The following is a 230,686-nucleotide window of genomic DNA, read 5'->3' on the forward strand; positions in this document are numbered from 1 at the left end:
ATTTGGCATTTTATGAAAGCTACTGGCAGAGAATATGGTTTGGAAATAAATAAAAATGTAGATGAAAGATATAATATTGAAAAATCTACAAAAGTAGCAGCAGAATATCTAAAAAATGCAAAAGATCGATTTGGATCTTGGACGCTTGCAGCGGCTGCATATAATGCTGGTAAATATGGAATTGCTAGAAGATTAGAAACACAAAAAGTTTCTACATATTATGATGCTAAATTAGCGAATGAAACTGAACGCTATGTATTCAGAATTTTGGCTTTAAAAGAAATTATTAAAAATCCAGAAAAATATGGTTTTGTTTTTGAAAAGGAAGACTTATATACAATTAAAAAAACCTACACTATAAAAGTAGATACTGCTATTAATAATATAGCTAGTTTTGCAAAAGGGTTTAATATTAATTACAAAGAATTAAAAATTCATAATCCTTGGTTAAGAGAAAATAAATTGAATAACAAAAGTAGAAAGGCATATAAAATTAAGATTCCAATAAAATAAGTTACTCAATTACATTTTTCACCCTTCCAACAAAACCTGATGCTAACAATACTTTAATTCCATGAGGATGATGAATGGACTTTGTTAAAAGTTTTGCAACTATACCTTTTGTTAATTCACCCGTTCTTTGATGTGATTTTTGAACAATTTCTACAAAGGAATCAATCTGTATATTCTTTCTTTGTCTACCATCAATCATAAATATATTTTTTTTATAAAATGAAAATAAAAAAGCCTATCAAATTTGATAGGCTTTTAGATAAAAAATTAACTAGTAATAGATATATATTATAATACTCTTACGTTTACTGCGTTTAATCCTTTTTTTCCATCTTGTAAGTCAAATTCAACTTCATCGTTTTCACGAATCTCGTCAACTAATCCTGACACATGCACAAAATGTTCTTTGTTTGATCCTTCTTCAGTGATAAATCCAAATCCTTTAGATTCATTGAAAAATTTTACGGTACCTTTATTCATTATAAAAAATTATTGTGTTGTTAATTTAGTTACTAACAACTTCTAGTGAGGTGCAAATATAATGCCAATAATCGAAAGATAAAATGAAATGTTTATTTTACTTTATCTTTTATCAATAATAAACAATATTTTTTAAAAATTAAAATAAAAAAAGCCTATCAAATATGATAGGCTTTTAGATAAAAAATTAACTAGTAATAGATATATATTATAATACTCTTACATTTACTGCGTTTAATCCTTTTCTTCCATCTTGTAAGTCAAATTCAACTTTATCGTTTTCACGAACTTCGTCAATTAAACCTGAAACATGTACAAAATGTTCTGTGTTTGTTCCTTCTTCAGTAATAAATCCAAATCCTTTAGACTCATTGAAAAATTTTACGGTACCTTCTTTCATTATAAAAAATTATTGTGCTGCTAAATTAATTAATAACAGCGTTTTATTAAAGTGCAAATATACACTATTACCTATAAAAAAACATAAATAATTTATTTATTTTAAAAAATCATAAATCACTATAAACCAATTCTTTAGATAAATTATACTCTTCAATAATTTCTTCTAAAACTATTTTTGCTGGTTTTATATTATGAATTAACCCCGCAATTTGACCAATTTCTAACTCTCCATCCTCTAAATCACCTTCAAACATTCCCTTTTTTGCTCTTGCTCTACCCAACAATTCCTTTAACTGATCTTTTGATGGATTTTGTTGATATAATTCTTGTACTTCTTGATAAAATTTATTTTTCAATAAACGAACAGGAGCTAGTTCTTTTAAAGTTAAATGTGTGTCTCCATCCTTTGCATCAATTATCATGTTTTTAAAATTTTGATGAGCAGAGGATTCTTCTGTGGCAACAAATCTACTTCCTATTTGAACTCCATCCGCACCTAAAACCATGGCAGCAAGCATTCCTTTACCAGAAGCAATTCCGCCTGCTGCTAATACAGGAATACCTACTTGCTCTTTTACCATAGGAATTAGCGTAAAAGTTGTAGTTTCTTCACGCCCATTATGTCCTCCAGCCTCAAAACCTTCGCAAACAACAGCATCGACTCCCGCTGCTTCTGCCTTTAAAGCAAACTTCACTGAACTTACGACATGAACAACAATAATGCCTTTTTCCTTTAAAAATGAAGTCCAAATTTTCGGGTTTCCAGCAGAAGTAAAAACTATCTTCACTCCTTCTTCAATAATGATATCCATAATTTTTTCAATATCAGGGTATAACATAGGTACATTTACGCCAAAAGATTTATTTGTTGCTTTTTTACATTTCTGAATATGTTCTCTTAATACCTCTGGATACATTGAACCTGCGCCTATTAAACCTAAACCACCCGCATTAGAAACAGCAGAGGCTAATTTCCATCCAGAAACCCAAATCATGCCTCCTTGCACGACTGGATACTTAATTTTAAAAAGAGCTGTAATTTTATTTATCATTATTCCTTTATCAACTTTATTATTTTATGTTGCTTTTCTTTTTGGATTTTAAGTAGATAAATCCCTTTTTCTAGACAAGAAATATCTATTCTATCTGAAGTAAATTTTGATTCTTCTAAAACCTTTTGACCAAGTATATTAAATATTTGAAAGGAATATTCATCCAATGAAATATTGTTTTTTGTGATTGCAAAGATTTTTTTTATCGGATTTGGAAAAATTTTAATATCAGAAAAAACATCCAAATCATTAATAGATAGCACCGTATTATATGCAGCTTCAAAGTCGGGAATTCCATACCCGTATTGATCTGTAGGATTATTAAATTTATCTGAAGAACTCCGAATTAAATTCATAATTTCAATATTTGTTTTGTTTGGAAAAGCCTGCCAAAAACAAGCTATAACTCCCGCCATGACTGGTGATGAAAAAGAAGTTCCGTTTGAAGATGATACGTTTCCTGATAAAAAATTAATGATACTAGTATTTTGACCTTGCGCTAAAACATCTGGTTTTATTCTATTATCTGCAGTTGGTCCAAAAGAACTAAAACTTGCAATATTTTCCTCAGCATTGACGGCTCCAATACTAAATACTGAGGCTACATCTGCTGGCGCTCCAATATATTTCCAAGAATCAGTACCACTATTTCCTGCTGCATTTACTAAAATCATTCCTCTAGAAGCTCCTATTTCCGCTCCTCTTGAAATAAAGGTAGTTTTCCCATCCATATCTGTATAGGAATGACTGTGATTAGGATTATCATAAGTGGTATATCCTAAAGAGGTATTAATAACATCAACACCTAAACTATCTGCTCTTTCCGCTGCTTCTACCCAAAGTGTTTCTTCTAACACTGTTTCCGATTCCGCAATTTCAGAAATAAATAAATAAAATTTTGCGTCTGGCGCTGTGCCTACGAATTCATTTTCTAAATAACCCGCAATTGTTGATAAAACATGTGTACCATGACTGTTTCTTGTATAATAATTTGTATTTCTATCAGCAAAATTATAGCCTCCTAAAATTTGATTATTATCTCTTAATCTTTGAAAAGCTGAGAGTGTATTTACATTTGGAAAACCGGCATCAATAACTGCTATTACTTGATCTTGTCCTGTAAATCCTTGTTGATGTAGATAATCACCTTTTAACATTTTAATTTGGTTATCGGCAGCTCCATAATCAAAATCAGTTAGCACTTGATTAAATTTATTGTAGTGGTCAGGAATTATTTTCTTTCCTTTTGTTTTTGCGCCAGTATTCAGCGATTTGTTAGCATATTCTATAGATTCTATAAAAGAAAATTTAGACAATAAAGCGTTAATTTGATTAACTGTACCCTGAACATGAATTGCATTCAACCATTTCGATTTTCCTAAAACAGCAATTGTAGCCTCATTTTTTAATTCACTATAATAAACGTTATGAATAGGAACATCTTTTTCATCTATCGGAAGATTAGTTTTCTCTCTTCTTTCTATAGAACGTTGCGATAACATTTGTAATGGATTTGCTAGAAAACTAGCAGCATTAGGTTTGTCTTTTATAAATACCCAAGCATCTTCTGTTTGAGAGAAAACGTGAACAGAAATAGTTGTAAATAAAAAAAAAAGTAAATTTTTCATCCAACTAAATTACTACTTTTTAATTTTATTTTTTAGATGAATTAAAAAATTACTCCAGAGCCCAAAAGTTCTTCATCTTTATACCAAGCCACAAATTGCCCCTCCTGAATTGAAGATTGCTTATTTTCAAATTCTACATACAAACCGGTTTCTACTTTGTACAAAGTAACATTTTCTAAAGGCTGTCTGTATCTAATTCTTGCTGATAACTCAATTTTTTCACCAACTTTTAGAATTAAATCTTTACGAATCCAATGCACTTCTTCATTCGAAACAAATAATACATTCCTGTAAATACCCGGATGATTTTTTCCTTCTCCTGTATAAATTATGTTTTCTGCAACATCAGTTTCTATAACATACAATGCTTCTTTTGTACCTCCAACATTTAGTCCTTTGCGTTGACCTTTTGTAAAATAGTGCGCCCCTTGATGCTTACCTACTAATTGTCCGTCTTCTTTTTTGTAAGAAAACTTTGTTGAAAAAAAGGCTAACTCCGCTTCTTTGTTTTCAAAAATTGGCGTTGACTTTGTGTATTGAGAAAAATCTACTGGAATAGTTACAATAGCACCTTCCCTTGGTTGTAATTTTTGTTGTAAAAACTCAGGCAATCTTACTTTACCAATAAAACACAAACCTTGAGAATCTTTCTTTTCAGCAGTAATTAAACCTGCTTCTTTAGCAATTACTCTTACTTCTGGCTTTGTTAATTCGCCAATTGGAAATAATGCTTTAGTTAATTGTTCTTGAGATAATTGACATAAAAAATACGATTGATCTTTATTCGTGTCTTTTCCTGCTAATAATTTATAAACAGGTTTTCCATGGATAATTTCTTCTCCTTTTCTACAATAATGACCAGTAGCCACATAATCTGCACCTAGATTTAAAGCAATATCCATAAAAACATCAAACTTTATCTCTCTGTTACACAGGACATCTGGATTTGGAGTTCTTCCTTTTGAATACTCGTCAAACATATAATCTACAATACGTTCTTTGTATTGCTCGCTTAAATCTACAACTTGAAAAGGAATCCCTAGTTTTTCTGCAACAATCATTGCATCATTACTATCTTCTAACCAAGGACATTCGTTAGAAATGGTTACAGCATCATCGTGCCAATTTTTCATAAAAAGCCCAATAACATCAAAACCTTGTTCTTTTAATAAATGTGCTGTAACACTAGAGTCAACACCACCAGAAAGACCAACAACTACTCTTTTCATTTTTTAATTTTGAGATCGCAAAGTTACAAATTTGATTAGGATTTATTGATTGAAAGAATTGATGTTATAATTGGTTTACATTATATTAAAACTATTGTCGTCTTTTTTTAATTATAATCAAATAGAAAAAGATAAAACGTCATTTTGAAACTTTTGAAACTTAGCAATCAATTCTCTTTTTGCTTCAAAAAATTAGATTTTTTTTTCTTTAAATCTTCATCCGAAGCAACTTCGCCATCTAAATAATACTCCCACTTTCCAATTCTTTTTCCTGCTAAGTATGAACCAGTCTCTTTTAAATTTCCGTTCAATTCAAAATATTTAGCAATACCATTTAGTTTTCCATTTTTATAATTAACACTTTCAATTAAAATTCCCTTGCTTGAAAATTTTTCAGAAGTTCCATTTTTAAAACCTTTTTTATAAAATGAAATTTCTGTCTCTTTTCCATTCGGATAATAGTTTATTAACTTTCCTTCTAACCTTCCCTCTTTATAAAATTCTTCAGACATTTTTTTACCGTCTTGAAAATAATATATCCAACGACCCACTCTATTTTTATGTAAAAAAGAACCTTTACTCTGTAATTTGCCATTTAGTGAATAAAACTTGACTACAACAACATCACTTTTTTTAGAATAGGATTTAATAATTACTGGAAATTGAGAGTTTGAATTGTCATAAAATTTAAAAACTCCAATTTCTTTTCCTTTTTCAAAAGCACCAGAATAACGTATTTTATTGTTGGGATAATATTTTCTCCAAACTCCTGTCCTTTGCTTACTTTTATCAAACTGATTAATTGCTTGAGCAATAGTATTCATACTTATAAAAAAACAAGTAAAAAAAGTAAATATAAAATTGAGTCTTTTTATCTTTATCATTGATATAACCTTTTTAGAGTAAATATACACTAATCGTATTAAAATGAGTGTGCTTTTTTTAACTGAACAATTTAATTCGATGGGACCTCCTAAAATATAAAACCGTCAAAAAGTTGCTAATATTATATTAGAAAATCAAAATTTGTTTAAAGATTTAGTCTCTCTAACTTTTGATATGGAAAATAAAGTTTCTATAAGAATAACCTGGATTTTAGAACGGATATGTACACATCATGATTTAGATGAGATGGTTCCTTATTTCAATGAATTCTCTGCACATATATCCACTTTAAAATTTGATAATGCAATTAGACCTTTTGCAAAAATTTGCGAACATTTAGCAACAGCTTTTTATTCATGTAAAGAAAATGAATTTAAAAAAGCATTAAAAGATTCTCAGATAGATGCCATTGTGACATGTGCATTTGATTGGTTCATTACTCCTCAAAAAATAGCTACTTGAGTTTATACAATTTATACTTTATATCTATTTGGATTGCAGAAAGATTGAATTCATCCTGAATTAAAACTGCTCATTGAAACTAAAATTATCCACGAGAGCGAAGGCACAAACGCGAGAGGAAAACAAGTACTGATTTTGATAGAAAAACATAAGGAATCTACTTTGTAAATCTGTTGAAATGCTTATTTTTGCATTTAACAACAGAACTGAACAATGAACTTAACTCAACTAAATGCTATTTCTCCAATTGATGGGCGTTACAGAAATAAAATATCAAAATTAGCCAACTATTTTTCTGAAGAAGCTTTAATAAAATACAGAGTTAGGGTAGAAATAGAATATTTTATAGCACTATGTGAAATTCCTTTGCCTCAATTAGCTGACTTTAATATTAATTTATTTGAAGATTTGCGTAAAATTTATACCGATTTCACAGCAGAAGATGCTCAAAAAATAAAAGATATTGAAAAAGTTACAAACCATGATGTAAAAGCGGTTGAATACTTTATAAAAGAAAAATTTGACATTTTAGGTTTACAAAAACATAAGGAATTTATTCATTTCGGATTAACTTCTCAAGATATAAATAATACTGCAATTCCGCTTTCTATAAAAGAAGTAATGAACGAAGTTTATGTGCCACAATATAATGAACTTCAAGAGCGATTACAAGAGTTAGTTATTGAATGGAAAGATATTTCTATGTTGGCAAGAACTCACGGTCAACCAGCATCTCCTACAAGATTAGGAAAAGAAATTGAAGTTTTTGTGGTTCGTTTAAAAGAGCAATTTAATTTATTAAACGACATCCCTAGTGCAGCTAAGTTTGGTGGCGCTACAGGAAATTTTAACGCACACAAGGTAGCTTACCCATCTATTGATTGGAAAGAATTTGGAGGTAAATTTGTACAAGAAAAACTAGGATTACATCATTCTTTTCCTACAACACAAATAGAACACTACGATCATTTAGCAGCTTTGTTTGATACTTTAAAACGTATTAATACAATTGTTTTAGATTTAGACAGAGATTTCTGGACGTATGTTTCTACAGATTATTTTAAACAAAAAATTAAGGCTGGTGAAGTAGGTTCTTCTGCAATGCCACATAAAGTAAACCCTATTGACTTTGAAAATTCTGAAGGTAATTTAGGTTTAGCAAATGCAATATTCGAGCATCTTTCTGCTAAATTACCAGTTTCTCGTTTACAACGTGATTTAACCGATAGTACTGTTTTAAGAAATGTTGGTGTCCCTTTTGGACATACAATTATTGCTTTTACATCAACATTAAAAGGTTTAAATAAATTGTTATTAAACAAACAGAAGTTTGAAGATGATTTAGAAAACAATTGGGCTGTTGTAGCAGAAGCTATTCAAACAATTTTAAGACGAGAATCCTACCCTAATCCTTATGAAGCACTAAAAGGGTTGACAAGAACAAATGAAAAAATAAATCAAAGTTCAATTGCAGATTTTATTGATACTTTAGAAGTTTCAACAGAAATAAAGTTAGAGTTAAAAGCAATTACCCCATCCAATTATACAGGAGTTTAATGAAAAAAGCAATCTATATCATCTTAGGCATTTTAACATTAGCATCATGTAAATCTGAATTTGAAGACAATTCAGATCGATTTAAAGTAGGTGTTTTTGAAATTCCTGCTGGTAAAGGTTTTGTAAAAGAAACTATTATCAGAAAAGATAGTATTCAAATTAGTAAACATGGAAATCATATAGATACTTTGTCAATAAAATGGAAAAATAATTTCTTTTACACCTTAAAATATATTAATCCAAAAACCACATTACAGAAAGATCCAATGTTTGTACAGATTAATAAAATTCATAAAGAATCTTATGATTTTACTGTTAAAATTGGCTTTTCAAAATTTAAAAAAAAAGCAACAATATATAAAGTAAAATAATATGGAAATATTTTTACATATAGATACTTGGGTTGCTCTGCTAACGCTTACTTTTCTAGAAATTATTCTGGGAATAGATAATATTATTTTTATTTCTATTTCAGCCAATAAATTACCTGAAAATCAGGTGAAAAAAGCGACATTATTAGGCTTAGGTTTGGCCATGGTTACAAGAATATTGCTTCTATTTAGTGTTTCTTATTTAATAGCCATGAAAAATCCATTTTTAACGCTGGATATTGGTTGGTTTAAAACTGGTTTAACAGGACAGAGTATTATTTTATTTTTAGGAGGTATTTTCTTATTATTCAAAAGCACCAAAGAAATAAGACAAAAAGTTGAAAACATAAATGAAGAACATGTTTTAAAATCACCTAAAATCATATCTTTTAAGAGTGTTATTGTACAAATAATTTTAATAGATATTGTTTTTTCTTTTGATAGTATTTTAACGGCTGTTGGTATGACAAATGGAATTGATGGTGCTTTAATTATTATGATAATAGCTGTAATTATCTCTATAATTATTATGATGATTTTCTCTAAGCCAATCAATAAATTCGTCAATAGAAATCCAACAATTCAAATGTTGGCATTGTCTTTTTTAATATTAATTGGGTTTATGTTAATTACAGAAGCCGCTCATTTATCTCATACAGCCTTTTTTAACAAAACTGTTGGTGCTATTCCAAAAGGATATTTGTATTTTGCGATCTCATTTTCTTTAGGTGTTGAAATGTTAAATTTAAGAATTAGAAAAAAAGAAAAATAAGATTAAAACGTTCAAAAAACATATAGGTATTTTTCTAATGGTAATATTTTTATTACCATTAACTATAAATTCTATTCACGATTTTTTAAATCATGAACACGCTGTTTGTAGTTCTAAAACAAATCAGCATATTCATAAAAAAGATATTGATTGTAGCTTACATCTTATAAAACAAAGTGTTTCTTTTTTAGCCTCAAATCATTATAAAATTCTTACCAAAACTGTCATTTCTAATGATGATAGTATACAATATAGTTTCTTAAAAAATCATTATCGATTATCGTTTTATTTAAGGGGACCTCCTCTTTATGTTCAAGCTTAAACTTTTTTTGAACATAAAAGACTAAAATGCAAAAACTATTTTTTTTGTGCGCACTTTTGTATTGCATAAGTGCAACTGCACAAGATTGTAACATCACTTTTAAAGGTAAAATTATCGATTTCCACGACAAAACACCAATATTTGGTGCATCAATTGTTGTACTTAATTTAAATAAGTATTCAACATCAAATATTGATGGTGAATACGAAATTAATAATTTATGTAAAGGAAAAATAATTCTAGAAATTAAACATATTTCCTGCGAAACAAAGCAAATTTCAATCGATATAGATAAAAGTATTGAAAGGGACATCTTTTTAGAACATCATTTAGAAGAATTAAATGAAGTTGTTGTAAAAACAAATATAAAAACGGAACAATCTAGTGTAGAACAATCTATCAAAAAGGCAGTAATAGAAGAATTTACTGATAAATCTTTAGGAGATGCGTTAAATAACATTAGTGGTGTTTCCTCACTAAATACTGGGAATTCTATTGTAAAACCAATGATTCATGGCTTACATAGTAGCAGGCTTTTAATTATTAACAACAATGTAAGGATGTATGACCAAGAATGGGGAGATGAACACGCACCAAATATAGATATTAACGCCAGTGATAGAATTGATGTTATAAAAGGGGCAAATACATTAAAATATGGCAGTGATGCTATAGGTGGATTAATCCTTCTAAGACCAAAAAGATACTCAGTTAAAGATAGTTTATTTGGTAGCACTTTAACATCATTTAATTCAAATGGTTTGGGTGGTAGTTTAAATTCTGAAATTATTAAAACCTACAAATCAGGGCTTTATACAAAATTTCAAATGAATTACAAACAATTTGGAGATTTTGAAGCAGCCAATTATAACCTAACCAATAGTGGCATAAAAAGCTTAAATGGTTCTGTTCAGTTTGGCTATAATAGTTTTGAAAAAGGTTTTGATGTCTATTATAGTTATGTAGATAACGAATTTGGTATATTAAAAGCGTCTCATATTGGTAACGTAAATGATTTAAAAAATGCTATAGATAGTCCACTACCAAGGGTTATTGAAGATTTTTCATATACTATAGATTTTCCAAAACAGTCTATAGCTCATCATTTAGCAAAAATTGAAGCTTACAAACGTTACAAGGGTTTTGGAAAATTAACTGTTCAGTACGATTTTCAAATCAACAGACGTAAAGAATTTGATTTACGAAGAGGTGATTTAAAAAATACACCTGTTATAGACTTGAGATTGTTTACCACAAGTCTTCAGCCTAATTTACAGATAGATTATTTCGATAACTTAAAAATAAATACAGGTTTGTTATTTCGTTATCAACAAAACGTAGCTTTTAGTACTGGTGTTAGAGCTTTAATCCCAGACTTTGATAAATATGAAGCTGGAATGTATGCTATTGCAAATTATAATTTGAATGAAGTTAGTAAATTAAGTGCAGGAATTCGTTATGACTTTTCAGCAATCAATGTAAGTAAAATATATAATCTTACAGATTGGAATGAAACTTATAATTATGATGAATTGTTTCCTGAGTTCGAAGTATCAATTGACAATACACGAATTCTAACAAATCCTGAATTTACATTCCACAATATTTCTGCAATTCTAGGGTATAGCAAACAGTTTGAAAAAAATATATCATTATTTACAAATTATGGTTTGGTTTCAAGAATGCCTAATCCATCAGAATTATTCAGTGATGGTTTGCATCATAGTGCTGCAAGGTTAGAATATGGCTTTTTAACGATGAAGAAAGAAGTTGCAAACAAATTTGTAATTTCTCTTGAAAAAAATAGCGATGATTTTGGGTTTACTATTAGTCCATATTATAAATATATTGATGATTTTATTCAACTAATTCCTTTTGGCATAGATAGAAATATCAGAGGTGCTTTTCCTGAATGGAAATACATTCAAGTTAATGCGCAAATTTTTGGCGTTGATATTGATGTAAATAAGAAAATTAGTAAAAACTTCAATTATCTAGGTAGTTTAAGTCTATTACAAGGAGATAATTTAACAGATGATATTCCTTTAATTCATATGCCTGCCGCTAATTTTAGTAATCGTTTGTCTTACGTAAATGATCATTTAAATCAATTAACAATTAGTTTAAGTAACAAAACTATTTTACAGCAAAATAGATTTCCAGATTACAATTTTTATACATACAATGCTACACTGCAAGAAGATGTTTTTATAGATATAAGTTCAACACCTCCTGCCTATTCGCTATTTAGTTTACACACATCAGCAGCGTTTAAGATTTTTAATGAAGGGAGTTTAAAATTAGAATTCAATATAGATAATGTGTTCAATGTATCTTACAGAGAACATTTAAATAGATTACGATATTTTACCGATGATTTAGGAAGAAACTATAACCTAAAACTTAAAATAAATTATTAAACAAACAATTATGAAAATTACAAATACATTAAAAATAACTCGATTACTAGCTATATTATTAATCTCTTTCTTAACATTTACAGCTTGTTCTGATGATGATGATCACGACCATGATGAAGGTACTGAAGAAGAACTAATTACTACAGTTAGATACACCTTAACCAATGGTAATAATATAGTTACGTTAACTTTTAGTGACCCTGATGGTGAAGGTGGAAATGATGGAACATATTCTATTTCTGGCGATTTAGATGAGAATCTAACGTATACAGGTCTGATTGAATTATTAAATGAAACAGAATCTCCGGCAGAGGATATTACTGAAGAAGTGAAAGATGAAGCAGATGAACATGAGTTTTTCTATACTTCTGATGTGTCTGGATTATCAATTACTAAAACTGATACAGATGGTAATGGTAACCCTTTAGGTGTTGAAACTTCTTTAACAACTGGTAGTGCAGGTTCAGGAACATTAACTGTTATCTTGAAGCATGAACCTACAAAGCCGAATAGTGGAAGCTCTGCAAGCGCTGGAGGAAGTACCGATGTAGAAGTAAGTTTTAATATTACAGTTCAGTAAAACTGAACTATTTTAAATGAAAAAGCAGCTATTTATTAGCTGCTTTTTCATTTAAATCAATTTAATTATTATAAATACTTTATATTAAATTCGTACTTTAAAAATTAACACTTAAAAAAGACACACATATATGTCTAAAAAGATAATTTTAAATGAAATTATTTTAGCTTACAGAAATGTAATTGAAGAACGATATCAATATGAAGTTTTAAAGAAAAAACATGATTTTCCTAAAACGATAAATGAGGAAATTGTAGGTGAAATAAAAGACTATTTCTTAATCTATGTATATCCTAATTTAGAAAAGAGAAAAGAATTAAACGAAGCGTTTGGCGCTTTAGATGATTTCATAAAACACCCAGAAAAGTTGTTAAATTTAGTTTTGGATTCTTTTCAATTGGTATTGAGGCAAGGAAGATATTTACCTAAAGTATTTAACGCAGGCTTAAAAGCAATGAAATCTTATCGGGGTGCAACCACATTTGAAAATGCCTTGGTTGTTATAGCTATCAATAAAAATATTGACCCTCCTTATACTACATCCAAAATAAATACTTTAATTAAACTTTTACCTTATAAAGAAATCGAAGGTTTCATGAATAATACAGAAACTTTCTTCAATATTATCCATGATAAAGAATTGGTTGCAAAAATTAAAGAAATCATTGCTTATTTAATTTCTAAAATGAAAATGAAACCTAAAATTTTTTCCAAAAAAGAAACTTTAGGTTTAGAATTAGCTCTAGAAACCATTACTAAAGGAGAACAAATGCTAAACAAACTCACCAAAAAAGATCAAGAAATTTTGATTGAATTCGTCTTGAAAATAGAAAAAGATAATTTGATAGAAATATTTTTAAAATAGATTACTGTACATATTTTGTCTTTTTCAGAGTATTTAAAACTAAAAAAGAAGCTAAAAAGAAAATAGCCAAACACAATACACTCCATTGCATAGAATCCGTAATTGCGTACAATAAACCATATACGAACGTTCCAAGAACAATTGCTACTTTTTCTGTCACGTCATAAAAGCTAAAGTATGTTGCATGATCCTCTGTCTCTGGAAGTAGTTTAGAATAAGTAGACCTAGTTAAAGATTGAATTGCTCCTTGTACAAAACCTAATAAAACTCCTAAACCGTAGAAATAATACTCTACATTTTCTTGATTTTCATCTAAAAGAAAAGCAGTAAAGCAAACCAACATCCAAGTACAAATAGTAACTTTTAAAGCTTTAATATTTCCCCATTTTTCTGATAATCTAGAAAACACAAAAGCACCTGCAATTGCAACAACTTGCACTAATAAAATGGTTATAATTAAATTCATTGCTGGCAAGCCTAATTCGCTAGAACCAAAAATTGCTGCCATTAAAATAATGGTTTGTACACCAATACTTAATAAGAAAAAAGAAATTAAAAACCTTTTTAAGGTTGGATAATTCATCACTTCTTTTGCGACTACTTTAAGCTCTCTAAAACCTTTCCAGATATAATCTCTCTTTGGTTTTTTGTTATAAATATCATCGGGCAACCTTCTAAATGTTATTTGTGCAAAACCTATCCACCAAAGACCGACTAAAACAAAAGAAATACGTGAAGCCATTGAAGCAGTTATTCCAAACCATTCTGGTTTTTGAATCATTAATAAATTAATAATTAACAAAAAAACAGAACCGGTATAACCATAAATAAATCCTTTTGCACTTGCTCTATCTTGTTGCTCTGGATTTGCAACTTCTGGTAAGTATGCATTGTAAAAAACTAAACTTGCCCAAAAACCAATACTTGCTAAAATTGTGAAGAGAATACCAATCCAAACAGTATCTATCCCGTCAAAAAAATATAAACCTGATACAGACAAGCCTCCCATCCAACAAAAGAATTTCATGAATTTTTTCTTACTTCCTGTATAATCTGCAATTCCTGATAAAATAGGTGAAATAAATGCCACTACTAAAAAGGAAAATGACAAAGCGTAACTATATAAACTATCAGGATGATCCCATTCTATTCCTAGAAAAAAAACAGTTTCGCCCTCAGTGACTGCACTATAATATAAAGGAAAAACTGCCGTACTTATTACTAATGAATATACAGAGTTTGCCCAATCATAAAAAGCCCAAGCATTTATTAATTTTTTATCTCCAATTTTTAACATAAAATATATTTTATAAAAAACCGCTCAATTTCTTGAACGGTGTACAATATAGTAAAACTATTTATTTAATTTAATTTTTGATTTGAGATAGTGGTTGATTATACTTTTTAGCATACATTTTTGCCGTAGGTAAATAACTTTTTAAATCTTGTATTCTTGCTGCATTTGATGGATGTGTGCTTAAAATTTGTGGTGTACTACTTCCTCCGGAATTTTTACTCATTCTTACCCAAACTTCTGCAGCTTCTTTACCATCATAACCTGCCATTAACATAAAAACCAAACCTAGCCTGTCTGCCTCCTGCTCATGAGTTCTACTAAATTTCAACATTGTTAAACCAGAACCAACACCAAAAGCCGTATTCCAAATTTGTTGTGTCTCAGGATCCTTTTTTGATGTTCCTAAAGTCACCAATAAACCCCCAATTTGTTGACCATAAGATGAAGTCATACGTTCTTGACCATGTTTGGCAAATGCATGTGCAACTTCATGCCCCATAACTGCCGCAACACCATTTATGTTATCACAAATTGGCATAATACCAGTATAAAAGACAACTTTACCTCCTGGCATACACCAAGCATTTATCGTTTTATCTTCTACTAAATTAAATTCCCATCGATAAGAATCTGCTTCTGTAACCATATTGTTGGCTCTCATAAAGCGATCTACAGCTTGAGAAATATTTTTACCAACTTCTTTTATTTGGTTTGTCATTTCTCTATTAGTAGATAATTTATTTTCCGCTAAAAAACCTTTATATTGGGCAAAGCTTGTTGGTAAAACTTGCGAATCACTTACTAAATTCACTCTTTTTCTTCCTGTAATTGGCACAGTACTGCATGCTTCAAAAAGAACCATGATTATAACTAAAATAAGTACTTTTTTCATTTTTTTATATGTTTAGTCTATAACTAGTAAGACACTTTCTTATACAATAGGTCACAAATTTATTACTTTTTAAATTATAGATTCTATCTTTATTTAAAAATGTTTTTTTGTTGATATTTTAATAATTTATAATATTGTAAGTTATTTAATAAATATACGTCAAACCTATAAAATCAATTCTTTTATTACCAATGGATATAATAATATTCAATTAAAAAAAGATAATATTACACTTTTAGATATATGAAAAAATTAATTAGTACTCTTGTTTTATTAATGATGTTTAGCTGTGTAGGAAATTCACAAAATTCATCAAAAGAAAAGAAATCTTATAAAGTAGAAAAAACAGATATTGAATGGAAAAAATTACTTTCTCCAATGCAATATTATGTATTACGTGAAGCTGGCACAGAAAGGGCATTTACAAGTGAATTTAATGAAAATCACAAAAAAGGTATTTATGTTTGTGCGGCTTGCAAAACAGCTTTGTACAAATCTGAAAATAAATTTGATTCAGGCTCTGGCTGGCCTTCTTTTGATCGCGCTATAAACGGCAATATTGAGTTAGATGTAGATTATAAAATTGGGTATCGCAGAACTGAGCTCAAATGCAATACTTGTGGTGGTCATTTGGGGCATTCTTTTGATGATGGACCAAAAGAAACCACAGGAAAACGCCATTGCATTAATGGAGCTGCTTTAGAATTTGTTGTTGAAAAATAAAATTTCTAATTACTCAAATCATTACTCATAATTACTTTTTTTGTTACACTTTTGAGTTGATGTCTTCTTACTTTTCGAAACAATGGATTACATTTATAATAAATTTAATAGTTATGTTTTAAAAACATAGAGAGAGCATTGAAAAAGCTTAACAAAATATTAAATTATGAACACTTTAAAATTTTGTTAAAAAATTTCACTTCAAGTGCAATTCATAAATACATAAGTATTATTGGAACTTCTCAAAAACTAGCAATAAGCGTAATAAATTAATAGAAATTTATTTTCACTAACTGAAAAAAAGAATACCAATTTCTAAATTTATTCTTTGACTATTTTTATTAAAGGTTTAAGCACTTTTATAAATTGCATTTGTATTTTTAATCTAATAAATAGAGAACTTTTTGGTTAATTAAAGAGTAAATAACATAGCCACGGTTATGATAAATTATTTAATCACTTTTTTAGAATATATTATAGTTTTGCTAAAAAAACGATTCCTTTCTGCCCTATTTATATTGCTACCAAATGCTACGACTGGAATTAAAATACTTTTGATGTATGCAATCATCTTATTTTAAATCTTATCAATTATGCTTAAGGATTAAAAAAGAATGGCAAAGTTTAATTCAGCTCTAACTATATAGTCTAAATGCTAACATCCACACTAAATCACCATCAACATATCGAGTATAAAATCTACCCTATTTTACTACTATATCTTATAAATTTATTACATTTAACGCCGCAAATTATGGATGGATGGATAAGGATGAGATTTTAGATATATTAGAAACTAAACACCAAGAATTATTTACTTGGTTAGAAAATCAGCCTCAAGAAAATTGGATATTAGGTCCCGAAAAAAAATGGTCTACAAGTCAGCACATACAGCATTTAGCAGATAGCTTACAACTATTAAATAAGGCTTTAAGTTACCCAAGATTTTTTCTGAAATATAAATTTGGCATTTGTAATAGAGAATCTAGAGATTATAATACTATTGTAAAAAAATACCAGCAAAAACTTTCAGAAAATAGAGAAGGAATAAGAAATTTTAATAAAAAATTGAATAAACCAACTTTAAAAGAAAAAAAGCGTTTAATAACAAAACTTCAAATTCAACAAAAAAAATTGCAATACAAAACTAAAAAAATTAGCGAAAAAAACTTAGATAGCTTGGTTATTCCGCATCCTTTAATGGGAAAAATGACCATAAGAGAAATTATTATGTGGACAGTATATCACACAGAACATCATACAAAAACTTTACAAAAATTCTATTAAGTGAAAACTATTATTAAAAAACCTCATATTTTATTTTTTAGCTTAATCCCTCTTTTTATTTTTACAGGCTTAATAAGGGAAGATAACGTAATAGATGTAACAATATATAATACTTTTTTTGCCGTTAAAATTCATTATTGGTCTTACTTTTCAGCTCTTTTTGTTGCTTTAATTGGTTTAAATTATTACATGCTTTATTGGGCTAAAAAAGCAACAATACCTATATTATCTCTTTTTCACATTATATTTCAATTAGCTGCATTCATTCCTTTTATTTTTTGCCTCTTGTTTATAAATACAAAAACTGTTTTAGTACCTAACTTTCTGTCTGATTATATTAATATGTACGCAATACTTTCAACTTCATATATTCTTTTTGTAATATCCACATGTATATGTCTACTTAACTTCATTTTAGCTTTATTAAAAAAAAGAGATAGTTAATTTCAATAATATTTATGACCTACTTTTAACAAAAACTGATTTTTCTTTATTGGCTTTCTTTCATTATTTAATGAACTTTTTTACAAGCTCATTTCTAAATAAAAGATGATTAAAAAACTTTTTTAATCCCTAAACAAATCATCACTAATTCTTATATTTGTGCTTCCTAAAAAAGAACACAAGTTATGTTTAACAGTTTAAGCGATAAATTAGATAAAGCCTTACATACCCTAAAAGGACATGGTAAAATTACTGAAGTAAATGTTGCTGAAACCCTTAAAGAAGTTAGAAGGGCATTGTTAGATGCAGATGTTAACTTTAAAGTTGCCAAAAATTTTACAAAGAAAGTTCAAACTAAAGCATTAGGCCAAGATGTATTAACGACATTAAATCCTGGACAATTAATGGTAAAGTTAGTAAAAGATGAACTGACTGAACTAATGGGCGGAGAAACTGTTGGTATAAACCTTGGTGGTTCTCCGACAGTAATTTTAATGTCTGGTTTGCAAGGTTCTGGTAAAACTACTTTTTCAGGAAAATTAGCAAATTTTTTAAAAACAAAAAAGGCGAAGCAAGTTCTTTTAGTTGGTTGTGATGTATACAGGCCTGCTGCCATCAATCAATTACAAGTTGTAGGAGAGCAAATTGGAGTTGAAGTATATGCCGAAGTTGATAATAACAATCCTGTTGAAATTTCTAAAAATGCAATTGCTCACGCGAAAGCAAATAGTAAGAATGTTGTGATTATTGATACTGCTGGACGCTTGGCGGTAGATGAAGAAATGATGACAGAGATTTCTAACATTCATAAAGCTGTAAATCCACAAGAAACATTATTTGTGGTAGATTCTATGACTGGACAAGATGCTGTAAATACTGCAAAAGCTTTTAATGATATCTTAAATTTTGATGGAGTTATTCTTACAAAATTAGATGGTGATACAAGAGGTGGAGCAGCTTTAACCATAAAAACTGTTGTAGATAAACCGATTAAATTTATTGGTACTGGAGAGAAAATGGATGCTATTGATGTTTTCCATCCAGATAGAATGGCCGATCGAATTTTAGGTATGGGAGATGTTATTTCTCTTGTAGAGCGTGCTCAAGATCAATATGATGAGGAAGAAGCAAGAAAATTACAAAAGAAGATTGCTAAAAATCAATTTGGTTTTGATGATTTTTTAAGTCAGATTCAACAAATAAAAAAGATGGGAAGCATGAAAGATTTGGTTGGTATGATTCCTGGAGCTGGAAAAGCAATGAAAGATGTAGATATAGATGATGATGCATTTAAAGGAATTGAAGCAATTATTCATTCGATGACACCAGGTGAAAGAAGTACACCAAATTCAATAAATGCTAGCAGAAAAAAGAGAATTGCAAAAGGATCTGGAACTACAATACAAGAAGTAAATCAATTGATGAAGCAATTTAATCAAATGAGCAAAATGATGAAAATGATGCAAGGCGGTGGTGGTAAAAAAATGATGCAAATGATGAAAGGAATGCAATAAATTACACTTAGCAGTTAGTAAAAACAAACCTCTTTCAAATTGCGAATTTGGAATATAAAGTAACACAATAAACACTGAACCTGAAAAAACAAATGATTTTATTAGACGGAAAAAAAACTTCTGCAGATATTAAAGAAGAAATTGCTTTAGAAGTTCGAGAATTAAAAAATAGGGGAAACAAAACCCCACATTTAGCTGCAGTTATAGTTGGTAATGATGGTGCTAGTATTACGTATGTAAATGCCAAAGTAAAAGCTTGTGAAAGAGTTGGTTTTGAATCTACTTTAATCAGATTACCAAAGGAAACTTCAGAAGAAGATTTGTTAAATGAAATTGCTATATTAAATATCGACAATGATATTGATGGTTTTATAGTTCAATTGCCTTTACCTAAACATATTAATGAACAAAAGGTGATCATGGCTATTGATCCTAATAAAGATGTAGATGGTTTTCACCCAACAAATGTGGGAAAAATGGCGCTGAATTTACCCACTTTTATTTCTGCAACTCCTTTTGGAATTTTAGAATTATTAGATAGGTATAATGTTGAAACTTCTGGGAAACATGTTGTTGTTTTAGGAAGAAGTCATATTGTTGGTAGCCCAATGAGTATTTTGTTATCACAAAAAAGAAAAGTAGGAAATGCTACTGTAACCATGTGTCATAGCAGAACTAAAAACCTCAAAGAAATTACTTTACAAGCTGATATTATTGTTGCAGCAATCGGAATCCCTGAATTTGTTAAAGCAGAAATGGTTAAAGATAATGTTACTATAATTGATGTAGGAATTACTCGTCTAGCAGATTCCTCTAGAAAAAATGGATTTAGATTAGTTGGAGATGTTGCTTTTGATGAAGTCTCTAAAAAAGCAGCTTTTATTACTCCTGTTCCTGGTGGTGTTGGGCCAATGACCATTGCAATGTTATTAAAAAACACTTTATTAGCTTGCCAAAGAAAAAACTAAATAATTACTTTTTCTTTTGAATACCGCAGCATGTTTATTGAAAATACTCAAAACCCTTCTTTCAAAAAGAGCATTTTAGATGATACTTAAATAGCGATTAAAGTTCTACTGCTATTTATTAAATGGTTAAAACTAAAGTTACTAATAGCAATTTTAAAGTTGTTAATCATTATTGTAATTACTTTTTAATTTTATGGAAACTGATTTCTCAAAAGGATTAAAAGAAAGTCTTTAATATCTATTTTTGGGTTTAGCTTTATTCCTTTTGAGAAATTTATAACCATCAAAATAAATTTATAATTCCTGTTTTATTCTCTATGTACTAAATCTATGGAAAAAGCAGGCAGACAAACAGCAATATACTCGCAATCAGTATCAAAAGGATTAGAATATTGAACTCGTGTGTTTTTCTCTATTTTGATGGATTGCCCAGCTTTTAAAACAATCGTTTCGCCCTCGATAATAAACTGCTTTTTTCCCTTAATAATATAGGTGTACTCATCAAATTCTGGAGTTTGAAAAGGCTCACTCCATTTTGGAGGTGCAATCATGTGTGCAATACTTATTTGCGAATTTTGATCAGTAGCATTTCCAAAATGTTCTTCAATAATTTTACCATCTGTTGTTGGCACAACAAACGGTGTACTTTGAATTTGATATTTTTTTTTCATTGTAGAATTTAATTAAACCAAACTATAAAAGATTTAATTTTTGCTAAATCAGGAATTTGCTCTAAAGATATTTTTTGAGTAATAATGTCTTTAATACCTAACTCCTCTTTATCAATTGTGATGGTTGCATTTAATTCATCTAAAAAAAGGGTCACAGATTGAAGGGTAGATTCCGGCCTTATGCTATTATTGGCATTGATTTCAGAAAAATTAGAACTTAAACTTAAGCCAACTTCCGTTTTAAAACGATTATCATGAATTTCAATACTTCTTATAGTAGATGTAGAATCCAACTGATCTTTTGGTATAATTGTTAACAAATGTTTTCCTCCTTTTTCAAAAACTAAAATTTCATCATCATCTTGAAAATAATTATTTCCAAGAGCTCCTTCACTTAAATTCTTAACAAGAGAATCGTTATTGAAAATAGTTTCTAAATCTTTTATAGTGGTTACAGTAGAAATTAAACCTACTTTACCTTTTTCAATTTTAAATTTATCATTTTTATTACAACTGATAATTAATAATGAAAACACAATTAAAATTACCGATAAGGACTTCTTTTTGATCATTCTTTTTGTTTTATATTTTCTTTAAACGTTTAATTTTTAATTTTGTTATTTAATCATCTTTTTTAAAATTCCAAAAAAGGCTCTAATAAAAGTGGCACTTGTTAATACTTTCACAATTGGGTTTTGTCTTGTACTTCTTCTTGAATAAGATTTCGTCGCTCTTTTTTCTTTTATTTCTCTTTCTTTTTGTTCTGCTAAATTAATCTTTTCAATTTTATTATTTAACAATTCGTAGGCACTTTCTCTATCTAATTCTTGATTATATTTGTGCATTAACCTTGAGTTATCTATTACATTGCCTAATTCTTTGTCTGTTAATACATCCATTCTACTCATTGGCGCACGCAACATTGTTCTGGCTAGTGGAGTAGGAATTCCTTTTTCATTTAAAACAGATACAAATGCTTCTCCAATTCCTAATTGAGTTAAAACTTCTTTCGTATCATAATAATCAGAACTTGGATAATTTTCTGCAGCCAACTTAATTGCTTTTCTGTCTTTTGCAGTAAATGCTCTTAATGCATGTTGTATTTTTAAACCTAATTGTGCTAAAATATCTTCAGGTACATCTTTAGGGTTTTGAGTAACAAAATACAAACCAATTCCTTTAGAACGTATTAATTTTACAATACTTTCTATTTGGTTTAATAATGCTTTTGAAGCTTCTTCAAAAACTAAATGTGCTTCATCAATAAATATAATAAGTTCTGGTCTGCCACTATCTCCTTGTTCTGGAAAGGTTTCATAAACCTCTGCTAACAATTGTAGCATAAATGTTGAAAATAACTTAGGCTTGTCTTGAATATCGGTTAAACGTAAAACTGAAATAATTCCTCTTCCGTTTTCATCAATTCTACTTAAATCTTCAACATCAAAAGATTTTTCACCAAAGAATAAATCCCCTCCTTGTTGTTCTATTTGTATAATTTTACGTAAAATAGCTCCAGTACTGGCCGTAGAGATTCTACCATATTCAGCTTGAATTTCTTCTTTGCCTTCTTGCGTTACAAATTGTAAAACTTTTTTAAAGTCTTTTAAGTCTAGTAAAGGCAACTTGTGGTCATCACAATACTTAAAAATAATTGCTAAAATACCTGATTGTGTCTCTGTTAAATCTAAAATTTTTGATAATAAAACAGGACCAAATTCGGATATAGTTGCACGCATTCTTGTACCATCCTGTTCTGAAATTGTTAGAACTTCTATTGGAAACTTTTTTGCTTCAAAAGGAAAACCAATTTTTGCATGACGTTCATCAATCTTTGGATGACCCGGGCTTGGTTGCGCCAAACCAGATAAATCTCCTTTAATATCCATTAATAAAACAGGAATTCCTTTTTCCGATAGATTTTCAGCTAAAACTTGTAGCGTTTTTGTTTTTCCTGTACCAGTAGCGCCAGCAATTAAACCATGTCTATTCAGCGTTTTTAAAGGGACCTTAACAATGGCATTTGTAACCGTTTCTTCCCCTAACATAGCTGCTCCAAGTGCTATAAACTCTCCTTTAGTTTTATTACCATTGTTTATATACTCAAAGAATTCCTCTTGCTCACTCATCTTCTTAAATTTTTATAAAAATAATCAAAGTTTCATTGTTAAATAATAAAAAGTGGATTTAGTTTAATTCATTACCTAATTCAATAATTTCATATTTAATAGAAATCTGTTAAATTATTTGTGGAATCTTAATTGAGCTTTTCTATTTTGTATCTTGTAGCCCGTTATAAAAAACCAAACTCAATGAAAAAATTATTTACAATCCTTTTTTTAAGCGCTAGTTCTCTACTCTTTTCTCAAGAGTTTTCCATGGATATTCTAAAAAATATGACACCAAGAAATATTGGCCCCGGAGGAATGTCTGGGCGCGTAACTTCTATTGATGTTGTGGAATCTAATCCTGAAATTATATATGCTGGTACCGCTTCTGGTGGAATTTGGAAATCAACTTCTGGTGGAATTAAATGGAAACCTATTTTCGAAAAAGAATTAACGGCTTCCATAGGAGCAATTGCCATCCAGCAATCAAATCCCAGTGTTATTTGGGCAGGAACAGGTGAAGGAAATCCAAGAAATAGTTTAAATGGTGGATTTGGAATTTATAAATCTTTAGATGCGGGAAAAACATGGAAATCCATGGGTTTAGAAAAAACGAGACACATTCATAGAGTAATTATCAATCCTACAAATTCAGATGTAGTTTATGTTGGCGCCATTGGCTCTCCTTGGGGAGAACACAAAGAACGTGGTGTTTATAAGACCATGGATGGTGGTAAAACTTGGAAACAAATATTGTTTACAAACATAAAATCTGGAACTGCAGATTTAATTATGGATCCTACAAATCCAAACAAATTAATTGCTTCGATGTGGGAACACAAACGTGATCCTTGGTTTTTTAAATCTGGAGGAACAGGAAGTGGGGTATACATTACGCATGATGGGGGAGAAAACTGGAAACAAATTACAGAAAAAGATGGTTTCCCTAAAGGTGATTTAGGAAGAATAGGCGTTGCCATAGCTCCTAGCAACCCCGATGTAATTTATGCTCTGGTTGAAGCGAAAAAAAATGCGTTGTATAAAAGTGAAGATGGTGGTTCTAAATGGAAGAAAATAAATGACAAACCTGGTATTGGAAATCGTCCTTTTTATTATTCAGAAATTTATGTAGACCCTCAAAATGAAAATAGATTATACACAGTGTTCACGTATATTAATGTTTCACAAGACGGTGGCAAATCTTTCGAACAATTAATGCCTGCTTACGGCGTAGATAACGGCGTTCATCCAGATCATCATGCTTGGTGGATTCATCCAAAAAATGGAAAATTCATGATTGATGGGAATGATGGTGGATTAAACATTACGAAAGATGGAGGTAAATCATGGCGTTTTATTGGTAACATACCAGTGGCTCAATTTTATCATATAAATGTGGATAATGAATTTCCATATAACATTTATGGTGGCATGCAAGATAATGGCTCTTGGAGAGGTCCAAGCTATGTGTGGAAAGCACAAGGAATTAGAAATTCTTATTGGCAAGAAATTAGTTTTGGAGATGGTTTTGATGTTGTACCCGATAAAGACGATTCAAGATATGGTTGGTCCATGAGCCAGCAAGGTTCTGTAGTAAGATATGATTATAAAACAGGAAATAATTATTCGGTAAAACCAACACATTTCGATGCTAGTATAAAATTACGTTTCAATTGGAATGCAGCTATTAATATGGATCCATTTGATAATTCTACCTTATATTTTGGAAGTCAGTTTGTACATAAATCAACAGATAAAGGTTTAACCTGGAGTGTTATTTCTCCGGATTTATCAACAAATAATCCTGAAAAATTAAAACAAGCAGAAAGTGGTGGTTTAACTATGGATGCAACTGGTGCAGAAAATCATTGTACCGTTTTAGTAATTGAGCCTGCTGTTTTAGAAAAAGATGTTTTGTGGGCAGCTACTGATGATGGTCAAGTACATATCACCAAAAATGGGGGTAAAAACTGGGTGAATGTAGCAAAAAACATAAAAGGTTTACCCAAAAATAGTTGGATTACACAAATAAAAGCATCCAATAAAAATAAAGGAGAAGCATTACTAATAGCAAATGATTACAGACGTTTTAACTATACTCCTTATGCCTATAGAACTAAAAATTATGGATTAACTTGGGAACGTATTGTTGACGAAAATGATGTACAAAGTTATACGCTCTGTATTATAGAAGATCCTAAAAACGAGAATCTACTTTTCTTAGGTACTGATGATGGTTTGTATATTTCTATAAATGCAGGAGAAAAATGGACAAAATGGACGGAAGGTTTTCCAACCGTTCCTGTAAAAGATTTGGTAATTCATCCAAGAGAAAATGATTTAATTATTGGAACTTTTGGAAGAGCTGCATGGGTTTTAGATGATATTAGACCATTAAGAGCAATTGCAAATGGAAATATTACTACTAAAAAGTTAGCATTATTCTCAGCTCCTACTGCATATCAAGCAGCAAGACAACAACCAACAGGAAGTAGATTTGGTGCAGATGCTTTGTATCAAGGAGAAAACAGAAAAAGTGGTGCTTTAATTTCTTATTATATAAATAGACCTGCGAAAAAGAAAGAAGAAATTAAGTCTACAAAGAAGAAAACAAATGAGGACAAAATTAAATCTGAAGGCAAAAAAACAGTAAAATATGACTCTATTAAATTAGAAGTTTTTGATGGTAATAGACAAATAAGAACTTTAAAATTTAAAGCACCTAAAGAAAATGGAATTCATAAAACTAGATGGTTTTTAAGAGAAAAAGGTGTTGCTAGAGCTTCCAGAAAAATTTCTAAATCTAAAAGAGAACCAAGTGGCGTTTCTGTAAAACCAGGAACTTATAAATTAAAAATGACTTTTGGCGATGTTATTTCTGAACAAAATATAAAAGTAGAATTTGATCCTAGATTAGCAATTTCTGATGAAGCAATTAATCAAAAATACAATGCTAGTAAAGAACTGGAAAGATATCAAGAAAAAATTACTTCTATTGTAAACCAATTGGTAGAAAGTAAAAATACAGCAACTTCCATAAAATCTCAATTAACAAAAGAGAATAAAACGAAATATAAAAGTGAGATAAAATCATCCTCAAAAATTATAAAAGAAATTGACACTTTAATAGCTATATATCTAGGGAAAGTTGACAAAAGGCAAGGGATTACTAGAAACAAAGAAGTTACGGTAAATCAGCGTTTTGGAACTGCTAATTATTATGTTCGTTCACGATTCGGTAAACAGACTGCCACAGAAATTCAATTGATAAATCAGTTTAAAGAAGAATTCAATAAAGCGCTTTCTAAAACAAATTCTTTTTTCAATAAAGAATGGATAAGCTATAAATCATCAACAGAAAAGATATATATTTCCCCTTTTAAAGAAACTAAAATTTATTCAATTAAATAAAGATGAAGAAAACAAGTGTCATTTTGTGCCTGAGTTTTTTATGCTTTCAGCTACAAGCACAAAAGACTGCTGAAAACAGCCTAGGAACATGGTATATGTATAATGGTTCCCATCGACTATCAGATAAGATTGCGCTAAAAACGATGGCTCATTTAAGATATTTTGAGGTTGCTAGCGAATTTCAACAAGAGGTTTACAGATTAGGTCTTAACTATACTTTTAACCCAAAAACTAATCTTACAGTAGGTTTAAGCTATGCTACTGCTGATGTTGCTTATGATACTCCTTCAAATAATTTATACGAATGGAGATTGTATGAAGACTTAAATTTAAAATCTAAATGGGGAAAATTTATAGCAAAACATCGTATTCGTTTTGAGCATCGTTTTATTCATAAAAATATTACTCAGGATGCCACACAAAGTTGGATTCGGTATAACTTAAATGTAGGCACTCCAATTTCTAAAAAATGGAGTGTTTACGCTTTTAATGAACTATTTTTAAACCTAGATCGAGGTAAAAGATTTTCTCAAAATTGGACTGGAGCTGGTTTTTTACACAAACTGAACAATAATTTAAAAATAAAATTAGGCTATATCCAAATAAAATTACCAGCTAACACTTTAAAAAGATTACAATTAGGTGTAATTCTAAATACAAATCATAAAAAAAAATAAACAGATAATGACTGAACCAATTTTTACAAATGATGCCATTGTTTTTGGTATTTTAATGATTTCTTTAGGATTTGTTTTTTACACAGAAAACATAAAAGCTGGTTTTTGGCAAAAATTTTATAAAATTGTACCAGGGTTATTTATGGCTTATTTTATCCCTGCTTTGTTTACAACTTTTGGTGTTATATCTCCAGAATGGGAAACCACAAATACTATGGGAGAAACCGTTGGTGCCAGCTCACAATTGTATTACGTATCGAGTCGTTTTCTGCTACCTGCAGCTTTGGTTTTAATGACGTTGAGTATCGATTTAAAAGCTATTTTCAACCTAGGTTCTAAAGCATTAATTATGTTTTTTACCGGGACTGTTGGTATTATCATTGGTGGGCCTTTAGCTATATTATTAATTTCAATTTTCTCGCCAGAAACTGTTGGAGGGGCCGATTTCGATGCAGTTTGGAGAGGACTCTCTACACTTGCAGGAAGTTGGATTGGTGGTGGAGCAAACCAAACAGCAATGCTCGAAATTTATCAATACAACCCTGCAAAATATGGTGGAATGGTAATTGTGGATATTGTTGTTGCAAATGTTTGGATGGCCATTTTATTAATAGGAATTGGTAAAAAAGATAAAATAAATAAATGGTTAAAAGCAGATACAACCGCTATTGAAGAATTGAAAGAAAAAGTAATCAGTTTTACGCAAAAAGTAAAAAGAAATCCTACCCTTTCAGATTTAATGATCATGTTAGCCATTGCATTTGGAACCGTTGGTTTTGGACATTTTGCCTCTAAATATTTAAGTATCTTTTTCTCTGATTTTGTAGCTTCCATCGAATCCCAAACTTGGCGTAATATTTTCTCTTTCTTAGGATCCGGTTTTTTCTGGTTAATTAGTGTTTCTACCATTGTTGCAATTATTTTATCTTTTACCAAAGCAAAAAATTATGAAGGTGCTGGTGCAAGTAAAATAGGTAGTGTTTTTATTTACGTTTTGGTAGCCACTATTGGTATGAAAATGGATTTAAATCAAGCTTTTGAAAACCCTGGCTTAATGGTTATTGGATTGGTTTGGATGATAATTCATGCGGGCTTATTGATCTTAGTTGCTAAAATCATCAAAGCTCCTTACTTCCTTTTGGCTGTTGGAAGTCAAGCAAATGTTGGTGGTGCAGCTTCTGCTCCCATTGTTGCACAAGCATTTCATCCATCGTTAGCAACTGTAGGTGTTTTGTTAGCCGTTTTTGGCTATGCAATTGGAACTATTGGTGCAATCGCCTGTACTATTTTAATGGAATTAGCTTCAACTTTATAAAAAAAAACAGCATATTTGCACTCCAAAGTCATAATCAAAATGAAAAAAATTACCACTCTTCTAGTATTATCAATTGTGCTTTTTGCATGTTCTTCTAAAAAGGAAGGAAATATGATTGTACAAGGACAAATTAAAGGCCTTAAAAAAGGAACTTTATATCTTCAGAAAATGAAAGATACGTTATTAGTTTCTGTAGACTCTGTTGCCTTATTAGGAAAAGATACTTTTACATTAACAGACAACGTAGATTCTCCTGTTTTATATTATTTAACATTTGATGGAAATACAACAGACAAAAGAATTTTATTTTTTGGTGAAAAGGGTGTTATTACCATAAATGATCAAGTTAAAGGTTTTGGTTATGCTCCAAAAATTACTGGTTCTAAAAATCAAGCAATATTAGATAAATACAATACTGTAAGTAAACGATTTCAAAATCAACGTTTAGAATTTATCAAGAAAGATTTTGACGCAAAAAAAGCAAATGATTTAGATTTGTTAAAAAAGTTAGAAGTTGATTACAAAAGACTCACCAGAAGAAGAGTTTTATACACAACAAACTTTGCACTTACGAATGCTGATTATGAAGCTGCACCATATATTGCTTTAACAGAAATGTATGATGCTAGTCTAAAAATGTTAGATACTGTTAATTACTCTTTATCTCCTAAAGTGAAAAAATCAACATACGGAAAACGTTTTCAAGAGTATTTAGATAATATTAAAGAAGCTGAAAGAAAAGAATAGTTTACTTATCAATGCTTTTTATTGCTTTTTTAAGATCCTTTTGAGGTAATTTACAGGTACCATTTACGCATACATAAATAAAGGTTTCATCTTCATTGAATTTATACGATAACAATGGTAATGTGGTGTTCTCTTTCGTGGTTCCAGCGATTAAAATATTTGGATTATAATTATTAATTAAACTAGTATTTACTTCCATTGCATTATCACCGGCAACAACCACTTCATAAAAAGGATTCGTGAAATTGGTCATTAAATTTAACCAGTTACTATAATTAGCAGGATTCAATTTAACATTATCCTTTAAATTATTTAACATTTGTTCTGACGTTTTTAAATATTTGGAATTTGAAAAATAATGCCCTAATTTAAAAAGACTGTTTGCTATCATTGAGTTTGACGATGGAATTACACCATCGATGATTTCGTATTTTCTAGCAATTAAATTTTCATCTTCTTTAGACGTGAAATAAAACATTTTAATGTTTTCATCAAAAAAATTAACAAACAGAATATCTATTAAATTTTTGGAAATTGTTAACCATTTTTCATCTAACGTAACTTCATATAACGAAATAAACGACTTCATCACTGTTGCATAATCTTCGGAATATGCATTTATAGTGCTTTTACCATTTTTAAAATTTCTATATAAACCTTGATCTTTTCTTAATTGATTCTCTGCTAAGAAGTTTGCATTTTTAAGCGCACTCTCTAAATATTCTTTATTTCCAAAAGCTCTATACGCATCCACATATCCTTGAATCATTAAAGCATTCCAAGAGGTCAGCACTTTATCATCTAAATTAGGTTTGCTTCTTTTATTTCTTGCTTTATGTAAAACCTTTTTCCACTTAGAAACTTTTTCATTTAGAACTACTATTGTAATATTTTGTTCTTTTGCAAACTCAACTTTTGATTTATTTCTTATCAAAACATACTTGCTATTTTCCCAAAGTCCAAAGTCATTTATGTTATAAAATTCTTTAAAAAGAGTAAAATCATCTTGAAGCAATTCTATTAGTTCCTCTTCCGTCCATTCATAAAACGCTCCTTCTTCTTTTTCTCCTGAGCTATTTTTACTGTCTGCATCTAAAGAGGAATAAAAGGCTCCATTATTGCTTGTTAATTCGTTTTCAATGAAATGTAAGGTTTCTTGTACAACATCTTTATAAAGTTTGTTTTTATCCTTTAAATAGGCTTTAGAGTATAAACTCACTAATTGTGCATTGTCATAAAGCATTTTCTCAAAATGAGGAATATGCCATTTTTCGTCAATAGCATATCTTGAGAAACCACCACCAATATGATCATAAATACCGCCAAAAGCAATTTTTGCTAATGCATTTTCTAGGTAATTATCGATTGAAGTATCCTTAAATTGATAACTATACCTTGCTAAAAATTCTAATGAATTTGGCATTGGGAATTTTGGTACACCTTTAAATCCACCATAAATAGTGTCCATTTGATTTCTCCATAAGGCCACAGAAGATGTAATCTCTTTTTTAGTAAAACTAGGCGTTTCTTTGTTTAAGGTAATGAGCTGAGATTCTTGAATACCCTTTGTTAAATTCTCTGCAAACTCAATAGCTTTTTGAGGTTCTTCTTTATATAATTTAGAAATACTCTTTAATACTTTAGACCATTGTTCTTTTGTAAAATAGGTTCCTCCATAAATAGGTCTTCCATCTGGAAGTGCAATGCAATTTAGAGGCCAACCACCGCCGCCTGTCATTAATTGTACCGCATTCATATAAACTTTATCTACATCTGGCCGCTCTTCTCTATCTACTTTTATATTGATAAAATTAGCATTCATAATTTTAGCAATAGAATCATTTTCAAAACTTTCTTCTTCCATTACATGACACCAATGACACGCAGAGTATCCTACAGAAATTACAATTAGCTTATTTTCTTTTTTTGCTAATGCCAATGTCTTTGGATTCCAGGCTTTCCAGTTTACAGGATTATAGGCATGTTGTAATAAGTATGGACTTGTCTCATGTATTAAATCGTTACTTTTTTTAGACTCTTTTAACGCTTCCTTTGAACAATTTAAGAAAATGAATAAAACAAATAGTAAGGCTGTATATTTATTGAAGAAAATCAATTTGTATTTTTTTTTATAAAATTAAAGATACTAAATTACGCATTAGCTTAAAAACTACAAACAAAAAAAACGCTCAAAAGTAAATTTTGAGCGTTTTAAAAAATTTTAAAATTTAGTTGTTATTGCTTCACAAATTTAGCAGTACCAACTTTATTGTTTACGTTATACTTAATTAAGTATATTCCAGAAGCTAAGTTAGAAATATCAATAGACTCACTTGATTTATTGATTTCTAAACTCATTACTTTTTTACCTAATACATTGTATACAGCTGCATTTTGAATTACTTCTTTTGCAGAAATATTTAATCTGTTAGATGCTGGGTTTGGATACATAGAAAAACCTAATAATGCATTGTTGTCTACACTAGCAGTTGGAGCTCTGTATGCATATAAATTATCATACCAAAGTTTATTATTAAGATTACTCGTAATTCCAAATTCTTTAAAACCGTCAAAACCAGTTAAATCTACTGCAATATCTAAAGATAACCAAGAACCAGCAGTTAAAGCAGGTGTTGAAGCAATGTTTAAATTAGTTTCGTTCGCAGCACCTCCTGGTTGTTGTACAAATTTTAAATTAAGAACAGCAGAAGTTAAATCAGTACCAGCTTGAATATAAACATCTACATGAAGATTCGTATAATCACTTACATCAACACCAGCATCTAAAACAATACCTTGACAATTATTACCTTTCCAAGCCATAGTTGCATTTCCATCAACCATAACTTCTTCTATTGAACCATTACCACACCAACCTGCATCAAAATTACTTGCAACATCCGTATAAGAACCACTGTATAAAGATACTATATCCCAACCATTTCTATTCGGCGGAGTTGGAGCTGCTGTTGTAGGAGGTTCAGGACATGCATCACAATTAGGTCCTCCACAATCTATCGCAGTTTCACCATTGTTCATTATACCATCATTACATGTTTCTGACGCAACTCCTGCAGTCACTAAAGAAATATTGTCATAATAAATTGCATCTGTAAAACCAGCACCCGCCATTAAGAAACCAATCTGAACGTTCGAAAAAGAAGAAGAAGCATTAAAGGTTGCAGTATACATAGTCATTGTTGTTGTAAGATCATAGTCCGCTCTAAATTGGTCAGACCAAACACCAACATTTTGAATTGCTACTGTAATTTTTCTATCTGCTGCTGCACGAGCATAAAAGGTAAAAACATACTCTTTATTTTCTTCAAATTCCAAATTAGCATGAACCAATTGCGTATCCCAAGGATTACCTCCTGCATTAGTTTCACTAACAAAAGCTTCACCAGCTACAACACTTAAGTTATTTCCTACCCAAGGCTCTGTACCATTCTCGAAATCACCATTAGTTAGTAGATCATAAGTTTGCGAAAACCCAAGTGATGTAATCAAAAAGGCACATAATAATGTAATTTTTTTCATAATTTTAAATTTGTTTTAAATTAAATAATATTAATTGTTAATATCGTACACAATATAGGTAATATTAATGTTGTTTTTAGTAAAATATTATCACAAAAACTATACAAAATAAAAAGCTACACACAATCAACGATAATATTCTGCTGTTCTTTGGGTTTTTGAAACGCTCATAGTTATTTAAAATTTGAGGGTATTCCTTACAAAAGAAATAAAGTATAGGTATTGTTGTGGTTAAATTAGAATTTTTAACCGAAGATTATGATTAATTGATAGAAAAAATAGAACAAAATTTGGATTATTAAAATTAAAAAGTTTTGAATCGTAAAAAAAAGAAAAAACAACGTGTTATATAAATCAACAATTTCTTTGAAGAAACTTTAAATAATTATTAACTCTTAATATTGCTTCTTTATTTTAAATGATTTGATTGAACGACCTGTAATAGAATATAAACTCCGCTTTATGAAGATTTAGTCGATTTAAAATTATTATTACCAATAGCTAATACAAGAAGACCATTCTCTGAATTATAGCATTATATCTTATAGTTTCTGCACTATGATGAATATTATAATTAATATTTCTATAAATCCGTCATTATTAAAATCATTTTTATTCTACTTCCTAAGTTTATATAAGCAGCTACTGAAGGATTACTTCACCATCTTCATGGATTAAAATAATATTTTAATAATTAGTAATTACATATAATACAGCAGCATTAACTTTATATTATGGAAGAATATCTAGAAATATCTTCAAACTTAAAATTTCCTTTATTCTGATATATTCTTTCACCAACTTAATTACCTCCAAAGAAAATATTTAGTAAACCATCGTTATCTAAAATCACCTATAGCTGGACCAGAGCCCACATATATTTGACCAAAAAGATAATGATTAAAGTACTTAGATTCTTTTATCATATTATTAAAATCAATTCCTGTTTGTTCTAGGGCCAATAATTCAAATCCCCCTACTAAAGTTTTTGGATATATGTCGCGATTTGATTTTTCAAGTGAGAGAATTAAAAAGCAATACAAATAAATGCTTCAAATAAATGAGTTTGAATTTCATAATCAACCGTATTTAATAATACATATATCTAATTCATGAATATATTGTAAATATTAAACCTTTGTATTTCTAACACTTTATAAAGTAAACAAAAAAAGAGTTTCTAAATAAATAGAAACCCTTTGTAGTTTATTAAAAAATTAATTAACCCTTAATACTTTAATTTTTCATGCTTATCCCATAGTCCCCAATACGCTCCAACAACACCTTCTGCTCCTACTTTCCATGATTCATCAAAAGAAGAGAAATAAAACATATCTATATCGTCCTTTGAAGACCAGGCTTGAGCATTAATAAAATACTTCATGGCATTTTCTTCAGATGAATGTGCGCCTCTTAAACTTTCTCCTTTACTTGGCCAACCAGATTCTGTAATAATTACTTTTTTACCATTTGCCGCATGTGCTGCTTGTCCATACATTTGCTGCATGTGGTTTAGAGAATGCTCTATACTACAGCCTTCCCAATATGGGTAGCAATTTGCTAAAATAACATCAGAAACTTCTACTAACTCTGGATGCTTTGAAAATTCATAATACGCATCCACATACCCAACTGGCATACCCGGTAATGCTTCTTTTACTCTTTTTATGTAGCCTAATAATTGCTCTAATGATAAATCATTTCTGTATAAAACTTCGTTACCAACTGCCGCTATATCTACACATCCTTCTTTTGCAAGTTGAATAAGTCCTTCTATTTCCGACTCATTCATTTCTAAATCGTCACTTAACCATGCACCAACCATGTTTTTCAAACCGTGCTTATGCGCCATTCTAGGTATATGCTCATTACCTTCTATACAAGAAAAAGAACGAACCCATTTTGTATAAGGTTTTATAATTTTAATTCTTCGTTCTACTTGCTCGATCGTAATAACATCTCCAGGTTTCTGTTGATCTTCATACATGCTAAAACAAAGACCGTGCATACCATTTTCTAAGGTATCGTGCCAAAGTTTTTTCAAATCCTCTTCTGAAGAATATTCATTAAAATCTACTCCTTCATGAGATTTAAAATCCTTTTCTAATTTTATAAAACTTTCTTTACTACTTGCGTAATACTGCTCTTCTCTAAATGACATTTTAATTTATTTTTTTTTATTTATTTACAACTCTCCTCTTCGTTCTACTAACAAATCTTTAATTTCTTTAGCTCTAGCCTCGTTTAAACTATATTTCCACATAATCCATATTGCCAAACCTGCAGTTGATGCCGGAATTACAACATCAGCAATACGCAAACTAGTCATTGTCTCTGCAGTTTGTTGTGCTGCAGCACCATCAAAACCAACCATTTTTAAAACGAGTCCTCCTAAAACTAACGCTAATGCTTGTCCTAATTTTACCATCCACCAGTAAATTGCTCCAAAAGTTCCTTCTTTACGTGGCATACCATTTTCTAATTCATCTAAATCACAAACATCCGCTGTCATAGACATCATTAAAGTAAATAATCCTCCTAAACCAAAAGCCATAAATGGAATTGGCATAAATAGTAAGTAAATATTTTCTGGGTCAAATGCCCACCATTTTAAAACATAACCAACAATAGAAATCGCTGTAGAGTAAATAAAAGCTCTACGTTTGCCCCATTTACCGGCCATCCAAGAAACTACTGGTATAACTCCAAACGCTGTAATAACTGCAGTTACTGTAGAAAACCAAGCTGGTAAAGTACCAGCGTCCTCATAACTACCATTATACATATAAAATACGATGATATAAACACTGAAAGCTGCTACCATTTGAAAACCATTAAAGACTAAAAAAGTAGCACCACAAAGCTTTGTAAAAGGTTTATTTTTTGCAACTTGCGCTATACCTCTAAAAAGATCCATTAAATTAGAACCAAGAGATTTAAATGAAATTTCTTTTCTGTTCTCCATGTTTGCAGAATCAATTCCTTTACAGAAAAAAGCAGGTATTATCCCTAAAACGATACATGCTGCACCAACTATTACAGAAAGCTTACGAACACCATTTGCTTGAACCGCTTCTAATGTAGTTTTTGCTGCATCTGCATCACTTAACCCTAAAGAAGCTATTCTACTTATTTCTTCAGCAGATATAGGCAACATATCTGGGTCACTAATTATAACCCAAAACCAAGGAACAATCATCCATGCAATTTGACCTACCGTTTGTGAAAATGCCATTAAATTTGTTCGCTCATTATAGTCAGAAGTCATTTCATACCCTAAACCTACTAATGGAGTTGCAAACATGGTATTACCAATTAAAAACACCATGGACATAATTAAGAAATACCAAAAATTATAATTCTGCGTGTTCTCTGGATCTAATTGCCATAAGAGCGCAAATAAAACACCACTTAAAATAGCACCCACAAAAATATACGGTCTTCTTCTTCCCCATTTAGATTTTGTATTATCTGTAATAAAACCCATAATTGGGTCCGTAATAGCATCAAATATTCTTGGCAAACCTCCGAGTAATCCTGCTAAAAAAGGATCCATTCCAAAAGCGGTTAATAAGAAGAACATAAAAACTCCCAGTGAACCAGGTAATAGATTAAGTACTAAGTGACCTGAGCCAAAGGCAGCTTTCTGTCCGAATGGAACTTTACCTCTTACTGGTGTTGTAGATTTATTTGACATATTTTTACTGATTTTAAGTTAGTTTTATTTTTAATTTGGAATCACAATGGTCTGAATTGCTTGTCCTTTTATGTTAATCTCGATACTCTTATCTTTTAGAGTTAAGTTTATTTTTTTATTTATTTTGCCTTCATTAAAAACAACGACTGCGATAGTTCCGTCAAGGTTTTCTGCTGCAGTTACCATTAATTCTTTATCGGAGTTTTCAAGTCCAATTACCTTTGCCTCTGGTCTTATAAATTTGCTGAAATGTGACAGTGTATAATAAATTGGCGTGAAATATATTTCATCTTTTTCTGGATCGACAATCACGGGCGCAACGCACCAATTCTTAAACCAGTTTGGCCCTCCTTGCGTATCTAAAACCATATTCCAATCTATCCAACCATCAACATAATTATTTAAACAACCAATAATATCTCTAGCATATCTGTTTACCGGAGCATACTTAGGATGTAAATATTTATCTTTTTCTGGAGCCCAATCCCAACCCCAATCTGTAGCCTCTTTTCTCCAATACCACGCATCATCTTGCCATTGTGGAATTTCTGAATCTACACAAGCTTCTGACTGAATGATATATTTATTCGGTGCTTTATTGTGAGCATATTTTAATTCTTCTGGAAAATAATCATATGTACTTGCATACCAATGAATTGCTGTTCCATCAAAATATTTAGATGTTTCCTCATTTTTATACATGGAATCTACCCATTCATTTAAATGTTCTCTATTTTGATCGTAGCCTAAAATTTTTGCTTTATGGCCATCGGCTTCTAATTTTGGACCTAAATGATTTTGAACAAAATTGGTCATTTCATCAGGTGAAAAATGCATGCTCTCCCAGTTATTTCCATTTCCTAAAGGCTCGTTTTCCACTGTAAAGCCCCAAATATCAATTCCTTCTGCTTTATATGCACTTATATATTTAGAGAAAAACAACGCCCAAGTATCATAATATTCTGGTAATAACTTACCTCCTACCCATTCCTTATTATCTTTCATCCAAGGTGATGCCGTCCAGGGTGATGACAGAATTTTAAAGCCATCTTTCGATACTTTCATAGCATCTTTAATCATCGGAATTATATCGTCTATATCATCTTGTATTGTAAAATGCTTTAATTCTTTGTCATCTGCAACAGGTGCATAAGAATATTGGCTAATAGAAAAATCACAAGAATTCATATGTGTTCTTGTCAATGAATATTTTGCCCCACTTTCACCAAAATAAGCTTCAATAATAATCTCTCTATTTTCTTTACTTAACTTATTTAATAAGTAAGCAGATGATTCTGTAAATGATCCACCGAAACCTGTGATTGTTTGACGTTTTTGTGCTGGTAGTAATTTTATTTGAATTGCATTTTCTTGAGTCTCGTTAGTAGAAAAATCATCCAATTTGGTTAAATTATTTCCGCTTGCCGAGGTTTCGTATACTTCTACTTCCAATTTGTCTTCTTTACTATTGCAGCTTAAAATCATACATGTCAGAAATAAATAAAAAATATATTTTATAGTTCGCATAAGTAGTTAATTATCTGTGGTATTCTGTATTAGGTACTAAAACGTCTTTCATCAAAGCCTCCTTATCTCCTTTAAATGTTTTAATAATTGAATTACCATTTCTTTTTAAATCTTTAAAAATTCCTTTATCTACTAAATCCCAAATTGGATATTTAGCTTCTCCTTTCAAAGTAAATAAACCAAAGTGATTTTCTGAACCTTTTGCATTATGTGCATCTTTCCACTGTTCATCAAAAGCTTCAAAATAGAAACAAGAAATACCTTCTTTATTTGTCCAATCACGCAGATGTTTGTAATATAATCCTTGCTTGTATTCATCTGTTGCTCTCGATCCATTAGCCCCATAATGCCCGCTAGAGACAGTTGCCCATCCCGTTTCGCCAATATGAATTGCCTTTGTAGAATCTATACTTTTCACATAATCCGAAACATCTTTATATTGCGTTTTTGCAAAATTTAATGCACGTAACATAGCCTGGTCTATTTTTTCTTTATCCGATAAACCTTTTTCATGATTTGGAACTTTCCAAAATTCTGGGTTATAATGAGAGTTATGATAAGCGTAGGTATGCATTGAAACATAATCTACTGCCCTAATTATATCTTCTAATTCTTTAACTTTATAGCTTGGATCTCCACCACCCCAGGAAGCAAAATCATCTGAACAAGTAATCCACAGATCTTTAGAAAGTTTTCCTTCTTTCTTTAAACCTTGTAAATGGTTTACCCATTTTAAAATAACATTAGGTCTTACAAAATAACTCGTAGCCCATTTAATCATGGCTTCGTTACCAACAGCAATCACTTTAACAATATCTGGATATTTGTTAGCTAGAGCAACAGCTCTTGCAATTTCTCCTTCATTCTGATCGCTTTCAATTTCGTGATTAGGCACTTTACCTGTCCAAGCATTTAAACAATCTATCCAAGCACCTAACATCACATACATTTCGAAATTTTCATCTTCTTTTTTAAGTTGACTAATTGCTTCTAAAATATTTGATGCGTGTGGTAGTTTTGGTTGCACATTATAAGTTCTAATAATCCGAATACCCATTGCGTGCATTAACTTTAAATCTTCTTTTAACTCAGAGATTGTTGGCTGTACTTCTCTAGATTTTGCTCTATATCCTCCATAAGAAATTGCTAAATATTCTGGATTTCCTAAAATTTTGGCTGCTGTCATTTCTTTAATTGGTTGCTTTACTTCTTTTGTATTCTCTTTTTTAGAACTACATCCAAATACAATCTGTAATATTAAAAACGTTACTAAAATTTTTAAACTTGATTTCATATTCTTCTGCACTTTTTAAATGATTGTTCTTACTTCTTTTCCTTATTTAATATTTTAAACCATACCCCAAAGGATATAATGGTTGTATAGTTTTATCCCAAAAATTGGGTCCGTACTTTCCTTTGTAATCTTCTTCTGATTTTGGCCAAGAATGCGGTAATTTTCCAGAAAAATTAAAATCTCCAAAAATAATTTCGGCAACTCCATCTCCTTCTGAACCTAATAACCAAGTTGCCATAAATGCGTCAGACGTTTCTATTTGGTCTGTTACAACCAAAGGTCTTCCCGAAACTAACACCACAATTGTTTTTATTCCTTTTTCTGAATATGTTTTTATGTAGTTTTGATGTTCTTCTGTTAAAGTTAATTTTCTTGTATTTGATTCATGCCCAATATCTCCGAAAAATTCTGCGTACGGAGTTTCTCCAACAACGATAATAGCAATATCGGCATCAAAATGATTTTGAGTTGGTTCTTTATCATACACAACATTTCCTTTTGCATGTTTTTTAATTCCTTCTAAAATGGTTGTTGCTCCTTTATAATTTTCTTTGGTTCCTTGCCAGTTAACAGTCCATCCTCCAGATTGCAAACCACTGCTATTTGCATGCTCTCCAACAACTACAATTTTCTTAGTTTCTTTATCTAAAGGCAAGACTTTATTCTTGTTTTTTAAAAGTACTATAGATTCTCTGACTGCCTGTCGTGCAACATTTCTATGTTTTTTAATTCCTATTTTAGAAACTAACGTTGAATCTGGAAATGGGTTTTCAAATAAACCTAATCTAAATTTTTGACGTAAAATTCTTTTCACTGCGTCATCAATTCTAGACATCGCAATTGTATCTGTTTCTACACCTCTTTTTACTCCTTTTTGAAAATCTTCTAAATCACCATCAACAGCCATAATCATGTCTATTCCAGCATTTATGATATCATTTTTACCAAAACGGGAATACCCTTTCCAATCAGAAACTACAATGCCGTCAAAATTCATATCAGCTTTTAAAACATCAGTTATTAAAGACTTATGCGCATGCATAGAAATACCAGAAACTGTATTAAATGATGCCATAACTGCACCAACATTTTCCTTAACGGCCATTCTGTAAGGCGCCAATAAACGTTCTTTAATTCCAGCTCGAGATAAAGAAGTATTACCACCTTCTACACCAAAATCCGTTGCACCATCGCCTACGAAATGTTTGGCGGTTGCCATTACCGTTTTTGGGTCTGCTAAATTTCCCTGATGACCTTTAACAGAGGCTCTTGTTAGTTTTTCTGTTAGTTCTGTACTTTCTGAGAATGCTTCGTATACTCTTCCCCACTTTTCATTAAAAGGAATTGCAACGCAAGGTGAAAACACCCAATTAAAACCCGTTGCCTGACTTTCTAAAGCGGTAATTTCCGCAATTTCTTGAACTAAGTTTTCATTTCCTGTTGCTCCTAAACCTACGTTGTGTGGAAAAATAGTTGCTCCTTCAAAAGTATTTTGACCATGAACAGCATCTACAGCAAATAATAAAGGAATACCCAATCTTGTAGAAAGCGCCTTCTTTTGAAGTTTTATAAACCTCTTTTGCCACCCTAAAGCGGTTTTTCCCGGATTTGGGCCTTGCGTATGAATGATTGACCCTATAAATTTTTCAGTAACATGCTTATCAGCAGACTCTTCAAAATGTCTTATTTGTGACATTTGTCCGATTTTCTCTTCTAAAGTCATTAACTCTAAAAGAGCCTCCACTTTTTGTTCTATTTGAGCTTTACTACTTACTTTCATTTCATTATTGCAACCAATACCTATCAACAAAAAACAACAAATTAGGTATATTATATTACGGTTTTTCATCAACTTTACTTAATAATTGATACTTTTATGTGGTTAATTTTATTTGATCTATCAAACATTTCCGAGCTTGTGCTTCCATCTAAACTTAAACTATCAAAAACTGTATTTGATTCATCGTTAAAAATAACTTCAACGCTGTTATCGTTAGATAAACTATAAATGATTGGAACTTGACAATACGTAAAACACAGCTGATTTTTATCAATATTTAATTGCTGTTTTTCGCCGTTAATATTTATATACTCAAATACTTTTGGTTCATTTAAAAACTCAGAAGTTTTTAATAACCTTGGTTTAAAAATAATTTTTCCTTTTTCAACAAAAACACCTAACTCGCCAAATCTACTTAGTAAATCTTCTTTTACTTGGCCAGTCATCCCTGGCTGTTGAGCACCTTTTGTTGCTGGAGTATGTGAATAGGCATCTGTTGGAAAAGCACCATATAATTCTGGTGATTTATGAACTCCAACCCCCGCATTTATTTCATAATAATGGTCAAATAATTTACCAATAACAACTTCACTTTCACCGGAGTTTACTGCTAATAAACAGTTTTCTTGGACTGCTAATAATAGCTTAGAAACCATGTGCCAATAAATAGAACCCAAACCTTCATAACCAAAGAAAGTTCCTGAACGTCCTGTAAAAGATTTATGATCAAAAATTTCCTCGAAAATATCTAAAACAGCATCCGATTCCTTTATTACTAATTCTTTATAGTCTTCTGGCAAACTTGCTAAAGCTTCTTTTACACTATTTGCATTGTTAAAATTTCCGTTAAAATGATAGTTCCCTAAAACGTCTTTTTCTATTAATTGTTTGTTTTCTGCAGCTACTAACTCTTTTAATAATTTAGAAGTTTCAACTTTTTCTGATGGAATATTATTTTTCTTGGTAAATCTTGGTAAGTTTTTATTTGGATATAAAATATAACTGTATTGGTCCGGTCTAAACAATGCCGAGGCTTTTAATCCATCTAACAAATCTAAAGCTTGCGTTGGAGTTAAGTATCCAGAACTTAAAGCTGCTACTTGACCTTCTAACATTTCCGATAGGTATGAAATGGAAACTTCATCCGTATTTTCTATCGTCATTAAATTATATGCATGATACATATTATCCGAACGTTTGTTTGCTCTAATACTATGCTCTAAATAGTCTTTTGTGATTGTAAAAAAATGTAATAAAGATGCTTTAGTTAGTGCTGATTTTTTAGCCGAAAATCCGTTTTTATAGATAAACTCTCTATATTTACTTGCAGGATTCCCTAATCCATCTAAAACTGTTTTTCTATCTTTATCTGATACTTTACTCTCTAAAATGGTAGTATTTCCGTCTAAGGTTTTTAAAATATCATTAAATAAAACTGATACCTCATCAGAAATTTGAATATTATTTACATCAGAATTTTCTAAAATACCCTCAAAGAAATTAATAAATCTTCTTAAGTAATTTAACGTTACCATAGAAACCCCATTACCAACTAACGCGTTGTTTGCATCATTCCATTCTGGTCTTTGTGTATTTAACCAAATTCCACCTTCAGGAATAAAGTTTGAAACTTTTGCCAAAACCGTAACTAATAACTTTTCAATAAGGTTTACTTTATAAACATTTTTATTTTTATCAGTTAGTAAAGATCCATCAGCACCCATTATCGCTCTTCTCTCATCAATTTCAGCATTTAATTGGTGATCGAAATCAATCGTATCTTTTGGATTCTTTAAAATATCTGAATACGGTTTTATTTTATATGGCACATTAGCATATACAAAAATATCATCATTGAATAATTCTGCAAGTTTAGATGGATAATGTTTCTCTATAAACTCTAAAAATTTAAGTAAATAAATTATTTGGTGATCTCCCCAATAACCTATATAAGACCAAGGATCATTCTCTTCTATCACTTCCCAATCAAAACCACCTTTTGTAACTCTGTAAGGATTGTAACCCTCAAATGTAGTTGCATTCAAAAATTTATGAATCATACTCTCTATAAATTGAGGATATGAATAGGCAAGAACCTCCCAATTTTGAAAAATATCTCTCCAGTTTCCTTCGTAATCTAGAATTTTAGAGCCATCAATTTCACTTTTTGTATTGATAGAAAATTTGTTCCAAGGTCTACTTGGATCTCCATGCCTTCTACTAAATTTTAATGGTAAATATTCTAAGCACAATCTTTTAAAATCTTTGTCTGCATCATTTTCTGCTAAATTTTTAATGAAATTCAATGTGAATTTCTCTGGTAAGCTAGCTAAAAATTCTTTTTTTGCAACAAATAATTGTTTGTTTGCTTTTGATAAATAGGTAATAAAATCTTGTTTTTCAATTGAGTAATTATCATCAAAAATACCACCTCTCATAATATTGAAAAGCGTATTTGAAAAATGTCTTGTATTAATTAATGGATCATTAGAAAGTTGCAAACCATCTGAAGCTGCAGCCAATTTTACTAATTTTTTTGTTCCTTCCTCTATGCTAACTTGTAAAAGTTCGTCTAAGCTAGCATTATTTTTAATCATTTCTGAAATATAAGTAACATCAGAAACTGTTTGATTTACATTCACAACTTGCAACCATCTTTTTTCTTGATTGGCAGGTAAGTTGATATTAGCATTTAAGAAGTAAGCACCTTTTTCTGCTTTCATATCCACTTCTTGCTCCAGCTTCATGCCTCTTCTAAAATTGTTTAATTGTAAAGAAGATAATAAGTATTTAGGGTTTTCTAATCCACGAGACCAAACAACATTTGCTTTTAAAGCTTCACTCGGTTCTGCTTTATCCACGATAATAGCACTTAATGCATAAATACCCAAACCTGAGTCTACTTCAAGTTCACATTTTTTATAGGCATCTACCAAGTTACTTCTAATCCCTTGCAAATCTGAACTTACACCAAAAGGTAAAATATCCTGAAATCCGTCTAGAATAGAAATATCTAAATCTAAATCAGAATTATTTATCAGTGTCGCTTTTCTAACAAAACCAAATTCATCACTAGAATTCCATTGATATTTGAATGTAAGTCCTAAATCTTGATTGATTTCTTCAAAAATTACTTTATTTCCAAATTCATTTTTGTAAAGATTTCTAACTATTGAGTAAATACCTGCTTGTCTTTCCGAAAATGGCTCCCATATAAGTGTTTTGCCATTTTTTTGTATTCTAAAAATCGATTTACAACCAGTAGTTTCTGCTAATTCAGTTATTTTATCATCTGTATAATAAGGAAAAATAGCGGATTCAGCATTTTTTCTACCTGCTGTTAAACCTCCATTACTTGAGATAAACATCCAATGATTTGAGTCTGAAATAATACTCATAAAAAAAGGACGCATTTTATGACTATTAGAAATCTTATAATAAGATTCATTTTCATAATTAACTAACTCTCCAGTAATTTCCTTATCACTTTTAGAGGTTAAATTGTCTTCGTAAGAAACAGTTTTACTCATTTATTTTGTCTTGATTATATTTATATTTTATCTTATCTATAGTTTTACTATACTTTATTTAGACTTTAGTTGATTTTTTATTGCGCATAAAAAACTTCCAAATAATGTCATTTCATAAAATTCTGTTAAACTATCTTTTATTGAAGAATTCAGTTAGATATATTGAAGTGAGTCTTAAATAAAAATTTAAAGCGAAAATATTTTTAAAAAATAGAATGATGGTATAATTAATTACCATCATTCTATTCTAAATTGATTTTTTACTGATATACTTTGACGTAATCTACTACCATTTTTTGTGGAAACTCAGTTTCAGCATTTGGTGAACCTACAAAAGATCCCCCGACAGCCATGTTTAGAATAAGATAAAACTGGTTATCATTAAAAACCCATTTAGTTCCTTCTGGTAAATCCTTTGGTGTTATTTGGTTATATAAAACGTCATCAATATAATAATTAATGTAGTTTGGGCCCCATTCAATTCCAAAAACATGAAAGTCTGTATCAAATCGGCTGTTTTCTAAAGTATAACTTTTTGTGACTGCTTCGCCGGCTGAATAACCGGGACCATGAATGCTACCATGCGCAATTGTTGGTTCTTGACCAACATACTCCATAATATCAATTTCACCTATTTTCGGCCAAATAACAGTGCCCTCAGCATCATCGCCAAGTAGCCAAAAAGCGGGCCACAAGCCTTGGCCCCAAGGCAACTTTATTCTAGCTTCAAAGCGACCATATTTGGTTTCAAATAAACCTCTTGTTAATACTTTTCCTGAAGTATAACCAGAACCCATATAAGATTCTTGCAATGCAGTAATATGTAACATCCCATCTTTCACCTCAACATTTTCTAATCGGTCAGAATAATATTGTAATTCATTATTACCCCAGCCATTATCTCCTGTACCAGTATCATAAGCCCATTTTGCAGAATCTAGAGCCCCATCTACTTCAAAGTTATCTACAAAGACTAATTTCTTCAATGTGGTTACAGTTTGAGTTTCGTTATCTGAACAGCTATAAACCACAAATAATATTGCTGTTATAAAATACTTGCCAAATGACATAATTTTATTTTTATTAATAAAATTCATATTTGTATCTTTTTTATTTCTTATTATTTATTAAAATATATATTATCAACATACATATCAGTTACAGTTGCGTCTGAAACAAAAACAACTTGTGCTAAATTAGATGTACCTGTTAAACTAGAGAGACTAGAAAGAGGTATATCTATACCTACCCATTCTCCTGCTACTAAATCTGATGAAGAGTATTTAATTTCTGCAGCAGAATCGTCTCCAGTGCCAAAAGTATTATCCGGTCCAATATCTTGTAATTTTACTGTAACAAAATCCCCAGAATCTAATTCATTTATAACTTGTATGTCTACATGAAAATTAGTCATTTGAGAAACGTCTATTGTAGGCTTTGTAAATTGAATACCAACAAAATTCAGTTCAGAATATTTTATAATATTATCTCCATTTATTGTAATGTCATTCTGTCCTAAGGTTGTTTGATAAGGTGCCCAATAACCATTATAATATTCTACTGGTTGATTTGTATAAGCATCGCTAAAGATTGAAATTACATTACTTGCATTTACTGTTGGTGTTGCAGCTACCACAAATTGACCTAGAGAGGTAATGGATAGAGAACCTGAAACTTCAACTCCATTAAGAGTTGCTGTAATTTCTGCTGTTCCCTCGCCTACGATAGACACTAAACCTGATCTAGTTACTGTGGCAACAGAAACATCTGTTGTAGAGAACTTAAAATAATGCCCGCCAGCAGTAACCGTTTGATTAACTCCTGTTGCTAAATTATATGTTTGTGTAAGACCTGTTATTTGAATACGTCCTCCAATAAAAGAAGTTTCAATTTTATCTTCACCATTAAACATTTTTGGTTTTGCCTGTGCAATAGTACCTAACTTTTCATACTTTAATTCGTCTACCCAAAAAGTATAACCTACTTCGTTACCTGCAGGTCCTTCTGGTCCTTCTGCATACCAGAACATTCCTTGTTCTTGGGTTAATTTTGATGCGTCAGGAATTGGAATAATATATTTAACCCAATTCGTTGATAATTGAAGACCTTGATTACTAACCTGAAATTTGTTTCCAAAGAAATCTTGTCCAAAGCCTATGTCATTAATTACAGCTGATTTTGATGACTTTGCATAAAAGGTTAAAGCATCGTACCCAGATAAATCTCTTCCTCCATTATCATCCCGAAATATTGCACCAGCATATGCACCTCGAAGATCTCCAACATTTGGAACGTCAAACCTCATAGATGATGAACCTGAATATTTAACTTCTGTATCCACAGAAAAAGCTTCTTGCTGAGAATCTGCATAGGGATAATATTCTAATCCACCACTAAAGCCGTCTATATAAACTTCTGCACTATCCGAAAATGTAGCTAAAACTACATCGTCCGAAAGTTCTCTTTCACAACTTATGACTGTTACGAATAATAGCCCTAAAAGGAAAAAAGTTTTTGTATAATTATATTTTATATTTTTCATAAGTTATTTATTTTCCAATGTTGATATGAATGTATGTTCTAATCTCCCATTCCGAACCATTATCAAATCCTACAGGACTGATTGTTGGTGCAGTTGCAAAAGCTGAAGATGTTTGATTTGGTGAGTATCTAGGAGAGTATTGATCTAATGATCTCCAAGTTCCTCTTAAACCAACTTTGGTGCCCGGTAAAAGCAACCAATTTGGTTTCCCTACAGATGTAGATAAATCTAACATGAATTGTGCTGGGTATGTTAAATTAAAATCTCTGTGATAATCAAAAGGCCCCCAATCGTTAAATTTAGCCATTGCAATAACTTTCAATTTATTATAAATCATTCTAACATCACCTCCTGCTCTTGTAATTAATCTTTCATCACTACCATTAGATTGTCCGTTACCGTAATATAAGTTTGCTATAAAACCAAATTCTGGATTTATTTTAGATACAATTCTAGAATTCACTTCCCATAAATCTTCAGCTGGTGCTGAATTTGGAAATGCAAATGAACTACGATTTGCTAAAAAACCAATTGCTGCATCTTGCGTTGTTGGTAAATGACGATATACAAAACCAAGGTTCATTGCAAATTTTGCATCTTCTGCTCTATCATTATTAAACTCATACATCCAAGTTCCTGGTGTTGGATCAAATGTTAACAAAAGTTCTCCGGCAGTGGTTTCTCTATTTCCTCTAACAGCAAATGGATCCAATACAACATTTCTTAATCTTCCCGGAGCATTTACATCATTTGGCATTGCAGCAACTAATGGTTTTTGCCATAAGAAGTTTGGTGCTATTTCGAATTTACCGAAATTATACGCAAAACCAGTTAAAAAGTTAGATTGATTTCCGCTTCCATTATCTTTTAATTTCCATCCTGTAAACGTTTGTGTTTGATCAAAACCACCATTAGCAACTAAGCCCATAACGGCACCTTGTGCATACCAATTAAAAGTTCCTTTTTGAAAAGTTATTTTCGCTTTACCTCCCCAATTATCTGAAGACTTAATTTTATCAACAACAACATTTGAAAATCCATTTTGGTATCTAATATCTTGATACTCTCTACCATTTAAAGGCTGTCCTCCCCAGATTGCACCTAATTGCATTCCAAAATTTGCTCCTTTTCTTTCCATAGCCAAAGTGACTCTCTTTGTTTTCGGTAACGGGATAAATCCTGATGTTTGAGCTTCAGTATTACTAGCTATATCCTCATGATAGATACCTGTAAAATTATAGTGACCTAATTGTTTACTATATTTTAATAAAACGGCTGGGTTTGCTCCCCACCATAACTGCGGTCCAAATGCTGCTTTTAAACCCTCTAAAGCACCTTTACCATCAACTTCAATTCCTAAAATCTCCCCATTATATATGTCTAAATTTGGACCATAATATGATTCCCGGTATAAGCCAAAAAAATCGCCTTCATATCCCCAATGATAATGACCAGTCCTATAAAAACCTCTCATCTCAAAATCTTCAGCATTCCACTCAAATGAGGCGTTATAGACACGCAATCTATTATTATCATTAACAGGCATAGCCTCATAACCACCATTACTATTTACACTTGCAAATGAAACAGTTCTTCCTACATTTTCATAAAAAATATCATCTATTGGATTTCCAGCAATATTTCCTAATATATTAAAGTTTACTTCTGCCCTCATGTTTGCAGAAGGTTGCCCTTGAACTCCCACATAATAAGATTGCATGTGATCAAAACCTGTTTTGTCTGGATATTCACCAGATGTACCATCTAAACCATCAGTTGTTAGTAACGATCCTCCTGTATTAAAAGTGGTGAATTCTGCCCTTAAATTACTTAATTTAATTTTTTCATTACCTCCTAAAGCAGCTTTATCTCCTCTCGCTCTTAAAACAGCATCCATTAATTGGATATTATTAAAATGATTTGTTACCGAGGTAGCAGAGACTCCAAGTCCATAAGGATTTATACTATGAGCTTGTTTTAAGGCATAATATGCTGCCCTTGGGTATAATGTATATAATCCTGCAGAATTTGTTGGTCCTTTTGCACAGATACCAAACCATTCTTCATTCATATTATTACTCCCATTTTTAGTATCTAAATAATAACCTCCATTAGACCAAGATGCTCCATTATCATGAACATCCAAATTTTCAGTTTGACCTAATTTCCACCAGCCATCACTAAATTGAAATGTAAATCCTCCAATAGAATTATTCGCTTTCCCTAAACCTGCGGCATTTTGATAAATCTCCTTCCAATTTTCTAGCATAAAAAATGCCTGCATTTTTTGGTCTTCTTGATTCGTTAAAGCATTAAAAGCATCCGCCCCAAATTCTGTAAACATTATCGGTTTATTCAACTCCTTACTAGCTCTTTCAAAAGCATCTCCAAAAGATTTACCTCGATACATATTTGTGCCGTAAATATCTACATCTGGACATTCCTCTGCAACAATATCTGAAAACAAAAAATCACCATTACAAATAGCAACCGGATGAGAACCATCTAAGTTTTTCATTAAGACGGCAGCCTCATTCATCAATTTATACATTGGTCTACCTCTTTTTTCACCAACAGCCTTCTTTTGCTCCTCTCCCTCAGGAAAATCTTCAGTTTCTGCCCCAGACCAAAAAAGACCATAATTATTTTCATTCCCTAATAAGAATAAAAGTAATCCTGGAGTTCCTTTGTAAGTATTGGCCATCTCCTTTGCATCCGATAATAATTGGCTTTTAGTTTCTGCCTCCCTGTAATCCGTGACAGGTGTCCAAACACCATTAATCGTTAACCCATAGCGCCCAAAAGAGTGATTTAACATTGTATAAATGCCAAAATTTTCATGGATATAAGAAATCCACTTTGGCTGAATACCAGTATAAACCCGAATCGTGTTTACACCCATATTTTTTAGCAATCCCATTTCCGCATCCAGAGCACTTTTGATAACGTCCTCAGGTTGCTTCCATAAACTGTATGCATAATTTGTACCAATTGGAACATAATCCCAATTCATACCATTAATCATAAAATCTTCTCCATTAACCACTAACTTCATTCCTTGTTCATTACTAACAACAGAAACTTTATCTGTTTTTTGAGCAAAGACATTCATTGCGAAAAAGAAAAGTAACAATCTTAAAAAAATGTTCTTCATAATTTCTTTTTTTTTTAGAGATAATGCTTTTTAGAATCGTTGATTACTTAAAAAGCAACATCCATTAAATAATTTAACTTATTAAACTTCTATAAATGTAATATTCTTTTAGTACTATATCAAGTCTAGATACCGCAACAAAAAACATACATGACAAATAAATTACAAAACAATCAGCAATACCTTTAATATACTTCATCCTTAAGAATTCATAAAATTTGAAATCTTTATTAATGTTGTGGTATTGTATTGATTCTTTTAAAATCATTACTACATCAATTAAAAGAAAATCGTTTCGTTGATTACTTATTTGAATAAAAATAAAAAGCCGGTATTAAATAAACTTAATACCGGCTTTTAATTCAATTAATTCAAAATTCTATACTAATTATTATTGTCTTACTAATTTGTATTTCCAATAACCACCGCCTGCAACTTCAATATCTATTTCTAAAGTATCACCATCCAAATCAGCCATATATGTTATTGAATCTGGCGCTTCTGCTGGAGATGCCAACTCAGCCAAATTAATAACTTTTGCCAAACCTAAATAAGCTCCTCTACCATCTAGTGTTATTGAACCAGCAGTTGCATCATACGTGTATGTTGCTGCTCCGCTGCCGTCATGAGGAAATACTGGAACACCACAATCATCAGGGTCCGCACCTTGCCAAGCTTCTAACCAAGTGTCTGCTCCTAAAACATTATTAAAAGTTCCGTCTGCATTGAACACATATTCATCGTCAAATAAACATGCTCTTGTTGTTACATCATCCGAAGAACTAGAAAACCAAGATACATCATCTAATGCCGGTCCAACTCCGAATGCTCCAGATTCTGGCGCTAATTTCCATGTACCTTCTAAAGAAGGTGCTGCATCTCTAACTAATTTATAAGACCAGTAACCACCGCCTGCAACTTCAATATCTATTTCTAAAGTATCACCATCTAAAGCAGCGATATACGTTATTGAATCTGGAGCACCAGCTGGAGACTCCAACTCAGCCAAATTAATAACTTTTGCTAAACCTAAATAAGCTCCTCTACCATCTAGTGTTATCGAACCTGAAGTAGCATCATACGTGTATGTTGCTGCTCCGCTTCCGTCATGCGGAAATACTGGTGCACCACAATCATCAGGATCAGCACCTTGCCAAGCTTCTAACCAAGTGTCAGCTCCTAAAACATTCTGAAAAGTTCCATCCGCATTAAATACATATTCATCATCAAACAAACATGCTCTTGTTGTTACATCATCCGCAGAACTAGAAAACCAAGATACATCATTCAATGCTGGACCAACTCCGAAAGCTCCAGACTCCGGCGCTAATCTCCAAGTACCGGCTACAGCACTGGTATCACCTCCACCGCCTCCGCCTGAAGGAGGAGCTACTACGAAAGTAACTGTATGTTCTTTAGTAATTGAAACATCCTGTGCTCCTTCTAAAGAAGCTGTTACTGTAATTGTATATGTTACTGTTTCTTCTGGATAATCATAAGTAACCATTGGGGCACTTGTTTGAAATACATCTGTATCTGAATCAGCTGTAGCGCCAAAGTCAACAGTATATAAAATGTTTCCGTTTCCAAAAGCGGTAGTTGGCACAACTCCTGCTTTTGTTCCTTCTGCATTTAATGTTGCTACTACGAAATCTAAACCAGTGATTTCAGCTATGTCATCATCATTATTTTCACAAGATACGGTGACACCTAATAATAATAGTAGTACTAAATAAGATCCTCTTTTTAATAAATTCATTTTGTTTTGTTTTTTATTCAACTTTTATATTTTTTAATAATTTGGGTTCTGACCCCATTTTTCTACCGCATTTGCTAATTGTAATTCCACTAAAGGTATCGGAAAAATTCCGTGTTTATTTTCTATGTAATTTACCGTATTAAATTCTGCTGGTTTGCTTGCATTAAATGCATCAAATGCACTTTTAGCTTTACCTGTTCTAACCAAATCGAAAAAACGATGACCTTCACCGGCTAACTCTTTACGTCTTTCTGTATAAATTGCTTCTAGCAAAGAACCTTCAGCAGCAGTATAATCTTGACTATTATTACCATATGCTCTTTCTCTAACTTGGTTTAAATAAGATTCCCCGTTTGAACCACCACTCTGAACTTCTGCCTCTGCAGCCATTAATAATACATCTGCTAAACGAATAGCTCTATAATTATTAGGATGATTTAATGGATCTGACCCCACTCTATCATCAGCTTTGCGCGGTAAATATTTTTTATTAAAAAACCCAGTATCATCTCTACCTTGAGAATAGATATCCTGTTGATCTCTTAAATCAAGAAAGGTAACATCTCTTCTTAAATCGTTCGCGTCAAACAAATCGTACAACTGTTGTGTTGGTAAATTAAATCCCCAACCTGATCTATATTCTGTGCCATCATATGGTGATCTTGGTCCATTGTATTGAACGAAGTACGAACCTTCAGAACAAATAATACACCCCCATCCAGCAGCTTCAACTCCTGTATATTGGATTTCAAAAACAGCTTCAGAGCCATTCTCTCCCGTACTTTCGAATAAGTTTAAATAATTATCTCCTTGAACTAAACTATAATTTGCGTTGTTCGCTACTAATCCAAGTTGATTAGCAGCTTCTGCAAATTTGGAGTTATCAAATGTACCATGATATAAATATACTTTACCCAATAATGCTTGAGCAGCACCTTTTGTGATTTTATATGCCTCCGTTTGAGATGAAGCAGGTAATTTCGTAATGGCTTCCTTTAAATCCTCTTCTATTAAACTATAGACATCTGCGATACTACCAACTCTATTAACGTCAAACTCTTGTCCAAATAAAATTCTTTTGTCGACCATTCTATTTACACCATTTCTTTCTTCAAAACTCAATGGAACATCCCCAAAAAACTTTGTCAATTCAAATGTAAAATAAGCTCTTAAAAAATATGCTTGTGCTATAATTGCATCTCTACCTGCAAATTCTGTTTTTTCTTTAAACTCTAAAACATAATTAGCTCTATTAATTCCAGCATACATTAACTGCCATACTTCTCTTAACTGATTATTATCGGCAGGAGTATGAATCATTGAATTGATATTCTGCAGTGTTGGTTGATCATAATTAAATGCATCTCCACCAGCAATAATATCATCCGAAGCAACTACACTTATTAAAACATTCTGAAATGTAGCCTGCAATAAATCATAAGCTCCTAAAAGAGCACTTTCGTATTCTTCCTCAGAATTAAAGTAATCTTCTGCTTCAACCCCTATAGGATCTACATCCACAAAATCATCACATGCTGAAAAAGTTATTAGTATTACTAAAAAATACTGTATTATTTTTATATTCTTCATCTTTTATTAAAAATTTAAGTTAACACCTAACAAATAAGAACTAGCAACTGGATAAAATCCTTTATCTACACCTGCTCCAATAGGAGAGCCAGAACTTGCTGAAGGATCATATCCTTTATAATCTGTAATTGTAAATAAATTATTTCCTGTAAGATATACTCTTATTTTGTTGATTCCTGAACCTTTTAAACTGTCTTCTTGAATCGTATACCCTACTTGTATATTTTGTAAACGAACGAAAGAAGCGTCTTCTACAAAGAAGTCAGAAAAATTATCTGTATTTATAGATGCTCCAGAAAGCGCTCTTGGAACGGTATTACTAGTACCAGTACCTTGCCATCTATCTAACATATAATCACCTCTATTTGCAAATAAATCTTTACGCTCATAGTCCCTAACCATATCATTCCCTATAGAGGCAAATGCATTTGCACTAAAGTCTAAGTTTTTGTATGAAAAGCCTACATTGAAACCCATTGTTATATCCGCAATTGGATCTCCTATATACGTTTTGTCATCATCGCTTATCATCCCATCTCCATTCGTGTCTACGAATTTTAAATCTCCAGGACCTGCTCCTAAATGATATGTACCTTCCGATGCATTTGCATCTAAAGCATCAATTTCTGCTTGTGTTTGATACAAACCGTCTGTTTGAAAACCATGAAAATAACCCATCGGGAAACCTGCTTCCATTCTAGATGTATTAATACCTAAACCAACTCCAAAATCTCCACCAACTTCAAAACCATTATCACTTGAAACAAAAAGTACTTCGTTATCTATAGTGGTAAAATTGAAACTCATATTAAATTTAAAATCTTCAGAAAAACTGTCATTATAGTCAATTTTAAATTCTATTCCTTTATTCTCTACTGTTCCTGCATTTTTAACAGGAGTAGAAGCACCGGGTGCATAAGGACCAATTAAACCTGAAACCTGCGGAGCAAGCAATAAATCTTCAGTTCTTTTCGAAAAAGCATCTACAGAAAGTTTGATTTTTCTATCTAAAAAACTAGCATCGAAACCAATATTAGCAGATTTTTGTTTTTCCCATCTAATATCTGGATTTCCAATTTTACCGATTGCTACTCCGTAAAGTAAATCATCTTGAGTTACTTCATTATTTGATGAATAAACTCCTTCTCCATTTAGTAATGAAACAAATGCTCCACCTGGAATCTTATCATTACCAATAACACCATAACTTGCTCTAAGCTTTAATGTATTAATAATTTTACTATCTTGTAAAAATGGTTCATCCGAAACATTCCAACCAACAGAGGCTGATGGGAAATAACCAAATTTATTATTTGGACCAAAACTAGTTGAGCCATCTCTACGCAATACTGCGGATAGTAAGTATTTACCTTTATAGCTATATTGTAATCTCGTAAAAATTGAAGATAAACGACTATCGAAAAAGCCTGCACCCTTGTCAATTTCACCTTGAATAACTCTAGGTGCTAACAAAGTACCATCTAAACTAAACCCATAAAATTGTTCTCCCGTAGTTTTAAATATAGAAGTACCTAATAAAACGGTTAAATCATGAACTTCGTTAAATGTATTTGTGTAGTTAATATAGTTGTCCCAAGTATAATCATCATAAATATCAGAAAAATCTGTAGTAAATTCTTGAGTTCTATTTGCAGATTTCCCTGGACCATAATCAGCAATAGGACTAAATGAATCATAAAGCACAGTTGCATGGTTTATTTGAAACTTAGAGCTTGCCGTAAAATTTTTCCAGAACGAATAATCTAATCCTATAGTTGCACTATATTTATCAATTCTAGTGGTATTACTATTATTTGCAATTTGAGCCAATGGATTTATAATTTCAATTTGTGAAATATCATCAACAGTTGTAAAATCACCATTCTCATCTCTGATCGCTAAATCTGGATTCACGTTTACTGCACTATATAAAACCGAACCAATACCTCCTTCTGGTAAATTATTTTTTTCTGAATTTGTAAATAATCCAGTTGTGGATAATTTTAAATTATCTAAAATATCATAATTAAAACCTATTCTTGCGGTAGACCTTGTAAAATTAGACTTCCCTAAACCAACGATACCATCTTGATCCAAGTGGGATACCCCAAAAGTATAAGCTGCTTTTTTAGTTCCACCACTCGCACTAAAGTTAACACTTGAAATAATCGCGTCACTAAAAACTTCATCTTGCCAATCAGTACCTTTATTAGGATATACAAAAAACCTTGTTTGATCTCCTGCATCATTCACATAAAGTGCAAAATCTTTTGGATTTAATAAATCGATTTTTTTACTTGTAGATTGTATACCTGTATATGCATCTAACTGGAATTTTAACTCAGATTCTTTTCTACCAGTTTTAGTTGTAATTAAAACTACTCCATTTGCTGCACGAACACCATAAATACCCGCTGTAGCATCTTTTAAAACATTGATACTTTTAATATCGTTAGGATTTAAAACTGACAAATCTGAAATAACATTACCATCCACTAAAATAAGTGGACTACTATCTCCATTTGTTGAAACCCCTCTAATTCTAATATTAGATCCACTACCTGGAGAACCAGAGGCAGATGTAATATTAACCCCAGCAATTTGACCTTGTAAAGCTTGCTCAACTCTAGTTGGGTTAAGCTTCTCAATTGCTTTAGAATCTAATACAGATACTGCACCAGTAACTTCCTTCTTCTTTTGAGTTCCATAACCAACAACTACAATCTCATCAAGAGATTCTGCTGACTCTTCCAGAAAAACATTAATTTCAGTAGAATTAACAACTACTTCTTTAGGTTTCATACCTAAATAATTAAATACTAAGATTGATCCTACCTTTACATCTGAAAGTTTAAAGACACCATCAAAATCAGTTTCGGCACCAACAAAAGTACCTTTAATAACAACACTAACTCCTGGCAAAGTCTCTCCAGAGTTTGCGTCTTTTACAACACCTTTTACGTTTAATGTTTGGGCCGAAAGACCAAAACTGCAAAACATAAAAAGTAGTAATGTAATCATTTTTCTCATAAACTATGTTTTAATTAATAATGCCGTAAATTTATACATCCTTTCTTATTAAATCACTAAAAACAACCTAAACAAAAAACATACAGGGCCTAATCCACACTGAATACCTTTACAGCACTAATGTTATAGAAACGTTAAATTACAGTCAAATTAAAAAAAACAAGTAAATGTTGTGTTATTGTATAGGTGACTTTAATCTTTGTTGTGTCTTTTTAAACTTCTAAAATATAATTCGTTAAATTTGCATCATGCGGTAAACTCATTTTTTTACGAAGCCTGTAACGTTTTACTTCTACACTCCTCGGAGAGATATTTAACAATGGTGCTATTTCTTTTGAAGTTAAATTTAATCTTAGGTAAGCGCACAATCTTAAATCATTTGGAGTTAACTCAGGATGTTTCGTTTTTATTTTCTTTAAGAATTTTTCGTCTGCATTATTAAAAGCTTCTTGAAACATTTTCCAATCATCTGTATTATTTAAGTTTTTATCAATAATCTTGACCACCTTTGTTAAACTTTTGACTCCTCCGTCAATTAATTCAGTTTTTATCGAACTCAAGAACTCATTCTTCTTAATAATACTCATTGTAGATGTTGCCAACTCTCTATTTTTACTAGCTATATCACTTCTTAACTTTTCATTATTCAACTTAATAATTTCTTGAGAGCTTTCTAATTCTTTTAATTCAGAATCCCTTCTCGCTTTTTCTAATAAATCTTCTCTTTGTTTTCTATAATATCTCTTAGAAGCTATGTGCAACAAATAGAATACTAGTAAAAACAACAATATGTAAAATGCTATTAATGTGTTTGATATATACCAAGGTCTGTTTATTTTAAATTGATAAACTGCTACATTACTGCTTAATTTATCTCCTACAATAGCTCTTACTTTAAAGGTATAACTACCATAAGGTATATTCTCATACAAAACTGATTTAGAACTAGAAGGAACACTCCAATGCGCACTTTGCCCTAGTAATTGATATTGATATTTTGTACTTGTAATTTTATTATAATCAGGTACACTGTAAAAAAATTCAAAATTATTTTCTTCCTGTGAAAAGGTTTTACTTACAGCTAATTTTTTACTGACTTTAGGCTGATCTAAAATAAAATTATTAACTTTATTAAGGAATATATTAAAGTCTTTGGGTGTTTTTAATTTATCTAAATTTACTGCAACATACCCACTATAAGTACCTACTAAATGTTTTTCGTTTTTTAAATGAATAATGTTCTCATAACCATACGTTGCTTTTGGCATTGATGCAGAAATTGGTATGCTCTTAATTATTGGCTTATCACTTAGTTTTCCAGGTGCTAAATAACTAATATTTTCTTCAGAAAAAGACCATAGTTTATTACTTGATTTATCATATGCCAATTCTCCAGAAACAAAATTATCTTCCGAAATTAACTGACTATAAATACTATCTCTTTTAAAAAGCTCTAATTTTTTATCATATAAATAAACCCCTGTTTTGCTTGAATACAATATTTCATCCTGATATTCAATTAAGGATGAATGTAATCCTTTTGAAACGGAGTTGTCTTTTTTAACATTAATTACCTTAGTAAATTCTTTATCCAATGTTAACTTAAAAACGCCTTTATATTCATGATTCACTAAAAGTTTGTACGTATCATATCTCGCAAAATATTTACTAGAATTACTAAAGCCTTCAATTTTATTTCTTTCTACCCAAATATCATTCTTCTTTTCTAAAACATATAATCCATCATAGCAGCCTTGTATTAAGATATTATCCTTTACTTTTTTGATAATCCAAGTACCTTGCTTATTAAAAATTAACTTAGACTTATTTTTATTTACTAAAAAAGTACCAGAAGTATGACCACAAAATAATGTATCATCAATAATTGTTAAACTCCAGGTCTGTCCTTGCGTGTTATCTACCAACTTAAAACCTTCATCTGAATTAATCTTTCGGTAAAACAATCCTTGATTCGTTCCTAAATATAAATAATCCTTGTGAACGATAGATGCATAAACAGAGCCAATAAAATCATTCTTATTAGTATAAAATTTAAAAGGTGAATCATTATTTATGCAGTTAATTCCATTATCAAGCCCTAACCAGATGTTATTTTCAACATCTTCAAAAACCGAAAGTATTGTATTATTGCTTAATCCCAGACTTTGAGTTATTTGATAATTAACTTCACCATTACTATACAAATAGATATAACCATCTGAAATTGTACCTAAAGCGAAATCATTATTTTTTAACAGCTTAGCATTATAAACAGTTACATTTTTAAGAACATTATCTGTAGGAGCTTTCCAACTTACAAGTGAATCTCCTTCTAAAAAGAAAAATCCTAGCTTCTGAGTTAAAATCAATAATTTGCCGTTTTTTTTAAAAAATTCTACGACAATATTCTCTTTTAAAATTTTGTGATTTGAAATTAACTTCGGAACACCATTTTCTATCCTATAAATACCCTTATTATTTTCTTGAAAATAGATAACATTATCTACTTTCGATAATTTATGAATCCGAAAGTCTGAATTTATAATTTTTATTTTTTTTGTCTCTACATTGTATAAATAAATTCTCTCTAAGGACTTAAAAATCATCCAGCCATCAAGCTCAAAGATTTCCCAAATTTGTTCATCTTCTATCATTTGAACATTTCCCTCGCTTACTATAGAAGTGTATTTTAAAGAACCAAATTCATTTTTTTCCCAATAACCAAAATCCATGTAAAAGCCCGTATAAACTCTATCTTCAAAGCATTTAACTGACCGCATGATGGTTTCGTTAGGTGTAGGAAATAATCGCCAAATTGCTCCATTAAACTCCAATAAACCTTTATTATTCGCTACATAAATAAATTTATTCTCAGATTGAGAAATTGCCCAATTTTGATTTTCGGCTTTATAATCTTTAGCCGTATAGGTGCTAATTGGTGGTAACTCTTGTGCTGTAATTGTAATAGAAATTAAAAGAAAGAGTAAGGTGAAAATAAATTTATGCATCTTTAAGAAAGTAATGTTTGGTTACTAATTTACGCTAAATATAATAAAACAGAATTAAAGAAGACTAATTAAAGCACTTTTGTATAGGCAAAAAATAAAGAACAAAACATCACAACATTAATAATTTAAAAAAATATAGTTTTAAAACTCTTAAATTTAGTAACTTTATTGAAATTTAAATTGATTTATGAATTTTTTAAAAAAAATGGGAATTGCTAACTTTTTAATGCTAGCCTTGTGTGTTCTTATTATCCTTGTGGCAGAATATCTTTTTTTATCTGGCGATAAGTTACATGGAATTTTTATTGGCCTTTGGGCTCCTACGTTATTAGGAGTGATGATTTACTTAAAACTAATAAGCAATGAGCACAGATAACATTATTTTCTACTTTTCAATTTTTGTTTCAGTATGTGTAGTTATTTGGGCCTTCATTATGATTAATGAATTTAATAAAGTAAGTAAAAATTAAATAATTAAACTACTTTGAAAGCAGCTCTTTAATTTGCGCAAGCGTTATATCTATCTCTTCTTTAGTTGTAAACTTAGAAAAAGAAAAACGAACAGAAGTTTTGCTCAATTCATCGGCTTTTAATATTTCTGATAACACATGAGAACCTTTAAGACTCCCACTTTGGCAAGCAGAACCGCCAGAAACTGCAATACCTGCCATATCTAAGCTAAATAAAAACATATCATTACTCAAAGGGAAACATACACTTAAAATAGTATAGCTACTAGTATTTAAATTGGAGGAAAGGCCATTAAAACTTATGTGCTTTGACAGGGTTTGAAACTCAGAAATAAAGTATTGCTTAATTTTTTCTATATGCTCTTTATCACTATCTAAATTTGCAACTGCAATCTCTAAAGCCTTTTCCATTCCTAAAATAGCATGAACATTTTCTGTACTAGACCTTGCGCCTTTTTCTTGATCTCCTCCATAAAACATTGGTAGCACTCCAAAACCTTTTTTAAAATAAGCAAAGCCCACTCCTTTTGGTCCATGAAATTTATGGGCACTTGCAGCAATAAAGTCAATAGGTGTATTCTGTAAATCTAAATTATAATGGCCAATTGCTTGGACAGTGTCAGAATGAAAAAGAGCATTATAGTTTTTGCACAAAACCGAAACCTCATCAGCAGGCAGTATATTACCTATTTCGTTATTGATGTACATTAAACTAACCAAGGTTTTGTCATTTGAATTTGACAATAAATCTTTCAAATGGCATAAATCTATATTTCCAAATTTATCAACATTAACAAAATCTAATTTTATATTATGAATCCTTTCAAGAAACTCACACGTATGCAGAACAGCATGATGTTCTATTCTTGATGTAATGATTCTCTGAACGCCTAAATTTAAAACTGCATTATGCAAGATTAAATTATCTGCTTCTGTTCCACCAGAAGTAAAAATAATTTCACTTGCAGAAACATTAAAATGTTGAGCAATATTTTTTCTAGCAGTTTCAAGAGCAGACTTTGCTTTCCTTCCAAACTGATGAGTAGATGATGGATTTCCGAAATTTTCTTGCATCGAAATATGCATCAATTCTAGAACATCAGAATCAATTTTTGTTGTTGCAGCATTGTCTAAATAAATAGCTTTCATAAGTTAAAAATATAATTAATTAGGGTTCTGAAAAACATATACTTCAGTAGCTCCTAATCCATATTTTTTAAAGGAGGCATCATAATGTTTTACAGGATATTTATTCAGTAATCTTTGAAGTTCAGATTTTAAAACCCCTTCTCCTACTCCATGAATAAATACAATTTTAGAAATTCTTTTATTTAATGCAAATTCAATTTTTCTTTTAGCAGTTTCTAATTGTAGGTTTAACATATCATAATTATCCAAACCTTTTTTCGACTTTATTAATTGATTAATATGCAAATCAACCTCAAAAACAACTTCACTTTTTTCTTTTTTAAACAAACTTTTTTTAGGTATGTTTGAATCAATTTTTTCCTTTAAAAGTTCATTATTTATATCTGAAAATTTAGACAATTCATACTGTTCTGTATCAATTCTAACCAACTCAGCTTCTGAGAAATTAAAAATCATTCCATCAGATGTTTCAACAGAAATTGAATTACCAATAATATTGATAATTTTTCCTTTTAAAACATCATCTAAAATGGCCACTTTATTTCCAATTTCTAAACCCATTCTTAACCTTATTTTAATTTACAAAAATACTTTATTTACCTAACTTTGCGCTAAAAATAACAAGATGCTTAAAACTTCAACCATTTCTTTAGAAAATTTCTTTGAAAATGCTTTCAAAAAAACTAAACTGACCAAAGATAGACAAATACTTTTATCAAAAATTGCTGAAGCAATTGCAAAAGAATATTCTGTGAATGAAGTTGTTAACCTCAATTTTATTTGTACTCACAATTCTAGAAGAAGTCAATTAGGACAAGTTTGGAGTTACTTTGCTGCAAATTATTTTAACCTCAACATAAATGCTTTTTCAGGCGGAACAGAAGTAACTGCATTTTACAGAAACACGGTAAAAACGCTCCAAAAAGTTGGTTTCGAATTTAATTTAACAGACTTCTCTCATCAAAACCCTACCTATGAAATTTCTTTTCATAAAAGAAAAAAATCTATTTTAGGTTTTTCTAAATTGTATAGCAACCCCATAAATATAGAACCCTTTATGGCAATTACAACCTGCAATAACGCTGATAAAAACTGTCCATTTATACCCACTGCAAGTCACAGGTTTCATTTACCTTTTGTAGATCCAAAACATTCTGATGGAACTAAAAAACAAGAAGAAACATATTTGGAAACCAGCGAACAAATTGCCGGAGAAGTTTACTTTATTTTTGCTACTGTAAAAAAACTTCTTTCTTAAATTTGCTCATAAAAATGTTTTTTTTGTTAGAAATACCTTTACATAAAATTACATTAACCTCTATTTTAAGTAATTGAATAGGAGTGTAAATAAAAGAAAGGATTTCACTCAATTTAGAATTTTACTTGATCCCTAAAAAAATTAGAAATAACATTTATTATGGCGCAACCATCTAGTATTTCTTTTAAAATCTAAATTTAAATGTAATATTATTTCGTGAGAGCTTAAATTACTACCCAAATTCATTGTTTTATAATCATATGCATATCCCACTCTAAATTTTTTATTTAGAATTACTGAAAATAAAGCACTTACTGAATTTTGGTAACGATAAGACAAACCAGCTTCAATAAATTCTTTATATAACAAATTTGAATTAATATCTATTGAAATTGGCAGATTAGCCGTATATCTGACCATTGTTGATGGTTTAAACATCAAATTATCTGAAAGTTTAAATAAAACCCCAGCAGAGAAAAAATAGTTTAGATTTGTAGCAAGAGCACCTTTTCTATAATTTTCTTCAATATAAAATTGTGGGGTTTCTAATAAATATGGTATTGAGAAACCTACAAAGAATTTTCTATTGTAAAAGAAAGTACCAAAACCAACATTTGGAAATCTACCCGAAATAGAATTATATATATCATTATCGGGGGTAATTCCATTGAATAAATTATTGTTAAAAAACGTTACCCCTGCTTTTAGCCCAAAAGACAGCCTACTATATCGAGAGGTGATAATTGTATATGATCCATCTAAATTTAAATTAGTCGTTTCTGATAAGCCAATTCTATCATGCACAATTGTTGTGCCGATGCCTAACCCCCTGCTTGTTCTTCCATTTATAGAAAATGTGCTAGTACTCGGCGCTCCCTCTACACCTACCCATTGTTGTCTAGATAATAAAGAAATGCTTAAATCTGACTTAACACCTACATATGCGGGATTTATTATCTGCATATTATATAAATATTGGGTGTAGTTTGGTAATTGCTGGGAATACGCTTTTAAACTAGTCAAAAGAGTGGTCATTATTAACATCCAAAACCACATGTTCTTTCTAATCTTAAAGACGATTATCAGTTTGTTTATCATCATCTTATTAATTGTATAAAACTTGTTCTCGGTTTAGTAACCCCATCATTAAAATCTAAAGTGTAAAAATAAACCCCAACAGGAACGGGTTTTCCTTTATGATTACCATTCCACCACAAAGGATTTATTCTCGCATTATTGCTATAATTAAACACTTCATTTCCTAAACGATTAAATATCGTCAATTTAAAATTCGGATAATCTTCAATTCCAGATATTTTAAACAAATCACTTTTACCATCAAAATTTGGAGAAAACAAATTTGGATAATCATTGTCTGTTATTAATCCTTCTCCTCTTGGTGAAAAAGTATTTGAAGTATTATTAGTAGTTATATTGACTTCCAAAAAAAAGGCTTCCGTATCTTCATTTAAGCGATCATCTATCGTTTGGATAGATTGATTTATAGAAGATGTGTAGGCAGGAATATTTGTAAAATTAATGATCGATTCATAATCTTCGTCGGCAATGGCCGTATTGCCGAAGGTCTCTAAACTAAATTTTATTGGTAAATAATTCTGCATAAGCTCAAAATTTGCATTTAAGAGACTAATTGTAAACTCTAAAGAATTACCTTCTTCAGCTTTTACATCATCTATATGCACTAAAGGATATGGGTCAATATCTATAATTGTGCCTGTTTTCATTAAATCTTGAAACCCCACATTATTTGTTGACACGGCACCTGTTACATTTAAAGTTTCTTCATCTAACTCATTTAAATTATCCATTATTGTAACAATGTTAAACGAGACTTCCATGTTTGCATTATTTTGGTCTATGGTGCCATCTATGGTTAAAGTTTCTAAAACTTCTAAATAATCATCTGGACTTACCGCAAGATTGTCTTCTGTTTTTATATCTATTAATATAGGTGTTGAGCAAGGATGAGCTATCGTTATTGTATGCACTAAATCTACACCTTCATTCTCTCTAGAGTTATTCATAGTTATGGCAGGAGCTAAATCATCATCCAAAATAGTTCCTACTCCTTTTACTTCAGTATTTAAAGTATTGTTTGATATAATAACGCCCGTTAATGTAAAAAATTCGTCTAATTCAAAAATAGCATCATCCAAAGAAGTCACTGTAAAAGTTGATGTATTGTTTAGAGCAGGAATTGTGAGAATTGTATTTGTAATACTATTATAATCATATGGTGAAGTGGCTACATCATAAATATCCGTGGCATCTGTTCCGTTTGATGTAGAAAAATTAATATCAATATCAGAAGCACTTTCAATTAAAATGGAATTATCATTTTTTGTAACGAAAGTTAATTCAAATATAAAATCTCTTCCTTCTATTTCAGAGACATTAGTGATAATAACCTCTATTGCTATTATTTCTCGCCAATCTCTCTCTGGATTATCTATATTATCAGCATTTGGAAAACTTGTTGGAACCTGTCCATTTGTGGGATTTACTAAATTGTCATTAGTATCAAAAGCATCATCAAGTCCATCATTATCTTGGTCTATATTTGACGGAAGTATTTCTGCAGTACCATCACTATCTATATCCCATCCCTCAATGATATCATCTCGAATATCATTATCTGAATTCGTGTCGATATAGTCATAAATACCATCATTTTCTGAATCAATAGGCGAAATTCCATTAGGATATGCGGTATCAATTCCTGCCTCAGAAAAAATATTACTAATTGTAATATAATTATCTGTTGATTGTCCTTCAATATTATCTACAATACCATCTCCATCGGCATCAATATCTAAATAATTTGCATTCCCATTGGAATCTGTATTTGGAACGGTATATGTAAGAAGTGCATTGCTAGTATCATTAGTTTCTATAGTATTATCAAGTCCGTTTAACCCAACAGCATTATTAGTTCTTCCGTTATTATTGGCATCTAATGCAGCGTTTCCTGCTTCAACAATATCTAGAATTCCATCATTATCACTATCTAAATCAAAATGATTAGGAACACCATCACTATCAAAATCAAAAAGATCTACAATGCCATCTCCATTCGCATCTGGTCCAAAATTTAAATCTCTATAATTTGGTATAAGGTCTGCATCATGGTCATCTAAGGGATTTAAACCGTTATATTCTAATACATCTAAAATTGTATCGTTATCATCATCTAAATCTTTATCATTAAAAATACCATCATTATCTGTATCCGAAAACGCATTTACCTCTACAAAAGACGAAGAAGAAAGCAAAACATTAAAAGGATCATTTGAAGTAAAAACAGCAACATTATTACGAATACATGTTTCATTAAATACAACCGAAAATTGCACAGTAATTGTTTCATTAGCTCCTAAAATTCCTGATGAGCCATCAAATAAATTTATTTCTGAAATTCCATCATAATTTGCATTTAATAGAGGGTTTGTATTTGCTGTAGAATTTTGAATAATAGGCGTTGTTACAGAAACAATTTCTCCGGGACAGATATTATTTAAATTATCCTGTATTTGTAAATTTTTTAATTCTACCGATTCACTTGTATTTTCAATCGTAATTTGGAAAGTAATTTCTTCATGCTCTAAAATACCATTTGGAACTTTATTAACATTAGAGATTACTTTATTCATATTAGATGAAGATTCGTAAAAAAATGACATAGACGCTGTGCTACAAACACACTGCAAGCTAGAAGACACACTATTTGTTGGATTTGTTGTTTTATAATACCTATCTAAATGATCTCCTAAATTATCTGACCAGGTAACAAAAGAGTGTCTTCTTTTTATAGCATCTAAAGATTCATCAAATCCATCAAGAACTCCTTGCGTTTGAGAAAAGGGATTCTGATTGAAAACACTAGACAGGCTTGATCTAATGGGTTGTGTTAAGTAAAATATTTCTAAAACTAGTTTTTCACCTGATTGAAGTGAATTGTTTGGAGAAAGTAAACTAGTTTCTGTATTTCCATTATAAGCTTGATTAATAGCTACATCAGGGCCTGAAACCTTTACAATATTTAATTGATCAAAGACAACTCCTTGGTCTATAAAATTACCTAAACCCATATTAAAATTAACATTATTAGCAGTAGCAGTGCCTTCATTTGTAATGATTACAGTATTTGTATAATCAAAAGTTCCATCTGGATTTATTACTCCTGGAGGATCTAATGAATCATTAAATTCTGGCACATATAAACCTGCCGTTACAACTGCTTCTGTTGTATGAAAATCTGTAAGTAAGAGTTCTTTTGATGCATTTCCTTTATTTGAGGTAACATTTATTATGTTGTTAAAATCAATGCCAGAACCTGATGGCGTTGGATTAGGTCTGCCATTACAAAATGGGTCTACCGTAACACAGAAAATTACAGTAAAGTCTTGCCTTGGATATAATATTAAATTATTTATTGCACTATCATTAAAAACTGAGGTTGATGTTACAGTAGCAAAATTAGGATTTATTGCATCTCCATCAAATTCTACTGGATAACTGATTTCAGTATTAAAATCTATTCTATCAGGACCATTATAAACATTAATTCCATCTACAAGAGTTACACAATCATTTCCAAAAGTTGTCTGTAAATTATTCCTTATATCTATATTACGTATGAAACTTGGGTCATGAAAATCTTTCGCTTTGCTTCTATTACGAAAAACAGCTGAATATCTGACTTTGTACTCACCATTTGCAGTATAACCCTGATTACAACTGCTAAAACTGATAATTTCTAATAAATCTTCTGTAGGCTCAACGGTTAAAAATAACCACGCAGAACTTGTAAAAACACCGTCCGTTATAGTATATAAAATATTAGGAACAGTACCTATATAATTTGGAGTTGGAATAAATATATAACTACCGTCTGAGGCAATTGTTATACTCCCTTCAGATAAAACAGCAGTTTGACCAGGTGCATAAGTTACCCCATTTATTACAAATTCTGTAACAAATAGTTCGTCTCCATTTTCATCCGTATCATTTACAAATACCCCTGGTGATGAGATATTTAATGTAGTATTTACATCTACAGTATCATAAAAATCATTTGCATTTGGAGGCACCGGAATTGATAAAATAGAAATTATTAAATTTGCAGAACTTATCAAAGATCCATCTGTTATTGTATAGTTAATTATAGAAACTTCCCCAATATAATTTCCAGCGGGGGTAAAAGTATAGCTACCATCTTCAAAAATTGTAATATCTCCTTCAGCAAAATTAGCAGTTTGTCCGGCAACATAAGTTGTTCCATTTATTAAAAATTCTGTAATTATAATTACATCTCCAGCTCCGTGAGTATCATTTTCTAAGAGCCCAGGAGCCGAAGAATTTAAAGGAGTGTTTTGTATTGTTGAAGCTATGTCATCATTTGCAATTGGTGGCACCTGCCCAACAATAAGATTTGTGGCAAATAATAAAAATAAGAAGCTTAAAGGCATATTTTTTATCAAAGACGAAAAATATGTAATTCTCAAAAAAAATAGTTTCATAAATGGGGGAGATTGGGTATACTTAAATTTCTAAATTCTTATCATAAGGAATACTTTTTAAAATGTGATTTATTACATTCACCCGTGCTTCCGTTTTTCTGTTTGCACGTATAATTTTCCAAGGAGAAATTTTAGTATGAGTTTTTTCAAACATTGCTTTTTTATAATCTGTGTATTGATCCCATAAAGCTTGCGCTTTCTCATCTAACTTGGTCATTTTCCATTGTTTTAGAGGATCACTTTTTATATCTGCAAAACGTTTTGCTTGTTCTTTTTTAGAAATAGACATGTAAATTTTAACCAAATGAATTCCAGATTCTAAAATCATTCTTTCAAAATCATTTACCTGATTCATGAAAATTTCATATTCTTTTGGTGTACAAAACCCGTTAACAGGCTCTACAACTGCTCTATTATACCAACTTCTATCAAAAAACACCATTTCTCCTGCTTTTGGAAATTGCTCAACATAGCGTTGAAAATACCATTGAGATTGCTCGTCTTTAGATGGTTTTGGTAATGCAACAATACGCATATGCCTAGGATTAATGCGTTCTGTAACCCTTCTTATGGCGCCACCTTTTCCTGCTGCATCCCTGCCTTGAAAAACAACAATTATACGTTCATCATTATTAATTGCCCAAGTTTGCATTCTAATTAATTCGGTTTGCAATTTCTCGAGTTTTTTCTGATAGTCAATATACCTAAGAGCTCTTTCTATGTTTAAAGGTTCTTTAGACAACAAAGCAATTAGTCCTTTTTTAGAATTTAAACTCCTTACTTCTGATTCTGATAATTCTTTATTCATAAAAACTTAATCTAATTCATTATTATTTGAACGATAATAGCGCATCACAACATTTGGGTCTGGATTTACAACCGTGCCAGCTTCTGATTTTCCATCATAATCGAACTGTGATAAAACATGCCTCATGGCCTCTAATCTTGCTACTTTTTTATCATTGGTTTTAATAATCATCCAAGGACTATATGTGGTATGTGTTTTTGAGAACATTTCAGATTTATAATGGGTGTATTTATCCCACAATATTTGACCTTGCTTATCAACAGGACTAAATTTCCATCTTTTTAAAGGATTTTCTTTTCTGCCTTCAAAACGTTTTTGTTGTTCCTCTTTAGTAATTGATAACCAAAACTTTATTATTACCACGCCATCTTCATACATCATGTGCTCAAATTCTGGAACTTGAACTAAAAATTCTTTGTACTGGTTATCTGAGCAAAAACCCATAACTGGCTCTACAACCGCTCTATTGTACCAACTTCTATCAAAAAAAACTATTTCACCAGGATTTGGTAATTCTTTAATATATCTTTGAAAATACCATTGCCCCTTTTCTATATCCGTAGGCTTATTTAATACCACCAGCCTACTTGACCGTGGATTTAAGTGCTCCATAAATCTACGAATATTACCGCCTTTTCCTGCCGCATCTCTTCCTTCAAAAATAATAGCAACTCTTTTATTATTTGCGGAAATATAGCGCTGTAATTTAACCAATTCTATTTGTAATAGACGTAATTCATTATTATAAGAAAGAGTCTTTTCTACCTTCGAATATGAAATGTTTTTTTGTTTTAAAAGCCTTATAAGATCCTGGTTGCTTTCTAAATTTCCTAAATCTTCTGCCGTTAGGATTTCCTTTTTATTCATACATAATTTTTACTACATCGAAAATAAGCTTTTTTTTGAAAAATCTATTATAATTTTATCATTTTAAATTAGTTCTGCTATATTTGTTTAGTATGAAATCCCTAATATTTTTCTGTTTATTTTTTTTATCTTTTTTTATTTTTTCTCAAGAAAAATTTTCTAGAGAAGTTAGTTTTATAACTGATAATGATTTGTATGTTTCTACTGCTAAAGATCGATATTATACAAGTGGTTTTTTTTTAAGTTATAGATATCTCTCTAAAACAAAAAAAGAAAACCAAGAAAAAAAGATTTTTGAATGGCTAATTGGTCATGAAATGTATACTCCATATAAATCTATTGTAAAAAGTATTAATGCACATGATAGACCTTTTGCAAGTTATTTATATGGCAGTTTTGGAATCAATAGAATTTATAAAAAGAATACAACTTTAAATACAACTTTACAAATTGGCATAGTGGGACCTAATGCCTTTGGCGAAGAACTACAAAATTTTATTCATAATATTTATGGTTTTAAAGAAGCTATTGGTTGGAAGTTTCAAATCAAAAATGCTTTTGGATTCAATTTCAACACGAATTACAATCAATTTTTAGTTAAAGACCCTTCTAACCATTATGATCTTTCATGGATAAATTCTGTAAAACTAGGTACTGTTTACACAAATATTTCTTCTGGATTTTATGCAAGATTAGGCTTTAAACCACTCGCAAAAATAATTAATTCTATTGCTTTTAAAACAAACTTAAATGATAAAAATACTAATTTTGAGAGAGCAATAGAATCTTTCTTATACATTAAGCCTTTGGTTAGATATGCGCTCTATGACACAACAATACAAGGTAGTTTTTTAAAGACTACTAGTGAAGTTACAAAAGAACTAGTCCCTTTAGTTTTTCATTTAGAAGTAGGGTTAAAATTTACAGCTAACAGGTTTCATTTTGGGTATATTTTTCATTATAATAGCAATAAATCTAAAAATTTAAGAAGAGATAATGGAAATAAATATGGTACAATTTCTGTTAATTATTTACTTGATTAATCTAGAAAGAAATCATCTTTAAAACTAATTAAATACAGTTTCTCTTGTGCCCTTGTCATGGCTGTATATAACCACCTAAAATATTCTTTAGAGACGCCATCTGGCAAATATGGTTGCTCTATAAAAACCGTTTTCCATTGCCCTCCTTGAGATTTGTGGCAAGTCATTGAATAAGAGAATTTAACTTGCAAAGCATTGAAATACTTGTTGTTTTTTATAGCTAAAAATTGTTTAAATTTCGATTTTTCATGCGCATAATCTTCTTTTATTGTTTGATACAGATTATTAGATTCTTCATACGTTAAAGAAGGACTTTCACTGGTTAAGGTATCTAATAACAAAACAGTTTCAAAAGGTTGCATATCTGGATAATCAATCATTCGTAGCTCTACCTCAGCAAATTTAAAGCCATATAATTCTTTAATTGAAAAAATTTTTAAAACCTCACAAATATCTCCATTAGCTATAAAACCTGCTGCAGATGATTCTTTAAGCCAGTAATAATTATTTTTTACAATCATTACAAAATCACCTGCAGAGATTTCATTTTCTTGTCCACGGATTTTCATTCGTATCTGCTGGTTGTATTGATTTGCTCTTTTATTGGATCGGACTATAAATGCAGTATCTTCTACTCCATCTCTATCATATGCCATGACTAAGGCATCTTCAATGTCATAACCATCAATCAATCTTGTAATATCAGGGAAATCAATATCAAACTGAAATTTATTTCCTTCATTTTGCAATTGCAATCTTAATTGGGTTGCATTTGCCAGAATTCCAGAATTCTCATGTTGACGCATCACTTCATCTAACTCGATCTCTGTAACAATTTTATCATAATCATAAGTTAATATATCTGCCTCTAAAGCTGGACTAACATTTAATTTTACAGGCGGAAGTTGCGCTGTATCTCCAATAAAAATTAATTTACATTGATGTCCAGAATATACATAAGAAATTAAATCATCTAACAACGAGCTAGATTCAAACATTTTTTGATTTTGTCTACCATCAGGAATCATAGAAGCCTCATCAACAATAAAAATTGTATTTCTGTGTTTATTAGGCTGCAAAACAAAATCTACAGATCCGTTGGTTTGCTTTTTAGGAAAATATATTTTTTTATGAATTGTAAATGCTGGTCTCTTTGAATATACTGCAATTACTTTAGCAGCTCTTCCTGTAGGTGCTAATAAAACTGCTTTTTTTCCAGCACTACTAAGTGTATTTACAAATGTACTTATTGTTGTCGTTTTACCTGTACCTGCATATCCTTTTAGTAAAAACAAAGATTCTTTTTCCTCATTAAAGATAAAAATACTAAGTAAATTTAAAAGTTCCCTTTGTTTTTGGGTAGGTGTAAAAGGAAATTTCTTTAATAGTATTTTATAAAAGTCCGCAGTTATTTTTATCATAAAAAATTTTAATTATCAAAGATACATTTCTTTATAAAGAAAAATTTTTATCATTAAAAAAAAATTGTAAGTTTGCTTTATACTATTAAAAAAATAACAAAAATGGATTTATTACTAATGATTTTAGGAGCTGTGTTAGCTTCTGTGCTTGTAGCCTATATTATAGTTAAATTTTTGCCTTTAAAATTGAGGTGGATTCCATCTATTTTATTGCTAGTTTTAGCAATATTTTTAGGTTTTAAAATTTATAATGGGATTATGGAGCCTATTCAATTTAATAAAGAAAAAGTGGTGAAATATGCCGAAGTTGTAGCAAGCTTAAAAATTATTAGAGATGCCGAAGTAACTTTTTATGAAGTTAATGGAAAATATACCATACAGAAAGACAGCTTAATTAAATTTATAGATTCTGACTCGATTGCATTAACCGAAACGAAAACTATTGTAGAAAAAGTTAATAAAGGTGGTGGTGTTATCATAGATGTAGAAAAAAGGGTTACGGATACTATTGGTTTTGAGCCGGTTTTAAAGTATTTTAAAGATAGAAACTATAAAACTATGTTTAAAGTTCCTGGAGTTGAAAATACTGAATTCGAATTAGAAGTTGGTGAAGTTGAAAAAGTACAAGGCTTAATTGTACCTACTTTTAGAGCTAGAACTCCAAAGAAAAACATTTTAAAAGGCATGAATGAATCTTTGGTAAAACAGGAGTTAGAAGTTATAGAATCAGATCAAATTAAAGGAGAATATGTTTCTGTAGGTTCTTTAGATGAAGTTACTACGGGTGGAAACTGGCCTCCTTCTTATGATAAAAGAGACGGTGCAAAAGAAGAATAAAATAATTTCTTTAAAGAAAGCAAAAGATATAGAATTATCCATCCAATTTAGTTTGGATGGATTTTCTTTTTGTGTTATAAACTCTAAGACTAAAGAAGCTCTTTATTTTAAAAAATATCAATTTGAAGGAACCTTAAATTCTCCTGAGGATTTATTGAAAAAAATTGAAGCTATCTTCAAGAAAGATAACAACTTACAACTCACCTACTCTAAAGTTACTGTTATACATCAAAATAATTTATCGACATTTGTACCATCGAAATATTTTGATGAAAATTCTTTGGCAACCTATCTTAATTTAAATATTAAGGTTTTAAAAACTGACTTCATTACTTTTGATGATATCCATTCTATTGATGCCAAAAATGTATATGTTCCATATGTAAACATTAATAATTATTTATTTCAAAATTTTGGTGAATTTGAATACCAACATCACAGTTCTATTTTAGTAGAAAAACTTTTAAAATTAGAGAACTCTCATCAAAAAAAAATGTACATAAATGTATCTAAGAGCTCTTTTGATTTGATGATATTAGAAAACAAAAAACTCATTTTTTCAAATTCATTTTCATACACAACTAAGGAAGATTTTATCTATTACATTTTATTTACAGCAGAACAGCTTCTATTAAATACAGAAGAGTTTGAACTTTATTTTATGGGAGAAATTAAAGCTGAATCAGAAATATATACAATAGCATACACCTATATTAAAAATATCTTTTTTTTAGAAAGTAAAAATTCTATTTTCAAGGATTTAGAAATCGATAATCACTCTAATTACATACTATTAGGCTAATGAGAATTATATCAGGAAAACTAAAAGGAAGACGTCTCAGAGCTCCTAAGAACCTGCCTGTTCGACCTACGACAGATATGGCTAAAGAAGCCTTGTTTAACATCATTAACAACCTCTATTATTTTGACAGCATTACTGTAATAGATTTGTTTTCTGGGACAGGAAATATTAGTTATGAATTTGCCTCTAGAGGCACTAAAAATATATACGCAATTGATGCCAATTACAATTGTATCAAATACATTTCTAATACAGCAAAAGAATTAAATTTAGAGATAAACACTTTTAAAAGTGATGTTTATAAATTTATTGATAAAACTTCTATGCAGGCTGATATCATTTTTGCCGACCCACCGTATGACTTTGAAATTGAAAAATTTTTAGAAATTGTTGATACTGTTTTTACAAAAAATATTTTAAAACCAGAAGGTGTTTTGATTATAGAACACTCTAAACAAACAGACTTATCAACACATAAAAATCACTCCTATGATAAACGTTACGGAGGAAATGTATTTAGCTTTTTCGAAAATTCTACTGAAGAAGATAATTAAAGTAAAGAGTTGATAATATCAGAAATTGAGATTCCTTCTGCTTCAGCTTTGTAATTTTTCACAATTCTATGAGATAATATAGGAATTGCAACAGCACGAACATCTTCTATGTCTGGTGAATATTTACCACGAACAGCTGCGTGTGCTTTTGCTCCTAATATTAAGCTCTGAGATGCCCTAGGACCTGCGCCCCAATCTAAATAGCTTTTCACCATGTCTGTTGCTTCCTTAGACTTTGGCCTTGTTTTACCAACCAAGGTAACAGCATATTCAATTACATTATCTGTAACGGGTATTTTTCTAATTAGCTTTTGAATAGCGATGATGTCATCACTAGAAAAAATAGCATTTACTTTTTGTTGAATATCACTCGTAGTACTTTTTACAACTTCAACTTCTTCTGCAAATGTTGGGTATTCTAAATTTATAGAAAACATAAATCTGTCTAATTGTGCTTCTGGCAAAGGATAGGTTCCTTCTTGCTCAATAGGATTTTGAGTTGCCAAAACAAAAAACGGTAACTCTAATTTATAATGATTTCCAGAAACTGTTACCGAACGTTCTTGCATCGCTTCTAATAAAGCTGCCTGTGTTTTTGGCGGAGTTCTGTTGATTTCATCGGCCAAAATAATATTTGAGAAAATCGGACCTTTAATAAATTTAAACTGTCTGTTTTGATCTAAAACCTCGCTACCTAAAATATCTGAAGGCATTAAATCTGGAGTAAACTGAATTCTCTTAAAATTCAATCCTAACGCATTAGAAACAGTATTTACCAATAAAGTTTTTGCTAAACCTGGAACACCTATCAAAAGTGAATGACCCCCACAAAAAATTGATAAAAGCGTAAATTCTACCGCGTCTTTTTGACCAATAATTACTTTACCTATCTCTGTTTTTAATAAATTGAATTGACTTACCAATTCATTTACAGCTTTCACATCAGACATTATTTACTTATTTCTTTTTTCCAATTTTTTTCAAAAGAACATTTACTATGGACTTCAGACATTTTAATATAAGTATCTTTTATCTTTCCTTTAGCCCATTTAGTAATAGTTTCTTCCCTCTTCTTTCTTAAAGCTAAATCTTGTACTTTCACATAATCCTCCACCAAGTCGGCTATATGAGTATCTGTTCTATCTTTCATAACAATGAACTTAAACATTTTCTCTCCATTCCTATTTTGATCAAAAAAGACATCAGAAAGCTCTCCTTTTTTTAATTCTGCAACCCTCGCATATAAAGCAGGATCCATCCTAGTTAAATCAAATTTTGTTTCTCCTGAATAAGGGTTTACAATAACGCCTCCATTGTTTTTAGTTTCTTTATCTTCCGAATATTTTTTTACTGCTTCTGAAAACGTAATTGAACCTTCTTTAATATCTTTTGCTATTTGCTCTGCTCTTTGTTGCGTATCTTTTAATCTAGTATCTGGGATATCTGGTTGCATTAATATGTGTGATGCAACTCTCATGTTTCCTTTTACTTCGTGTAATTGCATTAAGTGATAACCAAAATCTGATTTAAAAGGTTTAGAAACTTGACCAATATCTAAACTAAAAGCCATTTCTTTAAATTCTTTTATAAATGGTGAATCTTTTGTTACTTCGTATCTTCCTCCGTTTTGAGTAACACCCGGATCATCAGAATTGATGATTGCTTTCATTTTAAAACTTGCGCCTTCTTCAATCTGTTTTTTTATCTCCGTTAGCTTCGTTACAATTCTATCATTTTCTTCCTTTGTAGGTGCAGCGTTTAAAACAATTTGTGCCAATTCAATTTCTGCTGGAAACTCTGGTAACTCTTCATTCTTTTTTAAACCGTTAAAATATAAACGAACTTCTTCAGGAGTTACATCAATTTTCTCTGTGATATTTTGCTGTTCTTTTTCTATTAATACATTCTCTTTTTGAACCGTATATAATTCTTTTTTCAAATCATCTAAATCGTTAAAACCATAGGCTTTAATCACCTTATCTAAACTGCCATATTGTTGCGTAAAATATTCAACACTTCGATCTACCCTGCCAGAAATTTCGGCTTCAGAAACAGTAACACTATCAACAATCGCATGATGTGCCAATAATTTTTGTTGCATTAATTTTTCTAACATTTCACAATCTGAGATTGTAATTTTCCCCTCTGATCTAGCATCTACTTCTTGTTTAAATTTCTCAATATCTGAATCTAAAACAATATTTTTACCAATGACCACTGCAACACCATCTATTTTTATTTTTTGTGCAAAAGTTGAAATACTCATCAACCCAAAAAAAACTGTTAAGACAGTTAATTTAGTATACTTTAAAATTGTTATTTTTTGTTGCATCTTTTACTATTATTTTTTCTATTTCTCTTATTAATTCAATTTTGCGCTTATGCAAAATCATTTGTTTTATCGTAGGTCTTATATAGCTTAAAGGAGCTATATCATTTCTAACTAATACGTCTTTTATTGTGGTCAAATATAAACCTATTGAATCTTGTTTTTGAAGTAATTTTGTTTTTTTTAACAGATTTTCTTTAGAAAACGGAAGTTTTAACAAAACCTTATCTAATTGTGTCCAAATTGAATCATTAAACTGAAAATATTTAAAACTTAATTGTTGTTTTTCTAATGCTTCTAGGTCTTCAATTTCCTCTGATTTAAAGAGTTTTAAAAATTCTTTTTTACTGACAACTTTATTGTCAAAATGAAGATATTTTATTTTAACTAACTCTTCATTTAGTCTAAAATTATCTTTACTTTTTAAGTAAAAATCTTCTATTTCCACATCACTAATAACGGTATCTAATTGCTGTTTTATCAACATTTCTTTATAATTATTAATGAACAAACTTTCTCTGTAATCATTTACAAGATGGTTAATTTCATTAATAACTTCTAGAGAGTTATTGTTTTCTGCCTTATGCAGCAATAATTGTTTTATCGCCCAATCGTTGATAAAGCTTTTCACTAATACAATACTATCGTCTTTACTTATATTTTGAGGAATAACATTTTTTAAATCTTCTTTAAACAATTTCTCTGTATTTACAATTGCAATTATTTCAGATGATTTATCTTCTTTTTCTTGCACTATAAAATAATTGCAAGAGTTAAATAAATAAATTATTAAAAATGCATTTAAAATACGTTTCATCTATTTGCTACTATATGCTTTAATTATTTTCTTTAGTTGCCTTTTTTCCACTTGAATGACGCTTTTTCTTCTTAAATCTGCAATCCAATTTTTTTCTAAAAAATTTTGATAATCATTAATTACCTCCCCTTTTATTTTTTTTAATTCTTTTGGTTGATACTTGCTTAAATTAGCGTCAAAAAAGCTTTTTAAACCTAACGTATCTTTGGATGATTTCTCCCAAATTTTTTGTTGCATTAACTCAAATAATAACAAACCATCTCTATACTCTTGCAAGACTTCTGCAAATTCAGGCTCTGTTTTTTCTAAGTTTTCTTTGTAATATGCTAAAATTTCCCTGTTTTTAAATTCGTTAAAAATTTCAAAAACAGGTTTATTTCTTTTACTCTTTAAAAAACCAAAAAATTCTTCTTGTGTAATTTTCTTATCGTTTATTGATAATATTATGGCTTGCATTGAGTCTTTAGTCATTGTTTTAATATCTTTTCTATCAAAGATTTTCTTAGCTTCTTCATTCTCAGAAATCGAATATTTATTCTTTAATTTATGGATAACAGCGTCTTTGGATAATTGAGCTCTATCGCCAGATCTGACTTTATTTTTCAATTCTTTTTCCAATTCTTTAAAAGATAATACAGGATGCTTTTTCGTTAATTGTAAAATATGCCATCCAAAACGAGTTTTAAAAGGTTTCGAGTATTCACCTTCTTTTTGTAAACTAAAGGCAACTTCTTCAAAAGGTTTCACCATGACTCCTGTGCCAAATTTTCTTAGCTTACCTCCTTTAGTTTTTGTACCAGTATCATCAGAATATTTTCTTGCTAAAGCTTTAAATTGCTCATCTGCTTGCAGCTTTTTATAAATATCATTAATTAATTCTTCTCCTTTAGCGCCTTTATCATTTAACAAAATATGTGCTACTTCAACTTCTCCTTTCGATGTTCTAAAAGCGTCAACTTTTAAAATATGATATCCATAACGTGTTCTAAAAGGTTTAGAAACTTCACCTACCTTCGTATTGTAAGCTGCCGTCTCAAAGGAATACAACATTCTAAAAGCAGAGAAATACCCTAAATTACCGTTATTCCCTTTTCTTCCTGATTTGGCGTCATCTCTTGCTGAGGGATCTTCTGAAGTCTCTCTTGCTACTATTTCGAAATCTTCTCCATTTAAAACTCTATTTCTTATTTCTGTAATTTTTTGATATGCCAATAAGGTATCTTTTGGAGTAAGTGATTTTGGAGTTTTAATTAAAATATGTTTAGCTTTTACTTCGTTTTTTGTTCTAAAATAAGCATCTCTTACTAACTTATTTATAAATACAGTGTCTTGCATATAAGGCGCAGAAAGTTGATTTTTATAGGTTTCAATCTCTTTTCTATAAGATGGCAAAGTATCTAATTTTATGTGGTAAGCTTCCTTCACTTTTAACTTATAATTTATATATAAGTCTAAGTTTTTCTCTACATCTTTGGCGTCTTCATTATCTATAGCGTCTAAGTTTTTCTCATACACTCTCTTAAAGTCTGAAACTGTTATTTTTTCACCATCTATGGTTAATAAAACTTTGCTTTTCTTTTGTGAAAATAAAACACTCGAAAAACATAAGACCACTAATAATATTAACTTTTTCATAAATTTACAATGATATAATTCCTTTAATTTTTTCTACTTTTTTGTAATATTCAATTACTTTATTAGCACTTTCTATTTTTAATACGATAGAAACACTAATATATTTTCCTGTTTTCGATTTTTTTGTTTTTATCACTGCTCCTTGGTTATTAAACAAGCTATGCACTTCTTCTGCTTGATTTTCATCAGTAGGAACAATAAATTTATACATATAATCAGCTGGAAAATTAGTCGTATCGTCTAACTGCGCTTTTAATTTAGTATAAAAAATATTTTTTTTATCGCTCATAATTGAACTTCTTTTCTATTCATTTAAAAATAACCACTCACAAAATTACATTAAAAATTAGTTTTATGAAGCGAATGATTTATTTTTGTAAAACTTTTATTTGAAGTAAAAATCAAAAATAATAATTCTAAGATAAATAGCTTGCAAAAAAATCAGCAAAAAATTGTTTTAATAGGAGGACCAGGAACTGGGAAATCTACTGTTTTAAATAAACTGAGAGAAAAAGATTTTTTCTGTTTTGATGAAGTTTCAAGAGAAGTAATTTTAAAAGCGCAAAAAAAAGGAATAGAACAACTCTTTTTAACTGAACCTCTGTTATTTAGTGAAATGTTGCTTGAAGGAAGGGAAGAACAATATTTACTAGCTGAAAATAGAAAAGAAAATATTATTTTCTTGGATAGAGGAATTCCAGACATACATGCGTATCTAAATTATTTTAAAACAACCTATCCTGCTTTATTTTTAGAAAAAAGCAAACAATACAAATATGATTTAATTTTTCATTTTTCTCCCTGGGAAGAAATACATACCAAGGATAATGAACGTTATGAAACTTTTGAAGAATCTAAAAAAATTGATAAATTTCTTACCAAAGCCTACGCTGACTTAGATTACAAAATTATAAACGTTCCATTTGGCACTGTTAGCGAAAGAACAAATTTCATCCTTCATTCGCTTTCTTGCGATTTATGATTTCTGCCAAAGAAATATTAAAAAAACACTGGAATTTCTCCTCTTTTAGAGGACCTCAAGAAGACATCATAAAAGCTGTTTTACAGCAAAAAGATGTGATTACTTTATTGCCAACCGGTGGAGGGAAATCTATTTGTTTTCAAGTTCCTGGTATCGTTAAAGAAGGTGTTTGTTTGGTTATTTCTCCATTAATTGCTTTAATGCAAGATCAGGTAGAAAACTTAAAAAAGCGCAATATAAAAGCCACAACGATAAAATCTGGTTCTTCTCAAGATGAAATTATAACACTTTTTGATAATATTAAATTTGGCAACATTAAGTTTCTTTATATCTCTCCAGAAAGGTTGCAGTCAATCTTTATGCAACAAAAAATTAAAGAATTAAATATTTCTTTTGTTGCCATTGATGAAGCTCATTGTATTTCTGAATGGGGACATGATTTTAGACCTTCTTATAGAAACATAAAGATTTTAAAACAAATTATACCCGATGTAAATTTTATTGCACTTACGGCTACAGCAAATAAAAAAGTTCTAGAAGATATTTCTTCAAATTTAGAATTAAAAAATCCAGTAATTTTTAGAAATTCGTTTGCAAGAGAAAATTTAGCCTACCAAGTTTTTAATGTTGAAGATAAATTATTGAGGTTAACGCAGATATTTACAAAAACAAAATCGCCAGCCATTGTTTATGTTAACTCCAGGAAAAAAACCGAAGATCTTACAAAATTTTTAAATGCAAGGAATTTTAAAAGTAGTTTTTATCATGGAGGATTATCAGTGAAAGAAAAACAACTTTCTTTTGATAATTGGATGACAGAAAGAACACCAATTATGATTTCAACAAATGCATTCGGGATGGGAATTGACAAATCTAATGTGGGAATTGTGGTTCATTTTGACGTGCCTTTTAGTATCGAAAATTATATTCAAGAATCGGGAAGAGCGGGCAGAAATGAAAAAAAATCTTTTGCTGTTTTGTTAAAAAACGAAAATGATATTGCCATTCATAGAGAGCACATAAAAAAAGGCTTGCCAAGTATTTTAGAAATCAAAGAAGTGCACAAAAAACTGTATCAATATTTTCGAATTTCAAATGGAGAAATTACTGAAAATTCTTATAGTTTTAATCTTTTAGAATTCTCTGAAATCTATAAATTCACATCTAAAAAAGTAGATGCTGTTTTAAAAATATTATCCAATAATGGCGTCTTAGAGCTAACAAATACTTACAATCAAAAATCTACTGTAATTTTCACTTCAAGTAGTAAAAACATCATTTCACATACTATAAACAATATCTATACTAAAAACCTTATAGACACATTACTAAGAACTTACACTGCATTATTTAAACAAGAAGTTAAAATAGATGAATTCTTGCTAGCAAAGAAAAGCAATACTACTTCTAAACAGGTAATTGCTAATTTAGAACGTTTAGAGCAAGAAGAAATACTCACGTATAATAGCGTGAAAACAGACTCAGAAATCCGCTTCTTACTTCCGAGAGAAGATGATAAAACAATTAATAAATTTTCAAAAGAAATCAGTCGTTTTATAAAACAAAAAGAAAAAAAATCAGAAGATTTTTTAGCTTATATTTTAAATAATAAAGTATGCAGAAGTATTCAAATTTTAGACTATTTCGATGAGATATCCAATAAAAAATGTGGTATTTGCGATGTCTGTTTATCAAAAAAAAGAATTAAAAAAAAGGATATCTCTTCTGAAATTTTATCCATTTTAGAACAAAAAAATGAGTTAACTTCACAAGAAATAAATCAATATTTAAAAGCAACCGAAAAAGACATTTTAATACATTTGCGACAACTTTTATCAGACAATAAAGTACGAATTAATCATCAAAATAAATACCACCTAAAATAAAAATTATGAAAGATTTACGCATCGTTTTTATGGGAACTCCAGATTTTGCCGTTACCATTTTAAAACATTTAGTAGAAAACCATTATAATATTGTAGGTGTAATAACTGCCGCAGACAAACCTGCTGGAAGAGGTAGAAAACTAAATGAATCTGTTGTAAAAAAATATGCTTTATCTAAAGAAATAACAATTCTGCAACCAACAAACTTAAAAAACCAAGGATTTCAACAAGAATTAGAAAACTTAAAAGCAGATTTGCAAATTGTTGTAGCTTTTAGAATGTTACCAAAAGCCGTTTGGAAAATGCCCAAACTTGGTACCTTTAACCTTCATGCCTCCCTACTGCCATCTTACAGAGGTGCTGCTCCTATTCATTGGGCAATTATAAATGGAGAAACAAAAACGGGTGTGACTACATTTTTTATTGATGATAAAATTGATACGGGAGAAATTATCCTACAAAAAGAAATTTCGATTGATAATGATGAAACTGTTGGTTCCTTGCATGATAAATTAATGTTCTTAGGAGCCGATTTAGTGACAAAAACTGTTGATTTAATTTCTGAAGGAAATGTTACCACCAAGAAACAGCCAGATCTTGAAGAAAAATCAGCTCCAAAGCTAAATCCTGAAAACACAAAAATTAATTGGACACATTCTTTAGATACAATCTATAATCAGATACGCGGATTAAACCCTTTTCCTGCCGCTTGGACAAGCATTAAAAATAATGATGAAGAAATAACTGCTAAAATTTATGCTGTTCGTAAAGAAATACAAAAACATAAATTTAATACAGGAAAAATAATTGCTTCTAAAAAAGAGCTAAAAGTGGCTATTAAAGACGGCTTCCTAATTATTGATGAAATTAAGATTTCAGGAAAGAAAAAAATGGATGCAAAAAGCTTGTTAAATGGATACACTTTTTCTGAAGATGCAGAAATGCTATAAACCCTTTATTTATAAGGTTTTTAGAGTTTTTTGATTTTACATGCTACCTTTATTAACAATTTACACCTATTTATCAACAAAATCCTACTTTTTTTAAGGGCAAATTTGCGTAAACCCTTAATCCGTCTATATTTGTTAAGCTATTATTAGCAAAATAAAATAATATTCAATTAATTTAAAATCTATTTATTATGAACAAGTCAGATTTAATCGACGCAATGGCTGCAGACGCAGGAATCTCTAAAGTAGCAGCTAAAGCAGCTTTAGAGTCTTTTACAGGTAACGTAACTTCTGCTTTAAAAGGTGGAGACAAAGTTGCTTTAGTTGGTTTTGGAACTTTTTCAATATCTAACAGAGCTGCCAGAACAGGAAGAAATCCTCAAACAGGAAAGACAATCCAAATTGCTGCTAAAAATGTAGCAAAATTTAAAGCAGGAGCTGGGTTAAGCGAAGCTGTAAACTAAGATATTGTTTTCGAAGTGATAAAGAAACTCTCTTTTTAAGAGGGTTTTTTTTATTTCCATATTTTTTTTTATATTTACCTATGACCCATTTAAAACCTCTTAAAGGTAGATTGTTAATTGCTGAACCCGCTATTTTAAATGACAGCTCTTTTAATAGAGCAATTATTTTAATTACAGAACACACAGACAATAATTCTGTAGGTTTTATTTTAAACAGGCCTTTAGACTATACACTCCAAGATTTATTACCAGAAATTGAAAGTGATTTTGTTATTTATCAAGGAGGTCCTGTAGAACAGGATAATTTATATTTTGTGCACCAAGTGCCTGAATTAATACCAGAAAGCATTAAAGTAGATAATGGTATATTTTGGGGCGGTAATTTTGAATCCTTAAAAAAATTACTTAGCGATGGATCTTTAAATAAAAATGATATTCGTTTTTTTCTTGGTTATTCTGGCTGGGGAAAAAATCAACTTGAAGATGAACTAAATTCAAACTCTTGGTTTATTTCAGAAAATGATATCAAAAACATCTTTTCTAAAAACGAGGAATCTCTTTGGAAAAATAAAATATTACAACAAGGAGGTGACTATAAACTTTGGGCGAATGCGCCAAGTGATATCAATCTTAACTAAGAAGCAGTTATTTCTAAAACTTTTAAACTTTTACTTATTTTATTCGCAAAATCAATTGTGAAATTTTTCTTTTTATAATTCGTTACTGCCTGGACACCTATAATCGCATTTGTAATGAATACTTCATCTGCCTTTTGAATTTCGAATGGCGAAATAGTTGTTTCTTCTAAAGTATATTCTTTGTTTTTAAGAATAATTTCAATCACTTTATTTCGTACAATACCTTTTATACAACCCTCAGTTAATGCTGGCGTTTTCACGATATTTCCTTTTAAAACAAAAATATTAGCATTGGTAACTTCAACAACTCCTTTTTTCTCATTGATTAATACACAATTATCTAAGTCATTTTCTTGAGCATAAATACTTGCGAGGGTGTTTACCATTCTATTATTAGTCTTTATCGTTGACAATAGCCCTGAATAGTTATAAAAATCTTTAAAAACATCAACCGTATACGTGTTTTTTGTTTGATACGTATTTACCTTAACATCAATCAAATAATCTATTTCATTCGTTTTTGGTGTATACAAACCTCCATCTTTTCTGTACACATTTAATCGAACTCTAAAAGATGAAGCTTCTTCCTGCACAGCAACAGCTTTTAAAATTTCTTTCTCTAAAAACTCTAAAGTAAATTGCATCGGAATTTTCATACGCAACATTCTCATAGAAGCCATTAATCTAAAATAATGATCTTCCCAAAAAATCACTCTTTTATGACTAACTTTTATGGTTTCAAAAACTACATCTCCATATTTAAATCCTCTATTCTCTGAAGATAATTTTACATTTTCTTCAAACAATAATTCACCATTAAAATTAATCATCTATCTATTTTTAGATTTACAAAATTAATACATTTTAATAAAAAGAATGCAAAAAAAAACTCAGCAATTTGCTGAGTTTTAAATTTCTATGATACTTTATTTTTTAAGCACCAATTGTATGTCTTAATTCTTCTATTTGATTTTCCCAAAGTTGTTTTGACTCTTCAACTTCATCTTCATCATCTGCAAAATCGGTGACAATTAATGAAACATCTTTAGTAAGGGCATCTACTTGAATTTTAATTTCAAAAAAACTATTATCTCCTTCGCTTTCTAACCATTTCCAACGAACTCTTTCTCCGGCTTTTTTTGTAATTAACTCTGCTAATTCTTCGGTACCTTCCCAAACAAAACTATACACTTTACCCCTAGAATTTACTTTGTCTGCAAACCATTCTTGTAAATTAGATGGTGAAGAAATATATTGATACAACATGTTTGGAGATGCATGAATAGGGATTTCTAATTCAAATTGTACTTTTTCCATTATTTGTTTTGTTAGTCGGGCAATATAGGTATTAATTCTATGTAAAAAAAATTAAAAACACATGTTGCCAATCTATAAAAAGTAATTATATTTGCACTCGCAAAAACAATGGCGAGGTAGCTCAGTTGGTTAGAGCGCAGGATTCATAACCCTGAGGTCACGGGTTCAAATCCCGTTCTCGCTACAAAACCTTTAAAAAAACCAAGAACGTAAGTTCTTGGTTTTTTTTTGTTTTTAACAATGAAAGAAATCAGGTTTCTTTTTCCATTATGATAAGAGTTTATCAAAAAGATTATATTTAATAAAAGAAAAAAAAGGAAAAAAAATTAAACTTTCTTATCAACTTAGATGTAATAATTAAACAACTAATTTTAATAGGTGGAAACCTATAAAATAAACTTTAATGTTTAACTATCTGTTTCAAAAAGAGTATATTGAAAAGAAACATCTATCTGTTTAGTAAAAATAAATTCTCAGAAAAAGGTTTTTGAAAAAGTACTATTTAAATTTTATAAACTACAATTAAATAGCATTTTCTTATTGTAAAAAAGAGCGTTTAAAAAAAATAATAGAAAAAAATTTATTCAAATTTTATTTTTTACAACATCGCTTTCTTTTAACGTTATAACGGAGTTATTAATCGAAACTTTACATAAATTTTAACGAATATATTCCAAACAACATTGATTTCGCAGCATTTTTGTTTTTCATGATGCACTCTTAAAATTATTTTCTAGAGAAATACAGCAGGATAAACATGTCTTACTACTCTTTTTGTATACAAAAAAAAATAAAGTAGATATGAATTGTAACTAAGAAAAAATCAAAAAAAAAAAATTACTATGACTAAAAAATTAAAACAATTTAAAAGCGTAAAAAGCCTTTTAATTATATGTTGCTTTTTTCTGTTCACGAGTTCTGCTTTGGCCTCTCATTTTAGATACGGAGATATTAGTTATCGAGTAGACACAAATGACCCAACAGGAAGAACGGTAATATTTAAAGTAAATAGTGGATGGCGAAGTACATGGACCAGATCTTTAAATATTGAACTTCGTTTTCAGCCAACAGGTGGAGGTAAAGCTGAACTTATTGGTAAAATTCCAGAAAACTTAACTGGGAGTTCTAACGGTGTAAACTATTACACAGGTGAAATTTCTTATACTTTTAAAACGAATGGAGAATATAAAGTTTATTACGGTAGCTGCTGTAAAATAAGTACACTTGAGAATAACAAAGATAAGCCATGGTATGTGTATACAAAGGTGAATGTTGGTTCAGGAAATAGTTCTCCTGTAACTTCGCTACCCGCAGTGCAATATGTGCAACAAAATACAATAGCTAAATTTAATATCCCAGCGGTAGATCCAGATGGTAATGCTTTAACGTATAGGCTCGCAACAAATGCAGATGGTTTTGAAGGAAATCAACCTTTGAATTTTTTAGTCTCTTCAAATGGAGAAGCTACATTTAATACTACTGGAAAAACAATTGGTAAATTATATAATGCCGCAGTTGTAATAACCGATTCTGATGGAGCAGAAATTCTTGTAGATTTTATTCTAGAAATTACAAAGCAGTCTACTCCTCCTCAATGGGATTATAGCGCGGGAAAAACACCTGCTAATGACACTGCATATCAAATCTCTCCTGGACAAACCATTACATTTCCTGTTGAAGCATTTGATACAGATTCAGGAAGTTCTGTAAGCATTTCAGCTTCAGGCATGCCGTCTAACTCAACAGTTTCTCCAGCATTTGGTACTACTTCGAATCCAATAAATCATCAATTTAGTTGGACACCAAATGCCAATCAGTATGGACAATTCTTAATTAATTTTACAGCAAAAGACAATAATAATGTTACAGTTTCTTCAAGTGTTTCAATAAACATTTCTTTAAAACCTGTTTTCGACGTACCACCTACGCCAGTTTCTGGCGTACATAATACGATTGTTAGCCCTGGCGAATTAATTCAGTACACCGTGCAGGCTTCAGATCCAGATCCAACAGATTTAGTGCGTATTATTGCTATGCAAGGTAAAGACATGAGCGGAAATCTTGTTTCAGTTTATACAGGCGCCTCTTTAAATCCTATACCTACTGCTTCCAATAACCCTACATCAGGTACTTTCAGCTGGACACCAACACAAGATCAATGGGGTCATAGGCATGTTATATTTACAGCAGAAGACAGTTATGGTGATCAAGCAACCCACGAAGTGAGTCAATTAGTAAATACACCTCCCGTTTTTGCCTCTACACCAGTACTAACAGCAGATGTAGGCGTACCTTATTCTTACACTATTAAAGTAACCGATCCAGATTTACCTTATGGAGATTCTTTAATGATCTTCGGAACTAATTTACCTTCTTGGTTAAGTGTAACCGATAATGCCGATGGAACTGCAACACTATCAGGTACTCCAACGCCATCAGATGTAGGTATTAACGCTGTAAAAATTGTATCAGAAGACTTACATCATCACATGGATGCTAGAGGGGTAATTAATCAATTATTCAATATCACAGTTAATAACTGCAGCGTTAATGCAATAGCAATGGATGCTGTTATAGAATTAGATGTAAATGGTCAAGCTTCAATAACGATAAATACTATTAATAATGGATCCACTGCCTCTTGTGGCATTGATACAATTGTTCTAGATAAAACAGATTTTGACTGTAATAATTTAGGAAATACAAATACAGTAACACTAACAGTTACCGACTCTAACGGAAATATCGGAACAGCAGCAGCAAATATTACTGTGCTTGATATAATTGCACCTGTAATTTCACCTCCAGCCGACATTAGTGTAATTGCTACAAGTACAGCAGGTGCATTAGTAAATTATACAACACCTGTTGCAACGGACAATTGTACAGTAACAACTGCATTAACTGCAGGTTTTGCAGATGGTGCTACTTTCCCAATAGGAACAACGGTTGTAACACATACTGCAACAGACGGCGCAGGACTTTTAGCTTCGGCTTCCTTTAACGTTATTGTATCTGGTCTTGCTCCCAACATAACAGTTCCTGCCAATATAACAGTAAACAATGATTTAGGAGTATGTGGTGCGATTGTAAATTATGCCGCTACAGAAACTACCGCTATTCCAGCTTCAGTAATTACATATGACATCCAACCTGGTACTACTTTTGGAGTTGGAACTACTACCGTAACAGCGACAGCAACCAATACACTTGGAACTTCTTCAAGTACATTTGATGTTATTGTAGAAGATTCTGAACTGCCAACTGCAATTACAAAAAATATTACTGTACAATTAGATGCATCTGGTAATGCCTCTATTACCCCAAATATGATTGACAACGGGTCATCTGATAATTGTAACGTGAACACAATGACATTAGATAATACTGATTTTGATTGTGAAAATATTGCTGGTTCTAGTTCAAATAATTTTGCTTTAAACTATAATGGAAATGATAATGTAGTCATTCAAGACAATCAAGACCTAAGAATCACAGGAGATATGAGTCTTGAAGCTTGGTTTAAAATGGATACCAACCCCGGAGATTGGGTTAGAGTTGTAGGAAAAGGAGCTTCAGGACCAAGAAACTATGGATTATGGTATCATCCAAATGGTGAGTTCTTATTTCAGCAATATGGAAGCGGTGTTTCCGTCAGATTAAATCAGACAGTTAATCAAGGACAATGGTATCATTTTGCGGCCACTAAAGAGGGAGCTTTAACTAAATTATTTATTGATGGTGTTTTAGTTGCAACAACTAATGGAGGTATAAATCCAGCAACAAGTGCTGATCCTTTAACAATCGGTTATGCAGGATACCACGCATATCATCGAGGTCAAATTGATGAAGTAAGGCTTTGGAATGTGGCTAGAACAGATCAAGAAATTTTTAATAATTACAATATTGGATTAAGTGGCACTGAAAATGGTTTAGTTGCTTATTACAATATGGAAGAAGGTCAAGGAACTTATCTTACAGATGTTTCGGGGAATGATCATGTGGGTGCTATTCAAGGATCAACTTGGACTAGCTCATCTGTTGATTTGGCAGGTGGAATTTCTGGAGGTTCAGGAAACAAAGTTACTTTAACAATTACTGACACTGCAGGTAATTCATCTTCAGCAACAGCTTTTGTAACCGTTGAAGACAATATTGCTCCAAGCATTACTTTAAATGGTACAGATAATGTAAACCATGCTGCCTTCACAGCATATACAGATTTGGGTGCGACTACTGCAGACAATTGTTCAGCTACCTTAGTTACCACAGATAACCTGAATGTAAATATTCCTGGAGACTACACAGTAACTTATACGGCAACAGATAGCAGTAATAACGTAACAATTAAAAGTAGAACTGTATATATTGTGGATACAAATAATTTTCCAACAGCTCAAAATGATACAGGCATAGTGATGAAAAATAGTGAAGATAATCTTTTTACGGTTGTCACTAATGATAGTTATGGAACAGACGGACCTAACGCAACTCATCCAATATCACTTACAGGATTTTATACCGATTTAGGAGGAAAATTAGAATTAGTTGGAGATGTAGTAAAATATACACCAAAAAAGGGTTACGTAGGAATAGATAGTTTTAAATATATCATTACAGATTTAAATGGTGATGCAGCAAATGCAGAGGTAATAATAACAGTAGAAGAAATTTCAACACCCACAGCGCTAGCAGACACAGTAGATGTAATACAAGATAGTGCATCAAACCCTATTGACGTATTATTCAATGATAGTTTTGGTTCAAATGGACCAGCAGGATCAAATTCAATTACTGTTCCAGGAATAACTGCTGAATCAGGAGTGCTGGTTGTTAATGATAATAAAGTTGATTATACCCCAGCTTCTGGTTTTAGCGGAACAGATACCTTTAGCTACACAATTACAGATGGCAGTGGTGATACAGCAAGCGCAACTGTAACGATAATCGTAGCTCCAACAGTTCTAATAGATGGTTTGTTAATGGCTAAAAGTGATGCAGTAACGGTAGCACAAAATAGTACCGCTAACTATATTGATATTCTGGCAGACAACGGATCTGGAGCTGATGACTTTGGAATAGATGGCGCAATAGATAATGGATTAACCATGACAGATGGAACGCTAACCGGCCTAAGTGAACAAGGAATAATAATTGTAGACACTAATTCAACAGATAGTCCATTAGATGATGTAATTGTTTACACACCAAATACAGGTTTTGTAGGAGTCGATCATTTTTATTATATGATTACCGATGCAAATGGTGCTACTTCGATTGCACAAGTAACAATTACCGTAACCGAAATAGATACACCAACGGCACAAAACGATACTGTAGGTGTAACACAAGACAGTACTGCAACAACTATCGACGTGCTAGCAAATGATAGTTTTGGTTCAGATGGCCAAGCAACGATAAATGCGTTAACCATTAATAATGCTACCAATACAAATGGAGCAACCATCGCTGTAAATGATGCAAAGGTAAATTACACTCCGGCAACTGGTTTTAGTGGAACAGACATATTTACGTATTCAATTACAGACGGAAATGGCGATGCATCTACGGCTAACGTAACGGTAACGGTTGGCTCATATAGTTTACCAACAGCAAAAGACGATTCAGTAACCTTTATACAAGATAGTGTAGACAATGTGATCTTTATATTAGACGATAATGGATCGGGAGCAGATAGTTACGGATCAGACGGTGCTAATGCTAGTCATCCCATATCACTTGTAGCATTTTATACAGATAAAGGAGCAGCATTAGAATTAGACGGAACAACTGTAAAGTATACACCAATGGCTGGTTATGTTGGTATAGATACGTTTAGTTATTTAATTACAGACTTAAACGGAGATGCAGACAAGGCTACTGTTACGGTAACGGTAATAGAAATAGATACACCAACAGCAAATGATGATACTGCAACCGTAGCACAAGACAGTGGTATAACTAGTATCGATGTGCTAGCTAATGATAGTTTTGGATTCGATGGAGCAGCGAACGCAAATGCTCTAACTATTAATACCAACACTAATGGAGCAACTATAAATGTTAATGCAGCAAAGGTAGATTACACTCCAGCAAGTGGCTATAGTGGAACAGATAGCTTTACGTATACAATTACAGATGGAAATGGTGATACAGCGACAGCTACTGTAACGGTAATAGTAAGTTCAGATAACACAAATGGTTTACCAATAGCGCAAGATGACATCGTTTCGGTTATCCTAAATAGCTCAGACAATGTGATCTATATATTAGATGATAATGGATCTGGTGTAGATAGTTACGGAACAGATGGTCCTAATGCAACCCACCCAATATCACTTTCTGGAACTTATACAGATTTAGGAGGTAAATTAGAATTAGATGGAAACACTGTACTCTATACTCCTGCAGATGGTTTTTCAGGAGTAGATAAATTTAATTATATACTTACTGATGCAACCGGAGATGCGTCAACGGCACAAGTAACTATTAATGTTACTTCTTCAAAGTCTTCAGGGATTGTAACTACTGACGCAGTAATCAAAGACCTTCAAGTATATCCTAATCCGTCAAAAGGTGCTTTTAAAGTATTAGTTTATAGTGAAAAGGCAGAACAAGCTTCTGTACTACTATTTGATGTTACTGGTAAAGTGGTGTATAACAAGAAACAATTACTTTCTACAGGGAACAATACAATGAACTTACATGTAAATGTGCAAACAGGTATTTTGTTTCTAAAGGTGTATACAGATAACACCAACTTTGGAACTAAAAAGATTTTATTCAAATAGGTAAATAATAGCTGTAAATAAAAAAAGAGGAACTGAAAAGTTCCTCTTTTTTTTTGTGATGTTATTTTAAAAGAAATAAGTGCTCCTAATTATATTTAGAACCAGATAAAAAAAACTTAAAACATGAGTAATTGAAATATTATTTATAAATAATATATTCACTGAATCTTCGGCTCACAATCCTCGCCATTAAAAAAAACACAACGTTTTCAAGTTAAAAAAGAAACTTATTTGCAAAAAAATATTTGAGCATCTAGCCATTTTTAAGGATAACTTGTTAAGATTTTTTATGTTAAAGTCAATTCTCAAAAAAAACTAGGCTATAAAATATTTCAGAATTTAAATTAATGATTTTTTTAAAGCTGCCAACTCTACTCCTAACCCATTAAACATATTTATAATACTGCTTAATTTTAATTCGTGTTCTTCATATTCTTGTGTGTTGATACTGCACGTAAACTTCCATAATTCTAAGACTTCAGAAACAGGAACATTATAAGATTGATACCCTGAATTGTCTGGCTTTAATAAAAAAGATTGCTTCTCTTCTATTTGATTATAAATTCTTTTATAGGTCATTCCATCATCTTTTGTGACCACAATATAAGAACATCCGCTTTTTGCTTCTTTTATATCTTCAACAAATTCTGCGACTACATACGAACCATCTTTCATTGGCAACATAGAATCTCCTTTTATTGGAAAAGCTCTGTGTTTACCTGTAGGTAAAAAAGGCAACTTTATTTTTTCTAATTGCTCTATATATTCCGGATCATCATATCCTAATAGATATCCTGCAGATGCTTTTGCTGAAACAACTTCAATTAAATTCTCATTATCAGCATCAACTGTTATTGGAAACAAAACTCTTTTATTACCAACTTCAATAAAAGAAACGTCTTTTGCTTTTGTTAAATCGTTTTTTATAATGACGTCTATAGGAATTCTAAAGTAAGCAGAAAAGTCTATTAAAAAGTCTATTGTAGGTGAAGATCTATTCTCTTCATAAGAACTTATTCTTGATCTTGTAACCAACAATTCTTCTGCCAAAGACTCTTGTGTTAACTTTTTAAGAGTTCTTAAATGTTTAATGTTTTTTGATAAATTATTCATAATGCTACAATATTGAGCAACAAATGTATGAATTTGTAGCTAATTTTACGGTGTGAAAAAAAATATTTTACATCTTGATTTAGATACTTTTTTTGTTTCCTGTGAACGTTTGATTGACAGCCGATTACAAAAAAAACCTTTGTTAGTTGGCGGAACTGGAGACCGAGGTGTTGTTGCGGCTTGCAGTTATGAAACTAGAAGATTTGGTGTGCATTCTGGTATGTCTATGAAAATAGCGAAGAAACTCTGCCCCGAAGCAATAACTATTAGAGGAAATACAGGTACTTATTCTAAATATTCAAATTTAGTAACAGAAATTATCAAAGAAAAAGTACCACTTTTTGAAAAAGCAAGTATTGATGAGTTCTATGCAGATCTTACCGGTATGGATGCTTTTTTTGGAAGCTATAAATACGCGTCAGAATTGCGTTGTAAAATTATCAAAGAAACAGGATTGCCTATTTCTTTTGGAATGTCGCAAAATAAAATTGTGTCTAAAGTTGCTACTGGAGAAGCAAAACCCAACAATCAATTATTGATTGACAAAGGTTTTGAAAAATCATTCTTAGCACCTTTATCAATCCGAAAAATTCCATCTGTGGGTACTAAAACATATCAAACGTTAAGAAACCTTGGTATCGATAAAGTAAAAGTGATTCAAGAAATGCCTTTAGAAATGATGATAAGCGTTTTGGGGGCTAATGGAAAAACAATTTGGAAGCGTGCAAACGGTATTGACAATTCGCCAATTATTGCGTTTCACGAACGTAAATCTTTATCTACAGAAAGAACCTATCATAAAGACACGATTGATATGATAAAATTAAAAGAAACCCTATTTGCAATGGCAGAAAACTTAGCATATCAATTAAGAAAAGGGGATAAATTAACGGGGACTTTAAGCGTGAAAATTCGGTATTCAGATTTTAATACGTACAGCAAACAAATAAAAATACCATATACAAGTGCAGATCATATTATAATTCCTAAAGTTTTAGAATTGTTTAAAAAATTATACCAACGAAGATTGTTAATTCGATTGGTTGGTGTAAAAGTATCTGATATTGTAAGTGGTAATTATCAAATTAATCTTTTTGATGACACCGAACAAATGTTAGATCTATACAACGCTATGGATAACGTTCGTAATAAATATGGTGAATTAAGTATTATGAGAGCGTCTGCTATGGGGGCAAAATCTATTGGAAGGTTTAGCAATCCGTTTAACGGTGAACCGCCTTTAGTTTTAGCACATAGAAAACAATAGTACTATGTATATAAATTGTCACTCCTACTATTCGCTACGTTATGGCACATTTTCTGAAATTGAGCTATTGCAACTTGCCGTAGCAAACAATATTAAGACGATTGCGCTAACAGATATCAACAATACCTCTGCATGCTTAAACTTTATTCAACAAGCCAAAAAACACGCAATTAAACCTGTTGTTGGTGTTGATTTTAGAAATGGCAATACCCAACAGTTTGTTGCAATCGCAAAAAATAATACCGGCTTTAAAAATATTAATAGTTACTTGTCTTCTTTTTTAGAGACAAAAACTATTATTCCGGATATACCGACCTATTTAGACGAAGTATTTATCATCTATCCTTTTGAAAAAGCTTTAGAATTAAATCTTACTTCTTTTGCTGAAAATGAATTTATAGGAGTATCGATTGCAGAGATTAATAAACTTCGGTTTTCATATTTAAAAAAATACGAAGATAAAATTGTGATACAGCAACAAGTTACCATTCGTAATAAAAGAGATTTTAATGCGCATAGACTATTGCGTGCAATAGCTAACAACACTTTGCTAAGCAAACTGCCAACAACAGAAGAATGTTTGGTAACAGACACCATGCATACGGCAACAAGCCTGCAAGAATACTTTAAAGAATTTACTTTTATTATTGCAAATACCAAAGCACTATTACAAAGTTGTAGTATAAATTTTGGGTATGATATTGACCGTAAAAATCAGAATTTACAATTGTATTGTAATAGTTTTAAAGAAGATTATGAATCGCTCGTACGCTTGTGCAATAACAATATTTATAAACGGTATCCAAATCCAACACAAAAAGTACATGCCCGACTTCAAAAAGAATTAAAAGTAATTGTCAAATTAAAATTTGTTTCCTTTTTTTTAATCAATTACGACATTATCCATTATGCTAAAAAAAACAACTTTTTTCATGTAGGTAGAGGAAGTGGTGCTAATAGTATTGTGGCGTATATTATTGGTATTACAGATGTAGATCCTGTTGAGTTGGATTTATATTTTGAGCGATTTATAAATCCGTTTAGAGCTTCGCCACCAGATTTTGATATTGATTTTTCTTGGAAAGATAGAAATACGGTTACACAATATATTTTTGATCGTTTTGATAATGTTGCCTTATTAGCAACTTATAATACGTTTAAATACCGAGCTGTTGTTAGAGAATTAGGGAAGGTTTTTGGCTTACCGAAAGAAGAAATAGATAAATTAAGTAAAGGAGGCGCTCAAAATAAGTTAGATGAGATTTCTAAATTGGTCTTAAAATACGGAAAACTCATTGAAGGTTTCCCTAATTATGTGAGTGTTCATTCTGCTGGAATTTTAATTTTAGACAAACCCATTCATTATTATTCTGCAACCAGTTTGCCTCCAAAAGGATTTGCTACCGTTCAGTTTGACATGAATATTGCCGATGATGTTGGTGTTTTTAAGTTCGATATTTTAGGGCAACGTGGGTTGGCAAAAATTAAAGATGCTTTACAAATTATCAAAGAAAACAACCCAGATGCTCCTGAAATTGATATTACAGATGTTGAAAGTTTTAAAAAAGACAAAAACATTAATAACCTTTTAAAAACGGGCGGTGCAATTGGCGCCTATTATGTAGAATCCCCAGCCATGAGAGGGTTAATGCAAAAATTACAAACACAAGATTATTTAGGTCTGGTTGCTGCAAGTTCTATTATTAGACCAGGCGTTTCTGGCTCTGGAATGAAAGAAGAGTTTATAAAACGACATCGTTTTCCAGAAAAAAGAAAAGAAGCACATCCTATTTTACTAGAAATTATGCCTGAAACATATGGCATAATGGTGTATCAAGAAGATGTAATGAAAGTTGCTAATAAATTTGCAGATTTAACCTTGGGTGAGGCAGATGTTTTACGAAGAGGTATGAGTGGCAAATACAGATCTGTAAAAGAATTTAAAGCTGTTGAAGATAAATTTATTTCTAATTGCAGAAAAAAAGGACACGAAGATAAATTGATTTTTGAAGTTTGGAATCAGATTAAAAGTTTTGCAGGATATGCTTTTGCCAAAGGACATTCTGCTTCTTATGCAGTAGAAAGCTACCAAAGTCTCTTTTTAAAGTGCTACTACCCTATCGAATTTATGACGGCAGTATTAAATAATGGTGGTGGTTTTTATTCGACAGAACATTATATACATGAAGCTAAAATGTGTGGAGCAACTATAGCGTTACCTTGTATTAACAATAGCGATCATGCAAATCGTATAAAAGAAAAAACAATTTATTTAGGATTTGGATATCTTAAAAATTTAGAGCATTTATTGGTGCAAAGATTTTTAACAGAACGCCAATTATATGGCCCGTTTCTTTCTTTGGATAATTTTATAGACCGTATTGCAATATCTATAGAACAACTAAGCGTTTTAATTCGTATTGATGCTTTTCGATTTACAAAAAAACCGAAAACCAAACTACTTTGGGAAGCTACTTTTAAACTACATAAAACAAAAACGCAAAAAGTTGAACAACAGGTAAAGTTGTTTCGATTACAACATCAAAATTTTGAGATTCCGAAACTAAATTCTCATTGGTTAGAAAATGTGTACGATGAAATAGCTTTATTAGGGTTTACCATTCACAACTATTTTTCATTAGTTACAGAAGCATTTCTACCCCATATAAAAGCCAAAGAAATGGCGCTGTTTACAAACCAAAATGTACTCTTATACGGCCAATTGGTAGCAACGCGCTTTAATAAAACTTCACAAGGAAAACTAATGCGGTTAAGTACGTTTATTGATGCAGATGGCAACTATTTTGATGCTGTTCATTTTACAGATGTTGTGCAGCTGTATCCAATAAACGGTATGGGCATTTATGGATGCTATGGAAAAATTACCAACAGATTTGGGTTTTGTAGTATGAATGTTCTTACATCTAAAAAAATGAGTATTGCCAGTGACCCCAGGTGTTAAAGCGTTTTTTTACTATCTATTAAATAGATACTTTCTAAAATAGCTCTTTATTTATTTTATTTTCATTAGATTTAGGTGCTATATTAAAAGAATGAAAAAAATCCCTACTATCTTTTTAGAATACAAGGATTACAAAAAGACTCCTCAACTACTCGTTAAATTTAAATATAACGACTACTTACTTAATTTGCTAAGAAAAATACCTGCTGCTACTTGGAGTACTTCGTTAAAAACATGGTATTTAAAAGACACCAAAGAAAATTTAAACTTAATTATAAGCACTTTTAAGGGTATTACAACCATTGATTCTAGTAAGCTTACTAAAAAAAATATTTTTAAACGAAATTTAACTGACAGTGAAAAAACACTTCTAAATAATTTCTACTTGTACTTAAAAGGCAAGAGATATAGTAAAAGTACGATACAAACTTATACTTTATTTATTGCTGATTTTATAAACTTTCATACAAAAACACCCTTAGCTGAACTTACAAACAGAGATGTAGAACTTTTTATTGAGACCGTATTTATAGAGCGGAAATATTCTATTAGCTCTCAAAGACAATTTATAAGTGCCTTAAAGATTTTTATTGTTTTTTATCCGCAAACAAAAATCAATGATTTGTCTTTAGAGCGGCCCAAAAAATCTAGAACACTTCCCAATGTATTGTCTCAAGAAGAGGTATTACGTATTATTCAATTAACTAAAAACTTAAAGCATAGAGCCATTATTGTATTACTTTATTCTTCTGGACTGCGTATTGGAGAGGTTACGGGTTTATTGTTAAAAAATATTGATATCTTAAGAAAGCAGATTAAAGTTGAAGGAGGAAAAGGCAGAAAAGACAGATTTGTTGTTTTAGCAACTAGTTATTTACCTCTTTTACAAAATTACTTAACCACTTTTAAACCAGTATTTTATTTTATAGAGGGCCCAACAGGTAAAAAGTACTCTGAGAGTAGTATTAGAAAGTTTCTATTTAAGAGTGTACAAAAAGCTGGTATTTCAAAAAAAGTAACCCCACATACTTTACGACATAGCTATGCTACACATTTATTAGAAAATGGTGTTGGTTTAAGGCATATACAAGAGTTATTAGGACACGCTAAACCAGAAACTACCATGATTTATACACATGTTGCAAAGAAAGATTTACTAGATATTCAGAGCCCGTTAGACACTATTTTATTAAATTTGGATAAAAACGATAAACGAGAACAAAAGTTCCTGTTATCCGGAAATAGAAACCTATAAACAGGAGGTTTATTCTCCATATAACGAGTTGTAAGTAATGCAGAAAATCGAGCAAAACACCAAAATTTCGTTCTGAAAAGCCAACCGCACAGTCAAGCACATTTCATTTTTTTCGTGCCTCAAAAAATAAAAAGAGCTTGCCTTTCCCCATCTCTCACTCATACGAAATGATAATTTTAATACTCATTTAGTGAGTATGTGAAAAATCTTATTTACATTAGTGAGCGGAATTAAAAAAATTCGAAATGAACCGAATAAAAGAGGTTTTAGAACAAAAAGGAATAAAACAAATCTGGTTGGCTGAACAATTGGAAAAGAGCTACAATATGGTACACTCTTACGCCCAAAACAAAAGACAACCGAGTTTAGATGTTTTGTATAAAATTGCGGAAATTCTGAATGTTGACATTAAAGAATTGTTAGTTTCTAATAAACCTGAATAGAAAAAGTAAATGAAATCAACCGAAATAAAAACTAACGTTCAAAACTTAATAGATAACTTCTCAAAAGAGGAATTTATCTATAATTTGTTAATTGCATACGGAATTTCAAAAACTTCTGTAACTCGACTAAAAAAAGGCGATTACAATTTTGCCAAAGCAGATGGAGAAATTTTATACAAAAAGAAAATATTCTTTAAAGTAGAAGCATCTGACAAATTGTTGAGTAGCATTGAGGAAATTGCAAAAGAAGAACAAATTGCAAAGCACAAACCAAGGTTTGCAATTGTTACAGATTACAAACAAATAGTTGCAAAAGACCTTAAACTCGGTAATAATTTAGATATTGAATTAAAAGATTTACCGAATTATTTCGATTTCTTTTTACCATTAGCAGGTAGCGAAGTTTATAACGCTACAAACGATAATGAAGCAGATAGAAATGCTTCATACAAAATGGCTTCGTTATACGATTTGCTGATTGAGGAAAATCCACAGATTTACAACTCAAAAGCAAGTATTCACAATCTTAATATTTTCTTATCTCGTTTATTGTTTTGCTTCTTTGCAGAAGACACAGAAATATTTAAAGAAGATAGTATTTTCACAAATACTTTAGCACAACATACTGACGAAAACGGAAAAGACACACATTCGTTTTTAGATGAATTATTTGAGCGCTTAAATACAGAAAACGCAGAAAAATTTCCTGAATATTTAAGAAAATTTGAATATGTAAACGGAGGTTTATTCAAAGACCCAATAAAATCCCCAACATTTACAGCAAAGGCAAGAAAAACATTAATTGACCTTGGCGAATTACAATGGAAAGACATTAATCCAGATATTTTTGGCTCAATGATTCAAGCTGTGGTAATTCCTGATTATCGTAGTGATTTAGGAATGCATTATACGTCAGTAGAAAACATTCTAAAACTAATAAAACCTTTGTTTTTAGATGAACTTTACGAAGAATTTGAAAAAGCTAAAACAGTAAACCAATTACGAACGCTAATAAAAAGACTATCTAAAATTAAGTTTTTTGACCCAGCTTGTGGAAGCGGAAATTTTTTGATTATTACGTACAAAGAAATTCGTTTGTTGGAAATTAGAATTTTAGAAAAAATTATTGATTTAAGTCCAAATCCAACATTAGAATTTACACAAATACAACTCTCACAATTTTACGGAATTGAAATAGATGATTTTGCTCACGAAATGGCAATTCTCTCACTTTGGTTGGCAGAACACCAAATGAACCGAGTATTTGAAGATACTTTGTTTGACTTTGGTAGGTCTAACCCTATTCTACCATTAAAAGAAGCAGGACAAATAACACACGGAAATGCAACAAGAGAAGATTGGAAAAAGGCCTGCCCAATTTCTAAATCAGATGAAGTTTATATTATTGGAAATCCACCTTATTTAGGATTTAAAGGTTGGGATTCACAACAGAAAAAAGATATGGCTCTCGTGTTTAGTGAGTTCACAACTGTTAATAGATTAGACTTTATTAGTTGTTGGTTTAAAAAAGGTACGGATTACATAAAAGATAATAATGCCAAATTAGCTTTTGTAAGCACAAACTCGATATGTCAGGGAGAACAAGTGAGCTTAATATGGCCTTATATTCTCAATAATGTTGAAATAAATTTTGCTTATACTTCTTTCAGTTGGTCTAATAGTGCTAAAGGAAATGCAGGTGTTTCTGTAATTATCATTTCCTTGGCTAATAAAAATAAACAAGAGAAAATTATTTTTTCTGATAATAGAAAAATAAGCGTTAAAAATATCAATCCTTATTTAACAGGAGGCGATACTATTTATATTAAAAAGAGAAATGAAGCTATTTCGATTTTACCAAAAATGGTTCTTGGAAGTAGTGGTATTGATGGAGGTAATTTGATTTTATCTAAAGAAGAAAAAGACTCATTTATAAGTCAAAATCCTAATTCAAAAGAATTTATAAAAAAATTCTTGGGTGGTAATGATTTTTTAAATGGAGTTGAAAGGTATTGTATATGGATAGATGACGATAAAATAGAGAAAGCATTAAAAAATAACCTCATTAAAGATAGAGTTGATAAGTGCGAAATTTATAGATTGAATGGAGGACGTGATGCACGTAAAGCATCAGATGTTCCACATAGATTTTTTTACAGGAAATACGAGGAAAAAGAATCATTGATACTGCCATTTACAAGTTCTGAAAGAAGAATTTATCTACCAGTAGATTTAGGTAAAAAAGAAACTGTGTTTAGCAATGGTATGCTTGTGATTTATAATTTTCAGCCATATTATTTTGCCATATTGGTTTCAAAAATGCATATGATTTGGGCAAAAGCTGTTGGTGGTAAATTGGAAACAAGATTAAGATATTCAGTAAGTATGGTTTACAATACTTTTCCATTTCCAAACATTTCAGACAAACAAAAAGAAAACTTAAACTTATATGTATTTGCCATTTTAGATGAAAGAGCAAAACACCCAAGTAAAACAATGGCACAATTATACAATCCAGATACTATGCCAAAAGGTTTACTAAAAGCACATCAAGAATTAGATACTGCAATAGAACAATGTTATCGTTTACAGCCTTTTAAAAACGATACAGAGCGTTTAGAATATTTGTTTAAGCAGTATGAAGAAATGTCAAAGAAAGACACGCTTTTTGCAAAGCAAAAGAAAACTAGAAAAAAGAAAGCCAAAAAATAAAATATGCCAAATTTAGTACACGTAAATTACGACCAAACAGGAAACAGCAAAAGTACCAATGCTTTAGGAATGCGAGAAATGCAAGAAAAAGCGTATGCAGGAAGAACTGCACAATATTTATTACTAAAAGCACCACCAGCATCAGGTAAATCAAGAGCATTAATGTTTATAGCTTTAGACAAATTAAAAAACCAAGGTTTAAAAAAAGTAATAGTTGCTGTTCCTGAAAAATCAATTGGTGCATCATTTGGTTCAACAGAATTAAAAAAATATGGCTTTTTTGCAGATTGGAAACCAAATCCAAAATATAACCTTTGTACACCAGGAAAAGAAAAAAGTAAAGTAACGGCATTCTTAAACTTTTTAGATTCTGACGAACAAATTTTGGTTTGTACTCACGCAACTTTGCGTTTTGCTTTTGATGGTTTAGATGTTAAAAAACTAGATAATACTTTAGTTGCTATTGATGAATTTCATCACGTTTCAGCAGAAGGTGATAATATTTTAGGTCAAGTTCTAAAAAGCATAATGGCAAATTCAGATGCTCACATAGTAGCAATGACAGGTTCGTATTTTAGAGGAGATAGTGTTCCTGTTTTAATGCCAGAAGATGAAGCAAAATTCACGAAAGTAACATACACCTATTATCAACAATTAAATGGCTACGAGTTTTTAAAATCTTTAGGCATTGGATATCATTTTTATACAGGTAAATATTTTAAAAAGCATCCTGACAAAGAACAGTCAGCATTGGCGGAAATTTTAGATGAAAACAAAAAAACCATTATTCATATACCAAGTGTAAATTCGGCAGAATCTTCCAAAGAGAAATACGAAGAAGTAAATCATATTATTGATGTTTTAGGAAATTTGGAATTTCAAGATGAAGAAACAGGAGTTTTACACATAAAAAGCAATAAAACAGGTAAAATTTTAAAAGTTGCTGATTTAGTAAATGACAATCCAAAATCGAGAGATAAAATTAGTGCATATTTAAGAGAAATAAAATCGGCAGATGATATTGATATCATTATAGCTTTAGGAATGGCAAAAGAAGGTTTTGATTGGCCTTATTGTCAACACGCTTTAACCATAGGTTACAGAGGTTCGCTAACCGAAATTATTCAAATTATTGGTAGAGCTACAAGAGATAGTAATAATAAAACACACGCTCAATTTACAAACCTAATTGCACAACCAGATGCACAAGATGAAGAAGTAAAATTATCTGTAAATAATATGTTGAAAGCGATTACAGCATCATTATTAATGGAACAAGTTTTAGCACCAAACTTTAAATTCAAACTCAAAAAAGATGAAGATGATGAAGAAGAAGATGATGACAAAACCATTAAAATAAGAGGTTTTAAACTACCAACTTCTAAAAGAGCTGAAGACATTATTGAAACGGATTTAAATGATTTAAAGGCAAAAATATTACAAGACCCACAAATGCTAAAAGCAATACCAGGGAATATTGAGCCAGAGACTATAAACACCGTTTTAATTCCTAAAATAATTAGAGAAGTTTATCCCGATTTAAATGACGAAGATGTAGAAGCTGTTAGGCAACACGTAGTTGTAGATTCTGTAATTAAAAACAGTACAATTGAGGAGCAAGGAGATAAAAAATTTATTAGAATGGCAGGAAGTTTTGTGAATATAGATGATATTCATATTGACTTAATTGATAAAGTAAATCCGTTTCAGAAAGCATTTGAAATCTTATCAAAATCTGTAACAACTCAAGTTTTAAAATTAATTGACGAGCATATTCAGTCTACTAAGTTTGAAATGACAGAAGAAGAAGCCATTTTGTTATGGCCTAAAATAAAAGAATGGGTAAAAAACAATAAAGGAGAACAACCCAATATTCAAGCATTTGACCATAAAGAAAAAAGAATGGCAGAGGCTTTAGTGTTTTTAAGAGAACTGAAACGTAAAAAAGCACTTGAAAATGGCTAAAAAGAAACTAACAATAGACGACATTTTTAATGATGATGATTTTGGTTTGTTAGAATCAAAAGTTAAAACTTCAACTGTAAAAACAGATGAAGATAGACTTATTGATTCCTTTGAAGAAATAAATGCATTTTACGACAAGAATAACAGAGAGCCAAATACGAGCAGTATGTCTGAATATGGACTTTTAGCAAAACTGAAAAACTTTAGACAAAACGAAGCACAGAAGAAAACTTTAAAACCTTTTGATAGACATAATTTGTTAGGTTTTGTAGAAATGGAAAAACAAAGTATTGATGATATTTTAAATGATGATGATGATTTTGGCTTATTAGATTCTGATAAAGATTTAGATATTTTTAAATTCAAGCACACACCAAAACCAGAAGACCGAGCAGAAACTGATTTTGTAGCAAGAAGAAAAGCGATTAAGGAAAAAGAATTCGAGAAATACGAACAAATGTTTCTTCAAGTTCACAAAGAAATTAAAGAAGGAAAAAGGAAAATAAAACCTTTTAAAGATGTGGATAAACATTTAAAGGAAGGTCAATTTTATATTGCTGATGGGATAATGCTTTTTTTAGAAAGAGCTAATTTAAAACGAACACAAGAAAACCTAAAAGACTCAACTTTAAACAGAAAAGATGGTCGTACAAGAATCATTTTTGAAAACGGAACATTGAGCAATATGCTTTATCGTTCATTAAGTAAAACATTGTATAATGGCAATGGAAAAATGATTACTAATACAATTGAAAAAACAGAGCAAGATTTGTTTGTGAATACTGGTCTTGTAAAAGAAGAAGATTTACAAACAGGTTGGATTTACATTTTAAAATCTGAATCTACAAACAAAGAAATCGCAGGAATTAAAGATTTATATAAAATAGGCTTTGCGAGTAATTCTGTAGATGACAGAATAAAAAATGCGAAAAACGAAGCGACCTATTTATTTGCAGATGTAAAGAAAGTTGCGACTTACAAAGTTTATAATCGAAATGCGGACAAATTGGAAAGTCTTTTACATAGATTTTTTGCAAGTGCTTGTTTGGATATTGATTTATTTAACGAGAAAGGACAAAGACTAAATCCGAGAGAATGGTTTGTAGTTCCTTTTGAGGTAATTGAGGAATCAATCGAATTGATTTTGAACGAAAATATTGTGAATTATGAATATGACACGGAATTGAAAAGAATTAAACTGAAAGAATAAGCCAACGCTCAAAGCCATACACATTGCCAAGTCGCTCAAAAGCCAACCGCTCAAAGCCAAAACTTGGCAAAGAGTATGTCTTCTGCCAACGCTAGCAAGTTTGCGGAAAGAAAAAAAGCACTACTTACAACAACGTGTATAAAACATAGCTATTATAGGCTTTCTGAGAGGTTTTTGTATATTTACAAAGTACGCCAAATTTTTTATTTGGTTATATTTATAAAAGAAAATTAAACATAAAAATAAAAAATTCGGCTCGTGCTAAATCCGAAAAGTTAGTGTTTATTTATACGCTACGTTTCATACACAAGACCGTTGGTAGCCATTTGAGCAGCGAACAGAGCAATTTAAAGACCATCCGACTTACGGAAAATTGAAAGAAAAATATGAATTGACTCTCTGATGTGAAGAATGAAAACTAACAGGTCTAAAGTGGATAGTCCACAACCTAAACTATAATGACCATAAACTTATAGAGTTTAGATTTTAACAATTAAATATTAAAAAAATGAAAAAATTATTTTTTGCTTTAGCTTTTATGCTAATTGGAACATTTACTTTTGCAAACAACACAAAGGTGAAAAATGAAGTCCAAAATTCATCTATTATCAATATTAATGGGATTACATTTTCTAAATCATCTAATAAAGATAATGTAGAATTGTTAACCAATGATAATACAAAATCACCATTATGTAGTGTTTCATGTTCTGTAAATGTAGGAGGTGTTGTATTTAGTGCTAGTGCGGGGAACTTTCTAAGCTCATGTGAAAGAGCAGGTAGAAGATGTGCCGAAAAACTTGCGGGAGCAGTAAACCAATTTTTGCAATCAGCCCCCTCTGGAGGTAATAGTATGCCACAGTATACCTAATAATTTTGATTTTTATGACGGAACAATTGGTTTGGAAATTTCTAAGCCAATTGCTCTGTTTTTTAACTTAACATAAACCTTATATCACATGAAAATATATATATCCTTAATTCTTCTATTTACAAACTTTTTTTGTTACTCTCAAACACTAAAAGTTAAATATGAAAAGAAAATTAAAACTAAAGAAACATTATTGTCAAAAACAGAGACTTTTAGAATGATTTACAGTAAAAATAAATCTATTTTTTATGGAATTTCAAATGATTCTACCAAATATGAATATAAGAAATTCATCGAAAATGTAAAAAAAATAGGAGTTGTTAGACTTGTTAAGATGGATGATAACACTTATGATTATTCATATAACGAAATGTTATACAAGGATTATTCTAAAGATACACTTTTTCTTAATGATTTGATTATGAACAAAATGATATGTATAGGTGAAAAAATAAATAAAATAGATTGGACAATAGATAGTGATATAAAAAAAGTGATTTTAGGAAAAAATTGTATTTCTGCTAAAACTAACTTTCGTGGTAGAACATATACTGCTTTTTTTACAACAGAGATCGAAGGCATTAATGCTGGTCCATGGAAATTTGATGGTTTACCCGGTGTTATATTATCAGTTAAAAGCGATGATGGATATGTATCATTTGAAGCACTAAAATTATCTATACAAAATAAGGATTTAAAAATTAGTAATCCGTTTGTAAAAACAAAAAATATAAGTTGGGATAAATATAAAGATCAATACAAGAATACCTTGTTAAATGCATTAAAAAGAATGAAATCGCTTTCAGGTGATGGCGAATCTGGTAGTATAGAAATTACTGACAAGATAGAAGATTTAGGAATTAAAAAACTAAAATTTTAAAGTGAGAACAATCTTATTTCTTCTTTTTATTTTTTTTACAGCTATATCTAAAAGTCAAATAATTAAGGGCACAATACTAGATAATTCTGGGAATAAAATATCTCAAGCTAATGTGTTTTTTAAAAAAGAAAAACAAGCGAAAAATTTTCAAGAATTTACCATTGCTAAAAATGGTTACTTTGAGCATGTTTTAAAGAGAGAATATGATAGTCTTTATATCACTATTCAAACTTTAGGTTATGAGGAAAAAACTCTTTTTCTAAAAAGTTTAAAATCGAAAACTATCAATTTAAAATTTGAATTATTAAAAAGAACGACCCTTTTAGACGAAGTTGTTGTTATATCTAAAAAAAGACCTTTTACAATAAAAAAGGACACTATAAGATATAATGTAAAAGGTTATATGGATGGTAGTGAACGAAAAATAGAAGAAGTTATTAAAAAATTACCAGGTATTCAAGTTAACGAACAAACAGGAGAAATAAAATATAAAGGAAAATCTGTTGAAACAGTCACTTTAGATGGAGATAATCTTTTTGGTTTTAATTATACATTAGGCACAAAAAATATCAATGTAGATATTGTCGAACAAATAGAAGCAATAGATAATTATTCAGAAAACCATCTTTTGAAGGGCATAGAACAAGGCGGTAAGGTTTCTTTAAATCTAAAGTTGAAAAAAGGAAAAACAGATTTGTCAGGTAATTTTGACGTTGGTTTAGGTATACAAAGTGAAAATAAAGGCGTATTAAACATAAATTCTAACATTTTGTTAATAAATAGAATAATAAAATCATTTTCAACTATATCAAGAAATAATATTGGGATTAATCATTCACCATTTGATTACTTCAGTTTTAACTTAAATACTGAACAACTTTTAGAATCAAATTATACTGCAAAAAAAATAATTCCTGAAACACAATTCTCTAATTTGTTAGATGATAAAAGAGTGAATATTAACAATCAGTTCTTTGGAAACTACAATGCTATTTTTAAACTTAAATCAAAATTGAGTATCAAAACTAATCTTTACTATTTAAAAGATAGAATCAGCACTAATCAATTGTTTGAAAATCAATTTGAAATAAATAATCAAAATTTTATAACATCAGACAACACTTCCATAATCAAAAGACCACAACAATATCGTGGTGATGTCGAAGTAAAATACAATACATCTAAAACCTCTCTTTTAGAATACAAATTAAGATTAAGACAAGAAAATATTGAAACACCAACAACGGTTATTCAAAATAGAACAGATACGTTTTCAACATTTCTAAACACAGAAGATTTTTATCTAAAGCAAGATTTACTTTGGACAAAAAAGCTATCTGATAAAAAAGCTTTACAAGTTTCTTTGTTTCATTCATTTAATGATTTACCACAGACTTTTAGCATCACACCGTCGCTATTTGGCAGCAATGCTTTAAATGACACCCAAGAAAGCAATTTTCGGAGAACATTCCTTGAAGGTAAAGCAATTTATCTCGGTTCAGGTAAAAGAGATAGATATATTTTTTCTGTAGGTGCGAATTTAAATTCCTCACCTTTTACTTCAAGATTGTTTAATTCAATGCAAACAATTTCTGAAAACAATTTTTCTTATACTAAAACTAATATTTTTAATAGAGGTATGTATAATTTTAATAGAGGAAATTGGCAAATTTCACCATCATATTCTATTCGTGTTTTAAGTCAAAAATTGAAACAAAATATAGAAAACTTGGAAGAAGCTACAAGCGATTTTATTTTTGAACCTACTTTAAACTTAAAGTATAAATTGAATTCAATTTCCTTTTTATCTTTTAATTTAGGCTATAATCAAAATACCAGCTCAGAACAATATTTTTTCTCAAATAAAGTCTTAATTAATAACAGAACTACTATAAATAATTTACCAAGTTTAGAATTACAAAGCAGTCAAAGATATAGTTTGTTATATTTTAATAATGATTTATATAATCAGTTTCAATTTAATGCAAACGTAAGTTACCTAAAGTCAACAGGAAACATATTCACCAATCAAAACATAACAGAAGATACCACGCAAATAGAATACTTCTTTCTACCACAAGACAATAGCAATTGGAATATGAATATACAAATATCAAAATATATTCCTTTTATTGAATCGACCTTAAAATTAACAAGCAATTATTCAAATTCAAACTTTAGAAATGTGGTAAATAATTCTGATTTAAGACAAAATCAAAATCAATTTTTAAGCAATTCATTTTTTTGGAAAACAGCGTTTGATATTTTTATCAATTTTAAAAATACATTTACTTATCAATATTCCAATTCAAAAAGTGAAAATCAAGCATCATTTACAAATAAATCTTGGCAAAATACTTTTAAAGCTATTTTAAAAACTAATGAAAGATGGTCTTTTATAGTTTCATCTGACTACTACATTCCTAATACTAAACAATCTGAAGAACAGTTTTTCTTTTTGGATGCAACGTTAAGACATAAACCAAAAAGCAAAAAATGGGAAATAAGTTTTATTACTAGAAACCTAACTAATGAAAAGAACTTTGAACAATTTCAAACTTCCGACATATCTACTACAATATTTAGAAGTAATCTATTGCCAATGTATTTTTTAGTAAATTTAACTTGGAACTTTTAATAGAAATAAGAAATCGATTGAATTAAAACGGCTACCAACAATGTATAAAAATAATAGCGGTTTAATTGCTAAGACATAAAAGTAAATGAAATAAATTAAGGTCTGTGTTCAGCAGAAAAGTAAGTACCTAAAAATCCGCTACTATTCTTATACTAGACCGTTGTGCATAATGCGAAAATCGTGCTAAACATTAACATCTGAACTAAAAAGCCAGCCGCACAAACAGCACATTTGGTTTTTTGCCAACACATAAGCCAACGCTGAAAAAACCAAAAGAGCTGTTTTTCGCCAACGCTCAAAAACGTAGTTAAGAAAAAACTTTGCAACACCATTGCATTGATATTTATTTATATTTGTGCCAATGAAATTTGTTACTATCATATTAGCATTAATAATCCTTGTTTTGTCAATCAAACCTTGTTCTGACGGAAATAATGCCGAAGACCAACATCAAGACGAAATAACTGCTGAACACAATCATCAAAATGATAGTGATGATAGTTGTCCAATAACTTGTATTTGTAATTGTTGCGGAATCGCAATTACATATCAACCAATTCTAACTTTTGAATTAGGTATTAACAACCAAATTTCTACAGAAATACAATCTGTTTATCAATCAATCTACAGGTTTAATTATCATTCCAATATCTGGCAACCGCCTCAATTGATTAGCTAATTTATCGACCAAAAGTCAAGAATTTTTAGTTAATTAATTTTTACATTTTCAATGAATAAATACATATTGAGCGCAATGCTCACAATTATAATATGCTTTTCAGTAAAAGCACAAACCTCTGATATCTTAATAAAAGTCCTTTCAGAATCCGAAAACGAACCGTTATTTGGAGCAACAGTATATTTTGAGGAATTAGAAAAAGGAGCAGTAACGGATTTTGACGGAATCGCAACATTTACAGAAGTTCCAAACGGAGAACATAGTATCATAATTTCATATTTGGGTTATGAAACCTTAAAAACTACTATTCAAATTCCAAATAGTTCCGATTTAGTTTTCAAATTAAAAAGTGGTGGAAATGAATTGGACGAAGTTGTATTACAATCTTCAAGAAGCACGAGAACCGTTAAAAAAATTCCAACAAGAATAGAATTTATTGGAGCAGAAGAATTGGGCGAAAAAGCAATTATGAACCCTACCAATATTTCAATGGTACTTCGTGAAAGTACAGGAATACAGATGCAACAAACCTCTTTAAGTAGCGGAAGTACAAATATTAGGATTCAAGGACTCGATGGACGTTACACGCAACTTTTGAGAGATGGATTTCCTCTTTACGGAGGTTTTTCAAGTGGTTTGAGCATATTACAAATTCCACCTTTGGACTTGCAACAATTTGAAATCATTAAAGGAAGTTCTTCAACACTTTATGGTGGTGGAGCAATTGCAGGTTTAATAAATATGGTTTCAAAAACACCTGACGAAGAACCAGCTTTAGATATTATGTTAACGCAAACCCAAGCATTAGGAAGTACAGCAAATGTATTTTACAGCAAGCGAAATGAGAAATTTGGTGTTTCGCTTTATGGTTCTGGTCATTCTCAAAAAGTATACGACCCAGAAAATGATGGTTTTAGTAATTTACCAAAAACAACTTCTATTTCATTCAACCCAAAATTCTTTTATTATCCATCAGAAAAAACAACGTTTTGGATTGGTTTAAATGGAACTTACGATGACAGAATTGGTGGAGATGTAACAAAAATTGAAAGTGGAGAAAATGGAATTCATCAATATACAGAAGAAAATATCTCAAAAAGGCTGAGCAGTCAAGCAGTTTATAAAACGCAAATAGATTCAATAAGTTCTTTGAACATAAAAAATAGTATTTCGTTTTTCGATAGAAACCTTACTATTCCAGATTTTAATTTTGACGGTAAACAAATCAATACGTTTACAGAAGTTACTTATCAAAAAGCAACTTCAAAAGCTGATTGGATTTTTGGAACAAACTTATATACTTCAAAGTTTGATGAGAATGATAGTGCAACTTTACAACGTGACCAAACAGATATAACGTATGGAATGTTTGCAAACAACATTTATGACCTTTCAGATAATTGGATTTTAGAAACTGGATTGAGAGCAGATTACAACACAGACTTTGGATTTTTTCCACTTCCAAGAGTTTCATTATTGTATAAAAATGACAATGGATTTTCAAGCAGAATTGGTGGTGGTTTAGGCTACAAAATACCTGATATTTTCACAGAAGAAGCAGAATTTATAAATTTCGAAAATGTACTTGGTATAGATAAATCAAACTTAAAAGCAGAACGTTCTTATGGTTTAAATCTTGATTTTAATTACCAAACACGCTTGTTTGAAACTATTGGGTTTTCAATCAATCAACTTTTTTACGTTTCAGCAATAAACAACGGTTTGTTATTAAATAGTACAGATAACGGCTTGTTTGCATTTGAAAACGCAACAGACGAAATATTGAGCAAAGGAGCTGAAACAAATATTAAGTTTACATACAAAGACTTTCGATGGTTTTTAAATTATGCGCTAATAGATACTAAATTGAACTATTTAGAAGGTAATCCACAAAAACCACTAACTGCAAAACATAACGCAGGTAGTGTATTGATGTACGAATCTGAAAAATGGCGAATAGGATATGAAACATTTTATACTGGAAAGCAGTTTTTATCAAACGGAACTGAAACAACGGACTTTGTTACAATGGGTTTACTATTAATGCGTAATTTTAAATTTGGTAGTGCATTTGTGAACTTTGAAAATTTCACAGATAGAAGACAAAGTAGGTTCTCACCATTAGTTTTACCACCACACGAAAATCCTATATTTCCAGAAATATATGCACCAACAGATGGATTTATATTTAGTGTAGGTATAATAATTAAACCATTTGGAAACGAAAACCACGATTAATTATGCAAACAATAGAAGAATTATTAGAATCTAAAAATATTCGTGTAACAGCAATGCGTTTGTTAATCTACAAGTTCCTTGCAGAAAAGCAAATTGCTGTTACATTAAGTGATATAGAAAATGCTTTTGAGAAAGCAGATAGAACAACGTTGTACAGAACCGTCAAAACATTTGAAGAAAAAGATATTGTACATCAAATAGACGATGGTACAGGAATTACAAAATATGCATTATGTGAAAAGGGTTGTAATTGCGAAATTGAAACCGATTTGCATTTACATTTTCATTGTAACAACTGTAACGAAACTGTTTGTTTAACAGAACATAAAATTCCTCAAATTAAAGTGCCTGATGGTTTTGTTTCAGAAAATATAAACTTGGTAGTAAAAGGAATTTGTGATAAATGTAGTGGTCAGTAATTGCACTTCCATTGCATTGATATTTAGAGCACTTTTGTATCAAATTAGAAACTATGTTATTATTTACTTATCTGATATTATATTTTTTATTGGTATTTGTATTAAGGTCTATTTTGCTTTGGAGAAAAACAGGTATAAATCCGCTAACGTTTAAAAAGACAGATAATGCTCACGATTATAATGGTAAGGTTTTTACATTTATCACAATCTTTGAGCTTATTGTTGTTGGAACCTATGCTTTTAAAAATGAGTGGTACGAATATTTACTTCCTTTTTGGTATTTAGAAAATCCTATTTTACAAAAAATTGGTTGGGCACTTTTGCTTATATCATTAATTGTAGTTTGGATTTCTCAAAGCCAAATGGCAAATTCTTGGAGAATTGGTATTGATGAAAACAACAAAACCAAATTAGTAACTAATGGAATGTTTTCAATTTCAAGAAACCCGATATTTCTTGGAATTATGATTGCGAATATTGGATTATTTCTTGTAATTCCCAATGCATTTACTTTACTCATAATCTCATTATCTACTTTAAGTGTAAATACACAAATAAGATTAGAGGAAGAGTTTTTAAAACGTGAATTTGGAAATGAATATATACAATATGTGGAAAAAGTGAGAAGATGGATTTAAACTAATAACACAGAATTGCCAACGCTCAAAGCCATACACATTTCCAGTCGCATCAACCACGCTTCACCCAAACTGTAAAAGAGTATGTCTTACCAACGCTCACTTTTGAACAAAATAACAAACATCGGAAAACCAAGCTGAACGTGAAAAGCACTATGCACAACAATGTATATAAAACATAGCTATTACAGGCTTTCCGAGAGGTTTTCGCTTATTTATTGAGTCCGCCAATTTTTTATTTTTGTATATTTAAAAAATTAAAAATAAATAGAAAAAATAAATAATCGGCTCGTGTATAATCCGAAAAGTTAGCGTCTTTTTACACGCTACGTTTCATATACTAGACCGTTGTGCATAATGCCGGAAATCGCGCAAATCATTAAACTTTCATAAGGAAAAGCTAATCGTACAGTAAAATTCAAGAAAAATAAGATTGATTCAATTTAACATAGTACAAATTTAAATAGACTGCATTTCTATGAATCTAGCCAACAAATTTTCAAATGGTGATATACATAGATTTATATCTAATGGAATATGAGTAATAGTAATTTCATAAGTCATATATAAATAAATGAGAATTTGAGACTCAAATCAGAAGTGACATTTTAAAAAAATATTAGGTAATATTTAGGGTATTTCAAATCTCAGTTGTTATATTTACAAGCAGGGGAAAAATTATAAAAAACTCTTTATTTATAATTTAAAGCTAATCTTAATCAATCTAAAAACAATTATTATGAATTATAAAAATCACACTAGTTTATTTAAAAATCCTATTCGTAATAATTTTATTGGAGACTTCTTTTTAGGTCTACCGTTACGTGTCAGAGCGTTTACTATAGTTTTTGCAACCTTATTTTATATGGCAGAAGCACAGACCGTGGAAGCAAGACGAACAGGCTTTGCATGGATAAATACAGAGAACGTCACAGACACGAGTTTTGGATCAGGTTTTACAATGTACAGTGCAGCTTGGCCAATATTTAAAAACTATCCAGGTGCATTTAATTTTCAAACAGGGCTTGGAAGTTCTTGGCTAACGACGCAACGAACAGGTACCGAACCAGTAGATTTCTATACTACAATAGAAGGTGGATTAGGTTGGTGGGGCGATACTAGATTTGCTACAGAAACGCCAAAATTTATAATGGGTGGTGTCTCTCATAATTTCTTTGCTTGGGCAAACGGAACAGGAGCAGGGCAAAGTGACATGTTACCCAACGGACAACGCGATTGGAGCACACCAGGCGGAAAATATGGTGTTGCGCAATTATCAAACCGATTATTGTGGGCTCCAGATGGTTTAAATATGGCGCAAGGATTAAGCGGTGAATTATTAGGTTACGGTTACACTCCTTTACCAATTACCGATCCGATGACTGAAACCGCTGGAGTAAATATAGTAACAGGCAATCAATGTTGGACCTTATTTATGAATGCTACTAATTTTAAAGGGCCAATAAGTTTTTTCTTACCGACATTCTGGACAAAACCCGTATTAGAAAATCCATCTTTAGAAGGCTTGTATTTTGATACCAGACCTTCAGATCCAAACGTTGGTTTGGGTGTTGAGCAAGCCGATTTTCCTGCAATAATTTCTACAGATGCTAGTGGTAATCATTTCGCTAAAATTGAAAGAATACAGTTTCCTGAAAGCGGAAGTAATAATTCTTTTGTTATTAATCAAGTAACGGCATATTCTCAAAATGCTTTATGGAATGATATGAATGCTTGGTTTAGTGGTGGTGCAGCCGTGCAACCAGGAATTAATTCAACAGGTATCTTAAATCTCGATTTTGTTGATAATGGTGGTGCAATGATTGGTGAAATTTCGCAAGTTGCACCAGATGATTTAAATCATGAAATTGATTTAACTTATATAGAAAACGTACAACAGTCTAATGATGTCATGGGCTTTGAGTTTGATCTCAATATCGTTGAAAAAAGTAATGGCATTTTTACGTTACCAGAATATTTTAGGTTAGATACAGACAACAAATGGCGTCCAATTGATGAAGCAGCAGTGCCAACTTCAACCAGTCTATTGACCACCAATGTACCAACCACACCAAGAAGTGAAATTCCCTACCTCACACCAATGGAACCAGATTGTCTATTTCAAGACCCAAGTGGTCCGTGGCAAAGTCCTGGTCCGACGGCAGGTCCTTTTACAGCAGATTTAGGCGATGGCACCACAGTAACCTATTATTGGTATCGGTTTATAGATCAGCCTGCTGTTATTCATGCCAATCTTCCTGAACCTATGCGTGCGGCTATGCAAGCTAGAGTAGAGTTAATTCATTCTAATTGGAGCCATACAGACGACTATTTGGCGCCACCAACTGTCGGAAACTTAGCAACTCTAGACCCTAAAATCATTATTGATACACCTGCTGGTTTAGAGATTGGGTATGTGCCAATTGTAACGCGACAGCAACAAACACCATCTAAAGTGAGGGTTTTTATTTTAGCTGGACAGTCAAATATGCAAGGACAAGGAGCGGTTGTTGATCCAGAAAATGACCCAGGAGATTTAATCGATGTCATCCAAAATGACGTAAATGGTGATTGGTCTGATGTTGGATTAGCTGATAATTGGAATACCTTAAACAATGTCTATTTATATTATGAAGGAGATGAAGGCATCATTAAAGAAAACGTTACGGTTGGTCAAGGCGCAAATTCTAATGCTTTTGGGCCCGAATTAATGTTTGCACACCAACTCGACAAATTTTATGATGATCCTATTGTAATTATTAAAACAGCTTGGGGAGGCACGACTTTGGCAGAAGATTTTCGTCCGCCTTCTGCTGGTGGAACAACAGGAGCATTCTACAATCAAATGATTCAAATTGTGCAAGATGTGACTCAAAATTTAAGTACAGAGTTTCCAGCTATTGGCATAACAGATTTCGAATTATCTGGTTTTGCATGGTTTCAAGGTTGGAATGATGGTGATAACACAGGATTTTTAAATGAATATGAAAGTAATTTAAATCACTTAGTCAATGATGTAAGAAATGATCTTGGAGTTGCTGAACTTCCATTTGTTATTGCAAGTTCTGGGCATGGAGGTTATACGCTTAGTAATGATCCTTGGGTGCAAGGTATTCAAAATGTAATTTCTGTAGCCCAAGAAACCGTTGGCTGTGATGATGACACCTATGGTGGTCATGTTGGTTTTGTAGATACTAAAACATTTTATCGCGATACTTCAGTGTCTCCGTACGATGGTATATTTCATTTTAATAATAATGCGCTCACCTTCTTAAATATTGGAAAATCAATGGGAGATGAGATGGTTAAATCTATTAATGAAATGGCTTTTTGTTATCAAGACTGTGGAGAAAATTTAGTTATTCCAGGAGTGGTGTCTATTGGAAACCGTGTTTGGAATGATCTCAATAGAGATGGCATTAACGATCCTGACGAACCTGGTATTGCAGGTGTGTCGGTTGTACTATGGAGTGATCCTGATGGTGATGGTAATCCGGATGTCTTTAGTGGAGTTGAAGTTACAGATAGCGACGGTTATTATCAGTTTTCAGGTTTAACACCTGGTAATTATCTACTTTTTGTTTGGAGTGTCGATAATTGGGAACTTGGCGAACCTTTGCATGGTTTTGTATCAACAAATGGTTTTGTTGCAAACGCTAATAACGATGTTGATGGTGATAATAATGGTTTTGGAGAGCCCTTTACAGATATTATGTCTGGCATTCTAACGTTAACTACAGATGGTGAACCTTTAAACGACGGAGACCCTTTTGATTGTAATTTTAATTATGATCCTGCTGGTAACAACTCTGTCGATTTCGGTTTCTTTGATCCTGATGTAATATTGGGTATTAATGATGTTAGTAAAACCGAAATTCAAATTTTTCCAAATCCAGTTATAAATCAATTAACTATTAAAGGCAATTTAAATCTATCCCAGATTAAAATATTTGATGTGATAGGAAGAATTCATCGAACAATAAACCCAATCAATGAGACAGAAACGATAAACATTTCGACATTGTCAAAAGGCATATATTTTATAAGTTTAATTGATGAAACGAACAATGCGTTGAAGGTTTATAAAATAATAAAGCAATAGTAAAGTTCATAATAGCTAATTCAGTTTTATTGTTAAATAAATAAACTAATACATTATATTAGAGATATTAAAACTAAGGTTTAATCCGAACTAAATAATAAACATCTGAACACTAAATTCAATGTAAAAAGCACTATGCACAACAACGTGTATAGCCAATTGCTCGGTTCTCGCCTACTTGGAAATTCCTTCGGAATTTCCTCTGGTTCGTTTTCTTTTGCTACCTTAGTTGCTAGCCAACGCAACTGAACCATACACGAACACGTTGGCAATAATTAAAAATGACAAAATCCTTATCAACATTTGAACCTAAAAAAGGTTTTTTCATTTCAACTGAAAGTGTTATTCTAATCTTTTTAACTGGAATACTTTTTCTATTTGGATATTTACAAGAAACTCCAAATTTTGAATTTGGAAACTTAGTAACTTACCTTTCTATTATTTGGGTTTTATACTTAACTGGATTTATGATCAGTACTTTTTTTCTACATGAACATGAAAACGGGAAATTTATTGGTAAAATAAAATTAGATAATAACTCAATTATCATAAATGAAACAAGTTATCTAACTGAAGAAATAAGTAAAATATCAATTCACTCTTTTGACGTAGAAGGCCAGTTTGTAGGGTATGCATTTGAATTTTCTCGAAAATTATCAAATGGTCTTAATAATGAAATAACTTTAAAATTAAGAAACGGAGAAGAAATTAAATGTCATTTTCTTCAAACTAAAAGAGAGCGAATGAAATACTTTAAAGATTGTTTAATCAATTATCATTTAAAAGGAAAAATGAGCTGGTTACACTTATTAAGCATTTTGGAATTGGAAGATTATGATGAAATTCAAAAATTAAAAAAAGAAATAAATTAAAATAACTATAGCCAACACCGTGTATAATTAATTGCTTGGTTCTCGCCTACTTACGAAAATCCTCGCGGATTTTCTATTCGGTTTTTATTTACTAAATTCCGTGCTTAATCACGCAACTAATCATACACAAACACGTTGGCATTCATTAAAACCAAACCCTGAAACCTATGAAAAACATTTTAATTTTAGTATTACTAATAATATTTTCGTCTTGTAAAAATGGAGAAAAAAAAGAAGAAAATATAGTAGAAAAAGTACCTACTTCAGAGGAAAGAGCAAAATATGCTGAACTGAAAACCGAAGCTTGGAATCTTTATGAAAACCAAGAGTATTTAGGATCTGCAAAGAAATATTCGGAAGCATTTACTGCTCTTGGAAATAAAGGAAATACAAACGACAGATATAACGCTGCTTGTTCTTGGGCGTTAGCCAATCAAATTGATTCGTCATTCGTACAATTATTCAGAATAGCGGAAAAAGGTAATTATAGTAACTATGGACATATTACAACAGATGGAGATTTGAATGCTCTACATTCTGATAAAAGATGGAATGAGGTTTTGAATTTAGTTAAAGGCAATAAAGAAAAAGCGGAAGAAAATTTGGACAAACCTTTAGTTGCTATCCTTGATACAATATATCAAGAAGACCAAGGTTTAAGAAGACAAATTAGCGAAGTTGAGGAAAAATATGGTAGAGATTCAGACGAAATGAAAGCTCATTGGGAAACCATAAACGAAAAAGACTCTATCAATCTTATAAAAATACAGAAGATACTTGACGAGAAAGGTTGGCTTGGTCAAGACATAATTGGAGGACAAGGAAATACAACACTATTTTTAGTCATTCAACATTCGCCAATTGAAATACAGCAAAAGTATTTACCAATGATGAGAGAAGCTGTTAAGAAAAATAATGCGCGACCTAGTAGTTTAGCGTTATTAGAGGACAGAGTAGCTTTAAGAACTGGTAAAAGACAAATTTACGGCAGTCAAATTGGTAGAAACCAAGAAACAGGAGAATTTTATGTTTCACCAATAGAAAACCCCGAAAAAGTAGATGAAAGAAGGGCCGAAGTTGGACTTGGTACTTTACAAGAATATATATCTAATTGGAATATAACTTGGGATGTTGAAAAACATAAAGAAATGACAGCGAAATTAGAGGCTGAAAAAGAATAACGAAATGCCAACAACGTATAAAAACAATAGGACAATTGGTGCTTAGCCCAATGTTTCAGGCACTTTTGAAAGGTAGCCAAATTTTTAAATTTGGCTATTTGAAGAAAGAAAGATAAATAGAAAAATTTAAAAATTCGGCTTGTGTTCAACCGAATGGTTTGTGCGTTTTTTCCGCCCTACTGTTCTTATACAAATCCGTTGTAAGTAATTAAAAACGAGGAGTTACTATTCGAAATTAAACTTCATTAAAAAAATGAAAAATGGGAAAAATTAGCACAAAACTTGAAATTAACATAGAAATTGACGTTGTTTATAACAATCTAAAAAACAGATACAATTCTGAAAGGTTTAAAAAAGCTTCAATTGATACAAAAGGATATGTTCCGCCAATTGAATTAATAAAAAATGAAGTAAATTCAAAATTGGTATTTAAAGCCAAAGGAACTGACTCTTTAACAAAAATGAAAATCGGTGAATGGAAATGGTCTTACGACTTTAGAGATTTAGGAGAAAAACGATCTGAAATAATAATCTCTTACGAATGGAGTTCTTTAATGGAATTTTTATCATTCTTTACAATTAAGCACCAAGCAGCAAATGAATTGACCGAAACAGTACTTTCATTAGATTCTTTAGAATACCTAAATGTTTAAAACTAGACTAATGATAGTTAACGAATAAAATCATAAAGGAAATTAAGTGAAATGAGAGTATGATATTGGAATTTTCTTGTGTATTCTAATAATAAAAGTATTTAAAAAACTGAATCTGAAATGAAAATTAAATAAAAACTACTTACAACACCGTATATAATTTATTGCTAGTTCTAGCTTACTTACGAAAGACCTTGCGGACTTTCTTGGTCGGTAATTATTTACTAAATTAGTTGATTGAAACACGCAACAAACCATATACAAACACGTTGCCTGTAATTTGCGAAACCAATCAGAATGAAAGAATTAATTATCCCTTTTGCAACTACAGTTGGTTATATGCTGAAAGTCTTAAAATCTAATGTAAAAATTGACAAATTCAACCCTGAATTTAAAATGATTAGACACGGAAATTATTTTGAGTTTATTAATTCTGTAAAAGGAGAAGTACCTCATACAGTTGTTTATAGTAAAGGCAAAATTACATCCGATAACATCGCAAGAAAAGATGACTTTGACTTTTTGGGATTATTTAACGCAAATCCATCACTCCAAAAATTTTATATCGATTGCCACAAGGAGTACAGAAAAATAACTGACACTGATATTCCGGATTCGATATACGGAATTGCCGCATTATTTGAAATAAGCATCAGAATGCACGCTAACAATAACAATTTGATTGAATCGAGAGAAAATTTAGTTGAAGTGATTAATAAATTATCCAAATTCAAAAACCTAACTGAAAACGAAACAAATAAATTACATCAAGGAAGAAGGTTTATTAATATGATAAAACATTTTAAAAATCAGTACTCAAGTTGGAATGAAGGAATAGATGCTATGACAATCGCATACGAATTAATAAAAGAAAAAAAATTGACTATAATATAAAAACTACAGGCAACACCGTGTATAATTCATTGCTAGTACTCGCCTACTTACGAAAATCCTCGCGGATTTTCTATTCGGTTTGTATTTGCTAATTTAGTTGCTGAAACACGCAACGTAATCATACACAAACACGTTGGCACAAATTCCTGATAGTAAAATATGATTTTATAATAAACTTTATACTGCAAGGAAATTGCAGTGAATGAATTTATATTTGTGTTATTCAAAATGAAAAATAGGTCGACATATTATAAAGTTTTGATTGGGATTGTGGAAATTATCTTTATTTAATAATTTAATTTTCATAACCAAAAACAAGTATTAATTTAAAATTATGAATCAAAAATTATGAAAAATTTACAGAATTTTGGTGTTAAAGAATTAAAAAAAGAAGAAATCAAAAGAATAAGTGGTGGTTGGGCTTGGCCAGCTTTTGTAGCTGGTGCTCTTTTGGGTGGTGTAATATACGACGCTGCCAAATGGCTTATTTGTGAAAACAATGAAGCTTATGGTGCAAATATGATGGCAAGCGGAAGCCCTGGAGGTCATAAATAAAAAAACAACCACAATTTATGCATCTTTAAATTGTGGTTATTTATTTTTAGTAAGTATGACAAAAAGAAAAATTTACCTAAGAATAAGTATTGCCGTAATTGCAATTGGAATTATATTATCTTCATTTTATCGTCCATATATATACAGAAATAATATATCTGATTTTGGTTTTGCGGATACAATTGGGAGTTTAGTGTCTGTAATTGGTTTTTGTACTTTCGTTTGGTCTCGAAAAGAATATTCAAATAGAATTAGAAATATTCATATAACTTTAGCTACGATTATTTACGGAATTCTTTGGGAGTTTTTAGGTTACATTAATTTATATGGAACTTTTGATAAGAAAGATATAGTTGCCGCTGCAATTAGCGGAATATTTACCTACTTTATAAAAACATATATTGAATACAGATATCAAAAGAAAGAATTGAAATAACTTGTGCCAACACCGTGTAAAAAAAATTGCTAATTATTGCTTTCATTTTGTTTATTGCATCCTTATTTACTATATTTCTAAACGGAAATTATAAGTGTTTTTAAACGCAACTTTCCTTACACAACAACGTTACCTGCAAGCTGAAAAGAAGCCCACCGCACAGTCAAGCACATTTCACTTTGTTCGTGCCTCTCAAAATAAAAAGAGCTTGCCTTTTCTCACCATCGCCCTTAACGTGAAATAATTACGAAAAACAAAAGAATTAACCTATTAAGTTAATATATTTGCGTATTACACAAATTAATTGGCAAAAGTGGAAATAAATAGAATCAAAATAGTTCTTGCGGAAACCAGAAGAAAAAACAAATGGTTAGCCGAACAATTAGACAAAGATGAATCTACAATATCTCAATGGTGCACAAATGCTAGACAACCATCATTAGATACATTATTAAACATTGCAAATGTCCTTAATGTGGATATTAGAATATTGTTACACTCTACAAAAAGTAATTTATAAATATGGAGAGTCAAAAGACATATATTGATTTGTTCTCTGGTTGCGGAGGGCTTTCACTTGGACTGCATAACGCAGGTTGGAAAGGAGCTTTTGCAATTGAAAAAAGCGAAGACGCTTTTAACACTCTAGAACATAATTTAATCAAAAAGAAAAAGCATTTTGATTGGCCAAATTGGTTAGAACAAAAACACCACGACATCAATCAAGTTTTAGAAGACCATTCTGAAAATCTAATAGCCCTAAGAGGTAAGATTGATTTAGTCGCAGGAGGTCCACCTTGTCAAGGTTTTTCAATGGCTGGAAGAAGAATTGAAAATGATTCTAGAAACGATTTAATTAATTCTTACATTAAATTCATTGATTTAGTAAAACCAAAGTTAATATTTTTTGAAAATGTTAAAGGGTTTACACAAGGTTTTAAAAAGAATGATAAAAAAGGGAGTGCATATTCTTTATATGTAATTGATGAACTGAAAAAGAAAGGATATACAGTCCAAGGACATTTAATAAACTTTGCTGACTATGGAGTTCCTCAAAAAAGAACACGATTTATTTTAGTAGGAATTCAAAATGAATTTGTAGAAAATAATTCAGACATCAATAAAGAAACTTTTTTTGAAGAAATTAAAAACAATAAAAAAAACTTCTTAATCAATAAAAACCTTACTGTAAATCCATCTTTAGAAAATGCAATTTCTGATTTACTCCAATCTAATGGACAAGTTGAATCGGAAACGCCTAATTTTAAAGCTGGTGTTTATGGAGAAATTGAATCGAAATATCAAAAGCACCTACGAAAATACAAAAGACAAGAAAGTAAAGTCGACAGTCATCGATTTGCAAAACATACAGACGTAGTTAAGAATAGATTTCAAATTGCTTTGAATGAAAAACTAACTAGCTCAACATATAGAGAACGTTTCAAATTAAAAAAGAGTAGCACAAAAATATTAGAGGCAAATAAGCCTACACCTACTATTACAACATTACCAGATGATTATATCCATTATTGTGAACCAAGAATAATGACAGTTCGTGAATATGCACGTATCCAATCATTTCCTGACACTTATCAGTTTAAAGGAAAATATACAACTGGCGGAAAAAGAAGAACACAAGAAGTACCAAGATATTCACAAATTGGAAATGCTATTCCTCCTTTATTTGGAGAACAAGCAGGTTTAATTTTAAAATCAATGATATAATGGCAAAAGTAAGTTTTAGAACTAATGTTTTGCTTAAAAGTATCATTGGTAAAGACCTCATTACGGATGATAACATTGCCGTTTTAGAACTAGTTAAAAATTCCTTTGATGCAGGTTCAAAAGAATCAAATATTATATTTAGGAACCTCCTTCATAACCAAGAAATTAAAGAGTATAAAAAACTAAATTCCTCAGAAATCATTATTTCGGATAGAGGTTCAGGAATGTCTGAATATGATTTGATTAATAAATGGTTAAATATTGCATACTCAGAAAAAAAAGCAAAAAAAGAAGAGCATAACAGAACCTTAGCAGGTAATAAAGGTGTTGGTAGATTTTCTTGTGACAGATTAGGTAAATTTCTAACAATCTACACAAAAAAGAGTGATTCAAACTTAATTAAACTGTCAATAGATTGGAGAGAATTTGAACAAATTGATGATATTGAAATTAACATTCAAGATATAGGTTTTGAACTTGAAGAAATATCAATGAATCAATATCAGGATGAAACTAATTTAAACTCTTTTAAATCTGGAACTACCTTATCAATAAAGTCTCTTAGAGAAGAGTGGAATCACAAAAAAATTCTTTCACTTAAAAGACAACTTGAAAAATTTATCAACCCTAATCAAAGTTTTGAATCTGAAAAATTTGATGTTAACATATTAGCAGAAGAGTTTTTAAAGTTTGAAAAAGAATTTCAATCTTTTCAAAAAATAAATGGCACTGTTGAAAATAAAATTTTTGACAAGCTTAATTTTAAAGTAACATATATTCATTCTGAAATTTCTGAAGATGGAAAAAAAATAACCACAACCCTAAAAGATAGAGGTAACGAAATTTTCACTCTTACAGAGCATAACCCTTTTGATTTACTCAAAAACATAAAAATTCACATTTACTATTTAAATCCATATTCCAAAGCTTACTTTATGAAGCAGACTGGAATTCGCTCTAACGAATTTGGTTCTATATCCTTTTTTATTGATGGATTCAGGGTTCCTCCTTACGGAGACTCTGGGAATGATTGGTTAGGTATGGAAAATAGAAAAAACCAAGGTAGAGCAAGACATCTGGGAACTCGTGAAGTAATTGGTAGAATAGAAGTTTTTGATAACGTAGAAACTGATGATGATGAAAAATACTTTAAAATTATTTCTAGTAGGTCAGGAGTATTAAACAATGATATTTTCAACCAATTAACTAAATTCTCAAGTCCTTTTGGTTATTATTTAAAAACGTTACGAAGACTTGAAAGGTTTGTTGTTGAAGGTATTAATTGGGATAGTATTGTAGAAAAAAATTACAGTAAACTAGAGGATGAAATAATAAATGACCCTAATTGGAATGAATCAAAAGAACTTTTCAATGAAGATTCACTAACAAGAAACAAAAGAATTCTATCTGTCATAGAGAAAATAATAAACGCTAAAAAAGATGAAGTCATTGATTTATCAATTAATAGTGATTTTGTTTCTGATTTAGCCGATGAACAAAAGGAGAAATCAGAAGCTGAATTAAATTCTATAGCAAATGAACTATCTAAAAAAGAACTATCATCTATTGAACTAAACCAACTTTTGAGTAAAATATCAACTACAAAAGTTGAACTTGACAATTTTCCAATATCTCAAACTGAAATAAATAAATTAAAATCAGAACAAAAAAGTTTAGAAACTCAAATCCAACAACAGTTTAAAGATGTAAAAGCTCTTGAGGAAGAAAAGCAAAAAGCTACGGAAAATGCTGAAAGATTAGAAAAAGAACTTGAATTAGAAAAAGAAAAAAACACTTATTTAAGAACATCTTCAAGAAACTTAACAGAGGATGCAAAAGGGCTGGTTCATAATATAAAAATTACTTCGAAAAAAATAAGTGATAGTGTAGATAATGTATACCATAAAGTTTTAGACGAAAAGTACACTAAAACATATCTTTTAAAGTCGCTAGGAGCAATTAAATTTCAAGCAGAAAAAGCAAATAAGATTAGTAAAATAATCACTCGCTCAAATTTTAAAGCAGATGCAAATACACAAATTGCTGATGTAGTTAAATACATAAATCAATATGTGAATATCTACTCTGATATCTACCCAAAAACAGAACTTAATTTTGAGGTAATATCGAATAAATCAGAACTTATTAAAAAATTCAGTCTATTAGATATTTCAGTTGTTTTAGATGATTTGATTTCTAATTCAGTTAAAGCATCTGCTAAAAATATTAAAATTGAAATGTCCAATCCAACAAAGGAAATTTTGAAAATATATTTCTCAGATGATGGAAGCGGTGTTCCTGAAAAATTTATTGAAAATAAAGAAACTATTTTTGATTTAGGTATAACAACGACTATTGGTGGTTCTGGTATAGGATTAAACTCTGTTAGAACTGGTTTAAAGTCAATGAAAGGTAAGATTAATTTTATAGGAAACAATGTCCAGTTAAAAGGAGCTTGTTTTGAAATCACAATACAATAATGGTTAGAAAGTGCTTAATAATCGATAACGAAGACCAAACTGAAGAGATAGAAAAACTAATCAGAGATGCTAAAAATGATGGTATCGAATTAATTTGCGAACAATTTAGTGTTGGAGACCCTGAATATATTGAAGTTCTTACCAAAGGAGCTATAGATATTGAAAAAGTTATTTCAGAATACAGAAGAAGGTTTAGTGGAGTTGTATTTCATCTTGTAGCTTTCGATTATGATTTTGAAGATGTTAAAATAAACGGAGTTGAATTAATAAGACAATTAAAAGCAAATAGAATCTTTAGGAATACACCTAAAATTGTCTATTCAGGTTTAATGGATGATATTCTTAAAACGATTATTCGTGATGAATCAAGAGATAATGCTGTTACTAGAATAAAAGCTTTAGTAAAGAATGGTGTAATAGATTATTTAGAACGAGACAATAGAGACATTGAAATAAGGAACTTTTTTAAAACCAATATTGAATCTACTGATTTAATTATTGAAGAGGAATTGAAGAAATTTCCTGATTTAATATTTGAACAAAATTTTATCAACAAAAATTTAGTAGGTAAAACATTTCTTGAGATAGCCAAGCATATTGAGGCTAATGACCAAATTAGGAATGAATTCAAAAAAGAAATAATTCAACAGACTATTGCTTATCTAACTACCAAAATCTAATATGCAAAAGTCTTTACTTATTATCCATCCGGAAGATTCAACTACAGGTTTTTTAGATAAAATAAAAAATCATTTAAATGGTGAGTTGACAGATTTAACACATCATTATAATGTTAAACCTAATGAAGAATCTCACCAAAATTGTCTTCAAAGTATTTCTGAACATCCTGAAAATGGTTTAATACTATTTATGGGACATGGAAGAAGTAATTACTTGTATGGAGCAAAAGGAAAGTCATTTGACAATGCTTTTGTAAGTGAAGATGCAAAAAAGGAACACTCAGAAGATTATTTTCACAAAGAAGAATTTATAACATTTGATAACATTGATAAATTTAAAAAGAAAAAAGTCTTTTGTTTAACTTGTAATTCAAATGGAAAAATAGGAAAAGAATCTATAAAAAAAGGAGCTAAAGTATTTTTAGGATTTGGAGATTTACCTACTTCAATTGAAGAACTAAAAGAACAAGGAGAGGAAAACAAACCAGGGACTTCTCTAGCTTCAATCGAAAGAGTTCTGAAAACAGAAATAAATTATATAATAAAGAAAAGCATTACTATTGGAATTAAGAAAAACCAAACTTTTGAACAGTTATTTGAACTTATAAGGTTTATGACAAATCAAAGAATATCTTATTACTTAGTAGACCAAAAAAAAGTCAGCGAAAGGAAACTTATAGCAAATTATCTTTATGATTTTAAAAAAGGAATTGTTGTCTATGGAAATGGAAAAGAAAAACTAATTGGATAAGCCAACGCAAGTTCTAGCACATTTAAAGTTTGTTCGTGCCTCACAAATTTAAAAGAGCTTTCACGCCAACGCTAGCAAGTTTACGGAAAGAAAAGCCAGCCAGGTAACAAGGTATAAAAAACATAGGGCATTTGTGCCAAACCGAAAAGTCTGTGAATATTAACAAAGTCCGCTAAGTAATAAACCGAAACGATAGTGCTTATCACCTTCCCTACGTTTCTTATACTAAACGTTACCCACAAACTAACACGAGAATAAAATGAATAGAAAAGTTAAATTAGGAATTACTCTATTTCTCATTGGATTTATTGGAATTTTATCGACTTTAACTATGGATTTAGTCTTTCCAGAAAAAATCCAAATAGTTATTGATAAAATGTTTACACCTTGGGAATTTAAATTAATCTCATTAATAAACCCAACAATTTTATTATTAATATTTGTAATAATTGGAACTACAATCTACGATAAAGTAAATTTTAAATTACCAATAATAGAAAGTATCATATCTAAAGAAAAAGTGCCCGATAAAAATGAAATTCTAAAATATGGAATCATTGGAGGAGTAATAAGTGGAATTTTAATGACATTAATTTCTGTAATTTTTATTCCATTTTTACCAATTGAATTTATTGAAATCGGAGAGAAATTTAAGCCTGGAATAATCACGAAATTTCTTTATGGTGGTTTGACAGAAGAAATTCTAATCAGGTTTGGATTAATGTCATTAATTACGTGGATTGTTTTTAAAATTACAAGAAAACTAAACCCAATTATTTATTGGGCTGGAATTATTATTTCTGCAATTGCTTTTGGTTTTGGACATTTACCTATTGTGTATACATTAATTGGAACACCAACAACCGAATTATTACTATATATAATTTTAGGAAATTCAGTTGGAGGAATTATTTTTGGTTGGATTTATTGGAAAAAAGGTCTTGAATCAGCAATGATTGCACATATTTTTGCTCATATATTAATGATATTAGGAGAAAGTATATTTTGAGAATTGAAAAGAAAAGTCAGTGGGTAACACCGTGTATAATTTATTGCTGGTTTTAGCCAATTTACGAAAGCCCTCGCGGACTTTCTATTTGTGATTTATTTGCTAACTTTAGTGTTTAAAACACGCAACAAACCATACACAACAACGTTAGGTGCAAGCTGAAAAAAAAGCCAGCCGCACAAATTGCACATTTGGTTTTTGCCAACGCTCAAAGCCAAAAAACAAAAAACCAAAAGAGCAATTTCTTGCCAACGCTCTACATTCCGTTAGCCGAAAAATATGTACTTTGTGGACTTAAAAAAATAGAACAAAATAAATGAGTGACGACCAAAAAAAACAACTCGAACAACAACTGTGGAATATAGCGAATACGCTAAGAGGAAAAATGAATGCGGACGAGTTTCGAGATTATATTTTGGGATTCATTTTCTACAAATATCTATCTGAAAAAATGAATATTTATGCCAATAATATTCTAAAACCAGACGGAATAGTATTTACAAGCATAAAAGAAAACACCGAAAACGGACAAGAATACATAGAAGCTATAAAAGAAGAAGCGGTTGTAAAATTAGGCTACTTCTTAAAACCTAATGAACTGTTTAGCCAAATCGCCAAAAGAGGAAATAGTGACGTAGAAGGCGTTTCTAATTTCATATTAGAAGATTTACAAAAAATTCTAACAAATATCCAACTCAGCACAATGGGAACGGAAAGTGAAGAAGATTTTGACAATCTGTTTGAGGATATGGATTTGAACTCTACCAAACTAGGAAAATCGCCAGAAGCAAGAAATGAAATTATTGCAAAAGTGCTGTTGCACTTAGACAAAATAGATTTCAAATTAGAGAATACAGAAATTGACGTTTTAGGAGATGCTTACGAATACTTAATTGGACAATTTGCAAGTGGAGCAGGAAAAAAAGCAGGTGAATTTTACACACCACAAGAAGTAAGCAAAGTTTTAGCAAAATTAGTAACCACAGGAAAAACGAAATTAAAATCAGTTTATGACCCAACTTGTGGTTCGGGTTCACTTTTATTGCGTGTAGCTAAAGAAGTAGAAAGTGTAGCCAACTTTTACGGGCAAGAACTAAACCGTACTACATACAACTTGGCGAGAATGAATATGATATTACACGATATTCATTACCGAAAATTTGATATAAAGCAAGAGGACACTTTAGAACACCCACAACATATTGACGAGCGTTTTGAAGCCATAGTAGCCAATCCTCCATTTTCAGCAGATTGGACAGCTAATCCACTTTTTACAAGTGATGATAGGTTTAGCCAATATGGGAGATTAGCACCAAAATCTAAAGCTGACTATGCTTTTGTGCAACATATGATTCACCATTTAGCAGAAAATGGAACTATGGCGATAGTTTTACCTCACGGAGTTCTTTATAGAGGTAATGCCGAACTTTCAATAAGGCAATACCTAATTGAAGATAGAAATTACTTAGATGCAGTAATAAGTTTACCAGCAAACTTATTTTACGGTACAGCAATACCAACTTGTATTCTAATTTTTAAAAAATGTAGAGAAAACCCAGACTCAATTTTATTTATAGATGCAAGTGATGATTACGATAAAGCAGTAAAACAAAATATCTTACGAGATAAGGACATTGAGAAAATTATTTCAACTTTTCAAAATAGAACTGAAATAAAAAAATATAGTAGAAATATATCTCTGAAAGAAATTAGTGAAAATCAATTCAACTTGAATTTCCCACGTTACATTGATAAGTTCAAAAGAAATGCAAATATTGACTTGAGTTACATTTCTGACTTTTTAAGTCAAATAAACAATCAGTCGATAGAAATCGAAAAACAAATTGATGTTTTTTGTAATGAATTAAATATTCCTACTCCTATAGGAAACAATATGGAATTACTCTCTCTTTTTAGAGAAGGTGTGATGCAAAAAATATTCAATAAATCAATTTGTTTCAAAAAACAAAATGGAGATAAATTTCAAAATTGGAAAAAAACTTATCTAGGAGATATTTTTAGTTATCATTCAACTAATTCCTTTTCAAGAGAGAAACTTAATTATGAAAATGGTAATGTAAAGAATATACATTATGGAGATATTCATACAAAATTTCATTCTCATTTTAATATCGAAAAAGAAAATGTGCCTTTTGTAAATCCCATTATAAATTTAGACAAAATTTCAGAAGAAAAATATTGTAAAGTAGGAGATATTATTATAGCTGATGCTTCTGAAGATTATGCAGATATTGGTAAATGTATCGAGATAATTAATATTGATAACCAAAAAGTAATTGCGGGATTACATACAATTCTTGCAAGACCTGATAAAACCCAAGTAGAACTTGGTTTTTTGGGGTTTTTAATGAAGTCTGATACAGTAAAGTATCAAATTATGAGGTTTGCACAAGGAACTAAAGTCTTGGGTATCTCGTCTAAAAGAATTTCTGAAATTGAAGTTGAATTACCATCAAATGAAGAACAAAAAAAGATTGTTTCTTTTTTAACCGCAATTGACAATAAAATAAATTTCAACAATTCTCATATTGAAGCAATAGAAGAATATAGAAAAAGCTTGATAATATGAGTACACAACCAGAACAAGTATTAGAAAATCAATTAGTTGCGCAACTGCAAAAGTTGAAATACGAAAAAGTAGTCATTAAGGATGAAAGTGCCTTAACTACCAACCTAAAAACACAGTTAGAAAAGCACAACAATATTACGTTTTCAGCCAGTGAGTTTGAGCGTGTTTTAAACATACTTAGTAAAGGTTCAGTTTTTGAAAAAGCAAAAACACTACGTGCTAAACAACACATAGAACGTGATAATGGCGACAACCTTTATTTTGAGTTTTTAAACACAGACTTTTGGTGTCAAAATCAATTTCAAGTAACGCACCAAGTTACTATGGAAGGTAGTTACAAAAACCGCTATGATGTTACTTTGCTTATTAATGGTTTGCCATTGGTGCAAATAGAACTAAAGCGTAGAGGCTTAGAAATGAAAGAAGCCTTTAACCAAATAAACCGTTATCAAAGGCATTCGTTTGGAGCAAAATCGGCTTTGTTTCAATATGTTCAAATATTCATTATTAGTAATGGTGTAAACACAAAGTATTATGCCAATAACAGACACCAATCTTTCAAACAAACTTTTTATTGGACAGACAAAGAAAACAAACGTCAAACCAATATTTTAAACGGTTTTACGAGCGATTTTTTAGAGCCTTGTCATATTTCAAAAATGATAAGCAAGTACATTGTACTTAACGAAACGCATAAAATTTTAATGGTGCTTAGACCGTATCAATTTTATGCAGTAGAAACATTAGTAAATCAAGTAGAAAACTCAAACAACAACGCATATATTTGGCACACCACAGGTTCGGGTAAAACCTTAACTTCTTTTAAAGCAAGTCAGATAATAATGAATATGCCACAGGTTAAAAAAGTGGTATTTGTGGTAGATAGAAAAGATTTAGATTATCAAACCACCAAAGAGTTTAACAGTTTTAGCAAAGGTTGTATAGATGGTACAGACAATACAAAATCCTTAGTCAAGCAATTTGGAGACGATACAAAACTAATTGTAACTACCATTCAAAAACTAAATACGGCAATAAGCAAAACCAAGTATTTATCTAAAATGGAGGCTTTACAAGATGAGCGAATTGTATTCATTTTTGATGAGTGTCACCGTTCACAATTTGGCGAAACACACAATAGAATAAAAGCCTTTTTTCATAACAACCAAATGTTTGGTTTTACAGGAACACCGATTTTTAAAGATAATGCGGTAAAAAACGAATTAGGAAAAAGAACCACAAAAGAACTTTTTGGCGAGTGTTTGCATAAATATGTAATTACAGATGCTATAAAAGATGAAAACGTACTCAAATTCTCAGTAGAATATGTTGGGAAATACAAGCGTAAAGAATCGGCAACAGAAATAGATATTGAAGTAGAATCTATTGACACGAGAGAGTTAATGGATAGTGAAGCTCGTTTAGAAAAAATTACCGATTACATTATTGCCAATCATAACCGTAAAACACATCAAAAAGAATTTACAGGAATGTTTGCTGTAAGTGGTGTGAAAAATTTGATAAAGTATTACGATTTATTTCAGAAGAAGAAACTAGAAGGTAAACACAATTTAAAAATTGCCACCATTTTTAGTTATGTAGCAAACGAAGAAGATGCAGATGCCAATGGTTTTATTCCAGAAGAAGTTTCGGTAGTAGAAGAAGCACCTGCTTTGTATGGAATGAATGTACACAGTAGAGAAAAATTAGACGAATATATTGTAGACTACAACACAATGTATGGTACTAAGTTTTCTACCAAAGACAGTCAGTCGTTTTACAATTATTATAATGATATATCCAAGAAAGTAAAAGAACGAAAAGTTGATATTTTATTGGTAGTCAATATGTTTTTAACAGGTTTTGACAGTCCACCATTAAATACTTTATATGTAGATAAAAACTTAAAATATCACGGTTTAATTCAAGCATATTCAAGAACCAACAGAATACTAAACGAACAAAAATCGCAAGGAAATATTGTTGTTTTTAGAAATCTAAAAAAGGCAACAGATGAAGCCATAACCTTGTTTAGTAATAAAGAAGCGATTGAAGTAATCATTATGAAACCTTATGATGATTATGTTCAAAAATTCAATGATTCCTATGACGAATTAATTAAGATTACACCAGATGTAGATAGTGTAAATGATTTAGTTTCGGAAGATGATGAATTGGCGTTTATTAAGGCTTTTCGACAATTAATGCGTGTTCGGAATATTCTAAATGCTTTTTCAGATTTTGAATGGGAAGATTTAGCAATGGACGAGCAACTTTTTGAAGATTACAAAAGCAAGTATTTGGATTTGTGGCAAAAAGTAAAAAGCGATACCGAAAAAGAAAAAGTTTCCATATTAGAAGATGTAGATTTTGAATTAGAGTTAATCCACAGAGACGAAATCAATGTAAACTACATTATTCAATTATTGATTAAATTAAAATCGGAAACTCAAAAAGACGCAACAAAAACGGAACAGGAAATTTCTAACTTACTGAATACAGAAGTTAACCTGAGAAGTAAGCGAGAATTAATACAGCGTTTTATAGAAGAAAGTTTACCGACTATTGAAGATACAGATGACATTCCAGAAGCATTTGAGGTTTATTGGAATGAGGAGCAAAAGAAAGCGTTTAAGAAACTAACGACAGAAGAAAACCTATCGGAAGAGAAAACGCAAAAACTGATAGAAAACTATCTGTATGCAGAACGTGAACCATTACGTGATGAAGTGTTGGATTTAATAGAAGGCGAAAAACCGTCTGTGCTAAAACGAAAGAAATTAGGAGATAAAATATTAAAACAGATTGTTGAGTTTGTGGACACATTTATAAACGGAATAACAGGAAACTAAGTGAATGAATAGCCAACGCACAAAGCCATACACATTGCCAAGTCGCTCAAAAGCCAACCGCTAAAGCCAAAACTTGTCAAAGAGTATGTCTTCTGCCAACGCTAGCAAGTTTGCGGAAAGAAAAGCCAGACACCTAACAATGTATATAAAAAATAGGGCGATTAGTGATAAATCAAAGGTTTGTGCTTGTTTACAAAGTCCGCCATATTTTTAATTTGTATTTTAGAAAAAAGATAAAAATAAAATGAAAAATATGGCTAAGTGTAAATCCGAAAGTAAGTGCTTATCAACTGCCCTACATTTCATATACTAACCGTTGTAAACAATTATGGAGAACCCTCAAGATTTTAGTAAACTACCAACAGTTGACGAATTAAATTCGATAATTTCGACTATAGAATCTACCGATTTTTCTCAAGTTTCATACAATAAATTAGTTACAGCTTTGACAAGTTTACAATTCGTTCCATTTGTAACTGCAAAATTGAAAAAAGGACATACTATCGAAAGAGCTCGGATAAATAGACCTGATGAAATTTTCACTACCGAAAGTCAAATCTCATACCGAACAGATTATCCAAACATTAAAACTTATGGAAGAGCAAATGTTCCTCATTTTTCATTATTCTATGGTGCTTTTGAATCTGACGTAATTAAACATCCGAGATTTGTGAACCTTCTTGAAACAAGTGAGATATTTAGAAATCTTGAAAAGAATGAAGTGGAAAATGCCGATTTTGTAATGACAGTTGGTAAGTGGAGAATAAAAGAAGATATAGAAGTTGTTGAAATGGTCTTTGATGAAAAAACAATCAAAAATTCAGCAGATATTAAACGGTCTTACGAATTTCACTTGAATAAACTAACACAAGAATTGCCAGAACATAAAGAGCAATTTGAAATAATTCTTCGATTTTTCTCGAAACATTTTGCCAAGAAAGAAATAAATAGCCATTTTGATTATATGATTTCTGCTGGTTATACCGATATGGCAATTAATTGGAGAAATCATAAAGGACTAACTTATCCAAGTGTTAAAACTGACTATCAAGGTCATAATGTTGTATTAACGCCTTTTGTAGTCGATAAATTTTTAGAATTAGAAATCGTAGCAATGTATAGAGTTCAAAAAAATGGTAAAAAGTCATTTATTTCACCACTTAAACACTCGACCGATTTCGGACCATTAAACACAAAATTCGTTTGGACTGACTATGAACCTGAAAAAATAGAAATAGTGGAATAAATAACTGTTTACAACACCGTATATAATTTATTGCTAGTTCTAGCCTATTTACGAAAATCCTCGCGGATTTTCTATTCGGTTTGTATTTGCTAAATTAGGTGCTTAAAACACGCAACAAACCATATACAAACACGTTGTAAAACATACGAATGAACAAGCTGCTAACATTAAAAATTCTGATTTTATTATTTGTTTCTTGCGTTAATAAAGAAAAAAGTGAATCGGAATTTTATGCAGAAAATAAAACTTCATTTTTCGATTTAAGGAATTCTGATTGGACAAAAAACACGTGGATTAGAAAACCCGAAAATTTAAGAACAATTCACGAATCATTTAAAAAATTAGGTTACGAAAAACTCGAAAATCTGATTTTTAAAAGCGAAAATAGTTTTCTAATCGAAGACATTTACATAAAACGGAATTTTGAAAATTTAATGGACAGTTTGCAACTGACTTACAACAAACCTAAAATACAAACCAAATATTACGCTGAATTTTGGAATCGCAGAAAAGCGGAGAAAAATGACTCAATCGTTTATGAAATTCTTAAAGAATTAAACTCTGTGAAATTGGACAAAAAACGCCTGAATTATGAAAAGCAGTTTGTAAATGACACTTTAGTTGACCTTTTAAAAATTGAATTTGACAACAACAATCTGAATACCGAAAAAGCAAACTCGGATTTTGATATATTAAAAAAATACGGATTTCATCAATCAGCTTATAACCTACTTTTTGAAAGAGCAGAATATTCTGAATTGGATTTAGAACGAGAAAAATTAAAAAAGGAATTGACCAAAACAAAGGAGTTTAAGCAACCTTGGTTAATTGATAATGAAAAATAAGTACGTTTTACAACACCGTGTATAATTAATTGCTAGTTCTTCTCTACTTACGAAAATCCTCGCGGATTTTCTATTCAGTTTGTATTTACTAAATTAGTCGCTTAATCAACGCAACAACTCATACACAAACACGTTGGCAATAATTAAAGAGTACGTTAAAAAATTACTAATTAACAGTTCATAAATATTGCAACCTTTTCATATTTATATTTTTGATTTAAATTTAAAATCTTATAATGAAAAAAGCATCAATCATATTATTTCTTTTTATTTCCAACTTTATTTTTTCTCAAGGAGAATTCAATAATGAAAAAGAAATTAAGAACATTCAAAACTATAACATTGAAGAAATAAGTAAAAAAGTAAATGAAACAATTACAATTTTCGGAACATTATTAACACCAAAATCTGACTATAATAAAATACTTATAATCATATCTGGAACTGGAAAAATATCTCAAAAAGCTCATAATTACTTAACCGAGTATTTACTTGAAAATAATATTGGAGTTTTCAAATTTGACAAAAGAGGAGTTGGAAAATCTACAGGAGAATATAATGACCTACCAAAAATTTACACGAGTGATTTCATTGAAATTTACAGAGAGTTTGAAAAATCAAAATTTACAAAAAACAAAAAAATAGGCTTTTTAGGTCACAGTTTGGGTGGAATAGTTACAACTTTATCAATTAAACAGAATATAAAACCTGATTTTCTAATTCAATGGTCAGCACCAATTGGAAAACCAAGAGAATTATTAAAATATCAAATTGAGAATGGAATTAAAAATTATGACAAGTTAATAATTGGAAAAAACACTGAAGAGCGAATAAATGCTTTAAATTATGTTTATGCATTGATAGATAAGAATCCAAATAAAACTGCTTGGGAATTATGGAAAATCGGAAAGAAAGAATCTAAAAAAATAAACGTAAACAAAAAATCTTTTTCTAATTACCTAATGCCTCATAATGTTGAATTTGCTCGAATTGATAATACAAAAACATATCAGAATATTGATTTTCCAACTTTGATAATTATCGGGAAAGAAGATATTTTAGTTGACCCAAAACAAAGCAAAACCGAATTAAATAGAATTGAAAACTCAAATATTGAATTTAAAGAGATTGAAAAGTTAGACCACTTTATGACCAAAAAAGGAACTAACCAACTAACAAATGAAATTTATGATATTGATTCTTCATTTAAAGAATATTTAGTGAATTGGATAATAGAACTGAAAAAATAACTATTGCCAACACCGTGTATAATTCATTGCTAGTTAGTGTTTTCTTGCGAAAGTCCTAGCGGACTTTCTATCTGTGATTTATTTGCTAACTTTAGTGCTTAAACATGCAACGAGATCATACACAAGACCGTTGGCAACAAGTAAAACTGAAAACAAAATGAAAAAGAAAATTAAGTTTTTTATTAGAAGTTACATTATAATTTTATTTTTGGGAATAATTTCCTGTGAAGATGATTGTGGACCTTTTCCGAATAAATTTAAAATATCTTCTCTGAATTCAGAAATATTACAAATTGAAGTTTTAAATGAAAAACATCAAATAAAATTATCAGAAATAGAAAATAATTCTGTTTCTTATGAAAAATATTCAATAAGAATAACCGCTGAAATTGAAACATATTTTGCTTACGAAAAAAGTAAAATGAAAAATATTTTTATTGAAAATTCTTATGCCTGTAGTCCTGCTCCACCAAAGACTGACGAAAAAATAACAAATATTGAAATATATACTAACAATGATTATAATTCAATGAATCAGTCAGGTCAAAATATAAATCAACTTTTTGATGTTTTAGTCTTGAACCACTTTAGCAGTTTTCCATATTATGAAAAGTTTGACTTAATAGAATATATAAACACGAATCCAAACATTGCTAATGAACTTATTTTTGTTTTAAAAGAAGCTCCTGAAAATAATGACAATTTTATATTTGAAATCAAATACTATCAAAATGGAATTGACTTAAATGAATATAGCTTTGTTACAAATGAAATAGAAATAAGGAAAGAATAAAAAACCAGTTGCCAACACCGTGTAAAAAAAATTGCTGGTAAAAGCCTACTTACGAAAATCCTCGTGGATTTTCTTGGTTCGTGTTTTATTTACTAACTTCATTGCTTAAACCACGCAACTTTCCTTACACAAACACGTTGCCATTCATTGAGAAATGACACTCAAGAAAATGATAAAACAGACATAAACTCTCTTTACTATCATTGCCATTTTAGGTATTATTTAGGGTATCGGCTCCACTTTTACGTAATCTACATGAAACTTTAATTCGTTCTTCATTATTTAAAATATTCTTTTAATCTTTTTAATAGATTCGCCTTACTAAAAACTATCTAATTCTATTCAAATTATCATTAACATCCTTGTTCTTATAGGATGATTTTATAGCTCCAAAACTATATTTTAACGAAATAGCAAATTCATGAGAGCGACTAAAAAAGATACTTTTTGCTTTGATGTTTTGTAGCTGGTAATTTTCCTTAAAAGTCATCGTATTAAAAATATCATTGAGACTTAAAGTTAAATCTAATTTATTAAAAAAGGTTTTACTGAAAGTAGCATTAATGGCATAGACCAATTTTCTATCAAAAACACCTTCTTGTCGGTTAGTTAACGCCCATCCATTAAGATTAAAAGAAGATGTATTATTTATTTTAAATTGGTGATTTGTGTATAAATAAAAATAAGGGGAGGACTTTAACGAAACCATTCTTACATCATTAATAGTATTATAATTTAAACTGATGATATTACTCGAACTCCAAAATTTATATTTAAACGGAACATTAAGAGTAAGCGAAAAACCATATTCTTCTTTAAAATTACTCGGAAACATAACGCTTATTTCATCCGATTTATCATAAATTAGACTGTAATGTACAGGGTTTTTCATGTAAGAATATTGAGCTGTTAAGGATTTATCTTTGTATTGAAAAGTCGTCGAAATTTCATCTATTAAAGTTGGTTTTAACGATGTATTTCCTCTGAATTCTAATACAGGATTTATAAATGCTGCCGTAGAAGCAGCCGACGAATAATTAGGTCTTAAAATAGTTTTTGCATAATTAAAACTTAAGGTTTTTGTACTATCAATAGCAAAATTAATATCCCCTTTTGGGAAGAAATATGTATTATTTCTATCAATTTCTAAATTGCTATTTTCTTTGTAACTAGCTTCAACTTTTGTGTTTTCTACTCTTAAACCAAATGAGAAATTTACTTTTTTGATTGTACCCGAAAATTGCGAATAAAAAGCTGTATTATTTTCGGTGTATTTATACTTTGTAGTGTTGTTTTCAATTTCATTTAACGCACTTGAACTTGTATTAGTATAGTTTATGCCTAATTCTAATTTTTTATCCTTTTTAAAGGAAATATCATAATCTGCTCTAGCTGAAAAATCATCAACTTCAAAATCTTGAAATCTATCTAAAAATGTTTCTTTAAAAGGATTATCATAGGTGTTTTTTATAGCGTTTTCAATGCTGTTTTTGTAGTTCGTATATTGAAATCCTGTAAAGAGATTACTCTTTTTATTAATTGATTTTGAAAAGTTGATGTTTGAACTTGAAAAACGTCTAACATTTTCGTTATCACTATATGAATAAATATTATTTTCAGTGCCATTTTCATTTAAAAAGGTGTTTGTTTCTATATAAAAAGGGTCGTTTTGTGTTCTGTAGCGTGTACTTATCGAAATATAATCATTCGTGTTTAATTGATAGTATAGCCCACCACCAAAAATAAACTGCGGTCTAGTGGTAACAGCTTTTACCAAATAATCTGAACTTGTATTTTGGTCTGTTAATTCATAATCTAAACTATTACTCTCCCATACTTTTAGTTGATTGTAACTAGCATCAAGTTTTAGTTCTATATTGTTTTTTTTTGTGGTAAGATTTGTGCTTAAATAATTATTAAAGTAATTTTTAAAAGAAGCTGTTTCTGTTAACGAAACTTTTGTTCCTTTTCCTGCATTTTTCTTTCTAGTAATTAAAATAACACTTCTGCTGTTGGCCTCATATTTAGCAGATGGATTGTTAATTATTTCAATAGTTTTAATATCATCAACTTGTAAACTGCTAAATTCTTCAATAGAAATTCGTTGACCAGCCATGTAAATTAGCGGATTACCTTTACCAATTACTGAAATAGTTTCCCTATTTGGCCCTACTTGTATACTTGGTAATTTTGATATCAAATCAATAGTATTAGATTCTTTGGATAGTAGGGTCTTATCAACATTAGCTATCAAATTTCCATTTTTATTTTCAATCAGTTTTTTTCTAGCTGTAATTAGAACTTCATCTAGCTTTGTTGTTGATCCTTTTAACTTAATTATAAGTTTTAAGTCTTTATCTAAATTCAATTTTTGTAAGTAGGTTTCATATCCTAAACTATAAATTTTTAAGGTGTAATTTCCTTGGGGAATAGCTTCCAATAAAAACATACCATTATTTATAGATGTATATTTCACAATGTTATTGTTTTGTAAAATTAATACATCTCCAACTATAATTTGATTGTTTTTTTCGTCAGTTACTTTTCCACTAAAGTTGTGTAAGCTTTGAGAGAACGAATAATTGAAACTTGCTATTAAAGTTAAAATTAGAATAAATGGTTTCATAAATATTAAATTATGAAACAAATAACTATAACAGGAAAAGAAACACCTAAAAAACGAAGTCTGATTTAGGTACTAGTATGGGGTCTATTTTTAAATTTACAAATCAAATCACCTCTATTAGAGAGGTTTAACTTTTTATAAATATTAGTAATATGAGTCTTTACAGTACTTAAACTAATAAACAGTTCTTTAGCTATTTCTTTATTAGATTTACCTTCTATAATCATTTTTTTAACTATAGTTTCTTGTTTACTCAATAATAAAACTGGTGTTTCTTTACGTTTAGATTTTACTAAAAAGATAAATAAACCTATTAATGAAATGCCTAGTATAATATTAAGCCACTTACTGTAAGTATATTTGGTTTCAACTTCGTTAATTAAAAATTTTGAGAGTTTATTTTCTAAAAATAAATATTCTTTGGGTTCAATATCGCTTTCTTTTAAGTCTTGTAATAATTTGATATAAAAAAATTTGTTTTTAACAATATCTTTGTCTAACAATTTTTTAGCATTCAGCTCATAGATACTAATAAGTTTGACAGCTAAAATCTGTAAAGAATCTTTAGTAAATGTATGAATCTTATTTAAATATTTCTTTTCATCTTTAATATAGGTAGTTTCTAAGAAATATGCCTTTAACTTTTGAATTTCAAAATACGTTAAGTTATTTTCAAAATCTTGTTTTTTTATTGAAATAGAATCAATCTGATTTAAAAACACTAACTTCTCATTGTGAGCATACGTGTTTGTTAAAAAGCATAAAAACAAGATAACAAAGAAGCTCTTAATTTTATTAATACACGGACTATTTTTTCTGATTTCAAAATGAAATTTCCATTTATAAGGGCTTACTAAAAATGCAGTAAGTTTAATTTTTCCATTGTCAACATTAACAACTATTGCATCTTGCATCTGTTTTTTATTTATTTTCTGAGGATAAATTTAGCTAAATTTTTTATATCGAACACGCATTTATATTTGACAACCCTTAGATGCCTGAAAAACAGGCACAAACATAAATTTAGAATTCAAACAACGAAATGGCAACACCGTATATAATTTATTGCTGGCTTATTGCCTACTTACGAAAGTCCTTGCGGACTTTCTTGGTCGGTAATTATTTACTAAATTAGTTACTTGAAACACGCAACAAACCATATACAAACACGTTGTACATAATGCAAAAAAAATCGATATGCTTAAGAAAATTTTGATAATTGTTGGAATAATAATAGCGATAATTATTATAATCGGTGCCATTGGGATAAACTACTTTAAGCCAGATGCAAATTTAGTTTTAAACTTCATAAAGGAAAATCCAAACAAGACAGCTATTAAATTAGTAAGAAATGATTCTTTAATTGCTGAGAGAAACCCGAATAAATTAATGCCTTTGGCAAGCACAGTAAAAATTATTTTGGCAATTGAATACGCATTGCAATCATCACAAGGAAAAATTAATCCGCAAGAAGAAGTTTCGATTGATGAACTCGCTAAATTTTATATCCCTAATACTGATGGTGGAGCGCATCCAAGTTGGCTGAAATCTGTGAAAAATAAAATCAATGATAACCAAATCACTATCAATGAAATTGCAAAAGGAATGATTCGTTATAGTTCAAATGCAAATACTGAGTGGTTAGGAAATACATTAGGCTTAAAAAATATAAACAATCGAATTGATAGCTTAGGAATTGAAAATCACACAGAGTTTTATAATATCGTTTCTGCATTATTTGTCGGAAAAGAAAAATTCCCAAAATCAAAAGGAAAAGAATTGCAGAGCAAATTAAAGAATTTGAGTATAGAAGATTATATAGAAACTACGAATCAAATTCATAAAAAACTTTTAACTGATTCTATATACAAAAAAACCATTGGAGATTTGGGAATGAATATACAACGAATTTGGTCTGACAATTTACCAAGCTCTACCGTCAAAGACTACTTTGGAATTATGAAAAAAATTAATTCTAAAACATATTTTGATACCGATGCTCAAAAATATTTAGACGAAGTTATGGAAGGACTTATGGAAAACCCTGCCAATAGAAAATGGCTTAAACACGCAGGAAAAAAAGGTGGTTCAACCGCTTTTGTCTTAACAGAAGCATTTTACGCAACAGACAAAAAAGGAAACACAACAGAGTTAGCTTACTTTTTCAATGATTTAGGCACTATAGAAAACACAAGATTACAAGGAAGTATGAATGATTTTGAACTAAAAATTTTAACTGATAAAAAGTTCAGAGATAAAATTAAAACGGAACTTAAAAATTAAAAAGCACTATGTACAACATCGTATAAAATTTATTGCTAGTTCTAGCTTTCTTACGAAAGACCTTGCGGACTTTCTACCTTGCCAGCGGCAGGCAGGTCTGTGATTTATTTGCTAAATTAGGTGCTTAAACCACGCAACAAATCATATACAAACACGTTGGCGTGCATAAATCCTTCCAATGAAAATTTAGTGTTTATCTAAAGTATTTATAGTTTCAATTCAATATTTGTGATCAAGTTTGCGGATTGAATTATGAAATCTGTCTCTTAAGATTTTGATTACCATTTGTACATTTTTGTCCCAAATCTTTTTAGTTCTATTCAAACTTTTTGAGCAAGTTTGCGGATTGAATTATGAAATCTGTCTCTTAATGCTTTGATTACCATTTGTACATTTTTGTCCCAAATCTTTTTAGTTCTATTCAAACTTTTTGAGCAAGTTTGCGGATTGAATTATGAAATCTATCTCTTAATGCTTTGATTACCATTTGTACATTTTTGTCCCAAATCTTTTTAGTTCTAATCAAACTTTTTAAGCAAGTTTGCGGATTGATGAAAATAAAAAATTACGACACGCCAACAGCGTGTAAAAAAAATTACTACTTTAGTGAAAAAAAAAGGCTATTGCTTTTTTGCTAGATTGTTTAAATATTCGAAAATTATCGCAGTCAAAACCGCAACTTTCCTTACACAATCACGTTACCACACATTTGGAACAACTTTTGTACATTATTTAAAGTTAAATCATTATATTTGAATTGTTATGTCAACAGATAGAAGAAAAATATTAAGCGCTAGATTTAGAACAGCTGGAGCATCTGGAAGAAAACTTCACGTTATGTCAAGAAAAGGACATTGGGTTGTTTTTAGAGAAGGCTCGGAAAAAATAATTTCTGAATTTAATACAAAGAGAAATGCCATACTGAATGGTAAAAAAATCCTTAGTTCAGAGCAAGCTAATGTTTTAGTAGTTCATAAAACTGACGGAACTGTTGAGAAACTTCAAACAGCCGAATAATATACATGGCATTTGAAGATAATATTTTCATAAATTGTCCATTTGACAAAGAATACAAACCTATCCTAAAAATTCTAGTATTTAGCTCTATTTACCTAGGCTATAAACCTTTATTATCAGAAACAATAAATTCTGCAGACTCTAGAGTCGAAGGTATTCAAGATTTAATTTCTCAAGCAAAATACAGCATTCACGATTTATCAAGAATGGAATCTACAAAAAAAAACGAGTTAGCTCGTTTCAATATGCCTTTCGAACTAGGTATTGATATCGGTTGTAAAAGATTCGGCAATACTGATATGAATGAAAAATGCTTACTTATTTTAGATAAAATAAAATATCGTTATCAAAAATCAATTTCAGATTTATCAGGTAATGATATTGAAATTCATAATGACGACCCTGAGACAGCTTTAAGGAAATTAAGAAATTGGATTTTTAAGATTAAAGGAACTAAAATTGATAGTGCAAACAAAATATGGAGGCTATACAATGAGTTTAATGGAGATTTCTTTGAGATAGCTAAATCTGATGAATTGAGTGAGGCAGATATAGCAGATATGCCTTGGGACGAACTTTGCCTCTACATTTCAGAATGGAAAGATGGAAGAGACAACTTCGAATAAAAACGTGTGGTAACACCGTGTATAAAAAATTGCTACATTTAGCTTAATCAAAGGTTGTTGCATTTTTGCCAACTTCTGAATTTCCTACGGAAATTCCTCGTTCACAAAATCGCAACTTTCCATACACAACCACGTTGTAGAGCATTAGAGAAAACATATGAAATACATATTTTTAGACACCAACATATTCTTACATTTTCAAGATTTTGAAAAAATTGACTGGCTATATGAATCATCTTCTAAAGCCTGCAAATTGGTTATTCCACCTGTCGTAATTGATGAATTAGACGAGAAAAAAATTGGCACCAACAAAATTGGAAATCGTGCGAGAAATATACTAAATCGATTTGAGCAACTTGCAGAGATGGAAGATTCTAAAATCAAAGAAAATATTGATTTTGAAATTCTTTTATTAAAACCAAGTCGAGAAATTTATGAAACAAATGATTTAAACTTTGACGAGAAAGACCATAGACTTATAGCGAGTATGATTCAATTCAGCGAAGTCTGTGATTTAGATAAAATACTATTATGTTCAAATGACATTGGCCCTAGATTAAGAGCTAAAATGTATGGTATTAAATCGTTAAAACTAGATTCTAAATACTTAATACCAAATCAAGTATCTGAAGAAGAAAAAAGAATTAAGAAACTCGAAAGAGAAAATCAAATATTAAAAACAAGAATTCCCAAATTAGATGTATTGTTTTTGGATGAAAATAAATTTCTAAAAATTAAAATTCCTCAAAAAGATTATTCAAACTTTGAAGACTTTAAATCTCAAAGATTAAAACAAATTAAGGTAGAAAACCCCTACATAGAATCTACCAGTCCTCAAGGTAATCTATTAGCTCAACTTAGTGCTTTAACTTCTTCTAGAATTGATGAATATAACAGTCAACTAGATCAATTCTATTCTGAATACGAAAATGCATTGGACAAAATTTTTGAATATGAAAAGAAAGAGTTGCTTTCATTCAATATTCAATTTATAATTAAAAATTCGGGAAATAGTCCTGCAGAAGATATTGATTTACATCTTCATTTTCCTGACGGCTTTGAATTAATTGAAAGTTCAGAAAAAGAAAAATACCCTTCATTACCAAAACCACCCTACAAACCAAAGAGTGCTTTTGATTTTGGACATTCAGCATTTCCAATGGCATCACCTTTTTACAATCAGATGACACCAAACACATCTTTGAATTTTAATTCACCAAGTATAAAAAAAACGAATAGTTATGACGTAGATTTTAGCAGAAAAAGATTAAAACATGGATATTCAGAACAGATGGAAGAATTAACAATCATCTTTGATTCTAATTCTAGCATTAATAATTTTCAAATAGACTTTGAATTGAGTTCGGGGAATGTACCTGATAAATTAGTAGGAAAATTAAATGTGCAGTTTGAAGAATAACGCTCTACAACACCGTATAAAATTAATTGCTGGTTTTAGCCAATTTACGAAAGTCCTCGCGGACTTTCTATCTGTGATTTATTTGCTAACTTTAGTGCTTAAAACACGCAACTAATCTTATACAAACACGTTGTGCCACATTAACCAAAAAACATGAAAAGATACTTAACATTTTTATTTTCAATTATTTCAATATTTATTTATTCTCAAAATAAACCAGATTTAGCTGACATAGTTGAAACAGGAAAGAATATTTCTAAAAATTCAAATCAAAATCAAATAACAAAAGAATGGTTCTCAAACATTGAAGTTGAATTCGGCATTAATAATGAAGTAAGGTATGATTATGCTTTATACGATAATAATGATAAGTTAATTTCAGGAAAAACAGCTGAATTGGACAATAAAACATCTTTTGGAATTTTATACAATATCAATTATCCTATTTTTAATAAACTAACGTTAGGAGCAGTAAGCGGATTTCAATATCAGTCACAATTAAAAATATCGACATTAAAAATAGGCGGAATTTTAAGATATCACTTTATAAATTATGAAAGTGTAAATATAAATTTAATGACTGCTTACAATATAGGAATTAGTGATAATATAGAAAGTGAAATGGGAAATGTGAGACTTGGTTTGCAATTTCCAATAAAAACAACTGATGATTTTATTCTAAATCTGAATATTTTTAGTGATTATAATTTTTATGGATATAATGAAAAAGTTTTTAATGAAATGAACGAAAGACCAAGCAATATAATATTTAGATCCTTCGGTTTCAGTTTAGGAATACAATTTTAATAATTAAAACGTGGCACAACACCGTATAAACTTTATTGCTGGCTTCTTGCCTACTTACGAAAGTCCTCGCGGACTTTCTTGGTCAGTAATTATTTAGTAACTTTACTACTAAACCAACGCAACAAAGCTTATACAACACGTTGTACCACATTAAAAAAAAAATGACTAAAAAAATTACAACATCAATCTTACTACTAACTTGTTTTACTTTATTTTCTCAAAAACCAAGGGCAAGAGATTTGGGAATACAATTTGATGGAATTACTGGGAAATATAATGCTATAACTGATGTCCAAGGAGTTGCTGTTGGACACTCTACAATAATTTCTGGAGAAGGAGAAAACAAATTAGGTAAAGGTCCCGTAAGAACTGGGGTGACGGCAGTATTTCCGAGCGGAAAGAAAAAAAGACCTTTATATGCAAATTGGTACAGTCTCAATGGAAACGGTGAGATGACAGGAACAACTTGGATAACCGAATCTGGTTTTCTTGAAACCCCGATAATGCTTACGAATTCATTCAGTGTTGGAACCGTAAGCGAAGCTACATTAAAATGGATGGTAAACAACTCATGGAGTGAAGATGATTGGTGGTGGACTTTTCCCGTAGTCGCGGAAACTTATGATGGATTTCTAAATGATATTTATGGATTTAAAGTGAAAGAAGAGCATGTTTTGGCGGCTATTAATAATACATCTCAAGGTTTTGTTGAAGAGGGTAATGTTGGAGGCGGAACAGGTATGATTTCATTTGGATTCAAAGCAGGTATTGGAACTTCTTCTAGAATTTTAAAATTCCCAAATAAAGATTACACAGTAGGAGTTCTTGTTCAATCAAATTTTGGAGACAAAAGTAGGTTTAGAATAGACGGTGTTCCAATAGGAAAAGAATTAAAAGACACTTTAGATTTAAAATTCAATGCACCTCCCAAATCAAGACGAAAAAATGGTGACGGCTCTATAATAGTAATTGTTGCTACAGATGCTCCATTACTACCATATCAACTTAAGAGAATAGTTCATCGAGTTCCAATTGGCATTGGTAAACTTGGAGGAATTGGCTCTAACGGTTCAGGTGATATTTTTATAGCTTTTTCTACTGCAAATAAAAACGCATACATTAGAAAAGGGAAAGCATCCGTGGAAACCTTATCAAACGATTGGATGAACGACATATTTGAAGCGACTATTCAAGCAGTTGAAGAAGCCGTAATAAACGCTATGGTCTCGGCTGAAACAATGGAGGGTATTAATGGAAATAAGGCATATGCATTACCTAAAAAGAAGTTAATCGAAATAATGAAAAAATATAATAGAATAAAGTAACGTGGTACAACACCGTATATAATTTATCGCTGGCTTTTTGCTCACTTACGAAAGTCCTCGCGGACTTTCTTGGTCGGTAATTATTTATTAAATTAGTTGCTTAAAACACGCAACAAATCATATACAACAACGTTCTCTGCCATTTCACGAACTACTCAAGTCTTCTAAATAAGTTAATGAATCCTCTAGTGGCTTTATAACCTTTCCATTCCCTAGATTTGAAAACAGTATCTAATTCAGTATGAAAAATATGATTTGTATAATTACTTATGGTTTTTATAGAAATTGCCAAAATTATACTTAACACGTGACTTTCAGTATAACCTGCATTTAAAAATACGTTTACATCTTCTTCTGTAGGTAAACCTCTTTTATTTACCATTATACTTGTAAACTCTGAGAGCTTGCTAAATTTTTCGTGTGGTATTTTCTGATTATTTCTTATCGCTTCAGTAACTTTAACGGGCACATTCGAGGCTGTATCAGCTAACAAGCTATGAGCACCCATACAATAAACACAATGATTTTCAGCACTAATTGTAAGAAAAACGACTTCTGCTTCTGCGGCTGTAAAGCCACTTTCTTGACGGAATAATTTGTAACCGTACATATACGAATCTAAAAGCGCTGGACTGTTCGCCATTGCCTTATACATATTTGGAATCATTCTGTTTTCCTTTTTAGTCTTTTGAAGTAATTCAAGTTGACGTGCATTACCGTCTTTCAATTCAATTAATGACAATTTTGTTTTAAACGTTTTCATAAGATTATGTTTTATTTATTCATAGTTTATTTTGTAAAGCTACTAACTTTTAGTTACTTTTACAATAGGTTTAATTAATGAAACCTTATTACCGTATGGAAACTGTTACTGAAAATCAAATAGTTGAAAGAATAAAAAAATTAAAAAATAAATTTCCTGACTTTACTATTGGAGCACCAACAAGTATTTGTCCTATTCGCGATGTATTATCAACAGCATCTGATAAATGGAGTATCTTAATCATTCTATTTTTAGGCTATTCTAAAGTTTTACGTTTTGGTGAACTTAAAAAATATGTATCGCAAATCTCATCTAAGGTATTGTCTGAAAGATTGAAGAAACTTGAGCGAGATGGTTATATTACTAAAAAGATATTTGCAGAAGTACCTATCAGGGTTGAATACCAACTTACATCATTGGGATATAGGTATTTAGAAAAGCTAATAGTACTTTCAGAATGGGTAACTGAAGAAATGGACACAATTGTAGAAAACAGAAAAAAATACGATAAGAAATAAAAACGGCAGAGAACACCGTATATAATTTATTGCTAGTTCTAGCCTACTTACGAAAGTCCTCGCGGACTTTATTGGTCGGTAATTATTTACTAAATTAGTTGCTTGAAACACCCAACAAACCATATACAACAACGTTAGGCAACATTTAAACCACCACGTAATCTGATGACTAAATCACTAATAATCCTTCTTCTTTTTAACTTTTTTATTTTTAAGTTGTCAGCTCAAATAAACTTAGAAGGGAAAATTTATTTTGAAAATGAACCAAAGAGCAATGTTGCTGTATATCTTAATAATACCACTACAGGAACAATTACAAATAAAAATGGAGAATTCAATTTAGAGGTATATAATGGAATTTATGAATTAATAATTTCACATATAGGATTTCAGACTATAAAATATAATTTTGATACTTCAACTTATACAAAACCACTCGAATTCTCATTATTAGAAGAAGAATCTCTATTAGATGAAGTTGTTATAAATGGTAAAGAAAATAATGAAGAATGGGAATATAATTTTTCCGTTTTCATTCGAGAATTTATTGGTACTAGTGAGTTTTCAAAATCTTGCACTATACAAAATCCAAAGGTTTTGTTTTTTGAATTTGATTCGCAAAATAATATTTTGACAGCGGAAGCGATTGAACCATTGCATATAAAAAATAAAGCTCTAGGTTATGATATTTTCTACGATTTGAAACACTTTTCAATAGAAAAAAAAATCACTAAATATTTAGGATATTCCTATTTTAAAGAATCAAAAGGCAGTAAAAATAAGCAGAATAAGTGGCGAAAAAACAGGTTAAAGGCTTATAATGGTTCACAAGTACACTTTTTCAAAAGTGTTTTAAAAAATTCATCAAAAGAAGAAGGTTTTGTAATAAATCAGTTTGTAAGAAAGAAAAATAAAGATAGACCTAGTCAAGAGGAATTATTAAAAGCTAGAAAGACATTATCTAAATCCAATGTCGCACTTAATTTTTCAAGAAAAATTGACATACCTAAAAATTCGATAGATTCAGCACTAGTTGTTTTAAAAAAAGCAAAACTTCCAAAATATATTGACTATTTATACAAGTCCGAAATAGCTTCTACAGAAATCATTCACGAAAAGAATAATGAAACTTATCTTCAATTTGATAATAATTTAAGAATTACATATCTAAGAGAAAAGGAAGAAAAGGGTTATATTTTAAGAAACTCATTAAGTAAACCTCGTAAAGCGTTTCCACAAGCATCGAATATAATTCCATTAGCAGAAAAATTTATAATTTACCCAAGTGGTATTTTGGCTAATCCATTAGATGTTTTGTATGAAGAATATTGGTCTTATGAAAAATTTGCACATTCTTTGCCTCTTGATTATGAACCGAATAATGAAAATTAAAAAAAACGTTGCCTAACACCGTGTAAAAAAAATTGCTGGTAAAAGCCTACTTACGAAAATCCTTGCAGATTTTCTTGGTTTGTGTTTTATTTACTAAATTCATTGCTTAAACCACGCAACTTTCCTTACACAAACACGTTGTACACAAGCAGATAAATGAAATACTCACTAGAAGGAAAAGAAACTGAGAGATTGAAATTCAGACTATTAAAATTGGAGGATTTTGATGATTGGATAAATTTATTCAAAGGAAAAAATGTAGCAAAATTCTTAGGAATGGACCCAAATCTTTCTGAAAAAGAAATGTGTGAAATATGGTTCGAGAAAACTTTTAACAGATACGAAAATAATTTAGGTGTAATGAATGTGTTAATAGATAAAAAGACAAATCTATTAATAGGTCAATGTGGTTTACTTATCCAATCTATTCAAAATGTTGAAAGATTGGAAATCGGATATTCTATTCTTCCTAAATATTGGTTCAAAGGGTATGCATCTGAATCTGCTATTAAATGTAAAAATTATGCATTTGAAAATAATCTATCTGACTCTTTAATCTCAATGATTCACGTTGAAAATATTGGTTCTGAAAAAGTTGCTTTAAAAAATGGAATGATTTTGGAGCAGAGAATAGACTCTTATGAAGGATCTCCTATGAACATATTTCGAATTGACAAGAAAAATTGGAAATAAAAAGCCAGTGTACAACACCGTGCATAATTTATTGCTGGTGGATTTTCCTTGCGGAAAATCCTCGGACGCTTCCAATGTTGGTTGTTTTTTTAGTATTTTAGTCTAGTAACATCGCAACAAAATCATGCACAAACACGTTGTGTGTAATTTAAGAAACGAAAGAACATAAATTAAAATTATAGATATGAAAACAAAATTGAATTTTAGAAAACTGATAACGAATACATTAATGGCGGCATTTGTTTTGACAGCAAGTTCTGAATTAATTGCTCAAGAAAAAAAAGCGGATGATTTAAAGAGCTTTAAAGTTGTCGTAGAAAAAACAGAAAACGGAATTAAAATGCAAAGTATTGAAGGAAGTGCTTGGGTTGATTTATCATTTAGTATTAATAATGACAAACCACAAGCAATTGACGAATATGGAATGACAGAATTGAACAAAATCTCTTCTGACAAAGATTCAAATCTTACGAATTTTTTATTTACAATAACTAAAACTGAAAACGGAATTGTTCTGAAAGGAATTGAAGGAACTGCTTGGACTGATTTAAGCTTTTCTCTTTTAGAAAACAGAAAACAAGCGATTGACCAATTTGGTATGACAAAACTGAACTAAAAAACTTCACACAACACCGTATAAAAATAATTGCGGTTTAGTACTTAACCAAAGGTAGTTGCATGTTTGTAACGCCTGAATTTCCTTCGGAAAATCCTCGCATACAAAACCGCAACTATCCTTATACAAGACCGTTGTACACAATTACTCTGAAAAAAAATGAAGACATGTCTTTGGTGCTTAAATACTGAAAATAAAGTTACTTTTTTAAAAAAAGCACACACAATTCCCAAATCTTTGGGTGGGCAAAATTTCAATAAAAATGTATGTGATGAATGCAATGAGTATTTTGGAAATAAACAAGATAAAAATTACTCAATAGAAGAAGCTTTGAAAGAAGCTTTTAATATTACTCGAAAACGAATGTTATTATCTTCTAAACCAAAAAAACAAGTTGGAAAATTTAAATCAAGATTTTTTGATATAACAGAAAAAAAAGGAAAATACAAGTTTGAATTTAAAACTTCCTTTAGGTTTAATAGTGAATTTCAAAAATCTTTATGCCGTTCTTTTAAAAGAGGTTTGTATAAACTATATTTTGAGGAATTAAACAGACAAAAAGGTATCGGATTTGAAACTGAATTTGATTTGATAAGAAAATTCGCGAGATATGATGAAAACGATTTACCTATATTTTACTTCCAAAGAAGTGTTGGAATTATTATGATATTAGACAAAGAAGCAGAAACTCCTACTCTTTTCTTCGAACGAATGAAATATTTATATTCAGATGAATATTTTGAAGAAATTGAATTTTTAGGACACGTTTTTGGCTTTCCAAAAAAGGAATTCAACCTTGAAAATTTTGAAAATTATCATACAAAATCAACAGAAATAAAGAAAGGTTTTTTTGTTGGAATTACAAAAATTGAAAAATTTACAAATATTGATATTACATTTAATATTATGAATAAATAAAAAACTGTGTACAACACCGTATATAATTTATTGCTAGTTCTAGCCTACTTACGAAAATCCTCGCGGATTTTCTATTCGGTTTTTATTTGCTAAATTATGTGCTTAAACACGCAACAAACCATATACAACAACGTTGTGCAACATTTACCAAAAAACCGAAAACAAATGAAAAAAAGCCTTATTATTCTTTTAACAATCGTAATTTTTTGCAGTTGCGAAAAAGAAACAAAAATCGACACAAATTACGTCATTGCCAAATTTCAAGAGAATGCAGAGAATATAAATTCATTGGAATATCGAATGCAGAGAATTGACACTTTTGCTCAAGATGGAACTGTATGGAATAATACTGGAATTGCTTTAATAGAAAAAGATAAAAACGATAAAGTTTTTGGTTTTTCTTTTTATGGCAAAAGAGACGATATTGACAAAGAATATATTTATGACGCTGGAAAAAGGTTTGAAATCTCGAAAACTAGTAAAACTTATGAGGTAGAACCTGGGAACTTTGGATTTATTGGAAGTCCTGGTGGACAAATGGTTCATCAAAATATTTTCAAACTTGACTCAATCTATAAAAATATAACTCTTTCAGAGACTCAAAATTCCTATTTACTTTCTTACGAATTTGAAAACGATACGGTTTACGATGTATCTAATAGATTAAAAGTTTATGAACTCAACAAAACAGACTTTTTCCCAATTCAAATTAAGCAAACATCAGAACGTCTCGGAAATAAATCAATTTCAATTGCAAAATTTAGCGATATAAAAATTAACGAAAACGTCACACTTACAATAAAGGAATCAAAACAGGAATTACAGAATTATACAATAATACAGCCAGAAAAAAGAAAGCCAAATAAATTACTTTCCAAAAAACTACCCTTAATGGAATTATCTGATTTGTTTGACAAGAATACAATTATAAAAGTTAATAACAATAAATTGACTTTGATTGACTTTTGGGAAGTTTGGTGTTCACCTTGTATTGCATCATTCCCGAAAGTAGAAAGTCTAAAAAACAAGTTTGAATCTGAATTAAATGTTTTCGGAATAGTTTCTGAAGACTACGAAAACGCAATCAAAATGGTCGAAAAGAAAGGTACAACTTTTCAAAATTTGATTGGAAATAATGAATTGGAAAAAGAATTTGGTGTCAATAGTTGGCCAAGATACTTTTTAGTAGATAAAAACGGAATTGTACAAAAAGAATATTTTGGATTTTCGGAACAAATCGAAAAGGATATTAAAGAATTTATAACCAAATAAAAACGTTGCACAACACCGTATATAATTTATTGCTGCCTTATTCCCTACTTGCGAAAGTCCTCGCGGACTTTCTTGGTCGGTAATTATTTACTAAATTAGTTGTTTAAAACACGCAACAAACCATACACAAACACGTTGGCAACAATTTGAACAACTCATCGCTAAAAAACAACAATTCGGAATTTTAAACTTTCTAAACCAAAACTATAATCTGAATTTTGAATCGCTAAACTCAATTAAAAACAAATGGAAGAAACGATAAAAACTTTGATTTATATCCACGCATTTTTTGGTGGACTTGGATTAGTGACAGGAATTGGAAGTATAATTGTGAAAAAAGGAAGTAAACCTCATAAAAAAATGGGAAAATTATTTTCAATCGGAATGATAATAAGTTCTCTAATCTCAATGCCAATTTCTTGGCTACCTAATCACGAAAATATATTTCTTTTTCTAATTGGATTATTCACTATTTATTTAGTTATTTCTGGAAATCAAATTTTGACTTTTAAATCAAAAAGCAAGAAACTTGCAAAACCGATTGATAAAATCATATCTGGAAGTATGTTAACGCTATCAATACTTATGATTTTATTTGGCACTTATGTTATGATTAAAGGAAATTCGACATATCTATTATTTGTTTTCTTTGGTGGCTTTGGACTTTCATTGACAATTAGAGATTTTATTTTTTATAAAAATGTTGAGAAAACAAAAAACGGATGGCTGTCTAATCATATCGGAAAAATGATTGGAGCATTTATTGCCTCAATTACCGCATTTATAGTTGCTGGATTAGGAATTGGAAATCTGATTGCTTGGACTTTACCATCAATTTTAGGAACAATTTATATTGTATATTGGAGAAGGAAATTAAAAACAAAAACTGTTGCCAACACCGTATAAAATTAATTGCTGGTTTTAGCCAATTTACGAAAGTCCTCGCGGACTTTCTATCTGTGATTTATTTGCTAAATTTAGTGCTTAAAACACGCAACTAATCTTATACAAACACGTTGTGTTTCATACACCAGCCACATATTTTAGCACTTTTGGTTTTTGCCAACGCTGAATTCCAACGCTTTAAAAAAAACCAAAAGAGCTAAAATTTCCCAACGCTCGAATTAGGTATTCCAATTAAAATTTGTAAATTTGTCAAAAAATGACAAGTCTTATGAAAACCACATTTGGAGAATACATCCGACTTTTACGAAACAATAACGATTTTACCTTGACTCAACTTGCAGCTAAATTGAATTTAGACTCTGCGAACTTGAGCAAAATCGAAAACGGAAAGCGAGATTTTGACGAAAAACGCTTGCCAAAACTTGCAAAAATCTTCAAACTTAATCTTACAGAGTTGAGAAATGAATATGTAACTGACCAAATTGGAAAACATATTTACGAAACAAATTGCACCAAACAACTCTTACAAGTTGCAGAAGAAAAAGCAGAATATCGCAGAACATTAAATAAATCACTTCAAACACAATAAAATATGAAAATAGTATCTTTTTTCGCAGGAGCTGGTGGACTTGATTTGGGATTCCAAAAAGCAGGTTTTAACGTTGTTTGGGCAAATGAATATGATAAAGAAATATGGGAGACTTATGAAAAAAATCATCCAAATACATTTCTTGACAAAAGAAGCATTGTAAATATTCCCGCAGATGAAGTTCCTGAATGTGATGGGATAATTGGTGGACCACCTTGCCAAAGTTGGAGTGAAGCTGGTTCAGCAAGAGGAATTAAAGACAAAAGAGGTCAGCTGTTTTACGACTTCATCCGAATATTAGAAGCTAAACAACCAAAATTCTTTTTAGCAGAAAACGTTAGTGGAATGCTAATTTCAAAACATACAGAAGCTTTAGAAGGAATAAAAGAACTTTTCAGAAACGCAGGAATTGGCTATGAACTTTCTTTTCAAATGCTAAACGCATCTGATTACAATGTTCCTCAAGACCGGAAAAGAGTGTTCTTTATTGGAATTAGAAAAGACTTGAATTTTAAATATCAATTTCCAACTGAAACATTCCCTAAAATCACAATTGAAAACGCTATTTCAGATTTAAAAAAGACAGTAATTCCTGCATTAGAATTTAATAATACGAATGGTAATGCTTGTAAAATACCAAATCACGAATATATGATTGGTGGGTTTTCAACTATGTTTATGTCAAGAAATAGAGTTAGAAGTTGGGATGAACAATCATTTACAATTCAAGCAGGTGGAAGACACGCTCCTATTCACCCTCAAGCTCCTAAAATGAAATTTATTGAACAAGATGTTCGAGTTTTCGTTCCTGGTAAAGAAAAATTATATCGAAGATTAAGTGTGCGTGAGTGTGCAAGAATTCAAACTTTCCCAAATGACTTTGTTTTTCATTATAAAAAAATAGCTGCTGGTTACAAAATGATTGGGAATGCAGTTCCCGTTAATTTAGCACATTTTTTAGCGAATAGTATCAAAAAACAAATCCAGAACGCAGAAAACAAACCAAAACAAGTTACCAAGAAAAAAATGGTACTAGAAAAAACATTTTCATAATTTATGGCTAGTCAAACAATTAATGGTAAAGCTTTTGAATTTGCTTTACTATTTGAATTTTACGAACGTTTGAAAACAATTACAAGCGTTTCAATTACAGAAAACCAACCTTATAAAACAGCCAAAGGCTTTTTTGATAGTTTCAGCGAAACAGAACAAGATACTTTTAGGATAACTGCAAGTGCTTCAATCAATTTTCTTATTGATATAGAACCTAGATTATCAAATGGTATTGACAAAGATGATATTTTGGTTTTGGAATTAGTAAGTGACAAAGCTGGACAGACTGGTGACGTTAGAGATGTTTTAATGATTCGCTCTCTACAAAAATGGGAAATTGGAATTTCTGCAAAAAATAATCATAGAGCTGTTAAACATTCAAGATTATCCAACAAAATCAATTTTGGAGAAAAATGGTTAGGTGTTTCTTGTTCAAAGAATTACTTTCAAGAAATCAATCCAATATTTGATATGCTTACAGATTTGAGAGCAAAAGATAAATCTACAAAATGGACTTCAATTGAAAATATGCACCAAGTTGTGTATTTACCAATATTAGATGCTTTTAGAAAAGAATTACTTCAATTAGACAAAGAAAATCCAAGTATTGTAGCAGAAAATTTGGTGCAATATTTAATAGGAAATCAAGACTTTTACAAAGTAATTAAAGGAAATAAAAAAGTTGAAATTCAGGCATATAATTTACACGGAACCTTGAATTTACCATTTAAAAAATTGAAACCAAAAGCGAAGATTCCTAAACTAAAATTGCCAACAAGATTAATCGAAATTGTTTATCAAGAAAACTCGACAACAACATTATTAGTTTCCTTGAACGAAGGTTGGCAAATATCTTTTAGAATTCATAACGCAAGTTCAAGAGTTGAGCCATCATTGAAATTTGACATTAATTTAGTGAGTGCACCACACACTTTATTTACGAATCACATATTTGTGAACGGATAAGCCAACGCAAAAAGCCATACACATTTGCAATTCGCTTCAGCCACCACACAAGCCAAAAATTGCAAAAGAGTATGTCTTTGCCAACGCTAGCAAGTTTGCGGAAAAAAGTACGAAAACACAACACCGTATAAAATTAATTGCTGGTTTTAGCTTATTTACGAAAGTTCTCGCAGACTTTAAATCTGTGGTTTATTTACTAACTTTAGTTCTTAAAACACGCAACTAATCTTATAGAACAACGTTAGGCACAATACACTCAACATTTCGTAGAAAATAACATTATGATAAAGGGAATTGGAATTGATAAAGATGTATTAGATAAATTCGACTACGAATTAGCAATAAAAAGAATAAAGAGAGATATTAATAGTGATTTCATTTTTGCACCTCATTATTCCATAATATTTGAAAAAGCATCTAAAGAATTATTTGAACAACTAAAAACTAAATTACTAAGTGGAAACTATTCAACTAGATTGCCCATTTCTATGAATGTTATTAAACAAAATGGTTTTAGTAGAAATGGTTCGATTTTAGAACCTATTGATAGATTAGCATATCAATTAGTAGTTGATTACATCGGAAAAAAAGCTGAAAATGAAATTGACAGAACACAAGTATTCAGTAATGTTTTGCTAAATGAAGATATTGATGGAAAAATGTTTGAAAGGTCAGGAGATAGTTATGATAAATTTAAAAACAGAATTCAAGAACTTTCAAAATCAGGAAAATATACACATGTATTAAAATCAGATATTTCCTCTTATTTTGATAAAATATATCAACACAACATAGGAAACCTTCTGTATTCATCAGGTGCAGATAGTAAAGCAGTTAGCTTTCTTGAAAGATTCATGTTATTACTACGTGAAAATGATTCTCATGGAATCGTTCAAGGTGTTTTTCCTTCTGATTTATTAGGAAATTTTGCTTTATGCGACATAGATGCACAGCATTCATTAGAGGGACTTGAATTTTCTAGATATGTTGATGACATTTATATATTTTTTGATTCATTAAATAATGCAAAAATTCATAAAGTAAGATTAGGAAATTGGCTTCGTAAAGATGGGTTAACATTAAACGAAAGCAAGACTAGAATATTTGAAGTAAATGAACTTCAACATGAAGAATCGGAATTAGACAAATTATTTGAAAATGCTAAATCTGAAATAATAGACAGAACAATTGAAATTGATGTTAATTATGGTTTAGATAGTCTTATTTGGGATTTAGAAACGAATACAACATATGAAGAAAAATATGATGAAGAAGACCTTAAATTAGAAGCCACAAAGAAATTATTTAATTCAAGAAAAGAATTTTCTAATAAGTTCAAAATAGAGAAATATTGCTTATCTATTTTCACTACTGTTAATTGCGACTATGCTATTGAACAAGTTTTAAAAAACTTTGCGGATGAACCTAGTTTAGCTCAAACATATTTTGGTTATTTAAGAAAAATGATTGTTAGTAATAGAATAACTCATTCAGATATAGAATCTTTATTAAAAAAGCCAAACCTAATATTTGATTATCAAAAAAAATGGGTTTATTCATTAATTTTATATCTCGATAATGTGAATCCAGAAATATTGAATATTGCCATGAAAGATTTAAAGTCAAATGAGAAAAATATCTCCCTTCGAGCACTTTGTGCAATTATTATTGGAAAGCATGGAACATCAGCCTTTAGAAGAATTTTAAAAACACACTATCAATCTGAAAATTCAGAATATGTGAAATCTGCAATTTTATATGCTTCACAATATTTTTCTACTCAAAACAGAGACACTTGTTATAAAGCATGGTCAGGACATAGTGATATAAATACATTAATTGTTAGAGCATTGAAAAAAAAGTAAAGTGCCTAACACCGTATATAATTTATTGCTGGCTTCTTGCCTACTTACGAAAGTCCTCGCGGACTTTCTTTGTCTGTAATTATTTACTAAATTAGTTACTGAAAACACGCAACAAATCATATACAACAACGTTAGGCACAAATTGAAAAAATGATACGCAAAACATTAAAATTCTTTGGGAAACTTTTATTAGTAACAATCATACTACTTGCTGTTTTAGTAATAACATACCTCATTAAACCAGAATTTATTGAGAACAAGGCAATAGATATTTTTTATCCAACAGTAAATATAGAAAATAAGTATAGAGATAAAATAATAGTGGAAAACCCTGAAGTTTATGAGTTGATGCAAATTGCTTGTAGTCTAACTGAAACCTTCCAAAATGACCAAAATTTAACTAACCATAAAACTGGTTATTATACTAATTTTATTAACCACTTTAAGAGTTATAAAAATCACGAGTTAGTATTAAAACTCAATGAATATTTAAAACCGAACCCATATGGTTCGAGTCAATTTGCTATAAGACTTCTTTCCTTAAATTATGAAATTAATGATTCCAATAAATTAAAATCAAATAGTTTTATTAATGTAAATCCTATACTCATTAAACTTTTTAAGTCCAAAGCTTTTTTAATATCCGAAAACATAAAGTTGATTGAGGATTTTGCGAATAAATCAGGTTTTAAGAATTACTATGCAAAGCATAAAAATTATTATGCTAAATTAATTAGTAACTATAGTAAACTTTGTGATTTTCAGAATATGAAAGTTTGGTTAGAAAATAAATTTTCTAGCAAATATCAATCTTACCGTATAATTTTTTCTCCACTTACAGGTGGATTTCACAATACAATGAAATTTAAAAATAATGATAAGAATTTGGAACAAACTTTTATGTTTGTTAACGCACCCTATGAAAACATTGATAATTTGCCAGAAAAGGAATTTGAAATAAAATCTAGCAAAATGGCGAGAGTTGTATTTACCGAAATCGACCATAATTATGTTAACCCATTAACTGACAAGTACAATGATGAATTAAAAAATGCAATGATTGATTATAAGTTTTGGAATAATCAAAAAGGTGGTATGTATCAATCAAGTTATAACACATTTAATGAGTATATGACTTGGGGAGTTTTTAATTTATATGCTCTTGACACATATAGTAAAGAAAATATTGATACAATAATTAAAATACAAACTGATTTTATCAATGACAAAAGAAAATTTAATCAATTTAGGGACTTTAATAAAGAATTAATTAAACAATATAATGCAAAATCCAAACCAAAAATAGAAGAAATTTATAAACCTATTTTAGAATGGATTGAACAAAAATCTGTGCCTAACAACGTGTATAATTAATTGCTTGGTTTTAGCTTACTTACGAAAGTCCTCGCGGATTTTCTATTCGGTTTATATTTGCTAACTTTAGTGCTTAAAACACGCAACTAATCATACACAAACACGTTAGCACAAATTTGAAAAATACTTTATGAAAGAAGAAAAAGATTCTAAAGATTCCTCGTCACAGGAAGAAAAAAAAGAAAAAGTTTATAATGTAGAATCTATTTATGACACTTATTTCGAAAACCTGAATAGTGTCAAACTATACTTTAACAAATTTGGAAATTTAGCGTCTGGTGAAGATGAATCAATAAAGGAAAAATCGAAAGAATTTTTTGACCAAGCATTAACCGAAATTACGGAAGAAATGGAGCGTGTCAAAAATAAGGACAAAGATGATGACACAATAACCAAAGAAGAAGCTGAAATTTTCTTTAAAAAGTTCGCTCGAAAACTCAGAAAACAACCAAAAATTTCACCAAAAAACTATGAAATACTTTCTCGTAGTTCATTCTTAATGCTAAATAATTACTTCGAGTATTTAATTGCTGACCTTCTAAGCTACTACTATAACAAATTCAAAAATTCTCTTAATCAAAAAGAATTTAAGTTTACTCTCAAAGAACTAAATGAATATGACACAATAGAGGAAGCTACAAAAGATTTAATTGTAAAAGAAGTAGAAAATCTAATTATTGACAAATCATTTAATGAACTTCTCGAACATTTTAAGGATAAACTTTCTATATCGCTTGAAAAAGATTTAATAAATTGGGATGAAATTATTGAAATCAGAGAAAGAAGACATCTAATTGTACATAACTCTTCAGTTGTAAATAAGAAGTACATTTCAAGAACAAAAAACCCATATAATTACAAAATCGGAGATGTTGTTCATATTGATAAAGATTATTTTTTAAAATCTTGGTTGCAGTTTAAACTCGCTGGACAATTGTTAATTTTTAATTGTTGGGGAAATTGGGATAAAGACAATATTGATAATGCAATATATCAAATTATGATACAAACTTTCGAAGATTTGAATTCAAAGAATTATGACCTTGTCTGTAAAACTTGTAAATATTCAGAACAAATCGAACCGAAAAATGAAGACCAAGAAGATTGTATTCTTCGAATTAAAGTTAATAATGCTATTTCACTAAAAAAACAAAATAAAGATAATGAGGTGAAAAAAGTATTAAAGAAAATAAAGGTTGGAACAGCAACACCTCTTTTTAAAATCGCTCACAACATTTTAAATGATAAACACGAAAATTTAGCAGAACTCTTTACACAAGCAATAGTTGTTGATAAATTAAATATAGATTGGTATTTGGAATGGCCAATTTTTGATTTTGTTAGAGAAAAAGATGAAATAAATAAAATATTGATTAAAACATTTAAAAACTAAAAAACTTGTGCTAACACCGTATATAATTTATTGCTAGTTCTAGCCTACTTACGAAAATCCTCTCGGATTTTCTATTCGGTTTTTATTTGCTAAATTAGGTGCTTAAACACGCAACAAACCATATACAAGACCGTTGTACACAAGCAAAAAAAATGATAGCATTTCTACATACATCATCGATTCATATTGATACATTTGAAAAATTGGTAAGAAAATTTGACAAAAATATTGAAATCAAACATTTTGTAAACGAAAAATTACTTGAATCTGCTTTGATAAATGGAGAAACTGATGTCGTGTCATTTAAAAAAGAAATTGAATTAATAAAAAAAGAAAATCCATCATTATTAATTTGTACTTGTTCTACTTATGGAGAGGAATGTGATAATGATTCTAGCATTTATAGAATTGACAAACCGATTGTTGAATACATAGTTCAGAATTTTAAAAAAATTGGATTAGTATATACCGCAAACTCAACAAAAAAAGTGAGCGAGAATTTACTACTTAAAATTTCATCTGAACTAAATAAACAAATTGAAATTTCAAACTGTGATTGCAGTGAGTTTTGGTCTTATTTTGAAAAGAAAGACTTTAGTGGTTATGAAAAAGGAATTGCAAAAAAAATAGAACTATTGGAATCTAAAGTTGACGTAATATTTTTGGCTCAAGCATCAATGGAAGGAGCAAAAAAATATTTAAAACAAATGAAAAAAGAAGTTTTATCCAGTCCTGAATTTGGAATAAACGAACTGATTAATAAACATAAAGCCAGTGTACAACACCGTATATAATTTATTGCTAGTTCTAGCATACTTACGAAAATCCTCGCGGATTTTCTATTCGATTTGTATTTGCTAAATTAGGTGCTTAAAACACGCAACAAACCATATACAACAACGTTGTACACAATTAACCACGAAATCATAATCCGAATTGAAAAATAAACTTAATCTCTTTTTATTAATTAGTTTTTTAATAGCATTAGTCTTAACTATTTGGCTTAATTATCAAGTTACAAACAGAGTTGGAGATTTATCATTTAACAAAGAAATTGACAAATCAACTTTTAAAGTATGCGATGAAAAACGGATACCTCAATATTATTCAACTAAATCAAACTATCAAGGTGGGAAAAAAGCAATAAAAAAGGAACTTTGGAAAACAACCGAGCAATTAAATTTTGGGAATTCAGGTTTTATAACCTTTAGGTTTATAATTAATTGCAACGGTAAAATTGGTAGATTTAGAATAAAAACAATAGATAGTGAATTAAAAGAAAATAGTTTTGATAGTCTAAAAATAAAAACACTTCAGGCATCAATTATTAAATTACAAAAATGGAATGCTGGAACGTGGAAAGATAAGACTCTAGATAGTTATTTTGTTTTAAATTTTAAAATTGAACAAGGAAAAATCACAGATATATTTTAACTATGAAGGTTTTTTTAAAAATATTAAAAGTAATATTAACAATAGTATTTTTTTCTTACACACTATTTGTATTGTATTTCCTTGGTCTTGCTCCTAAAGAAAAAAGGTTTAAAATAGCAGGACATCAACAAGGTGTTTATCTTTCTCAAACTATGTTTAATATCCTAACATACCAAAACCCAAATTATTCAGATGCTTACTTTGAACAATCTGTCCCTTTTAATAAAAGAGGAGATTTTGCTACAGGGTTTCAGTTATTAAATAAAGCAGTTGAACTTGACCCAAGTTTACATTTAGGCTATCGTGGATATATGAAACTTCGTTTTTTAAGAGATTATAAAAAAGCATTGTTCGATTTAAATAGACTTGACAGTTTAACGCCAAATTTCACGGACGCACCTTGGGGAGAAGATATTGATTTCTTGAGGGGCGAATGTCATTTTGGGAATAAGGAATATCAAAAAGCCATAGATTGCTTTAATCGTAATGTAAAGAATAATAAGGAAGATTGGGTTGATATAAACACATTTACTTATCTCGGAATGTGTGAATATGAACTTGGGAATTATGAAAAGTCAATTTCAGAATTTAATAGAGTGTTAAAGCAATCCGAAAATACACCAGAAGCACATTTTGGATTGGCAAAAGCATATCTAAAATTAGAAAATTTAGATAAAGTAAACGAACATATTTTAAAAGCAGAAAAATCGATTGATTATAAAAGAGAAGACCCTTACAAAGAATTTCAAAACGAAATATATTTAGAGGAAATAACTGAATTTAAACAGAAAATGAACCAATAACTGTGTACAACACCGTATATAATTTATTGCTAGTTCTAGCATACTTACGAAAGTTCTCGTGGATTTTCTATTCGGTTTATATTTGCTAAATTAGGTGCTTAAACCACACAACAAACCATATACAATCACGTTGTAAATAATATAAAAATAATGACAGACGAAACTAATTCTAATTTAATTGATCCGGATTTTATTGCTATAAGACCACTTATTCAATTTAATAATCCATGGAGAAACAACTACTTTAACCAACTAACGAATACTGAAATTAGCCTAGAAGGCTCAGGCAATATTAATCTAAAAAATGTTGACAATAGAAGGTTATTATATAACCCTAGATACAAAAAAAGAGATCCAGAAATATTTGACTCAAAAAATATAGATACAAAAGAATTCATATATGAAAAAAATAGTCTGCAAACAATAAATTTTTATACAAAAAAAATTATTAAAGACGGTCATTGGGATTTAGCACCTCTTTTAGAAAAAAACTTAATAAGGTCGAAAAAAATTGAATACATCAACAACAAAGTAAGTTTAATAGAGACCTATATCTACAGTAAAGGAAAATGTAGAATACAAAATCAAGCTTTATTTGGAAAAGGGAATTCACCTGAATACAAACACTTTATAGAGACATCTTATGTACACAATGATCAAAGTGGCGGTATCAAATTAATAAAATACTACAACAAAATATATACTACGGATAATGAAGAAAAGAGTATTGAGTTTAACAATGGACTAGAATCAAATAGCACCACTAGGAAATTCAAATTAATTTTAGGTAAAAAAAGGATAATAGAAGAAGTGAAAACCGAGAATCAAAAAATAATCTATCACCTTAAAAGTATATATAACGTTACAGGCACAGGTTATACACGCATTACAACTAACTTCATAGATCCTAAATTTTCATTAAAAGAAGTTTTTAACAATAAAGATCAAATTATTGAAAAAGGAATTTTTGAAAAAGATCCAGGAACAAATTTTGATTATTATTTAATATATAATAAAATAACGTATTATCAAGATTATATCTTGATAAAAGAATATAGGAATGTTACTTTATCCTCTATAAACCGAGAAAAAAGCCTTGTAAGAGAAATAAAACTATTAAAAGATTCATTTAACAATCAAATTAGATATAAAGCACAAATTGGCTTGAATGATAAAGTTTTATTTTACAGCACTGTACATGAAGACTATTTAGAAAACAAAATTTTTACTGAATATATATATGAAAATGGTAAAGTTAAAGATCAAATAGAAGTATACTATCAAATTAATGATGATAACATAATAGAAAGAATAGAAGGGATAAGACATTCTCCAATAGAAGGACATCTATCAGGATTGATTTTTTTATATGTCAGAACTAATACTACTAGCGAATAAATAAACTATTTACAACAATGGCTATAAGTAATTGCTTGTTCTCGTCTACTTTGGAAATTTCTATGGAATGTCCAAAGTAGTGCATACTTACAAAGTTAAGTGTTAATCCACGCAACTACTCATAGCCTAACCGTTGGCAGTAATTAGACAGATTCAAGAATATTATGAACTTTAAAACACTTTTTCATTATATAAGTTATCTACAATATCCATTAATGCTAATTGGGTTATATTTTGCTTTCAAACCATATTTTCTAGGAATTGAACAATTACGAGAAAACCCTGATTTAATTTTTAAAAATCTAAACTCATTATTGATTTTTATGGGACTTGGAGTAAGTTTTTCATCGTTACAAGACACTACTAAAACACAAAATAAGTTTTCGGAAAAAATTTGGAAAAACCCTAAAAAAGGTAAGCTTATGATTGCTTCCATAAGCCTTATGATTTTATTCTTTTTAACTTTTGGATTAATTGGATATTATTTCGCAAAAGTTGGAGTTCTAAAAGAATTATCTATTGGAATTATTGTTTTAGGGTTAGGAATGTTTGGTTTTTTAAAAGCAGCAATTGAAATGTTTGAAAATCACAGAACAGATAAAAAATAATTAAACTGAATAGAAAGAAATGAGTGAAAACAAAAATAAACCATTGAAAGTATTTTTTTAACAATTGGTGTAATTGGGACTATTGATGGTATATTTCTAGCAGTAAATGGAAATAAAATTATGGGAATATCTGGTTCAATAGCAAGTGCTGGAATTACTATAAAAGGAATTAACGATATTAGAAAAGAAAAAAATAACTACTGCCAACATCGTATATAATTTATTGCTAGTTCTAGCCTACTTACGAAAGTCCTCGCGGACTTTCTTTGACTGTAATTATTTGCTAAATTTAGTGCTTAAACACAGCAACTAATCTTGTACAACCACGTTAGGCACAAGAACTCATGACAATGAAAAAAAAAGAAATTATAAAATTTTTTAGTTGGTTTTCTATAATCGTAGGAATTTTTCATTTCATATTAGAAACTTGGTTTCATTTTAAATTTGTACAATCCATTATTCAATTATTTTGTGATTATATTGGAATTTCATTACTAATATTTGCAGGAATTACAGTTCTGAAAAATATAAATGGAAAAGGACTTCTATGTGGAGCTTGGGGCTACATTTTCTGCTTAAATTATAGAGCTTTCGCTTGGAGAATGGACGAATTTATTGCAAAAACGTCCAGTAATTCAACTGATAACACATTAATAATCTTAAGTTTTACTTTGTTTTTTTCTTTTATTGCCTTTATATATTCTTTAATAATCTGCTATCCGAATGAAAAAAAACAGAAAAATACAATATAGATTAAACTCTTATTTAGCAATTCTTTTAGCATTAGGCTTAATAATTGGTGAGACGATAAGAAGATATGGGGAATGGGGATTTTGGGCAAGATGGATTGATGATTATATTATGGGATTATTGTTAATTATTCCAGCTATTTTAGTATTCAAGAACAAGAACTTTGGGAAAAAACTTTTAATTGCTGGTTGGAGTTTAACTGTTGGAATGACTTACGGTAGTTTTTTTAGTAAAATATCGCCGAATGCTAAAGAGTTTCAAACAAATATAGAAGCTAATTCATTAGTATTTTTAATCGGATTAGCATTTATAACATCAATAATAGGATTAATTTGGATTTTATTACTCGAATCGAAAAATCCAGTGCCTAACAATGTATAAAATTAATTGCTGTTTCTAGCCTATTTACGAAAGTCCGCGAGGATTTTCTATTCGGTTTTTATTTGTTAAATTTAGTGCTTAAAACACGCAACTAATCTTATACAATCACGTTAGCAACAAGCTAAAAAAACATACAGATTTAATGAAGAAATATATCAAAGCATTTTTTAAGGAGATAGTTCCAATAATAATTGGTATTCTAGTAGCTCTGTATATTAACAACTGGAATGAAAACAAAAAAGACGAAAAATATATAAATCAAATACTTTCTTCAATGAAAAAAGAATTGAAAGAGAGCAATCAAGATATAAAGGAAAAAATACCACAACAAAAAACACTTATCGACACCTTAGATTTTTACAAAAACAATGATAAAATTTCTATATTCGATGTAATGATGAAAGTCAACGGAATTCAAATACCTAAAATTAGAATAAGTTCTTGGAAAGCTATTTCTAATTCAAAAATTGAATTACTTGAATACAATAGAATTTCCGACTGGGCGAATATTGAAGAACAAAAAGAAATAATGTTATCAAAAACCCAATATTTAATGAATTTTCTTTATCCAAACATAAAAGATACCAGTATTGAGAAAAAGGAACTTATTATGTTAATGATGCAGGATATTATAGTTTCAGAAAAAGATTTACAAGAGCAAATTGAGGGAATTATTAAAGATTAAATTTGATTACATTACATAATTAGAAAATAAAACTGAATTTTGATAAATACACTAAAACTGAACGAAAAAGCCAGTTGCTAACACCGTACAAAATTAATTGCTTGCTTTTTGCTTACTTACGAAAATCCTCGCGGATTTTCTTTGTCAGTAATTATTTATTGAATTTAGTGCCAAATCACGCAACTAATCTTGTACAAACACGTTACCTGTAATTGAAAAAACGCTAATGAAAAAGTCACTCAAAATATTAATAATTCTATTCTTTATTTCATTCTCTGTATTTGGACAAAATAAATGGGCTGAAACCCATTCAATTGTGAATCCCGTGAAACTGAACAAAATAGAATTTTCTAATTTAACATCTGAAAAAGTCACAAGTCTATTTGGGGAACCGAACGAAATAACTACATATTGGAGTGAATATGATGACGAAAACATCTCATATTACGAATATGGAAAATCTTACTTTGCTTTTAGACCAAATAAAAATCTTCATGATTTTGAAATTAGAGACAGAACGATTAATAATATTACTGTTAAAATAAATAATCACTCTGTCGGAGACTCTTTAGAAAATTTAAAGAAACATTATTATAAATCAACTATAAATATGAGCAATAATGAAGTGAGTATTCATTTAGTAACATCTGATTTTTGTATATCCGGTAGCATTATAACATTTAAAATTGCGAATGAATCTATTAAATCAATGGAATTAATTAACTTGAATTAAAAACAACAGGTAACACCGTATATAATTTATTGCTGGCTTCTTGCCTACTTACGAAAGTCCTCGTGGACTTCCTCGGTCGGTAATTATTTACAGAATTAGTAGCTTAAACACGCAACAAACCATATACCAAACGTTGTACATAATTAAAAAAAAACGAAAAATGAAATTAATTACAAAAATTACACTAATAACTTTTTTTACTTTAATACATGGAAATATCTCGTATGGACAGGAAATTTCAAAAGAGATTTGGAATTCAATTAAAGATGGAAAAACTGAAAATTTAGATGAGTTAATATCTAATGAGAATTTAGATAAATGCTACGAAATTAAAGGTAGTTCTTATAATTATTTAGCAATTAGTGTGAAATTAAAATCTTTAGAATCACTAAAATACTTTGTGAAAAGAAAAGCTAATTTAGAAGGAGAATGCACAGGAAAAACACCTTTAATGTATGCCGTGAAATATGGGCAATTAGAATCTGTTAGGTGTTTACTTAAAAATGGAGCTGATTTAAATACAACAAATAATGGGAGAACAGCACTTGATTATGCTAAAAAATATGACAAGTCTGAAATTGAAAAGTTTTTGAAAGAATACAAATTGTAATAAAAAACTATGTACAACACCGTATATAATTTATTGCTAGTTCTAGCCTATTTACGAAAATCCTCGCGGATTTTCTATTCGGTTTGTATTTGCTAAATTAGGTGCTTAAAACACGCAACAAACCATATACAAACACGTTGTAAAACATTTAGCAGAACTTCCAACTTAAAAGCTAATTGAATTGTTTTAAGGTTAAATTAACTTGAATTAAATCTTTCTTTAACATTTTAGAAAACAAAATACTATATGTTTGAACTAAAGAATCAATTTCATATTATGAAAAAAAATTATTTAATATTTGTAATACTATTTTCCTTATTCAATATTAATGGTCAAAATAATAAAACTATAAAATGGATTAATGAAAATGCTATTGAAATTGAAGATGCAAACCCTGATTCTGAACTAATAGTTTTTAAAAATAATACACCTAATAAATTTGCAAATGCTAAAGTTTTTGGATTCGGTGAAGCTACTCATCACGGAAAAGAGTTTTTTAATCTAAAAGCTAAATTTTTTAAATACTTAGTAAAAAATCATCATGTAAAAACTTTTATAATGGAAGAATCTTTTCCATCTGAATCAGGTATTAATGAATGGATTTCAGGAGGTAAGGGAGATATTAAAACAATTGCTAATAATTTTAGTATTGGACCTTGGTATTGTATAGAAATAGTAAACCTTATAAAATGGATGAGAGATTATAATTCAACTAAGAATAAAGATGAACAAGTTTATTTTTATGGAATGGACATTCAATATGTGAAAAATATCAATCTAAAAATTCGTGATTTTGTTCTTAGGAAGAAAATTCCTATTAGAGAAGAACTTCTAATTACTTTAGACAAATGTGTAAATAAAAAAGTTGAATATGGGAAAAAATCAAATTGGGAGGAGATTCAAACTCCTAAACTGAATGAAATTGAAAATATTTTAATTGAATTTCAAAAAAAAAGTACGAATGAAAATATTAGTGAATTTAATTCAGCTATTAGAGCTTTGAATTATTTGAAAAAATATACTTACTATGTACAAAATCATTATAGTCAAGATAGAGATTTAAAGATGTATGAAAATGTTAAATGGATAATTGAAAATAAGTCAAAAAACGGAAAAGCATTTATTTGGGCTCATAATGAACATATTAATAACAAAGGTTTTGGCAATTATAGTAAACGAAATATTTATAATTTAGGAAGACAATTAAAAGAATTTTATAAGAATGAATATTATAGTGTAGGATTTGATTTTGGTTCTGGAACAATACCAGGAATTAAAGTAGAAAATGGTAAGTTAAATGGTTGGAAACAATTTAAATTTAAAAAACCTTTTAATAGTACATATGCAGAAACACTTTTTAAATCAAACTTAGATATTTACTTTATTGATTTAAATAAAGCATTAAATAGTAATATTAAATCATTTTTTAAGAAAACAAGTAAACAATTTAATTCTGGTGGTAATGGTTTTCAATCTAAAAAAAATAATTTAATGAATAAAAAATATTCTGAAATATATGACGGTTTGATTTTTGTAAAAAATTTATCAATTTCAAACTCTAATTTAAATGAATAATTAAACGTTTTACAACACCGTGTAAAAAAAATTGCTGGTAAAAGCCTACTTACGAAAATCCTCTCGGATTTTCTTGGTTGGTGTTTTATTTACTAACTTCATTGCCTAAACCACGCAACTTTCCTTACACAAGCACGTTAGGTGTAATTACCCACAAACCTCTGAAAACTAAATAAAATTTGGAAAATCAAAAAATAGTTGTACATTTGTATTATACAAGTTGAATAATACTATTTGAATATGACAAAAAACATACTACCTGATTTACTATCTTCTTGGGAGGAAACTTATAAAAAAGGACAACTTACTTTATGGATATTTCTTGCATTGAAAGATGGACAAAAATATGTGGATGAAATTAAGGAATTTATAGAAAGTAAATCCAAAAACACAATTAACTGCGAAGAACAAAGTCTTTATAGAAATTTGCGGAAATATGAACATATTGACGTAGTAACATTTGAAAATAAAAAAGGAAATAAAGGACCTGATAGAAAATACTACTTCTTGACCAAAATGGGAAATGAATTACTTGAAAAATTTATCGAAAGAAATATAGAACTGTTCTTTTCAACTGAAATAAAGAACATTTTAAAAAAATAAAAAATATGAAAACATTAATAACAAAGAACTTACTGAAATTTACATTAGCAACAATTTTATTGACAATATTATTCCGAATTGGATTAAGTACATCAATTACTAATAAAATGACTTTGGCAGTTATTATTTGCTCAATTGTTTATGGAATTCTAATGTGGTTTAACGGAAATTACTTTGGTAGAAAAGAATATGAATATCTTCCAATTTATCATATCGGGTTTAGATTTCATCTTTCGACATTTTTAGCGCATAATATAGTTTCAGTATTATGGTTTGTATTTGCCTTTGAATCGAAATATGAAAATATTAAAGTAATTTATATAACAGCTTTAATTTGGTCAGTCATTTTAATTATACATTTGATTTATTATCTTTCGGTTAGAAAAGAAACAATCAAGAATTTAGATAAGGAAAATCTGTTTGAATAAAAAACTACACCTAACACCGTGTAAAAAAAATTGCTGGTAAAAGCCTACTTACGAAAGTCCTTGCGGACTTTCTATCTGTGATTTATTTGCTAACCTTAATGCTTAAAACACGCAACTAATCTTATACAAACACGTTGTAAAACATTAAAGAAAAAACTGAATGAAATCTATATTAACAATTTTATTAATTCTAGCCATGGGAATTTCAAGTTATGCTCAAAATCAGAATTCTGAAATAAGCATAATGAAAACTGAAAAGCCAATTTTAATAATAAACGACACAATAATTGGAAGTGTTGATTTATTAAATAAAATATCATCTGACAAAGTTATGGAACTCAATATTTTTAAAGAAAGAAAATTAGGCAAGACATACCTATTTATAGAAAACGAAAAAAACGCAGGAATTATAAAAGCGAATATTAATCACGAATTTAAAATCAAATCGCAAAAGGAATTGAATAGCTTTTTTGGACTGAGTGAGGAAAATGATATTTATGTTAACGGATATTTAATTGAAAATAAGAATCAAAATATATCATCTGAAAGCATGGTTGGAATTAAATTAATAAAAGCTGACAATTTTAGAGTTAAAAAACCTGTTTTGAATATCGAAGTTGAATAATAACGTTTTACAACACCGTATAAAATTAATTGCTGGTTTTAGCCAATTTACGAAAGTCCTCGCGGACTTTCTACCTTGCCTGCGGCAGGCAGGTCTGTGTTTTATTTGCTAACTTTAGTGCTTAAAACACGCAACAAACCATATACAACAACGTTAGGCAACATTATGAAAAAAATACTTATTATATTAATTCTAACTGTATCTAAAACTTTGTTTTGTCAAAAAACATTGGTCGAAACGTTTGAATCTAAAATATTAAACGAAAAGAGAACTATTAGAATTCATATTCCAAAATCTTTCGAAAAGACAGAAAATTTTCCTTTGATTTTGACTCTTGATGGAGAATATATGTTTTACAATCTCATCGGTAATTCTGAATTGTTACTTGCAACAGAAAAAATACCAGAATCTGTTATAGTGGGAATTGATCAAAATTATTTCGATTCAACAAAAATATGGGCTAGAAATAATGATTGTTCTTACAATTCAAAAAATGCAGAATTAAAAGGAAAAGGTATAAAATTTAAAGAGTTTATAGAAAAGGAGTTAGTACCTTATCTGACTGACAAGTATAAAGCTGGAAACTATAAAGTATTAGCAGGGCATTCTTTCACGGCTACTTATCCTAATTTTTTTCTTTTTGACAACTCCGTTTTCAATTCTTATATTTTACTCAGCCCATATCTTAATGAGCGTATTTCTAAAAAAATAATTGATAAACTATCTAATAATAATAAATTCCTTTCCTATTATATAAGCACTAGCCAATACGATTTGCCTGGGCATTTAAAAACAGTTAAAAAAATTGATAGCACACTGAATAAAATAGTTTTTAATCTAAAAACTGAATATACTTTTAATAATTTTAAAGGAGAAACACATTATTCACTAATAAATAGGAGTTTCCCCTTCGCATTAAAAGCAATTTTTAAAGATTATTCGATAATAACAGACAAAGAAATTGAATTAGAAAAGAATCTACTATCCTATCTGAAAAAAAAATACATTAAAATAAATGAGCATTATGGTATAAAAATGCCTGTAAGAAAAGATGATTTAGAGTCCATATATTGGATCGCAGAAGAAAGAGAAGATTGGGAATCCCTAAAAAAAATAGGCGAATTTAGTATTGATCTTTATCCAGAATACTCCGATGGTTATTTTATGCTTTCAGCAGTTGCTGAACAAAATAAAAGCTATAAGAAAGCCTTGAAACTATACAAAAAAGGCTATTCAAATCTTGGAGATGATGTTTTAAATAAAAAAGATTTTTACAGACATATTGAAAGACTAAAAAAGATAATAGAAATTGAAAAATAACGTTGCCTAACACCGTACAAAATTAATTGCTTGCTTTTAGCTTACTTACAAAAGTCCTCGCGGATTTTATTTGACTGTAATTATTTGCTAAATTTAGTGCTTAAACACAGCAACTAATCTTGTACAACCACGTTCTACGCAATTTGAAACATCAATCAAAAATTAATGAGACAAATAATTATAATACTTACTGTTCTATTTAATTTTTCTTCTGCCAGCTCACAAGAAAGCAATATCGATAGAACCAAAGTTCGAGAAGACTTTAATCAAATTATTGAAAATATCAAGAATTTGTATGTCTATTTAGACGATAAGGAGTTAAATATGAATTGTATCGAGGAAAAATATGTAGCCAAAATTGATACTCTCAAAAATCAAGCGGATGTAATACTTTTCTTTGAATACTTGCTAAATGAATTTTATGACAGTCACATATCTCTGAGCACAAATATTAGAGAATCATATCGCTTATCAGCACCAATATATATTGAACTTAAAAACGGAAAGGCATTCATCAAAAATGTATGGCAAACCCAAATAGATAATTTAGACGAAAATATTCTTGGCGCTGAAATATTGAAATTTAACGGAGTAGATTTCATTAAGAAAATTGATGATTTCCCTTCAATTTGTAATGACAAAACTTTGCCAGAAGTTAGAAATTGGATAGCTAACAAAATTGTTTCAGGAAAGTATAGTGAACCAAGACTATTAAGCTTAAAAGTGGAAGATGGTCAGAATGTTCAATTAGACTTAGATAAATTGAACTTCAAGAAAGAGAGTGAACTTTTAAGTTATAGAATTGAAAATGGAATTGGTATAATTCGTATTAATAACTCATTAGGAAATAACCAACTTATAAGCGAATTTGATAAGACTTTAGACAGCTTATTTTACACAAAAGGATTAATTATAGATTTACGAAATACCAACAATGGAGGTAATACATATGTAGGAAAAGGAATTATGGGAAGGTTTACCGACAAAGAACTTCCTTATCAAAAACATATGTATGTCGAGTCTTACGATAATCAACCTAAAATAGTAAGGAGTTGGTTTGAACATGTTAGCCCAAGAGGTAATCAATACCAAAAACCTGTCATTATTCTTGTTGGACGATGGACTGGTAGTATGGGTGAAGGTATAGCTATAGGCTTTGATGCAATGGAAAGAGCTGAAATAGTGGGTACAGAAATGAAAAGACTGGCTGGTTCTGACTTTGATTTTCGATTTGAAAATCAAGGTTTTGGTTACAAATTGATTTTGCAGAAATTATATCATATTAATGGAAATCCACGCGAATTATATGTTCCAACAAACTATGTGAAACAGTCAACAATCAAAAAGGACGAAGTGCTTGAAAAGGGAACTGAATTAATTAATAAAATGGTTAAATAAAAAACTGCGTAGAACAACGGCTATAAGTAATTGCTCGTTCTCGCCTACTTCTGAAAACCTTCGCGGATTTTCAGTTTGGTCTATACTTGCAGAGTCAACCGCTAAAACACGCAACTAACCATACACAATCACGTTGCCATTCATTGGTGAACTAAAAAAAATAAATTACAATGGGAAAAATGATAAAATATTTATTCTTAGTAGCAGGAATAATAAATATAGGGTACTTAATCGGAACTTTTTTTGGTGGTCAAAGTCCTCTATTTAATAATATGAATATTTGGATTCAAAGATTGCTTTTAGCAATATTAGCCACTGGATTTTTTAGTTTATATTCAAAGAAAAGTAAAGCCGAATGATTTTACATAAAAAATCACTTCAGGTTTTGAGAAATTTTGCGTGATTAAAATCTGAATTGAGTAACAAAAACTAAACTGAGAGTGGAATTATTCTCTCAGTTGGAACTGAAAATAGTTAGTGGAATTAAACGCTGACTGAATTCACTCAAACGCTAAAAATTGGAAAACGAAATTTAGCGGAATAATAACAAATTGAAAAACAACGAAATGGCAACACAGTGTATAATTCATTGCTTCTGATTTTCCTTCGGAAAATCCTCGCGCTGAATTAATGCCAGTTATTTTTAGTAACTTAGTTGTTAAAACACGCAACGAAATCATACACCAAACCGTTAGGCACAAGATAAAAATTAGCGAAATGTATTCAACCTTCAGCGATTTCCATACATCTTTTTCACAGGCTAATCAGAACTTTACGCCATAAATGATTTAAATCATGATAAAGTGAAAACCGTTTTATTAATAATTAATTTCTTCATAATGTCACAATCAATTTTTGCGCAAAAAAGTTATGACTATATAAAGTATATAGATGAAGTGAAAGGCAAACGAACAGTTTATACAGAAATAGATATTAACGCTTCCCCTGACGCGGTCAAAAAGATATTTCTAGAATTTGATCAATGGTTTAAATGGTGCAAAGTATTTCCCAAAATCGAAATTTTAAGTGGAGACATCAATGATATTGCATCTAAGCCAAAACTTGATTTAACATTAGATTTTGGAAGAAAAAATGATCCTCAAAAAGCCCCTGTAAATCCAATTATTACCGTCAATAGTAAAAAAGTTTTTGTTTGGGGAGTTTATAATGGCATTCTGATCAAAGCGGAACATGTATTTGTTTTTGAACCAACAAATGAGGGCAAGGGAACTCGTCTAATCCATTATGAAACAATGAAAGGAATGTTAAGCCCTTTTTTAATGACAAACAAGGTCAAAGCAAATATGGCAGAGCATTATAACATTATGAATCAAGACTTAAAAAATTTTTGCGAAAATCGAAATCAATAATAATGGAAAATAAAAAATGGGGGATTCAAAACATTCCTGAACAGAAAGATAAAACAATAATTATAACAGGTGCAACAAGCGGCCTAGGAAAAGAGGCCACAAGAGTTCTTGCAATGAAGAATGCCACTGTAATAATGGCAGTTAGAAATACTCAGAAAGCTGAAATTGTAGCATCGGAAATTCGTAAAGAATATGCAAATGTCAAAATAGATATAAGAAGCCTTGATTTGAGTAGTTTGGATTCTATTTCTTCCTTTGCAAAAGGAGTTTTAGAAGATTACAAAAAACTAGACATTCTTATAAATAATGCTGGCATAATGATGTGTCCCTACTCTAAAACAAAAAATGGTTTTGAAACTCAAATGGGCACGAATCATTTAGGTCCTTTTGCATTAACGGGGCTTCTAATGCCTTTATTGATGAGTACCAAAAACGCGCGGATTGTATCTACTTCTAGCGTAGCGCATAACCAAGGTGATATAGACTTTACAGATATTAATTGGGAAAAAAGGAAATACAATACAAACAAAGCATACAGTGATAGCAAGCTAGCAAACTTGTATTTCTCATATGAATTAAAGAGAAGATTAGAAAATGTTGAAAATCCTCCTTTGGTTGTCACGGCACATCCAGGTGGTACAAAAACCGATTTGGCAAGACACTCAGGAATCTTTAATGTTTTTATGAATTTATTATTTCTTCCTGTAGAGAAGGGTGTTCTGTCAACCCTAAGAGCAGCTACAGATGTAAATGCCAAATCTGGTGATTACTATGGTCCTGGGGGATTTATGCAAGTTAGAGGGTTTCCTGAATTAGTTCAGTCCAGTAAAATGTCACACAATCTGACAAATGCAAAACACCTATGGGATTTATCAGAACAACTAACTGGTGTTCAATATTAAAACGAAAGAAGTGAAATCTTTACCAACTTTATATTGATAACATAAAGCTGGGAAAATCGGGGGGGCGCAGAATTAGTAAGAGCAATCATATGAAAGAGATTTATTGTGTTAAAAGTATTAATGAAGTACACCAAATGCTTGGATTGGGAGCGCCAAAACACCCATTAATAACCATAATAAGAAAATGGCCCAAGATTGATTTTGACTTTGAAAAAATAAAGCTGACTAGTGAGCTTTATCTCATTTCAATGAAAGGTAAAATATCAGGAACAACCTTTCAATATGGCAAGGGTTCATACGATTTCGCTGATGCAACATTAGTTTTTCTAGCTCCAAAACAAGTAGCATCATTGGCTGATCCGATTGAAGAACTTGACGATTCAGGATGGACAATCATGTTTCACCCAGATTTGATTCGAAGATCAGAACTAGGGAAGGAAATCGAAAACTATTCATTCTTTAACTATGAGACTAATGAAGCTCTCCATCTATCTGATGTGGAAAAACAGTCGCTTTTAGAACTAGTTAAAAAAATAGATTTAGAGTTAAACCTCAATATAGATAAGCACTCTCAAGATATAATTATTCAGAACCTTGAGAGTATTTTAAAATATAGCTACCGATATTATGATAGGCAGTTCTTCACGAGAACCAACCAAAACAAAGACCTCGTGAGTAAATTCGAACAATACTTGCAAAAGTATTTTTCATCTTCAGATTTATCCGAAAAGGGAGTGCCTTCAGTTAAACAATGTGGAGAAGCTATGAATATGTCAGGTTCCTATTTAAGCGACTTATTAAAAATAGAAACAGGAAGAAGTGCCAAAGACCACATATCTTCTCATTTAATTGAAAAAGCAAAAACCACATTATTAAATTCAAACTCATCGATTAGTGAGATTGCTTTTAATTTGGGGTTTGATTACCCACAGCATTTTAGCCAATTATTCAAAAAGAAAGTTGGCATGAACCCAACGAAATACCGAAAATCAAACTAGAAATATCCAGTGCCTAACAAAGCCTATACGCCATACCCTTCGGGCTACTGCGCATAGCCAAAGCGTTCTCTACAAGCTACTAATGAAAATAAAATTAATTATAACCATATTCTTATCGCTTATTACTGTTTTAGGTAAAGCACAATCCAGATATAATATAATCTATGAAAAACAATTAGGACAGAATTTTGCCGGAGAAAATATTAATGCAGGTTTTCATTTACTCGATTATGCAGACTCATTGTTCATCCCAAAAAAAATAATCAAAACTGAAAATAATTTCGCTAAAGTGATTAACCCTATTTTCCGCTTTAGTAAACTATTCTTAAGCAATTATCTAATAACTGATTATGCAATGACAATGAATCATGAAAGATTTGGTCATGGATATAGAATGCTCGAGGCAGGCGGTTCAATTGATGAAATTGTGTACAATATGCCACCACCTTTCACCAATAAATTCTCTTTTATACGTTTGAAATATCCGTCTAATTTTACAAATCAGCAGGGTTTAATGATAAATTTAGGTGGTTCTGAAACTAATCTTATCCTTTCAGATATAATGAGAAAAAATATTTTATTGGATGAGAAGTTCAATTATAATTTTGGCCTTGCCTATCTTTATGGAAGCAATGATATGCCGGGCTACACAGCCTTTGTTACCAATCCAGCTGCTGACCCGATACAATACAGACAAAACATAAATCAGCTATATGGTGGTGAACCACTTACCCGTGAAAAGATGCGTGCCTATTCGTTCATTGCACTATTGACCGATCCTATGAATTTTTATGCCTTCAAGTCTGTCTTTTACGATTATATCGTTAAAGGTAGACATAGCTCCAGAATAGGAATGATAAAACTGAGCAATAGACTTAAATATTTGCCAAGGTTTAGATTTGAATACACTCCTTATGGTCCAGAATTGGTATATCAAAATTACTTTAAGTTAAATTCTAAATTAATGCTGTTTAGTTTTAGTCATTCAGACCCAAATTTACCCAACTCATGGCGAGTCGTAGCAAATATTTGGAATCTAAAATCATCCGATAATCTATCATTTAATTTATCAGGACAAATTTGGAATCAACCAAATATTGAGTTTTATCAAAATGACAAACTTATAGCATATGAGGGCTTTGGAGGTCAATTTATATCTACTGTTAATTATGACATTAGCAAAGACAAAAACCTTTATGGATTTACACTTCAAGTAGGATATAAATCAACAGGATACGCAATTGGAGAACAATTAAATAAGGGATTAATAATCAGAGGAGGTTTGACTTTTAAATTAGGAAATAAAAGCCTGTAGAGAACAAGGTGTATAGGTCATAGCCTCCCTTTGGTCAGCAACGCCCCATACACAGAACGTTGGCAAACATTAAAAAAAAATGAGAATACAATATGAAAAAAAACAAGTTAATCTGAATTTATATTTAGGTTTATTATGGCTTGTAAATGGAATAATTCAAACGGTGAGAAATGAGAATGTAGATTTGTTTGACTATTTCTGGTTTTTAATTTCTGGAATTTATTTGTTAATATATTTCTATCAGAAAAAGGAAAAATATCTAACTCTTGAAAAAGGAATTATTAAGCAAAATTGGCCTTTTGGAAAGAAAATGAAATTAAAAGAAATAAAAGGAATTAAACATTTTGCGGGAGAATATATACTGAAATCGGAATTAAAGAAAATGAAAATCAATATTAGTTTAATAGAATCTGAATCATTATCTAAATTAAAAACGGAATTAAAAAAACTTGATGTTGAGTGGAATTAAAAAACGATTTGCCAACACCGTGTTATATTAATAACCTATCAAAAGCATTGTATTTATTGACTTTATATAAAAATTATTAAAATAGGTACAACATAGGTATAACATTTAAAAAAGGCTTAATTATATTTTGAAAAGGTAAATAAATACTTGTTTTTTTTAGTGACCAGTATTAAACTATATTTGCAAAAAGGTATGTATTTATGGCAAAAAAGAAAACTAATAACACTGATTCTAATAAGGGTAAAAAGGTAAATTTAACCGAACATAGAAAAAACACACAAACAAAGGGATCAAGAACTGGCACAAGACCTAAATCAAAAGATAATTAAAAATCGCCAGTAAAAATATACCAACTAACATAAAAACAATAGATACTACATTTAATAAATCAGTCCAAAAATTAAACTGATTTACTTTATTATCGTATTCTTTTTGCAAACAGGCATCGTGCTTTTTTCCTTCAATTTTTTTTAATTCTTCTACAATATATTTCTCTTCATTATTGTTACCGTGATAACCGGTTACCTGTGAAATAAAATTTGATATAATACCTAAAAGAAGAATTACACCAGACCATATCAAAATTGTTGAGTTTTCAATTTCAATTTTGCCTGTTTTAAACTCTCTTAAAGTTTCAAATATTATATAGATTCCTGAACCACTTATAGCAATAACTAACAAATCCATTCTACGAATTGAATAATTTGTTCTATCCTTTGTATTATTTAAATGATTAAGCCAATTATTGTATTTATTTCTATTCTTTTTTTTCATTTTAATAAATAATAATTTTTTAAGATTAGTAAAGATAGATTATTCAAATCTATAAATTTTTGAGGTTTAAAAAATTTTTAAAAAAACCGCTTCTAAATTAATAGAAACGGTTTTCAATATGTATTTAAACTTAAAGTTATTAAGCTGCCGTACCAGAGCCTAAATACACACTATTTGATACTTGTGTACCATCAGCCGAAACAAACGCCATAAATAGCTCTACTGTGTCTCCTGCGTAGGTATTTGGTATTGTAACCATTTGCGAACCTACAGTTCTATCAGCACCATCCAAAATAGAAATTGATTCTTTCTTACTTGGATTGTAAACCAATACCATCGCTTTGTCTGTTACATTTGCGTTACCTTCTGCCGAGTTATCATTCCATTCAAAAGTTACTTGTCCTGGTGTTGCTAAATCGGTGGAACCATTTAAAACACTTGACAAAGAACCTCTACTCAATAAAGCTAAAGAATAATCGATTGTAAAGTTAGGTGCGATACCTCCTACTGCGTTATTTAATACATAAGACATTGCAGCATTAAATTCAGTCTTTTTAACTGCAAACGACTTGTAACCAATCTTAATAAAATCGCTTGTAGCCTGTAAATACTCCAATGTAATAGTAAATTTATTACGCTGGTTTACTTGTCCCTCTGTTCGAGGATTCGCCACGCTAGATGGCTTAATTCTAATGTAGTCGATACCTTTCCAGCTACCTCCAACAATGTTACCTACCTTACCAGATAAGCCTCCTAAAATTCCTTGGGCTATTTTCCCCATACTTATAAATATTTAAAATTAATACTCGTTCGGATTTGGTACGGACTTAACATTGCTTTTAAACCTTATTTTCGTTACTAATATAACTAATATTATGCCATTTTGTTACTGTTTTAGGCTTGTATGATGCCTTTGCGCTAGGCTTCTTTGCTTTGCATTAATTTGAAACAATTACGAATATATGCCACCTTTAAAACTGACATTTTATCAATGACATTTTGCAGTTCTTTTTCTTTTTTACTGATAACTTCTACAGCTTTTATGTGTTTTTGCATCTGATTGGTAATATTACCACTTGATTTTAAACCTTTTTTAAGCGTGTTTCTGCAATCATCTACAGAGATAAACGGAATAACACTACCTTTTAAATAGTAGGCGTAAAAACCGCCAATTTGCAACATCATCGATAAGTGAAATAATGTGTTTTTTGCTTCTTCGGTTGTAGTTGTGACTACAAAACAATTAGGACAGGGATTTGTTAAGGGTTTTCCGCTGTTTAGACCTTTGTTTAGGATGAAAAAATGAGGGTTCGAGTAAGTGCGACCAGATTTGTGTGTTTTTAGTTCAAAAGTTGACATAGCTATCCAATTTAAAATTGCTTCGCTACGCTTCGCACCATTATTTTTTTTGAAAAGAAAAAAAGATAGCCATAGTTATTGTGGCGTGGGTAAGGCTGTCAAGGTTTTTGGATAAAAGTTTTTTGAGTTAAAATGTTTAATGAAATAGAAGAAATATTGTGAAAAAAGTTTTATTCAAAACCCGTAGGGCTTGACCTTTACTGCCTTGTGCGGCTGGCAGAGGAAGCCACATATATTTGCTACCTTTTTTTATTTTAATACTATACCTGTTAATATTACTATTATAATAATCATAATAATTGTGAAGACCTTTGTAGAATAAGAATCATCGCCTTCTGGATTTTCAATTTTATTACCGTTATAATCAATATCGTGAGGAAAGAATAAATCAAATAAATCTTCAATCATTTTTTTCATACCCTAAATATAACTTTTCTGGGGAATTAACACTTAAAAAAATAGGTTTCAGTTCGTATTTGAGCGTTGGGTGAAGCGTTTGTATGGGTAGCGTTTTAAATAGTTGTTTGATAAAACAGCATTTAAAAAAGCTACTTATACAGGACTTATAGACAATAGCTTATTACTTTTTTGAGGCACGATAAAAAGTAATGTGCTATGGCGTACTACAAAATATTGTAAACCTATTTTTTTATAACCGCTGACTTGGGTGGTGGGGAAAAGTGGACTTTAATGTTTGTTAGCGAAATGAAACAAACAAAGACTTGAGGTAAGGAATACTTGGACTTAACGATGGTTTTGTGCAGTTGAATGAGATAACTAATATTATTATCAATTAACGTAACCCTTTAAATGTTCGACTGTTTAATACTTGTTCAAAATGTGGTTAAAAGTTCGGATGTGAGCGGTGGATGAGCGGATATTTTACATAATAGCAGTTATAGCTACCAAAACATAATAACACGCCGTAGGCAACCTTTGAAAAGGTTTTTGCTACTATAACTTCTATTATGTAACATAGCTTTGGGTTGGTTTTTTGGTGTAATAGTTGTTTGAGCGTAGGCAATGGCTCTTTGCTTTTTTATTGTACAAATTAAGAAAAATAGATACTTTTAAATAAAACAAGCAATGTGCCATTATAGCGTTGGGTACAACTATTATGACATAAAACCAACTATGCGTTGGCGAGCGGAACAAAATAAAAGACAGAGGATTTTGAGGTACGAAAAAACTGGGTTTTATTTTGTGGGGAAATTATTTTTGATTTACTAAGTTCGAATCTACTTTAATATCCAATGAATTATACTTTTTAGACGACTTAGAATAACCATCTAAAAAAGCATATAAGTTTCTAACTTCAATGGATGCAACATCTTTTTTTAAAGCTTTTTCAACTCTTGTTTTTAATACTATTTTTTTACTTTTTGACATTTCTTACAAAATAAATTCATCGAATAACTGACATAAATATACTAAATTTCTCTTTAATAACGCAGTATTTGTTGCAGATTTATGTATTAATTCATTTGAATCAATACTTACAATATATTTAATTTTTTCTTTATCAAATACTATAGGTGCTGCGCAACAAAATTGAACATCACCAATTCTATTTAACAGTTCAGGTGTTAGTTGATATGAATTATCCTCATTTGATATATTATAATCTACAAAAAATGATTTTTCAACATATGCACGCCCAACTACGCCCTGAACTACAGCACTATCAACCTCAAAAACTAGATTCTTTTTACCATTTACATCATTTGTGATATTTTCAATATTATAATTAAACAATTTTACTTTATTTGAAAAAAAAGATTTTTTGGCTTTAAAAACTCTTATATAAAGAGTGCCAGACCTAAATTTTAAATCACTACTAATCTGTGCCAGTATTACATTTACTTGATTTTTTAGTATTTTGCTTTGCTTTTTTATCTTTTTTTTCAAATAGTATATCTCTATTGGCAAAATAATAAACGCAATAACTGTTCCTAAAAGAAATGCCCAGAACTTAAAAATTGACACGTTTTCAGACGTGACTAAAAAACCCTTTTCAATTAGAAAGCTTGATATAAAATCATCTTTATAAAAGTAAACAAGAAATGCTGGCAATAAAGCTTTTAATATTAATTTAAATATATATTGCAATAATGACTTCATTAAGGACAGGTATTGATTAATACATAGTTTATTCTTAAATACATACTTTACAAATTTTTATATTTTATTTATTATGACTAATTATTTTTATTAATTCTGTTATAGGTTTTAAGTCTTTGTACAAAATAGTATAATCAAGAACAGGATTTGTTTTATCCCATTTGCCTACAGATGCTTTTTGCACATCATCTTTTGTTGCATAACCATAAATTATTGCAACAGAACCTTTTTGATAAAAATTCAGACCTACATAATAGTCTGATTGATAACCGTTGTCAAAGTACTGTTTAACAACCAATAATCTCTTATGAAAGTCTTTAGTACCAACTTTTAAATCAATAGATATATCATTAATAACAAAATCAGTACTATCCGTATTCTCTGTACCTGGATAAATATTATAATCAATCTCAACAGAAATATCGTTATCATTTAAATAATACTTAAATACTTCTTCTCCTAATTTACCCCAAGCAATTTTTTCTAAACGAGCTTTTCTGTTGTAATTAAATCTATCAAATGTTTCATCTATTACTTTAAGAGCAAATGCTCTTGCTCTGCTTTTCAATTCTTCATTAACCTTTATTTTAATCGCATCAGATTTATTAACCATTTACCTTTTGATTGATATTTTACCATTATTTAAACCAACAACTATTTGTTTGACACAAGAATTGTATATCTTTAATTCAATACCTTTTGATGGCAGATCCTTTATTTTTATTAAACTATCTTTTACATCTTTTGAAACACCTATAACATTGTCAATTGGAACAATTGTTACATTAGGTTCATTTCTTAAAAGATACCATTCTTTATCATTGCCTTTGTTTTTATCCAAATAATCTATATCTGCTTGAGTCATTTTAGGAAAGAGGTAATAAAAATGCTTATTTGGGAAAAAGTATTTTGTTAAATACATCTCACCAACAGCAATATGACCAGCTCGTTGAGAGCCATCAGTAAAATTCCTAATCATACGAGCTGCATACTTAATGATATAATCAGGTTTAATTATTGTTGAACGTTTTTTTGCAAAAGTGTCCCAGCTTCCTTTGTATTTTAAGTTAAAAGAATCATCATAAATCTTTTTCATTTTCAATAAGTAATTATCAATGTACTCCTTTAACTCAATTGGTTTTAATCTCAAATCAAGTAAATCATTTATTACTTTTAAATCATCAACAATAAGATAAATACCCTGTTCAGTTACACTTGCATTATATGCCATACCATATAAGTCCGGTTGAATAATAGAATTACCTTTCCTTAAATAATATATTCCAATATAACCTTCCTTAACAGCTCCTAATGCGTGATGAAATCTTTGATATTGTGCATTACCAGAAGAACCTCTATTTAACGCATCAGTACCTTCTAATCCTATAAATGGAATCCAACTATCATTTTCTTTAAAAAACCAACCTGCATCACAAGAACCATAAGAAACGGAATCTGATTGAAATGTTAAACCACCTTCTGAAACCAATTTTTGGTCATCATTACTACCCTCAGGAAAAATCCTTAGTCTACAACCATTTCTTACATATCCTACTGCTTGTATTATTTCTCTTTTTATTAGTTCATCACTCGATTGTGCCATATTATATAATTTTTAATTCTTTAAGTTTATCTAAAATTGTCTCAAATGATAAGTCAGCTACAATTTTAGAAATATCCGAGTTTGTAGAAATTGAACTACCAACAGTTTCAAAATAGAAAGATTGAAACTCGTTATTAGATAGATTAGCTATTAGATATAATTTAACGTATGTTTTTAACCACTCTTTGTATTCAGACTGATGTTTAACGTCAACTATATAACTTGTAGTTTTTGGTTTAGTGTACTTTAAATACGAATTATCGTCAATATTTAATAAACCAAAAGAATCGTTAGAAGCATTAGTTTTTGACGGATGAATTTCTATGCCATAATTAAATAATTTAGATGCTAAATATTTATTTAATTGCTTCTCCATAATTGTTGTGCTGGTTTTAGCTTCTCCAACTATCAAGTCATCAGAAAAAATCTCACTCGCTACATTTTTATCTTTGTTGAATCTTAGCATTGCTAACTCAATAATATTCAACCCTTTAAAATGGATATTGTATTTTGATAAAACCTTTAGAACTTCAGGAATACCATAACCTCCAAAATCAGGTGAACCTAATGTGTGTGATAGAGGTATTTGATTTTCACAAATAAAACCTTTATCAATAAAATAAGCATTAGCTAAGTATTCCATAAATGGTTCTAAACCATTTCCTTTTTTAGAGGTTTCAACACGCATTATTATATGTTGTGTTGGATTAGATATAGTACATATTTTTTCAAACAATAAGTCTTGTAATTCAATGTCAGAATTGAACTCTATAGGAATTATTACTTTGTAATCATCACTAAACAAAAAAGGATATACCTGATTTAAACTATAAGGAGTATGTTTTAAATTTGTATTATCGAAAAGTCCTGTGACAAAATTATAATGCATTGCATTATAAAACACTTTCAGTAATCCCTTAGGTGTAAAAGGCATAATAGGATTGTCTAAATAACCTGAACCAGTAATAGAACAAAAGATAAATGCTTGATAAGGATTTAACTTGAATCCTTTACCTAAATCTGTTTCTATAACCTCACACTTGAAATTATTTTTAAAAATACTAATGATATTTTCTTTGCTCAATTCCATAGTCTATACTTCTTCAAATTTTTTAACAAGTTTTTTTAAGGTTAACCCTTTCAATCCTGTTATATGATACCCATTGAAGAGCTTTTCAATAACAGTACAAACAAAAACATCAAATATTATGGCTGTGGAATCTTTTTTTAATTCTTTAAGATTTGTTTTTACCTCACTTATAAGTGATAAATAATCGATTGGAAAATCATTTTGATTTACAATATTGTTTGACTTTATGAATGTAACATAAAGGTCGTTTTTAGGCGAAAATTTCGCCCAGTTTTGATTATAAGTACTACCAACAGTTTCATATACTTTGGTGTCAAATAAAGAAAAGCCAGCTTCTTTAATTAATTCTAAAATGGAATACCAAATGTCAATATTTTTGTTCTGGAAGCACAAAGTAAATTTGCTTTCGTTTTTAAGAACACGATAGCTATTTTCAATAAAGACCTTTATCGATTCAAGAAAATCAGAAGAGTCTTTATCCTGCTTAGGGTTAATTATTACTTCATTTTTATTCTCATACACTACATCCAACCAACTATTCCAAATAAAAGATAATTCTGAATATTGAATTACATCACCATAAGGCGGATCCGTTATAATGTAATCAACAGTATTATCTTTAAACTCATCAAGTTTTAATGAAGATTTGTTTAAAATTTCTGGTTTAAGAATTTCTGGTTTATTTTTTTCTAACCATCTATCTCTTATAGTGTTTTTAGCGATAGCTACATTTTTAGCTCTATCTAAGTATCTCCAAACAACATTTTCTTGAATATTATCATCAGGAATCCAATAATTGTTAACACCTAAAGGCCTTACATTAGTGCCTTTTAAAACGCTGGCGTGTAATACTGTATTTGTAAATGCTATTAAAAATAAATCTTTGTATTTGTATTCTGATTCTTTAAGATGTTTATTTAAAGAAGATAAAGCGGATAGGTTACGAGATGAATAAAAATCACTTACTTTAGAGTAGCCTTTATAACTAAACCTATCTTTATAAAACTCTTTTGGAAATTTATTAGTAGGGACACTTCCATTTAACACAAACTTTTTGGTTAATGTTTTAGTATCAATTTTACTTTTTATCCTCTCCTTAAAGTTTGCATCAGTAACAATGCAGTTATAATCATCTGGGAGTTTTGTGCCTGAATACCAGTATAGAATATAATAATTCTCATTGAAGAGTAAATTATTACTTTTACCAACAGCATATAATGGTAAAATATTTTCTCGCATAAAGTGTTCTATACTATGTAGTTCTTCATTATAGTCATTGACTTCAAAATCAATATTGTTAACTAATTCATTTGATAAAAAACAGGCAAAGGGATTTAAATCATAACCTACAGCCTTACGATTATTAAGTAATGATTCTAATGCCACTGTGCCTGAACCAATAAAAGGGTCTAATACTAAATCACCTTCTTTACTATAATCAAGAATAGATTTTTCAATTAAATACCAAGGTTTACGAGACCAATACTTGTGTAATTTAGATACCCTGTCATATTTTTTATTTCTTTTAATGGAATCAATAAAAACTATGTCATCTATAAAATTTGTGAGTTTTTCTGTTTCCATATAATTACACCTTTTTGAGTATTAAACAATAATGATGTAAAATGTTACTTGTCCAAGAAAAAGGGTAACCATAAGGTGCCAACCCTATCTTATCTTGAATCCATATCTTTTCATCTTTTAAATCATATAAAGTGCTTAGTTCCTTTGCTAAATCCCAAGCTAAAGGATAAAACTTCCCATCCTTTTTAACGTTTTTAATAATAATTACGATGTGAGCACCTTCACGTAAGATTTTATACATTTTTACGTAAACCTCAGCACAAGACTTTATGAACTCGTCATAATCATCAATGTTACCTAAATCAAGATTATGTTCAGAATACTTGGTGTCTAATTGCTTTTTATCTCTTACTTTTTTAAAGTCTCCTGTACTTCTATTTAATATATCCCAATATGGAGGTGAGCTGATTGAAAAATCAATTTGAGGAAAACCATAAGTGTCTATTAATTTTGCATCACCATTGATTATATTTTTTTCAAATTTCTTATCCCTTCTAATTGCTATGCTATGGTATTTATGGTTTAATTCTGTACCATATGCAATTCTACTAGTTCTTTTACACGCCTCAGCGGTACTACCTATGCCCATAAATGGGTCTAACACATTATCTCCTTCTTTTGTGAAGAAAGAAATAAAATCTGAAATCATTGTAGGCGAGTATGTTGCTGGATGTGTTTCTGAATTAGGGTCAAGAGCTTTCTCTTGCTTTATATCTTCTTTTATAGCATTAAAAATAAACCAACTACAAGTGAATTTTATCCATTCTTTTCCTGTAAGGTCATTAATTTTATTCCTTAATGTATATGCACCATTTTCAGGCTCTATCAATATAGAATTAGCTTTCTCTAAATTACCTTTAGGATGATATAATGCAACTTTTTCCCAATTTTCGATAAATCTCGAAGGAATTTTTAGTTTGACTCTATTTTGATAGAAATTATCTAAAATTTCTTTAGCTTTTTTATTAGCTGACTTATCGCTTACTGGCTCTACAGCCCTATTAGGCTTATGATAGAATTTTATTTCCATTATTCTTTTTTAATGAGTAATTCTGCTATTTCAACATTTAATATTTTAGCTATTTCATATAGCACTTCTAAACTCGGTTGATTTCTATTTTGCACGTAGCCATTAACAGTATTAAAGCTTTTACTTAGCTTATCTGCTAACCACACTTGCTTTATGCCCTTTTCTTCTAAAACCGCTTTTATTCTGTTCATAAGAATTTATGATTTGAAGTCGTAAAGATATAGTATATACTTTGTATTTATATAACGTAATACGTTGTATTTTTGATTAATGTGATTTAGTATTGATTATATAAGTAAAACTAATAATCGTTTAATAGAGATTTTATTTCTTGAAGCCTTGATAAATAGGGTTTATAAATCAAATTACCATTGTTTGATTTTATTGTTAACATATGACTATTTATAAATTTAGAAACATCTAAAATCATAGTGCAATCATTAAATTTTATAGGTTTTTCTGGTAATTTGATAGACTTAAAAAAATCTTCAAGTTCTTTTATATCCTTATCCCAATTTAAGACTGGTTTATCTTCATAGGTTGATTTAAGCATAATTTCATCTACTTTAACCTGTTTAATTGGTTGAGCCTTAACTAATGGCTTTTTGATAATTAAATCCTTTTTTGGGATTTGCTCTATAATTGGTTGTAATAAAGTTGATTTAGGTTTAGGCGTTAAAATTGGTTTTACTCTAAAGTCTTGCCAATTTAATTTTATTAGATAATCCGCTATGTCTTTACCTTTATCTCTGTCTTGATTAGATGCAAGTTGCTCTAATAAATCAGATACAATAAATGTTGTATTTTCTAATTTTGATTGAATATTTTGTGCTTTATTAGACCATAAATTATATGCTTTACTTTCTTTAGATAAATCTGGAAAGAGGAATACTTTACGACCTTTTAGGGCTTTACATTTTTTAAGATTTAAACTACTTAAATTATAGACCGCTAACCAAAGTAAACTTTTAGGATTATTAGGGAAACCAAAATATAAAGTGCCATAAATAGCTGTTTTAGGTGCTTCTACTAATGCTATTGGATTGTGAGGATATTTATTTAAAAGATGCTCACCGAATAAGCAAGATACTTTAGTATCGTTGCTGTTATAATCTTCTAGCCATTGTGGTAGTTCATTTTGATTTCTATTACAATGCTTTTCTATTATGGCGTGTAAAAAATTAGTGTTTATTGTATGGTTTGATTTATTGAATGTTTTCACTTGAATAGCTCTTACATTATTACCACTATCAATAAACGGAAATGTTGTGCCACCTTTGCAATATCCTTTTGTTACAGTACCTAAATGATATTGTGCTATAATTTTTTCAATATCATCAGCTTTAAAAGGGTATGCGATATTGTACAATAAATTTTGAATAAAACCATTTTCTTGATAAGCTGTTCTAGTCTTATAAAACACCTCTTTTGGAATAAATACTTGCTTTGGTTTTTCTAACGGTTTATTAATTTGATATAGAAAATTGCTCTTAATTGTATTATCTTTTGTATATCCATTTTTATATGGGTTTAAATGATAACCACAATTAACTTCTCTATCACATTTGCCATATTCATCAGGTAAATATTGCTGTGTTTCTATATCAACATATCTTACAAAGCGTTTTTTATGACAGGCTGGACAACGATGTTTTTTACTTCCTTTTTCGAAAGTGTATCTATATTGGCTCATAAAAAGTTTTCTTTAGAGGGTAACTTTAATAACTTTAGTAACTCATACTGTTACTTTAGTTATTTTAATTACTGCTTTTAAACATCTTTTTTAAAATGAAACTTCCTTTGTTATAAAGGCTGCAAGTTTGTTACCTGCTACACGTTCTACTATGATTTTATAGTTTTTTAGCCTTTTAGAAAAATTGACTTTACTTACTGGTTTAAAACCATCTTCAGAACAATACTGCCTGTAATGTGGATATAGGTCTTTTATAAGTGTGTAATCATTAGGGGAAATAGTATAGTCGTTTTCATCGATAAACATTTTAACGCTATCTGATTGCGTTTTATAATCTGCAACAGCTTCTTCTGCTGCTGTACATTTTGAAAAACCTTTTTGGTCTAATAAACGATTTAAGCCTTCTAAAACCCAATTAAAAACACCTGATAATTCGGTTTCTATAATTTTATTATGTAGGCTTTTATCTTGCTTTTCTGGTGGGATGGTAACATCAAAAGGAATAATTAAAAATCTCCTAAAATATGCGTTTGTCTGTTCTACCTCTTTCGGTAGATCATTACAATTGAATATTAATTTTGCATATTGCTTTAAAGTAAAAGGTTCGCCATAAGGTAATCGAGCTTCTACAGGTTCTCCTGAAACTAATTGTTTAAAAATTGAACTTTCTAATTTGCCATTAATTTCTGATGCATAATTCACTAATTTGTTAGCAATTTTTGCTCTGAAATAACCATTTTCATTCGTTAGGCTTTGTAAAGAATAATTACTTGTATTTTCATCACCAAGTAAAGCGCTCACAACTTGAAAAAATACAGATTTACCATTTGCACCACCACCATAAAGAATTAATGCTTTTTCTTCTTTAAGCCTATTACTATTGTGCTTAATAAATAGAAAACCTAAAAATTCAGCTAATACATTTTGTTTTTCTATATCTGGTAAAACTTCATTTAAATAGTTTTTAAATATTGGTGCTTCTGCTTCTGGGTTATATTCAAAAGGTAATTGATACGTGATAAAGTCATTAGGGTTAAATGGTCTTATTTGAGTACCCTCTGTATTTATTTCAAATGTTCCATTTTTTAAATTTATCAAAACATTGTCCGCTGATGGTGGTATAGCATCTAGGTAAGCGGTTGCCAAAAATTGTTCGTATAACTCCTTTTTGAATCTATAATATTTCGCAGAAAATTTAGGTACACCCATTTTTTCGGCTGCTTTACCTAAAAACTTCTGAAATGCTTCTTTATCAATTTCACTCCAATAAGAACCATTGTATAAATAAATGAAACTATGATTTTTGCATAAGCCCCAATTATTGCTTCTAGCGGTATTTAAAACAGTATCAATTGAAATAATTGAATAGTGCTTATTTGTGAGCTTAAAATTATCGTGAACGCTTGGATTTGCTATTCTCTCAAAATCTACCTTATTAAATTGCTTTAAAAGTTTAGATAAGATGTTATTGTGTTTAACTTCTTTACTATCTGTTAATTCGTTAATATGTCTGATAATTGTTCCAGGCTCTTCTAAACTCTCAAATTGAGGGTTTAATGGTACAGCATTGCTCATAACTTAAAGATTTAAAGATTAGTAATTATTTCTTTTTGTTGTGAATGCTTTGCGATAGTTATTATCTAATAACTTTTGCACGTCGCTCATACGATAATAGATTTTTGAACCTATTTGTGAGAATGAAATAACGCCTTCGTCACGCCAAGTTTGAGCGGTACGTTTGCTTATATTCATTAGCAGAAGAAATTCTTGATTGTCTAAAAAAGTGTCTTGAGGCTTCTTTTGTTTTTCCTCTAGTTGTTTGTTTAGTTGGTCTAAACGATTAACTAAATCTTTGTACTGTTGGGTGCTTAAAATGATTGCTTCCATTACGATATATATTTAAAATTATACCGCAATATTGCCCTTAACATAGGTAGCTATAGGGTTACCCTTATAATACCCTTATAACAGGTGTATTTTAATGTATTGGGTTGTTTTTAATGTACTGTAATGCTTCCTTTTTGTAATTCTCTGATGTTGTAGATGCATCTAGTTCTGACCTTAATTCTAAATTTATTTTATCTGCAAAAACATTGCATAAGGTTGACAAACCAATATTAGGAATTATCATCTTTTCTCTTAACGCTTCAATCACTCCCCTTAATGCTCCCTTTTTTCTTGGTGTTAAAATACAAGAGCCATTTAATGTTATGCTTAAATCTTCAAGTAACTGCAAAACATAAACTTGCTTGTTAGTTTGTGGAATAAGAGAATTGAAATCTTTCTTTAAATCTTTTGATGGTTTTTTAGCTGTAGAAGTGATACCACTTTTAAAATCGTTTAAAGCATTTATAGTAGCTTCTTTAAATAACTCAAAATGATTGGTGTAATGCTTCCAGACGTGCATTGCATATTTTGATAAATAGGTTTCTTCTTTGTATTCCATATAATTTGGAAACCAATAGGTATCGTGATATAGTCGTTTAAATACTTCAGCTCTTTTATCTGGTGTATGGGTTTTAAATTGATTTACTGATAATGTGAGGTATTTATTAATTTCAAAGTCGTTTAATGGCTTGATTCTTTCGAATAAAGATTTTAAAAACTCATTATATAAGGCACCAGAAATAAAGTTATCAAAATACATAGGGTCAAAAGTATATTTTTCCCATTCATCATCAAGTTTGCGTTTGTATTCTACTGCCTCTATCGCTAAACGTTTTTCTAATTCTTCTACAATAAAAACGTCTTTAGGTTCATCGTTTTGGTAGTTGGTGTAGGTCATTGCTGGATTGTTTAATTTCTCTTTTGCTTGATGCTTTTTTTCTTCCTCAACAGTTTCTAATATACTCTTGAAAGTTGTTAGTCTATCCGCAATCGCCATATATTTTATAAAATGTGAGATAAACTTATTATCAATACCAAAATGCCCTTCTTCAATCATTTCTTCCCATTCTAATTCATCAAGATTCTCAACATCTTCTACCTTTTTAAATTTCATTGTTAAGACTTCTAAAACGTCATCAAACTCTTGTGATAGAAAATTTCTAATTAATCTTTCTCTGTATTGATCGTGATTATCACCTGATAAATCAAATTCGCTAGGACTTATATAACATCTTAAAAACTCTGCTATATCAGGACTGCATTTAGCGAGTTTCTTTTGCATTTTCTTAATCTCCTTTTTAGTAAACTCTACTTTCTCAACATCATTAACACAAGAACTATACATTAGTTTGTCCTTATCTGTTTGAGAGTAAACAGCTGTTTGAATAAAGCTATCAATAGCATCTGTGAATTTGTCTAACAACAACAATTCTATTTTTGAATATTCACCCATATTAATTGATGTATTTATCTACTGCATTATCCAACTCACTACTAATAATTTTTGCATACACTTGTGTAATACCAATATCTGAATGGTCCATCAATTTAGAAACGTGTTCTATACGCATACCATTATTTAATGCCCTGGTGGCAAATGTATGTCTGCTAATATGAAAACTTAAATTAAAAGGTAGTTCTAAACGTTTGCCCATTTTTCTTAAATACATATTACTTAATGCTATTGCTCTTCCGGTTATTAAATTTCTATGTTCTTTATCTGTAAAATAGGTTTTATCAATATTTGCAAAAGGGAAAATTATATCTTCTTGCTTCTGTTCTTTTTGTTGATACTTCTCTAATATCTCAACTGCTTTTTGACCTATTCTAACGCTATGCTGTCTGTTTGTTTTTCTGATTATCTTGGTTATTCTTCCGTTTTTCTTATCGTAATTCTTCCATTTTAGCTCTAGCATATCCCCAAACCTTAAACCACCTGCAAAGACTGAAAATATAAACATATCTTTTATAATCTGTGCTTTGTCTTTATTTGAAACCTCTAAATCCATAAAGTCCTGAAACTGTTCCGCAGATAGATAGCGTTTTGTACTCTTTTCTTTTTTTACTGTGAACTTGTTAAAGGGAAATAAATCCAAAGGTATTAAATCTTCTTTTTGTGCTTCCTTAAACATTATCTTCATAATCTTTAAAGAGAAATTAATCGTTGTGTTATTGTTGCCTAATGTAGAACTGCAATAGGATGCAAAATCTTTTAAAGTGGTAACTGTAATATCTTCAAACATCAATTCTCTATGACCTACAAACTTTTCAAATTTCTTTAAATAGGTTTTGTAATTCTTATACGTTGAATATGCTAAAGTGTCTTTTCGCTTTTCGCAAAGATTATCAGAGTAGTCAAAAAAGTTCGTTAAGGGTTTACCCTTAATGGCCTCTTTTAGTTTTCTTGCTGTTGTAGATTGGTTTCTTCTTTCTAGGTCTGCAATCTCGCCTTTTGCATCTGCAACCTTTTGAGATATGTATGCGTTTAGCCTTGTAGAATTACTGTGATTCTTCTTTACTTTTTGCTTATCTTCATCCCATTCATTTGGCTTTAATTTTAGGCTTAACGAAATGAATTTAGTTTTGCGGTCTTTGATAACTCTTAAATAAAGAGGTGCTTCACCTGCTTTATCTACTTTGCTATTTCTTAAAATTAGTTTTATTGAAGACATAAAGTACTGGTTTTAAAGGGATGCAATGCGGTGCAACCGAGTACTAAGGTACAACAATAGGTACAACAAAACAAGCATTTTAGCGCATTTTGTTGCTTTACTTTACTTTAGTGAAAACCTGTAAAGTACTGTATTTAAAGGATTTTAGTGAATTTCGAAGTAATTGAGCGCAGTATCTATATAACACCGTGTATAATCAATTGCTAGTTTTAGCTTACTTACGAAAATCCTCGCGGATTTTCTACTTAGTTTGTATTTACTAAATTAGGTGTTGTATAAACGCAAAAAATCATACACAAACACGTTGGCGTGCATTAGAAAAATGAAAAAAATAAGAATATTTACCGTTTTAATTTTAATAGTTTGTTGTAAAAATTCAGAAACAAAAACTGAATTGCAAAACACAAAAATTGAAATTAATAAAAATTTGATTGAAAAATCATTGCTGTTTCCATTTGAGAAAAAATTAACTGAATTTCAAAAAGACAGTATCAATGAATATGGAGCAGGAGATTGTTGGGGAAACGTTCAACAATATTCGAAAAATAAAATTGAGGTAGGACTTGATTCGACAAACTGTGGCGACTATGGATTTTATCACAGTTTTTATTTGCTAAATAATGGTGGAATTAGAATTGCACATTTAAAAGAATCAAACACTATTTTAGGCAACAATATAAATGATACAAAATATATTCTAGTTGAAAAAATTTATGATTATCGAAAAAACCCCTACTTATTATATTTAAGAACTGACACATTGAACAAGCCGAACATTGACTTAATTAGAACGGGATTTATAAAAACTGAATTAAAAGATTTTCAAACTTCTTATGAGCATTTAATTATGGGGTATGAAGGAGCATGGAAAATGAAAGTTGATTATTAAAAAAAAAGACACGCCAACACCGTGTAAAAAAAATTGCTGGTAAAAGCCTCCTTACGAAAATCCTTGCAGATTTTCTATTCGGTTTATATTTGCTAAATTAGGTGCTTAAACCACACAACAAACCATATACAATCACGTTAGGTGCAATTAAAAAAAATGAGAGGAGTTACAACTTTAATTTTATGCTGTCTATTATCGATAAGTTCATTAAGTCAGACCAAATGGGAAAAGGCTGATAAAGAGCTTTCTGAAAAATTGAATAATGGAGAGATTAGCTATGAGGAATATTTTCCCCTATCAATGACATTGGCAGGAAAATTATCTGACAGATTAAGTGCTTATCATAAGAATAAATCTAAAATTTTAAATCCAAAAAATGAGGGATTAACTATTCGCTTTATACCAAATAAATACAGAGTGAATGAGTATGGCGGAATTTACAGAAAAGCTATCTTGAAAAATGATTCAAACTCAACATATATAATTCCACGAATTGATGCTACTATTGGAAATTTAAATGGTTTCATATTAATAGATGACAAATGGCTTCCCCACGGAGAATATGGTAAATCATCCTGTGGTAATAGTTATTATGATGAAACTTTAGGTTCATACGAACAAATTGAATTTGAATTGGCTAATGGTATAAATGTAGAAGGAAAGATAGAGACAAAATACAAGGTCACAATAACTATCGAAGGTAAAGTGTACGAATCGAATGAAGTGACTATTAATCTATACGAAAATCAATATAAACGATTAACAGAATAAAATAACTGCACCTAACAATGGCTATAAGTAATTGCTTGTTCTCGCCTACTTCTGAAAATCCTTGCGGATTTTCAGCTTGGTGTGTACTTGCAAAGTTAAGCACTAACCCTCGCAACTACTTATAGCCAAAACCGTTGGGCACAAGTTGAGAAAAATGAACTTAAGTTAAAACATTTTAGAAAATGAAAAGATTGTCTTTTGTAATTTTACTGTTACCATTTTTTGCTTGTTTTGGACAAAATTCAAATGAGGAAAAGTATTACAACCATTTTGATGACTCAATTACTTTAATTGATACTATATACTTTCATAAAGTCAAATTTGACGGCTTTTCTAATACTTATGCAGGTGTTTTCAAAAGGATTAAAGACACACTTTTTTTTAATTCGAGAATTGACATGGGAGCTTTAAGACGAAACAATAGTTCATTTTCGAATAAAAGAGTGAAAGATTCTATTATTAATTTAACTATTAAAATGGAAGCCGAATTGGTTAGGAAATATGAATGGCGATTTATAACATCTTTAAAAATGCTTAAAAAGGACAACAAACTGTATTTACTTAACTCAAAAGGGGAATTGGATTTAAGGGAATTCATGAAAGATGGAAAAAAATGTAGGAATTATTTTACCAAAACCGAATAAAAACCAGTGCCCAACACCGTATAAAATTAATTGCTAGTTTAAGCTTACTTACGAAAATCCTTGCGGATTTTCTAGTTGGTTTTGTATTTACTAAATTAGGTACTTAAACACGCAAAAAATCTTATACAAACACGTTAGGCAACATTAGAAATAAAAAAATGAGTTTTAAAATCAAATTTTTCACTTTTGTAATTATAATAATTAGTCCATTTATTACAAAAGCACAAAATACTCAACTTGGAGAATCTCTCATAATTAGAAAAAACTTAAAACCTAAAGATTTATACATCAAGTTAAAACTGCCAAAAGACTGGAAAATAGATCAAAAAGAGCAAAAACATTATTCAATGCTTGAAGTTTTATATAACAACTCAAAAAAGAATAAAATTTTCATCAATTTTAATAGAAATACAGCCTACACTCGTGACGGTAACAAAGCATTAATAAACAGTCGAGAAATTAAGTCATTCTTTTTAAATTTTGGACAATTTAAAAGAGATAATTTAGACATCATCAGTCAAAAAAAACTCACTGTAGATACCTATCCAGCATTAATGATTAGAGCTAAGGTTCAAAAAGAAAATCATTTAGGAGAGAGAAGTGAATTTTTTAGAACCTCTTTTATAATTTTACATAAAGGATCAACTATTCAATTTTACACAAACAGTCAATATGAAATTGATTCTCTAAATGATCAAAAGATTCTTGAATCAATGATAAAATCAATAACTTTTCCCTACAAAAACTCTGATGAACAACTTGAACAAACGATTTGCGTAGTTTGCAGCGACGTAAATTACGCAAAAATAAAAGGACAAGATATGCCACCTTGGAAGCATACAATGGAAAAGTATTTAGGTTTTCAAGGAAATGACAGAGAGTTTAGGGCATTCTTTAACAACTTTTTAAATACATATAAAAACCAAATAATTTGTCCGCGATACAAAGTAAGCTCTCGAGTTTATCCTCCCCAACATCTCTTTAAAAGAATATTGGCTGTGGGAATGAATGAAACTTTTGAAGAATATTTCTTTGACCTAGGAGATGGTGATATTGATTATAATGCATACGAAATAGTTAATGGAAAAAAAGAAACAATTTTAGATTGGGTTGAAAACTGGATAGCATTGGGAAGAGGTGATGCTGAAGAATTAAGGGATGTTGCTTATAGCCTAAAAGATGAATTTGGAGCTAAACTTGGAAAAGACCTTACTACTAAGGAATCTAAAAAAAATTAAATTTCAAATTGAATACAAAAAATAACATTGCCTAACACCGTATATAATTTATTGCTGGCTTCTTGCCTACTTGCGAAAGTCCTCAAGGACTTTCTTGGTCGGTAATTATTTACTAAATTAGTTGTTTGAAACACGCAACAAACCATATACAACAACGTTGGGTTTAATGCTGAAAAATCTTATTAAAATTAAAAAATTCAATCTTTTTAGAATATAAAAAGAAGTAACTTGATAAAACTCAAAAAAAAGATAAATATGAAAAGAAGTTTAGTTTTATTATTGATTATAGGCTCAGTGTCGTTTGTTGCTGCTCAAGAAACATTAGATATATTAACGGTATCAGGACATTTTGGTAAACCACAACCTTTTGAAGCCGAATCTCCTTTCACAGGAGAAACAACTGAAAGAGGAGCTATGGTTAATTTAGTTGTTCCAATTGTATTGAATGAAAAACAAATTTGGTATAACAGTGTTAATTATATGCAGTGGAATGTTAATAATAATATTAATATGACTGATAATATAGCTAACCCAATCAAGGTACATGGACTTATTTTAAGAACAGGATTAATTCAGAAACTTTCAAACGGAAATTCTATTCAAGTGCTTTTTAGCCCTAGGTTAATGACTGATTTTAGAAATATAGATTCTAGACACTTCCAATTTGGAGGTACATTTATTTATGAAAAAGTGTATCATAAGAGATTGAAAATCGGTTACGGAATCTTGTATAACCAAGAAACATTTGGTCCTAATGTAGTTCCTTTGGTGAACCTAGAATGGAAAATTTCTGAAAGATGGTCTATGTCAGGTTTACTTCCAATTTATTCTAAAGTTAAATACAAAGTAAACGAAAAATTAAATGTAGGAATACATCATTTTGGCTTGGTAACTTCATATCGTTTGGGAGAAGAAACTTATCAGAATGACTATATAGAAAGAAGAAGTATCGATTTAGGTTTATTTGCTAGATACAATATTGTGGGTGGAATTCATATAGAAGGTAGATATGGATATTCTTTTGGTAGAAGTTACTCTCAGTATAATCAAGATGACAAAATTGATTTGGCTTTGCCACTTGCAACAATTGGAGATAATAGAACTCAGCTAAATGAAAGTTCTAATTTTAGTAATGGAGCATATGCACACGTAAGATTAGTATACGCAATTAAATTATAAATTGATTTTTTATAGATTATATTTACGGTAATAAAATTCACTATTTCAAATAAAAAAGCACTAAAACCCAACACCGTACAAAATTAATTGCTTTTTTTTAGCTTACTTAGGAAAAATTCTCGCGGATTTTATTTGTCAGTAATTATTTATTAATTTTATTGCTTAACAACAGCAACTAACCTTGTACAAACACGTTGCCCACAATAGCGGAAATCACTCAGACGGAATTGATTTGGGAACTGAAATGTGGATTTTTAAATAGTTGAGATCTAAGATAAAACGGATTGAAATTTGACTTTGCTATGAGAAAATTATGGCGGATTTTTAGCTTGTTTTCGGATTTGAAAAAAATAAAAAAACAGTGTACCGAAAATACTCGGACGGAATTTATCACTCGGGCGGATTTGAAAAATTTCGCAATACAAAATTGACTGATTGATTTTAAATAGACACCAATAATGACAAAAATTTGATTGAAATATTAAAAACTACAGTGGGCAACACCGTGCATAATTTATTGCTGGTGGATTTTCCTTGCGGAAAATCCTCGGACACTTCCAATGTTGGTTGTTTTTTACTATTTTAGTGCAATGATTTCGCAACGAAATCATGCACAAACCGTTGGGTTTAATGCTGAAAAATCTTATTAAAATTAAAAAATTCAATCTTTTTAGAATATAAAAAGAAGTAACTTGATAAAACTCAAAAAAAAGATAAATATGAAAAGAAGTTTAGTTTTATTATTGATTATAGGCTCAGTGTCGTTTGTTGCTGCTCAAGAAACATTAGATATATTAACGGTATCAGGACATTTTGGTAAACCACAACCTTTTGAAGCCGAATCTCCTTTCACAGGAGAAACAACTGAAAGAGGAGCTATGGTTAATTTAGTTGTTCCAATTGTATTGAATGAAAAACAAATTTGGTATAACAGTGTTAATTATATGCAGTGGAATGTTAATAATAATATTAATATGACTGATAATATAGCTAACCCAATCAAGGTACATGGACTTATTTTAAGAACAGGATTAATTCAGAAACTTTCAAACGGAAATTCTATTCAAGTGCTTTTTAGCCCTAGGTTAATGACTGATTTTAGAAATATAGATTCTAGACACTTCCAATTTGGAGGTACATTTATTTATGAAAAAGTGTATCATAAGAGATTGAAAATCGGTTACGGAATCTTGTATAACCAAGAAACATTTGGTCCTAATGTAGTTCCTTTGGTGAACCTAGAATGGAAAATTTCTGAAAGATGGTCTATGTCAGGTTTACTTCCAATTTATTCTAAAGTTAAATACAAAGTAAACGAAAAATTAAATGTAGGAATACATCATTTTGGCTTGGTAACTTCATATCGTTTGGGAGAAGAAACTTATCAGAATGACTATATAGAAAGAAGAAGTATCGATTTAGGTTTATTTGCTAGATACAATATTGTGGGTGGAATTCATATAGAAGGTAGATATGGATATTCTTTTGGTAGAAGTTACTCTCAGTATAATCAAGATGACAAAATTGATTTGGCTTTGCCACTTGCAACAATTGGAGATAATAGAACTCAGCTAAATGAAAGTTCTAATTTTAGTAATGGAGCATATGCACACGTAAGATTAGTATACGCAATTAAATTATAAATTGATTTTTTATAGATTATATTTACGGTAATAAAATTCACTATTTCAAATAAAAAAGCACTAAAAACCAACACCGTACAAAATTAATTGCTTTTTTTTAGCTTACTTAGGAAAAATTCTCGCGGATTTTATTTGTCAGTAATTATTTATTAATTTTATTGCTTAACAACAGCAACTAACCTTGTACAAACACGTTATCAGTAATAATACAACAACTAAAAAATGAAATCATTTAAGAAAGTACTTCTACTATTATTATCAATAGTTTTAATTTTTGTGATCTATCTAGTTTTTAATACTCTAAACTTTAAGACAAAGCAACTAAATCCTGATCTGATTGCAGTTCTTAAAGTTAACTCATCTTCAAAAGAGAATTTCTCTAAGGCTATAAAAATAAAAACAATATCTCCTGAGAACAAAATAGATTTTGACTCGATTCAATTCCAACACTTTTCAGATTTTTTAAAAAACACTTATCCATTAGCAGATTCTCTTCTAGAAAAGAAAACGTTTAATTCATATAGTTTTCTATACAAATGGATGGGTTCAGATCTAACTCTTAAACCAATTATTTTAATGGCACATCTAGATGTTGTTCCTGTTATTCAAGAAAATCGAGCAAATTGGAAACACGATCCGTTTGGTGGAGAAATAATAAATGATACTATTTGGGGACGAGGAGTTATAGATCATAAAGTTGGTGTTATTGGCATTATGGAATCTTTAGAGCTTTTATTAAAGGATGGATTTCTACCAAAACGCAGTATTTATATTGCTTTTGGACATGATGAAGAAATAGGTGGTGTAAATGGTGCTATCAAAATTGCTCAACATTTGAAAGAAGAAAATATTGAAGCAGAATTTGTTTTAGATGAAGGAGGAAGTATTGTGCAAAAATTAATTCCAGGTATTCAAAAAGACGTTGCTCTTATAGGGATTGCAGAAAAAGGCTTTGTTTCTTTAGAATTATCAGTAAGCATAGAAGGTGGTCATTCATCAATGCCAGAGAGAGAAACGGCAATAGATGTACTCTCTAATGCTATAGTTAAACTTAAACAAAACCCTTTTCCAGCTTTAATTTCACCATCAATTGAAAATTTTATAGATAATCTAGGTCCAGAGATGCCATTTGCAAATAAATTAGTATTTGCAAATAAATCAATTTTTAAGTCTTTGATTACTGGCATATATGAAGAATCTGCTTCAGGCAATGCACTTGTAAGAACAACTACCTCGCCCACTATATTTAATAGTGGAGTTAAGGATAATATTATTCCGCTAGTAGCAAGTGCTGTCATAAATTTCAGAATTATTCCTGGAGAAACAATTACTACTGTTACAAATCGCGTCATTAATATTATAAATGATAAACGCATTACAATTAAAAAAGGTTCGTTTCTTTCCGAACCATCAAAAGTGTCGAGTACAAGTTCCTTTGGCTATAAAACACTTAATAAAACTATTTTAGAAATTTACCCAACTGCACTTGTTGCACCATACTTATTAGTAGGGGCAACAGATTCGAGACATTTCAATGCTATTTCTGATAATATTTATAGGTTTTCTGCGATCAAACTAAATAAGGAAAATATAAAATCTTTTCATGGATTGAACGAACGATTACCAATTAGTGATTTTGAAAATTCTATTCGCTTTTATCATCAATTAATAAAAAATAGTACTTCTAAATAAAATACTCATAACAACATGTATAAAAAATAGCAACTAAAGTGTAAAACAAAAGTATATACATAAAATAATAAGTCTGTAATAATCCGAAAAAAGAAGTTACTTTGATTCGTTAATTTTCATGTACAATACCGTTACCATTCATTTTGACCCTATATTAAAAACATAATTTGATTAAAAAAAAGTTTACCCCTATGTCTATTAGCAAGCCTATTGAACCAAATAAAAGAATCGAAATTATAGATATTCTTCGTGGATTTGCACTACTCGGAATTATTTTTATGAATATGAGTTTTTTTAGCGGTTACATCTTTATGCCCTTTGAAGAGCTGAAACAGATATCTAACTTTGGGTTAGATAATAAATTATATAATTTATTAGAAATTACAGTCACAGGTAAATTTTACACTATATTTTCAATTTTATTTGCTGTTGGTTTTTATATACAATTCAACAAAAACAGAGATAGAACTGTTGATTTTTTAAAAACATATCGGAGAAGATTGTTCATTTTATTTATCATTGGGATTCTACATACTTTATTTTGGTATGGAGACATATTACTTACATATTCTATTTATGGTTTTATTCTTATTTTATTTCGTAATGTAAAACCAACAAAACTTCTTCGATGGTCACTCTTTTTTCTGTTTGCACCACTTTTATTAGATTTTGCTCTTTTACCATTTACTGAAGCCTTGCTGGCTCTTAACCCTGCAAACACAAATCAAACACCAATTGCTCGCACTTCCTATCCGGATATGTTGAATGTAGATGTTATTAATATTTTTAGAGAGGGTTCTGTTAGTGAAATATTCAAGTTAAATATTCATAATTTCATATGGAAGCAATTAAGCTACATACCATCTGGAGGCTATTTTAAATTCCTTGGTATTTTTCTTTTGGGTTACTATTTAGCATCAGTAGACTTCTTTAAAAAAACACCAAAATCTACAAAACTTATATTAACTATTTTAATTAGTGGTATAATAATTACTATTTCTTCAAAACTTTTAGGAGGCAATGCATATGAGGTGCCTACTCTTCAAAACATTCGTTATAAATTCTTATCAATGGTTGGTCAACTGCTGATGAGTATTTCTTATATCATGGTAATAATCAAAATTGCCCAGACTTCAATTGGTAAAAGAGTATTGAAATATTTGATGCCTTTGGGAAGAACAGCCTTGACTAATTATATTATACAAACAGTTTTAATGATTGTCATTTTTTACAATTTCGGATTTAGTCTGTTTGGGAAAATAGGGTTAATCCCAACGTTCATTATTGCTATAATAATTGTAGTGATACAATTAATTTTGAGTAATATTTGGTTGAAATACTATCGATTTGGACCCCTTGAATGGGTTTGGAGAAGCTTAACTTATAAAAAACGGATGAAAATTCGCCATTAAAATATATAACCAAATTGAATTGATAAATTTAATAAAAAACAAACTTAAGAAGTATATAAAAAAATAGGACAAGATTGTGAAAAGCATAAAGTTTCGTGCGAATAATTAGCTATCTTTAAATTTGATAAATCTGAACTCGCTTGCCTTGCTGATTCGCACTCGGCTCAATTAATTTAGTAAAAGGAAGATGTTCGTAGGTTTCGCCGCTTCAAGCCGCACGCTGCGCCACGCCTAACTTTTCATATACTAACCGTTCTTATCAATCAAAATATAATCTTGACTTTAAATAGAAACAATTTTAAATCACAAAAAATGAAAATATTCTATAGTATAATTATTGTTTTATTGCTCATTGGTTGTAACGAAGATAATAATAGTTTAAACGCTGAAGAAAATATCAAATTGAATATCAGAGTTCACCTAATGGAAAGTGAAGCTTGGATACATCCATTAGGTTCTGAAATGAATATGTGGGTAACTGAAAGTGATGTTCGCCAAACGATAATTCCAGAAATGAACTCGATTTGGAGTCAAGCTAAAATTGAATGGATGGTCGAGGGAATTATAAATGAACCAATAGTTGAATATAATGGATTTGAAGAAGATATTGAATATATTATAAATTCAGAAAGAGATGATGAAGGGCGCTCTGACCCAGCCAGACTACCTCTTTTATATAATTTGATGAATCCTTCTTATTTAAGTTCAGAAATCGAACTTGAAAAAAACTTGTTTCATATCTATATTTTTCCATTTATAGGTAATACTTCTCAAGGAAATGCAATGAATCCTTATGGTTTTCATTCAGTTGTTGGATGTTGGACGAATAAGCACAATCGAGGAGAAAATCCTGAAAAAACTTTACTAACTGAACCTCAAACAGAATTTGTAAGAGGCTCACTTGCCAGAACTATATCCCATGAATTGGGTCATGTATTAGGGCTTTCTCATAGTTGTAACAATTGCCTAATGTATTCCAGAGGTTATGAACTTAACGTTGCACAGATCGTTATATCAACTGAAGAAGCAAGAAGGCGAAGTGGGGTGTAAAATAATAAACTAAGTAAAACGCTATTTCATCAATGTACATTGTAAAAAATTAAAGGCTAATGAGAACAAAGTGTATGATTAATTACTGCAACTAACCATACACAAGATCGTTGGCAAACATAAAATAAAGCCCAACACATTTAAGATTAAAACAAAAAAAATTAATATGAAAAAAATAATTTTATTTTTAGCAGTAGTATTATTTACTACGATTGCTAATGCCCAGGAATACAAAGAATATTATGACAATGGAAACCTTAAAGTTATTGGTAACTATGATGTTAATAAAAAACAAACAGGAGTATGGAAATACTACTATGAAAATGGGCAGTTAGGTATCGTTGGTCATTATAAAAAGGGAAAAGAAACAGGAGAGCTGAAAGAATATTACGAAAACGGTCAGATAAAGGAGGTTGGAAGTTATAAAGACGGTTATGATACAGGTGAATGGAAAAATTATTTTAAAAATGGTCAATTATATTCAGTTGAGATGTACGAAAATGGAAAGAAACATGGAGAGTGCAGATACTATACAAAAAGTGGTCAATTAGAATTTATTTTTAACTATAAAGATGGGCGTAAACATGGTAAAATTAGAGAATTTCATTCAAATGGGCAGTTGTTATCAGTCGAATACTTTGAAGATGACTATGGTGTAAACATGAATAGTTGGAAATATTATGACGAAAATGGAATTGAACAAAATTAACGTTTGCCAACAAAGTATATAAAAAATTGCTGTATAAATTATATAAAAACACGTGAACAGATTAATAACTTTCGCATTAATTGTCTTAATTTTTTCCTGTCGACATGAGAGATTTACTGATAATATTACTTTTAAAAATGAAACAAAAACAAATCTTAACTCAAAAAATGAGGTAAGTTCAAGACAAATAGAACTTAACCAAATTAAGCAACCAAATAAAACTGTATTTAGAAATTTAAAAATTGACACTACAAAACTGTTTGGACTTTGGTCACAAGACCCTACGGCTATATTTGCTGATTTTAATTTAACTTCTACATCTTTTAATATTGTAGAATATGAAGGAAAAGAAAAAGAACCTTATATTTTAGACAGAAACAAAATCACTGTATTTTATCAAGACAAGCCCCATATAGGAGTTATTACTCTGAATAAATTTGACACATTGAAAATTAAATGGACTAGCACAGGATTAGAAACTGTATATATCAAAATCAAAAGATAAAAAATAGTGATAAACTAAAAATTAGTACATTTTAAACCGCCACGTTTCATAAATATAATACTAGCAAACCCAAACCACCATACCCAAACAAGTTACATTAGGTATTTACACTTATTTTTCTAAAATAGATGAGTATGAGCGCTGTTTTCTGCTCATTTTTCTTATTTTTAGACTGCTAAAGAATAAAGACCCCTAAGTCTATGATGAAAAAAAATCTAGGAGTCTCAAAAATTTAAGAAAATAACAAAAGTTGTGTTATCAGAGAATTTAAACCTAATAACACAAATAATGCTTCTTTTAATAGGAAGTTGTACATAATGCAAAAAAAATCGATATGCTTAAGAAAATTTTGATAATTGTTGGAATAATAATAGCGATAATTATTATAATCGGTGCCATTGGGATAAACTACTTTAAGCCAGATGCAAATTTAGTTTTAAACTTCATAAAGGAAAATCCAAACAAGACAGCTATTAAATTAGTAAGAAATGATTCTTTAATTGCTGAGAGAAACCCGAATAAATTAATGCCTTTGGCAAGCACAGTAAAAATTATTTTGGCAATTGAATACGCATTGCAATCATCACAAGGAAAAATTAATCCGCAAGAAGAAGTTTCGATTGATGAACTCGCTAAATTTTATATCCCTAATACTGATGGTGGAGCGCATCCAAGTTGGCTGAAATCTGTGAAAAATAAAATCAATGATAACCAAATCACTATCAATGAAATTGCAAAAGGAATGATTCGTTATAGTTCAAATGCAAATACTGAGTGGTTAGGAAATACATTAGGCTTAAAAAATATAAACAATCGAATTGATAGCTTAGGAATTGAAAATCACACAGAGTTTTATAATATCGTTTCTGCATTATTTGTCGGAAAAGAAAAATTCCCAAAATCAAAAGGAAAAGAATTGCAGAGCAAATTAAAGAATTTGAGTATAGAAGATTATATAGAAACTACGAATCAAATTCATAAAAAACTTTTAACTGATTCTATATACAAAAAAACCATTGGAGATTTGGGAATGAATATACAACGAATTTGGTCTGACAATTTACCAAGCTCTACCGTCAAAGACTACTTTGGAATTATGAAAAAAATTAATTCTAAAACATATTTTGATACCGATGCTCAAAAATATTTAGACGAAGTTATGGAAGGACTTATGGAAAACCCTGCCAATAGAAAATGGCTTAAACACGCAGGAAAAAAAGGTGGTTCAACCGCTTTTGTCTTAACAGAAGCATTTTACGCAACAGACAAAAAAGGAAACACAACAGAGTTAGCTTACTTTTTCAATGATTTAGGCACTATAGAAAACACAAGATTACAAGGAAGTATGAATGATTTTGAACTAAAAATTTTAACTGATAAAAAGTTCAGAGATAAAATTAAAACGGAACTTAAAAATTAAAAAGCACTATGTACAACATCGTATAAAATTTATTGCTAGTTCTAGCTTTCTTACGAAAGACATTGCGGACTTTCTACCTTGCCTGCGGCAGGCAGGTTTGGTTTGTATTTGCTAAATTAGGTGCTTAAACCACGCAACAAATCATATACAAACACGTTGGCAATAATTTAAACAGAACCTAAATGAAAAACTATTTATTATTAACATTCCTACTAATTACTTCATTATGTAAAGCTGAACATAAAGTCAAAATATACTATGAACAAATTGAAAATGGTTACAATATCTACGCTGATAATGATGAATTTTGCCCAGTAAGTGTAAAAGTTGATTTTGCAGTCACTAATTTAAATATAAAAGGAGGAAACAACAATGTTTATACTATCAATGCAAAGAGCAAAAAACAACTTCTTACGTCACTTCGAGTTTCTAAAAACGGGAAAGCATATAAATTTTCCTTTAAATCCTGGACGAATTATGGAAAGCATAATAATAAAGAATATGACAATGATTATATATATAACTTACCTTTTAAAACCTCAAAACAATTTAAAATTTATCAAGGTTACAATGGAACTTTTTCCCATCAAAATGAAAACTCTTTAGATTTCACAATGCCAGTTGGTACAGAATTAACTGCTGTTAGAGAAGGTGTTGTAATTAAGGTAATAGAAAAGAATAACAAAAATTGTGGAAAAGAAGAATGTAAAAAATATAATAATCTTATAATAATTTATCATCCTGACGGAACTTTTGCGGAATATACACATATCAAGCAAAATGGCTCTAAAGTAAAAGTTGGTGACAAAGTTTTAAAAGGACAACAAATTGGATATAGTGGAAATGTTGGATGGAGTACTGGACCACATTTACATCTGGTAGTATTTAATCAAAATTTAGAAAACAGAGAAACGTTGAAAACAAAATTCAAAACAGACGATGGTAGTACTGTAGAATACCTAATCGAAAAGGAAATATATTCAAGAAATTATTAAAAAAACTATTGCCAACACCGTGTAAAATTAATTGCTGGTTTTAGCCAATTTACGAAAGTCCTCGCAGACTTTATATTTGTGTTTTATTTGCTAACTATAGTGCTTAAAACACTCAACTAATCATACACAACAAAGTTGGCAATAATTAAGATGAAAATTGCGGAATACAAGAAAAATGGAAAATAAAACATGAAAGTAGTACTTTATATTATACTCGGAATTGCAATAATAGTTGTCGGATTTTTTGTCTGGTTTTTTGTTTTTTTTCTTCAAGTCCCTGAATTAAATATCCCTAAAAATTCAAGTGAAAAAGAAAAAATTGTTTTGATTGATAACTGGTTAGAAAAACTAAATTCTCAAAGAAAATTTAATGGCGGAATTCTAATAACGAAAAATGGAAAGCCAACTTTGGCAAAAACATATGGCTTTACTAATTCCAAGAAAACTGAAAAACTAAATATTAATTCGTCATTTCGCCTTGCTTCAATCTCAAAACAGTTTACTGCAAGTGGAATAATGCTCTTAAAGGAAAAAGAACAGATTAATTACGACGATTTAGTTTCAAAATATATTTCAAATTTCCCGTATCATAATGTTACAATTAGAAACTTATTAAATCAAACTTCGGGAATACCTGATTCATATTTAGATTTAGCAGAAAAAGCAAAAGGTAAAATTGGAGTTTTAACAAATGAAAAAGCAATTAAACTTATAATTGAGAATAAACCCAAAGCTAATTTTGAGCCAAACGAGCAATACGAGTATTCAAATACAAACTACATAGCTTTAGCAAGAATAATTGAATTAGTTTCAAATCAATCTTTTGAGAACTTTATGGCGAATAATATTTTCATTCCGTTAGGAATGAATGACACCAGAGTTTGGAATCTAATTTCAGAAGATAAAACGTTCAAAGGAAAAACTGATGGTTTTGAAGATTTAGCTGGAGAAATTCGAGAAATCAAACCTACATTTATAGATGGAGTCGCAGGCGATGGTGGCGTTTTTAGTAGTTTAGATGATTTTGTAATATGGGATAAGTTTTGGTACCAAAATAAACTCATTAGTAATGAAAATCTTAAAGAGGCGTTTAAAAGACCAACATTGAATAATGGAGAGAAATCAAATTACGGATTTGGTTGGGTAATTATAAAGGATGACGTAGTTATGCACAATGGAGCTTGGTTAGCAGCGAATACTTATTTTGTAAGAAACACTAAAAAGAAAACGAGTTTTGTTCTTTTGGATAATTCATCTAATTTATTTTTTGAAAAGATAATTGGAAGTATCAGATAACTATTGCCAACACCGTATATAATTTATTGCTGGTTATAGCCTACTTACGAAAGTCCTCGCGGACTTTCTTTGTCCGTAATTATTTACTAAATTAGTTGCTTGAAACACGCAACAAACCATATACAACAACGTTGTAGCACATTTGAGAAAATCAAAAAAAATTGAATGAACTTAAGAATATTTGGATTTTAACTAAATCTGGATTTTTACCAAAAGAGAAACGAAATTTAAAAGAAACTATATATCTTGGATTGAAACTCTACGGAATTCTAATTCTAATGAAAGGTTTTTGTTTCGGCATTTCTTACTTTTTAGATTTTTATGATATTTTTAAAATACCAGCACATATTGGCGGAGAAAAAATCAGGAGTTATGGTTCGTTTCAACGAATTTTAATAATTGCTATTATAGCACCAATTATAGAAGAATTTGCATATAGGATTGGAATAATATTTTCGAAACAAAACTTAACAATAACTGCAATCGGAATATCTTATTTTATTTTATTGAGTCTCACTAAATTTCAAAAATTGTATTGCGCATCAATTGCTCTGTCACTTGGCACTATATTGTATTTTAGTCTAAAAAACAATATTGTTAAATTACTTTCTGAATTATGGAAAGAGAATAGACGAAAAGTGTTTTACGGATTACTTTTAATATTTAGTTTTTTACATTTAGGTAATTATGAAATAACAATTGAATTATTGATCTTCTCACCAATAGTCATATTGAGACATTTTTTAGCAGGCTTTATTTACAGTTATGCAAGATTAAACTCTGGAATTATTTTAGCAATTTGTCTACATAGTTTGAATAATAGTCTATTATTTATAATATTATTAATCTTTAGATAAAAACGTGCTACAACAACGTGCATAATTTATTGCTGGTTGATTTTCCTTGCGGAAAATCCTCGGACACTTCCAATGTTGGTTTTTTTTTTAGTATTTTAGTCTAATAACATCGCAACAAAATCATGCACAAACACGTTGTAAATAATACGTGAAAAACTGAGCGAAAATGAAATATGCTGAATTTAATATTGAAAAAAATAAAATAGAATTCCTAAACTCTGTATTTGGAACTGAAAGTGTTTTATTAAATGGAGAATTAGTTTCAAAAAAATTCTCTTTCTCGGGGATTAAACACGAACTAATCCTGAATTCTGAAAGTTTCATTCTAAAATCCAAATACGAACTGTTTGACAAACGTGAAATAGAATTGAAATTAATTAAAAACGGAGAAACTGTTGAAAAACAAATTGTGAAAGCTGATAAAAAGCACAGAATTTACTGGATGCTGATTGGAATTGGATTGGGAGTTGGAATATATGAACTTGTCAATTTATTAATTGGAAATTTGAATTAATAATTAAAACTGAAAAAGCACTATTTACAACACCGTATATAATTTATTGCTGGCTTCTTGCTTACTTACGAAAGTCTTCGCGGACTTTCTTGATCGGTAATTATTTACTAAATTAGTTACTTGAAACACGCAACAAACCATATACAACAACGTTAGCTGTAATTAAACTAATAAGAAAATTGAGTCTAAAATTAAAAAGTACAAACTTATGACCAGAAAAAATTTATGGATAATTGTATTGATTATAGTATTTCTATCGTGCAACAAAGAAGACCAAACTGTTGAAGAAACATTAGAGACCCAAGGACACAATATGCTACTTATTGGGAATAGTTTCTTTAAACCTTATGCGCAAAAATTGGATGAATTGGCTATCGATGCTGGATTTGTTGAGCATATCAGCACAAGAATTACCAGAGGTGGTGATAATGGACGTCCAATTAATTTTTGGAATGATTCATTGATTCAAGAACATTTAAATATTAAGGCAGCTTTAGATCAAGGGGATATAGATATTTTCGGGATGACTGCTGGGCATGATTTCGATAATCCTACTGATCGTATTGAAGGCCATCGTGCATGGATAAACTATGCATTACAAAGCAATCCAAACATTACCATCTTTATAGCGATACCTCAAATTGATTTCCCTGCAGATTGGGATTCATTAGCTCAAGTTAACGGATACAATACGATTCAAGAGTATTATGATTATGTAGTAAATGATATTGTGCATAATGAGATGGTAGACCCATTGCGCGCTGAATTTCTAAATACCAAAATATTCACCATTCCCACTGGTTGGGCATCGTTTGAACTTGCACAAATGAAACAGGATAATGAACTGTTGGATAATATCGCTTGGTTTGGACCAGAAGCCACTTCACTCTTCAAAGATCATAAGGGGCATCAGGGAAATATTATTGAAGAGACTGGAAGCTTGGTTTGGCTGAATAGCATATATAATGTTGATTTAATTACGTATGATTATGAAACGAGTTTTAACACAGACTTACATGAAATTGCCAAGCAAATAACAGATAATCATGATTCAAATTACAAGTTCTAGGAAAGGATGGTTAATGGAAATGATGAAAATAAAAACAACTAACAATGTATATAAAAAATAGGTGAATTAGTGCTAAAATAAAAGATATTGTCTCGTATCAAACTTTTTGCTTAACCGAAGGTTTCGTGCTTCGAAATCGCCTACTTTTCATATACTAAACGTTAGCAGTCAGCAAAAAATAAAACCCAAAATACCTGTAGAAATTTCAATAAAAATTATATAATTCAACAAATTCACTCTCTAAATGAACTAAAATGGATAACAAAAAAATACTTAATCAATTTAATAAAAAAGCAAATGAATGGTTAGTTGACTTAAGAATGATGGATGAAGAGGTAATTCAAATTAAGCCCTCTGAAACATCATGGTCTATTTCAGAGGTATATGACCATGTAATGAGGGTAGCAAGAAGTTATCAAATTCCAAATCTACAAAAGAGTGTTACAGAATTGGCTAAAAGAAAGAAACGAAAAAACAAATACGGAATAGCCATTTTCGACTTAGGATATAGGAAAGACGTACATATAAAAATGGAAAAATTTCCAAAGCCATTAGTTGAAGCTTTCACACCTGCTAAAAGGGATAAAAGAGATTTAGTCAAAGATTTCTTATCCTTCATCAAAGAAGTTAATGAGCTGCAAGATATTTTAGAAAAGAGTGGCAAAGATCATAAGCAATATCATTTCATGTTTGGTGATATCAATACGAGAGAATGGTTTTCATTAATTGAACTTCACATTTGGCTGCATGATAAACAAAAAGCAAAAATAAAAAGGTATATAGAAACTAAAGAATTATGTATAGAATGCTGATAGTGAAATTCAGCTAAAACTTCTTATAAAGAAAAAGCCGAACCGCTAACACCGTGTATAATTAATTGCTAGATGGTGTTTAATGATTACCACGGAAATTCTGTCGAATTTCCTCTACGCATTTCCTTTTTGCTATCTTAGAGCTTACGCAACTAACCATACACAAACCCGTTGGGCAACATTAATATGAATAAAGAAGAAGCAATAAATATCATAAATGATAATGCTGAGTCTGAAAATAACAGCTATATGGACTTTATGCACGAGCGTGGTTTGTTTGATAAACATTCCTTTTGGAAATTCTATAATTCAATAAGACTGTTAGGTTATGAATTTAGAAATGACGAATCTCTTCCTCGTGAACTGACAAAAAAAATTCTTAAAAGCTATGAATGGCACTTAATTCTAATTGGTTTTCATTTTGATGAAAATGACGATAGCAGTATTGATAATTTACCAAAGGATTTTTCACAATATAGTTTGAGATTACGTTGTGCTGTAAATGCTTTTATTGAAGGGAATCCAATATCTGATGAATTAGAAGGATACCTAAATGAAGATTTAGATAATAAATTAAAAAACGATTGCCCAACAATACCTAAACTGCATTAAAACGCAGTTTAGCCAATACGTTTGCAAACATTAACTTTAAAATATAAATATGAAATTCAAATTAATTATACTACTTTTTAGTATTTCGATTTACTATGGTTATTCTCAAGAAATAGTTAAACAATATCACGAAAATGGACAATTACGTATAATAGGAAAAATGGAAAATGGAAAACCAGAAGGAGTATGGAAAATCTACCACGAGAATGGACAATTAGCTGAAATAGGAAAAGTGGAAAATGGAAAACAAGAGGGAGCATGGAAAACCTATCACGAGAATGGACAATTAGAAACGGAAGGAAAATATGCAAATGAAAAACTAGACGGAGCATGGAAAACCTACCACGAGAGCGGACAGTTAAAAGGGTAAGAAAATTATGTTAACGGAGAACAAGATGGAGCATGGAAATACTATCACGAGAATGGACAGTTATTCAAGATAGGAAAAAATGTAAATGGACAAGCAGAAGGAGTATGGAAAATCTACCACGAGAATGGACAGTTATCCAAGATAGGAAAAAATGTAAATGGACAAGCAGAAGGAGAATGGAAATCCTATCACGAGAATGGACAATTAGCTGAAATAGGAAAAATGGAAGATGGAAAACCAGAAGGAGAATGTAAAATTTATCACGAGAACGGGCAATTATATCAAACGAGATTATGGTCTCAGGGTAAATTCATGGATATAGTTAATTGTTTTGACAATAAGGTCAATGCTTTAAAGAAAGGGTCCTTAATAAACGGTAATGGAACCGTTCATTATTATAATGAATTAGGCGAGCTTACGGAAACTAAAAATTATATCAATGGAGAAGAACAAAAATAACATTTGCCAACAATATGTATAATGCATGCCCTGCGGGATACGCATTATACATTGAACGTTGGCAATAATTAATAAAAAGAATGACATGAGAGTTAAAAAGTTTATTTTAATACTAATACTCTATTCTTCAGGGATTAGCCTAAACGCTCAAACCGAACTCGACTCATTATACGCAATATGGCAAGACAATGCTCAATTAGACTCAGTTCGCACGAAGGCTTACTATAACTATATATGGAAAGGATTTCTGTATTCTAAGCCAGATTCCGCTCTCATTCTGGCAAAAAATCTTGTAAAATATGGAGCAGATAAAAAATATCCTAAAGCCAAAAATTTCGGCTATAACATTCAAGGCATTGTTTACAAAAATAAAAGTGATTATACCAAAGCCATGGAATTTCAAGAAAAGAGCTTAGCACTTTATAAAAAAGAAGGTGACAAAGAAAATATTGCTAGTACGCTTCATAATATGGCCATTATTTATAGAAGAACAGGTAATCACGTAAAAGCACTCGAGTATTACAATCAAAGTATCATGATTAATAAGTCGATTAATAACCAAAAAGGAATTGCCAATTCCCTTGCAGGCATTGGTGTTATTTATTCGAAGCAAGGTAATTACCCAAAAGCCATCACTTATATTGATGAGGGGCTTAAAATCAATGAACAGCTTGGAGACCAAACGGGTATTGCAGATTTTCAGATCAATATTGGTAGCGTTTATCTTGAACAAGGTGATGATGTTAAAGCCTTAGAGTATTTTAATGAAAGTTTGAATTTTTATAAAGAACAAGACAACCTATATAGGCTATCAGAAATCTTAAATAATATTGGACTTACATCTCAAAATCAAGGAGATTATGACCAAGCTTTGAGTTATTTCAATCAAAATAAAACCATTAATGAACGACTCGATAATAAAATTGGTATTGCTAATGACCTCAACGCTATAGGTCTTGTTTACGATAATCTTGGTGACGATAAAAAGGCCTTGGACTATTACAATCAAAGCTTTAAAATTCAAAAAGAATTTAGGGATAAAAATGGTATGGCTAGATCCAAAATAAATATTGGAGGAGTTTATCTTACCCAAAGCAACTACTCTAAATCTGTAGATAATTGCCAAAAAGGGTACCAATTGGCGTTATCTGTTAATGATCTTATGGCGCAAAGGGATGCTTGCAAATGCCTATACGATGCTTTCAAAGCAAAACGTAAAGCAAATGAAGCTTTATTTTATATGGAAAAAATAAGGCTGCTTGATGACAGTCTTAATCTCAAAGAAACCGCAACAAAACTTCAGCAAATGGAGTTTAAAAAGGCAATATTAGCCGATAGTTTGGAATTCTCAAAAAAGCAAGCGATTGGAAAAATGAAATTAGAGAAATCTGAAAACACCAAGCGAGCATGGATTATTGGCGCTGTTTTACTTCTGCTTTTAGCTGGTGTGATCTATTATGGTTACCGGCAAAAGCGAAAAGCAAACAGGTTCTTAAAAGAGCGTAATGCATTTGAAATAGAGAACAAAAAGAAAGCCATGACTTTATTTAGCCAACAGGTCTCTCCTGAGGTTGCAAAAGAATTACTGTCTGATTCTTACAAATCGGGAGCTAATAAAGTGCGAGCCTGTATCATGTTTCTTGATATTAGGGGGTTTACACCATTCTCTGAATCAAGAAATGCAACAGAGATTAACCAATATCAAAATGACGTTTTTGGCTTTATGATCGATATTATTAGTGCACATAATGGCATCATAAACCAGTTTATGGGAGATGGATTTTTAGCGTCCTTTGGTGCACCAGCCTCCCCCGGGAATCACAGCCAAAATGCGGTTAATGCGTCCCTAGAAATACTCAAAGAGCTTGAGGACCGCTGTTCATCTGGTCGATTAATCGATACTAAAATTGGTATTGGATTGCATACAGGAGAAATCGTAACAGGAAATGTGGGTACTGCTCAAAGAAGACAATACTCAGTGACTGGAAACACGGTCATATTAGCATCACGAATCGAGCAGTTGAACAAGCAGTTTAAATCGGAGTTGCTTTTATCTAAAGAAGTGATTAATGATCTTAATGACATTGAAAACTACACTTTTGAATCGCTTGGCTTCATACAACTAAAAGGTAGAACGGAGCCTGTTGAAGTCATTAAAATGGCATCAAGTTAGTTTCAATTATAACATTTTAAATTCATTAGCATAAAGGTTTGGCTATTAAGCTTCAGAAAAAAAAATTAAACTTAAAAATTGAGTTTATTTTGATTTTCAAATTCAATATTTGTCGTTTACTTACAACTCCAATGTATTAGAAAAAATTATTGCTCTCAACCAACCTTTAAATATCGCAGAAAGCTATAATGTGAAATTTGAAAATGTAATTGATGATTTGTAAAAATACGTGAGCCCAACAAATTAATTGGATTTACCTACTAAAAATATTGATCGAATTTATTGAAAGAATAATTTTTAGACCATACTTTTAGTGAATATTATTTGTGGATGAATAAAGAGACAGAAAGAAATTATTCATATATTAATTTCTTTGATAGAAAATAAAAATACTATTGCCAACATCGTATATAAAAAATAGCGGTTCAGGTGCAAGCCTGAATCGTTTTTGCATTTAATTAAGTATATTGCTTTACGAAAGGTTAGTGCTTCTAAATCCGCTACTTTTCATATACAAAACCGTTGTAACCAATTAAAACATAGATGACGTAAAGATGTCATATAGATTACGACACCAATGCCAATGCTTTTATTTAGCTTTGCTTTCAACAATTAAACATCTCTCAATTGAAGAATAAAGATTTAGCAAAAAGAGTAAAAGAATTAAGAAAGCGAAACGGAATGTCACAAGAACTCTTGGCAGAAAATTCTGGATTAAGTTTGCGGACAGTTCAAAGAATTGAAAATGGAGAAACCCAACCTACCGGAGATTCTATTAAAAGATTATCTAGTGCCTTAAATGTTACACCTAACGAATTAATAGATTGGCATATTATTGAAGATAGTAAAGCTTTATTACTATTAAACTTGTCACAACTAGGGTTTATAGCATTTCCATTACTTGGTATATTAATTCCATTAATTATTTGGACTTCAAAAAAGGATAAGATAAAAGATATAGACCAAGTCGGAAAATCAATTTTAAATTTTCAAATATCTTGGACCTTACTTTTGTTTTTATTAGTTATTGGTCTTTTTATTACCTCAAAACTTGAACTTACAACCATTTCTTTTGCTGGAATACTAATAACTATCAGCGCAATGTATTTTCTAAATTTTGTAGTTGTAATAACTAATACCCTAAAATACCATAATGGCAAATCTGTAAAGTATCCATCAGTATTTAAATTCTTAAGTTAGTTAAATAAAGAACAAATGAATAAATCAAACGACAAAGTAACATTGGAACTTGTATTGCGTCAATGCGTTTTTATAATTCTTAATATTTATGCAATATCTAAATTGTTAGGCGGTCAATTCTATATGAAAGGAAAAATACCTGATGAAATTGCAAATACTACATTAGGAGAAGCTAGTGGATTTTCATTGGCATGGACATTTATGGGACACTCATATTTTTATATTTTGTTCATTGGTGTTTTTCAACTTTCAGGAGCTTGGTTTCTATTATGGAATAAAACAAAATTGATAGGAGTATTGATATTAATACCTATAATGGTAAACATAATTGTATTCGATATTATTTTTCTTGATGTATATCCAGCATTAGCCAATGCCATAATAGTTCTTTTGATGTTATTCTTAATTCTATTTTTCAATGGAGAAATAATAAAAGATATTGTCATTAAGCTTACTAACTTCCAATCAAAAACTAGTGTTCCTATTAAAAAAAGATTAATCACTTTTGGAATTACTATCTTGTTTATTATATTAATTTTCAGTTTTGATTCATTCATTGAATACTGGCTTGGAGCTAGTAAAGAAAAAATAATAGAATAATAACTGGTTACAACACCTTGTATAATTAATTGCTAGTTTTAGCTAATTTACGAAAGTCCTCGCGGACCTTCTATTTGGTTTATATTTACTAAATTAGTTGCTTAAATCACGTAACTAATCTTATACAACAACGTTAGCAAAAACAAATAGTACCAAAATGAAATATAAAATAATAACTATTTCTATTGTCCTATTTTCTCTATTAGGATGCAAGCTGGAGGGAGAAAAAAAGGTAGTAACTCAGAATGAGCAAACAATGGATCAAAATGAAATAAAACGCATTGCAAAAGAAACTTACATCGCCTTATTTCCTCTTGTATATAATTATGGTACGATGTACAATCAAGCAATTAATAAGAATGCACCAGAATACATAGGAGGATTTGGAGTCTACAAACACTATGGTTTATCTACTCCAGATAATAAGGACATTCCAACACCAAATAATAATACGCCCTATTCTTGGGCATGGGTTGATTTGCGCTCTGAACCGTGGGTATTGACCATGCCTCCCTCAGATGGTAATCGATATTATGTGTGTCAATGGGACGATATGTGGGGGTACGTAATTGATGCACCAGGCTCAATAATAGATGGACAAGACGGCGGGAATTACCTATTAACTACAAAAGACTTTGACAGACCAATTCCGAAAGGTATTAAGCGTGCGATTAATTCGGAATCTCAGTTTATTGGAACTTTAACTAGAACCGGAGTAAATGGTCAAGATGACATCCCAGCGATGGAGTATATACAAAATGGATATATTCTGCAACCATTGAGTTCATACATTGGATCTGAACCTAAAATAATAACAGAAAATATAAATTGGATTAGCTATGAATCGAGTGACTTAAAGAACATCAATTTCTTTAAGTACGCAAATTTTATGCTAGACTATATCATCCCAAATAAAGCAGATCAAACGATGCTTGAAAATGCAAAAAAAATTGGTATTGAAGCTGGCAGGGAATGGCAACTGGATAAAATGGACAGTTCATTTGCGCGAGCGATTAATACTGGCATAGAAGAAGCTCTTAAAGAAATTGATCAGCAGATAGCTATTACAAATGACGGTAAAAAGCTATTTAACACAAGAGAAATTATAGGTGAAGATTATTTAAATAGAACTGTTGGAGTAATTGTTGGGCAATTTGGGAATTACCCTTCTCAGGCTATGTATCCTAGCTTTAAAACCGACATTAAAGGCGAATTACTTGATGGAAGTAAAAAGAATTATTCAATAACTTTCTCTGCTGATGAATTACCAAAGTCTGACTATTTCTGGTCTTTTACAATGTACGATCTTCCAAATCGATTTTTGGTTGAAAACTCAATAAACAGATACAGCATAGGTAGTCAAACTAAATCATTGAAAAAGGATAAAGACGGTTCGATGACCATTTATTTCCAAACAGACTCTCCTGGTGCAAATAAAGAAGGTAATTGGTTACCTACTCCTGAAGGACCTTTCTACACTGTATTGCGCATTTATGGTCCTGATGACAATGTATTAAATGGATCTTATAAATTGCCAGAAATAATAGAAGTTCAAAATTAAGAGAGATTATTTTGAATCAGATAAAAAAGCATTTGCTAACAAAACCTAAACTGCATTGAAACGCAGTTTAGCCAAACCGTTGCCAACCATTAGATGAAAATTGCGAATGAAAGAATATTTCCTACTTCGATTTAAAATGCTAAACAGGAAAATGATTGATTTCGGACTTCCTCTTTTGATTGGATATACACTTTTACCATTTGTATTTGTTTTATTATCTAATTACTTATTTGAAAAAACAGAATTTGCTAATTATATTTACGGATTACTTGCAGTAAGTTTCGTTTCAAAATTAAGTGAACCAAAAAGAAATGATTTTTTAAAATCTATATTTAATAAATACAATTACAAAAAATTGAGAATATTAGAAAATATTATCTATTGTTTGCCTTTTACTCTTTTTTTAATTTATCAAAAACAATTTCTCTTTTCTGTAATATTAAATTTATGTGTCACTATTATAATGTTGTTCAACTTTAGCACAAATCTAAATGTAACAATTCCAACACCATTCAGTAAAAATCCTTTTGAATTTACTGTTGGCTTTAGAAAGACATTTTATGTTTTTCCAATAGCTTATTTCTTAACTTATATTTCAGTCACAGTTGGAAATTTTAACCTCGGTGTTTTTTCTATGCTATTAATTGGAATTACTTGCTTTTCCTATTATTCAAAAACAGAAAACGAATATTTTGTTTGGAATTACAATTTATCCTCAAAAGAATTTTTATTAGAAAAAATGAAAACGTGCTTAACCTATTTTTCAATTTTAAGTTTACCAATTATAATTACATTAGGGATTTCATTTTTTAATCAAATAGATATTTTAATTGTTTTTATTTTTTTATGTTATGCTTATCTCACGACAATAATTTTTGCTAAATATTCATCTTTCCCAAATGAAATGAATATGTCAAAAGTAATTTTAATTGGATTAAGTTTTATGTTTCCGCCAATACTTTTAATATTTATTCCTCTTTTTTATTCTCAATCTATTAAAAAATTAAATACCATTTTAAATGATTAAAATTAAAAAATTATCAAAGTTTTATGGTAAAAATCAAGTTCTAAATTCAATAGATTTAGAATTTGAAAAAGGAAAAATATATGGCATTGTTGGAGAAAACGGAGCAGGAAAAACAACACTATTTAGATGTATTTCAGGACTTGAAAATTATAAAGGAAATATCTCATCTGACTATACTAAATTAAAAGACCATTTAGGACTTTTATTAACAGAACCGTTCTTTTTCTCTAAAATTACTGGAAAAGAATATATACAACTTCTTGCCAACACAAGACAAATAGAATTATCCAATATTGAGAACAAAAACATATTTGATTTGCCGTTAAATCAGTACGCTTCTACTTATTCCACAGGAATGAAAAAGAAATTGGCTTTAACTGCTATTCTTTTGCAACAAAACGATGTTTTTATTCTGGACGAACCTTTTAATGGCGTTGATATACAAAGTAATTTAATTATAACTGAAATTATAAAAAGGTTTAAAGAATTAGAAAAAACAGTAATTATTTCTTCTCACATATTTTCAACTTTAGCGGATACTTGTGATGAAATTCATTTAATGAAAAACGGAGAAATTATAAAGAAAGTAAAACAAGTAGATTTTAATAATCTCGAAAAGGAAATGAAAGAATTTACAGTCGGAAATAGAATTAACAAACTTGAGTTGAAATAAATAACGGTTTGCAACACCACATATAATTTATTGCTGGCTTCTTACCTACTAGCGAAAGTCCTCTCGGACTTTCTTTGTCCGTTATTATTTACTAAATTAGTTGCTCGAAACACACAACAAACCATATACAAACACGTTAGCCCTAATTAAAAAAAACTGTATGCAAAAATTCAAACAATCAACTTTGACATTTTTATTCATTTTAATATCAATTCCAATCTTAAATGCTCAAGTTAAGGATTGTAGCTGTAAAACAGACTTAGAATTTTTAAATCAGAAAATTGAGCAAACACCTTCATATAAAGTAAATAAGGAGAATTATAAGTTGGAGTATGCTAAGACAAAAAAAAGCATAGAAAATTTAAATTCTGGTTACGATTGTTTTCTTCAATTGAATAAATTAATGTTATCACTAAATGATAGACATTGTAATCTATATGGAATAAACAAAGGATTAGATGAAGAATCAAAAAAAGATACATCTAAATTTGAAGAATTTAAAGTATCAAATCTTTATAATGTTTACCCAAGACCTGAAATAAATTTAGATAGCCTAAAGAAATCGTTAAAGCAGAAAGCTACTGCCTCTATTGAAGGTGTTTACTACAGAAAAGGGTATTTGACGCTAGGAGTATATAAAACGATAAATAGTAATGATTACAGAGCAATTATTTTAGAATCTGAAATGGATGTTTGGGAAGTTGGAGAAGTAATTTACACTTTAGTTCCTTACGGTAACAATTATTTATTAGCTGTTGGTGGAAGTCTGTACAGTAAAAGAATGATATCTTATGGCGAGAGGATTGAAAACGGTGTTTTCCTAACTATGCAATTTCAAAAAGATAATTCAAAAGCTAATAATTCCATTTCATTATATCCAGAATCTACCTATTTAAGAAAGGAAATATCGCCTGAAACTACTTATTTAAAAATAGGTAGTTTCAACTCTTGGAATCCTACACTTTCTGAGGCATATAAATTTTACAAATCTCTAGAAGGAACTTTGACAAAGAACAATCTAATTCTTGACTTACGAGATAATGGTGGTGGTGGAGATAGAAACTCTAAAGGATTGTATAAAATATTGAAAAAATATATTAAAAAAAATAATGTTTACGTTTTGGTTAATCATAGAACCGCAAGTAATGCAGAACAGTTTGTATATAAACTAAATGATTTTGGAAATTGTACAATCCTCGGAAATAGAACAAGTGGAACAGCAACGTACGAAAAAGTAAACTCTAATTACAATCTACCTTGTGAAAATTACATTGTAGTTCTAACATCTAAAAAGCATATTAAGTATCTAAAATTAGAATCTATGGGCCTTGAACCAGATATAAAACTGGCAGTTGAAAATGATTGGATGATACAAGTACAAAACTATATCGAGAGAAATAACTAGGGCTAACAACGTATAAAATTAATTGCTGGTAAAAGCCTATTTACGAAAGTCCTCGCGGACCTTCTATTTGGTTTGTATTTACTAAATTAGTTGCTTAAACCACGCAACAAAATCGTACACAAAACCGTTGTATGCAATTAAAAAAAAACTCAAATGAAAAAAAATATTGTAATTCTATTCATATCTATATTATCAGTTCAAGTTTGTTTATCTCAAACTATTGACACTTTAAAATTAAATAATTATTTCAAATCATTAGATTCAAATAATAAATTTATGGGCAGTTTTGCTTTGATGAAAGATGGAAAATTAATTTATAAAAATCAAATTGGATATTCTGATATTGAAAAACAGAAAAGACAAAATGAAAATACAAAGTATAGGATTGGTTCAATTTCAAAAACTTTTACATCAGTTTTAATTTTTAAAGCAATTGAAGAAGGGAAATTGGATTTAGATAAAACTATAAATAATTATTTCCCAAATGTAAAAAACAGCAACTCAATTACTATTAGTAATTTGTTAAATCACAGAAGTGGAATTCATAACTTCACCAATGATGCGGAATATTTAGAATATAATACAAAACCAAAAAATGAAACTGAAATGCTATCAATAATTTCAAAATTTGATAGTGATTTTGAACCAAATTCAAAATCAGAATATAGTAATTCAAATTATGTGCTTTTATCTTATATACTAGAAAAAACATATAATCGAACATTTTCGGAAATTTTAAAAAATAAAATAGTTAGTCCAATTGAATTAAAGAATACATTTTTTGGAGGTAAAATAAACTTAAAAAACAATGAATCTAATTCTTATTCATACAATGGGAAATGGGAAAAACAAACTGAAACTGATATGTCGATTCCAATAGGTGCTGGAGGAATAGTTTCTACACCGAGCGATTTATTGAAATTTGCGGAAGCTCTCTTCTCCTTCAAGATTATTTCTAAAAATAGCTTGTCTAAAATGGAAAAATTAGAAGATAATTATGGAATGGGTTTATTTAAAATGCCTTTTTATGATAAATATAGTTTTGGACATACTGGCGGTATTGATGGTTTTAGTTCTGTATTTGGATATTTTCCTGAGGAAAAATCTGCTTTTGCCTTAACTTCAAACGGAACTAATTATGATAATAATGAAATATCAATTGCATTATTAAGTGTGTTATTCAATAAACCTTTTGAAAGTCCTTCATTTAAAATTTATGATTTAAAATCAAAAGATTTAGACAAATTTCTAGGCATTTATTCAAGTCCTAGCTTTCCTTTAAAAATAACAATTACAAAATCAGAAAAAATTTTAATTGCTCAAGCGACAGGTCAATCTGCATTTAATTTAGAAGCTATTGAAAAAAATAAATTTGAGTTTAAGCAGGCAGGAATAGTTTTAGAATTTGACACTATTAATAAACAAATGACTTTAAAACAAGGTGGAGGAACATTTAAACTAACGAAAGAATAACTGTGGCCAACAATGTATAAAAAACATAGGGCGTTTCTGCTAAATTAAAAGGTCTGTGTACATTAACAAAGTCTGCTAAATATAAAATTTAGCATTTCTATAGTAGAAAAGATAAAAGCAAAATATTTATATTTAGCTAAGTAATAGATCGAAACGAAGGTGCTTATCAACTGCCCTACGTTTCTTATACAAATACGGCTGGCAATAATTAGAAAAATGACATTGAGAAGTAACATCATATTGATTTTGACTATCGTTCTTTTTGGATGCAGAGAAGATAAAAACACTTCTAAGAATCAGATGGCACAAAAATCTTCTACTAATATTGAAAAAGTTGACACTTCAATTACTGTGCAAGAGATTGCTGAACTGAATACAGAGAGTGAGCCTGTAATTAATGACAACTTATTAGAAATAAAATTTGAAGAATTCTCTATTGAAATAGATAGTCTTGAAGTTTGGGATGAGGAAGAGAAATTAAAAGAACAACAAAAGGACACCGCAAGAATTTATTTAGAATTAGGAGAAACCATTGAAGTACAGAAACTGAAAATTCACAAGATAAAGGAAGGTCAGATAAGAATTTATCAACGATTCGAAAATAGTATAACAGTTATGAATGAAGGACCACATTGTGATTTAACCGAATGGAAACACTACAATTCTAATTGGAAAGAACTGCAAATTGAAAATAGTCAATTTTTAACCGAGAGTTATTCTGAACAAGATTGGGATAAATTCATAGAGGTAGACATGAATGAATTACGAGAAGCTGTGAGAGTAAAATGCGGAGAAGGTTGGGCAGAACATGTAAAAGATGTAAAATCACCTACTGAATATCCTTTTGGAATAAGTACTAGTAGAATTTTCTTTAAGATTGAGTTTATTGAACAAGATTCAGAATATTTAAAAGAACGAATAATTTCAATTGAAATACCAATGGGTTGTTAAATGAAAAATTATTACCAACAATGACTATACGTAATGCGGGTTTTCTGCTAAACGAAAGGTCAGAGCATTTAAGGAAGTCCGCCAATACTTTAATTTGGTGTTTAAAGTGAATAAATTAAAAACAAAATATAAACTCCTGGCTACGTACAAAATTTGAAAACTCCGCTTTTCAAATCCCGCACTGCGCATAGCCGAGATGTTAGCTAACATTTAAAAACGAAATAACATTGAAAAAAAGAAAGTGGAAAAAATATAGCTTCGAGTTTTTATCAATTTTTATTGCATTGATTTCTGCATTTGCCTTGAATAATTGGAATGATAACAGAAAGGATAACATAGCTGAATCGAAAATCTTATTGGAAATATTAAATGGCTTAGAAAACGATAAAGTTGATATAGGCTTAAACATTGAAGGACATCAAATGGGAATAAAATCTTGCGAATTTTGGAGAAAAATTTTTATTAATAAAAGAACTAACCTCGACACCTTACAACAACACTATTTTGTTTTAACAAGAGATTTTATTTCAATTCAGAATGTTTCTGGTTATGAAACATTAAAATCGCGAGGGTTTGAATTAATTAAAAACGACTCTTTAAGAACAAGAATAATATCTTTATATGAGATTGATTACCAAACTCTAAGAAAACTAGAAGAGGAATATAACGAACTACAATTCCAAAAAAATTATTTTAAAGAAATAAATAAAATGATTTCACCATATTTTACATTTGATTCAAAAGGAAATATTAGTGAAATGGAATTTCCTATTAATTTAAGTGAAACTGAAAGAAAAACCCTACTGAGTTACCTTTGGAAAATTCAAACAAACAGGAAATTTATTTTACAATCATATAATCAAACAAAAGATAATATAACTGAATTAGCTACAAAGATTGAGATAGAATTAAAACGTTAGTTAACACCGTACAAAATTAATTGCTTGCTTCTTGCTTACTCACGAAAATCCTCTCGGACTTTCTTTGTCCGTTATTATTTACTAAATTAGTTGCTTAAACCACGCAACTAACCTTATACAACAACGCTAACATTAAGTTGAAAAAATATTATGAAATATAATCTAAAAAAAATTGCATTAGTTGCTGAAATATTTGGAGGAATTGCAATCCTAATTTCCTTAATTTTCGTAGGTATTCAATTCAAAGAAAATACTAAGGCAACAAGATCAGCTACGGCACTAGCAACTGTTTCTGAAATGACTTCGTGGTACAGTAATATAGGTAATAGCGAGCGTGGAAGTTATATATTCTGGAACTTTCTGAGCAATCCCGATTCGCTAAAACCTGAAGAAAGGTTTCAAGCTATAATGAATATTCATGGAGCTATGTTAGCATTTCAAAATAGTTATTATTTAGTTAAAGAAGGAACACTTGACCAGGAGATTCAACAATCACTTTTGGAAATTATCAATGGAATTAAAACGACTCCTGGATTTCTTGTGTTTTGGAAAGCAAGAAAATCTATATTCCTTAAGGAATTTCAAGAATATGTTGAGGAAATAATAGCATCTAAAAAAGTCACTTCGGAAGGTGTTTATGAAATAGTTGAAAAAAAATAACCTAATGCCAACAACATGTATAATTAATTGCTAGGTCACTGCCGACTTACGAAAATTCCGCTGGAATTTTCTATCTGTGATTTGTTTGCTAACTTTAAGGCTTAACCACGCAACTAACCAAATACAACAACGTTGTGTGTAATTATAAAATTATGATGGATAAGATTATTAAATACCAAAATGATTCTGAAAAAAACTTTGAACAGAAGAAAAATATAAAAACAATTATAAATTATATTATCGCTTTCATTCTCTTCTTGTTATCAACAATTATTTCAGCATTTACATTTCCATTAAGGTTTGTATATAAAAAAACAATTCGAAGAAATTCTGATTCAAAAATCATACACCTTAATGCTAGAAATATAGATTCAGTTTTGAAAAAAGAAAAATTAGTTTTAATAGACTTTTGGGCTGAATGGTGTGGGCCATGCTTAATGATGAATTCTACAATGGAAAAAT

Annotated in this window: 198 protein-coding genes, 1 tRNA gene and 2 pseudogenes (2 of these 201 only partly in view); 139 read left to right on the plus strand and 62 right to left on the minus strand. The window is 30.1% G+C overall.

The features are described 5' to 3' along the window. On the plus strand, positions 1-513 hold the 3' portion of the coding sequence (locus tag BLT88_RS08900; protein ID WP_091954269.1) for a lytic transglycosylase domain-containing protein. It extends 390 nt beyond the left edge of the window; 513 of the gene's 903 nt are visible here — the last part of the coding sequence; its start codon lies beyond the left edge, outside the window; its stop codon occupies positions 511-513. Position 514: 1 nt separating this feature from the next. Here BLT88_RS08900 and BLT88_RS08905 read toward each other — a convergent pair whose 3' ends face one another. The 7 genes from BLT88_RS08905 to BLT88_RS08935 all read right to left on the minus strand — a co-directional run bounded on the left by BLT88_RS08905 (position 515) and on the right by BLT88_RS08935 (position 6,128). Further along, positions 515-712: a YwbE family protein gene (locus tag BLT88_RS08905; RefSeq protein WP_091954271.1), complete on the minus strand. Its 198-nt coding sequence runs from the start codon at positions 710-712 to the stop codon at positions 515-517. A gap of 89 nt (positions 713-801) precedes the next feature. Continuing rightward, positions 802-993, minus strand: a complete 192-nt coding sequence (locus tag BLT88_RS08910; protein WP_036786735.1) for a cold-shock protein — start codon at positions 991-993, stop codon at positions 802-804. Between the two features lie 208 nt (positions 994-1,201). Continuing rightward, a complete protein-coding gene (locus BLT88_RS08915; RefSeq protein WP_036786737.1) occupies positions 1,202-1,393 on the minus strand; it encodes a cold-shock protein in 192 nt (63 codons plus the stop codon). Positions 1,394-1,502: 109 nt separating this feature from the next. Then, positions 1,503-2,447 (minus strand): nitronate monooxygenase family protein, encoded by a 945-nt coding sequence (locus BLT88_RS08920; protein WP_091954272.1) that lies wholly within the window; start codon positions 2,445-2,447, stop codon positions 1,503-1,505. Beyond that, positions 2,447-4,075, minus strand: coding sequence for a S8 family serine peptidase (locus BLT88_RS08925; RefSeq protein ID WP_091954274.1), 1,629 nt, complete (start codon positions 4,073-4,075; stop codon positions 2,447-2,449). The genes BLT88_RS08920 and BLT88_RS08925 overlap by 1 nt, the downstream gene beginning before the upstream one ends. Positions 4,076-4,116: 41 nt before the next feature. Next, positions 4,117-5,304, minus strand: coding sequence for a tRNA 2-thiouridine(34) synthase MnmA (gene mnmA / locus BLT88_RS08930; RefSeq protein ID WP_036786741.1), 1,188 nt, complete (start codon positions 5,302-5,304; stop codon positions 4,117-4,119). 167 nt (positions 5,305-5,471) lie between these two features. Then, positions 5,472-6,128, minus strand: coding sequence for a toxin-antitoxin system YwqK family antitoxin (locus BLT88_RS08935; RefSeq protein WP_231959962.1), 657 nt, complete (start codon positions 6,126-6,128; stop codon positions 5,472-5,474). A gap of 202 nt (positions 6,129-6,330) precedes the next feature. Here BLT88_RS08935 and BLT88_RS08940 point away from each other — a divergent pair, with 202 nt between their 5' ends. The 7 genes from BLT88_RS08940 (at position 6,331) to BLT88_RS08975 (ending at position 13,538) form a co-directional block, all read left to right on the plus strand. Further along, complete coding sequence (locus BLT88_RS08940; protein ID WP_172824288.1) at positions 6,331-6,651, plus strand: hypothetical protein; 321 nt, start codon at positions 6,331-6,333, stop codon at positions 6,649-6,651. A 213-nt stretch (positions 6,652-6,864) separates the two neighbouring features. After that, positions 6,865-8,208: an adenylosuccinate lyase gene (gene purB, locus BLT88_RS08945; protein WP_091954278.1), complete on the plus strand. Its 1,344-nt coding sequence runs from the start codon at positions 6,865-6,867 to the stop codon at positions 8,206-8,208. Next, positions 8,208-8,579: a hypothetical protein gene (locus tag BLT88_RS08950; protein WP_036786748.1), complete on the plus strand. Its 372-nt coding sequence runs from the start codon at positions 8,208-8,210 to the stop codon at positions 8,577-8,579. The genes purB and BLT88_RS08950 overlap by 1 nt, the downstream gene beginning before the upstream one ends. A 1-nt stretch (position 8,580) precedes the next feature. Then, positions 8,581-9,351 carry a TerC family protein gene (locus tag BLT88_RS08955; protein ID WP_091954280.1) on the plus strand — a complete coding sequence of 257 codons (771 nt, stop codon included), beginning with the start codon at positions 8,581-8,583 and terminating at the stop codon, positions 9,349-9,351. A gap of 348 nt (positions 9,352-9,699) precedes the next feature. Continuing rightward, positions 9,700-12,093, plus strand: coding sequence for a TonB-dependent receptor (locus BLT88_RS08965; RefSeq protein ID WP_036786754.1), 2,394 nt, complete (start codon positions 9,700-9,702; stop codon positions 12,091-12,093). A gap of 10 nt (positions 12,094-12,103) precedes the next feature. After that, positions 12,104-12,673, plus strand: a complete 570-nt coding sequence (locus BLT88_RS08970; protein ID WP_036786755.1) for a hypothetical protein — start codon at positions 12,104-12,106, stop codon at positions 12,671-12,673. 130 nt (positions 12,674-12,803) lie between these two features. Further along, positions 12,804-13,538: a hypothetical protein gene (locus BLT88_RS08975; RefSeq protein ID WP_091954281.1), complete on the plus strand. Its 735-nt coding sequence runs from the start codon at positions 12,804-12,806 to the stop codon at positions 13,536-13,538. Position 13,539: 1 nt separating this feature from the next. On the opposite strand, the gene BLT88_RS08980 is transcribed toward BLT88_RS08975, so the two are convergent. Next, positions 13,540-14,835 (minus strand): MFS transporter, encoded by a 1,296-nt coding sequence (locus tag BLT88_RS08980; protein ID WP_091954283.1) that lies wholly within the window; start codon positions 14,833-14,835, stop codon positions 13,540-13,542. Positions 14,836-14,905: 70 nt separating this feature from the next. Next, complete coding sequence (locus BLT88_RS08985; protein WP_091954284.1) at positions 14,906-15,727, minus strand: M48 family metallopeptidase; 822 nt, start codon at positions 15,725-15,727, stop codon at positions 14,906-14,908. A gap of 243 nt (positions 15,728-15,970) precedes the next feature. Between BLT88_RS08985 and msrB the strand changes: the two genes are divergently transcribed. From msrB to folD, 5 genes are all read left to right on the plus strand, one after another. Then, entirely contained in the window at positions 15,971-16,450 is a 480-nt protein-coding gene (msrB, locus tag BLT88_RS08990; RefSeq protein WP_091954286.1) for a peptide-methionine (R)-S-oxide reductase MsrB, read from the plus strand. A 762-nt stretch (positions 16,451-17,212) separates the two neighbouring features. Beyond that, the gene (locus BLT88_RS08995) at positions 17,213-17,737 is read left to right on the plus strand and encodes a DinB family protein (protein WP_036786761.1); all 525 of its coding nucleotides are present in this window, start codon (positions 17,213-17,215) and stop codon (positions 17,735-17,737) included. Beyond that, entirely contained in the window at positions 17,738-18,181 is a 444-nt protein-coding gene (locus BLT88_RS09000) for a hypothetical protein (RefSeq protein ID WP_091954287.1), read from the plus strand. Between the two features lie 185 nt (positions 18,182-18,366). After that, positions 18,367-19,695 carry a signal recognition particle protein gene (gene ffh, locus BLT88_RS09005; protein WP_091954289.1) on the plus strand — a complete coding sequence of 443 codons (1,329 nt, stop codon included), beginning with the start codon at positions 18,367-18,369 and terminating at the stop codon, positions 19,693-19,695. Between the two features lie 92 nt (positions 19,696-19,787). Next, complete coding sequence (gene folD, locus BLT88_RS09010; RefSeq protein ID WP_036786767.1) at positions 19,788-20,663, plus strand: bifunctional methylenetetrahydrofolate dehydrogenase/methenyltetrahydrofolate cyclohydrolase FolD; 876 nt, start codon at positions 19,788-19,790, stop codon at positions 20,661-20,663. 308 nt (positions 20,664-20,971) lie between these two features. Here the strand turns inward: folD and BLT88_RS09015 are convergent, their stop codons facing one another. The 3 genes from BLT88_RS09015 to BLT88_RS09025 are packed head-to-tail and all read right to left on the minus strand — an operon-like array spanning position 20,972 to position 23,463. Beyond that, positions 20,972-21,334, minus strand: a complete 363-nt coding sequence (locus tag BLT88_RS09015) for a cupin domain-containing protein (RefSeq protein WP_036786769.1) — start codon at positions 21,332-21,334, stop codon at positions 20,972-20,974. Between the two features lie 8 nt (positions 21,335-21,342). Next, positions 21,343-21,906: a hypothetical protein gene (locus BLT88_RS09020; RefSeq protein ID WP_036786771.1), complete on the minus strand. Its 564-nt coding sequence runs from the start codon at positions 21,904-21,906 to the stop codon at positions 21,343-21,345. A 45-nt stretch (positions 21,907-21,951) separates the two neighbouring features. Continuing rightward, complete coding sequence (locus BLT88_RS09025) at positions 21,952-23,463, minus strand: helicase HerA-like domain-containing protein (RefSeq protein ID WP_091954290.1); 1,512 nt, start codon at positions 23,461-23,463, stop codon at positions 21,952-21,954. 183 nt (positions 23,464-23,646) lie between these two features. Between BLT88_RS09025 and BLT88_RS09030 the strand changes: the two genes are divergently transcribed. From BLT88_RS09030 to BLT88_RS09045, 4 genes are read left to right on the plus strand one after another with little or no spacing between them, the layout of a single operon-like run. After that, positions 23,647-26,853, plus strand: a complete 3,207-nt coding sequence (locus BLT88_RS09030; protein ID WP_091954292.1) for a hypothetical protein — start codon at positions 23,647-23,649, stop codon at positions 26,851-26,853. Between the two features lie 2 nt (positions 26,854-26,855). Beyond that, a complete protein-coding gene (locus tag BLT88_RS09035; RefSeq protein WP_091954293.1) occupies positions 26,856-27,530 on the plus strand; it encodes a DUF2490 domain-containing protein in 675 nt (224 codons plus the stop codon). Positions 27,531-27,537: 7 nt separating this feature from the next. Then, on the plus strand, positions 27,538-28,845 hold the full coding sequence (locus BLT88_RS09040) for a DUF819 domain-containing protein (protein ID WP_091954295.1): 1,308 nt from the start codon (positions 27,538-27,540) through the stop codon (positions 28,843-28,845). A 39-nt stretch (positions 28,846-28,884) separates the two neighbouring features. Next, positions 28,885-29,592, plus strand: a complete 708-nt coding sequence (locus BLT88_RS09045; RefSeq protein ID WP_091954296.1) for a DUF4369 domain-containing protein — start codon at positions 28,885-28,887, stop codon at positions 29,590-29,592. A gap of 1 nt (position 29,593) precedes the next feature. Here BLT88_RS09045 and BLT88_RS09050 read toward each other — a convergent pair whose 3' ends face one another. The 15 genes from BLT88_RS09050 to BLT88_RS09125 all read right to left on the minus strand — a co-directional run bounded on the left by BLT88_RS09050 (position 29,594) and on the right by BLT88_RS09125 (position 60,043). Then, entirely contained in the window at positions 29,594-31,708 is a 2,115-nt protein-coding gene (locus BLT88_RS09050; protein WP_231959963.1) for a thioredoxin domain-containing protein, read from the minus strand. A gap of 119 nt (positions 31,709-31,827) precedes the next feature. After that, a complete protein-coding gene (locus BLT88_RS09055; RefSeq protein WP_091954298.1) occupies positions 31,828-33,132 on the minus strand; it encodes a T9SS type A sorting domain-containing protein in 1,305 nt (434 codons plus the stop codon). 1,228 nt (positions 33,133-34,360) lie between these two features. Then, the gene (locus BLT88_RS14380) at positions 34,361-35,293 is read right to left on the minus strand and encodes a glycosyl hydrolase family 17 protein (protein ID WP_091954299.1); all 933 of its coding nucleotides are present in this window, start codon (positions 35,291-35,293) and stop codon (positions 34,361-34,363) included. Between the two features lie 24 nt (positions 35,294-35,317). Continuing rightward, on the minus strand, positions 35,318-36,829 hold the full coding sequence (locus tag BLT88_RS14385) for an MFS transporter (protein WP_036786789.1): 1,512 nt from the start codon (positions 36,827-36,829) through the stop codon (positions 35,318-35,320). Between the two features lie 30 nt (positions 36,830-36,859). Further along, positions 36,860-38,314: a glycoside hydrolase family 30 beta sandwich domain-containing protein gene (locus tag BLT88_RS09075; protein ID WP_231959964.1), complete on the minus strand. Its 1,455-nt coding sequence runs from the start codon at positions 38,312-38,314 to the stop codon at positions 36,860-36,862. Positions 38,315-38,366: 52 nt separating this feature from the next. Beyond that, entirely contained in the window at positions 38,367-39,650 is a 1,284-nt protein-coding gene (locus tag BLT88_RS09080) for a glycosyl hydrolase family 17 protein (protein WP_091954302.1), read from the minus strand. Between the two features lie 46 nt (positions 39,651-39,696). Then, a complete protein-coding gene (locus BLT88_RS09085; RefSeq protein WP_172824290.1) occupies positions 39,697-41,430 on the minus strand; it encodes a glycoside hydrolase family 3 N-terminal domain-containing protein in 1,734 nt (577 codons plus the stop codon). 74 nt (positions 41,431-41,504) lie between these two features. Continuing rightward, entirely contained in the window at positions 41,505-44,960 is a 3,456-nt protein-coding gene (locus tag BLT88_RS09090; protein WP_091954305.1) for a hypothetical protein, read from the minus strand. Positions 44,961-45,220: 260 nt separating this feature from the next. After that, positions 45,221-46,057 carry a family 16 glycosylhydrolase gene (locus BLT88_RS09095; protein ID WP_197675642.1) on the minus strand — a complete coding sequence of 279 codons (837 nt, stop codon included), beginning with the start codon at positions 46,055-46,057 and terminating at the stop codon, positions 45,221-45,223. 23 nt (positions 46,058-46,080) lie between these two features. Continuing rightward, on the minus strand, positions 46,081-47,502 hold the full coding sequence (locus BLT88_RS09100) for a hypothetical protein (RefSeq protein WP_091954307.1): 1,422 nt from the start codon (positions 47,500-47,502) through the stop codon (positions 46,081-46,083). A 7-nt stretch (positions 47,503-47,509) separates the two neighbouring features. Beyond that, a complete protein-coding gene (locus BLT88_RS09105) occupies positions 47,510-50,656 on the minus strand; it encodes a glycosidase (RefSeq protein WP_172824292.1) in 3,147 nt (1,048 codons plus the stop codon). Positions 50,657-51,047: 391 nt separating this feature from the next. Then, complete coding sequence (locus BLT88_RS09110; protein ID WP_052107558.1) at positions 51,048-52,415, minus strand: hypothetical protein; 1,368 nt, start codon at positions 52,413-52,415, stop codon at positions 51,048-51,050. Between the two features lie 33 nt (positions 52,416-52,448). Then, complete coding sequence (locus tag BLT88_RS09115; RefSeq protein ID WP_091954312.1) at positions 52,449-54,005, minus strand: RagB/SusD family nutrient uptake outer membrane protein; 1,557 nt, start codon at positions 54,003-54,005, stop codon at positions 52,449-52,451. A 6-nt stretch (positions 54,006-54,011) separates the two neighbouring features. After that, on the minus strand, positions 54,012-57,035 hold the full coding sequence (locus BLT88_RS09120) for a TonB-dependent receptor (protein WP_091954314.1): 3,024 nt from the start codon (positions 57,033-57,035) through the stop codon (positions 54,012-54,014). Positions 57,036-57,247: 212 nt separating this feature from the next. Next, the gene (locus BLT88_RS09125) at positions 57,248-60,043 is read right to left on the minus strand and encodes a LuxR C-terminal-related transcriptional regulator (RefSeq protein WP_091954316.1); all 2,796 of its coding nucleotides are present in this window, start codon (positions 60,041-60,043) and stop codon (positions 57,248-57,250) included. Positions 60,044-60,248: 205 nt separating this feature from the next. On the opposite strand from BLT88_RS09125, the gene BLT88_RS09130 reads away from it, so the two are divergent. Further along, positions 60,249-60,419 (plus strand): hypothetical protein, encoded by a 171-nt coding sequence (locus tag BLT88_RS09130; protein ID WP_231959965.1) that lies wholly within the window; start codon positions 60,249-60,251, stop codon positions 60,417-60,419. A gap of 103 nt (positions 60,420-60,522) precedes the next feature. Here BLT88_RS09130 and BLT88_RS09135 read toward each other — a convergent pair whose 3' ends face one another. Both BLT88_RS09135 and BLT88_RS09140 read right to left on the minus strand, forming a co-directional pair. Further along, entirely contained in the window at positions 60,523-61,662 is a 1,140-nt protein-coding gene (locus BLT88_RS09135; protein WP_091954317.1) for a cysteine desulfurase family protein, read from the minus strand. Between the two features lie 15 nt (positions 61,663-61,677). Next, positions 61,678-62,223: a Smr/MutS family protein gene (locus BLT88_RS09140; RefSeq protein ID WP_091954319.1), complete on the minus strand. Its 546-nt coding sequence runs from the start codon at positions 62,221-62,223 to the stop codon at positions 61,678-61,680. 64 nt (positions 62,224-62,287) lie between these two features. Between BLT88_RS09140 and BLT88_RS09145 the strand changes: the two genes are divergently transcribed. Next, positions 62,288-62,920 (plus strand): hypothetical protein, encoded by a 633-nt coding sequence (locus tag BLT88_RS09145; RefSeq protein ID WP_091954320.1) that lies wholly within the window; start codon positions 62,288-62,290, stop codon positions 62,918-62,920. Between the two features lie 141 nt (positions 62,921-63,061). Here the strand turns inward: BLT88_RS09145 and BLT88_RS09150 are convergent, their stop codons facing one another. The 4 genes from BLT88_RS09150 to ppk2 (BLT88_RS09165) form a co-directional block, all read right to left on the minus strand. Next, positions 63,062-64,021: a type IX secretion system membrane protein PorP/SprF gene (locus BLT88_RS09150; RefSeq protein WP_231959967.1), complete on the minus strand. Its 960-nt coding sequence runs from the start codon at positions 64,019-64,021 to the stop codon at positions 63,062-63,064. After that, positions 64,018-68,409 (minus strand): gliding motility-associated C-terminal domain-containing protein, encoded by a 4,392-nt coding sequence (locus BLT88_RS09155; RefSeq protein ID WP_172824294.1) that lies wholly within the window; start codon positions 68,407-68,409, stop codon positions 64,018-64,020. The genes BLT88_RS09150 and BLT88_RS09155 overlap by 4 nt, the downstream gene beginning before the upstream one ends. A gap of 73 nt (positions 68,410-68,482) precedes the next feature. Further along, positions 68,483-69,268 carry a polyphosphate kinase 2 gene (gene ppk2 / locus BLT88_RS09160; RefSeq protein WP_036786820.1) on the minus strand — a complete coding sequence of 262 codons (786 nt, stop codon included), beginning with the start codon at positions 69,266-69,268 and terminating at the stop codon, positions 68,483-68,485. Between the two features lie 6 nt (positions 69,269-69,274). After that, entirely contained in the window at positions 69,275-70,135 is an 861-nt protein-coding gene (gene ppk2 / locus BLT88_RS09165; RefSeq protein WP_091954324.1) for a polyphosphate kinase 2, read from the minus strand. A gap of 92 nt (positions 70,136-70,227) precedes the next feature. On the opposite strand from ppk2 (BLT88_RS09165), the gene BLT88_RS09170 reads away from it, so the two are divergent. Further along, the gene (locus tag BLT88_RS09170; RefSeq protein WP_091954326.1) at positions 70,228-71,178 is read left to right on the plus strand and encodes a lipid A deacylase LpxR family protein; all 951 of its coding nucleotides are present in this window, start codon (positions 70,228-70,230) and stop codon (positions 71,176-71,178) included. On the opposite strand, the gene BLT88_RS09175 is transcribed toward BLT88_RS09170, so the two are convergent. After that, positions 71,175-72,599 (minus strand): ATP-dependent RecD-like DNA helicase, encoded by a 1,425-nt coding sequence (locus tag BLT88_RS09175; protein ID WP_091954327.1) that lies wholly within the window; start codon positions 72,597-72,599, stop codon positions 71,175-71,177. The genes BLT88_RS09170 and BLT88_RS09175 overlap by 4 nt on opposite strands. A gap of 102 nt (positions 72,600-72,701) precedes the next feature. Here BLT88_RS09175 and BLT88_RS09180 point away from each other — a divergent pair, with 102 nt between their 5' ends. From BLT88_RS09180 to BLT88_RS09190, 3 genes are read left to right on the plus strand one after another with little or no spacing between them, the layout of a single operon-like run. After that, positions 72,702-73,436: a hypothetical protein gene (locus BLT88_RS09180; protein ID WP_036786829.1), complete on the plus strand. Its 735-nt coding sequence runs from the start codon at positions 72,702-72,704 to the stop codon at positions 73,434-73,436. Beyond that, positions 73,405-74,238, plus strand: coding sequence for a DUF3822 family protein (locus tag BLT88_RS09185; protein WP_091954329.1), 834 nt, complete (start codon positions 73,405-73,407; stop codon positions 74,236-74,238). Before BLT88_RS09180 ends, BLT88_RS09185 begins: the two co-directional genes overlap by 32 nt. Beyond that, positions 74,238-74,792 (plus strand): RsmD family RNA methyltransferase, encoded by a 555-nt coding sequence (locus BLT88_RS09190; protein WP_091954330.1) that lies wholly within the window; start codon positions 74,238-74,240, stop codon positions 74,790-74,792. Before BLT88_RS09185 ends, BLT88_RS09190 begins: the two co-directional genes overlap by 1 nt. Here the strand turns inward: BLT88_RS09190 and BLT88_RS09195 are convergent. From BLT88_RS09195 to BLT88_RS09215, 5 genes are read right to left on the minus strand one after another with little or no spacing between them, the layout of a single operon-like run. Then, on the minus strand, positions 74,789-75,742 hold the full coding sequence (locus BLT88_RS09195; protein WP_036786833.1) for a MoxR family ATPase: 954 nt from the start codon (positions 75,740-75,742) through the stop codon (positions 74,789-74,791). The genes BLT88_RS09190 and BLT88_RS09195 overlap by 4 nt on opposite strands. Continuing rightward, positions 75,742-77,124: a peptidylprolyl isomerase gene (locus tag BLT88_RS09200; RefSeq protein ID WP_091954332.1), complete on the minus strand. Its 1,383-nt coding sequence runs from the start codon at positions 77,122-77,124 to the stop codon at positions 75,742-75,744. The genes BLT88_RS09195 and BLT88_RS09200 overlap by 1 nt, the downstream gene beginning before the upstream one ends. Next, on the minus strand, positions 77,090-77,938 hold the full coding sequence (locus BLT88_RS09205; protein WP_036786837.1) for a hypothetical protein: 849 nt from the start codon (positions 77,936-77,938) through the stop codon (positions 77,090-77,092). Before BLT88_RS09205 ends, BLT88_RS09200 begins: the two co-directional genes overlap by 35 nt. Next, positions 77,939-79,573: a peptidylprolyl isomerase gene (locus tag BLT88_RS09210; protein ID WP_091954333.1), complete on the minus strand. Its 1,635-nt coding sequence runs from the start codon at positions 79,571-79,573 to the stop codon at positions 77,939-77,941. 4 nt (positions 79,574-79,577) lie between these two features. After that, positions 79,578-79,862 (minus strand): DUF493 family protein, encoded by a 285-nt coding sequence (locus BLT88_RS09215; protein WP_036786841.1) that lies wholly within the window; start codon positions 79,860-79,862, stop codon positions 79,578-79,580. A 141-nt stretch (positions 79,863-80,003) separates the two neighbouring features. On the opposite strand from BLT88_RS09215, the gene BLT88_RS09220 reads away from it, so the two are divergent. From BLT88_RS09220 to BLT88_RS09240, 5 genes are all read left to right on the plus strand, one after another. Beyond that, positions 80,004-80,555, plus strand: a complete 552-nt coding sequence (locus tag BLT88_RS09220) for an AAA family ATPase (protein WP_036786843.1) — start codon at positions 80,004-80,006, stop codon at positions 80,553-80,555. After that, entirely contained in the window at positions 80,552-82,441 is a 1,890-nt protein-coding gene (locus tag BLT88_RS09225) for an ATP-dependent DNA helicase RecQ (protein WP_091954335.1), read from the plus strand. The genes BLT88_RS09220 and BLT88_RS09225 overlap by 4 nt, the downstream gene beginning before the upstream one ends. A gap of 5 nt (positions 82,442-82,446) precedes the next feature. Continuing rightward, complete coding sequence (gene fmt, locus BLT88_RS09230; protein WP_172824296.1) at positions 82,447-83,391, plus strand: methionyl-tRNA formyltransferase; 945 nt, start codon at positions 82,447-82,449, stop codon at positions 83,389-83,391. Between the two features lie 191 nt (positions 83,392-83,582). Next, a complete protein-coding gene (locus BLT88_RS09235) occupies positions 83,583-83,855 on the plus strand; it encodes an HU family DNA-binding protein (protein ID WP_036786850.1) in 273 nt (90 codons plus the stop codon). Positions 83,856-83,935: 80 nt separating this feature from the next. Further along, positions 83,936-84,493, plus strand: a complete 558-nt coding sequence (locus tag BLT88_RS09240) for a YqgE/AlgH family protein (RefSeq protein WP_036786852.1) — start codon at positions 83,936-83,938, stop codon at positions 84,491-84,493. On the opposite strand, the gene BLT88_RS09245 is transcribed toward BLT88_RS09240, so the two are convergent. Both BLT88_RS09245 and BLT88_RS09250 read right to left on the minus strand, forming a co-directional pair. Continuing rightward, positions 84,490-85,323 carry an aminotransferase class IV gene (locus BLT88_RS09245; RefSeq protein WP_091954338.1) on the minus strand — a complete coding sequence of 278 codons (834 nt, stop codon included), beginning with the start codon at positions 85,321-85,323 and terminating at the stop codon, positions 84,490-84,492. The genes BLT88_RS09240 and BLT88_RS09245 overlap by 4 nt on opposite strands. Before the next feature lie 103 nt (positions 85,324-85,426). Continuing rightward, positions 85,427-85,810, minus strand: coding sequence for an START-like domain-containing protein (locus BLT88_RS09250; protein WP_036786856.1), 384 nt, complete (start codon positions 85,808-85,810; stop codon positions 85,427-85,429). A gap of 110 nt (positions 85,811-85,920) precedes the next feature. On the opposite strand from BLT88_RS09250, the gene BLT88_RS09255 reads away from it, so the two are divergent. Both BLT88_RS09255 and BLT88_RS09260 read left to right on the plus strand, forming a co-directional pair. Beyond that, positions 85,921-85,994: transfer RNA gene (locus BLT88_RS09255), tRNA-Met, on the plus strand. A 658-nt stretch (positions 85,995-86,652) separates the two neighbouring features. Next, the gene (locus tag BLT88_RS09260) at positions 86,653-92,601 is read left to right on the plus strand and encodes an Ig-like domain-containing protein (protein WP_091954339.1); all 5,949 of its coding nucleotides are present in this window, start codon (positions 86,653-86,655) and stop codon (positions 92,599-92,601) included. Between the two features lie 339 nt (positions 92,602-92,940). Here BLT88_RS09260 and BLT88_RS09265 read toward each other — a convergent pair whose 3' ends face one another. After that, positions 92,941-93,714 carry a LexA family transcriptional regulator gene (locus BLT88_RS09265; RefSeq protein ID WP_091954341.1) on the minus strand — a complete coding sequence of 258 codons (774 nt, stop codon included), beginning with the start codon at positions 93,712-93,714 and terminating at the stop codon, positions 92,941-92,943. A gap of 52 nt (positions 93,715-93,766) precedes the next feature. On the opposite strand from BLT88_RS09265, the gene dinB reads away from it, so the two are divergent. From dinB to BLT88_RS09430, 34 genes and pseudogenes are all read left to right on the plus strand, one after another. Then, on the plus strand, positions 93,767-94,981 hold the full coding sequence (dinB, locus tag BLT88_RS09270; protein ID WP_036786862.1) for a DNA polymerase IV: 1,215 nt from the start codon (positions 93,767-93,769) through the stop codon (positions 94,979-94,981). Positions 94,982-94,985: 4 nt separating this feature from the next. After that, complete coding sequence (locus BLT88_RS09275; RefSeq protein WP_091954343.1) at positions 94,986-97,943, plus strand: DNA polymerase III subunit alpha; 2,958 nt, start codon at positions 94,986-94,988, stop codon at positions 97,941-97,943. 91 nt (positions 97,944-98,034) lie between these two features. Then, positions 98,035-99,198 carry a site-specific integrase gene (locus BLT88_RS09280; RefSeq protein WP_091954344.1) on the plus strand — a complete coding sequence of 388 codons (1,164 nt, stop codon included), beginning with the start codon at positions 98,035-98,037 and terminating at the stop codon, positions 99,196-99,198. 245 nt (positions 99,199-99,443) lie between these two features. Beyond that, complete coding sequence (locus tag BLT88_RS09285) at positions 99,444-99,641, plus strand: helix-turn-helix domain-containing protein (RefSeq protein WP_091954346.1); 198 nt, start codon at positions 99,444-99,446, stop codon at positions 99,639-99,641. 9 nt (positions 99,642-99,650) lie between these two features. Beyond that, positions 99,651-102,353: a DNA methyltransferase gene (locus BLT88_RS09290; protein WP_091954348.1), complete on the plus strand. Its 2,703-nt coding sequence runs from the start codon at positions 99,651-99,653 to the stop codon at positions 102,351-102,353. 3 nt (positions 102,354-102,356) lie between these two features. Next, positions 102,357-104,318 carry a DEAD/DEAH box helicase gene (locus tag BLT88_RS09295; protein WP_091954349.1) on the plus strand — a complete coding sequence of 654 codons (1,962 nt, stop codon included), beginning with the start codon at positions 102,357-102,359 and terminating at the stop codon, positions 104,316-104,318. After that, the gene (locus BLT88_RS09300; protein WP_091955750.1) at positions 104,311-105,528 is read left to right on the plus strand and encodes a GIY-YIG nuclease family protein; all 1,218 of its coding nucleotides are present in this window, start codon (positions 104,311-104,313) and stop codon (positions 105,526-105,528) included. The genes BLT88_RS09295 and BLT88_RS09300 overlap by 8 nt, the downstream gene beginning before the upstream one ends. Before the next feature lie 508 nt (positions 105,529-106,036). Continuing rightward, positions 106,037-106,399, plus strand: a complete 363-nt coding sequence (locus BLT88_RS09305) for a hypothetical protein (RefSeq protein ID WP_091954351.1) — start codon at positions 106,037-106,039, stop codon at positions 106,397-106,399. A gap of 88 nt (positions 106,400-106,487) precedes the next feature. After that, positions 106,488-107,279 carry a GLPGLI family protein gene (locus tag BLT88_RS09310; protein WP_091954352.1) on the plus strand — a complete coding sequence of 264 codons (792 nt, stop codon included), beginning with the start codon at positions 106,488-106,490 and terminating at the stop codon, positions 107,277-107,279. Between the two features lies 1 nt (position 107,280). Continuing rightward, the gene (locus BLT88_RS09315) at positions 107,281-109,917 is read left to right on the plus strand and encodes a carboxypeptidase-like regulatory domain-containing protein (protein ID WP_231959968.1); all 2,637 of its coding nucleotides are present in this window, start codon (positions 107,281-107,283) and stop codon (positions 109,915-109,917) included. Between the two features lie 361 nt (positions 109,918-110,278). Then, positions 110,279-110,596 carry a DUF6660 family protein gene (locus BLT88_RS09320; protein WP_091954354.1) on the plus strand — a complete coding sequence of 106 codons (318 nt, stop codon included), beginning with the start codon at positions 110,279-110,281 and terminating at the stop codon, positions 110,594-110,596. Between the two features lie 51 nt (positions 110,597-110,647). Further along, positions 110,648-112,834 (plus strand): TonB-dependent receptor, encoded by a 2,187-nt coding sequence (locus BLT88_RS09325; protein ID WP_091954355.1) that lies wholly within the window; start codon positions 110,648-110,650, stop codon positions 112,832-112,834. Positions 112,835-112,836: 2 nt separating this feature from the next. Continuing rightward, a complete protein-coding gene (locus BLT88_RS09330) occupies positions 112,837-113,253 on the plus strand; it encodes a Fur family transcriptional regulator (RefSeq protein ID WP_091954357.1) in 417 nt (138 codons plus the stop codon). Positions 113,254-113,366: 113 nt separating this feature from the next. Further along, positions 113,367-113,891 (plus strand): isoprenylcysteine carboxylmethyltransferase family protein, encoded by a 525-nt coding sequence (locus BLT88_RS09335; protein ID WP_231959970.1) that lies wholly within the window; start codon positions 113,367-113,369, stop codon positions 113,889-113,891. Positions 113,892-114,630: 739 nt separating this feature from the next. Further along, entirely contained in the window at positions 114,631-117,993 is a 3,363-nt protein-coding gene (locus BLT88_RS09340; RefSeq protein WP_091954360.1) for a sialate O-acetylesterase, read from the plus strand. Positions 117,994-118,274: 281 nt separating this feature from the next. Next, complete coding sequence (locus BLT88_RS09345) at positions 118,275-118,865, plus strand: hypothetical protein (protein ID WP_091954361.1); 591 nt, start codon at positions 118,275-118,277, stop codon at positions 118,863-118,865. A 167-nt stretch (positions 118,866-119,032) separates the two neighbouring features. After that, positions 119,033-120,046, plus strand: a complete 1,014-nt coding sequence (locus BLT88_RS09350) for a DUF6624 domain-containing protein (protein WP_091954363.1) — start codon at positions 119,033-119,035, stop codon at positions 120,044-120,046. Positions 120,047-120,306: 260 nt separating this feature from the next. Further along, entirely contained in the window at positions 120,307-120,699 is a 393-nt protein-coding gene (locus BLT88_RS09355) for a hypothetical protein (RefSeq protein WP_091954364.1), read from the plus strand. Between the two features lie 297 nt (positions 120,700-120,996). Next, positions 120,997-121,593 carry a hypothetical protein gene (locus BLT88_RS09360; RefSeq protein ID WP_091954366.1) on the plus strand — a complete coding sequence of 199 codons (597 nt, stop codon included), beginning with the start codon at positions 120,997-120,999 and terminating at the stop codon, positions 121,591-121,593. 348 nt (positions 121,594-121,941) lie between these two features. Beyond that, complete coding sequence (locus BLT88_RS09365; RefSeq protein ID WP_091954367.1) at positions 121,942-122,148, plus strand: class IIb bacteriocin, lactobin A/cerein 7B family; 207 nt, start codon at positions 121,942-121,944, stop codon at positions 122,146-122,148. 55 nt (positions 122,149-122,203) lie between these two features. Continuing rightward, entirely contained in the window at positions 122,204-122,584 is a 381-nt protein-coding gene (locus tag BLT88_RS09370; protein ID WP_091954369.1) for a hypothetical protein, read from the plus strand. 313 nt (positions 122,585-122,897) lie between these two features. Continuing rightward, positions 122,898-123,104, plus strand: coding sequence for a helix-turn-helix domain-containing protein (locus BLT88_RS09375; protein ID WP_368086556.1), 207 nt, complete (start codon positions 122,898-122,900; stop codon positions 123,102-123,104). A gap of 2 nt (positions 123,105-123,106) precedes the next feature. Further along, the gene (locus tag BLT88_RS09380) at positions 123,107-124,309 is read left to right on the plus strand and encodes a DNA cytosine methyltransferase (RefSeq protein ID WP_091954372.1); all 1,203 of its coding nucleotides are present in this window, start codon (positions 123,107-123,109) and stop codon (positions 124,307-124,309) included. Beyond that, a complete protein-coding gene (locus tag BLT88_RS09385; protein WP_091954373.1) occupies positions 124,309-126,789 on the plus strand; it encodes an ATP-binding protein in 2,481 nt (826 codons plus the stop codon). Before BLT88_RS09380 ends, BLT88_RS09385 begins: the two co-directional genes overlap by 1 nt. Beyond that, complete coding sequence (locus BLT88_RS09390) at positions 126,789-127,469, plus strand: hypothetical protein (protein WP_091954375.1); 681 nt, start codon at positions 126,789-126,791, stop codon at positions 127,467-127,469. The genes BLT88_RS09385 and BLT88_RS09390 overlap by 1 nt, the downstream gene beginning before the upstream one ends. Position 127,470: 1 nt before the next feature. Further along, positions 127,471-128,220, plus strand: a complete 750-nt coding sequence (locus BLT88_RS09395) for a hypothetical protein (protein WP_091954376.1) — start codon at positions 127,471-127,473, stop codon at positions 128,218-128,220. A gap of 259 nt (positions 128,221-128,479) precedes the next feature. Next, complete coding sequence (locus BLT88_RS09400) at positions 128,480-129,229, plus strand: CPBP family intramembrane glutamic endopeptidase (protein ID WP_020081410.1); 750 nt, start codon at positions 128,480-128,482, stop codon at positions 129,227-129,229. Positions 129,230-129,545: 316 nt separating this feature from the next. Continuing rightward, positions 129,546-131,102, plus strand: a pseudogene (locus BLT88_RS09405) (type I restriction-modification system subunit M); the annotation flags it as partial. Positions 131,103-131,156: 54 nt separating this feature from the next. Next, entirely contained in the window at positions 131,157-131,819 is a 663-nt protein-coding gene (locus BLT88_RS14390; RefSeq protein WP_231960111.1) for a restriction endonuclease subunit S, read from the plus strand. Continuing rightward, on the plus strand, positions 131,816-134,671 hold the full coding sequence (locus BLT88_RS09410; protein WP_091954380.1) for a type I restriction endonuclease subunit R: 2,856 nt from the start codon (positions 131,816-131,818) through the stop codon (positions 134,669-134,671). The genes BLT88_RS14390 and BLT88_RS09410 overlap by 4 nt, the downstream gene beginning before the upstream one ends. A 328-nt stretch (positions 134,672-134,999) precedes the next feature. Further along, entirely contained in the window at positions 135,000-135,917 is a 918-nt protein-coding gene (locus tag BLT88_RS09415) for a hypothetical protein (protein ID WP_091954381.1), read from the plus strand. Between the two features lie 149 nt (positions 135,918-136,066). Next, positions 136,067-136,762, plus strand: coding sequence for a hypothetical protein (locus BLT88_RS09420; protein ID WP_091954383.1), 696 nt, complete (start codon positions 136,067-136,069; stop codon positions 136,760-136,762). Between the two features lie 236 nt (positions 136,763-136,998). Next, a complete protein-coding gene (locus tag BLT88_RS09425) occupies positions 136,999-138,012 on the plus strand; it encodes a S9 family peptidase (RefSeq protein WP_091954384.1) in 1,014 nt (337 codons plus the stop codon). 157 nt (positions 138,013-138,169) lie between these two features. Continuing rightward, complete coding sequence (locus BLT88_RS09430; protein ID WP_157691175.1) at positions 138,170-138,805, plus strand: hypothetical protein; 636 nt, start codon at positions 138,170-138,172, stop codon at positions 138,803-138,805. 328 nt (positions 138,806-139,133) lie between these two features. On the opposite strand, the gene BLT88_RS09435 is transcribed toward BLT88_RS09430, so the two are convergent. Both BLT88_RS09435 and BLT88_RS09440 read right to left on the minus strand, forming a co-directional pair. Further along, entirely contained in the window at positions 139,134-141,431 is a 2,298-nt protein-coding gene (locus tag BLT88_RS09435) for an outer membrane beta-barrel family protein (protein ID WP_091954387.1), read from the minus strand. Positions 141,432-141,496: 65 nt separating this feature from the next. Next, entirely contained in the window at positions 141,497-142,153 is a 657-nt protein-coding gene (locus tag BLT88_RS09440) for a response regulator transcription factor (RefSeq protein WP_197675643.1), read from the minus strand. A gap of 475 nt (positions 142,154-142,628) precedes the next feature. Here BLT88_RS09440 and BLT88_RS09445 point away from each other — a divergent pair, with 475 nt between their 5' ends. The 6 genes from BLT88_RS09445 (at position 142,629) to BLT88_RS09470 (ending at position 148,909) form a co-directional block, all read left to right on the plus strand. Further along, entirely contained in the window at positions 142,629-143,714 is a 1,086-nt protein-coding gene (locus tag BLT88_RS09445) for a serine hydrolase (protein WP_020081927.1), read from the plus strand. A 762-nt stretch (positions 143,715-144,476) separates the two neighbouring features. Continuing rightward, on the plus strand, positions 144,477-144,731 hold the full coding sequence (locus tag BLT88_RS09450) for a DUF2188 domain-containing protein (protein WP_091954391.1): 255 nt from the start codon (positions 144,477-144,479) through the stop codon (positions 144,729-144,731). A 5-nt stretch (positions 144,732-144,736) separates the two neighbouring features. Then, on the plus strand, positions 144,737-145,357 hold the full coding sequence (locus tag BLT88_RS09455; protein ID WP_091954393.1) for a hypothetical protein: 621 nt from the start codon (positions 144,737-144,739) through the stop codon (positions 145,355-145,357). 157 nt (positions 145,358-145,514) lie between these two features. After that, positions 145,515-146,777: a PIN domain-containing protein gene (locus tag BLT88_RS09460; protein ID WP_091954394.1), complete on the plus strand. Its 1,263-nt coding sequence runs from the start codon at positions 145,515-145,517 to the stop codon at positions 146,775-146,777. 153 nt (positions 146,778-146,930) lie between these two features. Then, on the plus strand, positions 146,931-147,584 hold the full coding sequence (locus tag BLT88_RS09465) for a hypothetical protein (RefSeq protein WP_091954396.1): 654 nt from the start codon (positions 146,931-146,933) through the stop codon (positions 147,582-147,584). 161 nt (positions 147,585-147,745) lie between these two features. Further along, the gene (locus tag BLT88_RS09470) at positions 147,746-148,909 is read left to right on the plus strand and encodes a P1 family peptidase (RefSeq protein WP_091954397.1); all 1,164 of its coding nucleotides are present in this window, start codon (positions 147,746-147,748) and stop codon (positions 148,907-148,909) included. A 151-nt stretch (positions 148,910-149,060) separates the two neighbouring features. Here BLT88_RS09470 and BLT88_RS09475 read toward each other — a convergent pair whose 3' ends face one another. Next, positions 149,061-149,672, minus strand: coding sequence for a carboxymuconolactone decarboxylase family protein (locus BLT88_RS09475; RefSeq protein WP_091954399.1), 612 nt, complete (start codon positions 149,670-149,672; stop codon positions 149,061-149,063). Positions 149,673-149,767: 95 nt separating this feature from the next. On the opposite strand from BLT88_RS09475, the gene BLT88_RS09480 reads away from it, so the two are divergent. The 35 genes from BLT88_RS09480 (at position 149,768) to BLT88_RS09650 (ending at position 181,632) form a co-directional block, all read left to right on the plus strand. Continuing rightward, positions 149,768-150,190 carry a helix-turn-helix domain-containing protein gene (locus BLT88_RS09480; protein ID WP_091955753.1) on the plus strand — a complete coding sequence of 141 codons (423 nt, stop codon included), beginning with the start codon at positions 149,768-149,770 and terminating at the stop codon, positions 150,188-150,190. A 216-nt stretch (positions 150,191-150,406) separates the two neighbouring features. Further along, a complete protein-coding gene (locus BLT88_RS09485; RefSeq protein ID WP_157691177.1) occupies positions 150,407-151,582 on the plus strand; it encodes a carboxypeptidase-like regulatory domain-containing protein in 1,176 nt (391 codons plus the stop codon). 156 nt (positions 151,583-151,738) lie between these two features. Next, positions 151,739-152,275 carry a GNAT family N-acetyltransferase gene (locus BLT88_RS09490; protein ID WP_091954402.1) on the plus strand — a complete coding sequence of 179 codons (537 nt, stop codon included), beginning with the start codon at positions 151,739-151,741 and terminating at the stop codon, positions 152,273-152,275. Between the two features lie 184 nt (positions 152,276-152,459). Then, the gene (locus BLT88_RS09495) at positions 152,460-152,891 is read left to right on the plus strand and encodes a hypothetical protein (protein ID WP_091954403.1); all 432 of its coding nucleotides are present in this window, start codon (positions 152,460-152,462) and stop codon (positions 152,889-152,891) included. A 159-nt stretch (positions 152,892-153,050) separates the two neighbouring features. After that, a complete protein-coding gene (locus BLT88_RS09500; protein WP_091954405.1) occupies positions 153,051-153,809 on the plus strand; it encodes an HNH endonuclease in 759 nt (252 codons plus the stop codon). Positions 153,810-153,974: 165 nt separating this feature from the next. Beyond that, a complete protein-coding gene (locus BLT88_RS09505) occupies positions 153,975-155,081 on the plus strand; it encodes a redoxin domain-containing protein (protein ID WP_157691179.1) in 1,107 nt (368 codons plus the stop codon). A 246-nt stretch (positions 155,082-155,327) separates the two neighbouring features. Continuing rightward, entirely contained in the window at positions 155,328-155,987 is a 660-nt protein-coding gene (locus BLT88_RS09510) for a hypothetical protein (RefSeq protein WP_091954408.1), read from the plus strand. A 268-nt stretch (positions 155,988-156,255) separates the two neighbouring features. Continuing rightward, on the plus strand, positions 156,256-156,576 hold the full coding sequence (locus tag BLT88_RS09515; protein ID WP_157691181.1) for a helix-turn-helix domain-containing protein: 321 nt from the start codon (positions 156,256-156,258) through the stop codon (positions 156,574-156,576). 3 nt (positions 156,577-156,579) lie between these two features. Then, positions 156,580-157,629 carry a DNA cytosine methyltransferase gene (locus BLT88_RS09520; protein WP_091954411.1) on the plus strand — a complete coding sequence of 350 codons (1,050 nt, stop codon included), beginning with the start codon at positions 156,580-156,582 and terminating at the stop codon, positions 157,627-157,629. Between the two features lie 3 nt (positions 157,630-157,632). Next, positions 157,633-158,595 carry a HaeIII family restriction endonuclease gene (locus tag BLT88_RS09525; protein ID WP_091954412.1) on the plus strand — a complete coding sequence of 321 codons (963 nt, stop codon included), beginning with the start codon at positions 157,633-157,635 and terminating at the stop codon, positions 158,593-158,595. A 281-nt stretch (positions 158,596-158,876) separates the two neighbouring features. Beyond that, positions 158,877-160,460, plus strand: a complete 1,584-nt coding sequence (locus tag BLT88_RS09530) for an RNA-directed DNA polymerase (protein WP_091954414.1) — start codon at positions 158,877-158,879, stop codon at positions 160,458-160,460. 150 nt (positions 160,461-160,610) lie between these two features. After that, the gene (locus BLT88_RS09535) at positions 160,611-161,834 is read left to right on the plus strand and encodes a DUF4932 domain-containing protein (protein WP_091954415.1); all 1,224 of its coding nucleotides are present in this window, start codon (positions 160,611-160,613) and stop codon (positions 161,832-161,834) included. 130 nt (positions 161,835-161,964) lie between these two features. Then, complete coding sequence (locus BLT88_RS09540; protein ID WP_091954417.1) at positions 161,965-163,227, plus strand: hypothetical protein; 1,263 nt, start codon at positions 161,965-161,967, stop codon at positions 163,225-163,227. A gap of 152 nt (positions 163,228-163,379) precedes the next feature. Further along, positions 163,380-164,021: a hypothetical protein gene (locus BLT88_RS09545; protein WP_091954419.1), complete on the plus strand. Its 642-nt coding sequence runs from the start codon at positions 163,380-163,382 to the stop codon at positions 164,019-164,021. 142 nt (positions 164,022-164,163) lie between these two features. Continuing rightward, on the plus strand, positions 164,164-164,661 hold the full coding sequence (locus BLT88_RS09550) for a hypothetical protein (RefSeq protein ID WP_091954420.1): 498 nt from the start codon (positions 164,164-164,166) through the stop codon (positions 164,659-164,661). Positions 164,662-164,663: 2 nt separating this feature from the next. After that, the gene (locus tag BLT88_RS09555) at positions 164,664-165,464 is read left to right on the plus strand and encodes a tetratricopeptide repeat protein (protein ID WP_091954422.1); all 801 of its coding nucleotides are present in this window, start codon (positions 164,664-164,666) and stop codon (positions 165,462-165,464) included. 150 nt (positions 165,465-165,614) lie between these two features. Then, positions 165,615-166,862 (plus strand): hypothetical protein, encoded by a 1,248-nt coding sequence (locus BLT88_RS09560; protein ID WP_091954423.1) that lies wholly within the window; start codon positions 165,615-165,617, stop codon positions 166,860-166,862. Between the two features lie 164 nt (positions 166,863-167,026). Then, on the plus strand, positions 167,027-167,470 hold the full coding sequence (locus tag BLT88_RS09565) for a hypothetical protein (RefSeq protein WP_091954425.1): 444 nt from the start codon (positions 167,027-167,029) through the stop codon (positions 167,468-167,470). 350 nt (positions 167,471-167,820) lie between these two features. Continuing rightward, the gene (locus BLT88_RS09570) at positions 167,821-168,222 is read left to right on the plus strand and encodes a hypothetical protein (RefSeq protein ID WP_091954426.1); all 402 of its coding nucleotides are present in this window, start codon (positions 167,821-167,823) and stop codon (positions 168,220-168,222) included. After that, positions 168,194-168,601 (plus strand): hypothetical protein, encoded by a 408-nt coding sequence (locus BLT88_RS09575; protein ID WP_091954428.1) that lies wholly within the window; start codon positions 168,194-168,196, stop codon positions 168,599-168,601. The genes BLT88_RS09570 and BLT88_RS09575 overlap by 29 nt, the downstream gene beginning before the upstream one ends. Before the next feature lie 142 nt (positions 168,602-168,743). Continuing rightward, on the plus strand, positions 168,744-169,286 hold the full coding sequence (locus tag BLT88_RS09580; RefSeq protein ID WP_091954429.1) for a DUF6090 family protein: 543 nt from the start codon (positions 168,744-168,746) through the stop codon (positions 169,284-169,286). A gap of 226 nt (positions 169,287-169,512) precedes the next feature. After that, the gene (locus BLT88_RS09585) at positions 169,513-170,019 is read left to right on the plus strand and encodes a hypothetical protein (protein ID WP_091954431.1); all 507 of its coding nucleotides are present in this window, start codon (positions 169,513-169,515) and stop codon (positions 170,017-170,019) included. 160 nt (positions 170,020-170,179) lie between these two features. Further along, complete coding sequence (locus BLT88_RS09590) at positions 170,180-170,629, plus strand: ankyrin repeat domain-containing protein (protein ID WP_091954432.1); 450 nt, start codon at positions 170,180-170,182, stop codon at positions 170,627-170,629. Between the two features lie 276 nt (positions 170,630-170,905). Next, a complete protein-coding gene (locus tag BLT88_RS09595; RefSeq protein ID WP_091955755.1) occupies positions 170,906-172,204 on the plus strand; it encodes an erythromycin esterase family protein in 1,299 nt (432 codons plus the stop codon). Positions 172,205-172,444: 240 nt separating this feature from the next. Next, entirely contained in the window at positions 172,445-172,807 is a 363-nt protein-coding gene (locus BLT88_RS09600; RefSeq protein ID WP_091954433.1) for a PadR family transcriptional regulator, read from the plus strand. A gap of 5 nt (positions 172,808-172,812) precedes the next feature. Further along, positions 172,813-173,235: a hypothetical protein gene (locus tag BLT88_RS09605; RefSeq protein WP_091954435.1), complete on the plus strand. Its 423-nt coding sequence runs from the start codon at positions 172,813-172,815 to the stop codon at positions 173,233-173,235. A 160-nt stretch (positions 173,236-173,395) separates the two neighbouring features. Next, positions 173,396-173,860, plus strand: a complete 465-nt coding sequence (locus BLT88_RS09610) for a hypothetical protein (RefSeq protein ID WP_091954436.1) — start codon at positions 173,396-173,398, stop codon at positions 173,858-173,860. Between the two features lie 165 nt (positions 173,861-174,025). Next, positions 174,026-175,180 carry an alpha/beta hydrolase gene (locus BLT88_RS09615; RefSeq protein WP_020081167.1) on the plus strand — a complete coding sequence of 385 codons (1,155 nt, stop codon included), beginning with the start codon at positions 174,026-174,028 and terminating at the stop codon, positions 175,178-175,180. A 324-nt stretch (positions 175,181-175,504) separates the two neighbouring features. Next, positions 175,505-176,578 carry a S41 family peptidase gene (locus BLT88_RS09620; protein WP_157691183.1) on the plus strand — a complete coding sequence of 358 codons (1,074 nt, stop codon included), beginning with the start codon at positions 175,505-175,507 and terminating at the stop codon, positions 176,576-176,578. A 170-nt stretch (positions 176,579-176,748) separates the two neighbouring features. Then, on the plus strand, positions 176,749-176,937 hold the full coding sequence (locus BLT88_RS09625) for a hypothetical protein (RefSeq protein ID WP_091954441.1): 189 nt from the start codon (positions 176,749-176,751) through the stop codon (positions 176,935-176,937). Between the two features lie 480 nt (positions 176,938-177,417). Beyond that, positions 177,418-177,948: an SRPBCC domain-containing protein gene (locus BLT88_RS09630; protein WP_091954442.1), complete on the plus strand. Its 531-nt coding sequence runs from the start codon at positions 177,418-177,420 to the stop codon at positions 177,946-177,948. Positions 177,949-177,950: 2 nt separating this feature from the next. Continuing rightward, a complete protein-coding gene (locus BLT88_RS09635; protein ID WP_091954444.1) occupies positions 177,951-178,850 on the plus strand; it encodes an oxidoreductase in 900 nt (299 codons plus the stop codon). Between the two features lie 89 nt (positions 178,851-178,939). Continuing rightward, on the plus strand, positions 178,940-179,848 hold the full coding sequence (locus BLT88_RS09640) for an AraC family transcriptional regulator (RefSeq protein ID WP_091954445.1): 909 nt from the start codon (positions 178,940-178,942) through the stop codon (positions 179,846-179,848). 355 nt (positions 179,849-180,203) lie between these two features. Next, on the plus strand, positions 180,204-181,163 hold the full coding sequence (locus BLT88_RS09645; RefSeq protein ID WP_172824298.1) for a hypothetical protein: 960 nt from the start codon (positions 180,204-180,206) through the stop codon (positions 181,161-181,163). A 79-nt stretch (positions 181,164-181,242) separates the two neighbouring features. After that, complete coding sequence (locus BLT88_RS09650) at positions 181,243-181,632, plus strand: hypothetical protein (RefSeq protein ID WP_091954448.1); 390 nt, start codon at positions 181,243-181,245, stop codon at positions 181,630-181,632. A gap of 309 nt (positions 181,633-181,941) precedes the next feature. Here the strand turns inward: BLT88_RS09650 and BLT88_RS09655 are convergent, their stop codons facing one another. The 17 genes from BLT88_RS09655 to BLT88_RS09725 all read right to left on the minus strand — a co-directional run bounded on the left by BLT88_RS09655 (position 181,942) and on the right by BLT88_RS09725 (position 197,445). After that, positions 181,942-182,406, minus strand: coding sequence for a hypothetical protein (locus tag BLT88_RS09655; protein ID WP_091954449.1), 465 nt, complete (start codon positions 182,404-182,406; stop codon positions 181,942-181,944). Between the two features lie 139 nt (positions 182,407-182,545). Next, positions 182,546-183,187: a DUF6266 family protein gene (locus BLT88_RS09660; protein WP_091954451.1), complete on the minus strand. Its 642-nt coding sequence runs from the start codon at positions 183,185-183,187 to the stop codon at positions 182,546-182,548. 137 nt (positions 183,188-183,324) lie between these two features. Beyond that, positions 183,325-183,765, minus strand: a complete 441-nt coding sequence (locus BLT88_RS09665; protein ID WP_091954452.1) for a hypothetical protein — start codon at positions 183,763-183,765, stop codon at positions 183,325-183,327. Between the two features lie 249 nt (positions 183,766-184,014). Next, complete coding sequence (locus tag BLT88_RS14150) at positions 184,015-184,173, minus strand: hypothetical protein (RefSeq protein ID WP_157691187.1); 159 nt, start codon at positions 184,171-184,173, stop codon at positions 184,015-184,017. Positions 184,174-184,977: 804 nt separating this feature from the next. After that, complete coding sequence (locus BLT88_RS14155; RefSeq protein ID WP_157691189.1) at positions 184,978-185,154, minus strand: hypothetical protein; 177 nt, start codon at positions 185,152-185,154, stop codon at positions 184,978-184,980. A gap of 3 nt (positions 185,155-185,157) precedes the next feature. Beyond that, positions 185,158-185,886, minus strand: a complete 729-nt coding sequence (locus tag BLT88_RS09670) for a hypothetical protein (protein WP_091954454.1) — start codon at positions 185,884-185,886, stop codon at positions 185,158-185,160. Positions 185,887-185,950: 64 nt separating this feature from the next. After that, the gene (locus BLT88_RS09675) at positions 185,951-186,499 is read right to left on the minus strand and encodes a hypothetical protein (protein ID WP_091954455.1); all 549 of its coding nucleotides are present in this window, start codon (positions 186,497-186,499) and stop codon (positions 185,951-185,953) included. Next, complete coding sequence (locus tag BLT88_RS09680) at positions 186,500-187,489, minus strand: hypothetical protein (protein WP_091954457.1); 990 nt, start codon at positions 187,487-187,489, stop codon at positions 186,500-186,502. A gap of 1 nt (position 187,490) precedes the next feature. Next, positions 187,491-188,579, minus strand: coding sequence for a hypothetical protein (locus BLT88_RS09685; protein WP_091954458.1), 1,089 nt, complete (start codon positions 188,577-188,579; stop codon positions 187,491-187,493). A 3-nt stretch (positions 188,580-188,582) separates the two neighbouring features. After that, entirely contained in the window at positions 188,583-190,163 is a 1,581-nt protein-coding gene (locus BLT88_RS09690; RefSeq protein ID WP_091954460.1) for a DNA methyltransferase, read from the minus strand. A 4-nt stretch (positions 190,164-190,167) separates the two neighbouring features. Further along, complete coding sequence (locus BLT88_RS09695; protein WP_091954462.1) at positions 190,168-191,193, minus strand: DNA methyltransferase; 1,026 nt, start codon at positions 191,191-191,193, stop codon at positions 190,168-190,170. Beyond that, a complete protein-coding gene (locus tag BLT88_RS09700; protein WP_091954463.1) occupies positions 191,193-191,384 on the minus strand; it encodes a helix-turn-helix domain-containing protein in 192 nt (63 codons plus the stop codon). The genes BLT88_RS09695 and BLT88_RS09700 overlap by 1 nt, the downstream gene beginning before the upstream one ends. 110 nt (positions 191,385-191,494) lie before the next feature. Then, complete coding sequence (locus tag BLT88_RS09705) at positions 191,495-192,886, minus strand: DUF6371 domain-containing protein (RefSeq protein ID WP_197675644.1); 1,392 nt, start codon at positions 192,884-192,886, stop codon at positions 191,495-191,497. Between the two features lie 90 nt (positions 192,887-192,976). Then, positions 192,977-194,461: a phage/plasmid primase, P4 family gene (locus BLT88_RS09710; RefSeq protein ID WP_091954465.1), complete on the minus strand. Its 1,485-nt coding sequence runs from the start codon at positions 194,459-194,461 to the stop codon at positions 192,977-192,979. A gap of 18 nt (positions 194,462-194,479) precedes the next feature. Next, the gene (locus BLT88_RS09715) at positions 194,480-194,773 is read right to left on the minus strand and encodes a helix-turn-helix domain-containing protein (protein WP_091954466.1); all 294 of its coding nucleotides are present in this window, start codon (positions 194,771-194,773) and stop codon (positions 194,480-194,482) included. Positions 194,774-194,864: 91 nt separating this feature from the next. Beyond that, entirely contained in the window at positions 194,865-196,226 is a 1,362-nt protein-coding gene (locus BLT88_RS09720) for a hypothetical protein (protein WP_091954468.1), read from the minus strand. 1 nt (position 196,227) lies between these two features. Then, on the minus strand, positions 196,228-197,445 hold the full coding sequence (locus BLT88_RS09725) for a site-specific integrase (protein ID WP_091954469.1): 1,218 nt from the start codon (positions 197,443-197,445) through the stop codon (positions 196,228-196,230). 322 nt (positions 197,446-197,767) lie between these two features. On the opposite strand from BLT88_RS09725, the gene BLT88_RS09730 reads away from it, so the two are divergent. The 34 genes and pseudogenes from BLT88_RS09730 to BLT88_RS09900 form a co-directional block, all read left to right on the plus strand. Next, on the plus strand, positions 197,768-198,334 hold the full coding sequence (locus tag BLT88_RS09730) for a hypothetical protein (protein WP_091954471.1): 567 nt from the start codon (positions 197,768-197,770) through the stop codon (positions 198,332-198,334). Between the two features lie 156 nt (positions 198,335-198,490). Next, positions 198,491-199,105 carry a hypothetical protein gene (locus BLT88_RS09735; protein ID WP_091954472.1) on the plus strand — a complete coding sequence of 205 codons (615 nt, stop codon included), beginning with the start codon at positions 198,491-198,493 and terminating at the stop codon, positions 199,103-199,105. A 182-nt stretch (positions 199,106-199,287) separates the two neighbouring features. Continuing rightward, positions 199,288-199,749 (plus strand): hypothetical protein, encoded by a 462-nt coding sequence (locus BLT88_RS09740; RefSeq protein WP_091954474.1) that lies wholly within the window; start codon positions 199,288-199,290, stop codon positions 199,747-199,749. 158 nt (positions 199,750-199,907) lie between these two features. Next, positions 199,908-200,987 (plus strand): hypothetical protein, encoded by a 1,080-nt coding sequence (locus BLT88_RS14275; protein WP_197675645.1) that lies wholly within the window; start codon positions 199,908-199,910, stop codon positions 200,985-200,987. Positions 200,988-201,242: 255 nt separating this feature from the next. Next, entirely contained in the window at positions 201,243-202,166 is a 924-nt protein-coding gene (locus BLT88_RS09750; protein WP_157691191.1) for a DUF6268 family outer membrane beta-barrel protein, read from the plus strand. Between the two features lie 719 nt (positions 202,167-202,885). Beyond that, complete coding sequence (locus tag BLT88_RS09755; RefSeq protein ID WP_157691191.1) at positions 202,886-203,809, plus strand: DUF6268 family outer membrane beta-barrel protein; 924 nt, start codon at positions 202,886-202,888, stop codon at positions 203,807-203,809. Positions 203,810-204,031: 222 nt separating this feature from the next. Further along, positions 204,032-205,501 carry a M20 family peptidase gene (locus BLT88_RS09760; RefSeq protein WP_091954477.1) on the plus strand — a complete coding sequence of 490 codons (1,470 nt, stop codon included), beginning with the start codon at positions 204,032-204,034 and terminating at the stop codon, positions 205,499-205,501. A gap of 167 nt (positions 205,502-205,668) precedes the next feature. Then, complete coding sequence (locus BLT88_RS09765) at positions 205,669-206,913, plus strand: DUF418 domain-containing protein (RefSeq protein ID WP_091954478.1); 1,245 nt, start codon at positions 205,669-205,671, stop codon at positions 206,911-206,913. 312 nt (positions 206,914-207,225) lie between these two features. Continuing rightward, positions 207,226-207,963, plus strand: coding sequence for a hypothetical protein (locus BLT88_RS09770; RefSeq protein ID WP_091954480.1), 738 nt, complete (start codon positions 207,226-207,228; stop codon positions 207,961-207,963). A 166-nt stretch (positions 207,964-208,129) separates the two neighbouring features. Then, the gene (locus tag BLT88_RS09775) at positions 208,130-208,672 is read left to right on the plus strand and encodes a toxin-antitoxin system YwqK family antitoxin (protein WP_091954481.1); all 543 of its coding nucleotides are present in this window, start codon (positions 208,130-208,132) and stop codon (positions 208,670-208,672) included. A 52-nt stretch (positions 208,673-208,724) separates the two neighbouring features. Further along, positions 208,725-209,177 (plus strand): hypothetical protein, encoded by a 453-nt coding sequence (locus BLT88_RS09780; RefSeq protein WP_091954489.1) that lies wholly within the window; start codon positions 208,725-208,727, stop codon positions 209,175-209,177. Between the two features lie 334 nt (positions 209,178-209,511). Beyond that, positions 209,512-210,597 carry a serine hydrolase gene (locus BLT88_RS09785; RefSeq protein ID WP_020081927.1) on the plus strand — a complete coding sequence of 362 codons (1,086 nt, stop codon included), beginning with the start codon at positions 209,512-209,514 and terminating at the stop codon, positions 210,595-210,597. A gap of 182 nt (positions 210,598-210,779) precedes the next feature. Further along, positions 210,780-211,592 carry a M23 family metallopeptidase gene (locus BLT88_RS09790; protein WP_091954490.1) on the plus strand — a complete coding sequence of 271 codons (813 nt, stop codon included), beginning with the start codon at positions 210,780-210,782 and terminating at the stop codon, positions 211,590-211,592. Between the two features lie 189 nt (positions 211,593-211,781). After that, positions 211,782-212,888, plus strand: a complete 1,107-nt coding sequence (locus BLT88_RS09795) for a serine hydrolase (RefSeq protein ID WP_091954492.1) — start codon at positions 211,782-211,784, stop codon at positions 212,886-212,888. A 161-nt stretch (positions 212,889-213,049) separates the two neighbouring features. Further along, positions 213,050-213,745, plus strand: a complete 696-nt coding sequence (locus tag BLT88_RS09800; RefSeq protein ID WP_091954493.1) for a CPBP family glutamic-type intramembrane protease — start codon at positions 213,050-213,052, stop codon at positions 213,743-213,745. Between the two features lie 166 nt (positions 213,746-213,911). Next, on the plus strand, positions 213,912-214,259 hold the full coding sequence (locus BLT88_RS09805; protein ID WP_091954495.1) for a hypothetical protein: 348 nt from the start codon (positions 213,912-213,914) through the stop codon (positions 214,257-214,259). A 208-nt stretch (positions 214,260-214,467) separates the two neighbouring features. Continuing rightward, positions 214,468-215,328, plus strand: coding sequence for a hypothetical protein (locus tag BLT88_RS09810; protein ID WP_091954496.1), 861 nt, complete (start codon positions 214,468-214,470; stop codon positions 215,326-215,328). Between the two features lie 254 nt (positions 215,329-215,582). After that, entirely contained in the window at positions 215,583-216,140 is a 558-nt protein-coding gene (locus BLT88_RS09815) for a hypothetical protein (protein WP_091954498.1), read from the plus strand. A gap of 186 nt (positions 216,141-216,326) precedes the next feature. Continuing rightward, positions 216,327-216,752, plus strand: coding sequence for an Imm41 family immunity protein (locus BLT88_RS09820; protein WP_091954499.1), 426 nt, complete (start codon positions 216,327-216,329; stop codon positions 216,750-216,752). Positions 216,753-216,801: 49 nt separating this feature from the next. Beyond that, positions 216,802-217,122, plus strand: a complete 321-nt coding sequence (locus BLT88_RS09825; protein WP_091954501.1) for a toxin-antitoxin system YwqK family antitoxin — start codon at positions 216,802-216,804, stop codon at positions 217,120-217,122. Between the two features lie 21 nt (positions 217,123-217,143). Continuing rightward, positions 217,144-217,341 (plus strand): annotated as a pseudogene (locus tag BLT88_RS14525) (toxin-antitoxin system YwqK family antitoxin); the annotation flags it as partial. 3 nt (positions 217,342-217,344) lie between these two features. Then, entirely contained in the window at positions 217,345-217,581 is a 237-nt protein-coding gene (locus BLT88_RS09835) for a hypothetical protein (protein WP_091954503.1), read from the plus strand. Between the two features lie 58 nt (positions 217,582-217,639). Next, the gene (locus tag BLT88_RS09840) at positions 217,640-219,754 is read left to right on the plus strand and encodes a tetratricopeptide repeat protein (RefSeq protein ID WP_172824300.1); all 2,115 of its coding nucleotides are present in this window, start codon (positions 217,640-217,642) and stop codon (positions 219,752-219,754) included. 627 nt (positions 219,755-220,381) lie between these two features. Beyond that, positions 220,382-220,954 (plus strand): helix-turn-helix domain-containing protein, encoded by a 573-nt coding sequence (locus tag BLT88_RS09850; RefSeq protein ID WP_091954507.1) that lies wholly within the window; start codon positions 220,382-220,384, stop codon positions 220,952-220,954. A gap of 15 nt (positions 220,955-220,969) precedes the next feature. Continuing rightward, the gene (locus BLT88_RS09855; protein WP_091954509.1) at positions 220,970-221,554 is read left to right on the plus strand and encodes a hypothetical protein; all 585 of its coding nucleotides are present in this window, start codon (positions 220,970-220,972) and stop codon (positions 221,552-221,554) included. Positions 221,555-221,810: 256 nt separating this feature from the next. Next, on the plus strand, positions 221,811-223,115 hold the full coding sequence (locus BLT88_RS09860) for a DUF1254 domain-containing protein (protein WP_172824301.1): 1,305 nt from the start codon (positions 221,811-221,813) through the stop codon (positions 223,113-223,115). A gap of 151 nt (positions 223,116-223,266) precedes the next feature. Next, on the plus strand, positions 223,267-224,142 hold the full coding sequence (locus tag BLT88_RS09865) for an ABC transporter permease (protein WP_091954513.1): 876 nt from the start codon (positions 223,267-223,269) through the stop codon (positions 224,140-224,142). Beyond that, positions 224,135-224,815, plus strand: coding sequence for an ATP-binding cassette domain-containing protein (locus tag BLT88_RS09870; RefSeq protein WP_091954514.1), 681 nt, complete (start codon positions 224,135-224,137; stop codon positions 224,813-224,815). Before BLT88_RS09865 ends, BLT88_RS09870 begins: the two co-directional genes overlap by 8 nt. Positions 224,816-224,975: 160 nt before the next feature. Continuing rightward, complete coding sequence (locus BLT88_RS09875) at positions 224,976-226,220, plus strand: S41 family peptidase (protein WP_157691193.1); 1,245 nt, start codon at positions 224,976-224,978, stop codon at positions 226,218-226,220. 153 nt (positions 226,221-226,373) lie between these two features. Next, the gene (locus BLT88_RS09880) at positions 226,374-227,693 is read left to right on the plus strand and encodes a serine hydrolase (protein ID WP_091954517.1); all 1,320 of its coding nucleotides are present in this window, start codon (positions 226,374-226,376) and stop codon (positions 227,691-227,693) included. Between the two features lie 216 nt (positions 227,694-227,909). Continuing rightward, the gene (locus BLT88_RS09885; protein ID WP_157691195.1) at positions 227,910-228,644 is read left to right on the plus strand and encodes a hypothetical protein; all 735 of its coding nucleotides are present in this window, start codon (positions 227,910-227,912) and stop codon (positions 228,642-228,644) included. Positions 228,645-228,871: 227 nt separating this feature from the next. Then, the gene (locus BLT88_RS09890) at positions 228,872-229,564 is read left to right on the plus strand and encodes a hypothetical protein (protein WP_091954520.1); all 693 of its coding nucleotides are present in this window, start codon (positions 228,872-228,874) and stop codon (positions 229,562-229,564) included. A gap of 150 nt (positions 229,565-229,714) precedes the next feature. Beyond that, positions 229,715-230,224 carry a hypothetical protein gene (locus BLT88_RS09895; protein WP_091954522.1) on the plus strand — a complete coding sequence of 170 codons (510 nt, stop codon included), beginning with the start codon at positions 229,715-229,717 and terminating at the stop codon, positions 230,222-230,224. A gap of 152 nt (positions 230,225-230,376) precedes the next feature. Continuing rightward, a protein-coding gene (locus tag BLT88_RS09900; protein ID WP_091954524.1) for a co-chaperone YbbN crosses the window boundary here: on the plus strand, positions 230,377-230,686 show its 5' portion. 188 nt of this gene lie beyond the right edge of the window; 310 of the gene's 498 nt are visible here — the first part of the coding sequence; it begins with the start codon at positions 230,377-230,379; its stop codon lies beyond the right edge, outside the window.

It is taken from the genome of Polaribacter sp. Hel1_33_78 (assembly GCF_900106075.1).
Taxonomy (GTDB): Bacteria; Bacteroidota; Bacteroidia; order Flavobacteriales; family Flavobacteriaceae; genus Polaribacter.

Excerpts from the sequence above, each read along its gene's own strand:
- BLT88_RS09250 (WP_036786856.1), bottom strand. The coding sequence starts at position 85,810 with ATGGAAAAAGTACAATTTGAATTAGAAATCCCTATTCATGCATCTCCA.
- BLT88_RS09325 (WP_091954355.1), top strand. The coding sequence starts at position 110,648 with ATGAATAAATACATATTGAGCGCAATGCTCACAATTATAATATGCTTT.
- BLT88_RS09150 (WP_231959967.1), bottom strand. The coding sequence starts at position 64,021 with ATGATGATAAACAAACTGATAATCGTCTTTAAGATTAGAAAGAACATG.
- BLT88_RS09885 (WP_157691195.1), top strand. The coding sequence starts at position 227,910 with ATGACATTGAGAAGTAACATCATATTGATTTTGACTATCGTTCTTTTT.
- BLT88_RS09810 (WP_091954496.1), top strand. The coding sequence starts at position 214,468 with ATGACCAGAAAAAATTTATGGATAATTGTATTGATTATAGTATTTCTA.
- BLT88_RS09180 (WP_036786829.1), top strand. The coding sequence starts at position 72,702 with ATGGATTTATTACTAATGATTTTAGGAGCTGTGTTAGCTTCTGTGCTT.
- BLT88_RS09570 (WP_091954426.1), top strand. The coding sequence starts at position 167,821 with ATGAAAAAAAAAGAAATTATAAAATTTTTTAGTTGGTTTTCTATAATC.
- BLT88_RS09040 (WP_091954295.1), top strand. The coding sequence starts at position 27,538 with ATGACTGAACCAATTTTTACAAATGATGCCATTGTTTTTGGTATTTTA.
- BLT88_RS09140 (WP_091954319.1), bottom strand. The coding sequence starts at position 62,223 with ATGGGTTTAGAAATTGGAAATAAAGTGGCCATTTTAGATGATGTTTTA.
- BLT88_RS09515 (WP_157691181.1), top strand. The coding sequence starts at position 156,256 with ATGAAAACCACATTTGGAGAATACATCCGACTTTTACGAAACAATAAC.
- BLT88_RS09535 (WP_091954415.1), top strand. The coding sequence starts at position 160,611 with ATGATACGCAAAACATTAAAATTCTTTGGGAAACTTTTATTAGTAACA.
- BLT88_RS09475 (WP_091954399.1), bottom strand. The coding sequence starts at position 149,672 with ATGAAAACGTTTAAAACAAAATTGTCATTAATTGAATTGAAAGACGGT.
- BLT88_RS09330 (WP_091954357.1), top strand. The coding sequence starts at position 112,837 with ATGCAAACAATAGAAGAATTATTAGAATCTAAAAATATTCGTGTAACA.
- BLT88_RS08915 (WP_036786737.1), bottom strand. The coding sequence starts at position 1,393 with ATGAAAGAAGGTACCGTAAAATTTTTCAATGAGTCTAAAGGATTTGGA.
- BLT88_RS14150 (WP_157691187.1), bottom strand. The coding sequence starts at position 184,173 with ATGATTGAAGATTTATTTGATTTATTCTTTCCTCACGATATTGATTAT.
- BLT88_RS09530 (WP_091954414.1), top strand. The coding sequence starts at position 158,877 with ATGATAAAGGGAATTGGAATTGATAAAGATGTATTAGATAAATTCGAC.
- BLT88_RS09465 (WP_091954396.1), top strand. The coding sequence starts at position 146,931 with ATGAAAAGATACTTAACATTTTTATTTTCAATTATTTCAATATTTATT.
- ppk2 (WP_091954324.1), bottom strand. The coding sequence starts at position 70,135 with ATGAATAAAAAGGAAATCCTAACGGCAGAAGATTTAGGAAATTTAGAA.
- BLT88_RS09585 (WP_091954431.1), top strand. The coding sequence starts at position 169,513 with ATGAAAAAGTCACTCAAAATATTAATAATTCTATTCTTTATTTCATTC.
- BLT88_RS09225 (WP_091954335.1), top strand. The coding sequence starts at position 80,552 with ATGATTTCTGCCAAAGAAATATTAAAAAAACACTGGAATTTCTCCTCT.
- BLT88_RS09865 (WP_091954513.1), top strand. The coding sequence starts at position 223,267 with ATGATTGATTTCGGACTTCCTCTTTTGATTGGATATACACTTTTACCA.
- BLT88_RS08905 (WP_091954271.1), bottom strand. The coding sequence starts at position 712 with ATGATTGATGGTAGACAAAGAAAGAATATACAGATTGATTCCTTTGTA.
- BLT88_RS09895 (WP_091954522.1), top strand. The coding sequence starts at position 229,715 with ATGAAATATAATCTAAAAAAAATTGCATTAGTTGCTGAAATATTTGGA.
- BLT88_RS08955 (WP_091954280.1), top strand. The coding sequence starts at position 8,581 with ATGGAAATATTTTTACATATAGATACTTGGGTTGCTCTGCTAACGCTT.
- BLT88_RS08950 (WP_036786748.1), top strand. The coding sequence starts at position 8,208 with ATGAAAAAAGCAATCTATATCATCTTAGGCATTTTAACATTAGCATCA.
- msrB (WP_091954286.1), top strand. The coding sequence starts at position 15,971 with ATGAAAAAATTAATTAGTACTCTTGTTTTATTAATGATGTTTAGCTGT.
- BLT88_RS09020 (WP_036786771.1), bottom strand. The coding sequence starts at position 21,906 with ATGATCAAAAAGAAGTCCTTATCGGTAATTTTAATTGTGTTTTCATTA.
- BLT88_RS09715 (WP_091954466.1), bottom strand. The coding sequence starts at position 194,773 with ATGGAAGCAATCATTTTAAGCACCCAACAGTACAAAGATTTAGTTAAT.
- BLT88_RS09175 (WP_091954327.1), bottom strand. The coding sequence starts at position 72,599 with ATGATAAAAATAACTGCGGACTTTTATAAAATACTATTAAAGAAATTT.
- BLT88_RS09825 (WP_091954501.1), top strand. The coding sequence starts at position 216,802 with ATGAAATTCAAATTAATTATACTACTTTTTAGTATTTCGATTTACTAT.
- BLT88_RS09195 (WP_036786833.1), bottom strand. The coding sequence starts at position 75,742 with ATGTCTGATGTGAAAGCTGTAAATGAATTGGTAAGTCAATTCAATTTA.
- BLT88_RS08970 (WP_036786755.1), top strand. The coding sequence starts at position 12,104 with ATGAAAATTACAAATACATTAAAAATAACTCGATTACTAGCTATATTA.
- BLT88_RS09720 (WP_091954468.1), bottom strand. The coding sequence starts at position 196,226 with ATGGGTGAATATTCAAAAATAGAATTGTTGTTGTTAGACAAATTCACA.
- BLT88_RS09505 (WP_157691179.1), top strand. The coding sequence starts at position 153,975 with ATGAAAAAAAGCCTTATTATTCTTTTAACAATCGTAATTTTTTGCAGT.
- BLT88_RS09525 (WP_091954412.1), top strand. The coding sequence starts at position 157,633 with ATGGCTAGTCAAACAATTAATGGTAAAGCTTTTGAATTTGCTTTACTA.
- BLT88_RS08965 (WP_036786754.1), top strand. The coding sequence starts at position 9,700 with ATGCAAAAACTATTTTTTTTGTGCGCACTTTTGTATTGCATAAGTGCA.
- BLT88_RS09490 (WP_091954402.1), top strand. The coding sequence starts at position 151,739 with ATGAAATACTCACTAGAAGGAAAAGAAACTGAGAGATTGAAATTCAGA.
- BLT88_RS09600 (WP_091954433.1), top strand. The coding sequence starts at position 172,445 with ATGACAAAAAACATACTACCTGATTTACTATCTTCTTGGGAGGAAACT.
- BLT88_RS08925 (WP_091954274.1), bottom strand. The coding sequence starts at position 4,075 with ATGAAAAATTTACTTTTTTTTTTATTTACAACTATTTCTGTTCACGTT.
- BLT88_RS09340 (WP_091954360.1), top strand. The coding sequence starts at position 114,631 with ATGAATTATAAAAATCACACTAGTTTATTTAAAAATCCTATTCGTAAT.
- BLT88_RS09445 (WP_020081927.1), top strand. The coding sequence starts at position 142,629 with ATGCTTAAGAAAATTTTGATAATTGTTGGAATAATAATAGCGATAATT.
- BLT88_RS14385 (WP_036786789.1), bottom strand. The coding sequence starts at position 36,829 with ATGTCAAATAAATCTACAACACCAGTAAGAGGTAAAGTTCCATTCGGA.
- BLT88_RS09730 (WP_091954471.1), top strand. The coding sequence starts at position 197,768 with ATGAAAAAAATAAGAATATTTACCGTTTTAATTTTAATAGTTTGTTGT.
- BLT88_RS09775 (WP_091954481.1), top strand. The coding sequence starts at position 208,130 with ATGAAAAAAATAATTTTATTTTTAGCAGTAGTATTATTTACTACGATT.
- BLT88_RS09365 (WP_091954367.1), top strand. The coding sequence starts at position 121,942 with ATGAAAAATTTACAGAATTTTGGTGTTAAAGAATTAAAAAAAGAAGAA.
- BLT88_RS09450 (WP_091954391.1), top strand. The coding sequence starts at position 144,477 with ATGTCAACAGATAGAAGAAAAATATTAAGCGCTAGATTTAGAACAGCT.
- BLT88_RS09170 (WP_091954326.1), top strand. The coding sequence starts at position 70,228 with ATGAAATCCCTAATATTTTTCTGTTTATTTTTTTTATCTTTTTTTATT.
- BLT88_RS09260 (WP_091954339.1), top strand. The coding sequence starts at position 86,653 with ATGACTAAAAAATTAAAACAATTTAAAAGCGTAAAAAGCCTTTTAATT.
- BLT88_RS09735 (WP_091954472.1), top strand. The coding sequence starts at position 198,491 with ATGAGAGGAGTTACAACTTTAATTTTATGCTGTCTATTATCGATAAGT.
- BLT88_RS09625 (WP_091954441.1), top strand. The coding sequence starts at position 176,749 with ATGGGAAAAATGATAAAATATTTATTCTTAGTAGCAGGAATAATAAAT.
- ppk2 (WP_036786820.1), bottom strand. The coding sequence starts at position 69,268 with ATGAATAAAGAATTATCAGAATCAGAAGTAAGGAGTTTAAATTCTAAA.
- BLT88_RS09860 (WP_172824301.1), top strand. The coding sequence starts at position 221,811 with ATGGATCAAAATGAAATAAAACGCATTGCAAAAGAAACTTACATCGCC.
- BLT88_RS09500 (WP_091954405.1), top strand. The coding sequence starts at position 153,051 with ATGAAGACATGTCTTTGGTGCTTAAATACTGAAAATAAAGTTACTTTT.
- BLT88_RS09285 (WP_091954346.1), top strand. The coding sequence starts at position 99,444 with ATGAACCGAATAAAAGAGGTTTTAGAACAAAAAGGAATAAAACAAATC.
- BLT88_RS09460 (WP_091954394.1), top strand. The coding sequence starts at position 145,515 with ATGAAATACATATTTTTAGACACCAACATATTCTTACATTTTCAAGAT.
- BLT88_RS09495 (WP_091954403.1), top strand. The coding sequence starts at position 152,460 with ATGAAAACAAAATTGAATTTTAGAAAACTGATAACGAATACATTAATG.
- BLT88_RS09770 (WP_091954480.1), top strand. The coding sequence starts at position 207,226 with ATGAAAATATTCTATAGTATAATTATTGTTTTATTGCTCATTGGTTGT.
- BLT88_RS09565 (WP_091954425.1), top strand. The coding sequence starts at position 167,027 with ATGAACTTTAAAACACTTTTTCATTATATAAGTTATCTACAATATCCA.
- BLT88_RS09035 (WP_091954293.1), top strand. The coding sequence starts at position 26,856 with ATGAAGAAAACAAGTGTCATTTTGTGCCTGAGTTTTTTATGCTTTCAG.
- BLT88_RS09510 (WP_091954408.1), top strand. The coding sequence starts at position 155,328 with ATGGAAGAAACGATAAAAACTTTGATTTATATCCACGCATTTTTTGGT.
- BLT88_RS09660 (WP_091954451.1), bottom strand. The coding sequence starts at position 183,187 with ATGGGGAAAATAGCCCAAGGAATTTTAGGAGGCTTATCTGGTAAGGTA.
- BLT88_RS09655 (WP_091954449.1), bottom strand. The coding sequence starts at position 182,406 with ATGAAAAAAAAGAATAGAAATAAATACAATAATTGGCTTAATCATTTA.
- BLT88_RS09725 (WP_091954469.1), bottom strand. The coding sequence starts at position 197,445 with ATGTCTTCAATAAAACTAATTTTAAGAAATAGCAAAGTAGATAAAGCA.
- BLT88_RS09235 (WP_036786850.1), top strand. The coding sequence starts at position 83,583 with ATGAACAAGTCAGATTTAATCGACGCAATGGCTGCAGACGCAGGAATC.
- BLT88_RS09395 (WP_091954376.1), top strand. The coding sequence starts at position 127,471 with ATGCAAAAGTCTTTACTTATTATCCATCCGGAAGATTCAACTACAGGT.
- BLT88_RS09670 (WP_091954454.1), bottom strand. The coding sequence starts at position 185,886 with ATGAAGTCATTATTGCAATATATATTTAAATTAATATTAAAAGCTTTA.
- BLT88_RS09520 (WP_091954411.1), top strand. The coding sequence starts at position 156,580 with ATGAAAATAGTATCTTTTTTCGCAGGAGCTGGTGGACTTGATTTGGGA.
- BLT88_RS09740 (WP_091954474.1), top strand. The coding sequence starts at position 199,288 with ATGAAAAGATTGTCTTTTGTAATTTTACTGTTACCATTTTTTGCTTGT.
- BLT88_RS09790 (WP_091954490.1), top strand. The coding sequence starts at position 210,780 with ATGAAAAACTATTTATTATTAACATTCCTACTAATTACTTCATTATGT.
- BLT88_RS09295 (WP_091954349.1), top strand. The coding sequence starts at position 102,357 with ATGCCAAATTTAGTACACGTAAATTACGACCAAACAGGAAACAGCAAA.
- BLT88_RS09215 (WP_036786841.1), bottom strand. The coding sequence starts at position 79,862 with ATGAGCGATAAAAAAAATATTTTTTATACTAAATTAAAAGCGCAGTTA.
- BLT88_RS09120 (WP_091954314.1), bottom strand. The coding sequence starts at position 57,035 with ATGAGAAAAATGATTACATTACTACTTTTTATGTTTTGCAGTTTTGGT.
- BLT88_RS09580 (WP_091954429.1), top strand. The coding sequence starts at position 168,744 with ATGAAGAAATATATCAAAGCATTTTTTAAGGAGATAGTTCCAATAATA.
- BLT88_RS09130 (WP_231959965.1), top strand. The coding sequence starts at position 60,249 with ATGGGAATTGCTAACTTTTTAATGCTAGCCTTGTGTGTTCTTATTATC.
- folD (WP_036786767.1), top strand. The coding sequence starts at position 19,788 with ATGATTTTATTAGACGGAAAAAAAACTTCTGCAGATATTAAAGAAGAA.
- BLT88_RS09380 (WP_091954372.1), top strand. The coding sequence starts at position 123,107 with ATGGAGAGTCAAAAGACATATATTGATTTGTTCTCTGGTTGCGGAGGG.
- BLT88_RS09320 (WP_091954354.1), top strand. The coding sequence starts at position 110,279 with ATGAAATTTGTTACTATCATATTAGCATTAATAATCCTTGTTTTGTCA.
- BLT88_RS09400 (WP_020081410.1), top strand. The coding sequence starts at position 128,480 with ATGAATAGAAAAGTTAAATTAGGAATTACTCTATTTCTCATTGGATTT.
- BLT88_RS09680 (WP_091954457.1), bottom strand. The coding sequence starts at position 187,489 with ATGGCACAATCGAGTGATGAACTAATAAAAAGAGAAATAATACAAGCA.
- BLT88_RS09155 (WP_172824294.1), bottom strand. The coding sequence starts at position 68,409 with ATGCCTTTAAGCTTCTTATTTTTATTATTTGCCACAAATCTTATTGTT.
- BLT88_RS09575 (WP_091954428.1), top strand. The coding sequence starts at position 168,194 with ATGAAAAAAAACAGAAAAATACAATATAGATTAAACTCTTATTTAGCA.
- BLT88_RS14275 (WP_197675645.1), top strand. The coding sequence starts at position 199,908 with ATGAGTTTTAAAATCAAATTTTTCACTTTTGTAATTATAATAATTAGT.
- BLT88_RS09075 (WP_231959964.1), bottom strand. The coding sequence starts at position 38,314 with ATGATTTTAAGCTGCAATAGTAAAGAAGACAAATTGGAAGTAGAAGTA.
- BLT88_RS14390 (WP_231960111.1), top strand. The coding sequence starts at position 131,157 with ATGCAAAAAATATTCAATAAATCAATTTGTTTCAAAAAACAAAATGGA.
- BLT88_RS09560 (WP_091954423.1), top strand. The coding sequence starts at position 165,615 with ATGACAGACGAAACTAATTCTAATTTAATTGATCCGGATTTTATTGCT.
- BLT88_RS09590 (WP_091954432.1), top strand. The coding sequence starts at position 170,180 with ATGAAATTAATTACAAAAATTACACTAATAACTTTTTTTACTTTAATA.
- BLT88_RS09555 (WP_091954422.1), top strand. The coding sequence starts at position 164,664 with ATGAAGGTTTTTTTAAAAATATTAAAAGTAATATTAACAATAGTATTT.
- BLT88_RS09105 (WP_172824292.1), bottom strand. The coding sequence starts at position 50,656 with ATGAAGAACATTTTTTTAAGATTGTTACTTTTCTTTTTCGCAATGAAT.
- BLT88_RS09015 (WP_036786769.1), bottom strand. The coding sequence starts at position 21,334 with ATGAAAAAAAAATATCAAATTCAAAGTACACCGTTTGTTGTGCCAACA.
- BLT88_RS09705 (WP_197675644.1), bottom strand. The coding sequence starts at position 192,886 with ATGAGCCAATATAGATACACTTTCGAAAAAGGAAGTAAAAAACATCGT.
- BLT88_RS09145 (WP_091954320.1), top strand. The coding sequence starts at position 62,288 with ATGCTTAAAACTTCAACCATTTCTTTAGAAAATTTCTTTGAAAATGCT.
- BLT88_RS09240 (WP_036786852.1), top strand. The coding sequence starts at position 83,936 with ATGACCCATTTAAAACCTCTTAAAGGTAGATTGTTAATTGCTGAACCC.
- BLT88_RS09435 (WP_091954387.1), bottom strand. The coding sequence starts at position 141,431 with ATGAAACCATTTATTCTAATTTTAACTTTAATAGCAAGTTTCAATTAT.
- BLT88_RS09640 (WP_091954445.1), top strand. The coding sequence starts at position 178,940 with ATGAAAGAGATTTATTGTGTTAAAAGTATTAATGAAGTACACCAAATG.
- BLT88_RS08980 (WP_091954283.1), bottom strand. The coding sequence starts at position 14,835 with ATGTTAAAAATTGGAGATAAAAAATTAATAAATGCTTGGGCTTTTTAT.
- BLT88_RS08910 (WP_036786735.1), bottom strand. The coding sequence starts at position 993 with ATGAATAAAGGTACCGTAAAATTTTTCAATGAATCTAAAGGATTTGGA.
- BLT88_RS09080 (WP_091954302.1), bottom strand. The coding sequence starts at position 39,650 with ATGAAATCAAGTTTAAAAATTTTAGTAACGTTTTTAATATTACAGATT.
- BLT88_RS09455 (WP_091954393.1), top strand. The coding sequence starts at position 144,737 with ATGGCATTTGAAGATAATATTTTCATAAATTGTCCATTTGACAAAGAA.
- BLT88_RS09620 (WP_157691183.1), top strand. The coding sequence starts at position 175,505 with ATGAATTGTATCGAGGAAAAATATGTAGCCAAAATTGATACTCTCAAA.
- BLT88_RS09200 (WP_091954332.1), bottom strand. The coding sequence starts at position 77,124 with ATGCAACAAAAAATAACAATTTTAAAGTATACTAAATTAACTGTCTTA.
- BLT88_RS09695 (WP_091954462.1), bottom strand. The coding sequence starts at position 191,193 with ATGGAAATAAAATTCTATCATAAGCCTAATAGGGCTGTAGAGCCAGTA.
- BLT88_RS09615 (WP_020081167.1), top strand. The coding sequence starts at position 174,026 with ATGAAAAAAATACTTATTATATTAATTCTAACTGTATCTAAAACTTTG.
- BLT88_RS09875 (WP_157691193.1), top strand. The coding sequence starts at position 224,976 with ATGCAAAAATTCAAACAATCAACTTTGACATTTTTATTCATTTTAATA.
- BLT88_RS09410 (WP_091954380.1), top strand. The coding sequence starts at position 131,816 with ATGAGTACACAACCAGAACAAGTATTAGAAAATCAATTAGTTGCGCAA.
- BLT88_RS09420 (WP_091954383.1), top strand. The coding sequence starts at position 136,067 with ATGAACAAGCTGCTAACATTAAAAATTCTGATTTTATTATTTGTTTCT.
- BLT88_RS09185 (WP_091954329.1), top strand. The coding sequence starts at position 73,405 with ATGATAAAAGAGACGGTGCAAAAGAAGAATAAAATAATTTCTTTAAAG.
- BLT88_RS09540 (WP_091954417.1), top strand. The coding sequence starts at position 161,965 with ATGAAAGAAGAAAAAGATTCTAAAGATTCCTCGTCACAGGAAGAAAAA.
- BLT88_RS09310 (WP_091954352.1), top strand. The coding sequence starts at position 106,488 with ATGAAAATATATATATCCTTAATTCTTCTATTTACAAACTTTTTTTGT.
- mnmA (WP_036786741.1), bottom strand. The coding sequence starts at position 5,304 with ATGAAAAGAGTAGTTGTTGGTCTTTCTGGTGGTGTTGACTCTAGTGTT.
- BLT88_RS14155 (WP_157691189.1), bottom strand. The coding sequence starts at position 185,154 with ATGTCAAAAAGTAAAAAAATAGTATTAAAAACAAGAGTTGAAAAAGCT.
- BLT88_RS09210 (WP_091954333.1), bottom strand. The coding sequence starts at position 79,573 with ATGAAAAAGTTAATATTATTAGTGGTCTTATGTTTTTCGAGTGTTTTA.
- BLT88_RS09820 (WP_091954499.1), top strand. The coding sequence starts at position 216,327 with ATGAATAAAGAAGAAGCAATAAATATCATAAATGATAATGCTGAGTCT.
- BLT88_RS09650 (WP_091954448.1), top strand. The coding sequence starts at position 181,243 with ATGAGAATACAATATGAAAAAAAACAAGTTAATCTGAATTTATATTTA.
- BLT88_RS08935 (WP_231959962.1), bottom strand. The coding sequence starts at position 6,128 with ATGAATACTATTGCTCAAGCAATTAATCAGTTTGATAAAAGTAAGCAA.
- BLT88_RS09815 (WP_091954498.1), top strand. The coding sequence starts at position 215,583 with ATGGATAACAAAAAAATACTTAATCAATTTAATAAAAAAGCAAATGAA.
- BLT88_RS09425 (WP_091954384.1), top strand. The coding sequence starts at position 136,999 with ATGAAAAAAGCATCAATCATATTATTTCTTTTTATTTCCAACTTTATT.
- BLT88_RS09545 (WP_091954419.1), top strand. The coding sequence starts at position 163,380 with ATGATAGCATTTCTACATACATCATCGATTCATATTGATACATTTGAA.
- BLT88_RS09305 (WP_091954351.1), top strand. The coding sequence starts at position 106,037 with ATGAAAAAATTATTTTTTGCTTTAGCTTTTATGCTAATTGGAACATTT.
- BLT88_RS14380 (WP_091954299.1), bottom strand. The coding sequence starts at position 35,293 with ATGTCATTTAGAGAAGAGCAGTATTACGCAAGTAGTAAAGAAAGTTTT.
- BLT88_RS09685 (WP_091954458.1), bottom strand. The coding sequence starts at position 188,579 with ATGGAATTGAGCAAAGAAAATATCATTAGTATTTTTAAAAATAATTTC.
- BLT88_RS09415 (WP_091954381.1), top strand. The coding sequence starts at position 135,000 with ATGGAGAACCCTCAAGATTTTAGTAAACTACCAACAGTTGACGAATTA.
- BLT88_RS09300 (WP_091955750.1), top strand. The coding sequence starts at position 104,311 with ATGGCTAAAAAGAAACTAACAATAGACGACATTTTTAATGATGATGAT.
- BLT88_RS09880 (WP_091954517.1), top strand. The coding sequence starts at position 226,374 with ATGAAAAAAAATATTGTAATTCTATTCATATCTATATTATCAGTTCAA.
- BLT88_RS09205 (WP_036786837.1), bottom strand. The coding sequence starts at position 77,938 with ATGAAACGTATTTTAAATGCATTTTTAATAATTTATTTATTTAACTCT.
- BLT88_RS09360 (WP_091954366.1), top strand. The coding sequence starts at position 120,997 with ATGAAAGAATTAATTATCCCTTTTGCAACTACAGTTGGTTATATGCTG.
- BLT88_RS08985 (WP_091954284.1), bottom strand. The coding sequence starts at position 15,727 with ATGAAAAAAGTACTTATTTTAGTTATAATCATGGTTCTTTTTGAAGCA.
- BLT88_RS09030 (WP_091954292.1), top strand. The coding sequence starts at position 23,647 with ATGAAAAAATTATTTACAATCCTTTTTTTAAGCGCTAGTTCTCTACTC.
- BLT88_RS08995 (WP_036786761.1), top strand. The coding sequence starts at position 17,213 with ATGGATAAGGATGAGATTTTAGATATATTAGAAACTAAACACCAAGAA.
- BLT88_RS09690 (WP_091954460.1), bottom strand. The coding sequence starts at position 190,163 with ATGGAAACAGAAAAACTCACAAATTTTATAGATGACATAGTTTTTATT.
- BLT88_RS09710 (WP_091954465.1), bottom strand. The coding sequence starts at position 194,461 with ATGAGCAATGCTGTACCATTAAACCCTCAATTTGAGAGTTTAGAAGAG.
- BLT88_RS09805 (WP_091954495.1), top strand. The coding sequence starts at position 213,912 with ATGAAATATGCTGAATTTAATATTGAAAAAAATAAAATAGAATTCCTA.
- BLT88_RS09190 (WP_091954330.1), top strand. The coding sequence starts at position 74,238 with ATGAGAATTATATCAGGAAAACTAAAAGGAAGACGTCTCAGAGCTCCT.
- BLT88_RS09645 (WP_172824298.1), top strand. The coding sequence starts at position 180,204 with ATGACAATGAATCATGAAAGATTTGGTCATGGATATAGAATGCTCGAG.
- BLT88_RS09095 (WP_197675642.1), bottom strand. The coding sequence starts at position 46,057 with ATGAATTTTATTAATAAAAATAAAATTATGTCATTTGGCAAGTATTTT.
- fmt (WP_172824296.1), top strand. The coding sequence starts at position 82,447 with ATGAAAGATTTACGCATCGTTTTTATGGGAACTCCAGATTTTGCCGTT.
- BLT88_RS09760 (WP_091954477.1), top strand. The coding sequence starts at position 204,032 with ATGAAATCATTTAAGAAAGTACTTCTACTATTATTATCAATAGTTTTA.
- BLT88_RS09480 (WP_091955753.1), top strand. The coding sequence starts at position 149,768 with ATGGAAACTGTTACTGAAAATCAAATAGTTGAAAGAATAAAAAAATTA.
- BLT88_RS09135 (WP_091954317.1), bottom strand. The coding sequence starts at position 61,662 with ATGAAAGCTATTTATTTAGACAATGCTGCAACAACAAAAATTGATTCT.
- BLT88_RS09390 (WP_091954375.1), top strand. The coding sequence starts at position 126,789 with ATGGTTAGAAAGTGCTTAATAATCGATAACGAAGACCAAACTGAAGAG.
- BLT88_RS09090 (WP_091954305.1), bottom strand. The coding sequence starts at position 44,960 with ATGAGTAAAACTGTTTCTTACGAAGACAATTTAACCTCTAAAAGTGAT.
- BLT88_RS09355 (WP_091954364.1), top strand. The coding sequence starts at position 120,307 with ATGGGAAAAATTAGCACAAAACTTGAAATTAACATAGAAATTGACGTT.
- BLT88_RS09675 (WP_091954455.1), bottom strand. The coding sequence starts at position 186,499 with ATGGTTAATAAATCTGATGCGATTAAAATAAAGGTTAATGAAGAATTG.
- BLT88_RS09115 (WP_091954312.1), bottom strand. The coding sequence starts at position 54,005 with ATGAAGAATATAAAAATAATACAGTATTTTTTAGTAATACTAATAACT.
- BLT88_RS09610 (WP_091954436.1), top strand. The coding sequence starts at position 173,396 with ATGAAATCTATATTAACAATTTTATTAATTCTAGCCATGGGAATTTCA.
- BLT88_RS09430 (WP_157691175.1), top strand. The coding sequence starts at position 138,170 with ATGAAAAAGAAAATTAAGTTTTTTATTAGAAGTTACATTATAATTTTA.
- BLT88_RS09025 (WP_091954290.1), bottom strand. The coding sequence starts at position 23,463 with ATGAGTGAGCAAGAGGAATTCTTTGAGTATATAAACAATGGTAATAAA.
- BLT88_RS09245 (WP_091954338.1), bottom strand. The coding sequence starts at position 85,323 with ATGATTAATTTTAATGGTGAATTATTGTTTGAAGAAAATGTAAAATTA.
- BLT88_RS09605 (WP_091954435.1), top strand. The coding sequence starts at position 172,813 with ATGAAAACATTAATAACAAAGAACTTACTGAAATTTACATTAGCAACA.
- BLT88_RS09870 (WP_091954514.1), top strand. The coding sequence starts at position 224,135 with ATGATTAAAATTAAAAAATTATCAAAGTTTTATGGTAAAAATCAAGTT.
- BLT88_RS09265 (WP_091954341.1), bottom strand. The coding sequence starts at position 93,714 with ATGAATAATTTATCAAAAAACATTAAACATTTAAGAACTCTTAAAAAG.
- BLT88_RS09290 (WP_091954348.1), top strand. The coding sequence starts at position 99,651 with ATGAAATCAACCGAAATAAAAACTAACGTTCAAAACTTAATAGATAAC.
- BLT88_RS08920 (WP_091954272.1), bottom strand. The coding sequence starts at position 2,447 with ATGATAAATAAAATTACAGCTCTTTTTAAAATTAAGTATCCAGTCGTG.
- BLT88_RS09385 (WP_091954373.1), top strand. The coding sequence starts at position 124,309 with ATGGCAAAAGTAAGTTTTAGAACTAATGTTTTGCTTAAAAGTATCATT.
- BLT88_RS08975 (WP_091954281.1), top strand. The coding sequence starts at position 12,804 with ATGTCTAAAAAGATAATTTTAAATGAAATTATTTTAGCTTACAGAAAT.
- BLT88_RS09595 (WP_091955755.1), top strand. The coding sequence starts at position 170,906 with ATGAAAAAAAATTATTTAATATTTGTAATACTATTTTCCTTATTCAAT.
- BLT88_RS09125 (WP_091954316.1), bottom strand. The coding sequence starts at position 60,043 with ATGCATAAATTTATTTTCACCTTACTCTTTCTTTTAATTTCTATTACA.
- BLT88_RS09750 (WP_157691191.1), top strand. The coding sequence starts at position 201,243 with ATGAAAAGAAGTTTAGTTTTATTATTGATTATAGGCTCAGTGTCGTTT.
- BLT88_RS09855 (WP_091954509.1), top strand. The coding sequence starts at position 220,970 with ATGAATAAATCAAACGACAAAGTAACATTGGAACTTGTATTGCGTCAA.
- BLT88_RS09785 (WP_020081927.1), top strand. The coding sequence starts at position 209,512 with ATGCTTAAGAAAATTTTGATAATTGTTGGAATAATAATAGCGATAATT.
- BLT88_RS09665 (WP_091954452.1), bottom strand. The coding sequence starts at position 183,765 with ATGTCAACTTTTGAACTAAAAACACACAAATCTGGTCGCACTTACTCG.
- BLT88_RS09370 (WP_091954369.1), top strand. The coding sequence starts at position 122,204 with ATGACAAAAAGAAAAATTTACCTAAGAATAAGTATTGCCGTAATTGCA.
- BLT88_RS09275 (WP_091954343.1), top strand. The coding sequence starts at position 94,986 with ATGTATATAAATTGTCACTCCTACTATTCGCTACGTTATGGCACATTT.
- BLT88_RS09045 (WP_091954296.1), top strand. The coding sequence starts at position 28,885 with ATGAAAAAAATTACCACTCTTCTAGTATTATCAATTGTGCTTTTTGCA.
- BLT88_RS09350 (WP_091954363.1), top strand. The coding sequence starts at position 119,033 with ATGAAAAACATTTTAATTTTAGTATTACTAATAATATTTTCGTCTTGT.
- ffh (WP_091954289.1), top strand. The coding sequence starts at position 18,367 with ATGTTTAACAGTTTAAGCGATAAATTAGATAAAGCCTTACATACCCTA.
- BLT88_RS09470 (WP_091954397.1), top strand. The coding sequence starts at position 147,746 with ATGACTAAAAAAATTACAACATCAATCTTACTACTAACTTGTTTTACT.
- BLT88_RS09635 (WP_091954444.1), top strand. The coding sequence starts at position 177,951 with ATGGAAAATAAAAAATGGGGGATTCAAAACATTCCTGAACAGAAAGAT.
- BLT88_RS09755 (WP_157691191.1), top strand. The coding sequence starts at position 202,886 with ATGAAAAGAAGTTTAGTTTTATTATTGATTATAGGCTCAGTGTCGTTT.
- BLT88_RS09100 (WP_091954307.1), bottom strand. The coding sequence starts at position 47,502 with ATGAAAAATATAAAATATAATTATACAAAAACTTTTTTCCTTTTAGGG.
- BLT88_RS09085 (WP_172824290.1), bottom strand. The coding sequence starts at position 41,430 with ATGAAAGTAAGTAGTAAAGCTCAAATAGAACAAAAAGTGGAGGCTCTT.
- BLT88_RS09345 (WP_091954361.1), top strand. The coding sequence starts at position 118,275 with ATGACAAAATCCTTATCAACATTTGAACCTAAAAAAGGTTTTTTCATT.
- BLT88_RS09700 (WP_091954463.1), bottom strand. The coding sequence starts at position 191,384 with ATGAACAGAATAAAAGCGGTTTTAGAAGAAAAGGGCATAAAGCAAGTG.
- BLT88_RS09110 (WP_052107558.1), bottom strand. The coding sequence starts at position 52,415 with ATGAATTTATTAAAAAGAGGATCTTATTTAGTACTACTATTATTATTA.
- BLT88_RS09055 (WP_091954298.1), bottom strand. The coding sequence starts at position 33,132 with ATGAAAAAAATTACATTATTATGTGCCTTTTTGATTACATCACTTGGG.
- BLT88_RS09835 (WP_091954503.1), top strand. The coding sequence starts at position 217,345 with ATGGAAGATGGAAAACCAGAAGGAGAATGTAAAATTTATCACGAGAAC.
- BLT88_RS09280 (WP_091954344.1), top strand. The coding sequence starts at position 98,035 with ATGAAAAAAATCCCTACTATCTTTTTAGAATACAAGGATTACAAAAAG.
- purB (WP_091954278.1), top strand. The coding sequence starts at position 6,865 with ATGAACTTAACTCAACTAAATGCTATTTCTCCAATTGATGGGCGTTAC.
- BLT88_RS09795 (WP_091954492.1), top strand. The coding sequence starts at position 211,782 with ATGAAAGTAGTACTTTATATTATACTCGGAATTGCAATAATAGTTGTC.
- BLT88_RS09630 (WP_091954442.1), top strand. The coding sequence starts at position 177,418 with ATGTCACAATCAATTTTTGCGCAAAAAAGTTATGACTATATAAAGTAT.